The sequence below is a fragment of the Flavobacterium sp. T50_26 genome, from assembly GCF_057652995.1.
Genome location: NZ_JBYFCC010000004.1, coordinates 1 through 181,414 on the forward strand (window position 1 = coordinate 1; position 181,414 = coordinate 181,414).

Consider the following 181,414-nt stretch of genomic DNA (forward strand, 5'->3'; position numbering starts at 1 on the left):
TTGAAAAAAGGGTTCAACTCTAATTAAAAAGTCAAACCCCTTTATTTTTAAACTTACACACTTTTTAGGATAGTGTCGCTAAGTCATCGGGAGTTTATCTCGGTGACTTTTTTTTACATAAAAAATTCCAAATACTAGTTGTTTACTGATAGTATTTGGAATTTTATGTATAAAACAAAACAAATTATTTTTTCTCTTCTTCTGTTTCTTTTTTATCGGTCGGTTGGTCTTCTTTGGCGGCATTTTTAAATTCTTTGATTCCGCTTCCTAAACCTTTCATCAATTCCGGAATTTTTTTCCCACCAAAAAGTAGAAGCAAAACTACCACAATCAAAATAACTTGCGGAACTCCAATCATACCTAAAAATATTGCTAATGCATTCATAATATCTAAATTGAGACTACAAAGGTAAAAATAAATTAGTGTAGTTGTTTAGAATATAAGCAATTCTTAACTAAAAACTACGTTAAAGTGGATTATCTTTATGTAAAACAATAAAATTGTCACTTTTTAAAGAAGCTTTAATTCTTATATTTGTATAATAAATTTAGAATATGTCTGCAAAAAGACTAAAAAGACAACGACTCAAAAAACAATTATTCACCAAAAACCGTTTGGTCATTTTAAATGAAGAATCATTTGAAGAGATTTTTTCATTAAAACTTAATTTGATGAATGTTTTTGTGGTGGTAACCATTTCGGCGATTTTAATCATTTCTATTACAACTTACATCATCGCTTTTACACCCTTACGGGAATTTATTCCGGGTTATGCTTCCAATAAATTGAAAAAAGATGCAACTATCTTAGCCGTAAAATCAGATTCTTTGACTTTGGAAGTAAAGAAAAACGAACTCTATATTCAATCAATAAAAAAGATTCTCACCGGTGATTTAGAATATGCCAAATTTAACAAAGATTCTATTTTAAACCCTGAAAATGTTGATATTTCTAAGGATGAATTAAATCCTTCCGAAGAAGAACTGAAATTGCGTGAGCAAGTAGCTTTAGAAGATAAATACAACCTTTTTGAAAAAGCTCAATCAAAAGTAAATTTAGTTTTATTTCCTCCGGTTAGAGGACATATTACCGAAAAATACAGTGCAAAAAATAAGCATTATGCTGTTGATGTTGCGGTTCCAAAAGACACACCAATTAAATCCGTTGCCAACGGAACTGTTGTTTTTGCCGATTGGACACCTTCAACCGGAAACGTAATTATCATCAAACACCGTGATGCTATTTTATCGGTTTATAAACATGCAGCTACCTTAACCAAAACCCAAGGCGATGTGGTGCGAACCGGCGAAGTAATTGGTTTGGCCGGATCTACCGGAAAAGAATCAACCGGAATTCATTTGCATTTTGAACTTTGGAAAGATGGATTTACCATTGATCCCACACAATTTATTGATTTTGAATAATGATGCGAATTAAAGTTTTAGCCGCTAAACTTTTAGCCAAAAAAGTAAATAAAGAAACCAAAAAATGGTCTTCTAAACCTGTTGAAACACAACAAAAGGTTTTGCAGAACTTAATCAAAGAAGCTTCAAAAACCAAGTTTGGAAAAGACCATCATTTTGAAAAAATAAAAACCTTTGCCGATTTTGCCACACACGTTCCCGTTCGAGATTATGAAGATTTGAGACCGTATGTAGATTTAGTCGTTCAGGGAAAAGAAAATATTTTGTGGAAAGGAAAACCAATTTATTTTGCCAAAACTTCGGGAACAACTTCGGGGGCAAAATACATTCCGCTGACCAAAGAATCTATTCCATTTCACATTCAAGCCGCCAGAAATGCGTTGTTGAGTTATATTTATGAAACCGGAAATGCCGATTTTGTAAAAGGGAAAATGATTTTTTTACAAGGAAGTCCGATTTTAGAAGAAAAAAACGGCATCAAATTAGGACGACTTTCGGGAATTGTGGCTCATTATGTCCCAAAATATTTACTCAAAAATAGAATGCCTTCTTGGGAAACCAATTGCATTGAAGATTGGGAAACAAAAGTAAATGCAATAGCAGAAGAAACCATCAAAGAAGATATGTCTGTTATTTCCGGAATTCCGGCATGGGTGCAAATGTATTTTGAAAAACTTCAGGAAAAGTCAGGGAAAAAAGTGGGCGAGTTGTTTAAAAATTTCAGTTTGTATGTCTATGGCGGAGTAAATTTTGAACCTTACCGAGCCAAATTTGAAAATTTAATTGGAAGAAAAGTTGATTCTGTCGAATTGTTTCCCGCTTCCGAAGGATTTTTTGCCTATCAAGATAAGCAAAACGAAAAAGGAATGTTGCTGTTGTTGAACGCAGGAATGTTTTATGAATTTATCAAGGTAGACGAATTTTTTACTAATCCCGAAGGTTCGGGACCAAAACGATACACTATTGGCGAAGTTGAATTGGGCGTAAATTATGCTTTAATTATTTCCACCAATGCCGGACTTTGGGGTTATAATATTGGTGATACTGTTCAATTTACATCGCTTAAACCGCACCGTGTGATTGTTTCCGGAAGAATCAAACATTTTATTTCCGCTTTTGGTGAACATGTGATTGGAAAAGAAGTAGAACATGCTTTAAAAGAAGCAATGGGAGGTTTGTCAATCCGAGTAAATGAGTTTACAGTTGCTCCGCAAATCACGCCAGAATCAGGATTGCCTTATCATGAATGGTTTATCGAATTTGATTCCGAAGCTTCGGGAGAACCCGATAATCTAGAAGATTTTGCTCTGAAAATTGATGATGCGATGCGAAAACAAAATTCGTATTATGACGATTTGATTGTGGGTAAAGTATTGAGAACATTAATCATTACAAAAGTACCTCAAAACGGTTTTCAAGATTATATGAAATCCATTGGAAAATTGGGCGGTCAAAACAAACTGCCTCGTTTGAGTAATGACCGTGCCATTGCAGATAAGTTGCATAGTAAATAAATTTACCATTTTAATAGTAAACGAGCATTAACTGATTAGAAAAATAAAAACTACTACCTTTGCAGGTTAGAAAATAGAAAGAAATGAAAGAAATGAAAAACATATCCCGTTCAAGAGCACAAGAATCTTCTTCGGCAATTGAACGATTATATATCACAATGCGTCACTTGTTCAACCGAGGTTTCTATAAACCAATGGGTGTTTCTGGTGAAACGTTGCGTGAGGCATTATTGCAATTGCGTCCGGAAATCTATGGAACCATTGCCGAAGAAAAAGTAGAATTAAACGGGTTATTATACGTTATCGAACGACTTCCTATCGGAATTGAAGAATGCCGTTACATCAATTTAACTTCAGACGAAGGTTATTCAAAATCGCATTTTCAAGCAATTGTTCCTCCAAAAAGACGAAGAAATTGCTATCGAATAGACGAAGAACAAATGAACGTGGAAATTACCCGTGGACGTTCAGATATCTATGATATTTTAACACACTTGACGTTTATTTTTATCGAATCACATAAAATAAAAGACCGCGTTTTATTGGATGAAAATCAGTTTGAAGTGACTCGCGATTGGCAAAAAGTAGAATATTATGTTTTACAAGGCAAAAAATTATCTCAAATTGATAAAGAAAAAGCAATTTCGCACGCTTCGAATGTATTAGGAAGAAGTTTTTCTGAAGTTTTAGATATTTATGATTCCTTTGGAACAACCGAAAAACCTGATCGTTTTTTACACATTATTTATTGGTTGGGAAAAATAGCCATCGAAGAAGTGGTAGATAACAACAAACGAACCATCACTTTCAGTCCAATCTTGAGAGAACGTTTAGGACATCATATTCACGGCGAATTTTGGGCAACCCGCATTAAAAATGTGTTGAAAGATAACGATTTGTTAGATCGACCTATTCACATTATTAGTGCCAATATGCACAGTGTGATGAATTCAATTTTTGCTACACACGTTTTAAAAACGAAATTCAAAGACAAACCCGATTTCTTTATTTATGAAGAATTAAGTAAATCAGGAGCCAATGAATTACGCAGTAAAGTAGAAGATATAGCTTTAAAAAGCGGTATGATTTCTTTATTAGACACGTCGGGAACAAATATTGATGTGCAAGTTTTTGATACGGCAAAAATAGATTTTTCTAAAACAGCCTTTCCAAAGGCAAAAATCGGTAAGCAGCAACCGGTTTTAATTGTCATGGATTATGCATTTGGAGAACAAGCCTATGAAACCATCGACGAGTTGTTGAAAGCATTTAAAGAAAATAACAATCAAACTTTTTTAAATGTAGAATCGGTTTCTATCATGGGAAAAGCCGGAATTCTTCAAGGAGGAAAAGGCGATATTATGATTCCATCTGCTCACATTAACGAAGGAACAGGCGATAATTATCCGTTTGAAAATCAATTGTCACCCAATATGTTTTATGGCAATGATATTCCTGTTTTTGCCGGACCAATGGTCACCGTTTTAGGAACATCGCTTCAAAACAAAGATTTATTAAAGTTTTTCCACGAATCTACCTGGGGAGTTATTGGTTTGGAGATGGAAGGAGCTTATTATCAAAAAGCTATTCAATCTGCTTCAAAAATTAGGAAAAGTATACCTGAAAATGTAAAAGTACGTTATGCATATTATGCTTCAGATAATCCATTGGAAACCGGAAGTACATTGGCATCAGGAGGTTTAGGTACAACTGGTGTAAAGCCAACGTATTTAATTACTATCAAAATATTAGAACAAATTTTTAATTCTAAATAAACAAGTATGAGCTCAAACTCACCAATCAATTCTGATAATCAAGAAATAGACTTAGCACAAATAGCTCAAAAAGTAAATGGTATTTATGAAAGTTTACTGAATAAGCTTTTTAGGTTCATTCTATTCGTCAAAAATAATTTTATTCTACTTCTAATTCTCATTATAGTGGGTGTTGGAATTGGATTTTATTTAGATAAAAAAGTAAAGTCGTTTGATCATCAGGTTATTGTTTCGCCCAACTTTGGAAGTACAGATTATTTATATGCAAAAATAGATCTTATTCAATCCAAAATTAACGAAGCAGATACGGTTTATCTCAAGGAAATTGGCATTAAAAACACACAAAAATTTGATAATATAGAGATAAAACCAATAATTGATGTTTATAAATTTATCGAAAATAACAAAGAAAACTTCGAACTTATAAAATTATTGGCAGAAGACGGAAATATTGATAAAGTGGTTGAAAACAAGCTCACTAGTAAAAATTATCCTTTTCATTTAATCTCATTTACAACTTCAAAATTAACAGCAGAAAAAGAAACCGTTGAACCAATTTTAAACTATTTAAATGAAAGTCAGTATTTCAAACAGTTGCAAAAAGAATATTTAAGCAATATTCAAATAAAGATGAAAGCAAATGATTCAACCATATCTCAAATTGATGGTTTAATGAATCAATTTAAAAACAGAACGAATACTAACCACAGTGATAAATTAGTTTATTTTAATGAAAACACGCAATTAAATGATGTTATTCAAACAAAAGAAGCATTAATTAGAGAGCAGGCTAATTTGAGAATTAGCTTAGTAAATCTTGATAAAATAATAAAAGAAAGTAGTGTTATTTTGAATGATAAGAACATGAAAGGAACAAATGGAAAAATGAAATTTGTGATTCCATTTATATTATTGTTCTTGTTTATTTCTTTCAAAGTAGTAGTAAGTTTTTATAGAAAACAAGCATTAAAAAACGCACAAAAAAACAGCTAAAATGAAAGGAATAATTTTAGCCGGAGGCTCAGGAACACGCTTACACCCATTAACATTGGCTGTTAGTAAACAATTAATGCCAATTTATGACAAACCAATGATTTATTACCCTTTGTCAACCTTAATGTGGGCAGGGATTAATGAAATTTTAATTATATCAACACCGCATGATTTGCCTTTGTTTCGTCAGCTTTTGGGGGATGGAAGCAAATTAGGTTGTAGATTTGAATATGCAGTTCAGGAACATCCAAACGGATTGGCCGAAGCATTTATTATTGGAAAAGAATTTGTTGCAAATGACAAAGTGGCTTTAATTTTAGGCGATAATATCTTTTACGGAACCGGTTTGGCCGAATTACTTCAGGCAAACAATAATCCGGATGGAGGAATCATATACGCCTATCATGTGCACGACCCTGAACGATATGGAGTAGTTGATTTTGATGCGAATGGAAAAGTACTTTCAATCGAAGAAAAACCTACACAACCAAAATCAAATTTTGCAGTGCCCGGTATTTATTTTTATGATAATAGTGTCCTGGAAATCGCCGCAAACATAAAACCAAGTCATCGAGGAGAACTGGAAATCACTGACGTGAACAAAGAATACTTAAACCGCGGAAATTTGAAGGTTAGTATTTTAGACAGAGGAACAGCTTGGTTAGATACCGGAACGTTTCAATCGTTAATGCAAGCCGGTCAATTTGTGCAAGTTATTGAAGAACGTCAAGGTTTAAAAATTGGAGCAATCGAAGAAGCCGCATATAAAATGGGATTTATAAATGCAAATCAGCTTAAAAGTTTAGCAGAACCATTACTAAAAAGTGGCTACGGAACTCATTTAATGGGTTTAATTTAAATTGCAAAATTGACTAATTGTCAACTTGACACATTAATTTTATGAAATTTATAGAAACCAAACTCAAAGGTTGTTTTATTATAGAGCCAAAAATAATTCAAGACGAACGCGGTTATTTTATGGAAAGTTTTAACGAACGAACTTTTCAAAACGCCATAGAACAATCCGTACATTTTGTGCAGGACAATCAATCTTTTTCCGCCAGAGGAGTTTTAAGAGGGTTGCATTATCAAACAGGTGAATTTGCACAAGCAAAATTAGTACGTGTAATTCAAGGTGAAGTGTTGGATGTTGCTGTTGATATTAGACCCGGTTCTGCAACTTTCGGACAGTATGAAGCGGTGGTATTGTCTGCCGAAAATCAGAAACAATTTTTTGTGCCAAGAGGTTTTGCACATGGGTTTTTAGTTTTAAGCGAAATGGCTACTTTTTTCTATAAATGTGATAATTTCTATAATAAAGACTCAGAAGGAGGAATTATTTTTAATGATTTAACCATTGGAGTTGATTGGAATTTTGAAGCCGAAAAACTGATTATTTCAGAAAAAGACAAATTTTTACCAACGTTAGAAAACGCAAAAAAAGCATGGTAGTTTTAGTAACAGGTGCTGGTGGACAATTGGGGCAAGCTCTACAATTTATTGCTTCAAGCTATCCAGATGTTCAATTTGTTTTTTGTGATTCTAAAGAGTTAGATATTACAAACCTGAACAATATTAAACTGATTTTTGAACATTTTAAACCTAAATTTTGCATAAATACTGCCGCTTACACCGCTGTTGACAAAGCAGAAAGTGAAACGGAAAAAGCCCATTTAATCAATGTCGTTGGAGCAAAAAATTTGGCTGAGGTTTGTAAAGAGTTTCACACTATTTTGCTTCATATTTCCACTGATTTTGTTTTTGACGGAACAAAAGATTCGCCCTATTCTGAAGAAGATACTCCAAACCCAAACGGCGTTTACGGTCAAACAAAATTAGACGGTGAGAAAGCCATTCAAGAAACGTGGCAAAAGCATTTCATCATCAGAACATCGTGGGTTTATTCACAATTTGGTAACAATTTTATGAAAACCATGCTTCGTTTGGCTTCTGAAAGAGATAAATTATCAGTTGTAAATGATCAAATTGGCACACCAACAAATGCTGTCGATTTAGCAGAAGTTTTGGTAAAGATTTGCACTTCCAACTTCCAACTTCCAACTTCCAACCTTTTCGGCATCTACAATTTTTCCAACGAAGGTCAATGTAGCTGGTATGAATTTGCTAAAAAAATATTTGAATTCAATAACATTAAAATTAATGTAGAACCCATTCCAACCACAAGTTTTCCAACTCCGGCAAAGAGACCAGCATACAGTGTTTTGGATAAAACGAAGATTAAAAATGCTTTTGGAGTTGAGGTTAAACATTGGGAAGTAAGTTTAAAAAACATATAATTTTCTAATTCGAAAAAAACAAAAAAGTCCAATGATTTAGTATTTTCATTGGACTTTTGTTTGCTATTATTCTTATTATTTTTTGACAATCTTTTTAGTTTCTTTCTTCCCATCCACTTCCAGTTGAAGAATATAAAGTCCTTTTTGAAGATTGGATACATTTATTTTTAAACCATTCAAAATACCGTTTTGAACCAATTTTCCATCCACTGAAAATAGTTTATAATCTACTTCGTTGTATCCATGAACAATATACAATTCTTCCGAAACCGGATTCGGATAAATAGTGAATTGAAGAGCAGGTATTGGATCGCCTATAGCAAAAGTTTCTGGAGTACCTTTAACACTAAAGTTATTAAAAGTTACACGATCGCCATTGTCTTGGGTCATATTTTCACCTTCAAAACGAAGTCGAATTTTTAAGTTTGGATTATTATTCACCGCTTCAATCGAAGAAAAATCAACTTCATATAATTGATATTCATCAGACAAATTCAAAGAAGTTGAGGTTAATCCGGTAGTTGTCCAAACAGGAACGTTTTCTGTAATCGAATAATCAATTAAAATAGCATCGGCTGCATTTTCATCTTTGGCAGCAAAACCGAACAAAATTTCTTGATACCCAAAAGTTGAAAATTCAAAAATTAGTTGGTTTTCTAAACCGTTATGTTGAAAAGGTTGTTTGATTTGTAAACCTCTCATATTGGCCGATTCAAAAGGAACATCATCATTGGCTTCAGGAATATAATTTAGAATAGTTGGGCTATTTCTGCGTTCCATCGAAGCTTTTCGCCAATTTGGATGCGAACTGTCAAAAGGATAACCTTCCAAGCAAGATTCAAATCGTAGCAAACCTTCTGCCGGAACTTCAAAAGAAGCATTAATTTGAGTTAAAGCTGTATCATTAGGGACAGAATTATTCATTACCCAGAAATAAATGGGAGCCTCTTCAGCGGTTTCTTCCGAAGGAATAAAATGAGCCGTAAGTTGAATATTGGCGTTTGGAATGACAGTAATTTCTGATTCCGGACTCACTGAAGCTCCCGTCCAATGACTAAAAACATAACCGGGTTTTGCAATGGCTTTTAGTGTAATTGGAATATCTTTAAAATAAATACCCAACCATGGATACGGATTTTCCTGAACGCCAGGTGTGGTTGGCAGAATTTCGATGGTGTTTATTTTGATGTAGCCGTGATCAGGATTACTTACATATAAATAAGTATTTATGTTTTCGGTAATTCCAAATTCTTCTCTGATGTGATTTCTTTGATAAGTAGGTCGTTGAGAGGCGTAATTAATAATTGCAGAAGAATAGTCATGCCATGTTTGAATATTTTCGAATATATTCCATCTTTCATTATGTTTAGGAAATTCTTCGGAAATATTATTTTTCATTTCATAAAATAGTGGCTCAAGCCGAGATGGTAAAAATGTTGTGTTTAATAAATCTGCGAATCGGTTTATAAAATAATTTTTGAAACTTTCATTTTCAAGCATTTTCACAAATAATGTTCTAGACCAAGCAGGGTATGGATTATTGGAGGTAATACTGCCTTTAGCAAAAGCCAATGTGTTGTCTTGATGTGATCCAGCCAAACCAAATCCAACATCTGTATCTTTCAAAATCCATCGCCATCTACCATCATGACCATATGGGGAATCGGGAGTATATTGCAACGTTTTTTTACGAAATAACTCAACGTTATTGTACATCCAATCTAAGTTGTTCACATAAATTTCAGTAATGTGATAATCGGCAAAATTTTCAGGGTCTAGTTGTGTTGTTATGTAGTTGAAATTTTCATCAGTTACTAAAGAATTGGTTTCAACAAAATTTAGCATAGAGAAATAATGATCTAAATCACCTTCTTTAGCTTCATACAAACCTGAGATTTCAACATGGTCAATTTCATCATCATTAATGTCAAAAACTCTTTTAAAATAGTGTTTATCATAGCGTTCCCTCATGTTTAAAATACCCCAAAATTCTCCATTTAAAAAGGTAATAGTAGGCTGGTATGCCTGAGTCTCAAAATTAAGGTGATTAACAGATTTATGAATAAACGCATCAAGGAAATAGGTTGTAGCAAAATCATTACCAGAATTTCTGAGAATTAACCGCTTAAAACTTTCGTCTGCTAAATCTTCAAAAAAAGGATAATCTAAACTTTCTTCACCAAGTTCGGAGCGTGCATAAATACGCAATGATTTACTAGGATATTTACGTGTTTGACCGCCATGAATTCGTATACCAACGCCTTGATTAAGTACTTCTTCTTGGTTTACATAGTAACTAAATTGAGCATTTACTTCCCACTCGTCACCACTACGCTCAAAATTTGCGTTATAAAATGATGTAATTAAATTTGGATTTTGAATACGCCAATCATCATAATCTTTACCGGCAACATTAATCCCTTGCTCATAATCAAACAGTAAATCATCGTTAACATTTAGAGCAACTACAGGCAAAGTAAAAATATTAGCATCTTCAGCAGTATAAAAGTAATTTTTTGTAATTATTTCACTTACAGCATTGTCTTTAATTGCTTTAGCTCTAATTACGTTACTTTTTAAAACCGGAAATTCGGGCAAATAAGTTGGGTTGGATGAATTTGTAGTTGAAATGCTTGAAATTTTATTATCCTCGGGAGTACGATCACTAATGACAAGAGGATTAATATAATTATGAGAAGTATACGATTGATTAAATAATACTCCAAATCCATCTCCCGGATTTTGAGGATATATATTTTTGTATTGATAAGCAGTACCTGTAATGTTTGTTTCATCCGGAACAGATCCATCTGTTGTATAAATTATTGTTACATCAGGATCTGGATGAGTAATGTTTAAGGTAAATTCATTGCTATAAAATCCACTTTCTACAGAAAATAAAGGAGGAGAAAGCGTTGTGGTTCCTTCTTGATAAAAATTGGTTAATCCTGGCGTTGGAATAGGAAAAATTATAAATTCACTATTTCCGTCTGTTGCTCTACCATAACTATAGTTTTGATTAATAACAACCGGAGGAATTTGATCTGCAATTGTTCCGTCAGGAAAAGTAAGCGTAATAGTTTCTCCACCAGCACTAATTGCAAAATTAGTATGTAAAGGAAATTCCGGATTGGTTCTGTTTTTATTTGAACACCAAATGAGTAAATGTTCTCCGGGTTGAATAGAATAGTCTGGAAAAACCCATTTAAAGAGATTGTCATTATCCGATAATCCGTAGCCTAAAAGATTAATATTTTCCGTTCCTGTGTTATAAAGCTCAACCCAATCTTCATAACTCTCGTCATCGTCTGTATTAACCGAAGAATTAGATGTAATTATTTCATTGATAACAATGTTTTGAGCTTTTAAATTTAAAAAAAAGATCAAAAAACTAACGATTAAGATGGCTTTTTGTAATTTCATTAGTAAATATTTAATTGGTAGGAATTTTGCAAAAATAGTTAAATTTTATTTAATGTTTTTTTACTAAAATAATGGCAACAAAATGTATATTTGAAAACTATAATATTTATTCTGATAATTGTAAATTTAGCTTTCAATTCTGCAGTAGAATTTCTAACTATTGATGGATATATTGAATTATAAAAAAAGATTTTGTAAAAGATTTAAAATTATTTCTACTTAATTCACTAAACATGATAAAAACATACCATCATACTAAACTCAAGGTTTTATTCTCAATTTGACAACAATTTTATGAAAACCATCTTTCGTTTAGCCCATAAACGGTATAAATTATCTATTACAAATGTTCCGATTAGCACACCAAGAAACATTCGTAATTTAGCAGAAGTTTTGATTAATATTTTTACTACTAGAATTCATCAAATAAGATATTTATAAATTCTCCAACGAAGTTCAATCAATCTAAAATAATCTCTGAATTTAATAATATTAACTTAGAAATTATTATAACGATGGGTTTTACAAGATTTGCAAAACGGAAGTTTATCGAATTTAGAGTAGAGTAAGATTATTAAAGTATTTATAACAATTTGAAAAAATTAGCAATCATAGGAGCAAGTTATCTTCAACTTCCATTAGTAGAAAAAGCTAAACAAATGGGAATTGAAACGCATTGTTTTGCTTGGCCGGAAGGTGCAATATGTAAAGAAATTGCAGATTATTTTTATCCCATTTCAATTTTAGAAAAAGAAGAAATTTTAAAAAAATGTATAGAAATTAATGTTGACGGAATTACAACAATTGCTACAGACATGGCGGTGCCAACGATTTGTTATGTTGCAGAAAAAATGAATTTAATTTCAAATAGTTTTCATTCATCATTAGTTTCTACAAACAAATGGGAAATGAGAAAGGCTTTTGAAAAAGGAAATTGTTCTATTCCAAAATTTATCGAGGCCACAGACAGCAAAGTTACAATTGAGGGATTTAAATTTCCTCTTATTGTAAAACCATTAGACAGATCGGGAAGCAGAGGCGTAACAAAGGTACTGTTGGAAGATGAATTGCCTAGAGCAATAAATTATGCTATAAACGAATCTTTTTGTAAAAAAGCCATTGTTGAAGAATTTATAGAAGGAGAAGAAGTTAGCGTAGAAACCATTTCAATCAATGGAGAGCACACCGTTTTAGCAATAACAGACAAAATTACAACAGGACCACCACATTTTGTAGAATTAGCACATCATCAACCTTCTAGTTTATCAAAAGAAATACAAGAAAAACTAAAAACAGAAACTATTTTATGTTTAAATGCACTAGACATTAATTTTGGAGCAGGACATTCTGAATTTAAGATTACATCAAAAGGAGAAGTTTACATTATTGAAGTTGGAGCAAGAATGGGTGGTGATTTTATAGGCTCTCATTTAGTTCAATTATCTACAGGATACGATTTTTTAGAAGGTGTAATAACTATTGCTTTAGGAAAATTTGAAAGACCAATTTTAAAAAACAATGCCTTTTCGGGTGTTTATTTTTTATGTAATGAAACAAAGCAAATTTTACCTTATTTTAGTCAACAAAACGAATTTGATATTCAAAAAGAAATTCAGAACACAACCTTGCAAAATATTACAAATAGCAATGAAAGGTCAGGTTATTTAATCTATAAAGCGAACAAAAAAATTGAATTAATATGAAACTATCAGTAGTAACAACACTTTATAAGTCAAAACCTTTTTTAGAAACATTTCTAGAAGAGATGTTGTTCACTATTGAAAAAATTAAAATTCATGATTTTGAACTAGTATTTGTAAACGATGGTTCTCCAGATGATTCTGTCGCGTATTTATTAGAAAGAAAAAAAGAAATTTCACAAATAAAAATTATAGATTTATCCAGAAATTTTGGCCATCATTATGCAATTCAGGCAGGATTGAATTATGCATCAGGAGACTATATTTTTTTGATTGATAATGATTTAGAAACACCTCCAAGTGTTTTAATCGAATATTATGATGAAATTAAAAATAACAGTACTTTAGATGTTGTTTATGGTTATCAAGAAGCAAGAAAAGGAAATTTTATTGAGAAAAAAACAGGAAATCTATTTTGGATTTTAATCAATAAATTATCTGACACAAAAATACCACATAATATCCTTACAGAAAGATTAATGACCAAGCAATATGTAAATGAATTACTGCGTTTGCAAGATGCAAATTTGTTTATGGGCGGAATGTTTTATTGGGTTGGATTTAATCAAAAAGGGATTCCGGTTAAAAAAGGATTTAGAGAAGGAGCAAGCACCTATACATTAAAGAAAAGAGCCGAATTGATGTTACAAGCAATAACTTCATTTTCCGGAAAACCACTAGAATGGCTGTTTTATATTGGTGTATCAATTTCTTTTTTTAGTTTTCTTTTTTTAATGTATTTGGCTTTTCAAAAGATAGTTCATCAAGACGAAGTACAATTAGGTTGGACATCAATTGTTGCAATTAATGTTTTAATTTTAGGAATTATTTCAACTTTTCTAGGCTTAATAGGTATTTATATTTTCAAAATATTTAAACAAGTACAAGGAAGACCAAATGCCATAATTAAGAAAATATATGAATAAAGTTTTAGCAATTTTAGGGGCAGGAGAACTTGGAAAACAGATTGCAAACTTTGCTTTAAAAGACAATCATTACAGTAAAGTCTGTTTTTATGATGATTTTAATGTTGGAGAGGAAATTAATGGAAACACAAGCGATTTAATTTCTGATTTTAATAACAAACTTTTTGACGAAATTATAATTGGCATTGGATATAATCATTTAAAAGCAAGAGAAGAAAAATATTTATCATTAAAAAATAAAGTAAAATTCGGAAAAATAATTCATTCAACATCTTGGGTTGATGAATCAGCTATTATTGAAGAAGGGTGTGTTATTTATCCGAAATGTGTGATTGATAAAAAAGTAATTATCAAACACAACACACTACTCAATTTGAATTGCACTATTGCACATGATACAGTTATAGGATCGAGTTGTTTTCTAGCTCCATCCGTTTCAATAGCAGGTTTTTGCTCAATTGAAAGAGAATGTTTTATAGGTATTAACACGTCTATCAAAGAACGTATCGGCATTGTAAGTCAAACTACAATAGGAGCAGGAACGGTAGTAGTGAAAAACATAATTAAAAAAGGACTATACTTAGGTAATCCGGCAAAATTTATAAAATAAAATGATTCCATTTAATAAACCTTATTTATCAGGAAAAGAAACAGTGTATATTTCAGACGCAGTTGCTTCGGGAAAAATATCTGGAAACGGAAAGTATACTCAAAAATGCCAAGCATTTTTTGAAAATAATTTTGGTTTCAAAAAAGCATTGCTAACAACATCTTGCACAGATGCTTTAGAAATGGCTGCAATCTTGATTAATTTAAAAGAAGGAGATGAGGTAATTATGCCTTCATATACTTTTGTTTCTACCTCTAATGCTTTTGTTTTACGTGGTGCAAAAATAGTATTTGCCGATAGTTTGCCTAATCATCCAAATATGGATTGTAGCTCATTAGAAGCATTAATTACCCCAAAAACCAAAGCAATTGTTCCTGTTCATTATGCCGGTGTTGCATGTGATATGGATGCCATTATGGAATTGGCAAAAAAACACAATTTATTTGTGGTTGAAGACGCCGCTCAAGCAATAGATAGTTACTATACTGGTAAAGACGGAGTGAAAAGAGCACTTGGTTCTATTGGACATTTAGCTGCATTTTCTTTTCACGAAACCAAAAATATCATTTCAGGCGAAGGTGGAATGCTAGCCATTAATGATGAACAATTTATAGAACGTGCCGAAATTATTTGGGAAAAAGGAACCAATCGATCCGCGTTTTTTAGAGGCGAAGTAGATAAATATGGTTGGGTTGATATTGGTAGTTCGTTTTTACCATCAGAAATAATTGCCGCTTTTTTATGGGCACAATTAGAAAACTTAGAAGACATCCAACAAAAAAGAAAATCACATTGGCAAGAATATAAATTGCAATTAGAAAAATGGGCAACAGCCAATGAAATTCAATTACCATTAATTCCAGATTATGCAACAAATAACGGACACATGTTTTACATCCTTTGTAAAAACTTAGAACAGCGTTCGCAGATAATAAATAAATTAAAAGAAAAAAATACGCACCCGGTTTTTCATTACATCAGTTTACATTCAAGTCCTTATTATATAGAAAAGCACGATGGAAGATTACTACCTAACACAGATAATTTTACAGATACTTTATTGAGATTGCCTCTTTTTTATGAGCTAGATACACAAACGGTTATTAATCAAATTTTAGAATGATGAATATTAATATCAATATTAATTTGAACAATAAATTAAAGAATTTTAGGCTTGATGTTATTTTACTCTCTATTTTATTAATTTCTATAGTTTTAAGATTTTACAAACTTGATTTTCAAGGAGCATGGCTAGACGAATTACATACTTTAAAAGAGGGTGATCCTAATTTAACTTTCAAAGAATTACACCATGTAATTATGTGGAGAGAAGGTATCCCACATTTTTATTTCATTTTAATTCAATTTTTTGGAACCATTTTTTCACACTCATTATTTTCAATACGTTTACTTTCAGCTATTAGCGGAGTATTAGCTGTTTTTAGCATTTATCTTTTGGGCAAAGAAATGAAAGGCAAGAATTTTGGATATATTGCAGCAATTTTTCTAGCTCTACAACCATTCCATATAGAATATTCGCAAGAAGGCAGATCTTATTCCTTAATGATTTTATTTATTATTCTGTCTTTTTATAGGCTTGTTTTATTTTTGAAAAATGTAAATTTAAAAAACGCAATACTACTTGGAATATTCTTGGGCTTAATAACAAATGCTCATCCAATAGGAATTGTTAACGTTATTAGTGTTTTTTTGATTATCATTATTGCATTTTTTATTATTTCGGATAAAAAAGAAAAGATTGAATTTGTAAAGTATACATTTATAACCGGAGTAGTTACATTGGCTGTTTTTTCGCCAGTTTATCAAATAGTATCTAAAGTTTCAGACATTCAGTCTTTTTGGGTTCAAAAACCAACTTTTGATTATGTGAACCAAGTTTTAATAACAATATCTGGTGGAATAATTTCACTTTATTATGCCATTATTTTATCTTTAGTTTTTATTTTTGGCTATTGTATTTACTGCATAAAAAACACAAGAAAAGATCCTCAAATAAAACAAGAATTTTTAAATTCATTAATAATATTTACTTGGGTTTGCTTTTTTTTCGTTTTCATTCTTTTAAAATCACAAGGCGAAGCTTCATTAATATTAAATAGATATTTGATCTCTCTTGTTCCTGCTTTTATTTTAACACTAGCATTTGTAATCGATTTGTTTAAAAACAAATATTTAAAAACAATGTTTGTTTTAATCGTTTTACTGCTCTTTTCAAATGAAATATTTCTTCAAAAGAACTATTATACAACAAGAGTTAAGGCACAATTTAATGATTTGTCTCAAGAGGTTCTGGCATTAAATCAAAACAATGAAACTATTGTCTCAAATTGGGGCTGGCTGCTATCATATTATTTAGATAGGGAAAATAAAATTAAAAATGTATATGAAAAAAACTTAGACAATCACATTAATGATATTAAAACAAATTCAATTGAACAAGAAAATTTTTGGTATTTAGATGGAAATTCTAGACCATATGCTGTTGCACCAGAAACAGAACAATTTTTAAACGAAAATTTTATCTTAGAAAGAACAATAGAGTTGCATGATTGCTGGGCTAGATACTATGTTTCAAAAAAGGCCAAAAAAACAGATCAAGTTATTTTTAAACTAAATCAGTTTAGCAATGCACAATTTGATGGAAGTGGAAATCTATGGTTCTTTGAAAATTCAAAATCTATCTCACCAAAAATAAATTTAGAATCAGGAAGTTATGAATTAGAAATCGTAGCAAAGAGTTTTCCAAACCCAAAAATCAATAACGAAAACGCTAAATTCAAAGTGTCAGTAAATTCAAAAATTTTGGCAGAAATTGAGGTGTCAGAACAAAAATTGACCCCTTATAAATTTGAATATGTAAATGTTAATGCAAACAGTTTTCAAATAGAAATTGAATTCATTAACGATTTTGCAAAAGACAATTTGGACCGAAATCTTCAAATTTCAAAAATTCAATTAAAAAAAACAATTAGAAGATAAAAATAATATATTTGCACAATAAAAATAATCTAAAAAAATGAAAAATAAATTTTTAGTGCTTTTAGTAGCAGCAATGACTACTTTGGTTTCTTGTGGTGATAAAAAAGACGAAAAAAAAGAAGAAGTAGTAAAAAATGTTAATGAGTTTTTTAGTGTTGAAGTTGAAGCATTGGCCTCAAAAACAGATGATTTTGCAATGTATTTTTCGGAAGATGGAACATCAAAATTTGAAGATATTAATGCGGTATGGCACGGAATAAAAGGTGGAAAAGAAGAAATGATAGCCTTTAAATTGAGCGAAGAAAAAGTGCCAACTCACATACGTTTAGATTTTGGTTTAAAAAATCAAGATTCAGTTGTGATTAAAAATATTAAAGTTGATTATTTTGGTAATAAAATTGAAATTAAAGGCTCAGATTTCTTTAATTACTTCATTAAAGACGAGCAGTTTGTTACCAAAACAGATGACGCTAAAGGAACAATGACAATCTTATCTAAAGAAGGAGTTTATAAAACACCTTATTATTATCCCACTCAATTAACAATTGATAAGATAAAAGAAATTACAACAAATAAATAATATCAAAAGTGAACGAAAGTTCACTTTTTTTATCTTTAAAATCAATTACATTTACGTAACAAATTTTTTATTATGATTAAAGTGACGTATTTTTTTGTGGTTTTTTTTTTGTTCGTAAGCTGTACTTACACAACGGAACATAAATCGTTAGAATTAGATATGGATGTTGTAATTCAAAAGTCTGATTCTATAAATATATATTACTCAAATTCAAACTCTATTCGCTTTGATGATCTACGTTCTTTTTGGATAAAAGTGAAAGGCAATAAAAAAAACCAAAAAATTCAAATTATTTTTCCCGACACAATCCAACCCAAACAAATACGATTAGATTTCGGTAGAAATATAAAACAACCCGAAATTATTGTTAACGAGATGAAATTCTCATACAAAGGCAAAGATTTTACCGCAAAAGGAGAAGAAATTTATTATTTGTTTAGAGTAGATGATTCTAACACAACTATCAATAAACTTACCGGAAGTTTAAAAAGAAAAGAGAAGAACCAGATCATAGGGCCTTCTTTATATCCTAATGGTGATAAGTTATACAGAAAACTAAATCAGTTGTATACTGATAAATCTGAAAATTAAATGGTTCAATTGCTGAAGAAAATACTATTCCACAAGCAATTCCAAAAACTAGGCATTTACGGTTTTGGTCAGTTGTTTAATTTAGTTACACCATTATTGGTTATTCCTTATATAGTAACCGTTTGTGGCGAAGAAAATTTTGGAAAAACAGCCGTTGGAATGGCAATTGCATTTTTCTTAATCGTTTTTGTAGATTATGGATCAGATATAATTGGCCTCAGAGAAGTTTCGGTTAACAGAGATAATCCTATAGCTTTAAATAAAATTTTTACAACTACATATGTTGTAAAAGCAGTTATTTTAATTGTTGTTTTAATTGTAACCAGTGCCGTTTTTTTATCATTTCCTTATTTTCAATCAGAAAGTAAAATGTTTTTTCTTGGCCTTTTAGTTTTATTAGGACAATTCATCAACCCAACTTGGTTTTTACAAGGAATTGAAAACGTTAAATGGATTACGGTTTTAAATGTAATTTCAAAAACTATTTATGTTATTGGTATCTTTCTAACAATAAAAAACGAGTCAGACTATATATACATCAACATGTGGTGGGGAATTGGTATGATTGTTTCTAATTTCATACTATTTGTTTTGGTTGTAAAAAAACATCAGTTTTCCTTTTTATTTGTTAAAAAAGATGAAGTTGTAAAACACATTAGAAATGACTTTTCAATGTTTTCTTCACAAATTTTTGTTTCATTACAACTCTATGCTCCTGTGGTTTTAGTAAGTTATTTTGGAAACAACTTAATGGCCGGACAATACCGAATTGTTGAACAGGTTATAGTAATCTTTAAAACGTATATCTTTTTATTTTTTAATTATGTCTTTCCTAAAATTTGTTTTTTAGTTGAATTCAATTATAAAAAAGGAATTAAAAACTGGATTATTTATAATGGCACCAATTTAATAGTAATTACAATTGCAATGGTTCTATTCTACATTTTTTCCTATGAAATTGTCTCCTATTTTAATCCAACAAATAGATATGTTTTAAGCAATTTATTGCAAGTAGCTGTTTTTATACCGTTAATCTTAGCCGTTTCTATACCGCTTAAACAATTAATTTTAGCATTAAATTATAACCTTTTTTATGTTAGATTAACTTCAATTATGGTAATAATAAATTTAATTACAATCATCGTTTTATTACCAAAACTTCAAGTATATGGCGTTTTTTATTCTTTAATAGCAACAGATTTAGTGATTATTATTTTTTATCTTTACAAACTAAAGAAATCTAAAAAGCTTTTATGATAAAGAACTTGTTTCAAAAGTTATTAAATAATTCAGGAAAAGACTATGTTGTAGATGCTAGAATTCCTCAAAAGCTTATTATTTCTGTACTTACAAGAAGAATCATAATGCTAATTAGAGGCTTTTTGAAAACAGGAAACAAGGTTTTTATAGGAAGCAACACAAAAATTTTTAATTCTCAAAATATTGATTTTGGAAAAAGCGTTACTATTGATAAACATTGCATTATAGACGGGTTTTCTTCAGAAAAAATCATCTTAGGTGATTGCGTAAAAATTGGTGCTTTTTCAACACTAAGCTCAACCAGCCATATGTCTAAATACGGAAAAGGATTAAAAATGGGCAATCATTCAGCCATCGGACAGTTTACAGAGTTTGGAGCCGCCGGCGGAATAGAGATTGGAAATGATGTTATAATGGGTTCATATATAAGTTTTCATTCTGAGAACCATATTTTTTCTGATAGTTCAAAATTAATTAGAGAACAAGGAGTTACTTCTAAAGGAATAAAAATAGGAAATAATGTGTGGGTTGGTGCAAAAGTTACTTTTCTAGACGGAGCAATAATTGGAAACAATTCAGTGGTAGCAGCAGGAGCAGTTGTTAATGACGTTTTTCCTAACAATGTTGTCATTGGGGGCGTTCCGGCAAAAATTTTAAAAACAATTGATTAATATGGGTTTTAAAATACAAAAAAATCTACTTTATCAATTTCTGTTTATTGCCTGTGTGGCGGTTACCTATTTAAATAATTATGAATTAACTTTTGCTATTTGGTCCTTAACTGCATTAGTGACTGTGAAAACAAAATATTCTCTTTCTATTTTAAAATTAATTAGCTTTTTTTTACTCATTTTTATAATCGCTCTCATTGCAACAGCAGGTCAGGACTTTAAGCTATACAGTTTTTTTAGGGATATTGCCTATCTGTTAAAACCAATTTTAGGCTTGCTAGTGGGTTATCAATTGTGCAAATCACATTTAAAAAAGCCTTTAAACACTGCTATTTATACAGGTGTTATAGTTGCAATTCTACATTTATTAATTGTTGCCTATACGGTCTTGTTCCGATCGGTAAGAACTATTCATGAACTTAGACAGTATTCCGGATATTTTAGTGATTACGAGGTTTATATTCTAATTTTATTAATTTTCCATAGAGAATTTCAAATAGACTTACCATTAAAAAAAATTAAATGGTTTATAGCAATTATAACTGTATCCGGACTTTTCTATTTGGCAAGAACCAACTTTATTCAGTTTGCTATTTTATTTATTGCCATGAAAGGATATTTTGCAATAAACAAGAGATCAATAATCGTATTAACAACGATTACTTTAGTCGCTTTAACAGGATATTCTGCGATTTATATTTATAATCCTAATCGAGGAGCAAAAGGATTAGAAGCTTTTCTTTTTAAAATTAAAAATGCACCAATAGAACCCTTTAAAACAAAAATAGATGTTTCAAACTGGAAAGATTTTAATGATAATTATCGGTCGTATGAAAATATTTTAACAATAAGACAAGTTGGTAATGCCGGAATTAAAGATGTCATGATTGGTCAAGGACTAGGATCCTCAATCGATTTAAAAAAAGAAGTATGGCTTCAGTCTAGCTACATGCGATATATTCCTTTTTTACACAATGGTTTTATGACAATTTTTCTAAAGTCAGGACTGCTGGGTGTTTTTGTGTTGTTACTTTCTATTTTCTACTTTTTTAGAATGAAAAAATCTGATATTGAGGTAATTAAAAACTTAAATTATTTGTTACTTGGTACTGGTATTTTTTTAATTCTCTCTTATTGGGTTTTTATGGGATTTTATTTTACTGTAGACACTAAAACAATTTTTATAGGTTTTCTAATTTGCTATAAAGAATTACATTTAAAGACTAACAAAATAATTGATTAATGAAAAACATTCTTTTTATTCATCAATCCTCAGAACTTTATGGGTCAGACAAAACATTATTATTGTTATTGACACACTTAGACCGATTATTATTCAATCCAATTGTTGTTTTACCTAATGAAGGACCTTTAAAATCTGAACTTGAAAAAATTAATATTAAAGTTGTAATTGCTCCTATTCTAAAACTTTATAGAAATATGTTTTCTTTTAAAAACATGATTCAATTTTATAAAGATTATAAAAAGGCAATCAACATTTTAGACACTATAAACAAAGAATATACTATTGATGTTGTTTACTCAAATACGTTGGCCGTTTTATTGGGAATGATTTACTCTAGAAAACGTCAAATTAAACACATTTGGCATGTTCATGAAATAATTGTTCACCCAAAGAGTATCGCAAACATCTTTCCAAAATTATTACTGCGTTATGCAGATTTAGTGATTTGTAATTCCTACGCAACTCAAAATAATCTAACGCAAAGAGCTCCAAATCTTGTTAACAAAAGCATAGTAATTCACAATGGAATCGAAACAAATGAAACTTCCATATCATATAAAAATAAAGAAGATTTTGGCTTTTCAAGTTCAGATATTGTTATCACGTTAGTTGGAAGAATAAGCAGATTAAAAGGTCATAAGTGGTTTTTAAATACATTTATAGATTATTTAGATAAATTAGAAGACATTAACGTTTTGTTTGTTGGATCCCCGGTTGTTGGACAAGAGTTTTATTTAAAAGAAGTTGAAGAAATAATTATTAGTAATAAATTAGAAAAAAGAATCAAAATCATCCCTTTTACATCCGATTTAAATGCTATTTGGAAAAATACAGACATAGCTGTAATGCCATCAACAGAAGCAGAATCTTTCGGACTTGTTGCTGCTGAAGCAATGCTTGCTCAAAAGCCTGTAATAGCATCTAATCATGGAGGGTTAACAGAAATAATTGTTCACAATAAGTCAGGAATTCTAGTTGAACCAAATAACAAAGCAGAACTATACGAAGCTATTTTAAAACTTAAATCAAATCCAGATTTAAGAGTCAAGTTAGGAGATAACGGAAGAAAAAGAATCCTAGCCGAGTTTTCGCTGGAAAAATATATTCAAAATATAACAGACAGCATTAAACATATTTAATAATATATAGCGAGAACACCAATCCATTTATCATATTTTCCCTATTTTTGCCCGCGAAAAGGAAATAATAAATGAAAATAGCCATACTCGGAACCCGAGGCATACCTAACTATTACGGAGGATTTGAACAATTTGCAGAATTTTTTTCAGTTTATCTAGTTCAAAAAGGACATGACGTATATTGCTATAACTCACACAATCATAAATTTCAGGAAAAAACATTTCATGGTGTAAACATTATTCACCAACACGATCCGGAATACAAATATGGCACTTTTGGTCAGTTTATTTATGATTATAATTGCATTATCGATTCTAGAAAAAGAGATTTTGACATCATCTTGCAATTAGGATATACAAGTAATTCAATATGGTTTTTTCTTCTTCCTCAAAAACCAATTATCATAACCAACATGGATGGCGTAGAGTGGAGACGTTCTAAATACAGCAGACCTGTGCAACAATTTCTTCGGTTTGCAGAACGTTTGGCGGCAATTAGCAGCGATTATTTAGTTTCTGATTCTTTGGGAATTCAAACATTTTTGAAAAAAAGATATAAAAAAGATTCCACTTACATTGCCTACGGAGCACATCCGTTTAACAATCCAAACGAAACTATTTTAGAACAATATCAAGTTCAAAAAGAAAATTTCAACATGATTATGGCTCGGTTTGAACCCGAGAATAATCTTCAGATGGTATTAGATGGTGTGGTAAAAAGCAATGATTCAACCCCAATTTTAGTTGTAGGAAACCACAATACCAAATACGGTGAATATTTAAAAAATAGATACCAAAATCACTCTTCCATAAGATTTATGGGAGCAATTTACAACTTAGAACACCTCAATAATTTACGGTATTTCTCAAAATTATATTTTCACGGTCATTCTGTGGGCGGAACAAACCCTTCTTTGTTAGAAGCAATGGCGTCTAAAGCATTAATTTTAGCTCACAACAACGATTTTAACAAAGGAATAATTAAACAAAACGGTTATTATTTCGCTAATGCCGAAGAGGTAAAAAATTTACTGCTCACTATCAAAAAAAATGATAACTTGCAATTCATTCAAAACAACTTTGAAGCCATTGTAAACGAATTTAATTGGGATAAAATAAATGGAGAATACCTTAGTCTTTTTGAGCAATGTATGGCAAGATCTAAAGCAGGAAAATAAGCAACATTTTTCATTTATTCCTTTTTTGCTTTTACTCTGTACAATTCCAATGTCATACGGAGTTAACAATGTTTTATTAGGCGTTTTTCTAGTCTCGCTATTGCTAAAGAGTAAAGAAATAAAGGTTAATTTTCAATACGCACTTTTACCACTTATTGCACTTTTTCTACTGATGGTAATTTCCTATTTCTGGAGCATAGATGCCAAAGCAACGCTTAAAGCCATTCCTAAAGAAATTGGATTATTACTAATTCCACTATGTTTTATGATTATGAAGCCGTTTTCAAAAGAACAACGGCAAAAAATTATAAAATACTACAGTTACGCCATGGTGCTTTACGTGGTTTTTTATTTAATCAAGGCCATTGTAAGATTTTTGTTATCGGGTGATACAAATGTGTTTTTTTATCATGAATTGGTTACAAAAGAAGTAAACGCCATTCACGTTTCTGTTTATGTTTCCATTGCCTTTTTTTACTTTTTCACAAAAGAAATTAAATCTAAACTAGAAACAAGTATTGCTTTAATACTTTTTGTGTTTGTATTTCTTTTGTCTTCCAAAAACATCATAATTGTTTTTATTATTTTAGTTTTAATTGAGTTTTTCTTCTTTTCAAAAAGCGGTCACAAAATGAGATTGCGAAATTTAATCGTTCTTGGATTAATTATAGGCTCGTTTTTATTTGTAGGAAAAATAAAAAATAGATTTAAAGCAGAATTTCAGTCAAATACAGAAAAAAGCATTAGTCACACCGTAGTAGATCTTGATAAAAGTTTAGATGGAATAAATGTATTAAGCATCAAAGAAGCTTGGACAAATGAAAAATTTTCGCAAAATGACTTTTTCCCCGGAACAGCTTTTCGAGTGTATCAAGCCAGAATGTTTTTTGAACTTTTTCAGGAAGAAAATGTATTTTGGAAAGGATATGGGCTAAACGCATCCTACAAAAAATTGGAAGAAAAAGCCATAAAATACGATGTTTTTAGAGGAAATGAAAGCCAAGAAGGCTATCAAAATAAAAATTTCCACAACCAATATATTCAAAACTTTGCCGAGTTAGGTTTTATTGGATTTTTAATTTTAGTGTTCTTGCTTGCAATAAATTTAAAAAATGCAACAAAAAATAAAGATTTTGTTCAAATTACTTTCGCAATTCTCATGATAAGTTTATTTTTGACAGAATCTTTTTTGTGGAGACAGCGAGGCGTGATGTTTTTTAGTTTGCTTTACTGTCTTTTTAACGCAAAAGAGTATTTGCCCCTAAAAAAAATGTAATATGAAAAGAATACTTATAACTGGAGCAGCCGGATTTTTGGGCTCGCATCTTTGTGACCGATTTATTGCAGATGGATATTATGTTATCGGGATGGATAATCTAATTACCGGAGATTTAAAGAACATTCAACACCTTTTTAAGGAAAAAAACTTTGAATTCTACCATCACGATGTAACCAAATTTGTTTTTGTACCCGGAAAATTAGACTATATTCTTCATTTTGCCTCACCAGCCAGTCCGATAGATTATTTAAAAATCCCTATTCAAACCCTAAAAGTTGGCTCGTTAGGAACACACAACTTGCTTGGTTTAGCAAGAGTAAAAAGAGCAAGAATTTTAATAGCCTCTACTTCAGAGGTTTATGGAGACCCACTGATTCACCCTCAAACAGAAGAATATTACGGAAATGTAAATACCATCGGACCACGTGGAGTTTATGATGAAGCAAAACGTTTTCAAGAATCAATCACCATGGCCTACCACACTTTTCATGGTTTAGAAACTAGAATTGTTCGGATTTTTAATACATATGGTCCAAGAATGAGATTAAATGACGGACGAGTAATTCCTGCATTTATTGGTCAAGCTCTTCGAGGAGAAGACTTAACTATTTTTGGTGATGGAATGCAAACTCGCTCGTTTTGTTATGTAGACGATCAAGTGGAAGGAATTTACAGATTACTTCTATCAGATTATAATTTACCCGTAAACATTGGAAATCCTGACGAAATCACCATCAAAGATTTTGCAGAAGAAATTATAAAATTAACAGGAACAAAGCAAAAAGTAGTTTATCATCCGTTACCAATCAACGATCCATTACAAAGACAACCGGATATAACCAAAGCGAGAGAAATTTTAGGTTGGGAACCAAAAGTTTCCAGAGAACAAGGCATGAAAATTACCTATGATTATTTTAAAACGCTTTCTACAGATGAACTCTTAAAAGAAGAACACAAAGACTTTTCCGGATTTATTCACTAAAAAATGGTAGCAGCTCAAAAAGGAAGATATTCAAAATATATCAGACCAATAAGTGTTTTATTAGACTTGTTGGTTGTGATTTTTTTGGCTTTCCTTTTGTTTCAAGAACACCGTGTACATTTCCTCGTTTTCGAACCTTATTTGGTTATTTCATGGCTCTTAATTAGCTTTTTTGTTGGGTTTTACGAAATATATCGGTTTACAACTCCGGTAGAAATTTTTTCTAAAATACTCAAACAGTTCATCGTTTTTTGTTTGGTTGTAATCGCCTACTTTCCATTTGCAAAAGACTCAATTTTTAGCGGAAAAGCCATCGCTATTTTCATGAGCATTAGCTTTGTTTTGGTAGTTTTAATCAAGTATTTGTTATTTTATTATCTAAAAAAATATAGAATAATAACCGGTAGTAATTACCGAAATGCTATCATTATTGGGTATACTCAAGAAGCTAAAAACCTAAAAGAACTTTTTGAAAAAAGAAACGATTATGGATATCGATTTTTTGGCTATTTCTCCGATAAAAAAGTAAACGAACTTATTAAAGGAAAAGTAGCCGACATCAAAAATTTTGTAATTGAAAACAAAATTGATGAAATTTATTGTTCGCTAAACGAAATAACAAACGAACAGTTAAAAGATCTAGTTGAATTTGCTGATGAAAACAACAAGACAATTAAATTTATTCCGGATACAAAACAGATCTTTTCAAAAAACTTGAAAATTGATTATTACGAAATGTTTCCGGTACTTTCATTGCAACGAACCCTTTTGCATGAACCAACAACCAAAGCATTTAAAAGAATATTCGACTTGGTATTCTCGCTTTTTGTGATTGTTTTTTTATTGTCATGGCTAATGCCAATTTTAGCAATTTTGATTAAACTTGAATCAAAAGGACCGGTTTTCTTTAAACAAGGCAGACCTGGTTTAGATGAAGAGGAATTTTTCTGCTATAAATTTAGGTCTATGCAAATTAACCACACGACAGAAAAAGAAGCCTCTAAAAACGACCCAAGAGTTACCAAAATAGGACGTTTTTTACGGAAAACAAGTCTAGATGAAATGCCACAATTTTTCAATGTTTTGGTAGGAGACATGTCTGTTGTTGGCCCAAGACCACACCTTTGGTCTCAAAACAAAGCCTATGGCAACAAAGTCAAAAAATATATGGTCCGCCATTATGTTAAACCCGGAATCACAGGATTAGCTCAAGTAAAAGGGTTTAGAGGCGAAATTGAAACTGACGAAGACATGATTAATCGCATTAAATTTGATGTTTTTTATATCGAAAATTGGTCCTTTGTTTTAGATATAAAAATAATTATTCAAACTGTGGTTAATATTTTTAAAGGTGAAGAAAAGGCATACTAATGAATGCTTTAGTATCCATAATTACGCCAACATACAACTCTGCAAAATTTATTGCAGAAACTATTCAATCTGTTCAAAATCAAACTTATTCTAATTGGGAAATGATTATTGTTGACGACGGCTCTTCCGATAAAACCGTTGAAATTGTTGAACAACTATCTCAATTTGATAACCGCATAAAATGCTTTAAACAAGAAAAAAATGCCGGAGCCGGAATTGCCAGAAATAAAGCTTTAACAATTGCCGAGGGAAGATATATTGCTTTTTTGGATGCCGATGATGTATGGAAGCCTCAAAAACTCGAGAGACAAATAAATTTTATGCTAGCAAATAAATTGCATTTTACATTTTCATTTTATGAATGTATGAATGAAGAAGGCGTTTTGCTTAATAGATTGATTACCGCTCCTCAAAAACTGAGTTATCGTCAGCTGTTTTTTTGTAATCATGTAGGCAATCTTACCGGAATTTATGATGCAGATTTTTTTGGAAAAATAAGTATTTCTCACATCAGAAAACGACAAGATTGGATTGTTTGGCTAACGATTTTAAAACAAACAAAAATTGCATTTCCAGTACCTGAAAACTTAGCGGTTTATCGAATTCGTGAAAATTCAATTTCTTCCTCAAAAGTTGAATTAATTAAGCATAATTACAAAGTATATCGACTGTATCATCAACAGAATATTGTAACTGCATCAATTTGCACACTACTTTTTTTGTTTACACAATTAATCATTAAACCAACTTATATCAAAGGGCAGAAACCAACGATTTAAATTGCTTTAATTTTCCGCTTTTGCTGCGTTCCAGTTTTTCTTTTCGAATAAAAGTAAAAGTTAAACCTTCTTCAAGATAATCAGTTAATTTTTTTTCAAAATAGACAATTCTTTCACTTGAAAGTGGCTTTTCACTAACATATTCAATATCAAAAGCATTTTTTTCAATTTGAGTAATTACAAATTCCTTTAAATTTCCATCTTCTTCCATAACGGTTTTTGTAATGGAATAAAACGTCATTCCCGGAGCTTTTTTTCCACTAGGCAGAAAAGCAAAATCATTTGTTCGTCCGATTAATTTTTTTAGAATTAATTTTTTAGAAGATTTTTTTTCTAAAATCCCCATGTCGCCAATTTTATAGCGAATAAACGGATGAGCCTTGTTATATAAAGCAGTTACAACGATATTTCCTTCTTCTCCAAACGGCAGCGGATTATTATTATCGTCTAAAATTTCCACAAACAGATTTTCAATGTTCACGATCCATTCATCTTCCTTATTTTGAAAAGCAATAATATCCAGTTCAGAAGCACCATATTCGTTTACCACCGGAACTCCTAATTGCTTTTCTAATAATATTTTATCATCATCAAAAAGCATTTCCGAAGTAACAATACAAACTTTTAAAGTAGGACAAATTGTTTTTAAAATGATATTCTCTTTTTCTAAATATTTTGCCATCATCACAATGGAACTCGTATAACCATTGATATAATGGAATTTTTTTGATTTAAAAGTAGCAACAAATTCTTTTAATGCTTTATCGGATAAATCAAAAATGGGAAGGCGATAGCGATTGCTAAAAAAATCTTTTAGTTTAACTTTATACTTATTCAAAAATTCCAAAGGATAGCCATAAAATCGTGCTTGATACGCTTTGTTCATATCTAAACCATACCAACCAAAACGATAATAAATGGAACTCCAAACCAAAGCATGACAAAATTTATCTTTAGCAAAAATAAACGGATCGCCACTTGAACCGGAAGTGCGATTGATATAAACATTTGTAATATTGAAATCCGATGATAATCTTTCTGAAAGCGGTTGTTGAAAATCAGTTTTAGTCAAAACAGGTAAATCATTCCAATTTTCTATAGAAAAATCAATACTTTTATTTTTTACTAAATTTTGATAAAATAAATTATTAGATAAATGATAGGTTACAATTTCTCTTCTTTTTTGATTGGTAAAATCCTCAAATTTATCTTCTGGAATAGCAATAATGGAGCTAAAATATGCTTTGGCTTTTTCTAAAGGAAAACCATTTAATTTGAGCGATAAATCAAGAATATTAAACACTGTCAACTATTTTGTTCAAAAATAACAAAACCATCAACCGAAAACCAAAAACGAACACTTTTTTTGCCACTTCGTTTTAACTTCTGTTTAAAACGAGTTATTTTTGCACAACTAAAACTGAATTTATTCAGCTAAAACAACAACACAACATGACAATTTTACTTCTTGGTTCAGGCGGTCGCGAACATGCGTTGGCTTGGAAAATGCTTCAAAGTTCAAAATGCTCCAAACTATTTGTGGCTCCCGGAAATGCCGGAACAGCTTCAATTGCAACGAATGTTTCAATGCAACCAACCGATTTTGAATCAATTAAAAAGTTTGTTTTAGATGAAAAAATTGAAATGGTTGTCGTTGGCCCGGAAGATCCTTTAGTAGCAGGTATTTTCGATTTTTTTAAAAATGATGACGAGTTAAAATCAATTCCGGTTATTGGACCATCAACTGAAGGAGCAAAACTGGAAGGAAGTAAAGAATATGCCAAAGAATTTCTAATCAAACACAAAATTCCAACCGCAGCTTATGATAGTTTTACTGCTTCAACAGTTGAAAAAGGATGTGAATTTTTAGAAACGCTATCTCCGCCTTATGTTTTAAAAGCCGATGGTTTAGCAGCCGGAAAAGGCGTGGTGATTTTAAACGACTTAGCCGAAGCGAAAACGGAATTGCGAAATATGCTTGTGCATCAAAAATTTGGAAATGCAAGTTCAAAAGTTGTCATCGAAGAATTTTTAGATGGAATTGAATTGAGTTGTTTCGTTTTAACGGATGGAAAAAACTATAAAATTCTTCCCACAGCCAAAGATTACAAACGAATTGGTGAAGGCGATACAGGATTGAATACAGGCGGAATGGGAGCTGTTTCTCCGGTTCCGTTTGCCGATACTGTTTTGATGGAGAAAATTGAAACACGCATCGTTAAACCAACAATAGAAGGTCTTCAAAAAGACGGAATAGAGTACAAAGGTTTTGTTTTCATTGGTTTAATAAATGTAAAAGGAGAACCGATGGTGATTGAATACAATGTTCGAATGGGTGATCCGGAAACCGAAGTGGTCATGCCGAGAATAAAATCGGATTTAGTTGAATTGTTTTTAGCTGTTGCAAATCAAAACTTAAACGAAGTTTCTTTAGAGATTGATTCCAGAAGTGCTACAACTATTATGGTTGTTTCTGGTGGTTATCCGGAAGATTTTGAAAAAGGTAAAACCATTACCGGAATTGAAAATGTGCAAGATTCTATCGTTTTTCATGCCGGAACAAAACTTGATAATGGGAATATCGTTTCAAACGGAGGTCGTGTTCTTGCGGTAACTTCTTATGGAAATGACTTTAATGAAGCCATAAAAAAATCTTACCAAAGTATAGAAAAACTACATTTTGATAAGATGTATTTTAGAAAAGATATCGGTTTTGATCTCTAAAAGGTGAAGTTAGAAGTTAAAAACTCTAAACTCTACTATCTTACTTAAAAAAAGAATGAGCCGTTGTATCTTGGTTTTCTTCGTTGTTTGCTTTGTGTAATTTTAATTGCTTTATCCAGTAAACAATAGCAACCGAACAAATGATTACAAATAACCAATTCAAGGTATTAGCAGCCCACCAATTTGACAATTCCAATTTTCTGAAAAAGTCCAATGGAAGAAAAAGTAAATCAACAAACAAGGATTGAATTCCTTCAAAAAATGCTTTCATGGTATAAAGTATTATATTTACAGTCACAAAAGTATAAAATATCCTTATGATTGCAAGCGTTTTTAGTAAATCAAGACCATTTAATTATATTTTAGTTACCGTTTTATTGGTTTTGTGTTATTTTATCTATCAATTTCAATCTTCCGGAACTGCATCTGGTGCTTCTTTTTCATGGTTTGAACTTATTCAAAAGGGTGTAATTTTATTACTATTAGTTGCGTCACTTTTTATCACAAATTTTATTACCAAACGAAACGGATTGAGCAAAGACAACAGTTATTCGGCACTTTTCTATGTTTCGTTTCTGTTGTTTATTCCTTCGTCATTTGATAATTTCAAAATTGTGCTCTCCTCTTTTTTTATTTTATTAGCCATGCGAAGGTTAATTTCAATGAAATCACTACTCACACCAAAAGAAAAAATATTTGATGCTTCATTATGGATTTTCATCGCTGCATTGTTTCATTTTTGGAGTATTTTGTTCATTTTTATCGTTTTTGTTTCCATCATTTTTCACGTTTCCGGCGATTATCGAAATTGGGTTTTGCCTTTTATTGCTTTTTTTACCGTGGGAATTATTTTCATATTCTTCTCATTAGTAATAGATAAAGAATGGTTAGATGTGGTGTGGAATCAAACCGGAACAGATTTTGAATTTTATTATTTAGAAAAATCAGCAAGTAATGCTGCCTTGGTTTTGTATGCACTTTTTGCGGTAGTTTTTTTACTTTCAATGATTTTCACAATGTCTAAGCGACCCATAATTATGTTGGCATCTTATAAAAAAGTGATTTTTATATTTTTGATAAGTGTGCTGATTTACATAATTTCTCCTGAAAAGTCTAATTCGTTACTTCTTTTTGGATTAATGCCGATTTCAGTTTTGTCAACAGGTTTTATTGAAATTAACAGAGATTCGGTTTTAAAAGAAATTGTTACCGCAACTGTTTTGGCTTGCGGTGTTTTGCTTTTTATTTTCCAACTATAATTTTACGCCATAAGCCAAATCGCCTGCATCACCCAAACCGGGAACGATGTAGTTTTTTTCATTTAACTTTTCATCCAAAGCAGCAACCCACAAATGACAATTGGCAGGAAGATTTTTTTCTAAATACGCAATGCCTTCAGGAGCAGCAATGACAACTGCAATGTGAATTTCTTTCGGTTTTTGTTCTAAATGAAGTTTATTTAAAACCGCCACAATCGATTGACCGGTAGCTAACATCGGATCAATTAAAATTAATGTCTTATTTTCAAAAGAAGGTGCGGCTTGGTATTCCACTAAAATATCAAAATAATCATCATTATTCGGATGATGACGATAAGCCGATACAAATCCGTTTTCGGCATTATCAAAAATATTCATAAAACCTGTGTGCAATGCCAAACCTGCTCTCAAAATGGAACATAAAACCACGTGATCTTCTAAAGCACTTGTTTTTTTAATGCCAAGTGGCGTTTGCACTTCAATATCAATATAAGGAAGTGTTTTACTCAACTCATACGCCATAATTTCACCAATTCGTTCAATATTTTTTCGGAAACGCATACTGTCGTTTTGCACGGAAACATCACGAATTTGTGCCAAAAAATGATTGAGAATACTGTTTTGTTCCGAAATATAATGAAGATGCATAAACGTTTTAGTTTTGAATTAGTTTGATAAAGGTATAAAAAGTATATTTGTATTTTAAAATTTAATAGTATGTTTTCACAACTTGCCTTTTCTGTTTTTGAACAAAGTATTGCCGATTATCACGTGCATGACAATGTATATCAACCTGTTAACAACCCTTATCCAAAAGATAAAATAGAGCATTTATTATATGCAAAAAATTGGGTTGACACCGTGCAATGGCATTTTGAAGATATTATCCGTGATCCGCAAATTGATCCGGTAGCTGCATTAGATTTAAAACGAAAAATTGACGCGTCCAATCAAGTTCGCACCGATATGGTTGAATATATTGATAGCTATTTTCTTCAAAAATACAGTTCTGTTTCGGTTAAACCGGATGCAAAAATCAACACTGAAAGTCCTGCTTGGGCAATCGATCGTCTTTCTATTTTGGCATTAAAAATTTATCACATGAGCGAAGAAGCTAATAGAATTGAAGCTTCCGCAGAACACAGAGCCAAATGTCAAGAAAAATTAAACATTTTATTAGAACAAAAAAGCGATATGTTTTCGTCCATTGATCAATTGTTGAAAGATATTGAAAGTGGCGATAAATTCATGAAAGTGTACAAACAAATGAAAATGTACAATGATGAGGAATTGAACCCGGTTTTGTATCAGAATAAAAAATAGTCATCAATTGATGTCTAAACCAAAACATATATTGGTAATAAGGCTTTCAGCAATGGGAGATGTCGCTATGACAGTTCCTGTGTTGAGAGCCTTAGTTTTACAAAATACAGAAGTAAAAATCACAGTCGTCTCTCGACCATTTTTTAAACCGTTTTTCGACGGAATTCCAAATGTCAATTTCTTTGCGGCTGATCTTCAAAAACGCCACAAAGGATTTTTCGGATTACTTCGATTATTTTCGGATTTAAAAAAATTGGATATTGATGCTGTCGCCGATTTACATAACGTTTTACGTTCTAAAGTTGTTAGAAGTTTATTCGCTTTAAGCGGAAAAAAAGTAGCGTTCACAGACAAAGGAAGAGTAGAAAAAAAAGCACTAACTAGATTAGAAAATAAAGTTTTTAAACCAGTAAAACCAATGGTGGAGCGACATGTTGAAACTTTTGAAAAACTCGGATTTTCAATTGATTTAACGAATCCTCAATTTCCAACTAAAGCTGTTTTGTCAGATGAAATTCTAAAAATTACCGGAAATAAAACTCAAGATTGGCTCGGAATAGCACCATTTGCTCAATACCAAAGCAAAGTTTATCCTTTGGATTTAATGCAAAAAGTGATTGATGAATTGGCCAAAAAAAATTCAATTAAAATTTTTCTTTTTGGCGGCGGAAGTGAAGAAATTCAGAAATTAAATCAACTTCAAAATAATCATTCAAACGTATTCGTCTTAGCCGGAAAATTGAAGTTTAAAGACGAATTAGAAGTGATTTCAAACTTAGACGTTATGCTTTCCATGGATTCAGGAAATGCTCACATCGCTGCAATGTTTGGTGTAAAAGTCATCACACTTTGGGGAGCCACACATCCGTTTGCCGGATTTTCACCTTTCAATCAACCGTTGGAAAATTGCCTTGTTTCGGATAGAGAGAAATATCCGTTGTTGCCAACATCCATTTATGGAAATAAAAAAGTGGAAGGTTATGACGATGTGATGCGAAGTATAGAACCGGAGAAAATAGTGTTCAGTATTCAGTCGTTGCTGGGAGTTTAGTGTTCAGTGTTCAGTGTTCAGTTTTTAGTAAGCAGTCGCAGTTTCCAGTCGCAGTTTTCTACGCAATTTTGTCATCCTGACGCAGGAAGGATCTCCATTATTTAGTTTTCAGTCGCAGTTTTCAGTGACAAGCTACAAGTAAATTTTATTGTCTTTGCAAATCTCCAAAATATAGGTTTTTAAGTTTGAAATCGCATCGGCATAATTAGGAGCTTCATAACCAAACCGTTCGTTTTCCAATTGTTCTTTTTCCATTGCATTGCAACCCTTGATTACTTCGCGAATCATATCGAGCATAATCAACTCTTTATTGTTGGTTTTTTCAAACTTAAAATCAACTAATTCATCTTCCAAACGGTCACAATACTCCAAAAGCTCTTGCACTTCCGGTTCATCCAAAAGGTCTTGAGCTTTTTTAAATATCTCCAGTTTGTTTTTCATAATCAAATACAAAAATCAATTACAATTGCAAAAGTCAAATTTCAACCCGCAACTCGTAACTTTCCAACCCGTAACCAATTAAACATCATCATAATCCACAAAAATTTCACTCGATGTCGGATGAGCTTGACAAGTTAAAATCAAACCTTCGGCAATTTCACCATCGGTTAAAATAGTGTTCTTTTTCATTTCAGCAGTTCCTTTAGAAATTCGAGCAATACAACTGCTGCAAATTCCACCTTGGCAAGAATACGGAGCATCTAAGCCTTGTTTCAAAGCCGCTTCCAACAACGATTGCTTCTGCGACATTTCAAAAGAAGTTTCATCACCATCAACTAAAACAGTAATTTTTGTGTGACCTTCCAACGATTTTTTAATTTCATTTTCTGAGGATGAAGCAGAGAATAATTCGAATTTTATATCTTTTTCTTTGACGTTGTTTTCTTTCAAAACATCACTCACGCGATTGATCATTTCTTCCGGTCCGCACAAGAAAAATTTGTCAAATTCCTTTTCTTTATGCTTGTTTTTCAAGACAAAATTCACGGTTGATTTTTCAATTCTTCCAAACAATTGATCATCGGCTTTTTGCTGACTAAACACATAATGCACAAAAAAGCGTCCAACATATTTTAACTGCAAATCGTGCAATTGGTTGTAAAAAATCGTTTCATTACTCGATTTGTTTCCATAAACCAACACAAAAGTACTGTTGGGTTCTTTTTCCAAAACAGTCTGTAAAATCGACATTACCGGTGTAATTCCGCTTCCAGCCACAAAAGCAGCATAATTTTTTTGTCGTGCGGCATCGGGTTCAAATGTGAATTTTCCTTCGGGAGTGCCAACTTCTAGTACTTTTCCAACCGTTAATTGCTCATTCGCAAACTTAGAAAAATAACCATTTTTGATTGATTTGATGGCAATTCGCAACTCACCACTTTCCGGTGTAGAACAAATGGAATAGGCACGACGAATTTCGTTTCCGTCTAAAGTGAGTTTTAAGTTAATATATTGTCCGGCCACAAATCGATAGTTGGCTTGAAGTTCAGCAGGAACTTGAAATAGAACAGAAACGGCTTCCGGTGTTTCACGAGTGATTTCTTTGACCGCTAATTTATAGAAAGTTGACATGGATTAATTTTTTACAAAGGTAATAAACCACAGTTTTTGAAAACAGCATATTTTTTAAAAATTTATACATAAGAGTTTTATGTATAAGAAAGTTATGTATATTTGTGTTTCAAATTTGCATTAAATGAAAAACTCATCACTATACAAAGGAAGTCTTAACACAATAATAATGAAGCTTTTGGAAGAAAAGGGCAGAATGTATGGCTATGAAATCACGCAGAAAGTAAAAGCCATTACATTGGGTGAATTAAACATTACTGAAGGTGCTTTGTATCCCGCGTTGCACAAATTGGAAGCCGAAGGTCTGTTGGAAGTGGAAGTAGAAAAGGTAGATAACCGCTTGCGGAAATACTACAAACTTACTGAAAAAGGTAACAAAGAAACCGTAAACCGATTGGCTGAGTTGGAAGAATTTATCAAGAATATGCAAAACATTGTTAATCCGAAATTGAGTTATTAAGATGAAAACATTAACCACACAAAATCTCAAATTCATTGATAATTATCTCAAAAAAAGTGAAATTATTTATGACGATATTCGTATGGAACTCACCGATCATATCGCTTCAGCTGTTGAAGAAAAAATGCAAACTGAAAACATTGATTTTTATGATGCTTTTAAAAGTTTTATGATTTTGAATAAGAAAGAACTTTTAAAAAAATTCTCCGGTAGCGGATTCAAATCTTTTGAACCTATTAAAAGTTTTGGACTGTTTTTATTGAAACCTCATGTGATTTTATTTGCTGCTTTTTTCTTTTTTGGAATTTTCTTTTTTCAGCTTCAAATTGATAAATCTTATTTTGTTAAAGAGTTTCATCATTATTGGCTTTTGTGTTTATTTATGTTTGGAATTTTCCATTTCAGTTATTTTAATTTTATAAAGAAGAAAAGATTTTTTGCTGTTGAACAATCTTTTTTTGTTCTTTCAATTATTTATTATGTTTTTATTCCTTTTTCAAACCCAACTCACGTAGAAGATTATAATCTTATTTTCTGGACTGATATTTCAATACTTTTTTTCTCGATAGCTTTTCTATTATTTTATGTTAATCGTATCAAAAAATACTATAACAATAAGCATATATGGAACTAAAAGTCAACCAAGAACAAATAGATCGTTTATACCGATTCACTCGTGAACATTTTGTAGAACATTACGATCTGCAAACCGAATTGGTCGATCATCTTTCGAATGCAATTGAAGAAGAATGGAAAGAAAATCCAAAATTATCATTTGAAGAAGCCTTGCAAAAAGAGTTCAAAAAGTTTGGTGTTTTTGGGTTTAGTGATGTGGTCGAACAAAGACAATCGGCTTTAACCAAACGCTACCACAAATTTGTTTGGAATAATTTTAAAGCATTTTTTAAACTCCCAAAAATAATTTTAACTGTAGGGTTGATGGGAATATTATTTCAAACACTGCAGGTAGTTTCTTTTAAATTAGCTATTGTGATTGCTTTATTAATTGGATTCGTAATTGTCTATTCCTATTTTGTATACCAAACATCAAAAAAATTCAAAGAAAAAAAGAAAATTGACGAAAGACGATGGATTATGGAAGAAATGATTTTTAATTACGGAACACTCACAGCCTATCCAATTCTTCTAAATTTATTTTTTCAAATAGTTAATTTTAAAAGCATCTCTTTTGAAAATAGTTATGTTCAACTTGTTTTCTCAATCATTTTTGTATCGATAGGAATTCTATTTTATGTGCTAACAAAAATCATCCCTTCCAAAGCAGAAGATTATCTCAAACAAACTTATCCTGAATATGCTTTTTCAAAATAAGATGTAACAAAACGTTAAAAGTGTAGTCAAACATTCAAACCAAAGTAGAAAAATAACCACCAAACCAACCCACTTATGATAAAACGTTTTCTGTCACTCGAATGGAAGTCTTTTGTTAGAGCTGCATCGTTTCAAACGAATTTAGCAATTAAAATTTTAATGGCTTTTGGAGCCTTGTATTTTATCGTAATGTTCTTGGCGTTAGGAGCCGGATCTTATTATATTATCGAAAAAGCTACCGAATCTGAGCCATTTCAATTGATAAACCGGTTTATACTTTATTATTTCGTATGCGATTTGGTTTTTCGATTTTTCTTGCAAAAAACACCGGTGATGAATATCAGACCGCTGTTGTACATCAACATCAAAAAAGATACAATTGTCAATTATACGTTGGGAAAATCTGCCTTGTCATTTTTTAATACGATGCATCTTTTCTTTTTTATTCCGCTTGCCGTTGTTTTATTGATTGAAGGTTTTGATGTTTTAGGTGTAATCACCTGGCTGCTCGGAATGATTGCAATCGTTTTAATCATCAATTTTTTAAACATTTTAATCGATAAAAAAGATGCAGTTTTTTATACTGTAGCAGTCATTTTCATCGCTTTAGGAGCATTGCAGTATTTCGGATTATTTGACGCAACGAACTATACTGTGTTGTTTTTCAAAGGATTGTACGACCATATTTGGATGGTGATTATACCAATTGCGGTTTTAATTTTGGTTTATAAAATCGTACACAATTTCTTCAAAAGTAATTTATACCTTGATGCCGGATTATCAACCACACACGAAATTGCCAAAACACAAAATTTTGAATGGCTAGATCAATTTGGAACGTTAGGAACATTTCTTAAAAATGATATTCGTTTAATCACCCGAAACAAAAGAGCAAAATCGGTGATTATTATGAGTGTTTTGTTTCTTTTCTACGGACTTTTGTTTGGTTCCGGTGCAATTGAAGTGTATGACGGACCGGTTTGGCAAGTATTTGGCGGAATTTTTGTCACCGGCGGATTCATGTTCAGCTTCGGACAATTTGTACCAAGTTGGGATAGTTCCTATTATAATTTGATGATGAGCCAAAACATTCAATACCGCGAATATTTGAGTTCAAAATGGTGGTTGATGGTTATCGTGACTCTAATCGCAGCCGTTTGTGCCAGTTTTTATCTTTATTTTGGATGGCAATCGTACCTGCTGATTTTAGTAACAGCTGTTTACAATATCGGAATTAATGCCTACATCGTTTTGTTGGCTGGAGCTTATACCAAAACACCAATCGATTTAATGAGTAATAAAAATGCATTTGGCGACAAAAAAGCATTCAATTTTAAAACCTTATTGTTAGTTATTCCGCAAATTCTTGTGCCGTTAGGATTATATTATTTAGGAATTTTATTATTTGATGAAGTAATCGGACTTGGATTTATCGCCTTAGCCGGAATTTTAGGATTTGCCTTCAAATCAAAAGTGTTCAATTGGATTGAAAATATCTATAAAACACAGAAATACGAAACCATTGCCGCATACAAACAAAAAAACTAACCAACCTATTACCCTTTACCAATCACCCATAACCATATAATTATGATACAAGTAAAAAATCTTACCAAAACATACAACGGAACAACCGTTTTAAACATAACTAATTTAGACATTCCAAAAGGTCAAAGTTTTGGATTAGTTGGAAATAACGGAGCCGGAAAAACAACTTTTTTCAGTTTGTTGTTAGATTTAATTCAGCCTTCAACCGGAATGATTACAAGTAATTCGATTCAAATTAACAACAGCGAAAAATGGAAACCATTCACTTCTGCTTTTATCGATGAAAGTTTCTTAATCGGTTATTTAACACCCGAAGAATATTTCTATTTTATTGGCGAACTTCGCGGATGGAACAAAGCCGACGTTGATAGTTTTTTAGTGAAATACGAAGATTTTTTTAACGGAGAAATCTTAAAAAACAAAAAATATTTACGCGATTTATCGAAAGGAAATTCTAAAAAAGTGGGTATCGTTGCCGCTTTAATCGGAGAACCGGAAGTGATTATTCTAGACGAACCGTTTGCCAATTTAGATCCAACCACACAAATCCGTTTGAAAAAAATCATCAAAGAATTAGCTGATGATTCGAACGTGACCATCTTAGTTTCCAGTCACGATTTGCAACATACAGTTGAAGTTTCAAACCGAATTGTCGCTTTACAAAAAGGCGAAGTTGTTCTCGATTTAGTTCCATCCTCAGAAACTTTAAAAGAACTAGAAGCGTTTTTTGCTGCCTAAATCAATAAAATAACACATCATTTCACGTTAATTTTTTCGTGAAATGATGTTTCATTGCAAAAAATCCGCAATATTTTTCTCTATTTCAAAAAGAAACGTATTTTTACCCTTGCTATATACTAAAAGCAGTAGTTTTTAGTTATGCCATTAAACGTTTTTATTTTGAAACCCATTACTCTAAAATATTTTATTTTCTTTATTGCCGCTACCGTTCTGATAGCTTGTTCTACAAAAAAGGATAAGTTTATTAACCGTAACTTTCATGCTGTTAACACAGAATATAACGTTTTGTATAACGGCGAAGTAGCATTTCAAGCAGGTTTGAATGAAGTGCGTGACACTTATAAAGATAATTTTTGGGAAATTCTTCCAATCGAACGCATGCAAACGGAAGAAGAAGCAATCTTACCCGGACAAAAAGCCAAAAACGCCAATTTTGAAAAAGCAGAGGATAAAGCAACCAAAGCAATTCAAAAACGTTCGATGCTTATTGGCGGAAGCGAAAAAAATCCGCAAATGGATGAAGCACATTTATTGCTAGGAAAATCAAGGTATTATGACCAACGATTTATTCCGGCTTTAGAAGCTTTTAATTATATTTTGTATAAAAGTCCGGCCAGCGATAAAATTTATGAAGCCAAAATTTGGAGAGAAAAAACCAATGTTCGCCTTGAAAATGATGCGTTGGCAGTAAACAATCTTTCTAAGTTATTGAGCGAAATCAAATTTAAAGATCAAATTTTTGCTGATGCTAATGCTACTCTAGCTCAGGCTTTTTTAAATTTAGAACAAAAAGACAGTGCGATTTCCAGACTGAGATTAGCAACAAAATTTACTAAAAAAAACGAAGAAGAAGCCCGATACAAATTCATTTTAGGACAATTATTTGAATCGATTAAAGAAAAAGACAGTGCTTTTGCCTACTATCAATCGGTGATTGATATGAAAAGAAATTCGCCAAAACGATATACTATTCAGGCTCACGCAAAGCAAATTCAGCAGTATGATGTTACCAAAGGCGATACAATTGTTCTTTTTGAAAAATTCACAAAATTATTAGAAGACAGAGAAAATCGTCCGTATTTGGATGTTTTATATCATGAAAAAGCGTTAGTTTATGAACGTTTGAAACAACCGGACAATGCGGTTAAAAACTATAATAAATCCTTAAAAGCACAGTCATTAGACAATTATTTATTGGCTTCAAATTATCGAAATTTAGGTGAAATCTATTTCTACAAAGCCAAATACCAAACCGCCGGTCATTATTATGACAGTACATTAGCTTTGCTAAAACCAAGAACTCGTGAGTTCAATGCCTTTAAAAAGAAAAGAGATAATTTAGAAGATGTCATCAAATATGAAGGAATTGCTCAACGAAATGATAGCATTCTTAATGTAGCATCACTTTCTAAAGAAGATAAAGTTGCCTTTTTTGAAGACTATATTACAAAACTTAAAAAGAAAGAAGAAGAAGCTGAAAAATTAGCAATACTTCAAGCAGAAAAAGCAGAAATCGCCGAATCAAATCTTCAAAACTCAAAAGAACTTTCAATTACCAATAAAAAAAGCATTGGAAATCCGGCATTAAATTCCGGTGCTTCAGGATTTTCTGGCGATTCTAAATTTTATTTCTATAACCCAACTACACTAGAATTTGGAAAGAAAGAATTTGCCAAAACATGGGGAAAACGAAATCCCGACGGTAATTGGCGATTGTCTTCCAACCGATCAACACAATCAAAAGAAGAAGAAATAGTAGAACAAAAAGAAGAAGATGTTGCTGTTTCAAAGGAAGCAGATCCAAAATATTCCCCCGAGTTTTATATTTCACAACTACCAACTGCCAAAACAGAACTAGACAGTATTGCCAAAGAAAGAAACTTTGCCTATTATCAATTGGGTGTGATTTATAAAGAAAAATTCAAGGAATATCAATTGGCATCAGACCGTTTAGAAATTTTATTACGAAGCAAACCCGAAGAACGTTTGGTTTTACCGGCAATGTATAATTTGTTTAAAATCTATGAAATCACTGATCCGGCCAAAGCCTTAGCAATGAAAGATAAAATTATCACACAGTTTCCCGATTCTAGATATGCTCAAATATTATCAAAATCAGGAACTTCGGCTGAAAGTTTAATCGATGACCCTGAAATCGTTTACAAAAATCTATACAAATCTTATGAAAAAGGAGAGTATAGAGAAGTGATTGCCAACACTGATTTTGCGATAGAAAAATTCACAGGTGATGAAATCATGCCTAAATTAGAATTACTAAAATCGAAAATTGTAGCTAAAATTAAAGGATTGGCAGAATATAAGAAAGCATTAAATTATGTTGCTTTAACCTATCCAAATTCAGACGAAGGAAAAGATGCCGAAGAGTTGTTGTATGATAACATTCCGTATCTGGAAAGTTTATATTTTGATCAAGGAGAACCAACCAGTTTTAAAGTACTTTATCATGCCGATAATTTAGAAGATAAAAAAGTAAAAACACTGATAGAAAAAATTACCAAATTTATAAAAGATAGAAATCAATCACAATTAACCACTTCTATCGATTTATATACGATGGATAAAAATTTCTTTGTGATTCATGGATTACGTGATGAAGAATATGCCAAAGGCGTTGTTTCAATCCTAAAAGAATTTAAAGACTATAAAATTACAGAGCAAGCAATTGTTATTTCTTCTGAAAATTATAAAATTGTTCAGATGAAAAAGAATTTGCCAGAATATCTTGATCCAAGTTTACGGGTTGTTCCTCCGCCTTATTCACCAAAACCAAAAAGAGCGAAACAACAACAAGAGCGAGCACAGGTTGTTATTCCATCTCAAAACCCAAAACTGCCGCCTACGCAAAGTAAAGGAACCATGCAGCCACCAATGGGCAATGATCCACAAACATCACCAAAAAACAGTCCAAAAGACAATAAAAGCAACGTTCAGGAATCTAGATCTGCAATAATGCCTCCTTCTGAAGGTGAACGGCCAAAAAAAGGATAGTTATGTTTAAAAAAGACTCAAAATCATATACCGACTTACTCGGAAAAACCAACAGAATTGTTGAAGGAACGATTATAAAAGGAGATATAACTACATCAGCCGATTTTAGGTTGGACGGACATTTAATTGGAAATTTTCATTCAAAAGGAAAAATTGTGATTGGTCCAAGCGGAATGGTAAAAGGCGATATTGTTTGCAAAAATGCTGATATTGAAGGTAAATTTGAAGGAAAAATTCAAGTTTCAGAAATTTTAAGCCTAAAATCAAAAGCAATAATTCATGGTGAAGTGATTTGCGGAAAGCTAGCCGTGGAACCCGGAGCAGAATTCAGTGCTTCCTGTGTCATGAAACCCAACGTGAAAACTTTACCACCGCAAAATGAATCAGGATCCGAAGAAAAAACCGCTTAATAAATGGTTGGTTCTAATGAACATTCCGTTTCAAATGGGAGTCATTATTTTTGCAGGAGTTTATTTTGGTAGCTGGCTCGACGAAAAACAACAAAACGAAAATTCACTTTATACTATTATTTTTTCATTGTTAGCTGTTTTTATAGCTTTGTACAATGTGATTCAACAAGTGAAAAATCTTAATAAAGAATAATGTATGAAAGAAAAATTACTGCCTTTTATCAAACAATTTATACCTTTTTCTATTCTTTTATTTGTTTCTCAATTACTGATTACTCGTTTTTTGTTTGCCGAAACACCTTTTTATTATTCGGTTTACAGTATTTATGCTTTTCATTTTATACTCACTTTTTTGTTGTATTTATTTCTGGTTTTTGTCAATGTTACTTTTTTTGATAAAACCGGATATACTTTTCTAGCCACCGGAATTTTGAAGATGATGGCATCGGTTGTGTTTCTTCTTCCGTTAATTCAATCTGATTTTGATGATAAAATTCCGGATGTTGGAGCTTTTTTTATTCCCTTTTTTCTTTTTTTATTATTTGAAACCATTCATTCTGTGAGACTATTAAACGCAGAATGATTGAGTAATCCGTAAAAAACGACCTTCTTTTAAACCTTTATTTAAAAATTGTGTTTATATATTTTCGTTTATTAATAAAATATGTACCTTTGCACGAAATTTTAACGACATTAAATTCTGCTAAATTTTAAAAATGAGAATAGCAAAAAGTACCATTCAGTTCATTGCGGTTTTATTAGTAACGCTGTTGCCGATTTACGGTTTTGCCGGAGGATCACATTCCGATGATAAAGAGTTTAATGCCACAGACTTAATCAATTCGCACATTGGTGATTCGCACGAATTTCACATTGCCGATTGGAATGGTCATCCAATCACATTTTATTTACCTGTTATTTTGTGGACAGAAAACGGATTGAAAGTGTTTTCATCCTCAAAATTTCACCATGATAACGAGGGGAAAGAAGTGGTTGAAATTGATGGAGAAAAATTCGTTCGCTATAAAGAAGTTATTTATTACGCCGATAAATTTGCCGAAATAACAGAGGAGTCAGACAAAAGCGGATTAAATTTTGCCGCAAGACCACTTAATTTTTCTATTACGAAATTGGTTTTCTCGATGTTGATGTCGGTTATCGTTTTATTCTTATTGTTCACGGCCGTTGCACGTTCATACAACAAAAATAAAATGGCTCCAAAAGGATTAGCCGGTTTCTTAGAACCATTGGTTTTGTTCGTTAGAGACGATATTGCGATTCCAAACATCGGACACAAAAATTATGCAAAATATATGCCGTACTTGTTAACCATCTTTTTCTTTATTTGGATTAACAATTTAATTGGTTTAATTCCTTTCTTCCCGTTTAGTTCTAACTTAACCGGAAATATTTATTTCACTTTCGTTTTAGCATTCATTACCTTTTTAATCACTACATTTAGTGCTAATAAAAACTATTGGGGACACATTTTTGCTCCACCGGTTCCAAAAGCATTGTACCCGATTATGTGGCCGGTAGAAATTATCGGAATGTTTACTAAACCTTTTGCATTGATGATTCGTCTTTTTGCTAACATTACAGCGGGACACATTATTATATTGAGTTTAATTTCATTAATTTATATTTTCAAAACCGCATGGATTTCTCCTGTATCGGGAGCATTCGTATTGTTTATGAGTGTCTTGGAAATGTTGGTTGCGGCTCTTCAAGCGTATGTATTTACATTGTTGTCTGCCTTGTTTATCGGTCAAGCTGTTGAAGAACACGACCACCACTAAAATTGAGTTTTTTTAATTATTAACTATATAAATTTAACATTATGGTATTAGCTGGAATCGGTGCTGGATTAGCTGTTATTGGAGCAGGAATCGGTATTGGAAAAATTGGTGGATCTGCTATGGACGCTATGGCAAGACAACCAGAAGCTGCTGGAAAAATTCAAACTGCTATGATTATTGCTGCTGCTCTTATTGAGGGTGTTGCACTTTTCGCAGTAGTAGTTGCTTTAATTGCAAAGTAATTTTCAAAAAAAAGAACACGTTTCGCAACGGTTGGTTGCGAAACTGTTTTTAAAAAAGTAAAACAATTTTAATCTATATAAAACATGAACTTAACTTCACCGGAAAGTTTAATTTTTTGGACAACGATCATCTTTGTGGTATTCTTTTTCTTAATGAAAAAGTTTGCTTGGAAGCCTATTTTAGGAGCTGTAAAAAGCAGAGAAGAATCTATCAACAATGCATTAGCTGCTGCTGAAACAGCAAAATTAGAAATGCAAAACTTGACTGCTTCAAATGAGCGTTTATTAGCCGAAGCCAGAGCAGAAAGAGATGCTATGATGAAAGAAGCTCGTGAAATCAAAGAAAAAATGATTAACGATGCAAAATCTGAAGCTCAAGTTCAAGGCGAGAAAATGATTGCTCAAGCAAAATCAGCTATTGAAAGCGAGAAAAATGCAGCGATGGCTGAATTGAAAAATCAGGTTTCAACGTTGTCAATTGAGATTGCAGAAAAAGTATTAAAAAGCGAATTAGCCAACACAGAAGCTCAAACCAAATTGGTAGAGAAAATGTTAGGCGATGCTAAATTAAATTAATCCGTATGTCAAGAGCTGCGATTAGATATGCCAAAGCAATTATAGAAAATGCTGTTTCCAACGGAAGAGCCGATGCAGTAAATCAAGATATGAAATTGATTAACGAAACGGTAAATTCTAATGAAGAATTAAAGCTTTTTTTAGTTAGTCCTGTTGTAAAACCGGAAGCAAAATTTGATGCCTTGTCTGAAATATTTGCATCCGTTCAAAATGATACCAAAGGATTATTTTTATTGCTGAAAGAAAACAAGCGTTTCGAGATTTTAGGAGAAATCGCAGAGCAATATAATGCTCAACACGATGTGTTAAACGGAATTGAAGTAGCAAAAGTAACTACTGCTTTCCCAATAACTCCGGATTTAGAAGCGAAAGTTTTGGCAAAAATAAAAGAATTTTCAAATAAGAAAATTACGTTAATCAATACAGTAGATCCATCTATCATTGGAGGATTTATTTTGAGAATTGGCGATCAACAATACAATGCTTCTGTGGCAAACAGATTGCAACAATTAAAGAGAGAATTTAGTAATTAATATTCCAATAAAGATATAGAACAATGGCGGAAATTAAACCTGCTGAAATTTCAGCAATATTAAAAAAACAATTATCTGGTTTTGAATCAGGTGCATCGTTAGAAGAAGTAGGAACAGTACTTCAAGTGGGTGATGGTATTGCTCGTGTTTACGGGTTATCAAATGCTCAATACGGAGAGTTAGTACAATTCGACAACGGATTGGAAGCAATCGTATTAAACTTGGAAGAAGACAATGTTGGGGTAGTATTGTTAGGTCCTTCAACAGGTATTAAAGAAGGTTCTACCGTAAAAAGAACACAACGTATCGCTTCCCTAAAAGTAGGTGAGCAAATGGTAGGTCGTGTGGTTGATACGTTAGGAAATCCAATCGATGGTAAAGGACCAATCGGTGGAGATCTTTATGAAATGCCATTGGAAAGAAAAGCTCCCGGAGTAATTTTCCGTCAACCGGTAACTGAACCGTTGCAAACAGGAATCAAATCAATTGATGCGATGATTCCGGTTGGAAGAGGTCAACGTGAGTTGGTTATTGGTGACCGTCAAACTGGTAAAACTACCGTTTGTATCGATACCATTTTAAATCAAAAAGAATTTTATGATGCAGGTCAACCTGTGTTTTGTATCTATGTAGCCATTGGACAAAAAGCGTCAACGGTTGCAGGAATCGCTAAAACATTAGAAGACAAAGGAGCAATGGCTTATACGGTTATCGTGGCGGCAAATGCTTCAGATCCTGCACCAATGCAAGTATATGCTCCATTTGCTGGAGCAGCTATCGGAGAATATTTCCGTGATTCAGGTCGTCCGGCTTTAATTATCTATGACGATTTGTCTAAACAAGCTGTTGCTTACCGTGAGGTTTCTCTTTTATTAAGAAGACCACCGGGACGTGAGGCTTATCCTGGAGACGTTTTCTACCTTCACTCAAGATTATTAGAAAGAGCAGCAAAAATTATTGCTGATGATGATATTGCTAAAGATATGAATGACTTACCGGATTCTTTACGTCCAATCGTAAGAGGTGGAGGTTCATTAACAGCTTTACCAATCATTGAAACACAAGCGGGTGACGTTTCTGCGTATATTCCAACCAACGTAATTTCGATTACTGATGGTCAGATTTTCTTAGATGGTGATTTGTTTAACTCAGGGGTTCGTCCGGCAATTAACGTAGGTATTTCGGTATCACGTGTTGGAGGTAACGCTCAGATTAAATCAATGAAAAAAGTATCAGGTACGTTGAAATTGGATCAAGCTCAATTCCGTGAATTAGAAGCGTTCGCAAAATTTGGTTCAGATTTAGATGCGGTTACATTAAACGTAATTGAAAAAGGAAGAAGAAACGTTGAAATCTTGAAACAAGCCGTAAACGATCCGTACACAGTTGAAGATCAAGTTGCAATTATCTATGCAGGATCTAAAAACTTGTTGAGAAATGTTCCTGTAAATAAAGTAAAAGAATTCGAAAGAGATTACATCGAATACTTGAACAACAAACACAGAGATACATTAAACGCTTTAAAAGCGGGTAAATTCTCAGATGAAATTACTGATGTTTTAGACCGTTCAGCGAAAGAGGTTTCAGCAAAATATAACTAAAAAGTATTAAGTATTAAGTATCAAGAATTAAGACGTCTTGATACTTAATACTTAAATCTTAATACTAAAAAAATGGCAAATTTAAAGGAAATCCGTAATAGAATTAGTTCCGTTTCATCTACGATGCAAATCACATCGGCAATGAAAATGGTTTCTGCCGCAAAGCTAAAAAAGGCTCAAGATGCCATTACAGCAATGCGACCTTATGCCGAAAAATTAACCGAAATTCTACAAAGTTTAAGTGCTTCGATGGAAGGCGAAATTGGCGGAGAATACACCACGCAACGTGAGGTAAAAAAGGTTTTAATTGTGGCCATCACTTCCAACAGAGGTTTGTGTGGTGCTTTTAATACCAATGTTATCAAACAAGTGAAAGTGTTAGCCGATTCGTATGTTGGTAAAAAAGTAGATGTTCTTGCCATTGGTAAAAAAGGAAATGATGTTCTTGGTAAAACATGTTCTGTTATTGCCAATAAAAGCGAAGTTTTTGATGCGTTGACTTTTGATAATGTAGCAGCTATTTCTGAATTATTAACAGAAAAATTCATTTCCGGCGATTACGATAAAATCGAAATTGTGTATAACCAATTCAAAAATGCGGCAACACAAATCGTTCAAACAGAACAATTTTTACCGCTTGCTCCGGTTGTGGGTGCTGCAGTAGCAAGTTCCGATTATATTTTTGAACCATCCAAAGAAGAAATTGTGTTAACGTTGATTCCAAAATCATTAAAAACACAATTATACAAAGCCATCCGCGATTCATTTGCATCCGAACACGGAGCTCGTATGACCGCAATGCACAAAGCAACAGATAACGCAACAGAATTGAGAAATCAATTGAAATTAACCTACAACAAAGCCCGTCAAGCAGCGATTACTAATGAAATTTTAGAAATTGTTGGTGGTGCGGAAGCGTTGAACAATTAGGCGGAGCCAAATTTTCAAATAGCGAAGCGTTGAAAGGATAATCAAAATAACATACATTTATGAAAGTCACGTGAATAGCGTGACTTTTTTATTTTAGATGATATAGTAAGAAACTATAGAAGTCGGCCTTTTTTTCAACTCTATCAACGTAATTTGATACTTTTCCGGAATGACCCGCATCTTTTTCAACTTTTAAATAAATTGGATTTTTTTGTGAAGATCTGCTTTGCAATTTTGCAGCAAATTTATAAGAATGGGAAGCAACAACTCTGTCATCATTTTCAGAGGTAATAATCAATGTTGTAGGATAGTTTACTTCATTTTTTATGTTATGATACGGTGAATAAACCATCATATTATCAAAGTCTTCTTTGTTTTCAGGATCTCCATATTCATCAAACCAATATTTTCCGGCAGTATACTTTCCAAACATGGTCATATCATAAATACCAACAATTGGGATGGCTAATTTGAATAAATCGGGGCGTTGTGTCATCGCAACACCTACCAATAAACCTCCTTGTGAACCACCTGTTATCGCTAATTTTGAATTTGAAGTATATTTTTCCTTAATTAAAAATTCGGCAGCATCTATGAAATCATTAAAGGTGTTAATCTTCTTTTGACCTTTGCCATTGTTATGCCAGTTTCGTCCTTTTTCTCCACCACCGCGAATTTCTGCATAAGCAAAAACACCGCCTTTTTCAAGAAAATATAACAATCCGGTATCATAACGAGGAGTGTTTACTACTCTAAAACCACCATAAGCTTTTAATAAGGTAGGATTTGAGCCGTCTAATTTTACACCTTTTTTATGCACAATTGTGATGGGAATATCTTTGTTATCCCGACTTTTAAATGTGGTATAAGTTGTAACAAAATAATCCAATGGAAACAAAGTAACCTTTGGTCTGATGTATTCATTATAATATTCTTGAGACTTTCCTGTTTCAAGGTTTAATTTAAAATTTCTATACGAAATTACATAGGAAGAAAATGTAACAAATAAATCCTTAGTTTCACTGTTATAAAATTCTACTTCTACATTCATGTTATGAGGAGCGTCAAATTTTCGTAGAAATACCCCATCTTCATTATAAATTCTTAAAATATAATCACCTGCCGATTTATATTTACAAATAATATAATCTCCCAAAAAACGAGTTTCTAATAATAAATTATTAAAGAGTTGAGGAATGATAACTTTTTCATCCTCACGGTTTAAAATAGAAAATGATCGTACATCTCCCCATTCATATTTGTCAGAAGAAAAGTAGATTTTCCCTTTTCGATAAGTGATAAAATCAAAATTAGATTCATCATTACTAATGAACTTATTTAAGGTAATTTTTTCATCTGTTATTGGAGAAAAGTAATAGTTTTTAAAGCCATTTTCTCTTATATTCTCAATTATAAAAAGAGTGTCATTTACGTTTAGAAAAGTAAAATTATTATCGCTTTCAGAAGTGTCAAAAATTAATTTATCATCATTTTGCGAGGTGTTTATTTGATGATAGTAAAGTTGATTAGTAGAATCTTTTGCAAATGCTGTTTGATTGCTGTTTTTTTTATAAAACACGCCAAGACTCTTATTCCAAACTACATTAGAAAATTTCACATTAATGAGCACATCTTCTAAATCTTTTGATTTATGAAATTGTTTAAACCTTATTTCTTGTCGATCGCTTCCATCTGGGGTTAATTTATAAGCAAGGTAATTATTATTAGAAGATGGGTAATAACCTGTTATATAGGCATTTTTGTTATTAGTAATTTCATACGGATTTACAATCTCTACAGCATCATCATTTAAGTTTTTTCTATAAAACAAGGCAGCAGGAAGGTTTTTATCCATTCTATATTGCATATAAAAATAGTTCCCTTTTTTGGTTGGTAGGGCATTGGTAGATAAATAATCATAGTCTTTTATTTTAGAAGCTACATTATGTTCTTTGTTTGTTATTTTAAAGATTGAATCTGTAATGTTATTTTGTAAATCAATCCATTTTTGAGTTTCAGAGGACTTCATTTTTTCTAACCTCGCATATTGATCTTCAAATGTTTTACCGTGATATTCAACAGATGTTGTATTTTTATGCGTGATGGGATAGTTCTGAGAATTTACTAAATAAAAACTTAGAAGAATTATTGTTTGAAGTAGGAAATGTTTCAATTTTTGAGTTTTTTACAAATATAATTAGAAGTCTAAACCTGATTTATGAACTAAAAAGTTGTTTTGAAGTGATAGGTAGAGTTGACTTTTTAAAATTCTATTTACCACAAAATTTTTTTTTAAAATAATTTATAAGAAGCTACAACCGAAATTGTACCAGTGTTCACATTTGAAATATTTCTGAATATATAATAATCTAATCCAACACTATATTTTTCATTAAATGAATAGCCTCCTCCGATTTTTGCTAACGAGGAAAATTTTGATTTTGGTTCGTCAATGGTTATGGAGGGTGCTGAACTAGATGTGAATTCAAAACTTACATTTTCAGTTCTATTTAAAGGCAGAATAATACCATATGATGCATTGACGAATATTTTAGAATTATTATTCAAATCAAAATAATATCTTACTCCAACAGGAAGTTCAACAAACGAGTATTTATACTCACTTTTAAATTCTATATCATAACCAAAATAGGTTGTTACAGGTGTTTGAGCTGAAGGTATTTCTGTTGTAACTGTTCGTCCAATAACATTATTGTACCTTTGGGTAGATTGATCTTTGTAGCCTTGATAAGTTAGCGAAAAAATCATTGCCCATTTATTTTTGCGATAAGGTAAAAGGATTTCAAACTCACCTCCAACTAAAAAATTCACAGACAAATCAGAATTGCTGTGTTCTAATGTTCGCTTCCCGGTGGTTGAAGAAAAAGATACATCAGACTTTAGACCGGTATTAATTGAGGTACCAGCTAATGCCCTAAAAACGTATTTAGATTTTGTTTTATTTTCTAAAAAATCAACATATTCTCCATTAATACATTGATTGTAATCTAAAAAATAATCAATAAACATTTTTTGTTTATACTTCATTTTTCGAAGTTTTTCGGCAGAATTATCCCGGCATTTTACGTTATTGTATAATTCTGTACGATAAGAGAAGTCTTCAATAATCTTACCGTCCTTATTTTCATAACGTTTAAAACTCAGTTGTTTTATTTCTTCATTTTCGTTCTTATAAAAGAACAACCCAGTAGAAACATCTTCATATAACGAAGCTTTCCCTTCTACCAATACTTTTAATATAACTGGTTCAAGTTTCGGATTAAAACCCTCACTATTTTTTTCTCGATCAATATTTACAACTTGTTTTTTATAATAATGCGGAGTGTTATAAACTTGAAAAGAATTGATTTGGTTAAAATCAGTTACTTCTGTTTTACCGTCTTCAGAAAGTTTGTATTCAATTTGTTTAGGTTGGTTAATCCAATCTTGATTTTTTATCAAACATTCAATTTTTTCATTTTGATTGTTTACAAAATATCCTTTTTCAAAAACTACTTGACAGTAGCTGTTTGTTAAAAACAAAAGAAGTAGTAAGTGGAATATTTTTTTCAATGGATTAGATTTAAAATTTATTGAAAGAAAAAAGCTTTTTGATTTTTTAATATTTTTTATTACTAAAGAAATCGATATGAAGCTTGCAATGAAAATGCAACAATATTACTTTGTGGTAATTGAACGGTAGAATAGTTTCCGGATAATGAATATTTATTATTGTAAACATAACCAATGCTAATTTGCTTACCTTTTGTTTGTCTGGATGCGTCTAGAATTCTTAAAGGAACTCCATAATTGATTTCAGGATCATAGCTTCTGTTTTCTGTTTTATCAATAATAAAAATAAATTTATAAGCAACCCCTAAAAAGAGTTTGGAGTTTTTATTTATATGAAAATAATGTCTAAGTCCAAGAGGTAAATCTAGATATGAATATGAGTCCTCTAAGCTTAAAGTTCCGTTATATCCTCCGTATAAATCTCTTGGGCTAGTAGAAAATTCTTGATTTTGTTGTGATTGATAATTTGGAGCAATAAATATTGACCATTTGTTTTTGTGAAATGGCAACAACATTTCTGCTTCAAAACCAAGCATAAAATTAAAGTTAGACGACGATTTATATTTCAATGGTCTATTTTCATAAAAACCTGCAGTAACTATCGATTCCATTGTGTAAAAGTTGACTCCACCGGATGCTTTGAGGTTAAATTCAGTTTTCGTTTTACTTTCATTAAATTCACTATAATTTGCATTAGAACATTCATTAAAATCAATAACGTAATTAACTAACGAATTTTGTTTGTAATTAATTTTACGTAGTTTTTCGGCAGAATTATCCCGGCATTTTAGATTGTTATACAATTCTGTTCGGAACGAAAAATCTTCTATAATTTTACCATCATTATCAGCATGTTTCTTATAAACAAGTTGCTTAATGTCTTCATTGTCAATTTTGTAAAAATAGATACTGCGGGAAATGTCTGCAAATAATGTTGCTTTACCCTCTACCAAAACCCGTAAGATTATTGTTTCAATTTTCGGATTAAAACCTTCAATTTTTGTTTCTCGATCAATATTTACAACTTCTTTTTTATAATAATGATGAGTGTTGTAAACTTGAAAAGAATTGATTTGGTTAAAATCTGTTATTTCTGTTTTACCGTCTTCAGAAAGTTTGTATTCAATTTGTTTAGGTTGATTTATCCAATCTTGATTTTTTATCCAACATTCAATTTTTTCATTTTGATTGTTTATAAAATATCCTTTTTCAAAAACAACTTGACTGTAGCTGTTTGTTAAAAATAAAATGACTAATAATTGCAATGTTTTTTTCATTGGATTAGATTTAAAATTTATTGAAAGGAAAAAGCTTTTTGATTTTTTAATATTTTTTATTGCTAAAGAAATCGATAAGAAGCTTGCAACGAAAATCCAACAATATCACTTTGTGATAATTGCAAGTTAGAATAGTTTGCAGATAAAGACATCTTAGAACTAACTACATAACCAACGCCAAATTTGGTAGAAGTTGAAGCTTTTGAGTTAGTGTTTTCAATGCTTAATGGTGGCAAAATTGGATGTGAAGCTAATGTTTCAAAACTAACGTTTTCAGTTGTGCTTAAATTCAAAATAAACCCATAAGAAGCATTGATGAAAAATTTGTTTTTTTCATTTACGTTAAAGTAATATCTAATTCCAATAGGTACTTCAATAAAAGTATATTTGTGTTCTCTTTCAATTTTTACATCATAACTAAAATACGTATTTACAGGTCCTTGAGATGGAACAGTTGTAATCATATAATAGCGACCCATAACATCATTATAAATTGTAGAAGATTCATTTTTATAACTTTGAAATGTTGGAGAAATATATACTCCCCATTTGTTTTTATTAAATGGAAGAAGTATTTCAAATTCGGTTCCTATAATTGCATTGACTGAGATATCCGAATTAGTATGTTTTATTGATGTATTGTGTTCGGAGGAAAAAAAATTGATTTCCGTTTTCATATTTGTGTTAATTGCGGTCCCTGCAATTGCTTTTAAATTATACAAAAGCTTAGTTTGATTTTCTGTATAATTCTTAAAATCATTATTAACACATTGATTATAATCAGTAAAGTATTTAACTAGCGAATTTTGTTTATAATCAATTTTTCGAAGTTTTTCTGCCGAATTATCCCGGCATTTTACGTTGTTGTATAATTCTGTACGGTAAGAGAAATCTTCAATAATCTTACCGTCCTTATTTTCATAACGTTTAAAAATCAGTTGTTTTATTTCTTCATTTTCGTTTTTATAAAAGAACAACCCAGTAGAGACATCTTCATATAACGAAGCTTTTCCTTCTACCAACACTTTTAATACTACTGGTTTAAGTTTCGGATTAAAACCTTCAACTTTTGTTTCTCGATCAATATTTACAGCTTGTTTTTTATAATAATGATGAGTGTTGTAAACTTGGAAAGAATTTATTTCGTTAAAATCTATTACTTCTGTATTTCCATCTTCAGAAAGTTTGTATTCAATTTGTTTTGGTTGGTTTATCCAATCTTGATTTTTTATGAAACATTCAATTTTTTCATTTTTTTTGTTTACAAAATATCCTTTTTCAAAAACAACTTGACTGTAGCTGTTTGTTAAAAATAAAATGACTAATAATTGCAATGTTTTTTTCATTGGATTAGATTTAAAATTTATCAAACATATAAAAAATTTCCGTAATTTTTAGCAATAAAAATAAAATAAAAAGAGGGTTTTTCTTAAGATTCATAAATGTGTTATTTTCAGTTTTCAAAGATTAAAAAGCAATTCAACTTTAAATCTAATTAGTTATAGAAGGCAACTTTTTTTCGCTTTTTTCACTCTACTGCCACTAATTCAATATGTTAATTTTTAATTAATGACAGAAAAAAGTGATTTAAACAACATAATTTTACTATTTTTATGGATTGATTTTATAGCTTTTTGATGATTAATAAACCAAATTCATACTGTTTTAGAAAAAGTTTTTCCTTTTTTCTGTTACTCTTTTCCACTATTGTTTTTTCTCAAAACGAGACAAACCATTGGTATTTTGGAGAAAATGCAGGCATGAACTTTAGTGACGGTTTGTTCCAAGTACTTAGCGATGGAAGCATGGAAACTCCAGCCGGATGTGCCAGCATTTCAGATAAAGACGGAAATCTATTGTTCTATACAAACGGAAGAGTAGTTTGGAATAAAAATCACGAAATTATTGATGATGCATTTTATTTGGCCAATGAAATAGAAGACATTCAAACTACCATTATCATCCCAAAACCAAATGATGAAACTACTTATTATATTTTTTCGGCTAAAGAAAACCAAGTAAATGGATTAATTCGTTCTATAATCCGTTTCACACCAGAGTTTCCTTTGGGTTATTTAGAAGAACAAAACATCTTGATGGAGCGAAATCCAATCAGCAGAATTGCAGCAATTCATCACGCAGAAAGCAATACCATTAGGTTAATTACTTTTGGAAAGGAAGAAAACTTAGCCGATTCACCAAGAAATACCTTTAGAATTTATAACATTACTGAAAATGGAATTTCATCACCACAAACCTTTATTCAAGATAATCACGCTTTAGGTCCAAAAGGAACAATGAAAATTTCTCCAAACGGTCAGCGAATTGCTATTACAGATTTTGATAATAGGGAGATATATTTGTACGACTTTGATAATGATAATGCATCGATTATCCTTAGCAAAAAATTTAGTACAACTCCTCGATTAGGGTTATTAATAAATCCTTATGGTCTTGAATTTTCGCAAAATTCTGACGTGCTCTACTATTCTGGTAACGATAATTTTGTTGTGCAAGTTGAGCTCAATCCAATAGAGGAGCCTTATCTCCTTCCTCTTTTTATCGTGCCGGATGCCAAATCAATGCAATTGGCTCGAAATGGGAAGATTTACATAGCTCAAGGTAGCGAAGATAATCCGTTAGCAAGAATGAGTGTAATAAACAAACCTCACCTTCCTGCAGAAGCTTGTGATTTACAAGCCAATTCAATAAACTTAAATCCTAGCAGATCAACTAGAGGTTTACCAATTTTTGTTGCTTCCTTTTTACGAAACAGAATAATTATTGAAGACGATTGTGTTGATGCAATTTTCAATTTTGAGCTTGATGCATATGCTCCAATACAATCGGTTTTGTGGGATTTTGGCGACGGAACAACATCAACTTTAATGAACCCCACCCACCAATTCTCAACTTCCGGAATGCACTTTATTAAAGCAACAATAGTTATAAACGATTATCCGGTTGTTCTATATAAAGATTTAGAAGTTTATCCTTTGCCTTCACTGGATCCTGATCAAGTTCTAATTCAGTGTGATTCAGATAATGATGGAGTATCATTTTTTAATCTTGAAGAAATTGGAAATAAAATGAATAATCCAAATCCGGATTATGAATATTATTTTTATAAGACTTTGAATGATGCAACTCTCAATACAAATCAAATTGAAGATCACGAAACTTATCAAAACCAAACAAATCCCGAAGAAATTTTTGTAAAAATAATTAGTCCGGAAGGCTGTGAATCAATCAGTAATTTTTTCATTGAAGCATCCTATGTTGTTTTAGACCCAATTAGCAACATGTATACCTGCGAAGATTCAGATCTTATTTTAAATAATGGTGAAGGAACATTTAACATAGGAATTAAAGAAGATCAAATCCGAAGTCAATTCAACATTCCTTCTTCCTCTATAGTTAGTTTTTTTACAAGTGAACAAGATGCTCAAACAAAAGCAAATCAAATTGAAGGAAGATATCATACAACTTCAACGGCTATAATTTGGGTTAGAATAGAAAATGATGATTTTTCGTGTGGAGGAATTGGTCCAATTCAGTTAATTGTTAATGATGAGATAGTTTTAGATATTCAAGAACGTTATACAATCTGCGATCCTTTAATGCAGCCTGCCATAATTTTAGATGGTGGCATTGATAATGAAACTTGGATATGGAAAAAATCACCCGGCGGGGTTGTTTCAACATCTAGATTATTTTCAGTAACAGAAACCGGAAATTTTTCAGTATCAGTTACTAAAACAGAAAATGGAATACAATGTTCTGTAACCAAAAGTTTTATTGTTCGCGACGTAAGCACACCAGAATTTAGAACAGTAACTGTAAATGACAACCAAATTTATGTTGCTGTAACCGGCAATAGTCTTTACGAATTTTCAATAAATGGATTCAACTATTACGGCGAAGGAACTTCCTATACGTTTAACAATGTTCAACCGGGATTACACACCATTTATGTGAGAGATATTAATAAATGCGAAAAACCACTAAGTACCGAGGTTTTTATACTCAGTTTCCCTAAATATTTTACTCCAAACGGAGATGGTGAAAATGATTACTGGAAACTTAGCGATGAAGTAACAAACTTGTATCCGGACTTAAAAATTTACATTTATAATCGTTATGGAATTTTATTATTCTATATGGATTACAATAACTTATTAAAAGGTTGGGATGGCAATTTTAACGGAAAACCATTACCATCTTCAGATTATTGGTATTCAGTTTATTTTGAAGATGGAAGAAATTTAAAAGGACACTTTTCGCTCAAACGATAATTTCACTTTACATTAATTTTCAGTAAAAATCAATATCCTTTTTATATTTGATAATCTAATTTTTTAAAGATGAAATTTTACGCTCCCATTTTTGCTTTTTTACTATTCCAAACCATTTTCTCTCAATCCTTATCGTTACCCGAAATCATGAAAGGTGATGAATTTATCGGATATCAACCCGAAAATCACCGTTGGTCTATTGATGGTTCTGTAGTTTATTTTGATTGGAATCCGAAAAATGAAAAAGGAAATAGTACTTATTTCTGGAAAAAAGGAATGAAATCGCCTGAATTACTTCAAAAAGAAATTTCCTTTACGGAAGAAAATTTCGACAATCAAAAGCAATTTAATGAAGTGTATTATACCCAAAATGGCAATTTGTTTTCGTATGATAAAAAAGCAAAAACCCACAAAAAAGTAATTGTTTCATCGGGCAGAATTTCAAATGTGCAACGAAGCGATAATCCGAAACTAATTTTCTTCCAACAAAACAATAACATTTTTCAATTGAATTTGACTGATTTTTCAATGATTCAACTCACCAATTTCAAACAAGGAAAAGAATCGGAAAAGAAAGAAAAAGACAACTTTTTAATCAATCAACAAAAAGAATTATTTCAATTTGTAAACGATCAGGAAGCTCAAAAAGAATGGAATAAATCCAAATCAGAATCAGACGAAAAAGCTTTTCCAAAAGAATTTTTTTATGATAAAGTTTCGATGGAACAAATTACGCCATCACCAAATGGAAAATTTGTCACATTCAGGCAATCAGATTATCCAACATCCAATCCAACCAATGTAGAACAATTTATTACCGCCGATGGTTATACCAAAAACACTAATGCACGTTCTAAAGTTTCAATAGAAAATTTCTCTAAACACAAATTAGGAATTTATTCTGCCGAAAAAGATTCCGTTTCTTTTGTGTCATTTTCTAATTTAACCGGCATTTCAGAATTTCCGAAATATTACAAAGAATACGATAATTTAAAAGACAAAGAAAAAGCAGAAAAAGCCATTGTCATGCAATCTCCAATTTTTAACGAAGATGGAAGTTTAGCCGTTTTAGAAATCCGAAGTCAAGACAACAAAGACCGTTGGATTGTGCAATTGGATTTGAATTCGGCGACCATTACCGAACTCGATCATCAACACGACGAAGCGTGGATAGATGGTCCGGGGATTCCGGGATATCCTTTCAGTCGAGGAACGTTAGGCTTTTTGAAAGATAATCAAACAATTTATTTTCAATCAGAAGCAAGTGGTTTTTCGCATTTGTATGTGATGAATTTAAAAACCAAACAGAAAACCCAGTTAACCAAAGGCAATTGGGAAGTTCGTCATGTAAAACTTTCCAACGATGGAAAATCATTTTATATCACCACAAACACAACTCATCCGGGCAACCGAGAATTTTATAAAGTAGATATCGCTTCGCAAAAAATGACTCCAATTTTAACCAAAGAAGGAGCTCACGAAGTAGAAATTTCTCCAGACGAAAAAACGTTGTTGGTTCGCTATTCGTCTAAAAATAAACCGTGGGAATTGTATGTTGCTGATAACAAACCGAACACGACTTTACAACAAATTACCTTTTCAACGAACAAAACGTTTGATAATTACCCTTGGAAATCACCCGAAGTTATCACATTCAAAGCCAAAGACGGAACGGATGTGTATGCTCGAATTTATGAACCAAAATCGGAAAATAAAAACAAAGCAGCCATCATTTTTGTGCACGGTGCGGGTTATTTGCAAAATGCTCATAATTTTTGGAGTAGCTATCATCGCGAATATATGTTTCACAATTTGTTGACCGATTTGGGTTATACCGTTTTAGATATCGATTATCGTGGAAGCGATGGTTATGGTCGCGAAGTTCGAACCGGAATTTACCGTCACATGGGCGGATTGGATTTAGAAGATCATTTAGACGGAAAACAATTTTTGGTTTCACAAAAAGGAATTGATGCAAGCCGAGTTGGCATTTATGGTGGTTCCTACGGTGGTTTTATCACATTAATGGCGTTACTCACTCAGCCCGGCGAGTTTAAAGCCGGAGCAGCGTTGCGTTCGGTGACAGATTGGGCTCATTACAACCACGGTTACACCGGAAATATTTTGAATTTTCCTGAAACCGATCCAAAAGCCTATCAAAAAAGTTCACCAATTTATTTTGCCGATAAATTGCAAGATAAATTATTGATGTTGCATGGAATGGTAGACAACAATGTGCAATTTCAAGATGTTGTTCGCTTATCGCAACGATTTATCGAATTAGGAAAAAAAGATTGGGATTTAGCAGTTTATCCGGTGGAATCGCACGGATTTAAAGAAACGTATTCGTGGGTAGATGAATACACTCGAATTTTGAATTTGTTTAATGAAACGTTATTGAAGAACAATTAAATCTTCGCCGCTGATTAACAGATCGTTATTTACGTATAATCTGCGAATCAGCTGAAAATAAAATAAAAAAATTTGTGATAATTCGTGAAATTCGTGGCTAAAAATAAAAATCAAAAGTAAAATGCAACTAAAAGAAATCACAACCAAAGCAGAAATGCTTCAACAATTGCCTTTAATTCAGCAATTGTATCCTGAATTTACCGATCAAATTTATAGTGATTTGTTAGACGAAATGCTACCCAACAACTACAAACAATTAGTTGCTTTTGAAAACGAAATAGCCGTTGGACTTTCCGGTTTTTGGGTAGGAACTAAATTATGGTGCGGAAAATATTTAGAATTGGATAATGTGATTGTTCATCCGAATCATCGTTCCAAAGGTGTTGGCAAGTTACTGACAGAATATTTGAATCAGAAAGCCAGTGATTTAGGTTGTAAAGTCGTTGCTTTAGATGCTTACACTAATAATTTTCCGGCTCATAAATTTTATTTTAATCACGGTTTTGTACCGAAAGGATTTCATTTTGTAAAATTTTTGGAGGAGAAGAGTTAATTCAACCTTTTTCTTTAACAGGATCTTGTCTTGAATCGAAAACATCCGTTACATAAACTCTATTTTCATCGACGCTGTAATAATAGATAATCTTGTAATTACCACAAATCAATCGTTTATGATTTTTATTAAGATAACCTAAAAATTCATCTTCTTGCCATTCAACTTCTTTGTTTTTAAGTGTTTCTATAGAAGTTATTATTTGTAATTTAATCTTTTTTTTGCAATTTTTACCGAAGCGTAAATGCAATAATAATCATAAATAGATTTGATTTGAAATAGAGCAAAATGAGTAATTACAACTTTTCTCATCTATAAATCGTCAACATCTATAAATCGTCCCAATTTTATATCTTGCTCAGACTGTTCCGCCCTTTTTTTATATTCATCAACAGTAAATGGGCTTAAAACAGCCGCCGTTTTTTGCTTTTTAGCAAAAGCCAATAGCGATTTTATTGAGTTAATAAGATTTTCATCTTGAATCAACTCTAACTCTTTTTGAATTTTTTTTATTTCAAGTGATACATTCATAACTTTATTTTTTACAAACTTACAAAAACTTTCAATTGGTTGTTTTTCAAGTTCAAAGAACCACAGATTATGTTGTTTCATTTAAATCTAATTTCGAAGGATAATTAGTATTTTTATAAAATGAAAAAATTGCTTTACATACAATTACTGTTTTTATTAGGATGTGCTTCAAAAGAAATCTTCCAAACCCAATTTCCCATTCCAATTTCTGATTATTTTTATGAAGTTAAAGGCAATCAAACTTATTTTCTGATTGAATTTCAACAATCCATTTCAGAAGAAATTAGACTGGAAAAACTCTATTTCAGAAACCAAACTGCAGTAATTAAACTGATTTCCGATCAAAAAGCAGAAGCTGTTTTCATTAAACCGGATTTAATTCTCGATGCAAATCCTGAAAATGAATACGGAAATCAACCGCCAATTCCTCAAAAACAGCGATTTCAATTAATTTCTGATGAAGCTGTTTTAGAATTCACTCAAAACGGCAAAATAAAACACTACAAATTCATCAACATAACCGAAAAGTCAAATAAATAGTTAATTTTGCTTGATTGCAAAATAAATTCAACAGCCGCTTTGGGACTTTATAAATCACTTTTTAAACAAACTGCCATTTATGGGCTAGCGACCGTGCTTCCCAGAATGTTGAGTTTTTTGTTGGTTCCGCTTTACACAGATATTTTGAACCCCAGCGAATACGGCGAAGTTTCAATTATTTTTTCATGGTTGGTGTTATTTAATGTGATTTTGGCCTACGGAATGGAGACCGCTTTTTTCCGATTTTATAATTCTCATGACGATAAACGTGCCGTCATCGGAACATCAACGATTTCCATTTTTTGGACAACAATTGTGTTCTTAATTGGTTCACTTTTATTCCGAAATACGTTAGCCAATCTTTCCGGAATTGATGTGGAATATATCACGTACACCATTTGGATTTTGGTCTTGGACGCATTGGTTATCATTCCGTTTTCAAAACTGAGAGCCTATCAACGCTCAATTGTTTATGCCATTATTAAAATTGGAAATGTTGCAGTCAATTTGGGATTGAATGTTTTCTTTTTAGTTTATTTACCGAAAATAGCAGCCGCAAACCCAGATAGTTTTCTAGCCAGTTTGTATGTAGAAAACTTTCAAATTGGTTATATTTTTGTTGCTGGTATTATTGCCAGTTTATTGACTTTAATTGTTCTTTCGCCCAATTATTTTCATATTCAATGGCATTTTGATACGCAACTCTGGAAAAAAATGCTTCGTTATGGTTTCCCAATTTTAATTGCCGGATTAGCATTTGCCATAAACGAACATTTTGATAAAATTTTGCTCGAAATCTTTAACATCAGCAAATCTGAAATTGGGGCATATTCCGCTTGTTACAAAATCGGTTTGTTTATGGTGCTTTTCAGAACTGCCTATTCTTTGGGAATTGAACCATTTTTCTTTAGCTATGCTAAAAACGAAAATGCACCGCAAACCTACGCTGATGTCACCAAATATTTTGTGATTTTTGGCTCATTAATTTCATTATCTGTTATTGTATTTGCCGATATTTTAAAATTATTTTTGATTCCGAATGAAACGTATTGGTCAGCTATGAAAGTTGTTCCGTTGATTGTTTTGGCGAATTTCTTTTTAGGAATTTACACGAATCTTTCCGTTTGGTATAAGTTGACTGACCGAACCAAAATGGGTGCTTATATTTCAATTGTTGGAGCAATCATCACCTTAACAATCAACTTTTTATTAATAGAAAAATTCAGTTATATGGGTTCTGCCATTGCAACAATTGCTGCGTATGGCAGTATGATGGCCATTTCGTATTACCTCGGAAATCGTCATTACCCCATTCCGTACGATAAAAACAAAATTGGAGGCTATTTAGGACTTTCCATCCTGTTTTCTTTTGTGTATTTTTACGGATTCAGAGAAAACTACTTTGTTGGAGTCGGATTATTACTTGTTTTTATTTATTTTGTCTATCGAAATGAGAAAAATACACTTTTGCGAATAGTAAAAAAATCATCTTAAAATGAATATCAAAATCATCAATAAATCACAGCATCCCTTACCAAATTACGAAACAATTGCTTCTGCCGGAATGGATTTGAGAGCCAATTTATCCGAACCAATTACCTTAAAACCATTAGAACGAACCATCGTTAAAACCGGTTTGTTTATTGAACTGCCAATTGGTTATGAAGCACAAGTTCGTCCACGTAGCGGATTAGCAGCCAAAAAAGGAATTACCGTTTTAAATTCACCCGGAACAGTTGATGCCGATTATCGTGGTGAAATCGGGGTTATTTTAGTAAATTTATCCCCTGAAGAATTTGTCATCGAAAACGGTGAACGAATCGCTCAATTAATCATCGCCAAACACGAAAGAGCCGAATGGATAGAAGTAAATGAATTATCTGAAACATCCCGCGGAGAAGGCGGTTTCGGCAGCACAGGAGTGAAGTAGTGTTCAGTTTTCAGTATCAGTAAGCAGTTTTAAAAGTAAATAGTAAAAAGTAGTAAGCAAAGTCTTAATACTTAATACTCAAATCTTAATACAATTAGCAGTTTTAAAAATAAATAGTAAAAGTAGTCAGTCAAGTCTTAATACTTGATACTCAAATCTTAATACAAAAAAAATGAAAATAATAGTACCAATGGCCGGACGCGGCTCACGATTAAGACCACATACTTTAACAATTCCAAAACCATTAATTCCCGTTGCCGGAAAACCAATCGTGCATCGACTAGTGGAAGACATTGCAGGCGTTTTAAATCAACCTATTGACGAAGTCGCTTTTATCATTCACGAAAGTTTTGGTAAAAAAGTAGAGGAAGAATTAATCGCAATTGCTCAAAAATTAGGTGCAAAAGGAACAATTTATTATCAAAATGAAGCTCTTGGAACCGGTCATGCCATTATGTGTGCCAAAGATTCATTGAGCGGACCAGCTGTAATTGCGTATGCCGATACATTAATTCGTGCCGATTTTGATTTAGATACCTCTGCCGATAGCGTTATTTGGGTAAAACAAGTGGATCAGCCGGAAGCTTTTGGTGTTGTGAATTTAAACGATAATGGAGAAATTATCGAATTAGTTGAGAAACCAAAAGAATTTGTGTCAGATTTGGCTGTAATTGGAATATACTATTTCAAAGATGTTGCCGTTTTAAAACAAGAATTGCAAGCTGTTCTAGACAATAACATCATTCATGGTGGCGAATACCAAATTAATGATGGAATTAAACAAATGATGGCAAAAGGCATGAAATTTGTACCAGGTAAAGTAGACGAATGGATGGATTGCGGAAACAAAGACGTAACCGTTGATACCAACACAAGAATGCTGGGTTTTTTGCACAATGATGGGGAAAATTTAGTGGCTACCGATGTTAAGTTACAAAACGCAACAATCATTCCTCCTTGTTATATTGGAGAAGATGTAGTTTTGATTAACACAACTGTTGGCCCAAATGTATCATTAGGAAAAGGATGTCATATAATTGATTCAACCATTAAAAACAGTTTGGTTCAAACCCATGCACACATAAAGAATGCCAATTTAGACAATGCAATGATAGGAAATCACGCTTCGTTTGATGGTAAATTTACCAGCATTAGCATTGGAGATTATTCAGTTTTAGAATAAAATTTTAAAAATTACTGCTCTCGGGAGGGATAAGGTAAAAATGATAAAACGTACTTTACATACTTTGATTTTCCTTGGAATTCTCTTCCAAACCATAACCGCATTCTCTCAAGTAGAGCCGGAAGATATTGCATTGGAAACCGATGAATTTCAAATTGCTTTTTACGAATCTTTGCGTGAAAAAGGAATCGAAAATTATGACAAAGCCGTAACCGCTCTGCAAAAATGCTTAGCATTAGAACCAAATAATCCGGTAGTTCATTTTGAATTAGGTAAAAATTATCTTTTTCAAAAGGATTATAAAAATGCGTACGATAGTTTTGAAAAAGCAACTCAACTTGATTCAAAAAATCGTTGGTATTGGGTTGGTTTGTATGATGTCTCACATGCAACTCGCGATTATACAAATGCGATTGTTATCATGAAAAAACTCATCGAGTTTAAAAAAGAATACAAAGAAGATTTGGTTTCGTTGTATATGTTTACGCAACAACACGATGAAGCACTTAAATTAATTGATGAATTGACGGAAACTGTTGGCAAAACGGAGATAAGAGAACAATTCCGTAGTCAAATCATGACAACCACTCGATACCAAGGTCAAGAAACAGAAAAATTAATGCAAGCCATTAAAAACAATCCGAAAGTAGAAGACAATTATGTGGCTTTGATTTATTTGTATTCGGAAAAAGATGAAGAGGAAAAAGCGTTGGAAATTGCTAAAATGTTAGAAAAAGAAATTCCAAATTCCGATTGGGCACAAGTCAGTTTATTCAAATTCAATATTGATAAAAATGATGGGAAAAATGCGGCTTCGGCAATGCATAAAATTCTAAAAAGCCCTAAAATTGATCGAAAAATAAAACATCGGGTTTTTAATGAATTTTTAATTTTTACCAAAAATAATCCTTCGTTTTCATCCGATTTAGAAAGTGCAATTACTTATTTTAAGGAGGACCGAGAAGTAAAAGTTGCCAAAGAAGTCGGTAAATTCTATCAACAAAAAAGCGATTGGGCAAATGCTGTGAAATACTATGAAATGCATGCCAAGTCAAATTCTGATGATATAGAAAATGTACTTTTGCTGTTTAACGCTTATGCACAAAATAATCAATTTGAAATTTTAGCTATACAAGCGGAAGAAAAAGTAGAATTCTATCCACTTCAACCTGACTTTTATTATTATGCCGGTTTAGCCAATAATCAATTGAAAAATTTCAAAAAAGCAAAAGACTTATTAGAATCAGGAGTAGATTATATTGTTGATAATAAAACGTTAGAAGCTAATTTTTATATTCAATTAGGAGAAGCATACAATGGGCTTGGCGATACCAAGAAAAAAGAAAGTTATTTTATCAAAGCCGATAAATTAGTAAAACAAATTAAATAATGAAACAGTTTTTATTCGCCTTGATATTTATTTTCACACTAGTTGGATGCAAAGCCAAAAAAGGACTTGTTGAAGGAAAAGCTTCGGACGATTTAGCGACTCAAAAAATCATCGAAAACCATTATGATGTAAAGAAAAATTTTTCAACGGCATACATTCGAGCAAATGCTAAGTATAAAGACAAAAATCAATCGTTGAGTTTTTCTGCAGAAATTAGAATTCAAAAAGATGAAATGATTTTGGTAAGTATTCGTTTTTTGGGAATAACGATGGCCAAAGGTTTAATCACACCCACTGAGGTAAAATATTATGAAAAAACCGGAAACAAGTTTTTTGAAGGCGATTACACCACTTTAAGCAATTGGCTCGGTACCGACTTAGATTTTTTTAAAGTGCAAAATATGCTGATTGGTCAAGCCATGGATGATTTGAGAAAGGGAAAATATTCAAATACAATTGAAGATAAATTATACAAACTAAAAGATATAAATGACAAACAAAACGTGAAATCATTTTATTTTGAAGCTTCCAATTTTTTGATAAAAAGACAAGAAATTGAACAAGTAGCCAAAAACAGAAAGTTGAACGTTTTTTATCCAAATCATAAAGAATATAACGAAGCTATTTTGCCGTTGAACATTCTTATCGAAGCGATTCAAGAAAACAATAAAAACACGATTTCGTTAGATTATAATTCGGTTACGTTTAATGAAGAACTCTCGTTTCCGTATAGCGTGCCAAGTGGTTACGAACAAATTTTTATAGAAAATTAAAGATCCAAACATGATAAAGTCGGTATTGACATTTTTTCTAATTTTCACCACGTCAATTCTCTTGGCTCAAACTGATGCTCAAAAGAAACTGGAAAAGCGAAAAGAACAGTTGTTGGAAGAAATTAGAGTAAACGAACGAATACTTCAAGAAAATAAGAAAAAAGAAAAGTCGGTTGTTAACGTCATTCAGCAACAAAAAGCAAAAATTGAATTGCGTGAAAAACTTATACAGACAAATGAAAAGCAAGCAAAGCTTTTTAATGATGACATCTATACCAATCAATTAAAAATTAATAAATTAAAACGAGAATTGGAAGTTCTCAAGGAAGATTATTCCAATATGATTGTCAAGTCATATAAAAGCCGTTCAGAACGAAGTAGAGCGATGTTTCTCCTTTCGTCTAAAGATTTTACGCAAGCCTACAAACGGGTGCAATACATGAAGCAGTATGCAGGTTATAGAAAAAGTCAAGGCGATGATATAAAAGTAAAATCTACAGAATTAGAAGCTTATAACGTAAAATTAGCAGCTTTAAAATCCGAAAAAGAAAAGATTATTCAAGAACAGGAAAAAGAGAAATTAGTACTTGTTAAGGAGAAGCAAGAACAAGAAAAACTTGTAAAATCAATCAAAAAAGACCAAAAGAAAATTGTTGCCGACATCAAGAAAAAGCAACAAGAAGCGAGGGAAATAGACAAAAAAATTCAAAAAGCCATTCGTGATGCAATTGCAGCTGAGAATAAAAAAACAGCTAAAAAATCAGGAACTAAAACCACTTCAACAGGTACTTCACCATCAAAAATTGTGTTAACTGCAGAAGGAAAATTAGAGTCAGATAATTTTAAAGCAAACAGAGGTAAACTACCTTGGCCTGTTGAAAAAGGATTCGTATCCTTAAAATTCGGTAATCAACCACATCCGGTTCAGCCCACCCTAACGATTCACAGTAATGGTGTTGAAATTACAACGGAGTCCGGTTCTTCTGCTCGATCTGTTTTTGCCGGAGAAGTGATGTTGATTCAGGTTTTATCACCTATAAACAAAGCGGTTTACATTAAACACGGAGATTTTATAACCGTTTATCAAAACTTAAGCTCAGTGTCTGTAAACAAAGGTGATAAAGTAAGTTTAAAACAAACCATCGGAAGAATTCGAACCAACGAATCAACCGGAAAAACAGCAATTAAGTTTTCGGTTCTGCAAAACGATTCATTCTTAAATCCGCAAAGCTGGTTATATAATATGTAAATAAAATAAGCCTGAAAACTTAAAACTTTCAGGCTTTTTTATTTAAACAAATAACGCTTTTAATTCCGTAGCATCGTGCGGTTTCATTTTTCCGGCTAATACTAAACTTAGTTGTTTTCTTCGTAAGGCGGCATCAAATCGTTGCTTTTCCAATTCTGTTTGTGGTTCAATTTGCGGAACCGGTACTGGGTTCCCCGTTTCGTCAACCGCAACAAAAGTATAAATTGCTTCGTTTGCTTTGGTTTTATTTCCCGATTCACGATCTTCTATCCAAACATCAATATAAATCTCCATCGATGTGTTAAAAGCTCTTGAAACTTTAGATTCAACGGTCACAACGCTTCCTAACGGAATGGCTTTGTTAAAAGCAACGTGATTCACAGAAGCCGTTACACAAATTCGTCTGGAATGACGTCTGGCAGAAATACTGGCCGCTCTGTCCATCCTAGCGAGCAATTCGCCACCAAAAAGATTATTCAACGGATTGGTCTCTCCAGGCAAAACAACGTCGGTTAACGTAGTTAAAGAATCGGAAGGATGTCTTACTTGCATTTTTATTTTTTTTGCAAAGGTAGAAAAACGACAGCGATTCTTTTTGAGTTATGGCAAATAAAAAAAGCCCCATAAGTGAAGCTTTAATCAAGATTGTATGGGCAAAGGGTTTATTTTTCTAATTCTAAAACTAACATCCAAGCATCTTTGTTGTGCGATTGTTTGATCGATTGTAAAGCAGTTTGAGCTTCTTCAATCGATGCATAACTGCCATAAATCACCGGATGCAGACCATGTTTATTTGGAGCTATTTTTTTAGCTTTATAACCCAGATCTTTTAAGGATTGTAAGGCTCTTTCGGCATTTCGTTCTTCTTTAAATGCTCCGGCAACAAGATGATAATTAAAAGAATTATCGTTTTCTTCTTCCACATTCATAGAAACAGAAGGAATCGGGCTTTCGATAAAAAAAGTTGCTTGTTGAATTTTATCTTCTACTTTTTGTTGAACATTTTTCTCTACAAGCAATAGTTCAGCATCCATTTTCTTTTGATACCATTGATTGCCAAAATAACCTGACATTCCAAGACCAATAGCAAAAATAGCAGCATATTTAATCCAAGGATTTGATTTACTTCTTTTTTCAGGTGTAAATTGAATTGGAGCTTTTTCTTCCAATTGTTCCACTTCTTTTTTAAATGCTTCACGTTTAATTTGTGGTGAAACAAAAGAAGTAAGACCAAAAGAATGTGTAGAATAATTCAAACTGTCTGCGGGTTCAAAAACCAAACTGCTTTCGATGTTCAAAGAAAGTTTTCCAATATTTTTAAGAAAAATTGATTCGCTTTTTTGAATGGTATATTTCCACAAAGTAACTTCTTCTTCAATCAAAGCAATCGCTTTTTCATACTCAATTTTCTCAGCAAGAGCGATATGATTAGCCAAAAGACCATCATTATTCTTTAAATGAAAATTAAAAGAAATTACTTTTTTGGGCGGATAAAAGGTGTTCGTATCTTCAGAAAGACTTGCCGAACGGTTTTCGGTTAAAAATGCACCAAAACCCGGAACCGTAACACACTGGTACCGATATAATAATTGGGATATATATTGCTCAATTCTCATAGCAACAAAGAAAAAATATTCAACCGCCGAATCAAAGTTTTATCCACAAATTTTATTAACAATTTCAGTCAAAATGATAACTATTTCGGGCTCATTGAATTAGATTTCTTACATAGTTTCGCAAATGGCAGCAAAAGCATTTTTCATGTAATTTTTTTGAGAAAAATTTTTAAGAAATAGAAAAAAGATGTTTCTTTGAAATTCAATTACACGCCATGACAAAATCTGAATTATTTTATACGCTTGCGTTACTTCAAGTAGAAGGAGTGGGCGACATTGTTGCCAAAAAACTCATCAATCACTGCGGCTCAGCAGAAAAAGTTTTTCAAGCTAAAAAAAGTAAATTAGTTTCCATTGATGGAATTGGAGAAGTTTTGATTAAAAAACTCGCGAATGAAACTATTTTTAAACTCGCCGAAGCCGAAATAAAATTCATCGAAGCTGAAAATATTGATTTTTGTTCTTTTTTGGATGAAGAATATCCGGAACGACTCAAACAATGCATTGATGGCCCAGCCGTTTTATTTTCTTCCGGTGAAATTGATTTGAAATCCAGAAGAACAATCAGCATTGTTGGAACCAGACAAATCACCAGTTACGGAATTGATTTTTGCAAAAAACTAATCGAAGATTTATCGCCCTTAAATCCTGTAATCATTAGTGGTTTTGCCTATGGTGTGGATATTGTAGCTCATCAGGCAGCCATGGAAAACAATTTGCAAACCGTTGGTGTTTTGGCTCATGGTTTAAATCAAATTTATCCAAAAACACATAAAAAGTATATTTCCAAAATGGAGAAAAACGGTGGTTTCTTGACTGAATTTTGGAGTACTTCTAATCCTGATAAAGAAAATTTTGTGAAACGAAACCGCATTGTTGCCGGAATTTCAGAAGCAACCGTTGTCATTGAAAGTGCAGACAGAGGTGGTTCACTCATTACGGCAACGATGGCAAGCGATTATAACCGCGATGTGTTTGCCGTTCCCGGAAGAACAACGGACAAATACAGTTTAGGTTGTAATAATTTGATTAAAACCCAACGGGCTCATTTGCTCACTTCGGCAGCAGATTTGATTTATATTTTGAACTGGGAATTGGATTCAAAACCCACAAAATCTGTTCAAAAACAATTGTTTGTTTCTTTGGATGAAGAAGAGCAAAAAGTCTATGATTACCTCCTGAAAAAAGGAAAGGAATTGATGGATATTATCGCTTTGGAATGTGATTTTCCCATCTATAAAATTTCCGGAATTTTATTAAATATGGAATTAAAAGGAGTCGTTCGTCCGTTGCCGGGAAAATTGTTTGAAGCGATTTAATTATTGAAGTTTCTCCCAAACTACTTCGTATTTGGCATATTGACCATTTTCAATGGCTTCAATAATATAAATTTTTGGAAAAATTTGATTGATGTCTTTTTTAAATTCCGCTTCTTCTTCTTTGGAAATCATTTCGTCTAACGTAATCATTTTATAATTGGCTATAGCCGAACCTTCTACGGTTTCAAAATGATTTTTTTTGAATTCAAACACAAAAATATTTCTGCACAAAATAAACCGAGTGATGTTGATTTTGCGATGCCTTTTTTGCGAATAATCCAGTTTAATTTTTTTAACGGGCTCCACACGCTTCACCGGAAACTGACAGGTTGACGTTTCGTTTTGGTTGAATAAAATATACACCGGTTCTTGCTTCTGACTATATCCGAAAGCGAAAATTAAGAGAACAAAAACCGTTATATACTTCTTCATCTTATAAAAATCCTAATTTGTTGCGTACTCTTTGCAAAACACCATCGGCAATTTTTCCTGCTTTGGCTGCTCCTTCGGCTAAAGCTTTATCTACTTCGGCTAAGTTTGCCATATAATAATGATATTTCTCTCTTTCTGTTTTAAAACGTTCCAAAACCAATTCAAATAACGCTTGTTTGGCATGACCATAGCCATAATTTCCGGCCAAATAATTCGCTGTCATTTGCTGAACTTCTTCTGCGGAAGCAACTAATTTATAAATAGCAAAAACCTTGCAAGTTTTTGGATCTTTAGGTTCTTCAAGCGGTTTGCTGTCAGTTTCAATCGACATAATTTGTTTGCGTAACGCCTTATCATCCAAAAATATATTGATGATATTTCCTCTGGATTTACTCATTTTATTTCCGTCTGTACCGGGAATATACATGGTTTCTTCCTGGATTTTTGCTTCAGGAAGCACAAACGTTTCGCCCATTTGATGATTAAATCGCGAAGCAACATCACGGGTAATTTCAAGATGTTGCAACTGGTCTTTTCCTACCGGAACTACTTCGGCATCATACAATAAAATATCGGCAGCCATCAACATCGGATACGAAAAAAGTCCTGCATTCACATCTTCCAAATGGTCGGCTTTGTCTTTGAATGAATGTGCCAACGTCAATCGTTGAAAAGGGAAAAAACAACTCAAATACCATGACAGTTCTGCTGTTTGAGGCACATCGCTTTGACGATAAAAAATTACTTTATTAATGTCTAATCCGCAAGCCAACCACGTAGCAGCCACGCTGTAGGTGTTTTCACGGAGGGTTTCACCGTCTTTAATTTGTGTGATGGAGTGCAAATCGGCAATAAACAAAAACGATTCATTTTCCGGTTTGTTTGCCATTTCAATCGCAGGCAAAATCGCTCCTAATAAATTTCCTAAATGCGGTGTTCCGGTGGCTTGAATTCCGGTTAATATTTTTGACATAGTATATTTTTTCGAAAGATACAAAGTTCGCAAAGTTGTGAAAGTTTGCAACCTTAATTATTCTTTTTTTTAAATTAGTTTACAAAGTTAACTTTATGATTTTAAAATCCCAATCCTTTCCTTACATTTGACTTCATGAAAATTTTTAAACTACTTTTTTGGATTCTTTGGCGGATATGGTTTTATGTCCTCATGGGTTCAATCATTATTCTACTTTTTCCGTTATTAATTATTTCTATTTTGAAGGAAGAATGGTATCCGTTCTTTTTCAGATTAGCACAACTTTGGTCGCGAGGTATTTTGTTTGGGATGGGTTTTTACACTAAAATTGAACGTGAGCAGAAGTTTAAAAAAGGCGAAAGTTATATGTTGATTGCCAATCACACTTCGATGACGGATATTATGTTGATGCTTGTGATAGCCAAAAATCCTTTTGTTTTTGTTGGTAAAAAAGAGCTTTCTAAAATTCCGTTATTCGGATTTTTCTATAAACGAACTTGCATTTTGGTTGATCGCGACAGTCCAAAAAGCAGATTGGCTGTTTTTGAAAGAGCTCAAAAAAGATTAAATCAAGGATTAAGCATCTGTATTTTTCCCGAAGGAATGGTCCCTGATGATGAATCAGTCGTGTTGGCCGATTTTAAAGATGGTGCATTCCGATTGGCGATTGAACATCAAATACCGATTGTTCCAATGACGTTTTACGATAACAAAAAACGATTTTCCTATACTTTTTTCAGCGGAAGTCCGGGCTTGATGCGAGCCAAAGTTCACGAATTTATTCCCACTGCCGGGTTTACTGTTGATGACAAAAAGGCCATCCGCGATAAAGCTTGGGATGTGATTTATAAAGAATTAACGAAAGAAAATAATTAAATTTTGAACCATATATGTCATATAAGACTAAAGCATTTCAAACTTATATGCCTTACATGGTAAATTAATTAAACATTTTTTGGTATTAAAACTTCTCATCATGTTGCGACAAATCCAAACCAATTAATTCAGATTCTTCCGAAACACGAAGCGGTATAATAAAATTGGTGACTTTATAAAGCAATATAGATCCAAAGAAAGTAAACGCAGCCACTAAAACCAACGCAATCATGTGGTGACTAAAAACACCCCATCCGCCGTGCAGCAAACTGGCATTTTCGCCTTGAGCAAATACAGCGGTCAAAATCATTCCCATAATTCCGCCTACGCCGTGACAAGCAAAAACATCTAAGGTATCATCAATGGATTTTAATTTTTTCCAATACAACATTTTATTGGAAACAATCGCGGCAATAAATCCAAAGAATATACTTTGCGGAATGGTTACAAATCCTGCTGCAGGAGTAATGGCCACCAATCCAACAACAGCACCGATGCACGCTCCCATAGCTGAAACTTTTCTTCCGTTTAATCGATCAAAGAAGATCCAAGTCAGCATTGCCGATGCCGAAGCTACTGTTGTTGTCGCAAAAGCCATCGCCGCCGTTGCATTGGCCGCCAAAGCAGAACCGGCATTAAATCCGAACCAACCAAACCAAAGCATTCCCGTTCCAAGTAACACAAACGGTATGTTGGTTGGAATGTGTTCGCTGTTTTTTCGTTTTCCTAAAACCAAAACACCTGCTAATGCGGCAAAACCTGCACTCATGTGAACCACTGTTCCACCTGCAAAATCTTTGACACCAAAATAACTGCCTAGTAAGCCACTCGGATGCCAAACCATGTGACAAAGTGGAGTATAAATAAACAAAGTGAATAAACAAATAAATAATAGATAGGAGATAAACCGAACTCTCTCAGCAAAAGAACCGGTAATAATGGCCGGAGTGATTACTGCAAATTTCATTTGAAACAAAGCAAAAAGAATAAACGGAATAGTAGAAGCCATTTTTGCATGAGGTAGAACACCCACTTGATCCATAAACGCAAATTGAAATGGATTTCCGATTAAGCCGTAATGTGTTCCGTTAATTGTAAAACCGTATGAATCGCCAAAAGCCAAACTAAATCCCACAATTACCCATAGTAGGGAAACTACACCTAAACAGATAAAACTTTGCAACATGGTAGAAATCACATTCTTTTTGCCCACCATTCCGCCATAAAAAAATGAAAGACCGGGTGTCATCAATAAAACCAAACAAGAGGAAGTAAGTAGCCAAGCCACATCGGCTGTAACAATTGTATCGGCTGAATTAAATATGGCTGATTGAGTGGCAGGAGTGCTTTCCCAAAATAAACCGCTAATGGCAGCAATGCTGATTAAGATAAAAGAAATTATCCAACGTTTTTCTATTTTCATAACTAACCCTATTTTTATATGGGTAAAAATAATAAAAAAGTCAAATAATAAAACTTATACCCATAAAAAATTATAGTATATGTTTAAAAATATAAAAAAATAATAATTTTAGCCTACTTAAACCGACTGCCAGAATTTTCATTATCTATGTCTTGACGATGATCAGGAAATGATTTTCTGCGAAAAGATCGTCTAAAAAAACGTGTAAAAAATGGCGTGCTTTTTTTCTCGGACGGAATGGTATTATCTACCGTGAAAATCCAAAATAAGATGCCAAATATGACCACTAAAATAACGGCTAATACAAACCACCAAGCAGCGGGATAGTCTTCAAAAAATTCAAATGTTTCCATAATAGTATAGTTTTAAGTCTAATTATAAAATTAAGTTGTTTTTAGTAAAAGGGCTTTATACAATTTAACAGAAGAGTTACATTATTCTCATGTTTTGATTTTGAATGATTTTAATCGAGTGATGAAATTAATAGATTTGTTAATTAGATGAGTAACGAATTTTCTATTCATTTTTTAATTAAATTCGCTTATATATTTTCCAATAAAATCATGAATAAACAACTTTTATCGCATGTCTACAAACACCCACTCATCAATCAAGAAGAACTTGACAGAATAATTGAATCACATCATAAAATAGTGTTTAAAAAAGGAGATATTATTCTTAAAAAAGGTGAAATTTCCAAGGGATATCTTTTACTTGAAAGTGGTTTGATGCGTTCATTTGTGTATGATTATAATGGAAATGAGAGTACAACCGACTTTTATTCAAAACATGAAATTGTAATTGAAGTGTTGTCTTTATTTCAACGAATTCCCAGTCAGGAAACCATTCATGCTCTCACAGATTGCGAATGTTGGATGCTTGATTTTGCTATTTTTCAAGAACTCTATCATTCCATTCCCGGTTTTTCCGAATGGGGACGACTTTGGATGACCAACCGTCTTTTTCACTTTAAACAACGTTCTGTGGAAATGGTTACCATATCAGCCAAAGACCGCTACTTGCAATTAATTAAAGAAAAACCGGAAGTAGTCTTGCAATCACCTTTAAAATATATAGCCAGTTATTTGGGAATAACCGATACTTCCTTCAGCAGAATCCGAAAAGAAATTAGCTAGTTTTTTTCTTGTCATAAGGCAAGTTTCTTCTAGAAGATACTTCTTATATTTGTTATTCAACCTTTTAAACAAATAAATAATGAATACAAATGTAATCTGTTGGTTTGAGATTTATGTGGATGATCTTGAACGTGCAAAAAAATTCTATGCATCGGTTTTGGGAACATCTTTTCATGACATGGATTCTCCGGATGGTAGTGAAGATTTTAAAATGTCCTGTTTTTCTTCTTCTGAAAACCAAGGTGTAAGTGGTGCTTTGGTGCAAATGAAAGAAGCCCGAACCAACAATCCGGGAAACACCTCTACCATTGTTTATTTTCCTTGTGAAGATTGTAGTGTGGAAGAAAGTCGCGTTGCAAAAGCGGGCGGAACAGTGCACTGTCCTAAAATGTCAATTGGCGAACACGGTTTTATCAGTTTGTGTATTGATTCTGAAAACAATACGTTCGGATTGTATTCCATGCAATAATCAATTGTTTACCATGAAAATAGTAAAATTAGTTTTATTCACGTTATTCGGATTGATGTTTATCAATGCCGGTTTAGACAAATTTTTACACTACATGCCCGTTCCACCGTTGGAACCCGAAGTAGTGAAAGCTGGCGAAGCCTTCATGACAATCACATGGTTAATGCCACTCGTAGGAGCTGTGGAACTTCTTGCAGGACTATTATTCATTTTCCCAAAAACACGTTTGTTGGGAGCTTTAATGATTTTTCCGGTTATGGTGGGAATCATGTTTCATAATGCTGTTTATATGCCCGAAGGATTAGCAATTGCCGGTATATTTTTCCTAATTAATCTTTGGGTGTTTTACGAAAAAAAACAGAAAATTAAAGAGTTAATTGGTTAATGGTAATAGGTAATGGGCTTAAAACCGACAACCAACAACTGACAACCGATAACCGACAACAAAAAACAAAAACTATGTTACTAAATCCCTATCTAAATTTCGATGGAAATGCCGAAGAAGCTTTCCGATTTTATCAAACCGTTTTTGGCGGTGAATTAACTGTTTCCAAAATGAGCGATGCTCCCGGTACAGAAAATTTACCCGAAAACGAAAAAAACAGAGCCATGCACGTAGCACTTCCCATCGGGAAAGGGCAACATTTGATGGCTTCTGATTGCTTGCCGAGTGCAGGACATGTGCTCAAAGTTGGTAATAACAACTATATTTCCATTACACCAGATAGTCGTGAAGAAGCCGACCGTTTATTCAACGGATTGTCTGCCGGCGGAAAAGTAGAAATGCCAATGGACGATATGTTTTGGGGTGATTATTTTGGTTCTTTTGTAGATAAATATGGTGTGTGCTGGATGATTAATTTCACCACTCAACTAGCATAAAATGACTATAAAAAGTATAGCACAAGCCTTTTCAAATGGAGAATTTCAATCCGTTTTTCCTTATCTTGACCATAACATTGTTTGGCAAGTGGTGGGCGAAAACGAATTTCTCGGAAAAGAAGCCGTGATGCAACAGTGTTTGCAAGTGGAAGCGTATTTCAATTCGGTAACCACCCATTTTGAAACAATTCACTGTCTTGTAGACGGGAATAAAGTTGCCATCAACGGAACAGCGGCGTTTCACATCAATCAAAAACCGAAAGTGTATGTTTGGGCTTGTGACTTATACGAATTTAACGAAGACAATCATTTGCAAAGAATTACGTCATATTGCATTACAAAAAAATAAAAAACATGAAACTCATCATCCAAGCTAAAATTCAAATTCAGAAACCCATTGAAACGGTTTTCGAAAACATCGTTAATCCGGATAAAATGACTAATTATTTTATCGGAAGCAGTTCGGGTAGAATGGAAGAAAACGCAGAACTCATTTGGACATTCCCTGAATTTGAAGAAAAATGCCCATTAACCGTTACCGAAGTTATTCCGAATAGTAAAATAGCATTTGTTTGGGATCCTGAAACGGTTGTAACCATTCAACTGAAAGAGCAAGCCGATAAAAGCACCTTAGTACACGTAACAGAAGACGGAAAAGAAAACACCGAAAAAGGAATCAAATGGTTTGGTGGAAACACCGAAGGCTGGGCAAATTTTTTAGCGTGTTTGAAAGCGTTTTCAGAATATGATATTAATTTGAGAAAAGGAGCTTTCGACTTTCTAAAAATCCAATAATCCAACAATCGAACAATCCAACATGGAATCTATCCAACACTACATCGCAAACCTCTCAGAAACCGACAAAGCCATTGGCCAACAACTCACGGAATTAATTGATGCTCATCTGTTGTTTACCGAAAGTAAAATCTGGCATGCTCATCCTGTGTGGTTTATTGACGGAAATCCGATTGTGGGTTTCAGCAAACAAAAGGCGGGAATGCGTTTGATGTTTTGGAGTGGTGCAGATTTTGAAGAAGAACAATTAGCAGCTCGCGGTCAAAAGTTTAAAGATGCCTCGATTTTCTATAATTCTGTTTCAGAAATTAATTCAGATGATGTAAAAAGGTGGCTTCAAAAGTCAGAAATAATTCAGTGGGATTATAAAAATATTGTAAAACGAAAAGGGGTTTTGGAACGCTTAAAATAAACAGAAACATGAAAGCAATACAAATTACAATTGAAGTTACAGTAGCTCAATCAGCAGAAATTGTTTGGGATCATTATACCAACCCAAAACACATTGTCAATTGGAATTTTGCCAGCGATGATTGGCATTGTCCAAAAGCTGAAAACAATCCAATTGTTGGCGGAACCTATTTTTCCCGAATGGAAGCCAAAGACGGCAGTTTTGGTTTCGATTTTAAAGCGGTTTACGATGAGGTAATTCCAAATGAAAAATTAGTTTATACCTTAGAAGACGGACGAAAAGTAACCACATTATTTGAAAAAGAAGATAACACTACCAAAGTTACCACCGTTTTTGAAGCAGAAAATCAAAATCCGGTTGACATGCAAAAAGCAGGTTGGCAAGTGATTTTGAATAATTTCAAAAGCTATATTGAGGGAAACAATAGTTAACTTAAACTAAGCTCAACATCAAAACTTAAAAAAAGCAAAAGTGTATATCCGTGCCAATCCGTTTAATCCGTAAAATCAGTGGCAAAAAACCAAGGAGTGTAACGACTTAATAAAACTAAAACATTATGAAAAAATTAAATTATTCAATAGAAATTAATGCTCCCATAGCAAAAGTGTATACCACTATGATTGCGAAACCAACCTACAAGGAATGGACCGCTGCTTTTAATCCTACTTCTGATTATGAAGGCGGTTGGAACAAAGGCGATAAAATCTATTTCATCGGATTTGGTGAAGATGGAAAAAAAGGCGGAATGGTTTCCCGAATTGCCGAAAATATTCCAAATGAATTCATCTCTATTCATCATTTAGGCATCCTCGATGGCGACAAAGAAATCCTCGATGGTCCCGAAGTAGAAGGTTGGGGCGATGCATTAGAAAATTATTCTTTTTCGGAAAACAATGGCGTAACGACAGTGTCCGTTGAAATGGATACGAAGGAAGATTATGTGGATTATTTTGATGATACTTGGCCAAAAGCTTTGGGAATTCTGAAGGATTTGTGTGAATAGATTCTACAATTCTGCACTTATCATTTAAACAGTAATACTAATTTTAAACTTATATGACTTATATGTTTTAATTTTACCATATAAGTCATATAAGCTTAAAAATTTTACCTCAGTGCCGTTGAAAGACCATATAGTAATTTAACTAAGCATAGCCAAAAAAGTTGCAGATTTTGAAGGGTTTGTATAAATAGATTCTACAATTCTGCACTTATAATTGCTTTTAAACAGTATAAAACTAACTTAAAACTTATATGACTTATATGTTTAATTTTACCATATAAGTCATATAAGTTTAAAAATGTTTTCAAATCCAAAGCAACCTTTTTATCATTTTTTCATCTTACCTTTATAACCTAACACACTGTGAACCAATGATAAAAAAACTACTTCCGCTATTCCTGCTTTTTGGATTTGTCTGTCATTCGCAGACGTTTGAATGGGTTAAAACACCTACCGCAGAAATCAATGTTAATCCGCAATCGCTTGGTTATTCCACAGTAGTTGATCCTTCCGGAAATGTGTATTTGAGCGGATACAAAGACAATCCAACGATACATACCGAATTGTTTGGCAGTCTGTTTTACATAAAATACAATGCCAATGGTGAAGTTCTTTTTACCAAGGCCATCAACGGAACAGCAGTCCTAAATCAAATGGAAACCGACTCGCAAGGCAATATTCTTTTGGCTATTTCTTATTTGAATTCGTTATCTTTTGATACGCTTTCCCTGGAAAGTATAGACCAATCGCCACAACATGTTTTTATAAAATTGGACAGCAATGGTAATTTACTTTTTCATAAAGAAGTATCTATTCCGGAAAACAATGTGAGTTCTTTTCAAGCCATTTCTGTAGATGCTTCGAATAACATTTACATAGGATATGATAATTACCACTACGGCTATATTCAGAAATTGAGTCCAAATGGCGACGAAGTAAGCATGATTATGCAAGCAAACGTAAGCCGAATCACATCAATTGACGTTGATTCTGAAGGAAACATTTATGCTTCCGGAACGTGTGCCAATCCCAATTCAACCTATGCCGGCGTTGCCCAACCCACCGATTTATCCTATACTGTTTATGTCGTAAAATATACTGCAAACGGTGTTTTTCAATGGCTAAAGTATATCGAAGATATCACTTGCGGTGTAGCGATGATTAAAGTGCAAAACCCTGACGAAATCTATTTTTGTTCGCCAACGTTTATCCCGAATGTGTTAGGAGATTTTACGTTGGAAGGTCCTTTAAACGGCGGACTTGATTTCTACCTGACCAAACTCGATGCCTCCGGAAACTACGTGTGGGTAAGAGAAGTACCAGGAAACGGGTCGGTGGATGTGGGAACCAAAAATTTCCTTAACCTCGATGCCCAAGGCAATATTTATTTCAGCGGAATCATTTCCGGTGGTGTGATTAACTGGGGTAACGGCATTACTTCAAACACCAATACGTTCGGTAATCGTGAAGCGTTGGTATTAAAATACAATCCGCAAGGCGAAATTCTGATGGCTGCCTTAGCCGGAGGAACCTCAAACGATGAAGCCAACAGCATATCCATTGACCCCAACGGCTCGATTTATGTTTCCGGTCTCATTCGCGGAAGTGCCACTTTTGGCACGCTTTCTTTTACCGCTGATGATCCGCTGGATTACACACCTTTCTTAGCCAAAATACAAGATGACAACTTATCGGTTCCGCACAATGCGTTAACTGATTTGCGTGTTTACCCCAATCCCGTAACGAATTTACTCACGGTTCAAACGTCACAAACGATTGTGAATTTAACGGTTTTTTCGTTAAATGGCCAACGTATCCAGCTTCCTCAAAATGGCAACCAACTGGATTTTAGTGGGGTGGCCAATGGGGTTTATGTGGTGGAGGTTGTGATGGAGAATGGGTTGGAGAGGGTGAAGGTGGTGAGGTAATTTGGCAATGTGGCAATTGGACAATGTGTCAATGGGGTAATGTGTCAATTGGTCAATGTGTTGATGGGGTAATTGGTTCTATTTGACATAATGTATTTCATACACTACTCATGCACTATCCCTACTTCGGATAGGGGGATGGTATGGAGGGAATAGCTTTATACTTTGTTTTGAAATAACTTTACTTTTTGTATTATTATTGTAGCACTTTTTTATAGTAGTTGCATCTTCTTTTTTAGTTTTTCCATCTTTTGTTTTGTACTTCTGGTTGTACGAAGGTGTTGTACAACTTGGCAGTTTGGTTGCTGTTTTTTTCTTTTTCTTCTTTTAGTTTTTGATTCACTAGGGTGTAAAACACCACTCATTTACCGAATTAATCGATTGTAATTTTTTCCTGTGCTGTTTTTTCGACGCAAGGCTATAGATTTTTGTTTGTCAGTCAGTTAACACGTTTTTGCAGGTACTAAATTCGGGAATTTTGGGTATTGGATTCTAGAATCCAGCACTACATCAGTTGCGTTGTTGTGGTGGTTGCCCTAGTTTTGCTCTGCATTTGACACAATTTAGCAGTGGTGCACTTCATCACAAAAAAATTGCAAAATGCAGAAGTCGTAGTTGATTTGGAGGAATAGTATTTTGCTATTTTTTATGACTTGATTATTCTACGCCATACAGACATTTGTTAGTTAGAAAAGGCTGCTCTTCGGAGTGGCTTTTTTTTTCGGTCGTCGGTTATCTGTTTTCGGTTGTCGGTTGTCTGTTGTTGGTAAAGCGGAATGGAGAGCACTTTTAGGGGTAAGTAACCACGGATTGAACGGATGAAACAGATTTGGTAAAGCGGAATGGAGAGCACTTTTAGGGGTATTTCACCACGGATTAAACGGATGAAACAGATTTAGGCGGATAACAGACAACGGACAACAGACAACAGACAACGGACAACAGACAACGGACAACAGACAACCGACAACCGTTACCTCTTTTCTGCGGTGGTTTTGCATTGTTCTATAAAGGTCAGGCAACGGGTTTGGAGTGTTTCATAGTCTTGTTGTGCTATTTCGGTGAAGTCATTGGCGTGCCATTGGTCGAGGTGGCTGGAGAGGAGTTTAAGGAGGGTTTTGTCTTTTTCGTTATGGCGAGGGAAAGCGGTGTGGTGGTGTGGTGAACAGAAGTCGCATAATTCAAGTAAGTAAGGCAGTGAAAAGTGATTGGGGCGGTACCCGAGTACCAAACGGATCAAGCCAAGGCAGGTGTGCATGATGCTTTGGTGTAGCGTAAAGAGGTATACTTTGTTGCCTCTTTCGGGGCCGGCAGGAAGGGTTTCCAGCAGTTTGGCTACGGTGGCTTGCCGTTGTTCCCAAAAGCGTTGGGCGGTGGAAAGGTCACGAATGGGTGTATTCGTGCAGGTGAGGTAAGGCGGTGTAGTAGGATGCTGGTACAGCACTTTGCCGTGATGCAGGGCATTGTAAAAGAAATGCTGTTGGTCGCCCGGTTTTTGGTTTAGGGCTGTTTTTTTGTGTAAAAGGATGGTGGCGGTGTGTTGACCGCCAAATTGGTTTTTTATGCGGTTGGCAAGTTGGGCAGCGGTGCCCGCCTCGATGCGGTTGACAATGATTAGGAGGTAATGGTGAGCAGTGGCAATGCGTTGCGTGGAGGTGTTGAGGATTGTTTGGCGAAGCGACTCCCGATGGATGCGTTTACCGAGGCTATAAATGCCTAAGGGCTCTGTGGTTTGCACGATGAAGTGAATCACTTCTTCCAGCCTATGTTGTTGTTCAGGTTCTCCTGTGTTGATGAAGCGTTGGGCGAGTTGTTCTTCGCAACGGGTTTGGGTGGCATAGAAGAGGCGGTGTACTTCTTTGCGGAGGATTTCTTTTTTTTCTTCTACGATTTTTAGTTGTTCTTTGGTGATTTGTGGCGGAGCTGTATGGTGTGCAATGGTTCGGCGGGCTTGGTTTAAGAGGTTTAGCAATTCAACATCGGATGGAGTGGCGGGGTCAAAAATTTTGCCGGCCAGCGGGGTAAAGGCGTTGAGGTAGTTTTGCTGTTCTACTAAGTCGTTGCTATTAAACCACTCGCCGATTAAAAAGCTGGATGCGGTGACGAACAACCATTTAATGTTTTGGTGGGCGTTGTAGGCAGCCATCACCGTGTTGTTCCCAGCCATGTAGTGTTTAAAATCGAGCCCGACTAAAAAGGCCGATTGGTTGTCGACTTCAAAACGTCGTTCGCTGCTTTTTAGGAAGCGTTTGGTTTTTAGTTTGCTGATGTAGTGGAGTTCTTTGGTGTTTCCGCTACTGTAGATGAGGTGTTGTTGTTGGCAGTGCATCACAAAAAATGGGTTGCCATTTTGCAGTTCTTCTTTGATCCATGTGTTGCCAAAAAGGCGAAAGGCAAATTGGGGGAAGCCTGCATACAATTGTTGAAAGTAGGTAGCCAGTTCATCCCAATCGAATGGGCTATCCTCGCTGATGATGGTGAGGAACACACCTGCGGTGGTGGATTCTTCGAGGTGCGGTGAAAAGTAGATGGAATCTACCGGTGTAAAAAGGAGCATCTGTTCGATGGCTTTTTCCAATGCGGCTTGGTGGGGGTGGTTGTGGCAGTGTACATGGGATGGGTTCATAATTTTGCTTTTTAGGGTGAAACAATCGCTAAAATTTGTATTTTTGTGAGAACGCTACCGCAAGTTCGCTACAGTTTTTGCCGTAGCCAACCAGCGGAAGTAGTACTTTACCAGCCACGTGTAGTACTTTACCAAACCCTTTTTGATTTTTATTTTAGTATTTTTGAACCATGAGCACAGCAGAAAAAACAGGACATATCGGCAGAAAAATCAGTAAGATTCGCGAATTACGCGGCATGAAACAAGAAGCACTGGCCCAAGCCTTAGGCATAAGCCAGCAATCAGTCAGTGTGATTGAAAACAGCGAAGAAGTAGAACAAGCCATGTTGGAAAGGATTGCCACTGCGTTGGAAGTGAGTGTGGAAGGGATTAAACATTTTACGGAAGAAGCAGTGTTTAATAACATCAATAATTTCCACGACCAATCAATACAGAATAATTTCAATCCAATCGAGAAAGTAGTTGAACTTTACGAAAGACTACTTGCCTCAGAAAAAGAGAAATTTAGTTACTTAGAAAAACTCTTTAAAGAGAAATAGAATAATAGAAAATAGAAGGATAGTGAGAACTATCCTTTTTTATTGACCTAAATAATAATTTATAAAATCGTCTTCCGTTTCTTGGTCGGGGTCGAATTTCACGATGAATTGAAAGAGCATTATTACAGGCTTAGTTTTAATGAAGCACTTTAATAAATTCCCCAACAACCTTCATTTCTTTACCGTTTTCTTCATTAATTATGATATTTTTATATGAATTGTCAAATGAATTTGGTCTTAAAATAATTGAAGTATGACTCCAACCCTCATCAGTTACGACTTTTTCACTAGAATAAGTTTTAATTGTAAAGGCTGAATTGAAATCTTGATCCTGAATATCAATATTCTCTACCAAAACAATTTTCCCGTTTCTACTACCTCCTATATAAGTTTTAAATAAGCAAATTGAACCATTTGGAATAACCCTATTCATTGATTCGCCAATTATTTTACAAGCAAAATAATCTTCATTATACTTTATATTCTCGGGACATTCAATTAATGTAAATTCTTTTTCCGATTGCATCTTACTAAATGTGCCAGCCGCAGCATAGAAGTCGTATAACGGAATTAAATTTTTGGAAATATTGCTACTAATTGAAGCAACTTTATCTTCAATTATCGGAATATTTATATTTGTTTTTTTATCAGTTGTGATATATTTATAAATACTCTCTATTACTGGTTGTTCAAGATGAAACTTGAAATGCACAACAGGAAGTTTAGAATTGTTCATAAAATTTTGTTCAATCGAATTGGGTATTATAGAAACATCACCCATAAAATAAAAGTCTGTTCCTTCACCATCCTCCTTTTTTACGAATAACAAAATTCGAGTAGAATTAATTAATCCTTTTATTTCATTACTTTCAATTTTTCTATTTGATCTTGATTCCCATGCAAAAGTTGAAGGATCAATAAAATGGTCATTATAATTAATTGTGCTTTCAATTTCATCAGATTTATGATATGTTACAAAACAAGGCGTGACCCCACCATTTGTTCTATAACCATAGATAGTGCTACTTATATCCTTTTCCCAATTTAATAATCTACACACATCTTTTCGACTATATTTATTATATAGAATTAGTCCGTTTTTATAATTCTCTTTTTTATATAAATTATTATATGTTTTAATTGAATAGTTTATTTCATCCAAAAGGAATTCTTTAAATATTTGGTTTTTTAGATTTTCTATAAATTCTGAATGTAAATAAAAAGTGTTATTATTTATGAATATTATTTTCTCGTTTTTTCTAATAAACAAAAAATTGATATTTAATATGCAAGATTCAATTGTAGCGTTACTAGGAGTAAAACTATAAATATTTTGAATAGATTCTTTAAATTTTGAAATGCTTAATTCTCCGTTTAGTATTAGTTGTTTTAAAATATAACTTTCTTCTATTCTTTTGGAGTTATTTATCTCTTTCGAAAACAACTCTAATAATAAAATCTGTTCTTTTGTGATATCATTATTGAATTCTTTTTCTACTTTAACAATGAAATTATAATATGATTTTGCATATTCAACATACAAAAAAGGGTCTCTTGAACCATGTTCTATAAAATCCATCATCATTGGAATTCTACCTAATTTGAACTTCAATAAATTATAATCTTTTTTCAAATCAGAGAGTAACTGCATGTTTGCAGAATCAATTGATTGAAATATTTTTTCTTTAGTAATTTCATCAAAATTAATGGTCGACGCTCCAGGAATCATTCTACTACCTTCGGTAATTAATTTTCGTAAAGTGTCTTTGTTATATGAAGTGTCACCGTATAATGCAATTGGGATTAAATAATTGTTTTCATAATTTCCAATGAAATCAATTACCGTTACATAGCTTTTCCCATCAACTTTTCTTAAGCCTCTACCTAATTGCTGAATAAAAACAATCGCAGATTCTGTAGGGCGAAGCATAATAATCTGATTAATTTTTGGAATATCAATCCCTTCATTGAAAATATCAACTGTAAGAATGTAATCGAGCTTTTCATTCAGATTATCAGATTCTAATTTTTCAATTGATAAGGCTCTTTCTTCTTCAGAGCTGTCCCCTGTCAAGGCAACAGTTCTAAAACCTTTCCCGTTTAATAAAGCAGATAGTTCAATTGCTTCATCCTTTCTTGAACAAAATATCAAACCTCTAGTTATGCCGTTATCGCTACCATAAAAACGTGCTTGTTCAATTATCCTATTAACTCTTTCGCTTGAAACAAGTAAATTAAAATTTGATTTATTATCAATTTCATTGTTGTCTATTAATAAATCTGTTACGCCATAATAATGAAAAGAACAAAGCATATCTTCCTCCATTGCTCTATTTAATCTAATTTCGTAAGCAATATTATGGTCAAATAATTGAAAGATATCATCTCCGTCTGTCCTTTCAGGTGTAGCGGTCATTCCTAATAGGAATTTAGGCTGAAAATAATCTATTAATCTTAAATAAGAATCCGCCCCCGATCGATGAGTTTCATCAATTATTATGTAATCAAAATGATTTTTCGAGAAGTTTTCAAGATGTGAGAATTTTGAAATAGTTTGAATTGTTGAGAATATGAAATCACAATCTAACTCTCTTTTGTCGCCCGAATACAAGCCCATCGTTTTACTCTTTCCAAAAACTTTCTTAAATGTTTTTAATGAATCTTTTGCAATGGTTAATCTATGAACAACAAATAATAATTTTCTTGGTTTAAATTCCTTAGCATCAAAAGCCGACAAGTATGTTTTTCCCGTACCAGTAGCAGAAATAATTAAAGCTTTATTTTTTTTGTCTTCTCGTAATTTTTTTAAATTTCTAAGAGCTTCTATTTGCATTGTATTTGGGGTTATAATAGTTTGTGTTTCTATTATAGCCTCAAAGTTGTTAATTTGATTAAGAAGGGATTGCTTTTGATATATTTCTTGGTAAGATAAAATAAAATTTGATGTTACGATTGTCGCTTTTTCAAAATCAGATTTGAATTCATTTAGCACTTTTTCAACTATTCCACTTTCATCTAATGCGGATACTTTAATATTCCATTCTTTATTAATTGACAAAGCTTGTGCAGTTAAATTACTGCTTCCAACAATTAGGTTATAATGATCTTTGCTTTTAAAGATATATCCTTTTGCATGAGCGTTTCCGGTTGTAGCGATTCTAAGGTCAATATTTTTAAATTGAGATAATCTTTTTAATGCCTCAGGTTGTGTAAAGTTTAAATATTGAGAAACTAAAATTTGACCTTTTATTTTACGCCTTTCTAATTCTTTTAGCTTATTAATAATAGTAGCAACTCCGCTAGTAGTTACAAATGCCACTGATATATAAAACTGACTGCAATTTTCAAGTTCGTGAAGTATTGATGAAAGAACTTTTTTTGGTGGGTTTTTTTGATTGACAAGTAATTCTGGTTGGTACGCTATGTTTGATAAAATATTTTTATCTACATAACCTGTTTGTAAACTTGAGTTAAAAATTTCAGTTAACTTATTCATTCACCATTAATTTATTTACGATTGGAATATCTGCTGCTGCCCAATCTAATTTTTTCAATTCATTTATTGATAACCATACCATGTTAATATGTTCGGTTAATTTAAGTTCTTGACTTTCACATTTACATTTAAAACTATGCATAATTATTCTAAAGTCCGGGTATTCGTGTGTAACCGTTAAGAATTCTTCTTGAATATTTATATTCATATTCAATTCTTCAAGAATTTCTCTTTTTATTGCTTCAGTTTTTGTTTCGCCTATCTCCATTTTTCCTCCAGGAAATTCAAATTTATTCGAAATATATGGATATTTATTTTCACCACGTTGTACACATAGAATTCTATCTTTATAATAAATTATTGCTGCTACAACTTCAATGCTTTTCATTTAAATTCTTAATTTAGGTTTGATTTAAAAAGGATATCTAAATATTTATAATTCCTTCATCTTAGATTCTACAAATCTTTACAATAGTATAATTTTTGTTAAGTAGAAATCTGTTCTTCTACTCAGAAATTTAAAATTCTATTTCATGCAAATTAAGTAATAAATGTTATCTTTTTATTGTCTTCCTTATAAAAATTAATCAATAAACATTTTTAATATTTTACATGATTCAATCCATAACGCAATCTATTTCAAAATACCCATTTTCAAATTCTTCAATCAATTCCTCCAATGTGTACTTATGATTATCATCAAAAATAAAATCTTCATTGATATCAAAAAAGTAAAAGTGATTTTCTCTTTTATGAATGCACCATGAGCTTGTTAGAATTCCTTTTCTTTTAGTTATTTCTAATCCTTGGTTTGGTGATTTTTCTAATTCACTTATTATTTCTTTAATTGTCATGTTTTTAACTTTTAAAATTAATCTAATAAACCAACTCAAAATAATTTTCCAACGCGATTTGAAACAACTCGGTTTCAATTTTAATTAGCTCTTCTTTGTAATTCCAGCCATCAATATAGGCTTCATCTTCTGGTGAAATTGTGTATCCATGAAGTTTTCGACTTAGGATATCGCACATTAAAACATCATCGCAACAGTAATAAAGCGGGTAATATTTCTCGATAAAATCCCAGTATTCAGTTGGAGAATATTTTAGTTTTGAAGTCATATAAATTATGTTTTTTCAAAATTAGACATTCAAAATTTCATTAGCCGCCTACAATTGTAGATTTCTGTTTTAAAATATTCCGAATTAGAATTTGCTTTTCCATTTTGCAGTACTTTACTATGATTTAAGTTTTTTTTCTTAGCGTCATGTGATTTCTCCTATCGTCGAAATGACACAGTGTACGTAACAAATAATCTTTAATAATAGAGCATTTAGCATTAAAGAACCGAATTGATATCGACACAATGATTGACTTATTCCTAGTAGTTATTATCCTTTATATTACATCGCTAGCTGTGTCATTTCGACGATAGGAGAAATCACATAAAGTAGGCACGTGCAGTTGATTCGTATGTGTGTGGTTAGTTTCTACAGTTCGCTCTAGTCTTTGAAATGAAAGCATTGCGAATAATTTTAACTCTTTCGTAGGAGATTGCTTCGCCAGTTCGCTATCGCTCGTGTCCTCTTTCGTCTTCGACATCTTTCGGAATGACAAACCGCTAAGGCCCAAAACAAAAAACCCTCCAGAACAGAGGGTTTTTGCATTCAGAAAGATGAAAAAAGGCGGGTTTATTATTTTACGAGTAGCTTGGTTACGATGCCTTCGGCGGTTTTTACAAAATATAAACCACTGCTTAGGGAGGAAGTATCCAAAGTTTGTGCGTTTTGTGCTTGGTAAATTAATTTTCCGGTGTTGTCGAACAATTGGATGTCGGCCACACGGTTAAAATACACCATTCCGGTAGCGGAAGGATTTGGGAAAACCACAAACGTTTTTGGGTTGTTGTTCACATAATCCGGTGTAGAAAGCGTAGAAGCATCTACTTCAAAAATAGTAAGTGTTCCACTAATTTCATTCGATACTAAAATATATCCGGTATCCGTTGGGCTATCCGCTGGGTCTATGTAAATGATTCCTTCGGCACCGTGGTCACCGGCATATGCTGATGTACTTCTTGTGTTTTTGTAATCCACAAAGGTTGCGTTAGTTGGGTCAGTAACGTTATAAACCATAACACCTCCAACACGTTCTAAACTGATAAAGGCAAAAGTTTGATCAGCAATGGTAGCAACCGTTACACCTTCCGGCTCAGGTCCTTTGGCACGACTTCTTACTTTTGGTGTGTTGCTTTCGTGGTCGGCATTAAAAATGGTTGGAAAATTGGCTGCAGTGTAACGTTCAAAATCATCACCACTGTCAAACACTATTTCTTGCGTAGTGGTGTTAAAAATAGAGAACGAACGGGTTCCTACCGCATTGATTTCTTCAAATTGTGGATCAGCATCCAAGTTTCCGTTTAAGTTAGATACTCTAAAACGACCTAAGTTATACGATTGTTTCAATACCGCTGCATTTGGGAAATTGGTTGCATCCAATTCATACGAAGCGGCACCAACCGTTGTTCTTTCTTCAAAACCACTGTATTCTTTTTCGTCACCTTCATTGGCAGTTACGATATAGGTTGTTCCATTTACCGTGAAATTTGCCATTGCATCCGGAATGAAAAAGGCTTGTACAGGCCAGTTGGCAATCAATACTTCGTTGTTGTTATCCGAAGCATCAAAACCATTACCCGGTAAACTCATATCTTTTGTTCCTAATGCCCAAACAGACGAAATCGTGTTGTTGGTTAAATTGATTTCGGCAATCGCATTGTTTTCTTGTAAGGTTACCCAAGCTTTTTGACTGTCGCTACTGATGGTGATGAATTCCGGTTCAAAATCTTGCGATAACGTACTGGTTAGTTTTAATTTACGAACTCCTGAAGCGATTAAAGCGGCTTCTTGAGCATTGAATTCGGTGAACAATAAAGTAGTGGCATTGGCTTGCGTTAACCCTGCAATGCCACCTGAAATATCGATAACACTCACTGAACCTTCCGGGTCAATCGAATAATCGGGGTTGGGTTGACCCTCATTAGCAGTCATTACTTTTGTTCCATCCGGTGAAAACACAACCATATCAGGCAATGCTCCAACCGTTACTTGATTTAAGAATGTTCCGTTCGTATCAAAAAACACAACCGTTCCGTTTAGAGTTTCGTCTGCATTTGGTGAAGCTACAGCTACGATTCCGTTTTTCACAGCTACACTGGTTACACCTCCATACGGATTCATATCCACAGAAGAAATGGTTGATAAATTCGTTGGATCACTAAAATCCACAATATCTAAAAATCCTGCAATTGCACTTGTAGTGAATAAACGTTGCGTTGCAGGATCGTGAGCTACGATTTCGCACGTACTTGTATTATCTCCGGAAGGGTCGAAACTGCCAATGTAATTTAATTCAATTTGTTGAGAAGGTATAGGAGCTTCCAAATCATTATCAATAATATAAATGGTAGCTAATGTATTTCCTGTAATGGTTAATCCAACCGGATTTTCTAAACTCAATACAAAGTATTCAGCTTGTTGTTCTTCTGTAGAATCATCGATAATCGGAATAACAATCGTTTGGGTTAATGAACTACTTCCGGTGAAGTTTAAGGTTTGAGTGGACAATGTAAAATCATTCGCATCAGCGGTACTAAATGGAGCTGTTTTCACTACTAAATCTACCGAAGAAACCGCAGGGCTATCTAAGTTGATTACGAAATTTAACGTTCCGTCTCCTTCATTTACTTTGATGAAAGTAGAAGCAAAAGCTACACTTGTATTGAAACTAAAGTTGAATGTAAACGGACAAACCATCGGAGCATTGTTTACATTTTGAACGTTGTCAATTACTAAACTGTAATTTGTCGCTGCAGCGAATGGTGTACTGAACGTTAACGTCACCACATTGTTTACAGCTACTGCCGAAGATAAATTGGCAACACCTGTATAATTCGCCAAAGTTTCTGCTGAAGCTACATTAACAGCTTGGTTGAACGTAATTTCGATCGTTGTATTGGTTAACACAACCGCATTCGTTACTTGAAGTGAACTTGGGAAATTAAAAGTCGGCCACGTTTGAGGAGCTGTTCCACCATCGATTGCTAACCAATTGCTTGGATTTAAAATCGCTGTTTTTAATTCAGCCGGTGTTCCTGATTGTGTTCCGTTGTAATACGCATTCACCGCATTTCCGGAAACATTGCCCGGTGCAGTACTTGTATTTAAGGCAGAAACACCATCTACTAATCCGGCTGGAATCATCGAAAGACTTCCACTACACGTTGAATTTGATTCTACCCATCCGTTTGAACTTAACGCAGTGATGTAGTTTGGTGCAGCGGCAGTTCCTGTGTAAACAATTACTTGATCACCACTTGAACTTAATCCGAAACCGGAACCGGTTACTGTTCCAACATTGGCAAGTAATGCTGATGTTTTAATGCTAATGATTGATCCGGCAGGCACACATTCATTCGCACCTAATGTCCAAACAATTCCGTTGGCACATTGTGGTTGAGCATTGTTGGTATATTTTGCATCGGTTAAATTGATGAACGTTCCCGGCTCGATATCAACTAAACTTAATAAAGCTACTTCGTCTTCAGTAGCGGTTGCGTTCATACGATAAGCCACGAAAACTAAATCTCCGGCTTGAAATTGTGTTTGTACTGCAATAGTATTGAAAACGCTGCTTGGGGCTACCGACACAGCGTTATCACTAAAATCTTCTACCGTATTAGGTAAAAGAGCCACATAATAGGTTTGATTATTCGCTAAATCGGATGATGGAATAATGGTGATGGTATTGTTTTCAAACGTAGTTGTAAAAGGGACAAGCGTTCCTGCATCATTGTTCAAACGCAATTCCACTAAAGAAGCTGCATTTTCATTCGTAATCGGATCGTTATTGACTAAACGAACATTTTCATTAAAAGAAACAATAGGATTTACAGTAATTGCTACGTTGGTTGTATTATTCATTGGAGAAAATGTCACTACTGGAGCAATGGCATCGCCACCGCCAATGGCATTTCCATCCACTGTAAAATTATCAAAACGGTTGTTTCCAACCGCTCCACCGTGAGCTTGTTCAAAAGCAACTCTTAATTTAAAGTTTGCATTGTTATTTACGGCAGCAATTGCAGTAAAATCTAACGCTTCTAAAACCGGATTACCATCATTTGGTAAAATGTTTGTGAAAGGAATATAAGTAGTTCCATCAATGGAATAACTCCACAATTGCGTACCTGCTCCTGAACCGGAACGACGAGTCGCAAATTGAATGATGATATTTTCGTATCCTGTAGTTGGTAAATCAAATTGCAATTGACCACCGATTGGATCATTAAAACGTAAGTGCGTTCCGGCTACATCACCATTTCTGGCGTTTAAGTTTTCCACATCAAAATTCTGACCAGTTCCGCCTAAATTGATTTGACTAATTCCACCGGCAATAGCCGTAATAGCTGCTCCTGTTACAAACGTTTGTGACGGAGTGGTCAAAGCAGCTACCGATGAATTATCATTAAAATTCCAATAATGAATTAAAACCGGAACGGGAATTACATCTCCTTCAAGGGTAAAATTATCAAAACGGTTGTTTCCAACTGTTCCGCCTGTTCCTTGTTCGAAAGCAACTCTCAATTTAAAGTTAGCATTGTTATTTGCACCTGCAATCGCTGAAAAATCTAACGTTTCTAAAACAGGATTTCCACTGATGGGGAAGATAGCAGTAAAAGGAAGGTAAGTTGTCCCATCTAAGGTATACGACCAAAGTTGCGAACCAGCACCCGAACCCGAACGTCTTGTTGCAAATTGGATGATAACATTTTCGAAACCTGTAGTTGGTAAATCAAATTGTAACTGACCACCAATTGGGTCGTTAAAACGCAAATGCGTTCCGGCAGGATCTCCGTTTCTGGTATTCAGGTTTTCCACGTCAAAGTTTTGACCGGTTCCACCCGCTGCATCAATCGTGCTGATACCTCCTGCAATAGCAGTGATGGCAGCTCCTGTCACAAATGTTTGCGTGGGAGTAGTAAGCGTTGCCACAGAGGCATTGTCGTTAAAGTTCCAGTAATGCACTAGTGTTTGTCCCTGTACAAAGGAGCAAAACAATAGCATAAAAAGGGACAAAAAACGGTTGGTTGAGTAGTTTTTGAACATTGTTTTTAGTTTAGATTAATGCTCACAAAATTCAAACTAAGTTGTTATTTCAATTTTAAGGCAAGAATAAGGAATGTTTAAATGGTTTTGGTGGTTTGTTTCGGGAAGGTTATGGGGTAATGTTTTGGTGATGTTTTGGTGGTTTTTTGGTAATGGAAGGGTTGGTTTTTTAACCGCAAAGAACACGAAGGAATTCGCAAAGGCCACAAAGACACTTCGCTTTTAATGGCACACGGATGACGCGGATGTAACGGATTTTCACAGATTGATAGCTACGCTATATTTAGATTTTCACAGATTTTATGACAGCAAATTTAGCAGTCATTTCAACGTCTCGTCTCCCCCTCCTTTGGAGGGGGTCGGGGGGAGGAAACCATTTTAGGATTAAGAATTATATTGTATCACTATAATAGGATTTATTTAGTAATCTGTATACTTATTTTAGGACAATTCATATAATAACAAGACCAGAACAGGTTTGGGTAAGTGATATTACTTATATCCGATTAACCAATCAATGGGGCTATCTAAGTTTAATTACTGATGCTTATTCCAGAAAAATAATGGGATATAGTTTTCGTCAGGACTTAGCAGCAGAAGGATGTATTAATGCTTTAAAGATGGCTCTCAATAATAGATTGTATAATGAATCAATCATCCATCATTCTGATAGAGGTTCACAGTATTGTTCTCATAACTATGTTGATTTATTACTAAAAAACAACATCGGTATTAGTATGACCGAAAATGGAGATCCATATGAAAATGCATTAGCAGAAAGAGTAAATGGTATTATTAAAACAGAATTTAATCTTTACTCTAGTTCCTTGGGTTTTGACCAAACAGGATATCAAGTAAGTAAAAGTATTAAGTCTTATAATGAATTAAGACCTCATGCAAGTTGTGATTATTTAACCCCTAACCAAGCTCATTTGAAATCAGAGAAATTAAACAAACGATGGAAGAATTATAATAGAAGTTTTAATTATGAAAAAACAGTTGTATAGTAGTTGCAGGATTAAGAATTATATTTGTATAACTATAATAGGATTTATTTATTAATTTGTATAGTTATTTTAGGACGGGTCAAGACAACCGACAACTGTATAGATAAAGCATAGATAGTGTATGGATAGTGTATAGATAAAGCATCAATGGTGACAGAATCTAATACATCAAAATCACCGCAACTACTACAACAAAAGCACACAAACTAGTGAACTATTGGATTACCGCACCAGAAAGATTACTTTTACATCATGCAGATAAAAACCAAAGCCATAGTCATCTCATCCCTAAAGTACCAGGAAAAATCCCTGATAGTAAAGTGTTTTACGCTGTCTGATGGTTTAAAAAGTTATTTTGTTCCCAATGCTTTTTCGGCCCGAAAGAGTCAACAGAAGATAGGGTATTTCCAACCACTTACCTTGTTGGAAATAGAGGCTATACACAAAAACCAAGGCAAATTGGAGTATTTTAAGGAAATCCGCATCAGTCAGCCTTTCGTGAGTTTGCATAATGATATTGTCAAAAGTTCGATGGCTCTTTTTCTGTCGGAAGTTTTGCATCATTGCATCAAAGAAGAAGAAAAAAATGAAGCCTTTTTTGATTATCTAGAAACGGCTTTGCTTTGGTTGGATGGCCACGACGAAGTGGTGAATTTTCATTTAATTTTATTGTTGGGAATGACTCGCTTTTTAGGTTTTTATCCGGATGTGTCGCAAACAGACGCTACTTTTTTTGAACTAACAGAAGGTGTTTTTACAAACTACCACGGCATCAGTTGCCTTTCGGAACACGAAACGATTTTATTTAAAAAATTGATTGAATTAAAGTTTAACAGCGAAGCCAAGTGTTTTGTGGCTGCTGAACGACAAGTTTTGCTGAAAATTTTGTTGGACTACTATGCGTTTCATTTGGATGGGTTTAAAAGGCCGAAGTCGTTGGAGGTGTTGGGGGAGGTGTTTTCTTGAGGTGCTAAGGTTCTAAGTTACTGAGTTGCTGAGGTTTTTTAACCGCAAAGAGCACAAAGGAGTTCGCAAAGGGCACAAAGACGCTTCGCTTTTTTAATGGAACACGGATTGAAGGGATTAAATTGATTTCCACAGATTTGATAGCTTCGCTATAATAGATTTCCACGGATTTATAACTGCTAAATTAGCGTAATTTTTCAACGTCTCGCTCCCCCTCTCCTTTGGAGAGGGGTTGGGGGTGAGGATAACATCAATATTATTTTCTCAAAGAAACACAGAATTTTCGTTTTTTCTTATTGATACATTCCCAAATTGACACATCGCCACATTATCTCATTGACAAATTGCCACATTTCCCCATTGACACATTAATTCCTACCATATTATCCCAAAAATCATTACTTTCGCAAATTGATTTTTTAGAACGAGAAAACATGAGTACGAAATTCGCTGAATACAAAGGACTTGACTTGCCAACAGTGGCATCGGAAGTACTGAAGTATTGGAAAGAAAACCACATTTTTGAACAGAGCATCACCACCCGTGAAGGGCAACAACCATATGTGTTTTTTGAAGGACCTCCTTCGGCCAACGGTTTACCTGGAATTCACCACGTGATGGCTCGTGCGATTAAAGATATTTTTTGCCGTTATAAAACCCAAAAAGGATTTCAAGTAAAACGAAAAGCAGGTTGGGACACGCACGGTTTGCCTGTAGAATTAGGTACTGAGAAAGAATTAGGCATTACCAAAGAAGACATCGGAAAAACCATTTCGATAGAAGAATACAACGAAGCGTGTAAAAAAACCGTGATGCGTTACACCGACGTGTGGAACGACTTAACCGAAAAAATGGGTTATTGGGTAGATATGGAAGATCCGTATGTGACCTATAAATCCAAATATATGGAGTCGGTTTGGTGGTTGTTGAAACAGATTTATGATAAAGATTTGTTGTACAAAGGTTACACCATTCAACCGTATTCGCCAAAAGCGGGAACAGGTTTATCTTCACACGAAGTGAATCAACCCGGAAGTTACAGAGATGTGACCGATACAACCGTTGTCGCTCAATTCAAAACAAAACCGGAAACGTTACCGAACTTTTTACAAGGGTTTGGTGCTATTCATATTTTAGCTTGGACGACCACTCCTTGGACATTGCCGAGTAATACGGCGTTGACGGTTGGACCAAAAATTGACTATGTTTTAGTAAAGACTTTTAATCAATATACCTATCAACCAATAAACGTTATTTTAGCTAAGAATTTAGTTGGAAAACAATTCGGAAAAGGATTTTTTGTTTCAACAGAAACTTCTGATTTTGAAAATTTCAAAGAAGGTGATAAAACCATTCCTTACCAAATTTTAACCGAATGCAAAGGTTCAGATTTAGTCGGAATTCGCTACGAGCAATTAATGCCATTGGTTTTACCTTATCAAAACCCGGAAAATGCTTTCCGAGTGATTTCAGGTGATTTCGTTACAACCGAAGATGGAACAGGAATCGTACACACCGCTCCGACTTTTGGTGCCGATGATGCGAAAGTAGCCAAAGAAGCTACACCGGAAGTTCCGCCAATGTTGGTTTTGGATGCAAACGGTAATCCAGTTCCTTTAGTTGATTTACAAGGAAAATTCATCCAAGGTTTAGGTCATTTATCCGGTAAATACGTTAAAAATGAATATTATGATGCCGGACAAGCACCGGAACGTTCTGCTGATGTGGAAATTGCTATCCAATTAAAAGAGGAAAATAAAGCATTTAAAGTTGAAAAATACGTTCACAGTTATCCGCACAGTTGGAGAACCGATGAACCATTACTATATTATCCGTTAGATTCTTGGTTCATCAAAGTAACCGAAATCAAAGACCGTATGTTCGATTTGAACGATACCATCAACTGGAAGCCAAAAGCAACCGGAGAAGGTCGTTTCGGGAACTGGTTGAAAAATGCCAACGACTGGAATTTATCCCGTTCAAGATACTGGGGAATTCCGTTACCAATTTGGCGAACAGAAGACAAAACGGAAGAAGTTTTAATTGGATCGGTGGAAGAATTGTATCACGCCATTGAAAAATCGGTTGAAGCTGGTTTTCAAAAAGAAAATCCGTTCAAAGGTTTTGAAATAGGCAATATGAGCGAAGAAAACTATGATTTAGTTGATTTGCATAAAAATGTAGTAGATGCCATCACATTAGTTTCCAAATCAGGAAAACCGATGAAACGGGAAGCCGATTTAATTGACGTTTGGTTTGATTCCGGTGCGATGCCTTATGCTCAATGGCATTACCCGTTTGAAAACAAAGAAAAAATTGATGAAGGAAAAGATTTTCCGGCTGATTTTATTGCCGAAGGAGTCGATCAAACCCGTGGATGGTTTTATACCTTACACGCCATCGGAACCTTAGTTTTTGATAAAGTTGCCTATAAAAATGTGGTTTCCAATGGATTAGTGTTAGACAAAAACGGACAAAAAATGTCCAAACGTCTCGGAAACGCCGTTGATCCGTTTACCACGTTAGCCGAATACGGTCCGGATGCCACACGTTGGTATATGATTGCCAATGCGAATCCTTGGGATAATTTAAAATTTGATATTGAAGGTGTTGCCGAAGTTAGACGAAAGTTTTTCGGCACCTTATATAATACCTATTCATTCTTTTCGTTGTATGCGAATATAGATGGATTCACGTATAAAGAAGAAGAAGTTCCGCTTACTGAAAGACCTGAAATTGACCGTTGGATTTTATCTGAATTGCAAACATTAGTTCAATTAGTGGATGAAAGTTATGCAGATTACGAACCTACGAGAGCTGCGAGAGCAATTTCCGACTTTGTTCAGGAGAATTTAAGTAACTGGTACGTTCGTTTATGCCGAAGAAGATTTTGGAAAGGCGAATACGGTACCGATAAAATTGCGGCGTATCAAACGTTATATACGTGTTTAATCACGGTTGCTAAATTATCAGCTCCAATTGCTCCTTTCTTTATGGATAGGCTTTACAGAGATTTAACACAGGCAACACATTCAGAAAATTTTGACAGCGTACATTTGGCCGATTTTCCGAATTATGTTGAAAAATATGTTGATAAATCGTTGGAGAGTAAAATGATGAAAGCACAAACGGTTTCGTCGCTGGTTTTATCGCTTCGCAAGAAGGAGATGATTAAGGTACGTCAACCGTTGCAAAAGGTAATGATTCCGATACTTGACAAAAATCAGCGTGCAGAAATTGAAGCAGTTTCTGACCTGATAAAAGCCGAAGTAAACGTGAAGGAAGTCGTGTTATTGGATGATGCTTCCGGTGTTTTAGTAAAGCAAATTAAGCCTAATTTTAAAGCTTTAGGCCCTCGTTTCGGAAAAGATATGGGATTGATTGCCAAAGAGATACAAGGATTTTCGCAGGAGCAAATTAATGAATTAGATCGAGAAGGTAGCTGTACGCTTGTTATTTCGGGAAATTCAATAACTTTAACACAAGATGATGTGGAGATTTCTTCACAAGACATCCCGGGATGGTTGGTTGCCAATGCAAACGGAATTACGGTTGCTTTAGACATCACCATAACGGATGAATTGCGAAAAGAAGGTATTGCCAGAGAATTAGTTAATCGCATTCAAAACCTTAGAAAGGACAGTGGTTTTGAAGTTACAGATAAAATAAAAGTTCAATTGATGAGAAATGGTGTTTTAGAGGAAGCCATAACCGCAAATGAAACGTATATAAAGTCCGAAACGTTAACCGAATTGCTCGTTTTTGAAGACCATCTCGAAAATGGTACGGAAATTGAGTTTGATGATATAAAAACACTAATAATAATTTCAAAATAGATTAATATGACAGATGAAGTAGTACGATTCTCAGAAGCCGATTTGGCTGAGTTCAAAGAAATTATCCTAAAAAAAATTGAGAAAGCTCAAAACGATTTGGAACTAATCAAAAGTGCCTATATGAATGATTTGAATAACGGAACCGATGATACATCGCCAACATTCAAAGCATTCGAAGAAGGTAGCGAAACAATGAGTAAAGAAGCCAACTCACAATTAGCTATTCGCCAAGAAAAGTTTATCCGCGATTTGAGAAACGCTCTTTTTAGAGTAGAAAACAAAACGTATGGAGTTTGCAAAGTAACGGGTAAATTAATTTCAAAAGAACGTTTGAAATTGGTTCCACACGCTACAATGAGTATTGAAGCAAAAAATATGCAGCGATAAGAGTTGCTGAGATTCTGAGTAGCCGAGATTTGAAGGTGAAAAGATTACATTAAAAAAGAGATAACTTTTTGGGTTATCTCTTTTTGTATAATAAAGTTAGAATTAAAAATTCACCACACTCATCACTTCCAACGTATGATTTTCTCCATAATTATATTGGATGATTTTATTGATTCCAACTGCAATTAAATGCGTATCTAAAGCAATTACATCTTTCACTTCGTCTTCGTAGGTGTTTTCTAAAGTTAATTCGGTTGAATTTGTAGCATCAAAAACATTCAAATTTCCATTGGCACACACATACAAAACATCATCTTTTATTCCCAATCCGTAAGGTTGATTCAATAAATAAGTTGAAATTAAGGTTGGATTTTGAATATTGGTAATATCAATTATGTTAACTTGGTCTTCAATTGAACCACAGTTTGAGCCACCGCGAACAGTAATATAAGCTGTATTGCCTTGAACCACAACCGGATCACACGCCGTTGCATGAGCAAAACCCGACACAAAATAAGGATTAAATTCGTCAAAAGCATTCACAATATACATTCCGTTTGTAGAGCCCACGAAAAGAAATTCTTTTTGTTTAAAAAGCGTTTCAAAAACACCGCCGCCCATCCATTCGGTCATATAAACCGTTTTGTCATAAAAAGTTTCAGTTGGATTGGTTATGTTAAATACTTTTAAATTATACGATTCAACCGTATACAAAGCATTGTTGTTAATCTGAAATTTAGCATACGAGCCACCGGTTCCAACATTTCCACCATTTGCACTTTCAAAGTTTGCCAACGCATCGAGAGACCAAATAGTATACTCCTCTGATGGTCTTTCTCGGTTTTCAATTCTAAATCCAACCATAATTTCACCTTCAGAAGGGTTAACATCGTACGCATAAAATTCTGCATCATCAGGATAGATAGGGTAGAAGGAAATTACATTTTCGGCCACTCTTACAACTTCAATATTACTTATGTCAGAAATATCAAAAACTACTAAATCTACAAAATTATCAGCATACAAATAGTTGCCTTTTACAGCAATATCATGCACACCTTCTAAATTAATAAAAGCTTTATTTTCGGGATTTGAAGGGTTAGAATTATCAAAAACGTGAATACCGGATTCTTGAGCTACATAAAAAAGCAGGTTTTCTGCAATGTAAATTTTTCCGTCCGCATTGGTTTGTTGAGCAGATGTTACCGAAATGTTACTGCGTAAAGCATTCAATGATTTTATTACCGGAACAGCAAATTTTGCCGTTTCTGTTGAACGGTCATCGTCTTGGTTACAACTCATAAAAAAGGTTATAAACAAGGGCAGACAAATTAATTTTAATGTTTTCATTATCAGTTAGGTTAGGTTGAACAAATGTAATAACAGTTGTGTATAATTGAGATGCAAAAACCAAAAAAGGTTGCGTGAAATGCTAAATATTGTTTAAAGTTTTAGCCGTTATCGGGATATTTCCTTTTTTGTTTGAGAATATTGCTATTTTTGCACCATAAAATCTTAAGAATGTCTTTAAAGAAAGCCTATTTGATCGTCATAATCATCTTATTAGTTGATCAGATATCTAAACTATACATCAAAACCAATTTTGTTTTAGGAGAAGAAATTAAAGTTTTCGATTGGTTCCGAATTCATTTTATCGAAAATGAAGGCATGGCTTGGGGAACCAAAATTCCGGGCGATCACGGAAAGTTATTCTTAACCTTATTCCGAATTGTAGCAGTTTTTGGTATTGGTTATTGGTTGTGGGATAGTGTAAAAAAACACAGTTCAAACTACTTAATTGTTGCCGTTGCATTAATTCTTGCCGGAGCTTTTGGAAATATCATCGACAGTGTTTTCTATGGCGTAATTTTTAATGACAGTCATTATGCAGCTTCAACTTTGTTTTCAGACAATCCGTATGGAACATGGTTTCACGGAAAAGTAGTTGACATGCTTTATTTCCCAATTTGGAAAGGAACGTTACCGGAATGGATTCCGTTTGTTGGCGGAAATTATTTCACTTTTTTCAATGCTATTTTTAACATTGCCGACATGGCGATTTCTACCGGAGTCGGAATTTTAATTGTTTTTAACAAAAGAGCTTTTGGCACAACGGAAAAAGAAGAAGTTGTTTCTAAAAATGAAATTTCAGCTTAATTAAATTGATAAATTTTGGATGGCGTAATGCAATAATTCAGCGGAATATCCGATTCAAAAACACCGTCAATTATATCTTCCGCTTCAAAAAAAGATAACCCAATTTTGATGGTTTCCGGATTGCATTCGGCTAAAAATTGATCATAAAATCCTTTTCCGTACCCAATTCGATGACCTTGTTGATCAAATGCTAATAAAGGCACAAAAACCACGTCAATCATTGAAACAGGAACTTCCAAACCGTTCACAGGTTCAGGAATATTGTATTCGTTTTTTTTAATTTTGGTATTATCAGTCAATAAAAAATGAGTCATTTTTCGGGTTTCAAAATCACTTTTTGCAATTACAATTTCTTTGTCTTTTCCGGCTAGAATTTGCAGAATAAATTCGGTTTCAATTTCTTTTAATTCTTCAATCGTTAAAAACAAATGATAATAGGTTTTATCCCAACAATTCAAACGAAGCAATTGGTTGGCAATAGCCATACTTTTTTCTTCAATTTCTTGTTGAGAAAGTGCAGCTCTTAGTGATTTGTAATAAGTCCGAAGTTCTTTTTTATGCATAAACCGAAGCTTTCAATTCGGCTATAAATGTAATTAAATGTTCGGGTTCCACATGATTCATCACCACAATTTTATACCATTTATTATCATTCAAATGCGATTGCGGCACGAGTTTAAAACGATTGGCAATTTCTTTAGAAATGTATTCGGCATGAATGGTAACAATATTCATAAACGTTTCTCTAAAATAGTTGACATCTATTTTATCTAATTCTCGGCATAAAAAATCGGTTCGTCCTTGCAAGGTACTTACTTTTTCAAACCAACCATGCGGACCATACGTAGAAAGAATCATCCACACAGCAATGGCATTGGCTCCCGAACGGCTTCCGCAAAGCGTTACATCCATTCCTTCCACATATTCGGCCTCACGAGTCAGTACATTTTCAATCAGACCTTTTCGGCAAATAAAAATTCCGGTTCCATACGGAGCTTGAAGCATCTTATGAGCATCAATTGTGATGGAACTAATATCCGGATTGTTAAAATTTATAATCGAATTCGGATTGCTAAACGGATAAACAAAACCGCCATACGCTCCGTCCACATGCAATTTGAACGATAATTTCAACTCGTTCAGAATTTCGATATAATCATTCGGATTATCAACAGAACCAAACATTGTTGTACCCATATTTGATACTACAATAAAGTGTTTTTTGCCATTTAAATGAGCTTTTTCTAGAATATTTTGCAAAGCCTTTTTGTCAATTTGGCGAGTATTAAAATCAACCGGAATTTTTAACCAATCCAATTGCAATAAATTGGCTCCTTTCGGGATAGAATAATGCGTGTCTTCTGAAGCTATGATGGCAATTTCGTTCAAATTTGCATTGAATTCCTGTTGAAAATAATTCCGATACATCCACAAAGCTTGAATATTTGCTTCGGTTCCACCGGGTGAAATATAGCCGTCAAACGCATTTGGTTTTGATTTAAAAACATCAATAGCCAGAGCTTCCAAAACTTCTCGTTCCAATTGTTGTGTGCCGCTGAAAACACTTTCAGAATCACCTAATGTGTGACAGCCAATGTGGTTTGGATTGGCTACAAACGTTTGCAAAGTTGGAGCTTCTTTTAGAAACGGAGCATCATCATAAAACACTTTTCCATCTAATTTTGAAGCCGGAAAGCCCAACGAAATATCTTTAGAAAAGTTCACATTTTCCTCCAATGCCAATTGAATTCGGTTCAACCGTTCCTGATGTGTATATTTTTTCCAATAATTCATAATTACTATTTCGGGCAAAACTAAGTGGTTTCGCAGAAAGGAAATATGATAAATGTTAGTTGGCGAACTATTGCACGCTCCTTTTTTTACTAATATATTTGTACAATGCAGATTAATTCTTTAGAACTCCAACTTCAAACCCTTCCCGATGGTCCTGGGGTTTATCAGTATTATGATAAAGACGGAAAAATTCTGTACGTAGGAAAAGCTAAAAACCTCAAAAAGCGGGTTTCTTCCTATTTTACAAAATCACACGACAATCACAAAACTGCTGTTTTAGTTAGAAAAATTGTCGAAATCAAGCACATTGTCGTTTTATCTGAGCAAGATGCACTTTTGTTGGAAAACAATTTGATTAAAAAATTACAACCACGATACAACATCAACCTCAAGGACGATAAAACCTATCCGTGGATTTGCATTAAAAAAGAACCTTTTTCACGCATTTTTCCCACCCGAAAAATGATTAAAGACGGTTCAGAATATTTTGGCCCTTATACTAATTTCAAAATTGTTAATACACTTCTGGATTTAATCAAAGAATTGTATCCGTTGCGAACGTGTAACTATGATTTAACTGAACAAAACATCCAAAATCACAAATACAAAGTCTGTTTAGAATACCATATCGGCAACTGCAAAGGACCGTGTGAAGGACTGGAAACATTGGAAAATTATCAAAAACACGTTGATGCCATCCGGGAAATTTTAAAAGGAAACTTCAAAGAAAGCCTCAAGGATTTCAAACAAAAAATGAACGCTTTTGCCGCCGACATGCAATTTGAAGAAGCCCAAAAAATCAAAGAAAAAATGGAAGTGCTTGAAAATTACCAAGCCAAATCCACTATTCTCAACCCAAAATTATCCAATATCGATGTGTTTTCAATCGTTTCCGACGAAACTATGGCGTATGTCAATTTCCTTCAAATTGCTCACGGAGCCATCATTCGTTCGCACACGCTTGAACTCAAAAAGAAACTTGATGAGTCTGATGAAGAACTTCTTGAACTCGCAGTTGTAGAACTTCGCGAACGTTTTCATCTCACATCTAAAGAAATAATTTTACCGTTTGAACTTGATTTTGGCGATAAAATTAAAATCACCGTTCCGCAATTGGGCGACAAAAAACAAATACTCGAACTCTCACAACGCAACGCCAAATACCATCGTTTGGAGCAGTTAAAACAAATTCAAATCGTAGATCCGGAACGGCATACCAACCGAATTATGGCTCAAATGCAAAAAGATTTACGTCTTTCGGTCGAACCGCGTCACATTGAATGTTTTGACAACTCCAACATTCAAGGAACCAATCCTGTGGCGGCCTGCGTGGTTTTTAAAGACGGAAAACCAAGCAAAAAAGACTACCGTCATTTTAACATCAAAACCGTCGAAGGTCCCGATGATTTTGCTTCCATGGAAGAAGTAGTTTACCGTCGCTACAAACGCCTGCTTGACGAACAACAACCGCTGCCGCAACTCATCATCATCGATGGTGGAAAAGGACAATTGTCATCGGCTCTCAAAAGTTTAGATGCGTTAAATTTACGCGGAAAAATCGCCATCATCGGCATCGCCAAACGGCTCGAAGAACTTTATTATCCGGGCGATTCCGTGCCATTGTACCTCGATAAAAAATCAGAAACACTTAAAATTATTCAGCAGTTGCGAAATGAAGCTCACCGATTTGGGATCACGCATCATCGCGATAAACGAAGCAAATCGGCTTTGCAAACCTCGCTCGAAACCATTCCCGGCATCGGCGAAAAAACAATGATCACGTTACTAAAACATTTCAAAAGTGTTAAAAGATTAGCATTAGCAACGGAAAATGAAATTTCTGACGTGGTTGGTACATCAAAAGCAAAAAAAATTCACGAATTTTACAAAAATAAAATCTAATTAAATACAATTTGAAGCTAATCGTTCCCGCCTTTTTGGTTTCCATTTTCCCGCTTTCGCCTATATCTCTTCACTTCGTTACGAGGATATCGGCTCTATCGGGGCTAGGAAGGATTTGTCTTTTGTATCTGTTACCCATAACCCTTTACCTTTCACCCATTACCTTTTTCGCACAAGATTCCATCCCAAAACAACCCAAAATCGGTTTGGTTTTAAGTGGCGGAGGAGCAAAAGGATTGGCTCATATTGGTGTTTTAAAAGTTATTGAAGAAGCCGGTGTAAAAATAGACTATATTGGCGGAACCAGTATGGGAGCCATCATCGGCGGATTGTATGCGTCCGGTTACACGGCAACACAGCTCGACAGTATTTTTAACAATACCGATTATGATGCGGTAATTCAGGATTTTATTCCACGATCATCTAAAAATTTCTATGAAAAAGCAAATGACGAACGGTATGCCTTTGCATTGCCGTTTAATAAGTTCAAAATAGGTATACCAACGGCTTTGTCAAAAGGATTGTATAATTATAACATGATTACCCGTTTAACCGCAACGGTGCGACACGAACGAGATTTCAAAAAACTACCTATACCTTTTTTGTGTATTGCCACCGATATTGAAACCGGACAAGAAGTTTTGTTAGATCAAGGTTTTTTAGCTCAATCCATTTTGGCAAGTGGAGCTTTTCCATCACTTTATTCTCCTTTGGTTATTGATGGAAAATACCTCATTGATGGCGGAGTGGTAAACAATTATCCTATTGAGGAAGTAAAAAAAATGGGAGCCGACATTATCATTGGTGTTGATGTTCAAGACGATTTAAAAGACCGCGAATCGCTCAAAGATGCCACGCGAATTTTAGTTCAGATTTCTAACTTGCAGATGATTCAAAAAATGCAAGAAAAAAAGAAACAAACCGATGTTTATATCAGACCAAATGTAGAAGAATACTCTGTGATTTCGTTTGACAAAGGAGCCAAAATTATTGAAAGTGGTGAAGCGGCAGCTATTTCTGTTATAGAACAACTCAACAAACTCAACACATCTTATCAAAAACCAAAAACGATTGTTCCATTAAGCGAAAACGATAGTTTATTTGTTTCTTCCATAACGCACACACAATTAGAAAATTATACTAGAGCTTATATTGTGGGTAAACTTCGGTTTAAAGCTGGCAGAAAAATAAGTTTTGCCGATTTAAAACAAGGTATTGAAAATCTTAATGCAACCCAAAATTTTGGATCAATCAATTATACTCTAGAAAAGGATAATGGCGGTGATCGTATCAATTTAAACTTAACTGAAAATCCATACAAGGCTTTTTTAAAACTGGGTTTGCATTATGACGGATTATTCAAAAGCGGCATTTTAATCAATTTTACACAAAAGAAAATGTTGTTTAAAAACGATATTCTTTCGGCTGATCTAATTTTGGGAGACAATTTCAGATATAATTTTGATTATTATATTGACAATGGATTCTATTGGAGTTTTGGAATCAAATCACGATTTACCGGCTTTAATAGAAATGTTACCACCGATTTTAGTCAAGGGGTTCTATTTACATCAGAAGACATAAACTCCATTAATGTTGATTTCTCAGATTTTACCAACCAAATATACATGCAAACCGTTTTTATTCAAAAGTTTTTGGTTGCCGGAGGTTTGGAGTATAAACACCTTAAATTAAAATCGGAAACGTTAAATACCGGAAGTCCTGTAATTGAAAATAGTGATTATGTTAGTGCTTTTGGATATTTAAAATATGATTCTTTTGACAACAAATATTTTCCAAAAAGTGGTTGGTATTTTAACGGAGATGTACAAGCATTTTTATTTTCATCCAACTACACAAACACCTTCAACAATTTTTCTATTCTTAAAGCCGATGCAGGTATTGCTCAAAAATTATTTAACCGAACAACTTTATTAATCCAAACCGATGGAGGTCTAACCATTGGCGAGCAAACCGTTCCGTTCTTTAATTTTGTATTTGGCGGTTATGGCTTTTATCCCATAAATAACTTTAAACCGTTTTATGGATATGATTTTTTAAGTTTTGCCGGAAACAGTTATGTAAAAGCACTCTTTCAATTGGATTATGAAATTTTCAGAAAAAACCACGTGAATTTCTCTGCCAACTTTGCGAATGCTGGCGATAAAATATTTGAGTCTGATGAATGGCTAACCAAGCCTTCCTACACAGGTTATGGATTTGGCTATGGCTTAGAAACCATTTTTGGCCCCGTAGAAATTAAACACAGTTGGTCGCCGGAAACAAAAGATCACCACACTTGGTTTAGTGTAGGTTTTTGGTTTTAATTGTGTTGTATTCAAATTTTTACGATATTTGTGTTGTATTTTATTAAAACCTTAAAAAATGTTTGTAATTCTTGGTTTTTTAGTAGCCTTTGGACTTGGTATCATCGTGGGCGTAAACATTAAAAAAAATCAAAACTAACCTCAAATAATTTTTAAAATGATTGCTTTTTGGCCAGGATTATTAGATTACCTTCAATTCCTCATTAAACGAAATCCGGAGTGATTTGGGTTAATTAGCCAATGTGGCAATTGGTTAATGTGTCGATTAGCCAATTTATCAATTAGCCAATTTTTAATTAAAACTCAAAAAAATGCCATTTTATCATAAATTAGGAGAAATTCCTCCCAAACGTCATACACAATTCCGAAAACCAAACGGCGAGCTTTATTATGAGCAACTATTTGGTACTGTTGGCTTTGACGGAATGTATTCAAATATGTATCACGTTCACAGACCAACGCAGGTGAAGGAAATTCGCAAGCAATATTCGGTAGCTCCATCCATTGCAAAAGCAAATAATATGCAATCGTATAAATTGCACGGTTTTGATGTTGCTCCCGAAAAAGATTATTTAGAAAGCCGAAAAATTGTGTTGACAAATTCGGATTGTCACATCACTTTAGCTGCTCCACAAAACAAAACTCAGGATTATTTTTATAAGAATACCGATTCGGATGAAATGATTTTTATCCATAAAGGAAGCGGTAAACTTCGCACTCTTTTAGGAAATATCGACTTTAAATACGGTGATTATTTATTGATTCCACGCGGAATTATCTATAAAATCGACTTTGATAACGAAGACAATCGTTTGTTTATTGTAGAATCAAGACGACCAATTTACACCCCAAAACGGTATCGAAATTGGTTCGGACAATTATTGGAACATTCGCCTTATTGCGAACGTGATTTACGTCGTCCAACCGAATTAGAAACGCACGATGAAATGGGAGATTTCATCATCAAAGTAAAGAAAAAAGACGAAATTATCGAAATGGTTTATGCCTCGCATCCGTTTGATGTAGTGGGTTACGACGGGTTTAATTATCCGTATGCATTTTCTATTCACGATTTTGAACCGATTACGGGAAGAATTCATCAACCGCCACCTGTTCATCAAACTTTTGAAACCGATGCTTTTGTGGTTTGTTCGTTCGTTCCGAGATTGTATGATTATCATCCGCTTTCCATTCCGGCCCCATATAATCACAGCAATATCGATAGCGATGAAGTGTTGTATTATGTAGATGGCGATTTTATGAGCAGAAATGATGTAAAACCAGGAAACATATCGTTACACCCAGCCGGAATTCCACACGGACCGCACCCGGGTGCATATGAAAGAAGCATTGGAAAAACAGAAACAAAAGAGTTAGCCGTAATGGTTGACACATTTAAACCTTTGATGGTAACGGATGAAGCAATGAAAGTTGCGGATGAGAAGTACTTTCAATCGTGGCTTTGATAATGTGGCAATTTGTCAATTCGGCAATTTGTCAATGAGGGATAGTAGTAATGAAAATATTAGAATTTATATTTAAAAAAAGATATTACTAATTTAAAAACATTTGTAAACAAATCAGTCAATTGACACATCGACACATTGAAAAATTGACACATTAATTCTATAAGCCATGATAACATTTAAAGAAAAGTACAAGGATAATTTAATTCTTGTAAAATCATTCGAGTTTGCCAAGAAGGTTGTTTTATACACCGAAAAATTAGAGGAAAATAAAAGGTTTGTTGTTGCCAATCAACTGCTCAAGTCCGGCACATCAATTGGAGCAAATATTAAAGAAGCTCAAAATGCTGAAAGCAAAGCCGATTTCATACATAAATTTAAAATTGCAATGAAAGAAGCTGATGAAACCGAATTTTGGTTGTTTTTATGCAATGAACTTGAACGTTATCCTGATACAGAAGAGTTGTTAATAGAATTGTTTGATATTTTAAAAATCACCAATAAAATAATAGCAACTTCAAAAATTAAAAAATAAAGTTTAACCAAATTGGTTTTTGTAATGCAATTTTAGCAGTTTTCTAAATTGACACATCGACAAATTAACCAATTGACAAATTAAAAAATATAGTTTAACCCAATTGGTTCATGAAATGTAGATTTTAATAGTTTTCTAAATTGACACATCGACAAATTAACCAATTGCCAAATTAAAAAATCATGTCACAAGAAATAAAATCAGTAGAATACGGATTAGAAAAAATATTCGAAGGAGCACAAGATTTCCTTCCATTAATGGGCACCGATTATGTAGAGTTTTATGTTGGAAATGCCAAACAAGCCGCTCATTTTTATAAAACGGCGTTTGGTTTTCAGTCATTGGCATACGCCGGTTTGGAAACAGGAGTGAAAGACAGAGCTTCCTATGTGTTGAAACAAGATAAAATCCGATTAGTGTTAACCACTGCCTTAAAAAGTGATTCTCCTATTGGTGAACACGTTAAAAAGCACGGTGATGGCGTAAAAATCGTTGCTCTGTGGGTAGAAGATGCCCGAAGTGCTTTTGAAGAAACAACCAAACGCGGAGCAAAAGTTTTCATGGAACCAACCGTTGAAAAAGATGAGTTTGGCGATGTGGTTCGGGCCGGAATTTATACCTACGGAGAAACCGTTCACATGTTTGTGGAGCGAAAAAATTACACCGGAACTTTTCTTCCGGGTTACAAAGAAATGAAATCGGATTACAATCCAACTTCGGTAGGTTTGAAATATATCGATCACATGGTTGGAAATGTGGGTTGGAATGAAATGAATACGTGGGTAAAATGGTATGAAGATGTCATGGGATTTGTGAATTTTCTTTCGTTTGACGACAAGCAAATTACGACTGAATATTCAGCATTGATGAGTAAAGTAATGAGCAACGGAAACGGAAGAATTAAATTCCCAATCAACGAACCGGCCGAAGGAAAGAAAAAATCGCAAATTGAAGAATATTTAGATTTTTATGAAGGTCCCGGTGTGCAGCACATTGCCGTTGCTACGGATGATATTATTTCAACTGTTGCCCAAATGCGTTCGCGCGGAATTGAATTTTTGAGCACGCCACCGCAAGCCTATTACGATGCAATTCCTGAACGTTTAAAAGACCACATGTCTAAATTTAAGGAAGACATTAACGAACTTCAAAAATTAGGAATTATGATTGATGCGGATGAAGAAGGTTATTTGTTGCAGATTTTCACCAAACCGTTAGAAGATCGACCAACTTTATTTTTTGAAATCATTCAACGCATGGGAGCAAAAGGTTTTGGTGCAGGTAATTTCAAAGCGTTATTTGAAAGTATTGAGCGAGAACAAGCCTTACGAGGAACATTGTAAACGCTATTTATAAATTGAAATCCGCTACGTTTCATAAAATCATTGTGAAACATAGCGGATTTCTATTTTATTACGACAACAAGAAGTTTTTTGTGAATAAAATTTAATAAAACCGTCTTAAAATTATGAATAGTGAAATTTTACACCTTCTTTCAATGCGTTTTTTGTTGAATATGTGTTAAAGTCAAAAAATAACTAACAATTTAATAACCAACTAATTACCTTTGCACTCGCAAAAAAGGAGGAGTGGTTACCTTCTTTTGAGTAATGTAAATTTTCATAATTTATAGTTTTTTTTGGTTAGTTAATAGCATACAACTCAATCGTGATCGGTTGGGTTTTGTGTTTTTATATGGTTTTGGTTAGGTAATTTCCCATGAATAGTGATGAATCAAAAACCACAATTCAATTCTTCAAAAATTCAAAACAAAGACAAAAAACAACTTGTCTTTTTTACTTTTTAAAATCAATAAACTTAACGTTTTTTCAAAAAAATAATGATTAACCTCATTGCTTTCCCAAAAAAATCATAAAAAAACTGTAAAGTCTTCACATATTTTGAGGTCTTTTTTAGATTTAGTACATTTGGAACAGAAATTGCAACTGCTCTAGTAAAAAGATGAAATTTATGAAAAATGTATTGCTTATAGTACTGTTTTTATCGACGGTCAGTTTCGATTCTCAATCTAATTCTCCCCGAAAAGAAGATGCGTTTGATGTGGGCGAATGGTTTCAATTTAAAATTACCTACGGATTAATTAACGCCGGAATGGCCGAATTAAGCGTAAGCGAAGCCACTCGAAACAACAAAAAAGTATTTCACGCTAAAGGTCGCGGTTACACCACCGGAATGACCAAATTTTTCTTTAAAGTAGAAGACGATTACCAAAGTTTTATTGATAAACAAACCGGAATTCCGTATCAATTTATACGAAGAATAGACGAAGGCGGTTATACAAAAAATCAAGAAGGTTTCTTTAATCAAAGTAATAATACAGTTTTGGTTAAAGATTATAAACGAAAGACAGAAAAAACATTTCAAGTGCCGGATAAAACGCAAGATATTTTATCTACGTTCTATTATTTGAGAAACCATCCCAATGTAGATAAACTAAAAGTGGGAGAATCAATTGACATTGATATGTTTTTTGATGAAGAAACTACAAAATTTAAACTAAAATTTATTGGTCGTGAAGATTTAAAAACTAAATTTGGGGTCGTTCCCACAATGATTTTCAGACCTTATGTGCAAGCAGGACGTGTTTTTAAAGAACAAGAAAGCTTAACCGTTTGGATTTCAGACGATGACAATAAATTACCCTTGCGAATTAAAGCCGAATTAGCCGTGGGATCGCTTAAAGCTGATTTGGAAAAATTTAAAGGATTAAAACACACATTTACCGTTAAAGCAAAACCGTGATGAATACAACTGCACACGAAGAAATTCTTGAAAAATTAGAAGAAAAGTTTCAAGCAATTAACCAAAAAACTGAAACTCATTTAGAAGGTCTTCTGTGGGCAAAACCTATTACTTACTGGGATTATATTCAAACCGATGCTTTACTGAATCTGCAAACGCAACGCACTACTTTACCTGATGAAATGGTTTTTATCATGTATCATCAAGTTAATGAGCTTTTGTTTAAAATGATCCTTTGGGAAATCGAACAAGTCTGTCATTCCGAAAAGCCGGAAACTGATTTTTTTACAGAAAAACTAATGCGAATTAGCCGTTATTTCGATATGCTTACCACTTCATTCACCATTATGAAAGATGGTATGGAAGTAGAGCAATACATGAAATTCCGAAATACATTAACACCTGCCAGCGGTTTTCAAAGTGCTCAATATCGTTTGATTGAATTTGCTTCAACCGATTTGATTAATTTGATTGACTACCGATTTAGAAGTTCAATCGACAGAGAAACTCCTTACGAACACGCTCTTGAACATCTGTATTGGCAAGCAGCCGGTAAAGATTATAAAACAGGCGAAAAATCATATTTAATTTTAGAATTCGAAAGAAAATACAAAAAAGAATTTTTGGCCTTCATGGAAGAATACAACACGATTAATCTTTGGCAAAAGTTCAAACAATTGCCCGAAGCAGATCAAAAAAATGAAGCTCTTGTAAAAGCTATGCGTCATTATGATTATACAGTAAACATTACGTGGGTAATGGGTCATTTTAATACAGCCAAAAAATACATCGAAAGTGGTCATGGAAGTGGCGAAGCAACCGGCGGGAGCGATTGGAAGAAATATATGCTTCCAAAATACCAACGAAGAATTTTCTTCCCCGAATTATGGTCTGAGGAAGAGTTGGCAACATGGGGAGAAAAAGAAAGTGTTTAATTAGATTAAAAGCAAAAAATTGAAATTCAACAAAATACTACCTATTCTATTCGCATTGAGTTTGTTTTCGTGCGAAAAAAAGGTTGATAAAGTCATTATAGAAGAAGATACTAAAGTAAAAATTCCAATTGTCGTAGAATTCGGATTCACATTAAACGATTATTTGGTAGTTCAGGATACGATTAAAAGTGGCGATACCTTCGGAAAATTATTAGAAAATCATAACATCGGAAATTTCAAAGTACATGAAGTAACCGAACAAGTGAAAGATAGCTTCAACATGCGTGACATTCGCGTAGGTAGACCTATTACTTTGCTTAAATCAAAAGAAAAACCCAACCAACTTCAGGTTTTCATTTATCAAAAAGACAATATTCATTATAGTGTTGTCGATTTTAGAGATACGATTGTTAAGGCATTCAACAAACAAAAACCCATCACAATCAAGCGAAGAACCATTGCAACCGCCATTCATGGTTCGTTGTCTGAAACATTGAACAAAAATGGTGTGGATGCCGGAGTAGCGAATAATTTGGCCAAGATTTACGAATATTCTATCGATTTTTTTAAGATTCAAAAAGAAGATAAATTTGCCATTACGTTTTATGAAAAATACATCAACGACACAATTTATGCGGGGGTTGACCGATTAGAAAGTTCGTTTTTTGAGCACAAAGGAAAAAAGATTTATGCCTTTCCATATAAATTAGACAGTCTTTCCAAAAAAGTTGATTATTACGATGAAGAAGGTAAAGGATTGAAAACCATGTTTTTAAAAGCACCGTTAGATTTCTTCAGAATCTCTTCTCGCTTTTCGCCCAAACGTTTTCATCCTGTGCAAATGACTTGGAAAGCTCACAAAGGAACTGATTATGCCGCTCCGCATGGAACTCCTATTAAAACAACGGCTTCAGGTGTTGTTGAACGAACTGGCTACACAGCCGGAAACGGAAATTACGTAAAAGTAAAACACAACGGAACCTATTCTACCCAATATCTTCACATGTCGAAAATTTTAGTTAGGCAAGGTCAACGAGTAGAGCAAGGTCAAGTGATTGGAAAAGTGGGAAGTACAGGTTTAGCAACAGGTCCTCACGTGTGTTATCGCTTTTGGAAAAATGGTGTGCAAGTTGATCCGCTTTCGCAAAAGTTGCCGAATACCGAACCAATGAATGAAAAACACAAAGCAAGATATTTAGAATACATTGCTCCTTTAAAGAAAGAATTAGACAGTATAGCTACTCTTAAATTAAAATAAAAATGGCTTTAGAAAATACAAATCCGTCTGGAACAGCAGCTTGGCAAAGCTTAAGAAAACATTTTGAAGACATGCAATATGTCTCTATGCAAGAGCTTTTTGAAAAAGATTCAAAACGGGCAGCAAACTTTCATTTGCAATGGAATGATTTTTTGGTGGATTATTCTAAAAATATCATCACACAAGAAACCATGAACCATCTTTTGGATTTGGCTAAGGAAGTGAATTTGGAAGATGCTATTAAAAAATATTTTGCCGGAGATTTAATCAATCAAACTGAAAACAGAGCGGTTTTACATACGGCTTTGCGAGCTCCCTCCGATTCAAAAATTTTGGTAGATGGTCAAAATGTGATGCCGGAAATTTATTCGGTTAAAAATAAAATTAAAAATTTTACAGACGAAGTTGTCAACGGAAATAGAAAAGGATTTACCGGAAAACAATTCACCGATATTGTAAACATTGGCATTGGTGGTTCTGATTTAGGTCCGGTTATGGTGGTTGAAGCACTTCAATTTTATAAAAACCACTTGAACGTTCATTTTGTTTCTAACGTAGATGGCGATCATGTGAATGAAGTGATTAAGAAATTAAATCCCGAAACCACTTTATTTGTTATCGTTTCAAAAACATTTACCACACAAGAAACTTTATCCAATTCTGAAACAATTCGAAATTGGTTTTTGCAATCAGCCAAGCAAGAAGACGTTGCGAAACATTTTGTGGCAGTTTCCACCAATATTCAAAAAGTAACCGAATTCGGAATTCATCCTGAAAATATTTTCCCAATGTGGGATTGGGTTGGCGGACGATTTTCGTTGTGGAGTGCCGTTGGTTTATCCATTAGTTTAGCTGTTGGTTTTGATAATTTTGATAAATTATTAAAAGGAGCAAACAACATGGATGAGCATTTTAAAACCACGCCATTTGACAAAAATATTCCGGTTGTTTTAGCGTTGCTAAGTGTTTGGTATAACAATTTCTTCGGAGCAGAAAGTGAAGCGTTGATTCCTTACACACAATATTTGCAAAAATTAGCTTCCTACCTTCAACAAGGAATTATGGAAAGCAACGGTAAAAGTATTGACCGTGATGGAAATCCGGTGAACTATCAAACCGGAACAATTATTTGGGGAGAACCTGGGACTAATTCGCAACACGCCTTTTTTCAATTAATTCATCAAGGAACAAAATTAATTCCGACCGATTTTATTGGGTATGTAAAATCGCTTCACGGAAATCAGGATCATCATGATAAATTGATGTCCAACTTTTTTGCTCAAACCGAAGCTTTGTTAAACGGAAAATCAGCTGAGCAAGTTCAAGCAGAATTTCAAAAACAAGGAATAGACGGAGAAAGAGCAGCTTTTTTATCACCTTTTAAAGTTTTCTCCGGAAACAGACCAACAAATACACTTCTAATTAATCAACTAACGCCTGAAAGTTTGGGCGAATTAATTGCTTTGTACGAACACAAAATTTTTGTGCAAGGTGTGATTTGGAATATCTTCAGTTACGATCAATGGGGCGTTGAATTAGGAAAACAATTAGCTAACTCTATTTTGGATGAAATTAATTCCGGAAACATGAAAGAACATGATAGTTCTACGAGCTTTTTATTAAAGTATTTTTTGGATAGAAAGTAACTACTTTTAACTTTTACCAAGCCACATAATGAAAGTTATGTGGTTTTTTTATGAATAAAATTCAAGGTAATTCCGCTATTACAAAAGCATTCGTAATAAGATTAGCATATTTTTTTATTATCTATTTAATTTGATAAAAAAAAGTAAGAAATCTATACTTTTTAACAGGTTTAATTTTGTTAACCTATTCTTAACATTTAAGTTATAAGTATTAAGGTTCTTTGCAAAAATTTAAATCAAAACATGATGAAAAATTGTAAAATTTTAATGCTTTTAGTGGTTCTTATGATGGCTTTTTCGGCCTTTTCACAAGGAACAGTTACGGGAACTTTAATCGATCAGGAATCGAACATGCCAATGCCGGGTGCTAATGTTGTTGTAAAAGGGACTTCAAACGGGGTTGTAACCGATTTTGATGGCAAATTCAGTATTTCTGTTCCAAATACAACCGGACAATTAGTTATTTCTTTTGTGGGTTATCTAAACAAAACAATTTCTTTTAATGTTCCTTCTGGTCAAACGGTAAACGTAGGAACTGTTAATCTTGAAGTAGATTCAGATCAATTAGATGAAGTTATTGTAGTAGGGCGTGGTGTAATCGATTTGGCAAAAGGAAGAAATACGCCAATTGCTGTTTCGTCCATCAAATCAGCAGAAATTCAGCAAAAAATTGGTACGTTCGACATTACACAAACCATGGTTAATACACCTTCTGTTTATGTGGCAGGTCAAGCCGGAGGTTTTGGTGATTCCAGAATTGCCGTTCGTGGTTTTGGACAAGATAACACAGCTTTCCTTTTAAATGGTCAACCAATTAATGGAATGGAAGATGGTTTAATGTATTGGTCAAATTGGTCAGGAATGGCAGATATAGCGAATTTAATTCAAGTTCAACGTGGATTAGGTTCATCTAAATTGGCGATTTCATCTGTAGGAGGAACTGTTAACTTTATTACAAAAGCAACTGATAAAAAAGAAGGTGGATTTGTATCAACGGCAATCGCAAACGACGACTATTTAAAAACAACAGCAGCATACAATACCGGAATGAGTAAAAAAGGTTTTGGTATGAGTGTGATGCTTACTCATTGGCAAGGTGATGGGTATAATGATGGAACCAAAGGTGAAGGCCAAAACTATTTTATCTCTTTTGGTTACAAACCTAGTGAAAAGCATAATTTTAATTTACTTTTAACCGGAGCTCCGCAGTGGCACGATCAAAATTTTACTAAAACTATTGCTAGTTATCTTCAGTACGGGAGAAAATATAATAACAACTGGGGTTATCTTAATGGCCAATATAAATCTGAAAGAACCAATTTTTATCATAAACCAGTGGCTAATCTAAACTGGGATTGGACAATGAGCGAAAAATCATCGTTGTCAACAGTTTTATATGCTTCATGGGGACGAGGCGGTGGGACTGGAAACTATGGTGCTTCAATCCCATCTTCATTTAGAACAAACGGTCAAATTAACTTTGACGCCCTTGTTGATAGAAATCTTGAAAATGGTGGAGTTGGTGTTGCTTTAGACGGAAAATCTTATCTAATCCGTTCTTCTATGAATAACCACAATTGGTATGGATTAGTTACTAACTTTAATCATAAGTTTACAGATAATTTAGAATTTAATGCCGGAGCAGATGTTAGAACTTACTATGGAACACACTACCGTCAAGTTGCTGATTTCTTGGGATTAACTAGTTGGACGGAAAGCAGAACATTAAGAGATAATACACATCAACCGATTGGGAGTCCTGTTTCTAATACAGTTACTGAATCATTGTCTCCAAGACCTTGGGAATCAACTTTCAATAGTTTGTCTGAAAGTCAACATATTGATTACAATAATAGCGAAAGAATTTCATATGGAGGAGTTTTTGGACAATTGGAATATGCAAACGATAATTTTTCTACGTTTTTTCAAGGAGCTGTTTCTTCTCAAACTCATCAACGTTTTGACCGATATGATTATTTAGCAGAATATGAAGATTCTGAAAAAGTAGATAATATTGGTTATAATGTAAAAGCCGGCGGAAGTTATAAAATTAACCAAAATCATGTAGTGTTTATTAATGGTGGTTATTATTCCAGACAGCCTTACCATGACAATATTTATTTAAACTTCACAAATCAAATCAACCCTTTAACCGAAAATGAAAAGATTTTAGGCTTAGAGGCAGGTTATGGATTTAATAGTACTTATTTTTCTGCAAATCTTAATGCTTATCGAACATCTTGGAAAGATCGTGTAAAAACATCTTCAAGAGTTAACAGTGAAGGAAATGAACTTTTCACAACTAACGAAGGGGTTGAACAATTGCATTCCGGTTTAGAGCTTGACTTTGTTGTGAAACCATTTTCAAAATTAGAAATAAGAGGTTTTGCATCTATAGGAAATTGGGAATACCAGGACAAAGTGGTTACCACTGTTAGAGATCAAGACAGAAATGTTGAAAGTGTTACAGAAGTTGATGTTGATGGTGGAAAAGTAGGAGATGCTGCTCAAACAACAGCCGGAGTTGGACTGAAGTACACTATTTTTGAACGTTTCTCAGTAGATTCAGATTTACGTTTTTATGATGAGATTTATTCTAATGTAGGTGCCGTGAAAGAAAACCTTCAACTTCCTTCTTATGAAGTAGTCGATTTTGGGGCATCTTATAAATGGTTGGTAGGAAAAGACAAAGCCAATTCAATAGATTTTAGATTAAACATCAATAATTTACTTCACAAAATTTACTTATCTGAACTAAGAACAAATATTAAAACAACAGATTTAATAAATTCACAAGCTCCAGAACAAGGAACATATCTTTCAAACAACAGAGTTTATAACGGAATTGCAGATGGTAACCAAGGGTTTTTTGGTTTAGGAAGAACATGGAGTTTTACAATTCGATATAATTTTTAATTCGATTTATTTGTTTTGATGAAAAGCCTTCGGTTAATTTAACCGAAGGTTTTTCTTTTTTTGATTATATTTGTTACTCAAAAAAATTAAAGCTATGTACGAATTATTACAAAAACTTCATTCTTGGTGGGCTTATTTGGCTCTTATTGTGCTTTTAATTGCTGTTGTTAATGCCTTGATCGGCTATACTTCCAAAAAATCATTTGAGTCTAAAGATTTACGAATTTCGCTTTTTGCATTGATTTTTACGCATGTTCAACTGTTATTGGGATTAGCCGTTTTTTTTGTTTCACAAAAGGGAATAAAAGCATTCGGAATTGAAGGAGCAATGAAGAACGCAGAATTGCGACTCACCATGTTAGAACATCCGCTCATCAATATTATTGCAATTATTTTGATTACGATTGGATGGTCTAAACATAAAAAAGTGGCTTCTGAAGCAAAATTCAAAAAGATTTTATTTTTCTACGGAATAGGATTATTACTTATTTTAAGCCGACTTCCATGGAGTTCATGGTTAGCCTAAATTAATATAAACCACGTTTTTCGTGGTTTTTTCATTTTTGGAACATTATTTGTTAAATGAAACAAACACTCAAAAGTTGGATTATGAAACATAAAACCGAACTCATCGTGTTTGGCATATTTGCCTTACTCTTTTTTAGTAGTTTTTCATTTAAAACAAAACGGTTTGAAAAACCTACCATACAAAGATTGATTCTAAATGATACCATCAAAAAAGATAGCATCTTAATCGATAGTATTAAAATTGAAGCAAATTATAGCTTTAAATTATTTAAAAAAGGAGCACACGCATCTTACTATGCTGATAAATTTACTGGAAGAAAAACGGCAAGCGGTCAAATTTTTGACAACCAAAAATATACTGCAGCTCACAAAAAATTGCCTTTCGGAACCAAAGTTCGCATTACCAATGAAGCAAATGGAGAATCTACAATTGTTACAATTAATGACAGAGGACCTTTTACAAAAGGAAGAGAAATCGATTTAAGCAAAAGAGCTTTTCGAGATATTGCTAGGCATCACGGCTACGGCTCAATGAAAGTAACCATAGAAATTGTTGAAGAAATCCCCGAGACAATAAATGAAATCCCAGAAAATACAAAAGAAGATTAATTTATTTTTTTCTTCTCTGTATAATAGTAGGTAACAGTTTAATGATTTTATTCTTTAAATCATCTAATGCGTAAGGTTTGATTAGTACATCATCAATTTTTGCATTAACTATTTCAAAGTCGTTTTTGGTAATTTCTCCTCCTTCAGTATGAGCAATAATAGGAATTTTAAATTTTGATTTTATCATTTTTTGACATTTCATATCCGTTTATTGTTGGCATATTAATGTCTATCAAGGCTAATTCTATATTTTCTTGTTCAATAATTGAAAGAAAATCGTCTTTATCTGTACAAATAAAGCATTTTAAACCTAAATTTTCCAACATTTTCTTAGAAACTAGAAGATTCATTCTATTGTCATCAACAGATAAAACACTGATAGGAAAATTAATTGTTTTAATAGTAGTCTCATTTGTTGAATTTCTTTCAAGTACATCAGCTAAAATATCAAACGAAAAAGTACTTCCCTTTTCTTTTTCAGAATCAATTTTCAACTCAGAATGGAATAAATGTAATAACTTTTGAGAAGCAAACAGACCCACGCCAATTCCTTGCATTCTGTTCGTGTTAATTTCTTCTCCAAAATCCATCTTTTTTAAACCTTTGAGTATGTTTTCTTTTGTTTCGTTACTTATTCCCGGCCCATTATCTGAAATAGAGAAAGTTGCTTTAATTTGGTTGGAATTTTTGTTTTCACATTTTAAGTTCATTGTAATAACATCGCCTTCGGGAGAAAATTTTATTGCGTTTAGTAATAGATTAACAATAATTTGTTCCAATTTTACCCAATCAGTTTTTATCCATAGTTTCGATTTGGAACTTGTATTTATATTTATAACAATTCCCTTTTGAGCCGCTAATGAATTAAATTTTTCAACAATTTTTTCTAAAAAGTTAAAAAGGTCAATATGTGTTTCTATACTATTAATATGTGTTTTTTCTCCGTCATTATTTACAACCAAGATGTTATTTATAAGATGTGTTAAATAGTAATTAGAAAGCTGCAAAGAGTTTATTAGTTCATCTTGTTTCGTAGAATTTTTTTCTTGTTTTAGTAAATCAATAATTCCGGTAGTAGTATAAACCGGTGTTCTAAGTTCATGAGAAATAATGGAGAAATACATTGTTTTTTCTTTATCCATTGTTTCTAAAACTTCTTTTTCTTGAACTAGTTTGCGGTTGTAGTCCTTTTGAACTTTATATAGTTTATTTAAAATCTTCATTAATATTAATGAGATAATTAATAAAGCAATAAACAAAACAATGATAATGTTTCGATGAAGTTTTAACTTTTTATTCTCTTCTTTTTCTTTTTTTAAGTCAACCCTATATTCATATATTTCTGCAGCATCTTCAATTATTTTAAAAACATTGGTTTTGTATTTTCTTATATATTCTGTAACTGAATTATCATACTTGTTCAAGTGTTTTTCTATAGAATCAGCCGGTTGATTTGTTTTTACCGCCAAATGAAATAAATGTTTGTATATCCTTGAAAGCTTTTCTTCATCATTTGTTGGTAGAAAAAACGCATGTGACTTAGAAAGATATTTTTCAGCTTTTTCATATTCATTCAAAACAAGATAGCTATGACCCATTTCCAAATCAACAATTGCAGCATCAATAGTTTTACTGTATTCAAATTCAGGATCTGCTATGTTTTTTTTCGAAAAATAGTCTAATTCAGCATAAAATTTATTTCCGTAATAAATTGCTTTAGATGGGTTTTTGCCATAAAAGGAGTAAAATACCGCCAACTCTTGAAGCGGTTTAAGGATGTAAAATCCAATATCTTTATTTTGAATAAGTTGCATTGTGTTTAACAATACTTTTTCCGACTCTTCATGTTTGTTTAAAATAGAAAAGAGCGTTGCCAACTGTTTGGAAACATTTACATACGATTTCCAGTTTTTTAAATTCTGATAGTCTTCTAAAGCCTTTTGGTAGTAAGAAATTGAAGTTTCAAATTTAAAAATATGATAATAGTATAGTCCTAAATTAAAATCTGCTTTTGCCTTTAATTCCGGATTTTTTATATTGTCATATTCCGATAAAAGTTTAAATAATGCATTAAAATCGCTATCTCGTTTACCGTCTTTAAACTTAAAATCAATTACTTTATTGATGATGCTATCTAATTCTTCGTCATCAAATCGATTCTGACTCCATATAGATGTAGAAATAATAAAAACGAGTAATGATGCGATTATTCGGCTCATAATCAGTCTGTTTTGCTTGTATATTCATATCAAAATTAAACTAAAAAAACTAAAAAAAAAAGTTTTAAGCGGAAAATAGTTACATAAACGGTATATTATTTAACAAAATTTTAAGTTCGTTTGGTTCGGTTGTAGGCGAACTAATATTTATCTTTGTCCCGAATTTAATTTGAAATGACATGGATATTATTGAAAAAGAAAAGCAAGAACTCATCGAAATGTTCGGGATTCACTTTGAAACCCATCACAATCTTCCTCCTTTGTCTTCAAGAATTTTAGGAACTTTAATCTTAAACTGTAGAATAAAAGGACTCACTTTTGAAGAATTGGTTGAAGTAACCGGTGCCAGCAAAAGCTCTGTTTCTACCAATATAAATCTTTTACTAAAACTGGAAAAAATCAATTATTACACTTTACCAGGAGATAGAAGAAAGCATTTCCGTCCTTCCAATTTGGCTGATCGAATTCAAAATCACTTAAAAATTCTTCATTCAGAAATTGAAATAGTTCATAAAGTGAAGGCATTCGATGAAAAGTATCGAATTTCTGCCGACTACGAAAAAGGAAGAAGCGTCTTAAATGTTTACCTAGAATATGTTCAAAATTTTGAAAAACTCCTTCTCGATTCAATTAAAAAAATTAATGAATTAGAACAACAATAATCAGAACCTCTTAATCAATTAAATAAATGAAAAACAAGTCAATTTTCACGGTAGCAATAGCCGCGTTTCTAATCATATCCTGCGGAAAAGAAGCTCCACAGCAACAAGCAATGGGGCCAATGCCATTTACTGTTCAAAAAATAAAGAAAGAAAACACAACTGTATATCAAGAGTTTTCTGCCAATATCGAAGGGCAACAAAATGTAGAAATCCGACCAAAAGTAAACGGATTTATTCAAAAAATCTATGTTGATGAAGGTCAGCCTGTCAAAAAAGGACAATTATTGTTCAAATTAGAAACACAAACCTTAAATCAAGATGCATCGGCTGCCAGAGCGAGAGTAAGAGCAGCTCAAGTTGAGGTTGATCGAATGATTCCGTTGGTAGAACGCAACATAATCAGTAATGTGCAGTTAGAAACGGCTAAAGCAAATTTAGCTCAAGCTCAAAGCAATTACAGTAGCATTGCAGCCAATATTAATTTCGGAACGATAACAAGTCCGGTTGATGGAGTTGTTGGAAGTTTGCCCTATAAAGAAGGAAGTTTAGTCAGTTCAACCAATCCGGAACCGCTTACAACCATTTCCGATGCCAGAAACGTGCGAGCTTATTTTTCGATGAATGAAAAACAATTGTTGCAGTTCAATCGTACTTTCAGCGGACAAACGATGGCGGATAAAATCAAATCTTTACCGGAAGTAAATTTAATTTTAGCCGATAATTCTCCGTATGAAATTAAAGGAAAAATTGAAACAATCAATGGATTAGTAAACGGAAGAACCGGAAGCATTCAGTTGCGTGCTGAATTTAAAAATCCAAACGGAATTTTACGTAGTGGAAGCAGCGGAACCATTCAATTACCAACCGAACAAAAAGACATCGTCTTAATTCCGCAAATTGCCGTTTCGGAAATGCAAGGAAAACAATTGGTTTTTGTGGTTGATAAATCAAATAAAGTATCTACCAAAGTAATTCAAACCAAAGGAACTTCAGAACTCAATTATATTGTGTCCGAAGGTTTAAATGAAGGAGATTTGGTTGTTATTGAAGGTGTTTCAAAACTACGTGACGGAATGGAAATCATACCCAACGACGGATCCAAAAAAACAGCTCAAACCGCTACTTCACAAAAATAATAACGCTCAAACTTAATTAATATGTTAAAAGTATTTATTGAAAGACCGGTTCTTTCAACAGTAATCTCTATTCTCATAACCATCCTGGGAATATTGGGTTTGATGTCGTTGCCCATCGAACAATATCCTGAAATTGCTCCGCCAACTGTGCAGGTAAATGCCACTTATACCGGAGCAAATGCAGAAACCGTTTTAAATAGTGTGGTCATTCCACTTGAAGAAGAAATCAATGGTGTTGAAGGAATGACGTACATCACTTCGTCTGCCAGTAACGATGGTGCTGCCAAAATCAATGTGTTTTTTGAATTAGGTGTCAATGCCGATATTGCCGCCGTAAACGTGCAAAACCGTGTAGCGAGAGCAACCAGTAAATTGCCGGAAGCTGTAATTCAAACGGGTGTTACTACGTTAAAAAGTCAAACGAGTGCCTTGATGTTTCTTTCCATGTTTTCGGATAATCCGGAATATGATGAGGTTTTTGTACAGAATTATGCTAAAATTAATTTAGTACCAAAACTTCAACGTGTAAAAGGAGTTGGACAAGTAAACGTTTTTGGAGCAAAAGATTATTCAATGCGAATTTGGATTGATCCGGCAAAAATGGCGGCTTTCAAAGTAGTTCCGTCTGACATTCAAGCAGCATTGAGAGAACAAAATTTAGAAGCTGCTCCCGGAAAATTTGGAGAAAATGCCAACGGAGTTTATGAGTATGTCATCAAATACAAAGGTCGTTTAGCCGAAATTTCAGAATATGAAAACATCATCATCAAATCCATCGGAAACGGAAATTTCCTTCGATTAAAAGATGTAGCAACCGTTGAATTAGGCGGATTTAATTACGGAACCAATAATATGGGAATGGGAAAACCGGGCGTTGCTGTTGGTATTTTCCAAACATCAGGTTCTAATGCTCAAGAAATTATTGAAGAAGTAATGACCATTTTGGAAGATGCCAAAGCTGATTTTCCAAAAGGTGTTGATTATGTTGTGCCTTACAACACTAAAAAATTCCTTGACGCCTCTATTTCAAAAGTAATTACAACATTAATCGAAGCTTTTATTTTGGTATTTATTGTGGTATTCTTGTTTTTGCAGGATTTCCGTTCCACGTTAATTCCGGCGATAGCTGTTCCGGTTGCGATCGTGGGAACATTTTTCTTTCTGCAATTATTTGGTTATTCCATCAATATGTTGACACTTTTTGCGATGATTCTCGCCATCGGAATTGTCGTCGATGATGCCATTGTCGTCGTCGAGGCCGTTCACGCCAAGTTGGATGAAGGAGTCAAATCTGCCAAAGAAGCTACCGTTTCTGCGATGAGCGAAATTACCGGAGCGATTATTTCCATCACGTTAGTAATGTCGGCTGTATTCGTGCCGGTGTCTTTCATCAAAGGATCTTCGGGCGTTTTCTATCAACAATTTGCGATTACGTTAGCGATTGCGATTTTAATTTCTGCCGTAAATGCATTAACATTAAGTCCTGCTCTTTGTGCTTTATTATTAAAACCGCACGAAGGTTCAGAACATCATAAGAAAGGATTTAAAGATCGATTTTTCACCGCTTTTAATACTGGTTTTGATTCGATTACGAACAAATATGTCAATTCAATCGGTTTTTTATTAAAAAGAAAATGGATTGCAGTAGTAGGATTAATTGTGGCTTCCGGAATTGCATTATTACTTTTTAAATCTACGCCTTCCGGATTTATTCCAACCGAAGACCGTGGTTTAATTATGGCAGATATCACTCTACCACCCGGAGCAACATTAGAACAAACGCAAAAAATTGTCAATGAATATGATTCAATCCTTGCTTCAATGGATATTGTTGAAGCTAGAATGAATGTTGTTGGTTTCAGTTTGCTTAATAGTGTTAACGGAGGTTCGTATGCTTTCTCGGTTATTCAATTGAAAGATTGGAGTGAGCGAAAAGAAGACAATCAATCGGTAGATGCAGTTGTAGGCGAACTTTTCGGACGAACAGCCGGAATCAAAGATGCTCGATTATTATTCTTCACACCGCCAAGTGTGCAAGGTTTTGGAATGGCCGATGGTTTTGAATTAAAACTTCAAGACAAAGGCGATGATGATTGGTTAAAAGTGAGTCAAGTTTCAGGCGAATTTTTACAAGCGTTGAATGCTCGTCCGGAAATTCAATATGCAATGACGAGTTTCAATCCGTCTTTCCCACAATATCAAATGGATGTAAATGTTGAAAAAACAAAAGAAGCCGGAATATCAATCAACCAAATATTCAACACATTGCAAGGTTATTATGGTGGATTATATACAACAGATTTTAATCGTTTTGGAAAGCAATACCGTGTGATGATTCAGGCAAAACCTGAAGACCGAGCAACTCCTGAATCATTAGATAATATTTTTATCCGAAATGCTCAAGACGAAACGGTTTCCATCAGCGAATTTGTGAATTTAAAACGAGTTTACGGACCGGAATCGGTTGCCAGATATAATTTATTAAAATCCATCAGCGTAACCGGAAAAGCAAATCCGGGATATAGTTCAGGAGATGCCATTAAAGCGGTTGAAGAAGTTGCCGCTCAACATTTACCGAAAACCTACGAATATGAATTTTCAGGAATGACTCGTGAAGAAATCATCGCTGGAGGACAAGCAGCAGGTGTATTTTTATTGAGTTTGATATTCGTCTATTTCCTTTTGGCAGGTCAATATGAAAGTTATGTGCTACCACTTTCAGTCATTTTATCATTGCCTGTCGGAATTGCCGGAGCGATTGGTTTTGTGAATTTATTTGGATTAGAAAACAACATTTATTTCCAAGTAGCTTTAATTATGTTGATTGGATTATTAGCCAAAAATGCCATTTTGATAGTCGAATTTGCCATCCAGCGACGACGACACGGTATGGGATTATTTGAGTCAGCGATTGATGGAGCAAAAGCTCGTTTACGTCCGATTTTGATGACTTCATTTGCCTTTATACTCGGTTTACTTCCGTTAGCATTTGCTTCGGGTGTTGGTGCTGTTGGAAACCGTTCGATTGGAATGGGAGCCGTTGGCGGAATGTTAGTAGGAACACTTTTGGGTGTATTTGTTATCCCCGTATTGTTCGTTATTTTCCAAGGATTACAAGAACGTATTAGTGGAAAGGCAAAAGAAACTGATCCAGAAATTTTATAATAAAAAAGTAAGATGAACTATCTAAAAATATCAAAAATAACGGTTGTCATTGCAGGAAGTTTAGTGATGCAGTCTTGTTTTGTGGCAAAAGAATATCAAAGTCCGAACATAGAAACCGAAAAATTATTCCGAACAGAGCAAATCAAAGACAGCGTTTCGTTGGCAACTGTTTCATGGGAACAATTATTTACCGATCCTATTCTGCAAAAACACATTAGAACCGGATTGCAAAACAATTATGATTTGAAAATCGGTTTGCAAAATTTAGCCGCCGCAGAAGCCAATATGAAACAAGGAAAAGCAGGTTATCTACCCACTTTTTCTGCCAATGCAAGTTGGACACATCAAGAATTGGCTAAAAACAGTCAGTTTGGTAGTTTCTTCAACGGAGCTTTAGATCAATATGAATTGTCAGGAAGATTATCGTGGGAAGCGGACATTTGGGGAAAAATCAGAAGTAACAAAAGAGCTTCTGCAGCCAGTTATTTGCAAACTGTAGCAGCTCAACACGCAATTCAAACGCAGTTGATCTCCAGTATTTCTGCCACTTATTTTCAATTATTGGCGTTGGATGCTCAAATAAAAGTAGCCGAAAAAACTTTGGAAAACAGAAACCAAAGTGTAGAAACTATTCAAGCATTAAAAGATGCCGGAAGCGTAAATGCCGTTGCCGTTAAACAAACAGAAGCTCAATTATACGGAACACAAGTTATTTTGGAAGATTTAAAATACAACGTAAAAGTTTTGGAGAACACGTTAAGTATTTTACTCGGACAAGCTCCAGGAACCATCGAAAGAGGTTTATTTGAAAACCAAACGATGACCACTGATGTTAAAGTGGGAATTCCTGCTTTATTATTAAGCAAAAGACCCGATGTAATTTCGGCTGAAATGAATTTTAGAAATGCATTTGAAATGACCAATGTTGCCCGAAGCAATTTCTATCCATCCTTAACCGTAACTGCCAACGGAGGTTTTCAAAGTTTAGAATTAAAGGATTGGTTTAGTGCCAACTCGCTTTTTGCATCGGTAATTACCGGATTAGCTCAACCGATTTTTAATCAACGGCAAATAAAAACCCGTCACGAAGTGGCCAAAGCCAATCAGGAAAGAGCCTATCTTCAATTTGAGCAAACGCTTTTAACTGCCGGAAAAGAAGTTTCAGATGCGTTGGCTTCCTATGAAAATGAAACCGAAAAATTAGCCATTCGAACCAAACAATTGGAATCGCTTCAAAATGCGGCGGATTATTCGGATGAATTATTACGCTACGGAATGGTCAATTATTTGGAAGTGTTAACGGCCAAAGACAACGCCTTGAACACAGAATTAAGCACAATTGACAATCGCTTTCAACAACTGAATGCCGTTATTTCATTGTATCGTGCATTGGGCGGAGGTTATTAATTCACATCAACTGCCTTGATCCATTTCAAGGCAGTTTTTTTAATTTTATTTTTATGGAATTGAAATCGGAAACCAAAGAAGATTTATTGCTTCAAAGTTTAACATACTTTAAAAAATATGGAAGTAAAAATGTGACGATGGATGATTTAGCATCAGAATTAGCTATTTCAAAGAAAACGATTTACAAATATTTTAGTAGCAAGGAAGAATTGATTAACGAATGTGTTGACTATTTGTGGATTCATTTTGAGCATCAAACCGAAGAAATTAGTAAGTTGAAAATTGATCCATTAGCCAAAATTATTTTGTTGTATGAACTTGGTTTACAAGAATTAAGAAAAACCGATTCGCAATTTTTATATAGTTTGAAACGCTATTATCATCAATCGATGAAAAAGTATGAAGGGTTTCGTAAAAAACTAATTTTTGAAACGTTGTTAGGTTTTTTAACAGAAGCTAAAGCAAAAGGATTCATTCGTTCAGAAGTAAATCTGACCTTGTTTTGCGAATTAAATTTGCTTGATTTTGACGAAAAACTATATAAATTTAAACTTTTTGAACGATTTGAAAATGATGAAATTTTAGATCAATTAATCAAAAATCGCCTTCGCGGAATTGTAAAGGCGGAACATCAGCATTTGATTGATGAAATTTAAACTACTTTAGCTTACTACCTTTTGCAGCCCACCAAGGAAGTGTTTCAACTTCTAAACGTCCAGCTTTTACAGCAGGATCGAGGTTGGCTAAACTATCGGCTTCTTTCATCGTTTCGGTATTAAAAAGTAAAAAACCTGCCACCGTTTCGTGATTTTCAGATGGTCCGGCTAAACTGATTTTCCCGGTTTTATCTAACCAAGAAATGTGAGCCATGTGCTGTTTTTGAATTTCCGCCGCTTCTTCTTTTGAATGGGTTCTGTTTTTTCCTTTTTTCAACAAAACCAAAAAATATTTTTGCATAACATATGTCGAATCGCCTTCTTTGTAAGAGAATGTTTCGTGATTTGTTTTGACAATTTCTTTTTTTGTTGGATTATCCATTTTGGTATTTTGTTCTTTTACTGAATGACAAGAAACTAATAAAATGGACGAAAGCAGAAGTATAAATTTATTCATTTTTCCAGTTTTTATAAGGGTTTTTGCTCAAATAAGCATTATAATATTTTTCATTATTCGTCACTTCTTCTCCCAACCAATCGGGTTTTTCAAAGGTTTCTGATTCTGAAATTAATTCAATTTCCGCGATGATTAAACCATCATTTTCACCCGAAAAAACATCTATTTCAAACACGTGATTGCCTTTTTTTACCTCGTAACGAATTTTATCAATTACACCTTTTTCACAAATTGATAAAAGTAGTTCAGCTTCGTTGAGCGGAATTTCATTTTCCCATTCCAAACGACTCATCCCTGATTCGTTTCCTTTTCCTTTAACTGTCAAAAAACCCTTTTCTCCTTTAATTCGAACACGAACCGTACGTTCAGGAACAGAGCTTAAATAGCCTTGCACAATTCTGTTTTGACCAAAGGCTTCAGTCATAAAAGCATCAGAAACCACCAAAAATTTTCGTTCAATTTCTATCATAAGATATTTTTCACTATATTGTTGAGTAAAGATAATTCAATACATTCGTATTGTAAAAACAAATTGAAAAAATGGCTTTATTGTTGGCAAAAAAGAAGAAAAAATCGCTGATTGAAATGGTCATCTTCTATTTTGATGAAAATGAACGATGGAAAGAAGCAATCGACTCTTATGAAGTGTTGGTTGACATCGTTGCAACTATTAGACCAAAGAAATTAAAGAATCTTCAACCGGTTGATATTGTGGATTTGATAAGTTTGTTGCATGAAAATCATGTAATTAGAAAATCATTTTCTGTTTATATAAAAGGTTTGTTTTTTGGAAAAAGAATCAATAAAATAATATCAGATGCTGCGATTTTGCAAGATGCCGATTTTTTATTTGAAGTTAAAAAACGAGCATTCGCTAAAATTTTGCCTTATCAACACCAATCCGATTCACTGGAATATGTATTGAACCAAGTTTTTTACAGCGATACAGATCCACTTTGGTTACAAAAAATTCCGCAAGGGCAAATTGAAACACTTTATGATTTGTTAGAATTGTCCTCTATTTATGAAACGGTTGAAGAAAATTCTGTTTTGTCTGAACTTTTAATGTCAATGACATTGATTTCACAACGAATGAGCGGTCGTGCATTAGAGTCAGATGTACTTAAAATGGTACCCGAATATTTTCATCATGAAAGTCCGTTTGCTGCCTTTGAAAAAGAACTTCAATCCATTCAAGAAGAACTCAAAGAAAACGTGAATCACACTGTTACAGCCGAAAATTTATCATATAAACAATTGATGGTTTTGCATAAACAATGCGAAGAATATGTAGAAAAAGCTTTCGACAATTCTTCTAAATATGGCATAACGATTCATGTAAACCAGAGCTTACTCCGAATTCGTCAGCAATTATCGCGATTAAAAGTTTTACTTCCATTGCTTACCGTAAATCATGAAATTGATAAAAAGCGAAATACTATTCGATTAGCCTACAAACTCATTAAATACAATTGTACGAGAAATAATCTTCGCACATTTATCAAAGAAAGTACGCAATTATTATCGTATGAAGTAACGCAACATACTGCTAAAACAGGTGAAAAATATATCACTCAATCCAAAGGTGAATATTTCAAAATGTTTAAAACAGCTTTGGGAGGAGGATTGATAGTTGGAATTTTGTGTATAATCAAAGTGCTGCTTTCTAAACTGGATGCTAGCGATTTTGGTCATGCTTTTTTGTATAGTATGAACTACTCCATTGGATTTATTGCTATTTATGTTTTAGGATTTACATTAGCAACAAAACAACCCGCGATGACTGCCGCAGCTTTGATTAGAGCTTTAGAAGATGGCATGAAAAAAGACGATTCCGAAGAAAAACACCAAGGATTTGCTGTGTTTTTTGCACGTGTTTTTCGGTCACAGTTTATAGCTTTTGTGGGGAATGTAATCATGGCTTTCCCGGTTTCTTTATTGGGAATTTGGCTAATTGAGTTAGCATTTGATCATAATATTGCTGAAACCAAATGGAAAACGTTAGTTACTGATTTAAGTCCGATTCATTCCTTAGCAATATTTCACGCAGCCATTGCAGGATGTTTTCTGTTTTTGTCCGGAATTATTTCAGGAAGTGTTGCGAATCGTGATAAACATTACGAAATTTATCAACGTATCAAAGAACATCCGTTTTTAAAACGCAGTTTTGGAAAAGAAAAAGCCGAAAAATTTGCAAGTTGGTATGAAAAGAAATGGGCAGGTATTATATCCAATTTTTGGTTTGGGGTTTTTATGGGATCTACGGCTTCTGTCGGAATTTTTTTCGGATTAAATTTAGATATTAGACACATTACTTTTGCCAGCGGAAACCTTGCTTTGGGACTTTATGGTTCCGATTATTCCTTGGATTATTGGATGCTTTTTTGGGGAATTTTAGGCATAGGAATCATCGGATTGGTTAACTTTATTGTCAGTTTCAGCTTGTCTTTAGGATTGGCCTTTCGATCAAGAGATATTCCTTTTACAGAGTTGAGAAGCATCACTGTTTCCATTTGGCAACATTTTAAACGCAGACCATTTTCTTTCTTTTTCCCAACCGGAACAAACGTTAAACCCAATGAAGGAGGAGATAAAATCCCGTAAAATCATTCATATAGACATGGATGCGTTTTATGCTTCTGTGGAGCAAAAGGATTTTCCTGAATTAATAGGAAAGCCTTTGGCTGTGGGCGGAAGCGAAATTCGCGGTGTGATTTCTGCCGCTAGTTACGAAGCTAGAAAATTTGGTGTTCGCAGTGCGATGAGTGGCGTGCAAGCCAAAAAATTGTGTCCGGAATTGGTTTTTGTGCGACCTCGATTTGAACGTTACAGCGAAATTTCAAAAATAATCCGAAAGATATTTTATGAATACACCGATTTGGTCGAACCACTTTCATTGGACGAAGCCTATTTGGATGTAACCCAAAACAAAAAAGGAAATCCGAGTGCATCGTTACTTGCACAGGAAATCAGAAAACGTATTTTTGAAGAAACGGGTTTAACAGCTTCGGCAGGAATTTCCATTAATAAATTTGTGGCAAAAGTGGCTTCGGATTATAATAAACCGAATGGACAAAAAACGGTCAATCCCGATGAAGTGGAACCTTTTCTGGAAGCGTTAGATATCAGAAAATTTTATGGCATTGGAAAAGTCACCGCCGAACGTATGTATCAATTTGGCATTTACACCGGAAAAGATTTAAAAAGTCGAAGTTTAGAATTTTTAGAACAACATTTTGGCAAAAGCGGAATACATTATTATTACATCGTTCGAGGCATTCACAACAGTCCGGTTAAACCCAATCGCATTTCAAAATCGGTGGGAGCCGAACGAACATTTAATGAAAATTTATCGTCAGAAGTATTCATGGAAGAACGTTTGGAAAGCATCGCCAAAGAACTCGAAAAACGATTACAAAAACACAAAATCGCCGGAAAAACAATAACCTTAAAAATAAAATATTCCGATTTTTCACAACAAACCAGAAGTAAAACGTTGCCTTATTTTATTTCGGATAAAGCATTATTATTAGAAACAGCAAAAGAATTATTATACCAAGAAAAACTAAAAGAATCCGTTCGTTTGTTGGGAATTTCTTTAAATAATTTGAATACGGAAGTGAAGAAAACGGTTGTGGTGCAGTTGCGGTTTGAGTTTTAGGGTTTAAGTATCCTTATTCAAAGCAAAATGTGTAATTTGATTTAGTATATTTACGTACTGCGAGGTCGGGAAACCATCGCAGAGCTCAGTGCTAGCAAAGAAGACTTTGCTGAGCGGATTAAATTAAAATTTCTTCATTATGAAAAATAGATTTATTGTTTGTTTTATGTTGATTATTTCATTTTATCAGATATCATATTCCCAGAACCATGAAGACATAAAAAAATATGAATTATTAGCGATGTTATCTCTTTTTTCGGAAGGTTTAAACAATTCAGAAGTAGAAGTAAATGAAGAAACCTTAAACAAGTTCCTTTCTGAAAATTTAGAAATATCAATAATTGAACAAAATAGTTTTAAGGATTTTGCTTTCATATCTATTAACCCAGAAAAGAATCGTAGAAATTCAGGAGACGTAAAAATGCCAATTATATGGAGTAGTAATGATTGTGAAGAATATATTTTAGCAATTAATAAAGGGAGTCTGTATACTTTTAAATTAAAAGGATACCAACTAAATGATTTTAATTCCTTTTTAAATTTTCTTGTAAAAAACGGTTACAAAAAAATAAATGGAAGTAAATCATTTTCTAAAAACTATGAGGTTTCGGGTTTAGATTTTGATTGTTTATACAGTTCACTTAATGTAAAAAACAAAAATGATTTTGAAAAATTTCCCTGTTTAAGAGATACTTGTTTGAAAATATATAAAACTCATAATTAGAATTTTCTCCTACTCGGCAAAGAGTTCTTATGAAACGCTAAAATATCTTGACTTTGCGGAATTTTATTTTAAAACGAATGAAAAATTAATATAATTATTCAAAGCTAAAATCATATTTAGAAATATGTGTTGATGTCGCAAAGTCGGAGATTTGAGGTGCTGAGTTTATTATCTTACTACTAAATTACTCGCAAATTCCCCTCACAAGCCAAAATTCCCCTATTTTTGTAAAAAAAACATTTTGCTTTAGTAAGTTTAGACCATTACAATGAAAGATAAGTTTTATCAATACATTCAAAATCTTCAAAATCAAATTACTTCTAAATTAGAAGAAGTAGATGGCGAAGCCAAATTTAGAGAAGACATTTGGGAACGTCCGGAAGGAGGCGGTGGCAGAACCCGTGTAATTGAAAACGGGAAAGTTTTTGAAAAAGGCGGTGTAAACATATCAGCTGTTCACGGAAAGTTACCCGATTCCATGCAAAAATTATTCAACGTTGGAGAAGCCGATTTTTTTGCCTGCGGATTGAGTTTAGTTCTTCATCCGAAAAATCCAATGGTGCCAACCGTTCATGCAAACTGGCGGTATTTTGAAATGTATGATGAACAAGGATTTGTTATTAAAAGTTGGTTTGGCGGCGGACAAGATTTAACGCCTTATTATCTTTTTGAAGAAGATGCCATTCATTTTCATCAAACCTGCAAAGCCGCTTGTGATAAACATAATCCGGATTTTTATCACAAATATAAAAAGCAATGCGATACTTATTTTTGGAATGCTCACAGAAACGAAGCCAGAGGAATTGGCGGATTATTCTTTGATTATTGCAGAGAATCTCTAGAATTTTCAATGGAAAAATGGTATGATTTTGTAACCGAAGTAGGTAATAGTTTTCTTGAATCATACGTTCCAATTGTTGAAAAAAGAGTAAATTTACCTTATTCAGCCGAACAACGAAAATGGCAAGAAATCCGCCGTGGTCGTTATGTAGAATTTAATTTGGTTCATGATAAAGGAACGCTTTTCGGACTAAAAACCAACGGCAGAATCGAAAGTATTTTGATGAGTTTGCCTCCGCATGTGCAATGGGTGTATGATCATCATCCGGAAGAAGGAAGCGAAGAAGAAAAATTAATTTTGGTGCTGCAAAAGCCAAAAGAATGGGTGTAAAAATTGTAATAGGACTTTTTTTGGGAGGAATCGGCAGCTTATTTGCCCAGCAAGATTCTGAAGAAAGCAGTCATTTTACAAATTATGACGAAAAAGTAATAACCAGTTTATACTATTTTGACACTTCCAATAGTTTCGAATTCAACTTCAATTTAGACGGCACAGCCAATTATTTAGAATTTGAACCTAATCGTCGAGAACAAATTGGGGTGAATTTAAGTTATAAATTTATCGATGTTTCCTACGGATTTTCTCCTTCTTTTTTTGCGAAGAATAAAGATAACAGTGATTCAAAATTATTTACATTAAGCACACGATTGTATCATAAAAAATGGATGCAGTCGCTCACTTTTATCAATCAAAAAGGATTTTATGTGAGCAATGATGAGGGTCAAGCTCTTTTTCCGCGAATGCGAACCACAAAGATTGGTGGAACTACATCATATATTTTTAATGATAAATTTTCATTCAAAACCATTGCTAATCAAAAAGAATGGCAATCAAAAAGTGCAGGAAGTTTTATTCCAAATCTTTCGATGTATTATACTAATTTCGATTTGAATGATGGTGGAGAAAACACCAGGAGCAATATTTTTTTAGCTTCATTAGCTCCATCTTATTTTTATAACTTTGTTGTCAATAATCATTTCTTGCTTTCCGGCGGAATGTCAACCGGGGCAGGACTTACGAGTGTGGATGGAGATGTATCGGCAATTTATGAATGGAGTGCGAGCTTAAAAATTGGCTATAATTCCGATTCGTTTTTTACCTTTGTAAACCTGAATTATATCGATTTTATTCAGGACACAACCGCTCAAATTCGATTGAACGATGAAATTTCGACTGTAAAAATAACAGCAGGCTATCGTTTTGATCCGCCCAAAAAAGTAAAAGAATTTTACGATAAAACAACAGAAAAAATCGGATTGTAAATCAATCAAAATATACCAAAATTATGTTTCCACTCAGAAGAAATAGACGACTCAGAACTAACGAAACCATTCGCTCACTAGTACGCGAAACCATACTTTCTCCAAGCGATTTTATTGTTCCGCTTTTTGTTGTGGAAGGGAAAAATGTGAAAGAAGAAATTCCATCCATGCCAAATTATTTCCGTTTGAGTCTTGATTTATTGGAAAAAGAAGTAAAAGAATTAGCCAAACTAAATTTGAAAACGGTTTTGGTTTTTGTAAAAGTTCCGGACAATTTAAAAGATAATAAAGGAACAGAAGCGTTAAATCCAAATGGTTTAATGCAAAGAGCCGTGAAAGTAATTAAAAATGCTGTTCCGGATATGATTGTGATGACCGATGTGGCTTTAGATCCCTATTCTTCTTTTGGCCACGATGGTGTAATTGAAAACGGAATCATTGCCAACGATTTAACTTCTGCCATTTTAGCCGAAATGAGTTGTTCGCATGCCGAAGCCGGAGCCGATTTTGTAGCTCCAAGCGACATGATGGATGGCAGAATTCTTGAAATTCGTGAAGCATTGGAAGACGAAGGATACGTTAATACCGGAATTATGGCTTATAGTGCCAAATATGCATCAGCTCATTACGGCCCTTTTCGTGACGCATTAGATAGTGCTCCTGTGGATGCTCAAGACATTCCGAAAGACAAAAAAACCTATCAAATGGATTACCACAATCGCATTGAAGCCATTCGTGAAACCAGAATGGATATTGATGAAGGAGCAGATATTGTGATGGTAAAACCGGGCATTGCTTATTTGGATATTGTTCGCGAAATTAAAAATGCATTTGATGTTCCGGTGGCGGTTTATCAAGTTTCCGGTGAATATGCCATGATTAAAGCGGCCTCGGAAAAAGGTTGGCTAGACCACGATGCTGTGATGATGGAACAAGTAACTGCCATCAAAAGAGCCGGTGCCGATATGATTGCAAGTTATTTTGCGAAAGATGTGGTAAAAATTATTTCATAACTGATAAATATCAGATTTATGCACAGATTATCGATTTAAATTTGTGTAAATCAAATTCCTAGCACATGAAAAAAATAGTTTTTTTAGTTGTTCTTATGGTGTTACTCTCATGCCAAAATAAGAAACAAGAATCTTTCGGAGTAGAAAAAACAGCTGTTCCCGAAGTAGCTGAAAATTCAGTAGAAGCAAAAATAAAACTTGGCGAAAGTATTTTTAATGGCGTTGGTTTATGTCACACGTGTCACAAACCGGATCAAAAAGTAATTGGGCCAAGCATCAAAGAAATTGCTACTATTTATAAAGAACAAAATGCGGATATGGTCGATTTTCTTCGTGAAAACGCAAAACCAATTGTAGATCCAACTCAATATGAAGTGATGAAAACTAATTTTGCGGTTACCAAAAGCATGTCTGATGAAGAATTACAAGCAATCGAACTTTATATGCATAGTTTAATTAAATAAACAGAACCTAATCAATAAGTAATTTGAACCCAACTCTTGGAATATTTTCAATCCGAATGTTGGGTTCTTCTTTGAAAATTTTTCGTAGACGGGAAATAAAAACATCCAGACTTCTTCCCATAAAATAATCATCGGTTCCCCAGAGTTCCATCAGGATTTTTTCGCGTTTCAAGACAGTGTTTTTATTGTCTAAAAATAATTTCAACAAAGCCGCTTCTCTTTCTGTCAAATTGGTGATTTCTTTTCCTTTGGAAACACAGTAATTGTCTGGATCAAATTCAAATGAACCAATTAAATAAGTGGAATTATTTTTAGAAGACGTTTTTTGACTTCGATTCAAGAAAACTTCAATTTTCAACGTCAATTCTTCCATGCTGTAGGGTTTCACTAAATAATCATCGGCACCCAATTTCAACCCTTTAATTCGGTCTTCTTTCATCGTTTTTGCAGAAAGAAAAATAATCGGAATTTCCTGATTTCGTTTTCTAATTTGCGTGGCAATTTCAAAACCATCCATATCCGGAAGCATTACATCCAACACACATAAATCAAATTCATCGTTACAAAAGGCATCAAAACCTGCTTGTCCGTTGGTAAAATGAGCTACATCATATTGGCTTTCCAAACTGTCTGCAGTTAAAAAACCTAGTGTTTCGTCATCTTCTACATAAAGAATTTTCTTTTTACTCATAAAATGTCTTTTTTGGGAATGAATATAGAAACCGTAATTCCTTTGGTTGAATTATTTTTGATTGAAATTTTCCAATGATGCAAATCGATGATTTTTTTTACGTAAAATAAACCAATGCCAAAACCTTCAATGTCTTTTTTATTTTCTCTGGGAACGCGATAAAATTTATCAAAAACATAATCAATATGTTGAGGTGAAATTCCGCTTCCGTTATCGGAAAAACTGAGTGTCATTCCTTTTTCTGTTTCGGATGATTTGATGGTTATTTCGGGATTTTCGGGGCAATATTTCACCGCATTATCCACCAAATTAAACAGAATATTGTTGAAATGAAATTCATCTGCCAAAATTTTTACTTTATCCGAAACATCTATGTCAATCGTAGTATTTTTAGTTGATTTAAGTAGTGTATTTTCCTTTACCAACTCCAGAATTTCTTTCAGATTGATGGTGTTTTTTTCTAATTCAATCCATTTAGCATCTCCTTTGGCAACATTTAGAATCCGTTCGATATGATGATTCAATTTATGACTTTGGTTGGTGATAATTTGAATGTATTTTGCCAATTTCGGATTGTTTTTAATTTCTTCTTGCGAAGTGGCATATTGCGAAGCAATCAAAATTGATGAAAGTGGCGTTTTGAATTCGTGCGTCATATTATTGATAAAATCCGTTTGCAATTCCGTATATTTTTTTTGTTTCAACAATAAAATAACCGAGTAAACATAGATAATCAAAACCAACAATAAAATGCCTGTATAAATCCAATATTGACCTAATGAAGTGATAAATTTATGTTGTAAATCGGGAAAACGAATCCCGAAATAGTATATTAAACCATCATTTTTTTTGAAACAATTTTCACATTTTTCCGGTTTTCCGGTATCGCTTGAAATATAGCTGCCGTAGATCATTTCATCGGTGGCACAATCATAAATGGCATATTCATAATCCAGTTCAAGTTTTACTTTTTCAAATTCTGTTTTGAGATAATATTCTAATACTTCGTGCTCAAAAACATCATCAAGATTCACAATGTAATAGTCATCGGTAATTTTTTTTACCTGATTCGTTATGGTTAACGGTGTTTTGTTATCTCGATAAATCCGTTTCACTACATCTTGCAGTGCAAAATGAATTTTTTCTTCAAAATCTTTTTTCTCAAATGTATAGGCTTGATTAAGCATAAGTAACTGCATGACTAAAACGCCAACAATGCAGAGAAATCCAGCTAAGATGATACTATTTAAACGGTTAAATTTCAAAGGTTTGCTTTAATTATGTTTTGACAAATCTACTCACAGAAATGTTTAAATTTTGGTTAAATAATGTCGATTAACATCTCATTAACAAAACTTATAATGTGCTTAACAAATATCTGCTTTCTTGTGAATATATTTGCTATGTTCAAAATGAATAATTTAACTAATTAAAATAATAACGTATGAAATCATTAAAAGTATCTTTATTTGCAATTGCTGCAACATTATTATTCTCTGTTGGTGCAACAGCTCAAGAAAAAAAACCAGTTGCTGCTAAACCAGCTATTACCACATCTCCAGCTGCTCAAAAACCTACTTCTCCGGTAACTTGGAAAGAAGTGGTATATGATTTTGGAGATATTAAAAAAGGAACTCCTGTATCTCACGATTTCTCTTTTACTAATACAACTAAGCAAACAGTTATTATTACTAACGTAAAAGCTTCATGTGGTTGTACAGCTACAAATTACACAAAAACGCCTGTAAAACCTGGTGATACAGCAACAGTAACAGCTACTTATAATGCCGCTTCAGCTGGAGCATTCTCTAAAACAGTTACTGTTTCTTTAAATGAAAACGAAGTGCCAAAAGTACTTACAATTAAAGGAAAAGTAATTGATTCAGCTCCGGTTAGTCAATAATCTATATTCCTAAATTATAATTCAATTGAACCATCTTGTTTTTTCAAGATGGTTTTTTTGTTAAAAAATTTCTGCAATTTTTCTTACTGTTAATGCTTTTTTATATATTTATGAATAAATTACAAAGCCATGATAGATAAAATCAAACTCGACAACATTTTATTTTTAGATATTGAAACCGTTCCTGAAGAAGAAAATTTCAAATTGTTGGATGAAGAAAAACAATATCTGTTTGAATCTAAAACACACTACCAACGCAAAGACGAATTTACTCCAGAAGAATTTTATGATCGTGCCGGAATTTGGGCAGAGTTTGGAAAAATTATCTGTATTTCTGTGGGTTATTTTACAACCAAAGGCGACATCCGAAACTTTAGGGTAACCACTTTTTTTGGTGAAGAAAAGAAAATTCTAAAAGACTTCAGCAATTTATTAAATAATCATTTTAATCAACCACAACACATTTTGTGCGGTCATAATGCGAAAGAATTTGACTTTCCGTTTATTGCCAGACGGATGATTATCAATCAAGTTGAGATTCCTCCCAAACTAAATTTATTCGGAAAAAAACCATGGGAAGTTCCGCATTTAGACACAATGGAACTTTGGAAATTTGGTGATTATAAACATTTTTCTTCGATGAGATTGTTAACAAAAGTACTCCAAATTCCTTCTCCAAAAGATGATATTGATGGGAGCGAAGTGGCTTATGTTTATTATGTTGAAAAAGACATTGACCGAATAATCACTTATTGCGAAAAAGATGTAATTGCTGTTGCTCAAATTTTCTTGCGATTTAGAAGAGAAGATTTATTAATTGAAGACGAAATTATTCACGTATAAAAAAGGCTCCAAATCAGGAGCCTTTTTTTATTTCTTCAACACAATTTTCTTCGTTGTTTTTACCTTTTCATTCCGAACAGAAATCAAATAAATTCCATCTGAAAATTCATTTATATCTAATTCCGTATTTGATGTATTAATTTGTTTTGATAAAATGCTTCGCCCTTGTAAATCGAATAAATCAATAGTAGTTTCTAAATTTTCAGACCACGAAACTGTTACTTTTCCGTTGGATGGATTTGGATAAATGAGTGCCTGAACACCACTATTTTCAATTAAACTAAGATTATCTTGAATCGTAATCGGAATCACAACATTGGGTAACCAGCCTGATGACGCATTTTCAATATTCACCTTAAAACTATCGGTTGCTTCATCTGTTAATGAATTTGTGTAGCTAATTTTATTCGAATTTATATCTTCTTGAGTAAAAGTATTACCAATTGATAAATTGACAGTTTCTTTTTTCAAAACACCAAGTGATGGCAATTCAATTAAAGTATAAATTTGATTTGATGCTGTTTGTAAAGGAGTTAAAGCAATAATTTCTGTGGCCAAAATTGTTTTAGTACTATTTACTTCTGTAACAATTCCGTTGTTGCTAAAACTTAAATTATTTTCAATTGGAATTGAATTACAAAACGATAAACTAACGGCATTGATCGTTCCGCCATCATTATTATATTTATCAATTACAAACAATGTCCAAATCCCATTTGCCAACAAACCATTCAAATTATTTAAAGGTTGATTGGGTTTGATGATTCCCGAAATTGCCGGATCAGAACCGCAACTCAATAGTGAACCGGAGTCGTCAAGGGTAGCAATAATGTCATCGTTTCCTCCGCAAGGCTCTTCAAACAAAGTAATAGACGGACTTCCTATTTCCGGAGGACCAATTAGATAAATCGACATATCTTGCACCCAAGAGTGCGAAATATATAAACTTACATTAATATCAGCAATTGTAATTCCGCCAGAAACATTAATCGGAATTGTGGCAACTGAATTGGCAATATTATCAATAAAAGCATTAGAAAAATCGGTTGCCGAAAATTCAATTCCACATGCTAAAATTCCGGTTTGGAAACTAGCCACTGAAAAATCAGTAGAATTCCCACAACGATTACTAGGTTTTACTCGCCAATAGTAGACGGTTTGACTAATTAAATCGGTTACATTTACAGTTGTGTTTACTGTAGTTTCTGTCCACAAAATTGTGTTGAAAGCAACATCTGTAGCAACTTCAACGGCGTAGTTTTCGGCATTTGCATCTTCTTCCCAGGATAAATTTATTGAAGCAGCAACATCTGTTTGTCCATTTGATGGTGAAGTAGTTTCAATCAATTCAAATTCAGAACTTAAAATTTTTAAATTCACATACCTTGTTTCAGATTCATTTGCGTTTGAAGCTACAATTCCAATTGAATAATTCCCAGGTTCAACGGAAGTTAAATTAGATATAATTAGTTCGAAATTTCCACTGCTGCTCAACGTTGTCTCGCTTAAATTTGTAACTGCACCTTCCGGAACATCTATCACAGAAAAAGAAACATTTCCACTTTCATTACTAGTAAATGTGAATGAAAAAGCGGCATTTTCATTTGAACAAACGGTCTGGTCATAGCCAAGTGGAACAAAACCGAAATCAGAATCAATTCCTGAAATAATAAGCGAATAATCTTGTTTGTTGGTTTCCAAAGTTCCTTTATACGAAATAGTTATCGTATAATCGCCACCGTTTGCGTTATCAATTGCAACTGTTTCAACAGTATCTACAAAATTATCATCATTTCTTAGTGCAAATTGAGTGGCATCTGCTTGCAATCGCCAAGGATAAAAAGTGGTTGAACCTTGGGAGATTCTTATGTCTAAATCGTGCACGATTACAGGTGTTGGGTCGTTTAAATCTCCAGTGTTAGCATTACCCGGAATATCTGTCCAACAAATTGTAGCAACCAAAGGTTGACCGGCAATTGATTTTACAGTTTTAGTATATACTTGGTTTTTTGTCAAACTTTCTTCTGAAATCCAAGTGTTCAATCCGTTGTTTGAAATGGCATTTGCAGCGGTTTTTGCATTCAAAAGTCCCCAACCAAAAATTGCATCGGGACCGGGATTTCCTGCATCATCTGCCGTATGACAAGCCAATCCTTTCAGGGTAGCCGATTTCATAAATTTTTGATATAAATTGTTGTGATGTTGTTGAAGCAACAACAACGTTCCCATTACATTCGGACTCGCCATTGAAGTTCCGGAAAGGGTAGTATAATCACCATCACCGGTGCTATGGGTAGAATAAAGTCCGGTTCCGTTACCTGTAACATCTGGTTTTATTCGTAAATCATCTGTTGGGCCTTCGCTGCTAGCAGAATTTATATTCACAGAAATCAAGTTGCCGTTACTGTCAATTTCGGCATCCTGACCATTGGCTACCACTAAATTGTTTTTGCCGTTTTTATTTCCTGTAAGTTTGTCAAAGTCTACAGTTGTTGGGTCTCCGTTAGTAATATTTCCATCATTTCCAGCAGCAACAACCATTAAATAATATGGCGAAACATAGTGAATCATATCCCATTGAAGAGCATCTTGCGTGTAAGCTCCGGCATACCAATTGGGCACATTAAATAAGCGTGTTCCATAGGAATGATTAGAAAGCAAAAGTCCGTTTTGAATTTCCCCCAACACTTCTGCTTCATCTTGTGTCCAATCAAATGTTTTAATGGTTGCTTGAAACGCCATTCCTTTCGCATCAGAATCCACTCCACCGGCTCCAACTGTTCCGGTTACGTGCGTTGCGTGAAAACTGTTTCCGTTTAGTTCGGTTGCACCGTCTCCCACAGACATTCTTCCGCCAAATTCTTGGTGTGTTGTTCTAACAGGACCTCCATCCCAAACACCGCCAATCATTCCTTGTCCGTTTAAGTTTAATCCTAATCCGCCACCGGAATGTAATTGATTTGCTCGTGTGGAAATTGCGGCATTGATGTTGTTGATCGAAAAATATTTTGGTTTTCCATCAGGAAATAAACCCATTAATTCGTCTATACTTCCGTCTGCATTTTTTTTGAAAACTTCCCACTGATTTGCTTTTGCAGAAAATAGAGCTTTTTCTTTATCTATTTTTGCTTTTTCAGAAAGTTCAGTTTGCAATTGTTTTATTTTTGATAGATCATATTGTTCTAACAATGCCTTTTTCTCTTCTTCCGTCTGACCAATTACAGAGATGGAAAAAAGTAGTATAAAAAAACTTATATAGAAGTTTATTTTTGATAAGTAGAGGTTTTTCATTAGTTGATTGGGAAATTTAATGATTCAAAGATATAAATTTAATTTTTTCTACTGATTTACTTAAAAAAATATACATTATTTAACAATGGTTGAATGTTGAGATTACCAATTCTAATGAACTGTTTCTTTAAGTTACGAAAAAAAGCAATTTACAGATGTAAATAAAAAAAATGGATTAATTTTAAACAATGGAAAACAGCATTCTTTTATCGGTAAAAAAACTAACTATTTCTTTTAAAAAAGAGAAAGAATATGTGCCGGTTGTTCACGGTTTAACCTATGATTTATATGAAAATGAGATCGTGGGAATCGTTGGAGAATCCGGTTCAGGAAAATCGGTTTCGTCACTGGCAATCATGGGTTTGCTACCTCTAAAGATTTCAAAAATTACAAACGGAACAATTGTTTTTAATGGAAAAGAAATCACGAATTTATCCGATAAGGAATTCCAAAAAATAAGAGGAAATGACATTGCGATGATTTTTCAGGAACCAATGAGTTCGTTAAATCCATCCTTAAAATGCGGTTTTCAAGTAGCAGAAATTTTAGAAAGACATACATCTCTATCCAAAAAGGAAATTAGAACAGAAGTGATTTTGTTGTTTGAAAAAGTCAAATTACCTAATCCGGAAGAACTCTTCAACAAATATCCGCATCAAATTTCTGGTGGTCAAAAACAACGTGTCATGATTGCGATGGCGATTGCTTGTAAGCCAAAAATTTTAATTGCTGATGAACCCACAACCGCTTTAGACGTAACTGTTCAAAAGGAAATCATTCAATTATTGAAAGATTTGCAACAAGAAACCAAAATGAGCATTTTGTTTATTTCCCATGATTTGTCTTTGGTTTCAGAAATTGCCAATCGGGTTTTAGTGATGTATAAAGGTGAAATTGTGGAACAAGGCAATGCCAAAGCCATTTTTGAAAATCCGCAACACAATTACACTAAAGCCTTAATTGCTTCCCGACCGTCGTTGGAATTTCGGTTGAAAAGACTTCCAACAATTCAGGATTTTTTAAACGAAACAAGTAAAAGCGAAATTATTTCTGCCGAAGAACGAAAAGAAAATCAAAAAAAAATTTATGCAAAAGCTCCTCTTTTGGAAGTAAAAAATGTAGAAAAAGAATACTTGTCAACGGTTGGTTTATTAGGAAAAAAACTGTCTTTTAAAGCTGTTAATGATGTAAGTTTTAAAATTTATGAAGGTGAAACAGTTGGTTTAGTTGGCGAATCCGGCTGTGGAAAATCAACGTTAGGAAATGCTATTTTACAATTAGACAAAGCAACTGCCGGACAAATTTTTTACAAAGGAAATGATATTACAAAACTGAATAAAGACGAAATCCGAAAACTCAGAAAAGAAATTCAAATTATTTTTCAGGATCCGTATTCCTCGTTAAACCCTAGAATTCCAATTGGGAAAGCAATTATGGAACCGATGAAAGTCCACGGGTTATATAAAAATGACACAGAACGAAAAGCAAAAGCAATTGAAATTTTAGAGCGAGTGGGGTTGGGTGAAGATTTTTATAACCGTTATCCGCACGAATTTTCCGGCGGTCAACGGCAACGAATTGGAATTGCCAGAACGATTGCTTTGCAACCCAAGTTGATTGTGTGTGATGAATCGGTTTCTGCGTTAGATATTTCTGTTCAAGCTCAGGTTTTAAATTTATTGAATGAATTAAAAGAAAATTTCGGATTCACCTATATCTTTATTTCCCATGATTTGGCTGTGGTGAAATACATGAGCGATCAAGTTTTGGTAATGAATAAAGGAAAAATTGAAGAAATGGCTGATGCCGATGAATTGTATGCCAATCCAAAAAGTTCTTACACTAAAAAATTAATTGAAGCGATTCCGAAAGGATAAAAAATAAAAATTTATGTTATTTACAGCAACGTTTTCTGAGTTTTATGAACAATTTAAAACCAGTCTTTCTGACGGAACTTTTGCCAAACTTACTTTTGCAAAAACCATCGGCAACACCGAAATAAAAAATATTTTTATACGACCCGTTTTAGAAGAAAACGAATTAAAGTTAGAACTTAAATTCCGCTTTCAAAGAGAAGAATTGTTTGAAATTCATACTATTGATAGTTCTTTTGATCGCTTACTTCCTTTTATCAATAATCCGTTTTTATCGGTTATTTTGTTTACGACAGAATTTGATTTGACATATAAATTAAACAAAAAAAGAGTGGTGAGTGTAACCGATCAGCCTCCTACTTTTGGCAATGCAAATGAGGTTTTATTGGCATTTTTGAATAAATGAAATTATCTAAATAATAAAGGTGCAAATTCTGAAAGATAATCTCGCCAGTTTGACCAAGTATGCCCACCTTCCGATTCTTTGTAGGTATAGTTGAAATTCATCGAATTAAGTAGATTTCTAAAATCGGTGGCTTCTTTAAATAAGAAATCCGTTTTGCCAATCGCTTTCCAATATAATTTATAATTATTCTCTTTTTGAGCTTTTAGCTTTTTTTCGATGTTTAAATACATTTCACTCTCAGCTTCTTTCGGTTGAAAAAGAGCCGCCGAAAACACGCCCATGTAATCAAATGTTTTTGGATAATTAGCGGAAATAATGATGGTATGAAATCCTCCCATCGATAACCCTGCAATGGCTCTTGATGATTTTTCTTTTTTTACACGGTATTCCGATTCAATAAATTGAATTACATCGCCGAATGCTTTTTCGGTGTTTCCCGAAAACATATCCGGTTGAATAAAGTCCGGGGTATAAAAACCTTCTTTAGATTCTCCGGGAGCTGCTGATTGACTAGCATTTCCGTTTGGCATGACAACTATCATTGGTTTTGCTTTTCCTTGAGCAATTAGGTTGTCTAAAATTTGAGCAGTTCTTCCCAGGGTTAACCAAGCCTCTTCATCGCCACCTGCTCCGTGCAATAGATAAAGAACAGGAAAATTTTCCTTACTTTTTTCATATCCGGGTGGAGTATAAACCGTTAATCTACGGTTCATTTTTAAAGTAGGCGATTCATACCATCGTTTTGAAACTGTTCCGTGTGGCACATGATTCACTTTATATAATTCGGCTTTTCCGCTTGGAACAATAAAAATATTGACAACAGTTGCCACATCTCTACTAAAATGAACGTTGTTTGGGTCGTTAACAGCCAAACCATCTGCTATAAATTTATAACTGTATAATTCGGGCTGAAGAGTAGAAGTCGTAAAAGTCCAAATTCCTTTTTCATTTTTTTTCATTTCAGTTTTTCCTTCAATCAATCCTTGTTGACTAAGAAAATCTCCTTCTAAAAATACTTTTTTTGCGTTGGGAGCTTCAAAACGAAATGTAACGGTATTATCGCCATGAATTTCGGGCGAAATAACTTTTTTCTCACCCGAAAAATCTACATTTTCCTGAGCATAAATGATTGAAAAGCAAAGTGAAATAAGAAGTGTGTAGGTGGATTTTTTCATTTTATTATTTTGTAAATTTTAGTCCAAAACCATCTCCGGAATTTCTCCCTCCACAATTAACGTTCCTTCGGTAGCTTTGATGATTTCTTCCACTGAAACACCAGGAGCTCGTTCAAGAAGTTTGAAACCTTTTGAAGTAACATCCATTACGGCTAATTCGGTGACAATTTTTTTAACGCAACCAACGCCCGTAAGCGGAAGGGTACAATTTTTTAATACTTTTGATTCACCTGCTTTGTTCACGTGCATCATAGCAACGATGATATTTTCGGCTGAAGCAACTAAATCCATTGCTCCGCCCATTCCTTTCACCATTTTTCCGGGGATTTTCCAATTGGCAATATCACCGTTTTCAGAAACTTCCATCGCACCTAAAATGGTTAAATCTACTTTTTTGCTTCGAATCATTCCAAAACTAAAAGCCGAGTCAAAAAAGGAAGCTCCGGGCAAAGTAGTGATAGTTTGTTTTCCTGCGTTGATGATATCGGCATCTTCTTCGCCTTCAAACGGAAATGGTCCCATACCAAGCACGCCGTTTTCACTTTGAAATTCAACAGAAATATCGGTTCGAACAAAATTGGCAACCAATGTCGGGATTCCGATTCCTAAGTTTACGTAGTAACCGTCTTTTACTTCTTTTGCAATGCGTTTTGCTATATCTTCTTTTGTTAACATACTTTTATTGGTTTATGCAGTTTTTTAACTGAACACTAAAATCTGACCACTGTTTACTTCTTTCTAACTGTTCTTTGTTCGATTCTTTTTTCAAACTTTTCGCCTTGAAAAATTCGGTTCACCATAATTCCGGGAATGTGAATTTGATTGGGGTCTAGTGTTCCGGCGGGCACTAGTTCTTCTACTTCAGCAATTGTGATTTTGGCAGCTCCTGCCATGCACGAATTAAAGTTTCGGGCTGTTCCTTTAAAAATTAAGTTTCCGGCTTCGTCGCCTTTCCATGCTTTAATAATAGCGAAATCGGCTTTATAGGCTTCTTCCATCACATACATTTTTCCGTCAAATTTTCGTATTTCTTTATTGATGGCTACTTCAGTTCCAAAGCCGGCAGGCGTGAAAAAAGCCGGAATTCCGTGTTGAGCAGCTCTGCATTTTTCGGCTAATGTTCCTTGTGGCGTGAGTTCAACATCTAATTCTCCTGAAAGCATTTGACGTTCGAATTCAGCATTTTCACCAACATAAGAAGAAATCATTTTTTTGATTTGTTTCTTTTGGAGCAATAATCCTAATCCAAAATCATCCACACCGGCATTATTTGAAATGCAAGTAAGATTAGAAACGCCCATTTTTACTAATGCAGCGATGCTGTTTTCCGGAATGCCGCAAAGGCCAAAACCTCCGAGCATAATGGTCATATTATCGGTAATTCCAACAAGAGCTTCTTGAACAGAATTTACTTTTCGTGTAATCATATCGTTTGTTTGTTTTCGAATTTTAAAGGTATAAAAAAATGGGCTTTTTGCAAAGTCCATTCTTTTATAATTGTTTTTATGTGAATTTTCTAAAAATTAAACTCGTCTAAATCCTGATCAAAGTCTAACGTATCTTTCGCTGCTTTCCAACAATCTACTTTTACGGTTATATTTTCCGGTCTTTCAAAAGGATCTTTTGAAACATTGAGTTTTTTGTCTTTATAGCATTTATCCATATATATTCCCCAAATAGGTAAAGCCATTGTGGCACCTTGACCCATTGCAGTACTGTTAAATCGTGCAGATCTGTCTTCACAGCCTACCCAAACCCCGGTGCATAAATTTGGTACAAATCCCATAAACCAACCATCAGAATTATTTTGAGTAGTTCCTGTTTTTCCGGCAATTGGATTGTCTAATTTGTAGTCGTAATGTCTGAAACCCGCTCTTCCGCTTCTTAATCTTGTTCCTGTTCCGTCTTCGGTAACGCCTTCCATCAATTTTACAACCGCATAAGCAATATCTTGACTCAGCACATCATGACTTTCGGGAATATTTTCATAAATAACATTTCCGTTTTTGTCTTCAATACGAGTGATAAGTTGTGGTTTTATATAAATTCCTTTGTTGGCAAATGTACTAAAAGCAGCTACCATGTCTTGAACGGTAATTTCTACCGCCCCTAAACAAATGGAAACTTGTTCGGGAATATCAGCTGTGACACCTAATTTATGTGTTAAATCGATAACAGCTTTTGGTCCGGTTCTGTCGATTAATTTAGCAGAAATGGTATTGATAGAATTAGCCAAAGCTTTCTTTAAAGTTATCATTCCACGGTATTTTCCATCCGAATTTCTAGGCGTCCAATTATCACTAACATTATGCCTTCCTCTCGGAATGGTGAATGGAGAATCAATAATTGAATCGCAAGGAGACATTCTTAATTCTTCAATTGCAGTGGCATAAACAAATGGTTTGAATGTTGAGCCAACTTGTCTTGCTCCTTGTCCGGCATGGTCATATTGAAAGTGTTTATAGTTGATTCCGCCCACCCAAGCTTTAACATGTCCGGTTTGAGGTTCCATTGAAATCATTCCGCTTCTTAGGAAATGTTTATAATAACGGATAGAATCCATTGGAGTCATAATGGTGTCTCGTTCGCCTTTCCAGGTGAAAACTCTCATTTCTGTTTTAATGTCAAACGATTTTATGATGTCTGCTTCGCTTTTATCTTGTGCTTTCATCAATCGCCAACGTTCAGAATTTTTCATTGCTCTTTTTAGCAATTTCTCCGTTTCATCGTCAGTGATTCTGTAAAATGGAGCATTTTTATTTCTTTTCTGACTTTTAAAAAATTCAACTTGAAGGTTTTTTAAATGTTCGTGCACTGCTTCTTCGGCATGTTTTTGCATACGCGAATCGATAGTAGTGTAGATTTTTAAACCATCATTGTAAATATTGTATTCTGAACCGTCTGGTTTTTTGTTTTCTTTGACCCATGTTTTCATGTAATCGCGAAGATATTCTCTGAAGTAAGTGGCAATTCCTTCTAGATGACCCTCTGGACTAAAATCTAAAACAATAGGTTTTTTTTCTAATTGTGCTTTTGCTTCCGGTTCTAAAAAGTTGTTTCGAACCATTTGAGCTAAAACAGTATTTCTTCTATTGAAAACCAGTTCTTTTCTTTTTTCTTTTGTTGGGTTGTATAGCGATGGGTTTTTTAGCATTCCAACCAACAATGCACTTTCTTCAATAGATAAATCACGAGGTTCTTTTCCAAAATAAACTTTTGCAGCAGATCGTATTCCCACAGCTGTGTTAACAAAATCGGCTCTGTTTAAATAGAGTGCGATGATTTCGTTTTTGGTATATTGACGTTCTAATTTGGTGGCAATAATCCACTCTTTAATTTTTTGTGTAACTGCCACAAAGATATTTCTAGAACGTTCGCCATGAAATAAAAGTTTAGCTAATTGTTGTGTGATGGTACTTGCTCCACCATCTGATCCTAACTTAACTGCAGCACCAAATGTTCTTCTTGCATCAATTCCTGAGTGTTCATAAAATCGCTCATCTTCTGTTGCAACCAATGCATCTACAAGGTGTTTTGGTAAATCTTCATATTTTACCGGAGAACGGTTTTCGCGGTAGAATTTTCCTAAAACCTCACCATCTGAAGAAATTATTTCGGTAGCTAAATTTGAATCAGGATTTTCCAATTCATCAAAACTAGGCATGGAGCCAAACAATCCAAAATTTGCAAAAGCAAAAAATAAAAGCATTGCACCTAATCCGATGAAAAATACTTTCCAGAATTTTTTTTGATAGTAACTTATGTCTTTAACTGTAGAATTATTTTTCTTAGCCATATTATTCTGCTTTTTCTATTCGTAATCCAACATCTGTAACACCGTCCAGTGCTGTGATGCCTTCAATTTTTCCTGATTTTCGTAAGGCTTGTTGAATATAAATTTGATATTTTCCTGATTTTGGGAACACAAAATTTTCTTTGTAAAACAATTTATTTTCTTTCGTATCGGTTAAACCTTCACCCATTAACGTTCCGTCTGGTTCGGCCATTTGATACTCCAACGTGTCTACAATTGTTTTTTTGTTGGGTTGTTCCATTTCAACAATTAGAAACAAATTATTAAATTCATAATTTTTGTTGTTTCGTATGTTGATGTAAAGATTATGTTTGGCAACTGTATCTTTTTGTTCCACAGAAAAAGTTACAATACTGTCTTTGTGCCACACTTTTCCAACTTTTTTATATTCGTCAAAAAGTCTTTTTTTGTCACAAGATGTCACAAAAATCAATAAAAAAACTAAAAACAGACTATTTCTTAGGGTCATTTTTAACAATTTTATTTGGTCTTCTTTTTTTGTTATTATTGTTGTTATTTTTCTTTCTTTTTGGTTGATCAAATCGGGTTAAACTCTCTTGACCCATTGCATTGTTGAAGTCTTGTTTAGGTTCTGCCACAATTTCTAACGCAAAATCTTCCAATGAAGAAATTCTTTTACGTTGTTTGTTTTCGGCTACAATTTCTTTTACCTGATCAATGTGAATCACATGCCAATTGGCAATGTTATCTGCATAAGCAAACCACATTAATCCTTTAAAAATATCTTGTTTTTGACAATAGGCAACCCCTCTTTCGGTTTCGATTTTAGTGTCAAAATCCGGAAAATCTTTTAATGCGTCCATATACGTGTCTAACTCATAGTTTAAGCAGCATTTGAGTTTACCGCATTGTCCTGCCAATTTTTGAGGATTTAAAGAAAGCTGTTGATATCTTGCTGCTGAGGTGTTCACGCTTCTAAAATCGGTTAACCAAGTGGAGCAGCACAATTCTCTTCCGCAAGACCCTATTCCGCCTAAGCGAGCTGCTTCCTGACGAAAACCAACTTGTTTCATTTCGATTCTGGTTTTGAAAGTCTGAGCATATTCTTTAATTAATTGACGAAAATCAACGCGATCTTCTGCAGTGTAATAAAAAGTAGCTTTGGAACCATCACCTTGAAATTCGATGTCTGAAATTTTCATTTGTAATTGAAGCTGAATAGCAATTTCACGAGCTCTCACTTTCATCGGCTCTTCTTTTTTCTGCACATCGGCCCAAATATCAATATCTTTTTGAGAAGCTTTTCGATACACTTTTGCAACATCTGGACTTGTATGATTCACTCCTTTTTTCTTCATTTGAACTTTTACCAATTCACCAACAAGAGTTACAATTCCCACATCGTGACCAGGAGAAGCTTCAGTAGCAACAATGTCGCCAATGATTAATGAAAGTTTTTCGGTGTTGCGGTAAAATTCTTTTCGTCCGTTTTTAAAACGTACTTCCACACAATCAAATTGTTCTTGACCACTTGGCAAACTCATATTTGCTAACCAGTCAAAAACCGTTAATTTATTGCAGCTATCGGTGCCGCAAGTGCCTTTATTTTGACATCCTTGAGGAGCACCACCGGTTTTGCTCCCTGTCGAACAGTTTGTACAAGCCATAATTTATATATATTTGGTCATCTCGTTATTTATAACGAGACTACTGACATTAAACGTTAAGTTTGTAAAGATAGTATTTTTTTGATAGAAGTTGTAGTGGTAAGATTTTACAAATTTTTACCTTTCCACGGTTGAAACCGTGGGTTAAGTTTTGTTTGCGTTAACCTTGTTTGTCTGAACATCCGTCATCTACTTCAAACTTCGCCCACGGTTTCAACCGTGGGAATATAAAAAATAAATTCATTCACTAACATTATGCAACTTCAAAAGTACTTTTTGCTCTTCATCAAAGTTCATCTTTGAGTGATGATTTTTTTGATTTTTAATATAATCATGCACTTTTTGTAACTGTGATTCACTAACAGAGAATGCGGCATAACCAGTTTGCCATGCAAATTTTCCGGGTAGTAAATCACTACCGTTTAAAGCATGTGAAACACTTCCTTTGACTTGTTTCAAAACATCAGCTAAAGATTTTTGAGGGTTTAATAAAAATAAGATATGAATATGATCTGGCATTCCATTGATTATTCTTGTGGGGCAATTGAGTTCTTTTAATTCATCAAAAATTAAATCATAAACTTGCTTTTCGATAGAATAATCAATTAGTTCAATTCTGCTCTTTGTTGTCCAAATGGCGTGTATCCAAATTTTTGTGAATGAGTGAGGCATATATAGTTATTTACTAGCTTTTAACTTATAATCTTAAACAATTTATCCGATAATCGAATTCTAAACGGAACTGCAAAAGTCAATTTATCTCCTACATTTGCTACAGAATTTTCTTTGCCATTGACAAAGATTTTCTCTAAAACCAATTCCTGATTTCCTGTGGTTGGACCTGATATTAAGATTTTGTCTCCTGATTTTATTTCTTGGTTTTCAATTAAAAATAAGCCAACTTGTGCTTTGGTGTAATAATGTTCTGCTTTGCCAACCAATATTTTTTTCTGTTTGATGCGTTCGCGAATGGGTTTTGGTTTTTCGGCTGTAGCTAATGATTTATCGCTCAATTCACCGGAATGTTTAAATTTTAGTGCATCCGATTTTCCTTTTTTGAAAATCATATTTCCTTTTTGAATTCCGCGACGTAATTTCACTTGTTCTGCTAATGGTAAATGAATGATTTCCTGACATTCCGATGAGCAGCAGTTGTCCATTTTTTCTTTACATTCATCACATTGAATAAACAATAAATGGCAACCATCGTTTACACAATTAGTATGATTATCACACGGTTTTCCACATTGATGACATTGCGAAACAATATCGTTTGTGATTCTTTCGCCTAAGCGATGATCAAAAACAAAATTTTTACCAATGAATTTACTTTGTAAACCTTCTTGTTCAATTTGACGAGCATATTCAATAATTCCACCTTCTAATTGATATACGTTTTTAAAACCTTTGTGTTTAAAAAACGCACTGGCTTTTTCACATCGAATTCCGCCCGTGCAATACATCAAAAGATTTTTATCTTCTTTAAAATCTTTCAATTGCTCTTCAATAATAGGTAACGATTCTCTAAACGTATCCACATCCGGAGTGATTGCTCCTTTAAAATGACCAATTTCACTTTCATAATGATTTCTAAAATCAACCACAATGGTGTTTGGGTCTTCTAAAAGTTGGTTGAATTCCTTCGCTTTTAAATGAATTCCTTTATTGGTTACGTCAAAAGTGGAATCATCAAGCCCATCAGCTACAATTTTATGACGCACTTTTATGGTCAATTTTAAAAAGGAATGATCGTCTTGTTCTCGAGCCACATTGAGTCGGATTCCTTTCATAAAATCATAAACTTCCAGCGTGTCTTTGAATTGATAAAAATAATCAGCCGGCAACGAAAGTTGGGCGTTAATTCCTTCGTGAGCCACATAAATTCTTCCCAAGACATCCAACGGATTCCAGGCTAAGAATAAATCATCTCTAAATTTTTTAGGGTCTTCAATTTTGGCGTAGGCATAAAAAGACAACGTAAGTCGTTGCTTGCCGGCTTGATCAATAAGCTCGGCTCTTTCTTCTGCCCTCATCGTGTTATACAGTTGCATGCTATAAACGTTTTAGGGTTAATACAATAAGATAAATTCTAAATGGAAGAATTCGCTACAAAAATAAACATTTTAGATTAAATATAAATAGTAGGGTTTTTATTTAATCGCTTGTTATTTAAAATAAAAACTATATATATTTGTTTAACCTAACTAATTGATTTTATGAACAGACGTAATTTTTTAAAGAATTCAGGAAAGGTGATACTAGTCAGTTCGGCTTTAGTAATCACAGGGAATTTAGTTGCTTCCTGTTCGTCAGACAGTGATGATTCTTATGATGACGGTTATTATGATGATGGATACTATGATGATGGATACTATGATGATGGATACTATGATGACGGTTATTACGATGATGGCTATTATGACGATGGTTATTACGACGACGGTTACTACGATGATGGCTATTATGATGATTAATCACCTATAATTATTCATTGAAGAAAATTCTTTTTTTACATGACACCGACATCTCGCTAAAACGTGGTGCTGAGTTAACTATAACCCAATTGATCGCTCTTGGCAATCAATTGGGTTACTTTGTTGAAGTTGATTTGTTGACTAATTTTGAAGTAGCTGAGAGTAAAATTCATCAATCAGATTTAATTGTATTGAATAGTACGTCTCGATGCCGATTTGAAAAAAAATTGTTACATTATTTAGTTGATGAAAAAGTAAACTACATCAAAATTGAATTTGATTACAATTTTTGTATTCGAAGAAATATTTTATGCACGGTTGACAGAGGGGTTCGAAATTGTTGCGACAACGAAAAATATCATTTATATCATGAAGTTTTTGGAAATGCAAAGTTGAATGCGTTTCAATCTCCCAAACATTTTGAAGACCATTATGCTTTTTATGGCGAATCGGTTGCCAATAAAATTATTATGCCTCCCACAGTTGAGGTCGATAAATTGCAGATTTCTGAACTAAAAAATGAAACTGTAATTCCTTTTTTTGGTGATATTAGCTATTTAAAAGGTGGTGAAGCATTGCTTGATTATGCTCTTGAAAATCCACAATTTATGTTTCAAGTGTATGGGAAAAATGAAGTGAGAAGAGAATTACCATCCAATGTTTTTTTGAATGATTACATTCCAAATGAAGAAGTTCTAAAAATTCTTGGTCAATCAAAGTATTTTTTTTGTAAGCCCCTTGCTAAGGAAGCATCCGGAAGATTGGCTGCAGAAGCTTTTTTGTCAGGTTGTGAAATGATTACCAATGACAGAGTGGGAACGTGGTCGTTTGATTTTTATCCCAACGATAAAGAAAGAGCCAAACAGGAAATGAAAGAAACGCCACAGATTTTTTGGGATAACGTAAGTCGTATTTTAAATCAAAATGAAGCTGAAAATGTCCCTGATTTGGGTAATGTTTTGGTTTATAAAAGTTATGGCGGTTTGGGCGATATTTTCTTTTGTTTGCCTAGTTTAATCAATTTAAAAGAGGTTTCTAAATCGGTGAGTTTTGCAGTTCATCCAAGATTAGTTTCTTTCTTTACGAAGTATTTTAAAGAAATTACGATTGTTGATGAAGAAAAAATTAAAGAAAAAGAAGCCGATTTTGATAAAATCATCGAATTAGGAAATTATCCTGCTTTTCGTGGTTATGATTTGCCACATGCCATACGCTATTCAACACATAAAAAAGTAAAACAACATTCCATCCAACATCACATCGATGGATTAGCAAAGTTTCATAAAAATTATTCCAATCAAAGTAAAGGTTATCCTTATTTTGAAAGAGATACTGATTACGAAAATCCTTATTACACCGTTCATCCCGGTGCCGGTTTTTTACTAAAAATTTGGCCAACGGAAAACTTTGCGAAATTAATTGAGGAGTTACATCATTTATTTCCAAAACTAAAATGTAAAATTATTTTAGGGAAAGAAGATCCAAATCCTGCTGAATTTTTTACCAAAGAAATGACTCATATCGACTATGTTACCGGAGGTTTAGATGATATTGGAAAAGCCATGGAATCCGCATTTTTCCATATCGGAAATGATGCCGGAATTACCCACGTCGCAGGAGCATTCAACGTCCCGACCGTTGGAATTTACGGTCCAACCGGTCCCGGTTCTTGGGGAAGTTTTGCTGAGTTTAACGAAATTATCTGGGGCAAAAAAGGCAATTGCGATTTGCGATGCAATTATGATGTCATTATCAATTGTCCTGATCGGGTTTGTTTATCTTCCACAACCGTTTCAAAAGTGTTGAGTGCGTTGTATTCGCTTTTACAAAAAGCCTACGAAGAAATTGCTTTCGATTTAAAGGTGAATCCACTTTTAGAAGTTGATTTTTCTGAAAAAGATTGCTTACTCAAAATCAATGAAAACGAATTGTTGATTGAGTACCGCGACTTATCTATGAAAAATTCCGTAGAAGATATTTTAAAAGGGAATTTTAAAGACGATTTTTCGGAAGAAGAAGAATCACTTATTCATGTTTTTATTGAACAACAAGTTATTTTTTGCATTCCTGAATTCAAATAAAAAATCCTTTCAAATTTACATCTGAAAGGATTTAATTTTTATAAAACAGAGCTTAACAAAACTCGTTATACGCATCTTTTAAATTCTCTGCAATCATTTCCGCAGGACGACCTTCAATGTGATGACGTTCTAACATATGAACTAATTCACCATCTTTAAACAAAGCCATACTTGGTGACGATGGTGGAAAAGGAAACATATGTTGTCTTGCTGCATCAACCGCATCTTTGTCAACACCGGCAAAAACAGTAACCAATTGGTCCGGTTTTTTAGACCCGTCTAAACTCATTTTTGCTCCCGGTCTTGCATTTCTGGCGGCACATCCGCAAACAGAATTCACAACTACCAACGTTGTTCCTTTTTGTGAAATTGCATTTTCTACTGCTTCTGCACTATATAATTCTTGAAAACCTACTTCCGATAATTCGGCTCTCATTGGTTTTACCATTTCTTCTGGATACATATTTTTTTTATTAGATTGTTAGATTTTTGGATTGTTCGATTCTTAGATTCTAAGACTTTGCAAAGTTACTAAGTTTTCATTTTTATTTGATGATTTGCATCATAAAGATTTGTTATGATTAAATAAGTTTTTACAACAAATCCGTTCCAATTTTTAATCCAACAAAAATGGTTCTTGGTCGAGATGGACCGTAAATATAAGTAGCATCTCTATTCACACCTAAATCAAAATCTTTTTGGTATTGATTGAATACATTCTGAATTCCACCACTTAATTGAAGATGTAATTTTTCTTTTACCACAAACGTATAAGATGATTTTAAATTGACTTCATAAAAATCACCGGTAGTTTCTAAACGGTCTTCTGCGATAAATCCGGCATAATGCTGAGCATACATTTTTCCGGTGTAAACGACAGAAATATTGTTATGAAATGCTTTTTTTGGCGAAAATGTTGCCATTAAATTCCCATACACATTTGGCGAACGAAAGAAATTTCGATTTGTATTCGTCAAGTTTTCACTCCATTGAACCGCTTCGTCATACAACGCTTTTTGAATCGTTGCTCCTGCTTGAAACTGCCATTTTTGGCCCGGAGCATATTTTGCTTCCAAATTCACCCCATACACATCAGCTCCTTTTCCATTGCGTTTTTCCCAAATGGTTTCCGTAAGTTGTTCTAACACAAATGGGTCGTTTAATCGGGTGTAGAAAGCTTCAAAGGTTAATCCGGCTTCAGAATTTGGAGTAACTTTATTCCAATCTAACGACGTTAAAAACGAATGTGATGTTTCCGATTCTAATCCATCCGCTAATTCAACCAAAGCCACTTCTCCGGCTGCAATTCGGGCGTGAATGTCTTCCGAAAAAACTTGTGGAGCTCTAAATCCTTTGGCATAACTGTTTCGCCATTGCAAATTTTCTTTGAAATTATAGAGAATATTTAGTCGTGGATTAAAAATCACGTCCTCATCAGCAGCATTGTGAAAATCGGCTCGTAATCCGCCTAAGACTTTCAACTTTTCATTGACTTTCCATTCTTGTTGAGCATAAATTCCCAAAATATCTAATGTTTGATTTACAAATGCATTATAACCTGGTTTTTCATCAACCATCATTTCTTTTTTGTATTCGGCTCCGGTTGTTAAAGTGGCCGATCCACCTAAAAACGATTCTTGTTTTCTATTGTATTGTGCTCCACCGATCCAAGTTACAACTTCAGTATTTCCGTAGCCGCGAATACTTTCTTCGTAATCAATATTTCCAAATTCATCATCGGCTCGACCACCATAAAAGTTGTCATTTTTAGATTGTTGGGTGTTGAAATAAACAGCATATTTGTTCTTTTCATCTTCCGAATAATTCTCAAATGTGAGTCCGCCACCAACCATTTTAGATGTAATTTGTTCTGTCGTAAGAGCTTCGAACGGTTGCAAATCAAAACGATTTTCGCCACCTCTTCTGAATTCGTTTACCGTATGAAATTCGGCTGTAATTTTACTTCGTTCAAACGGACGATAAAACGATTTGAATCCGAAAGTTCGATTTTGCATTGCCGTAATTTCTGTAAAATTATCATCATTTGCATCAAAAGGTTCACGGTCACGGAGCATCGCAAAAATTTGAAGACCTAAATTTAAATCTTCTGATAAAACTGTTCCGTTTAACGTTAAGGCTTTGTCGGGCACATTTCCGTCAATTAAACCTAAATGCGAATTAATTTCAAACGAATTTTCAATTGGATCTTTTGTAATAATGTTGATGGTGCCAGCAATCGCATTCGACCCATACAAAGAGGAACCGCCACCACGAACAACTTCAATTCGTTCAATCATATTGGTTGGAATTTGATCCAAACCATACACGCCATTTAAAGCAGAAAAAATCGGTCGGCTATCCATTAAAATTTGAGAATAGGCTCCGTCTAAACCATTCATCCGAACTTGAGAAAATCCGCAGTTCTGACAATTCGTTTCCATTCGCAATCCGGGTTGAAAACTCAATCCTTCGGATAAACTGATGGCTTGGGCTTTTTGTAAAACTTCCGAATTGGTAACGGTTACAATCACCGGAGCTTCTGTTCTTTTCTGCAATCCGCGAGTAGCTGAAACAACGACTTGATTGAGTCCGAAAACACTTTCTTCTAAATTAAAATCCAAATGAATTTTTCCACCGGAGGGTACATTAATATTTTTTTCTTGATTTTTAAAACCGATTGCTTGCACAATGATGGTTTGCTTTCCCGACGGAACTTCAATGGAAAAATTTCCGTTTTCATCAGAAGATGTTCCTGTTGTTGCATTTTTCAAAAGAACGCTTGCAAATGGAACCGCTTGACCTTCAGATAAAATATGACCCACAACCGTTCCTTTTTCTTGAGCTTGTGAAGTTAATGTAAAAGATAAAACAACTAAAAGCAGAATTTTTTTCATACCAAAAAATAAATTTAGACAAAACTAAAAATTATTTTACTCATATCAAATTATCTTAGTATATTTGTTTTCAATTAATTGAATTTATGACCTATTCGGAAGAAAATTATATCAAAGTAATTTATCATTTATCGTTGGTATCGCCCAAAGGAATTAATACCAATGCGATTGCGGGTATGATTGAGAGTAAGGCTTCTTCGGTAACCGATATGGTGAAGAAATTAGCCGAAAAAGAGTTGGTTGATTATCAGAAATACCAAGGCGTGACACTCACTCAAAAAGGACTGCACGCTGCGAAAATGATTGTTCGAAAACATCGTTTGTGGGAAGTTTTTTTGGTAGAAAAATTAGATTTTACGTGGGATGAAGTACACGATTTGGCGGAAGAATTGGAGCACATTAAATCGGAGAAATTAATTAATCGGTTGGACGAATTTTTAGGCTTCCCTAAAGAAGATCCGCACGGTGACCCGATTCCTGATCGATATGGACAGATGATAAAAGTGGAAAAACAATTACTTTCTGAAGTGGGTTTGAACAAAAAAGTGATGTGTTTGGGCGTAAAAGATAGTTCGCCGAGTTTTTTGCAGTACTTGGACAAGCATCAAATTTCATTAGGTTCGGAAATTGAAATTATCAATAAAGAAGCCTTTGATATGTCGCTGACTATTTTAATGAATGGAAAAGAGATTTTAATTTCGAATAAAATTGCCGGTAATTTATTTGTAAAAGTGATATAATATGTTTGATAGTATTGTTGATTATTTATCGAGTATTGACCCTATTTTAGCAGCCTTATATGCCACGTTATTTACTTGGTTTTTAACGGCTTTAGGAGCATCTGTCGTTTTCTTTTTTAAGACGATGAATCGTGCCGCTTTAGACGGAATGCTTGGTTTTACGGGCGGAGTTATGGTTGCTGCCAGTTATTGGAGTTTGCTTGCACCTGCCATCGAAATGTCGGAAGGAGAAGGTTTTGTAAAAGTAATGCCGGCAGCAGTTGGTTTTCTTTTAGGTGCCTTTTTCTTGTTTGGTCTAGATAAAGTTTTACCACATTTACATATCAATTTTAAAGAAACGGAAGGCGTAAAATCACCGTGGCAAAAAACGACACTTTTGGTTTTGGCCATAACATTGCACAACATTCCCGAAGGTTTGGCGGTTGGCGTTTTATTTGGTGGAGTGGCCGCCGGAATTCCCGAAGCTTCTATTGCCGGAGCAACGATTCTAGCGATTGGAATTGGGATTCAAAATTTTCCGGAAGGAATTGCGGTTTCGATGCCGTTGCGACGAATGGGAATGAGTAGAAAAAAGAGTTTTTTATACGGACAATCGTCTGCTTTAGTTGAACCCATTGCCGGAGTTTTGGGAGCAGTTGCGGTTACGTTTTTTACCCCAATTTTACCTTATGCTTTAGCATTTGCTGCCGGAGCAATGATTTTTGTGGTGGTGGAAGAAGTAATTCCGGAAACGCAACAAGACAAACATACGGATATTGCAACCCTCGGATTTATTGGTGGATTTGTTGTGATGATGAGTTTGGATGTGGCTTTGGGAAGCTAGTGACAACCACAATCATCGCTACTGCAATTCTTCTTCGATTTCTTTTTACCAAAAAAATGAAAATAGAGAACAACAATTGCAATTCCTAAAATGATAAACGCGATTATTTCCTGAAAATCAATCATACTACAAAGATAAAAGGTTCTCTATCAAAAACAGAGAACCTTTAACAAACAAATAAAACACTTTTAAAATTGTGCTGAAATTCCGAAATGGATTCCAAAAGGCATTCCCGGACGCAATCCTGCCGGTACTCTTGAAACAGCGTATTCTTTATCTAATAAATTCACGATATTACTCATCAAACTTACTTTTTCGGTTAAATGATATTTGGCTGAAGCATCAATAATAAAGTTGCTTTTCACCAATTCGTTAGACGGAATTGAACCTTGTCCAGCAACCGTTCTAAATTGGTCATTGTATTTTCCACTGATGGAAACATTGAATTTTTTGTGGTCTAATCCTGCAATAATCGAAAATTGATTTTTTGCGATGTAGGGTATTTCATCACCAACTTCAATTTCTCCCCACGCTTCTGTATCGCTTTCAAAATTGTTTTTTAATTCAGTATCAGTAAAAGTGTAGCTGAAAGTAATCGGCAATTTAAACGCTGCATTATCATTATTCAAAAGATCATACGAAACCAAAACTTCTAAACCTTGCACTTGAGCTGCTCCGGCATTAAATAAATCTCCTGTTCCTGTTCCACCTGCTGCATTGGTATCGGCACCTTGCAAACGATTAAAATCATTGTAAAAAGCGATGATTTCTCCGTTTAATGCTTTTTTGGTAAAACGGAATCCGGCTTCATAATTCATACTGCTTTCACCTTTATCTTCGTCATTCACACCTGGAGGCGAAAAACCTTTGTGTAAACTGGTGAATGCGGTGTAACTATCATTAAATTTATACAAAACACCTAAACCTGGAATGTATTCTTCTGTTCTGTTTTGTCTGTGATTTAAGTTTACACCGGTTCTGTCTAAATCTGCTGTACCGTAATTTAAACTACGACGAATGATGTTTTCATAACGAATTCCGGGAGAAAACGTAAACTTTTTATACGTCAAATTATATAAAATATGAGCGGAAACTGCTTCTGCACTTTCTACACGATTTTCTTGCGTTCCAGGAGTTCCGGTAGCTGTTCTGAATAATGCATTATTTTGAATTTTATAACGATCATCCCATTGAAAACGGTCTTCGCTGTCTAAATGATAACGAACTCCAAAATCAATATCGTGCGTTACAACATCACTGTTTAGTTTGAAATTTAAGACAGTTTGAATTCCTTCTGCCAAATAACCACGGTTATTATTTCGTAATCTTAAAGCGTTATCGGCTGTATTGACTGCTCCTGTAATAATGTCGTAACCCGCTTGATTTTCCTCAGGATTATCTAATATTGATGCTAAAGAAACATTTGAACCACCTACATTTACATCGTGTAATTTATACCAATTTCTTTTAAAATTATTGCGGTATGCTTTTGTTGTAACAGTTAAATAATCAACCGGAATAAACAAGTGCGTTAACATTAATTGGTCGTGTTTTGTGTCGATTTTATCAGCTTCAGAAGATAAATAACGACGGTATGGATTGTTGTCAAAATCGGTTTGCGTTAAACCTAAATACGTTTCATCTGAATATTCATTTGATAACTGAGCTTTCAACGTTAACGATTGAAACATTTTTGCTTCCGGACTAGTGTTTACTCTAAATTTTGCCACATAATCATTTCCATTGTAACCGGTTGTTCTATTGCTAAAATCGATGGTTTTAAAACCTTCAGAATTACGATTATTGTATTCTACTAAATAACCGAAGTTTTTGAAATTATCACCAACATTCACATACGTGTTTTTAGTGTCAAAACTTCCCATCGATGCCACCACTTTTCCTGAAAATTGAGACGGAATTTGGTTTGAAACCATATTAATTGCTCCTCCGGTTGTGTAAGGCCCATATTGAATTTGGCTACCACCTTTTAAAATTTCAAAACTTTGAATTCTATTTACCGTAGGAAAATAATAGGCAGCCGGAGCAGAATAGGGTGCCGGTGCAATCAAAATCCCGTCTTCCATTACGGTGATTTTTGATGCTCTTGACGGACTCGTTCCTCTTAATCCGATGCTTGGTCGAAGACCGAAACCTTCCTCTTCTACCACATTTACACCAGGAACTGTTCTTAAAACTCTATTAATATCAGAATAATTGAAGGTTTTTAACTCTTCTGCTGAAATAAAATACGTTGAACCCGCTTTATTTTTTGCTTTGAATTTACTTCCCACTAAAACATCGGCATTAACTGTAACTCCGTCTAATCTTCTAACGGTATCATTTAAAGCTAAATCGTCCTGTGATTCTGAATTTTGAGCAAAAGTAAAACTTGTCAAAGCAAGCAAGCAAAGTGTAAATGTGGTTTTCATTATTGTTATTTAGATTTAATCTACGTTGCAAAAGTAATTATAGATTTTATTTAGACAAAATATAAATAAGAAATAATTTTAAAATTTTTTAATGCATTGAAAATGAATAAATAGGCTTTTTCGGCTTTTTATCAGAAACTTAATAATCAATTGGTTATAGAAATTAAACTTTAACAAAATAGGCACAAAATGTGCAAAGAACCAGGTGTTTTAAGCTATACTTTTGACAAATAATAAGGAAAACAATCTTTATTGTCCAAAAACACTAAATAACTTAAAAACGTAATACCATGAAAAAAGCACTATTTATTTTAGGAATGATTTTAATGACTTCAACTATCACAGTTTCTTGCACTACAGATGATATGGAAACAGAAACTCAAGCGAATACTACCATTACGGAGAATAATGACCAAACAAATATTGACCCAAAGAAGGGAGGAAATTAATTCTTCCAAATTGCATTACATCGAAAAGTAGCTGAAAAGGCTACTTTTTTTTGTTTAAAAAAGTACCTTTGTTACAATTCAACTAAAAATTATGACAAAGTATCTCACGATAAGTGTAATGCTACTTTTTTTATATGCCTGTAACAAAAAAGAAAACTATTCACACAGTTATGGTCGGATAGACAGTTTAATCACTTCTGCAGAAAGTAAAAGCAATTATTCTGATGAGGTAAATAGTTCATTAGATCAGACTTTTAGGCTACTGGCGGACAAACCCAATGATTCGCTCAAGCGACGTTATTTACTTAAATTATCTGATCAATATTATAATTTTGGTCTTCAGGAAGATTATATCAAAGTATGTAGATTAAATTTAGAATTATCACTACAAGCAAAAGACAGTTCCCGTTTAGGAATCATCTATAATGACATTGCCGATTATTACAGAGGTAAATCTTACAACGATACAGCCTATGTTTTTTACAATAAATCACTACATTTTCTCAAAAAAAATAATTTTGAAAAAAGAGGGCGAACCATTCTAAACAAAGCCTATTTATTGCGTTTTGAAAACAGTTTAGTAGAAAGTGAAATTCAAACTATCAAAGCACTTGAGCTAGCAAAACAATCAGGCAACGAAAGATTAATTTACGATTGTTTAAATAATTTAGGGATAGTTAATAACGACATAAAAAACTTTGATTTAGCGTTAGATTATCATAAGCAAGCTCATGATCAATTGGATAATTTAAAAAATGATGCTCAATATTCTATTTTAATTGCCCAAACCAAAAATAATATGGCGGTTTGCTACCATCGGTTAGAAAACAATTCAAAAGCAATTTCACTTTTAGAAGAAGCCACAAATTCCACAAATTTAAAAAATGAAAGTATCCTTTTGTATGCGGTTTTAATGGATAATCTTACCTATTACAAATTCAAATCCAATCAAAATGTTAGAGAAGATGAGTTTGATATTCCGTTAAAAATTAGAGATAGTTTAGATAATAAATTAGGTGTAATTGTTAGTAATACCCGAAAAGGAGAGTATTTTTTAAGTCAAAAAGATACAGCTAAGAGCGTTTCTTATTTTTTGAAAGCAAAAGAAATAGCTCAAGACATCAAAAGTCATCGTGACGAGTTATTACTTTTAAATTTTTTAGCAGAAGCAGAACCAAAAAATAAATTGTTTTATAAAGAAAACTACATTAAACTAAGTGATAGTTTGATGGAATCTGAACGGGCAATTAGGAATAAATTTACACGAATTGAATATGAAACAGACGAAATAATTCATGAAAAAGAAGTGTTGGCAAAACAGCAACAGTTTATTGTACTAACTTCAATTTCAATAATTTTGCTTCTCATTTTGACCTATATTATTTTCCGTCAGAAGGCTAAGCAAAAAGAATTATTATTGATTCAAGAACAGCAAAAAAGCAATGAAGAAGTATATCAATTGATGATCGATCAGCATCATAAAGTGGAAGAAGGAAGAGCTTTAGAAAAAAACAGAATTTCACTCGAACTTCACGATGGAACTTTGAGTATGTTAGCGGGAATTCGATTTAATTTATATGGTTATCAAACAGAGGAAGATTCTGAAAAAAACGAAAAATTCCTTGACCAAGTTGATCAAATTAAAACCGTGGAAAAAGAAATTAGAAACATTGCACACGATCTTAAAAACAATGTATTTATAAAAAGAGAAAGTTTCTTGATGTTATTAAATGATTTTATTGAGGATCAAAAAATCATTTCAAAAATCAACTATAAATTAGAGATTGATTCAGAAATTGAATGGGAAAGTCTGCCTCAATCCTTAAAAATTAATTTTTTCAGAATCATTCAAGAGTCGGTTTACAACAGTCAGAAATATGCTCAAGCAAAAAACATTTCGATTTCTATCCAACTTAATAAAAAGATTATTGAACTTTGTATTCAAGACGATGGAATTGGCTTTAATTCGGAAGCCAAAACAAAAGGCATCGGTTTAGAAAACATCAAACAAAGAGTTTCTGCTATGGATGGCTTTGTTAAAATAAAATCAATCAATCAAAAAGGGACACAAATTTTTTGTAAAATACCATTTCACTATGAATATCAAAATATTGATGATAGATGATCATCCGCTTATTTTAGAAGGTTATAAAACAACTTTAGCCCAAAATAAGTTAGGAATTACTTTGTCTGCCAGAACGATAATATCACTGGAAGAAGGGTATAATTTATCTCAAAACAAAGCAGAATTAGCCGAATATTCCATTTGTTTCATCGACAGAAATATGCCTCCATTTCTTCAAAAAGATGTTGAAAATGGTGAAGATTTGGCCGTTTTACTTAAAGCTACTAATCCTGATTTAAAAATAGTTATTCTAACTTCACACGATGAACCGATTTTATTGTATGAATTAAAAAACAGACTTCAACCGGAAGGAATTTTGGTCAAAAGTGATTTGGATTACAGAAGTATGCAAGATGCTTTTCAAAAAATTGTAGAAGGACATCATTATTATAGTCAAGTTGCAAATCAAGGTTTTGAAACCATTAAAAAGTATTTGAATGATTTTGATCAAACCGATCGCAAAATAATATTATTGCTTTCGCAAGGCTTGAGAACCAAAACATTGCCTGAATCATTAGATCTTAGCTTAAGTACAATTAACACAAGAAAAAAAATAATAAAAGATAAATTAAGAGTGCCACACGGTGACGATGAAGCTATTGTGAAAGCAGCTAGAAGAATCGGTTTATTATAATGAGTGAAAAGATAGTGGAAATTATTTAAAAAAAGCTTCCAAAAAAAATTCGAAAGCTTTACTAAAACTAAGGGCAAAAAATATATTTTATGAAATCAATTATGATTCATCTTTTGTAGTTTTAATCAGTCCTATTCCTGAAACGAAGAAAACTAATCCTAAAACACCATACACAATCAGTGTTTTAATGGTTTGATTGCTTTCGCCAAGCGAAACTGTTAAATAGGCGGTATAAATTAGTCCCGCTATCCCTAATACTGAGAGTATTGCACCAAAAATTCTTTTTAAGTTCATCTTTTTATGATTTATTTTTAAACAGTAACACTACTCAACGAATCAAACAATCCAAATACTTTGAGTAACCAAATAATTACAGCAATCACTACAACTAAATTAAAAATACTCTTAATTTTCTTATCCATTGGAACATAGGTGTTTACAACCCATAATAAAAATCCAACGATAATTAACACGATTAAAAAGTTTAGAATTGGCATGTTTGATAATTTTAAAGTTAGAAACAAAGGTATTGCCAAGACTGGCTAGAGCTATTATAGAACTATGTTTAATCGTTGTATAATTCCCATGTTCAGAACTAAAAACTAAAAAAGATAAAAGAAAAATAAAATAGATATTACGCTAATAACTGAAAGGCAATAAAGGCCACTAAATAAGCAAATCCGCTCATTACAAAAAGTTGAATCATGGGCCATTTCCAAGAATTAGTCTCTTTTTTAACAATAGCCAACGTACTCATGCACTGCATGGCAAATGCGTAGAAAAGCAAGAGTGAAATTCCAGAAGCAAATGTATAAATTGGTTTACCGGTTTGAGGATGAACTTCTGCTCTCATTCGTTGTTTGATTGTATTTTCTTCATCATCGTGACTGCCAACGCTGTAAATAGTGGCTAAAGTTCCCACAAAAACTTCTCTGGCCGCAAAGGATGCTACGATTCCAATTCCAATTTTCCAATCATAACCCAAAGGTTCAATTGCCGGTTCAATTGATTTTCCGATGATTCCGATATACGAGTTTTCTAATTTATATGATGCAATTTTATCTTGCATTTCATCTTCCGCTAACGACTGATTTTGTTTTTCGGAAGCAATAATTTTATCAGCATTTGCAAAATTATCCGTTGGTCCATACGATGCCATAAACCATAAAATTATTGACAATGAAATGATGATTTTTCCGGCACCAAACACAAACGCTTTTGTTTTTTCAATCACATTCAACCCCACGTTTTTATAGTATGGTATTTTGTAATTGGGCATTTCTACCACAAAGAAACTTTTTGATTTAAATTTTAATATTTTATTCAGAATCATGGCAGAAACAACAGCCATTAAGAAACCAAGTGCATATAAAAGCATTAATGTTAAACCCTGCAAGTTCAAAAAACCGAAAATTCTTTTGTCGGGTATGATCAAAGCAATCAAAATTGTGTAAACCGGAATTCTAGCCGCACAAGTGGTAAATGGTGTGACTAAAATAGTAATCAATCGCTCTTTCCAATTTTCAATATTTCGCGTTGCCATGATAGCAGGAATGGCACATGCTGTTCCAGAAATCAAAGGCACAACACTCTTTCCGCTAAGGCCAAAACGACGCATGGATTTATCCATCAAAAAAACCACTCGACTCATATAACCACTTTCTTCCAACAACGATATAAAAAGAAATAAAAAGGCAATTTGCGGAATAAAGATGACCACGCCACCAATACCAGGAATAATTCCTTGAGCTACTAGATCATTTAGTTTTCCTGCTGGCAAATGTTCGCTAATCCATGTGCTGAGAGAGGCAAACGATTCATCAATAAAATCCATTGGAACACTAGACCATTCAAATACCGACTGAAAAATCAAAAATAAAATCCCCAAAAAAATTACATAACCTCCAATTTTATGAGTCAAAATTTTATCTAATTTGCTACGTAAATCTTTGGCTTTAGAAATATCAACTTTTTTAGCTTCCCTCAATAGGTTATTTATAAATTGATATCGTTTTACGGTTTCTTTATGTTGAAGTTTTTTTAATTCTTCATCCGATTTTGAGAAAGAATTGTTTTGAATTACATTTTTGGAAAGTTCGCCAAAATTTACATCTTGTGAAATAACCAGCCAAAGCTTATACAGTTGTTGGTTAGGATAAATTCTTCGCAAGTTGTTAAAGTATTCTGAATCAATTTCTGAAGCATTCAAGCATGGTTCGGTTGATAATTGACTGTAATTAACAATTAATTCTTTTAACTCAGTAATTCCTGTTGCTTTTCTGGAACTAATTAATGCAATTTTTGTTTTAAGAACAGTTTCTAGTTTTGGAATATCCAACGAAATTCCTTTCAATTCCATCTGATCAGCCATGTTGATCACCAAGATTGTTGGGATTTCTAAGTCTTTTATTTGTGTAAAAAGGAGTAGATTTCGTTTTAAATTTTCAACTTCTGTAACCACAATGGCAACATCCGGATAATCGTTATCATTTTTATTTAAAAGCAATTCGATAACTAAATTTTCATCGAGTGAATTGGCGTTCAAACTATATGTTCCGGGCAAATCAAGAACGGTTGCTTTTAGATTTTTTGGCAAAACGCAAGAACCAACTTTACGTTCAACCGTAATGCCGGGATAATTTCCAACTTGTTGATTTAAACCGGTTAATTGATTAAATAAGGAGGTTTTTCCGGTATTCGGATTTCCAATTAAAGCAACTTTTAACGTAGAGTTTTTCATTCAATAAATTAATTTTGAATGATTTCTACAATAATTTCTTTTGCCATTTCTTTTCGAATAGCCAAGTGAGTTCCGTTCATGTCAAGGTATAAAGGGTCTCCAAAAGGTGCTGCTTGTACTAACTCAACCAAATGACCTTCCATGCAGCCCATTTCGATTAATTTCAAGGGAATGGTGTCTAAATTAAAGGCTATAATAATAGCTTTTTCTCCTTTTTTTAGTCTGTCAACGGTTGTTTGCAAAACTTATTTAGAATTAATATAAATACAAAAGTAGGGTTTTTTAATCAATTTTGATAGACAAAAAAGCGGAAAAGTTTTAATTTTTTTCTTTCAATAAAAAGCGAATGTCTTCAGTCAGCCGCTTAATTTCTTCTTTGTTTGTGCCGTCATAAAAACCGCGAACCCTCCGTTCTTTATCAACCAAAATAAAATTTTCGGTATGAACCATGTCATACAATTCGCCTTCAGTCTCTGTTTTCACAGCCAAATACGATTTTCTAGCAAGATAGAAAATGTCTTTTTTATCGCCGGTGACCAAATTCCATTTCGAATCAATCACTCCTTTTTCAATTGCATATTTTTTTAGAACCGGAACGCTGTCAATATGTGGCATAACGGTGTGAGATAACAACATCACATCCGGAACATCTTTAAATGCATTTTGAATTTCCACCATATTGTCTTGCATAATCGGACAAATTGTTGGACATGTTGTAAAGAAAAAATCGGCTACATAAATTTTTCCTTCGTAATTTTTTTGGGATATTATTTCTCCGTTTTGATTGGTAAATGAAAAATCTGCAATTGTGTGGTATTTGCTCACATGTTGAACAGTACTGTCAACTAACTCAGGATTCACATCAGAAGGGTTGAAAACGGGAAGTTTTTTATTGGGAGTTAACAAATAAATAGAAATTGAAAGAAAAATGGCTGAAAAAAGAATAAAACCTAAAATTCTGTATTTATATTGTTTGATGTAGGATAGCATTGCATTTATTTTTGCAAAGGTAAAAAAGATATTGTCAAAACTTCTGCTTATACAACTGTTAATTAATAGTTATCAATTGAAAACGTTTTTCTATTTTTGATTAAAATTCAACATAAATGAAAAAAATTCTACTCGTATTGTTTATAATTCAATCTTCATTTGTTTTTGCTCAATTTAATTCAACCGCTCCTTGGATGGAAAATGTGCAAAAAGATGAGAAAAAGGATGCAACTATTGATGAAATCAAAATAGCTTTTGATAATTATTGGAAAGATAAAGACCACAAGACAAAAGGAAGTGGCTACAAACCATTTATGCGATGGGAAACTCATTGGCGAAACAAAGTAGACCAAAACGGAAACTTAATAACACCCGCTCAAATGTGGGAAGCCTGGAATCAAAAACGCAATAGAGTTTTAAGTCGTGACGAAACGCTAAATGATGTTAGCAATTGGGAACCTTTAGGGCCTTTTAATCATATCAATACTGGTTCATGGTCTTCCGGACAAGGAAGAGTTAATGTGGTTATGGTTGATCCAAATAATGCCAACACAATTTATATTGGTGCACCGGCAGGTGGAATATGGAAATCAACAGATGCAGGTCAAAATTGGATTCCGTTATCAGATTATTTGCCACAAATTGGGGTTTCGGGAATTGCCATTGACCATACAAATTCTGACATAATTTATATTGCAACAGGAGATAAAGATGCCAGTGATACCTATTCAATTGGAGTTTTAAAATCAACAGACGGTGGCCAAACGTGGAATACAACCGGTTTGACTTTCAACAACACATCAACTGTTGCAGCAGATATTTTTATGCACCCTAATGATCCATTAACCTTATGGGTTGCAACAAGTGCCGGACTTTATAAAACATCAAATGGAGGTACAACTTGGTCAAACAACCTTAGCGGAAATGTAAAAGATTTGAAACTTAAACCCGGTAATCCTAACATTGTGTATGCTGTTACGAACAACCGATTTTATCGTTCAACCAATGGCGGAAATAATTTTACGCTAATATCTTCTGGTATGCCGGCCAATTCAGGACGTTTAATTATTGATGTTACACCAGCTAATCCTGAATATGTTTATGTATTGAGTGCCAGAACAAATTGGAGTCACCAAGGATTATATAAATCAACAGATTCCGGACTAAATTTTACCATTACACAAAATACAGTTGATATTTTTGAAGCAAATCAAGCTTGGTTTGATTTAGCGTTAGCCGTTTCAGACACTAATCCGGAAGAAGTTTACACGGGTGTCTTAAATGTTTGGAAATCATCAGATGGAGGAAATAATTTTTCTAAAATAAGCAATTGGTCAAATCCATTCGAGGCTACATACACGCATGCTGATATTCATTTTTTGCGTTTTTATGATGGTGTTTTGTATTGCGGAAGCGATGGTGGAATTTATGTTTCAACTGATAATGCTGCTTCGTTTACCGATTTAACCGCAACCGCTCAAATTGGTCAGTTTTATCGAATTTCTGTTTCCAAACAATCCAGTTCAAAAATAGCCGGAGGATTGCAGGATAACGGCGGATATGCTTTTAGCAACAACCAATGGAAAAACTTTTACGGAGCAGATGGTATGGAAACAGCCATCGACCCAAACAATAGCAATAAATATTATGGCTTTATTCAAAATGGAGGTGGTTTGTATTACACCAACAATGCCGGAGCTTCACTTTCAGGAGCAATTGGCTCTCCTGATGGTGAAAATGGTAACTGGATTACACCGCTAGTTTTTAATTCTGTAGGAGAATTGTTTGCAGGCTATTCAAGTTTATATAAGTTGGTAAATAATTCATGGCAAAATGTTTCCCCAAGTTCTTTCTTTAATGGAAATATTGAAATAGTAATGGTTGATCCTTCCAACGATGATATAATGTATATTGTTGATGGTCAAGATTTGTATAAAAGCACAGATAGAGGTGTTTCATTTGGTTATGTTACTTCTTTTCCTTCAGATATTACCTCAATTGATGTGAATGTTCATAACAATAGTATAATTTACATTTCCACTGCCGGAACAAGCGGAATCGTTCTCAAGTCGATTAATGGCGGAATTTCATTTGAAAGTATTACAGAAGGATTGCCGGAAATAGGAAAAAATGTTATTAAACATCAATCCAATCATCCATTAAATCCGATTTATTTGGGAACTAGCTTAGGCGTTTATTACCGAGATGATTCTTTGAGTGCATGGATTCCATATGACACCAATTTACCAAATGTTACTGTAACCGATTTAGAAATTAATATTTTGGATGCAAAAATTGTGGCTTCAACCTACGGAAGAGGTGTTTGGCAATCTCCAATTCCATTACAACCGGCAGATAATGAAATTGCTCTTGTAAGTATAGAAAATCCATCTTCTTTAATTATTAACTGCAATGCGGATAGTTTATCATTTTTAGTAAAAAATACCGGTTCATCAACTATTTCAGATTTTGCCATAAATTATTCTATAAATGGCACTGAAGCTATTTACAATTGGAATGGAAATTTACCTTCACAAACCAGCACAATTGTAGAAATTCCAAATGTCACAATCATAAAAGGAAATTCAACAATTCAAGCTAATGTTGTTTTGGCAAATGATGCCTTTTCAAACAATAATTCAGTAAACATCCAAGTTTTAAATAACGACAACGGTCAAGTTGGTGTTGTAAACAATTTTGAAACAATTGAATCTGCTTTATTAACTAGTCAGGAAGGACCTATAAGCAGCTGGCAACGTGGAACTCCATCAGGATTATTGTTAAATCAAACGGCATCAGGTTCAAAAGCTTACGGAACAAATCTAAATGGAAATTATCGCGACAACACGAAAGCATTTTTGTATTCACAATGTTATGATTTAACCCAAATTACAAACCCAATCATGCGTTTTAAAATGGCGTTTGATATTGAAGAAAATTGGGATGTGCTCTATGTTGAATATTCAACTGATTTTGGCGAAAATTGGACTGTTTTAGGAACTGCAAATGATGCAAACTGGTACAACAGTGATAGAAATCCGGAAACTGCCGGAGATTGTGATATTTGTCCCGGAGCTCAATGGACAGGAACTAACACAAATTTATTGGAATACAGTTATATGCTGAATTCATTTAGTAATGAAAACAATATAATGTTCAGATTTGTATTTCATTCTGATTATACCGTAACACAAGAAGGAGCCGTAATTGATGATTTTGTGATAGACGGAACCTTATCAAATCAAGATTTTGAAACTAATTCTATCGCAGTTTTCCCTAATCCAACGAAAGGTTTGTTTACATTATCGTATGGAAATTTTAAACCGCAACAAATTGAAATATATGATGTTACCGGAAAAAAAATAGTTTCAGTTGATAATGCTAAAATAACAGAAAATCAAACAGAATTAAATTTAGCCCATGTTTCAAGTGGAATTTACTTTATAAAAATTTCAAACGAAAATGGTCAAACAGTTAAACGAATAATTAAAAATTAATAAATGAATACTATTAAAAAAAATCTTTTATGTGTTTTGACAATTTCTGCTTTTACAGCCGTATTTGCTCAGGAAACTAAAAAAGAAACAATTGGAATTAATTTGGAACACATGGATAAATCCGTGAAACCAAGTGATGATTTTTTCAGATTTGTAAACGGAAATTGGTTAGATAAAAATGAAATTCCAGCCGATAGAACCCGCTGGGGAAGCTTTGATGAACTTCGTCAAAAAACTGACGAAGACATGAAAGTAATTCTTAATGAAGCCTTACAAAATCCAGCTTATACTGCCAACACCGACCAAGGAAAAGCATTAAATCTTTACCGTTCAATTATGGATACGATTTCCAGAAATAAACTTGGAATCAAACCTTTAGAACCTTATTTGAAAAAGATAAATGCCGTTAAAAATGTTTCCGATTTAAAGAAACTTTTAATCGAAATGGAAACCCAAGGCGGAATCGGATTTTTTGGCGTAAATGTGGGAACAGATTCAAAAAACAGTAACCGCAATGTAGTAAATGTTGGCTTAGGTAGTTTAGGCCTACCAGATCGTGATTATTATGTTTCCAATGATACCGATAGCAAAGAAAAAAGAGAAAAATACAATGCTCACATCATTAAAATGATGAGCTATTTAGGTGAAAAGCCTACTCAGGCAAAAAATAGTGCCGACAAAATTTTAGCTCTCGAAATCGCAATGGCAACACCCCGTTTAGATCGTGTTGAAAGAAGAGACAGAAGAAAAACCTATAATCCAATGACGGTGGCAGAACTTCAAAAATTAACGCCAACAGTTAATTGGACAGAATATTTGCAAGGAATTGGCTTGCCGGTGGTGGACACATTGATTGTTTCGCAACCAAAATACATGACCGCTTTAGAATCAATTTTCAAAGAAAATAAAGTGGAAGATTGGAAAGCTTATATGCGTTGGACACTATTAAATCGTTCTGCCGGAATGCTTTCTACCGAAATTGGAAATGCCAACTGGGAGTTTTTCGGAAAAACATTAACAGGAGCAGTAAAACAAAGACCTTTTGATGAAAGAGCTTTACAAACTATTAATGGATCTTTTGGCGAAGCATTAGGGAAAATTTATGTAGAAAAAAAGTTCCCTGCAGAAGCGAAAGAAAAGGCAAAAAAAATGATTGATAATTTGTTTTTAGCTTACGAAAACAGAATCAACAATTTGCCATGGATGGCTCAATCTACAAAGGATAATGCCAAAGCAAAATTGAGAAAGTTCAATGTAAAAATTGGTTATCCTGATAAGTGGAAAGATTATTCTAAAGTCACAATTGTTAGTCCAAAAGACGGAGGAACCTATTTTGAAAATTCAAAAAGAATAACCAAATGGCGTAACGATGAGAATTTTGCCAAATTAGGAAAACCGGTCGATAAAACAGAATGGGGAATGTCGCCACAAACGGTCAATGCTTATTATAATGCTTCGTTTAATGAAATTGTTTTTCCTGCAGCAATCCTTCAACCGCCTTTCTACGATTATAGAGCAGATGAAGCAGTGAATTATGGTGGAATTGGAGCCGTAATTGGTCACGAAATTTCACACGGCTTTGACGATAGTGGTTCACGTTACAACGCCGATGGAAATTTAGTAAACTGGTGGAGTGATGAAGATTTAAAACAATTTACAGAATTGGGTGGTGCTTTAGCAGACCAATATTCGCAATTAGAACCGTTACCGGGAATTTTTGTAGATGGAAAATTTACCTTAGGAGAAAATATTGGTGATTTGGGAGGAGTAAGTGCCGCTTTAGATGGACTGAAAATTCATTTAAAAGAAAGTGGAAATCCTGGTTTAATTGATGGTTTTACGCCAGAACAACGTTTCTTTATTTCGTGGGCAACCATTTGGAGAAGCAAAGCTAGAGACGAAGCCATTAAAAATCTAGTAAAAACCGATACACATTCTCCGGGACAATACCGTGCCTATGTTCCGCTTCAAAATGTAGATGCTTTTTATGAAGCATTCAACATCAAACCAGGCGATGGAATGTACATTGCCGAAGACAAAAGAGTACGAATTTGGTAAAAAAGTTAAAATATTAATAATCAATACAATAAAAGCAAAACTCTAACGTTGTAACTCAACAATCATTTGCCTTTAGGCAAGTTAGAGTTAGTTAAATTTTGTTTTGGTGTTTTGAAAAAGGCGTTCCGGAAATTACTTCTGGAACGCCTTTTGAATTTTTTTCTGAGTATCTGAGTTTTTCTAGTATTCTGAAATTTGTATTGATTTTTCTCAGTTACTCAGCAACTCAGCATCTCAGCATCTCAGCCACTTCTTAATAACTCATCTCAACAATTTGTCTCACTTTCTCCAACGTAATATTCTGTTTTTCACCCATTGCTTTCCAGCCTCTTTCTTCAAAACGATTTACGATAAAATCGGATGCTTTTTCATAATCAGAAGTGTAGTTAGAAAGTTTGGTTTCCATTCCCATTTTATGAAGGAATTCAACCGTTTTTTCAATCGCTTGCGTTGCTTTTTCTTCAATTGAGTTTCCTTCTACATTCCAAACACGTTCTCCATATTGAGCTAATTTTTCTTTTTTTGTCTCAAACATCGTGCGGTATAAATTTGGTCCAATGATTGCCAACGTTCTGGCGTGATCAATTTCGTATAAAGCGGTTAACTCGTGACCAATCATATGTGTTGCCCAATCACTCGGAACACCTTTTTGAATTAATCCGTTCAAAGCCATTGTTGCACACCACATAAAGTTGGAAGCCAATTTATAATCGGATGGATTTTTTACAACATCGGGACCAATTTCAATTAATGTTTGCAAAATACTTTCGGCAAAACGGTCTTGTAAAAGAGCATCGTGTGGATAAGTGAGGTATTGTTCCATTACGTGCGTAAAAGCATCTACCACACCATTTTCCAATTGTCTTTTTGGTAAAGAAGCCACTACAGTTGGATCACAAATCGAAAATTTAGGAAATAATGCACTTCCGCCCAAGGTTAATTTTTCCTGAGTTGTTTCGATAGTTACTACCGCACCGGAATTCATTTCGCTTCCTGTTGCAGGTAAGGTTAAAACAGTTCCAAACGGAATGACTTTTGAAACATCTTTAAACAAAACGCGTTTTTTCAAAATTTCAACTGCATCGCCTTCAAAATTCACCGCTCCCGAAATGAATTTCACACCATCAATCACACTTCCGCCACCAACGGCCAAAATAAAAGTGATTTTTTCGTTGCGAATGATTTCTACCGCTTTCATCAACGTTTCAAAACGAGGATTAGGTTCGATACCACCAAATTCAACAATTTCAAATCCGGAAAGTGCTGATTTTACTTGATTGTAGATTCCGTTTTTAAATATACTTCCGCCTCCGTAAGCCAATAAAATTTTACTGTTTGCCGGAATTAATTCAGATAGTTTTGCTATTTGACCCTTTCCAAAAATGTAATTGGTTGGGTTGTATAAATCGAAATTTGTCATTTTTTTTGTTTTTAACGTGAGTTCGATATAAAATTACTGAAAAAGGATCAATTGTTTAGTGTCCACGAAGTTGTTTTTTAGAGATGGT

Annotated in this window: 159 protein-coding genes; 108 read left to right on the forward strand and 51 right to left on the reverse strand. The window is 33.7% G+C overall.

What is annotated here, in order from left to right:
• Positions 1 to 184: 184 nt before the first annotated feature.
• Complete coding sequence (gene tatA, locus AC23MC_RS03210; protein ID WP_487567129.1) at positions 185 to 385, reverse strand: twin-arginine translocase TatA/TatE family subunit; 201 nt, start codon at positions 383 to 385, stop codon at positions 185 to 187.
• Between the two features lie 170 nt (positions 386 to 555).
• Between tatA and AC23MC_RS03215 the strand changes: the two genes are divergently transcribed.
• The 7 genes from AC23MC_RS03215 (at position 556) to rfbD (ending at position 8,004) form a co-directional block, all read left to right on the forward strand.
• Positions 556 to 1,425 (forward strand): M23 family metallopeptidase, encoded by an 870-nt coding sequence (locus tag AC23MC_RS03215; RefSeq protein WP_487567128.1) that lies wholly within the window; start codon positions 556 to 558, stop codon positions 1,423 to 1,425.
• A 2-nt stretch (positions 1,426 to 1,427) separates the two neighbouring features.
• A complete protein-coding gene (locus AC23MC_RS03220; RefSeq protein WP_487567134.1) occupies positions 1,428 to 2,939 on the forward strand; it encodes a GH3 auxin-responsive promoter family protein in 1,512 nt (503 codons plus the stop codon).
• Positions 2,940 to 3,022: 83 nt separating this feature from the next.
• Positions 3,023 to 4,714, forward strand: a complete 1,692-nt coding sequence (locus AC23MC_RS03225) for a DUF6909 family protein (protein WP_487567127.1) — start codon at positions 3,023 to 3,025, stop codon at positions 4,712 to 4,714.
• A 6-nt stretch (positions 4,715 to 4,720) separates the two neighbouring features.
• Complete coding sequence (locus tag AC23MC_RS03230; protein WP_487567126.1) at positions 4,721 to 5,707, forward strand: hypothetical protein; 987 nt, start codon at positions 4,721 to 4,723, stop codon at positions 5,705 to 5,707.
• A 1-nt stretch (position 5,708) separates the two neighbouring features.
• Complete coding sequence (gene rfbA / locus AC23MC_RS03235; protein ID WP_487567125.1) at positions 5,709 to 6,566, forward strand: glucose-1-phosphate thymidylyltransferase RfbA; 858 nt, start codon at positions 5,709 to 5,711, stop codon at positions 6,564 to 6,566.
• Positions 6,567 to 6,607: 41 nt separating this feature from the next.
• A complete protein-coding gene (rfbC, locus tag AC23MC_RS03240; RefSeq protein ID WP_487567124.1) occupies positions 6,608 to 7,159 on the forward strand; it encodes a dTDP-4-dehydrorhamnose 3,5-epimerase in 552 nt (183 codons plus the stop codon).
• Positions 7,153 to 8,004, forward strand: a complete 852-nt coding sequence (gene rfbD / locus AC23MC_RS03245; RefSeq protein ID WP_487567123.1) for a dTDP-4-dehydrorhamnose reductase — start codon at positions 7,153 to 7,155, stop codon at positions 8,002 to 8,004. Before rfbC ends, rfbD begins: the two co-directional genes overlap by 7 nt.
• Positions 8,005 to 8,079: 75 nt before the next feature.
• Here rfbD and AC23MC_RS03250 read toward each other — a convergent pair whose 3' ends face one another.
• Positions 8,080 to 11,427: a CotH kinase family protein gene (locus AC23MC_RS03250; RefSeq protein WP_487567122.1), complete on the reverse strand. Its 3,348-nt coding sequence runs from the start codon at positions 11,425 to 11,427 to the stop codon at positions 8,080 to 8,082.
• A gap of 252 nt (positions 11,428 to 11,679) precedes the next feature.
• Between AC23MC_RS03250 and AC23MC_RS03255 the strand changes: the two genes are divergently transcribed.
• The 17 genes from AC23MC_RS03255 (at position 11,680) to AC23MC_RS03335 (ending at position 28,739) form a co-directional block, all read left to right on the forward strand.
• Positions 11,680 to 11,868, forward strand: coding sequence for a hypothetical protein (locus tag AC23MC_RS03255; protein ID WP_487570626.1), 189 nt, complete (start codon positions 11,680 to 11,682; stop codon positions 11,866 to 11,868).
• A gap of 152 nt (positions 11,869 to 12,020) precedes the next feature.
• Positions 12,021 to 13,130, forward strand: a complete 1,110-nt coding sequence (locus AC23MC_RS03260; RefSeq protein WP_487567121.1) for an ATP-grasp domain-containing protein — start codon at positions 12,021 to 12,023, stop codon at positions 13,128 to 13,130.
• A complete protein-coding gene (locus AC23MC_RS03265; protein WP_487567120.1) occupies positions 13,127 to 14,053 on the forward strand; it encodes a glycosyltransferase family 2 protein in 927 nt (308 codons plus the stop codon). The genes AC23MC_RS03260 and AC23MC_RS03265 overlap by 4 nt, the downstream gene beginning before the upstream one ends.
• Entirely contained in the window at positions 14,046 to 14,663 is a 618-nt protein-coding gene (locus AC23MC_RS03270) for an acetyltransferase (RefSeq protein WP_396149412.1), read from the forward strand. Before AC23MC_RS03265 ends, AC23MC_RS03270 begins: the two co-directional genes overlap by 8 nt.
• 1 nt (position 14,664) lies before the next feature.
• Positions 14,665 to 15,786, forward strand: coding sequence for a dTDP-4-amino-4,6-dideoxygalactose transaminase (rffA, locus tag AC23MC_RS03275; protein WP_487567119.1), 1,122 nt, complete (start codon positions 14,665 to 14,667; stop codon positions 15,784 to 15,786).
• Positions 15,786 to 17,663: a glycosyltransferase family 39 protein gene (locus AC23MC_RS03280; RefSeq protein WP_487567118.1), complete on the forward strand. Its 1,878-nt coding sequence runs from the start codon at positions 15,786 to 15,788 to the stop codon at positions 17,661 to 17,663. The genes rffA and AC23MC_RS03280 overlap by 1 nt, the downstream gene beginning before the upstream one ends.
• Positions 17,664 to 17,700: 37 nt before the next feature.
• Positions 17,701 to 18,243 carry a hypothetical protein gene (locus AC23MC_RS03285; RefSeq protein WP_487567117.1) on the forward strand — a complete coding sequence of 181 codons (543 nt, stop codon included), beginning with the start codon at positions 17,701 to 17,703 and terminating at the stop codon, positions 18,241 to 18,243.
• 72 nt (positions 18,244 to 18,315) lie between these two features.
• On the forward strand, positions 18,316 to 18,834 hold the full coding sequence (locus tag AC23MC_RS03290) for a hypothetical protein (RefSeq protein WP_487567116.1): 519 nt from the start codon (positions 18,316 to 18,318) through the stop codon (positions 18,832 to 18,834).
• Positions 18,835 to 20,091 (forward strand): oligosaccharide flippase family protein, encoded by a 1,257-nt coding sequence (locus AC23MC_RS03295; protein ID WP_487567115.1) that lies wholly within the window; start codon positions 18,835 to 18,837, stop codon positions 20,089 to 20,091.
• Positions 20,088 to 20,765: an acyltransferase gene (locus tag AC23MC_RS03300; RefSeq protein WP_487567114.1), complete on the forward strand. Its 678-nt coding sequence runs from the start codon at positions 20,088 to 20,090 to the stop codon at positions 20,763 to 20,765. Before AC23MC_RS03295 ends, AC23MC_RS03300 begins: the two co-directional genes overlap by 4 nt.
• Before the next feature lies 1 nt (position 20,766).
• Positions 20,767 to 22,008: a hypothetical protein gene (locus AC23MC_RS03305; protein WP_487567113.1), complete on the forward strand. Its 1,242-nt coding sequence runs from the start codon at positions 20,767 to 20,769 to the stop codon at positions 22,006 to 22,008.
• Positions 22,008 to 23,150 (forward strand): glycosyltransferase family 4 protein, encoded by a 1,143-nt coding sequence (locus tag AC23MC_RS03310; protein ID WP_487567112.1) that lies wholly within the window; start codon positions 22,008 to 22,010, stop codon positions 23,148 to 23,150. Before AC23MC_RS03305 ends, AC23MC_RS03310 begins: the two co-directional genes overlap by 1 nt.
• A 71-nt stretch (positions 23,151 to 23,221) precedes the next feature.
• Positions 23,222 to 24,328 (forward strand): DUF1972 domain-containing protein, encoded by a 1,107-nt coding sequence (locus AC23MC_RS03315; protein ID WP_487567111.1) that lies wholly within the window; start codon positions 23,222 to 23,224, stop codon positions 24,326 to 24,328.
• Positions 24,270 to 25,604: an O-antigen ligase family protein gene (locus tag AC23MC_RS03320; RefSeq protein WP_487567110.1), complete on the forward strand. Its 1,335-nt coding sequence runs from the start codon at positions 24,270 to 24,272 to the stop codon at positions 25,602 to 25,604. The genes AC23MC_RS03315 and AC23MC_RS03320 overlap by 59 nt, the downstream gene beginning before the upstream one ends.
• A gap of 1 nt (position 25,605) precedes the next feature.
• Positions 25,606 to 26,589, forward strand: coding sequence for a UDP-glucuronic acid decarboxylase family protein (locus AC23MC_RS03325; RefSeq protein ID WP_487567109.1), 984 nt, complete (start codon positions 25,606 to 25,608; stop codon positions 26,587 to 26,589).
• Between the two features lie 3 nt (positions 26,590 to 26,592).
• Positions 26,593 to 27,960: an undecaprenyl-phosphate glucose phosphotransferase gene (locus AC23MC_RS03330; RefSeq protein WP_487567108.1), complete on the forward strand. Its 1,368-nt coding sequence runs from the start codon at positions 26,593 to 26,595 to the stop codon at positions 27,958 to 27,960.
• Entirely contained in the window at positions 27,960 to 28,739 is a 780-nt protein-coding gene (locus tag AC23MC_RS03335; protein ID WP_487567107.1) for a glycosyltransferase family 2 protein, read from the forward strand. The genes AC23MC_RS03330 and AC23MC_RS03335 overlap by 1 nt, the downstream gene beginning before the upstream one ends.
• On the opposite strand, the gene AC23MC_RS03340 is transcribed toward AC23MC_RS03335, so the two are convergent.
• Positions 28,714 to 30,042 carry a phenylacetate--CoA ligase family protein gene (locus AC23MC_RS03340; protein WP_487567106.1) on the reverse strand — a complete coding sequence of 443 codons (1,329 nt, stop codon included), beginning with the start codon at positions 30,040 to 30,042 and terminating at the stop codon, positions 28,714 to 28,716. The two genes, AC23MC_RS03335 and AC23MC_RS03340, sit on opposite strands and share 26 nt — an antisense overlap.
• Positions 30,043 to 30,191: 149 nt before the next feature.
• Between AC23MC_RS03340 and purD the strand changes: the two genes are divergently transcribed.
• Positions 30,192 to 31,463: a phosphoribosylamine--glycine ligase gene (purD, locus tag AC23MC_RS03345; RefSeq protein ID WP_487567105.1), complete on the forward strand. Its 1,272-nt coding sequence runs from the start codon at positions 30,192 to 30,194 to the stop codon at positions 31,461 to 31,463.
• Positions 31,464 to 31,503: 40 nt separating this feature from the next.
• On the opposite strand, the gene AC23MC_RS03350 is transcribed toward purD, so the two are convergent.
• Entirely contained in the window at positions 31,504 to 31,734 is a 231-nt protein-coding gene (locus AC23MC_RS03350) for a DUF6341 family protein (protein WP_487567104.1), read from the reverse strand.
• A gap of 46 nt (positions 31,735 to 31,780) precedes the next feature.
• Here AC23MC_RS03350 and AC23MC_RS03355 point away from each other — a divergent pair, with 46 nt between their 5' ends.
• Entirely contained in the window at positions 31,781 to 32,722 is a 942-nt protein-coding gene (locus AC23MC_RS03355; protein WP_487567103.1) for a DUF6427 family protein, read from the forward strand.
• Here the strand turns inward: AC23MC_RS03355 and upp are convergent.
• Positions 32,717 to 33,370 (reverse strand): uracil phosphoribosyltransferase, encoded by a 654-nt coding sequence (upp, locus tag AC23MC_RS03360; protein WP_487567102.1) that lies wholly within the window; start codon positions 33,368 to 33,370, stop codon positions 32,717 to 32,719. The two genes, AC23MC_RS03355 and upp, sit on opposite strands and share 6 nt — an antisense overlap.
• A gap of 69 nt (positions 33,371 to 33,439) precedes the next feature.
• On the opposite strand from upp, the gene AC23MC_RS03365 reads away from it, so the two are divergent.
• Together AC23MC_RS03365 and AC23MC_RS03370 are read left to right on the forward strand one after the other, a co-directional pair.
• Positions 33,440 to 34,045: a DUF4254 domain-containing protein gene (locus tag AC23MC_RS03365; RefSeq protein WP_487567101.1), complete on the forward strand. Its 606-nt coding sequence runs from the start codon at positions 33,440 to 33,442 to the stop codon at positions 34,043 to 34,045.
• A gap of 10 nt (positions 34,046 to 34,055) precedes the next feature.
• The gene (locus AC23MC_RS03370; RefSeq protein WP_487567100.1) at positions 34,056 to 35,096 is read left to right on the forward strand and encodes a glycosyltransferase family 9 protein; all 1,041 of its coding nucleotides are present in this window, start codon (positions 34,056 to 34,058) and stop codon (positions 35,094 to 35,096) included.
• A 132-nt stretch (positions 35,097 to 35,228) separates the two neighbouring features.
• Here the strand turns inward: AC23MC_RS03370 and AC23MC_RS03375 are convergent, their stop codons facing one another.
• Both AC23MC_RS03375 and AC23MC_RS03380 read right to left on the reverse strand, forming a co-directional pair.
• Complete coding sequence (locus tag AC23MC_RS03375) at positions 35,229 to 35,537, reverse strand: hypothetical protein (RefSeq protein WP_487567099.1); 309 nt, start codon at positions 35,535 to 35,537, stop codon at positions 35,229 to 35,231.
• Between the two features lie 78 nt (positions 35,538 to 35,615).
• Positions 35,616 to 36,668 carry a 2Fe-2S iron-sulfur cluster-binding protein gene (locus AC23MC_RS03380; protein WP_487567098.1) on the reverse strand — a complete coding sequence of 351 codons (1,053 nt, stop codon included), beginning with the start codon at positions 36,666 to 36,668 and terminating at the stop codon, positions 35,616 to 35,618.
• 124 nt (positions 36,669 to 36,792) lie between these two features.
• Here AC23MC_RS03380 and AC23MC_RS03385 point away from each other — a divergent pair, with 124 nt between their 5' ends.
• From AC23MC_RS03385 to atpG, 15 genes are all read left to right on the forward strand, one after another.
• Entirely contained in the window at positions 36,793 to 37,128 is a 336-nt protein-coding gene (locus tag AC23MC_RS03385; protein ID WP_112085181.1) for a PadR family transcriptional regulator, read from the forward strand.
• 1 nt (position 37,129) lies between these two features.
• Positions 37,130 to 37,762, forward strand: coding sequence for a hypothetical protein (locus AC23MC_RS03390; RefSeq protein WP_291092691.1), 633 nt, complete (start codon positions 37,130 to 37,132; stop codon positions 37,760 to 37,762).
• Positions 37,753 to 38,460: a hypothetical protein gene (locus tag AC23MC_RS03395; protein ID WP_487567097.1), complete on the forward strand. Its 708-nt coding sequence runs from the start codon at positions 37,753 to 37,755 to the stop codon at positions 38,458 to 38,460. Before AC23MC_RS03390 ends, AC23MC_RS03395 begins: the two co-directional genes overlap by 10 nt.
• Positions 38,461 to 38,535: 75 nt before the next feature.
• The gene (locus tag AC23MC_RS03400) at positions 38,536 to 40,008 is read left to right on the forward strand and encodes a DUF5687 family protein (RefSeq protein ID WP_487567096.1); all 1,473 of its coding nucleotides are present in this window, start codon (positions 38,536 to 38,538) and stop codon (positions 40,006 to 40,008) included.
• A gap of 42 nt (positions 40,009 to 40,050) precedes the next feature.
• Positions 40,051 to 40,746 (forward strand): ABC transporter ATP-binding protein, encoded by a 696-nt coding sequence (locus AC23MC_RS03405; RefSeq protein ID WP_487567095.1) that lies wholly within the window; start codon positions 40,051 to 40,053, stop codon positions 40,744 to 40,746.
• Positions 40,747 to 40,908: 162 nt separating this feature from the next.
• Positions 40,909 to 43,758 (forward strand): type IX secretion system periplasmic lipoprotein PorW/SprE, encoded by a 2,850-nt coding sequence (gene porW / locus AC23MC_RS03410; protein ID WP_487567094.1) that lies wholly within the window; start codon positions 40,909 to 40,911, stop codon positions 43,756 to 43,758.
• 2 nt (positions 43,759 to 43,760) lie between these two features.
• The gene (locus tag AC23MC_RS03415; protein ID WP_487567093.1) at positions 43,761 to 44,168 is read left to right on the forward strand and encodes a bactofilin family protein; all 408 of its coding nucleotides are present in this window, start codon (positions 43,761 to 43,763) and stop codon (positions 44,166 to 44,168) included.
• A 16-nt stretch (positions 44,169 to 44,184) separates the two neighbouring features.
• Positions 44,185 to 44,361, forward strand: coding sequence for an AtpZ/AtpI family protein (locus AC23MC_RS03420; RefSeq protein WP_487567092.1), 177 nt, complete (start codon positions 44,185 to 44,187; stop codon positions 44,359 to 44,361).
• Positions 44,362 to 44,364: 3 nt separating this feature from the next.
• The gene (locus AC23MC_RS03425; RefSeq protein ID WP_487567091.1) at positions 44,365 to 44,751 is read left to right on the forward strand and encodes a hypothetical protein; all 387 of its coding nucleotides are present in this window, start codon (positions 44,365 to 44,367) and stop codon (positions 44,749 to 44,751) included.
• Between the two features lie 133 nt (positions 44,752 to 44,884).
• Complete coding sequence (gene atpB, locus AC23MC_RS03430; RefSeq protein ID WP_487567090.1) at positions 44,885 to 45,967, forward strand: F0F1 ATP synthase subunit A; 1,083 nt, start codon at positions 44,885 to 44,887, stop codon at positions 45,965 to 45,967.
• A gap of 41 nt (positions 45,968 to 46,008) precedes the next feature.
• Positions 46,009 to 46,209: an ATP synthase F0 subunit C gene (gene atpE, locus AC23MC_RS03435; RefSeq protein ID WP_023578147.1), complete on the forward strand. Its 201-nt coding sequence runs from the start codon at positions 46,009 to 46,011 to the stop codon at positions 46,207 to 46,209.
• Positions 46,210 to 46,293: 84 nt separating this feature from the next.
• A complete protein-coding gene (locus tag AC23MC_RS03440) occupies positions 46,294 to 46,785 on the forward strand; it encodes a F0F1 ATP synthase subunit B (protein ID WP_487567089.1) in 492 nt (163 codons plus the stop codon).
• Positions 46,785 to 47,318 carry an ATP synthase F1 subunit delta gene (atpH, locus tag AC23MC_RS03445; RefSeq protein WP_487567132.1) on the forward strand — a complete coding sequence of 178 codons (534 nt, stop codon included), beginning with the start codon at positions 46,785 to 46,787 and terminating at the stop codon, positions 47,316 to 47,318. The genes AC23MC_RS03440 and atpH overlap by 1 nt, the downstream gene beginning before the upstream one ends.
• 23 nt (positions 47,319 to 47,341) lie before the next feature.
• Complete coding sequence (gene atpA, locus AC23MC_RS03450) at positions 47,342 to 48,919, forward strand: F0F1 ATP synthase subunit alpha (protein ID WP_248436453.1); 1,578 nt, start codon at positions 47,342 to 47,344, stop codon at positions 48,917 to 48,919.
• Between the two features lie 72 nt (positions 48,920 to 48,991).
• Positions 48,992 to 49,849 (forward strand): ATP synthase F1 subunit gamma, encoded by an 858-nt coding sequence (atpG, locus tag AC23MC_RS03455; protein ID WP_487567088.1) that lies wholly within the window; start codon positions 48,992 to 48,994, stop codon positions 49,847 to 49,849.
• Between the two features lie 88 nt (positions 49,850 to 49,937).
• On the opposite strand, the gene AC23MC_RS03460 is transcribed toward atpG, so the two are convergent.
• From AC23MC_RS03460 to AC23MC_RS03475, 4 genes are all read right to left on the reverse strand, one after another.
• A complete protein-coding gene (locus AC23MC_RS03460) occupies positions 49,938 to 52,022 on the reverse strand; it encodes a prolyl oligopeptidase family serine peptidase (RefSeq protein ID WP_487567087.1) in 2,085 nt (694 codons plus the stop codon).
• A 119-nt stretch (positions 52,023 to 52,141) separates the two neighbouring features.
• On the reverse strand, positions 52,142 to 53,422 hold the full coding sequence (locus AC23MC_RS03465) for an outer membrane beta-barrel protein (RefSeq protein WP_487567086.1): 1,281 nt from the start codon (positions 53,420 to 53,422) through the stop codon (positions 52,142 to 52,144).
• Between the two features lie 62 nt (positions 53,423 to 53,484).
• Positions 53,485 to 54,699: a hypothetical protein gene (locus AC23MC_RS03470; protein ID WP_487567085.1), complete on the reverse strand. Its 1,215-nt coding sequence runs from the start codon at positions 54,697 to 54,699 to the stop codon at positions 53,485 to 53,487.
• Positions 54,700 to 54,761: 62 nt separating this feature from the next.
• On the reverse strand, positions 54,762 to 56,045 hold the full coding sequence (locus AC23MC_RS03475; RefSeq protein ID WP_487567084.1) for a hypothetical protein: 1,284 nt from the start codon (positions 56,043 to 56,045) through the stop codon (positions 54,762 to 54,764).
• Between the two features lie 414 nt (positions 56,046 to 56,459).
• Between AC23MC_RS03475 and AC23MC_RS03480 the strand changes: the two genes are divergently transcribed.
• The 3 genes from AC23MC_RS03480 (at position 56,460) to AC23MC_RS03490 (ending at position 61,959) form a co-directional block, all read left to right on the forward strand.
• Complete coding sequence (locus AC23MC_RS03480; protein WP_487567083.1) at positions 56,460 to 58,994, forward strand: T9SS type B sorting domain-containing protein; 2,535 nt, start codon at positions 56,460 to 56,462, stop codon at positions 58,992 to 58,994.
• A 69-nt stretch (positions 58,995 to 59,063) separates the two neighbouring features.
• Positions 59,064 to 61,406 carry a S9 family peptidase gene (locus tag AC23MC_RS03485; protein WP_487567082.1) on the forward strand — a complete coding sequence of 781 codons (2,343 nt, stop codon included), beginning with the start codon at positions 59,064 to 59,066 and terminating at the stop codon, positions 61,404 to 61,406.
• Positions 61,407 to 61,527: 121 nt separating this feature from the next.
• The gene (locus tag AC23MC_RS03490) at positions 61,528 to 61,959 is read left to right on the forward strand and encodes a GNAT family N-acetyltransferase (protein ID WP_487567081.1); all 432 of its coding nucleotides are present in this window, start codon (positions 61,528 to 61,530) and stop codon (positions 61,957 to 61,959) included.
• Positions 61,960 to 62,271: 312 nt separating this feature from the next.
• Here AC23MC_RS03490 and AC23MC_RS03495 read toward each other — a convergent pair whose 3' ends face one another.
• Positions 62,272 to 62,571, reverse strand: coding sequence for a hypothetical protein (locus AC23MC_RS03495; RefSeq protein WP_487567080.1), 300 nt, complete (start codon positions 62,569 to 62,571; stop codon positions 62,272 to 62,274).
• 39 nt (positions 62,572 to 62,610) lie between these two features.
• Between AC23MC_RS03495 and AC23MC_RS03500 the strand changes: the two genes are divergently transcribed.
• The 7 genes from AC23MC_RS03500 to AC23MC_RS03530 all read left to right on the forward strand — a co-directional run bounded on the left by AC23MC_RS03500 (position 62,611) and on the right by AC23MC_RS03530 (position 69,555).
• Positions 62,611 to 63,030 carry a hypothetical protein gene (locus AC23MC_RS03500; RefSeq protein ID WP_487567079.1) on the forward strand — a complete coding sequence of 140 codons (420 nt, stop codon included), beginning with the start codon at positions 62,611 to 62,613 and terminating at the stop codon, positions 63,028 to 63,030.
• 39 nt (positions 63,031 to 63,069) lie between these two features.
• The gene (locus AC23MC_RS03505; RefSeq protein ID WP_487567131.1) at positions 63,070 to 64,524 is read left to right on the forward strand and encodes a lipopolysaccharide biosynthesis protein; all 1,455 of its coding nucleotides are present in this window, start codon (positions 63,070 to 63,072) and stop codon (positions 64,522 to 64,524) included.
• A gap of 1 nt (position 64,525) precedes the next feature.
• Positions 64,526 to 64,960 carry a dUTP diphosphatase gene (gene dut, locus AC23MC_RS03510; RefSeq protein ID WP_487567078.1) on the forward strand — a complete coding sequence of 145 codons (435 nt, stop codon included), beginning with the start codon at positions 64,526 to 64,528 and terminating at the stop codon, positions 64,958 to 64,960.
• Between the two features lie 172 nt (positions 64,961 to 65,132).
• Positions 65,133 to 66,143, forward strand: coding sequence for a sugar nucleotidyltransferase (locus tag AC23MC_RS03515; protein ID WP_487567077.1), 1,011 nt, complete (start codon positions 65,133 to 65,135; stop codon positions 66,141 to 66,143).
• Positions 66,144 to 66,183: 40 nt separating this feature from the next.
• A complete protein-coding gene (locus AC23MC_RS03520) occupies positions 66,184 to 67,533 on the forward strand; it encodes a tetratricopeptide repeat protein (RefSeq protein ID WP_487567076.1) in 1,350 nt (449 codons plus the stop codon).
• Entirely contained in the window at positions 67,533 to 68,306 is a 774-nt protein-coding gene (gene lolB1, locus AC23MC_RS03525) for a lipoprotein insertase outer membrane protein LolB1 (RefSeq protein ID WP_487567075.1), read from the forward strand. Before AC23MC_RS03520 ends, lolB1 begins: the two co-directional genes overlap by 1 nt.
• Before the next feature lie 10 nt (positions 68,307 to 68,316).
• Positions 68,317 to 69,555: a murein hydrolase activator EnvC family protein gene (locus tag AC23MC_RS03530; RefSeq protein WP_487567074.1), complete on the forward strand. Its 1,239-nt coding sequence runs from the start codon at positions 68,317 to 68,319 to the stop codon at positions 69,553 to 69,555.
• 42 nt (positions 69,556 to 69,597) lie between these two features.
• Here the strand turns inward: AC23MC_RS03530 and AC23MC_RS03535 are convergent, their stop codons facing one another.
• Together AC23MC_RS03535 and AC23MC_RS03540 are read right to left on the reverse strand one after the other, a co-directional pair.
• The gene (locus tag AC23MC_RS03535; protein WP_487567073.1) at positions 69,598 to 70,107 is read right to left on the reverse strand and encodes an acyl-CoA thioesterase; all 510 of its coding nucleotides are present in this window, start codon (positions 70,105 to 70,107) and stop codon (positions 69,598 to 69,600) included.
• Between the two features lie 110 nt (positions 70,108 to 70,217).
• A complete protein-coding gene (locus AC23MC_RS03540; protein ID WP_487567072.1) occupies positions 70,218 to 71,171 on the reverse strand; it encodes an HU domain-containing protein in 954 nt (317 codons plus the stop codon).
• A 215-nt stretch (positions 71,172 to 71,386) separates the two neighbouring features.
• On the opposite strand from AC23MC_RS03540, the gene dprA reads away from it, so the two are divergent.
• Positions 71,387 to 72,490 (forward strand): DNA-processing protein DprA, encoded by a 1,104-nt coding sequence (dprA, locus tag AC23MC_RS03545; protein WP_487567071.1) that lies wholly within the window; start codon positions 71,387 to 71,389, stop codon positions 72,488 to 72,490.
• Here dprA and AC23MC_RS03550 read toward each other — a convergent pair whose 3' ends face one another.
• Both AC23MC_RS03550 and trpS read right to left on the reverse strand, forming a co-directional pair.
• Positions 72,491 to 72,922 (reverse strand): hypothetical protein, encoded by a 432-nt coding sequence (locus AC23MC_RS03550; RefSeq protein ID WP_487567070.1) that lies wholly within the window; start codon positions 72,920 to 72,922, stop codon positions 72,491 to 72,493. It lies immediately after the preceding gene.
• 1 nt (position 72,923) lies between these two features.
• Complete coding sequence (gene trpS / locus AC23MC_RS03555) at positions 72,924 to 73,895, reverse strand: tryptophan--tRNA ligase (protein WP_487567069.1); 972 nt, start codon at positions 73,893 to 73,895, stop codon at positions 72,924 to 72,926.
• 135 nt (positions 73,896 to 74,030) lie between these two features.
• Between trpS and AC23MC_RS03560 the strand changes: the two genes are divergently transcribed.
• Positions 74,031 to 74,771 carry a lysophospholipid acyltransferase family protein gene (locus AC23MC_RS03560; protein WP_487567068.1) on the forward strand — a complete coding sequence of 247 codons (741 nt, stop codon included), beginning with the start codon at positions 74,031 to 74,033 and terminating at the stop codon, positions 74,769 to 74,771.
• 85 nt (positions 74,772 to 74,856) lie between these two features.
• Here the strand turns inward: AC23MC_RS03560 and AC23MC_RS03565 are convergent, their stop codons facing one another.
• Entirely contained in the window at positions 74,857 to 76,194 is a 1,338-nt protein-coding gene (locus tag AC23MC_RS03565) for an ammonium transporter (protein ID WP_487567067.1), read from the reverse strand.
• Between the two features lie 113 nt (positions 76,195 to 76,307).
• Positions 76,308 to 76,547, reverse strand: a complete 240-nt coding sequence (locus tag AC23MC_RS03570; RefSeq protein ID WP_487567066.1) for a hypothetical protein — start codon at positions 76,545 to 76,547, stop codon at positions 76,308 to 76,310.
• A 210-nt stretch (positions 76,548 to 76,757) separates the two neighbouring features.
• On the opposite strand from AC23MC_RS03570, the gene AC23MC_RS03575 reads away from it, so the two are divergent.
• The 10 genes from AC23MC_RS03575 (at position 76,758) to AC23MC_RS03620 (ending at position 82,819) form a co-directional block, all read left to right on the forward strand.
• Positions 76,758 to 77,330, forward strand: coding sequence for a Crp/Fnr family transcriptional regulator (locus tag AC23MC_RS03575; RefSeq protein ID WP_487567065.1), 573 nt, complete (start codon positions 76,758 to 76,760; stop codon positions 77,328 to 77,330).
• Between the two features lie 79 nt (positions 77,331 to 77,409).
• Positions 77,410 to 77,799, forward strand: a complete 390-nt coding sequence (locus AC23MC_RS03580; protein WP_487567064.1) for a VOC family protein — start codon at positions 77,410 to 77,412, stop codon at positions 77,797 to 77,799.
• A 13-nt stretch (positions 77,800 to 77,812) separates the two neighbouring features.
• On the forward strand, positions 77,813 to 78,184 hold the full coding sequence (locus AC23MC_RS03585; RefSeq protein WP_487567063.1) for a DoxX family protein: 372 nt from the start codon (positions 77,813 to 77,815) through the stop codon (positions 78,182 to 78,184).
• A gap of 74 nt (positions 78,185 to 78,258) precedes the next feature.
• Positions 78,259 to 78,681 (forward strand): VOC family protein, encoded by a 423-nt coding sequence (locus AC23MC_RS03590; RefSeq protein ID WP_487567062.1) that lies wholly within the window; start codon positions 78,259 to 78,261, stop codon positions 78,679 to 78,681.
• A gap of 1 nt (position 78,682) precedes the next feature.
• Entirely contained in the window at positions 78,683 to 79,030 is a 348-nt protein-coding gene (locus AC23MC_RS03595; RefSeq protein ID WP_487567061.1) for a nuclear transport factor 2 family protein, read from the forward strand.
• 5 nt (positions 79,031 to 79,035) lie between these two features.
• A complete protein-coding gene (locus tag AC23MC_RS03600; protein WP_487567060.1) occupies positions 79,036 to 79,476 on the forward strand; it encodes an SRPBCC domain-containing protein in 441 nt (146 codons plus the stop codon).
• 22 nt (positions 79,477 to 79,498) lie between these two features.
• A complete protein-coding gene (locus AC23MC_RS03605) occupies positions 79,499 to 79,888 on the forward strand; it encodes a DUF1801 domain-containing protein (RefSeq protein ID WP_487567059.1) in 390 nt (129 codons plus the stop codon).
• An 8-nt stretch (positions 79,889 to 79,896) separates the two neighbouring features.
• On the forward strand, positions 79,897 to 80,319 hold the full coding sequence (locus tag AC23MC_RS03610; protein WP_487567058.1) for an SRPBCC family protein: 423 nt from the start codon (positions 79,897 to 79,899) through the stop codon (positions 80,317 to 80,319).
• A 125-nt stretch (positions 80,320 to 80,444) separates the two neighbouring features.
• Complete coding sequence (locus AC23MC_RS03615; protein ID WP_487567057.1) at positions 80,445 to 80,891, forward strand: SRPBCC family protein; 447 nt, start codon at positions 80,445 to 80,447, stop codon at positions 80,889 to 80,891.
• 371 nt (positions 80,892 to 81,262) lie between these two features.
• Positions 81,263 to 82,819, forward strand: coding sequence for a T9SS type A sorting domain-containing protein (locus AC23MC_RS03620; protein ID WP_487567056.1), 1,557 nt, complete (start codon positions 81,263 to 81,265; stop codon positions 82,817 to 82,819).
• Between the two features lie 973 nt (positions 82,820 to 83,792).
• Here the strand turns inward: AC23MC_RS03620 and AC23MC_RS03625 are convergent.
• Complete coding sequence (locus AC23MC_RS03625; protein ID WP_487567055.1) at positions 83,793 to 85,445, reverse strand: hypothetical protein; 1,653 nt, start codon at positions 85,443 to 85,445, stop codon at positions 83,793 to 83,795.
• Between the two features lie 170 nt (positions 85,446 to 85,615).
• On the opposite strand from AC23MC_RS03625, the gene AC23MC_RS03630 reads away from it, so the two are divergent.
• Positions 85,616 to 85,984 carry a helix-turn-helix domain-containing protein gene (locus AC23MC_RS03630; RefSeq protein WP_487567054.1) on the forward strand — a complete coding sequence of 123 codons (369 nt, stop codon included), beginning with the start codon at positions 85,616 to 85,618 and terminating at the stop codon, positions 85,982 to 85,984.
• Between the two features lie 136 nt (positions 85,985 to 86,120).
• Here AC23MC_RS03630 and AC23MC_RS03635 read toward each other — a convergent pair whose 3' ends face one another.
• The 5 genes from AC23MC_RS03635 to AC23MC_RS03655 all read right to left on the reverse strand — a co-directional run bounded on the left by AC23MC_RS03635 (position 86,121) and on the right by AC23MC_RS03655 (position 95,648).
• Positions 86,121 to 89,480 carry a DUF3427 domain-containing protein gene (locus AC23MC_RS03635; RefSeq protein ID WP_487567053.1) on the reverse strand — a complete coding sequence of 1,120 codons (3,360 nt, stop codon included), beginning with the start codon at positions 89,478 to 89,480 and terminating at the stop codon, positions 86,121 to 86,123.
• The gene (locus AC23MC_RS03640) at positions 89,473 to 89,868 is read right to left on the reverse strand and encodes a (deoxy)nucleoside triphosphate pyrophosphohydrolase (RefSeq protein ID WP_487567052.1); all 396 of its coding nucleotides are present in this window, start codon (positions 89,866 to 89,868) and stop codon (positions 89,473 to 89,475) included. The genes AC23MC_RS03635 and AC23MC_RS03640 overlap by 8 nt, the downstream gene beginning before the upstream one ends.
• 229 nt (positions 89,869 to 90,097) lie before the next feature.
• Positions 90,098 to 90,334, reverse strand: a complete 237-nt coding sequence (locus tag AC23MC_RS03645; protein WP_487567051.1) for a hypothetical protein — start codon at positions 90,332 to 90,334, stop codon at positions 90,098 to 90,100.
• A 22-nt stretch (positions 90,335 to 90,356) separates the two neighbouring features.
• Positions 90,357 to 90,602 (reverse strand): hypothetical protein, encoded by a 246-nt coding sequence (locus AC23MC_RS03650; protein WP_487567050.1) that lies wholly within the window; start codon positions 90,600 to 90,602, stop codon positions 90,357 to 90,359.
• A 573-nt stretch (positions 90,603 to 91,175) separates the two neighbouring features.
• The gene (locus tag AC23MC_RS03655; protein WP_487570624.1) at positions 91,176 to 95,648 is read right to left on the reverse strand and encodes a choice-of-anchor I family protein; all 4,473 of its coding nucleotides are present in this window, start codon (positions 95,646 to 95,648) and stop codon (positions 91,176 to 91,178) included.
• Positions 95,649 to 96,106: 458 nt separating this feature from the next.
• Here AC23MC_RS03655 and AC23MC_RS03660 point away from each other — a divergent pair, with 458 nt between their 5' ends.
• The 4 genes from AC23MC_RS03660 to AC23MC_RS03675 all read left to right on the forward strand — a co-directional run bounded on the left by AC23MC_RS03660 (position 96,107) and on the right by AC23MC_RS03675 (position 101,844).
• Positions 96,107 to 96,655: an IS3 family transposase gene (locus tag AC23MC_RS03660; RefSeq protein ID WP_487570627.1), complete on the forward strand. Its 549-nt coding sequence runs from the start codon at positions 96,107 to 96,109 to the stop codon at positions 96,653 to 96,655.
• A 252-nt stretch (positions 96,656 to 96,907) separates the two neighbouring features.
• Complete coding sequence (gene recO / locus AC23MC_RS03665; RefSeq protein WP_487567048.1) at positions 96,908 to 97,621, forward strand: DNA repair protein RecO; 714 nt, start codon at positions 96,908 to 96,910, stop codon at positions 97,619 to 97,621.
• A 434-nt stretch (positions 97,622 to 98,055) separates the two neighbouring features.
• Positions 98,056 to 101,457 (forward strand): isoleucine--tRNA ligase, encoded by a 3,402-nt coding sequence (gene ileS / locus AC23MC_RS03670; RefSeq protein ID WP_487567047.1) that lies wholly within the window; start codon positions 98,056 to 98,058, stop codon positions 101,455 to 101,457.
• Positions 101,458 to 101,463: 6 nt separating this feature from the next.
• Positions 101,464 to 101,844 carry a TraR/DksA family transcriptional regulator gene (locus AC23MC_RS03675; protein WP_396149545.1) on the forward strand — a complete coding sequence of 127 codons (381 nt, stop codon included), beginning with the start codon at positions 101,464 to 101,466 and terminating at the stop codon, positions 101,842 to 101,844.
• Between the two features lie 102 nt (positions 101,845 to 101,946).
• Here AC23MC_RS03675 and AC23MC_RS03680 read toward each other — a convergent pair whose 3' ends face one another.
• The gene (locus AC23MC_RS03680) at positions 101,947 to 103,146 is read right to left on the reverse strand and encodes an LVIVD repeat-containing protein (protein ID WP_487570625.1); all 1,200 of its coding nucleotides are present in this window, start codon (positions 103,144 to 103,146) and stop codon (positions 101,947 to 101,949) included.
• Positions 103,147 to 103,365: 219 nt separating this feature from the next.
• Here AC23MC_RS03680 and AC23MC_RS03685 point away from each other — a divergent pair, with 219 nt between their 5' ends.
• Positions 103,366 to 104,001: a lipoprotein signal peptidase gene (locus tag AC23MC_RS03685; protein ID WP_487567045.1), complete on the forward strand. Its 636-nt coding sequence runs from the start codon at positions 103,366 to 103,368 to the stop codon at positions 103,999 to 104,001.
• On the opposite strand, the gene AC23MC_RS03690 is transcribed toward AC23MC_RS03685, so the two are convergent.
• Positions 103,998 to 104,564: a 5-formyltetrahydrofolate cyclo-ligase gene (locus AC23MC_RS03690; protein ID WP_487567044.1), complete on the reverse strand. Its 567-nt coding sequence runs from the start codon at positions 104,562 to 104,564 to the stop codon at positions 103,998 to 104,000. The genes AC23MC_RS03685 and AC23MC_RS03690 overlap by 4 nt on opposite strands.
• A complete protein-coding gene (locus AC23MC_RS03695) occupies positions 104,557 to 105,795 on the reverse strand; it encodes a pyridoxal phosphate-dependent decarboxylase family protein (RefSeq protein WP_487567043.1) in 1,239 nt (412 codons plus the stop codon). Before AC23MC_RS03695 ends, AC23MC_RS03690 begins: the two co-directional genes overlap by 8 nt.
• Before the next feature lie 105 nt (positions 105,796 to 105,900).
• Between AC23MC_RS03695 and uvrC the strand changes: the two genes are divergently transcribed.
• From uvrC to AC23MC_RS03755, 12 genes are all read left to right on the forward strand, one after another.
• Positions 105,901 to 107,697 (forward strand): excinuclease ABC subunit UvrC, encoded by a 1,797-nt coding sequence (gene uvrC, locus AC23MC_RS03700; RefSeq protein ID WP_487567042.1) that lies wholly within the window; start codon positions 105,901 to 105,903, stop codon positions 107,695 to 107,697.
• Positions 107,698 to 107,825: 128 nt separating this feature from the next.
• Positions 107,826 to 110,024 (forward strand): patatin-like phospholipase family protein, encoded by a 2,199-nt coding sequence (locus tag AC23MC_RS03705; protein WP_487570628.1) that lies wholly within the window; start codon positions 107,826 to 107,828, stop codon positions 110,022 to 110,024.
• Between the two features lie 311 nt (positions 110,025 to 110,335).
• On the forward strand, positions 110,336 to 111,490 hold the full coding sequence (locus AC23MC_RS03710; protein ID WP_487567040.1) for a homogentisate 1,2-dioxygenase: 1,155 nt from the start codon (positions 110,336 to 110,338) through the stop codon (positions 111,488 to 111,490).
• Between the two features lie 169 nt (positions 111,491 to 111,659).
• On the forward strand, positions 111,660 to 112,025 hold the full coding sequence (locus AC23MC_RS03715; RefSeq protein WP_487567039.1) for a four helix bundle protein: 366 nt from the start codon (positions 111,660 to 111,662) through the stop codon (positions 112,023 to 112,025).
• 182 nt (positions 112,026 to 112,207) lie between these two features.
• Positions 112,208 to 113,368 (forward strand): 4-hydroxyphenylpyruvate dioxygenase, encoded by a 1,161-nt coding sequence (gene hppD / locus AC23MC_RS03720; RefSeq protein WP_487567038.1) that lies wholly within the window; start codon positions 112,208 to 112,210, stop codon positions 113,366 to 113,368.
• 628 nt (positions 113,369 to 113,996) lie between these two features.
• Positions 113,997 to 114,788, forward strand: coding sequence for a DUF3108 domain-containing protein (locus AC23MC_RS03725; RefSeq protein WP_487567037.1), 792 nt, complete (start codon positions 113,997 to 113,999; stop codon positions 114,786 to 114,788).
• Positions 114,788 to 115,723 (forward strand): tryptophan 2,3-dioxygenase family protein, encoded by a 936-nt coding sequence (locus AC23MC_RS03730; RefSeq protein ID WP_487567036.1) that lies wholly within the window; start codon positions 114,788 to 114,790, stop codon positions 115,721 to 115,723. Before AC23MC_RS03725 ends, AC23MC_RS03730 begins: the two co-directional genes overlap by 1 nt.
• Before the next feature lie 19 nt (positions 115,724 to 115,742).
• Positions 115,743 to 116,981 carry a peptidoglycan DD-metalloendopeptidase family protein gene (locus AC23MC_RS03735; protein ID WP_487567035.1) on the forward strand — a complete coding sequence of 413 codons (1,239 nt, stop codon included), beginning with the start codon at positions 115,743 to 115,745 and terminating at the stop codon, positions 116,979 to 116,981.
• Positions 116,982 to 116,983: 2 nt separating this feature from the next.
• The gene (gene pgi, locus AC23MC_RS03740) at positions 116,984 to 118,627 is read left to right on the forward strand and encodes a glucose-6-phosphate isomerase (RefSeq protein ID WP_487567034.1); all 1,644 of its coding nucleotides are present in this window, start codon (positions 116,984 to 116,986) and stop codon (positions 118,625 to 118,627) included.
• Between the two features lie 246 nt (positions 118,628 to 118,873).
• The gene (locus AC23MC_RS03745; protein WP_487567033.1) at positions 118,874 to 121,543 is read left to right on the forward strand and encodes a TonB-dependent receptor; all 2,670 of its coding nucleotides are present in this window, start codon (positions 118,874 to 118,876) and stop codon (positions 121,541 to 121,543) included.
• 94 nt (positions 121,544 to 121,637) lie between these two features.
• On the forward strand, positions 121,638 to 122,069 hold the full coding sequence (locus tag AC23MC_RS03750; protein WP_487567032.1) for a hypothetical protein: 432 nt from the start codon (positions 121,638 to 121,640) through the stop codon (positions 122,067 to 122,069).
• Between the two features lie 83 nt (positions 122,070 to 122,152).
• The gene (locus AC23MC_RS03755; RefSeq protein ID WP_487567031.1) at positions 122,153 to 122,680 is read left to right on the forward strand and encodes a septal ring lytic transglycosylase RlpA family protein; all 528 of its coding nucleotides are present in this window, start codon (positions 122,153 to 122,155) and stop codon (positions 122,678 to 122,680) included.
• A 1-nt stretch (position 122,681) separates the two neighbouring features.
• Here AC23MC_RS03755 and AC23MC_RS03760 read toward each other — a convergent pair whose 3' ends face one another.
• Both AC23MC_RS03760 and AC23MC_RS03765 read right to left on the reverse strand, forming a co-directional pair.
• The gene (locus AC23MC_RS03760; RefSeq protein WP_487567030.1) at positions 122,682 to 122,867 is read right to left on the reverse strand and encodes a hypothetical protein; all 186 of its coding nucleotides are present in this window, start codon (positions 122,865 to 122,867) and stop codon (positions 122,682 to 122,684) included.
• Entirely contained in the window at positions 122,848 to 124,899 is a 2,052-nt protein-coding gene (locus AC23MC_RS03765; protein WP_487567029.1) for an ATP-binding protein, read from the reverse strand. Before AC23MC_RS03765 ends, AC23MC_RS03760 begins: the two co-directional genes overlap by 20 nt.
• Positions 124,900 to 125,078: 179 nt before the next feature.
• On the opposite strand from AC23MC_RS03765, the gene AC23MC_RS03770 reads away from it, so the two are divergent.
• Genes AC23MC_RS03770 through AC23MC_RS03790 form a run of 5 tightly spaced genes read left to right on the forward strand, consistent with a single transcriptional unit; the run spans position 125,079 to position 131,925 of the window.
• Entirely contained in the window at positions 125,079 to 125,561 is a 483-nt protein-coding gene (locus tag AC23MC_RS03770) for a GbsR/MarR family transcriptional regulator (protein WP_291093291.1), read from the forward strand.
• A 26-nt stretch (positions 125,562 to 125,587) separates the two neighbouring features.
• Positions 125,588 to 126,697 (forward strand): efflux RND transporter periplasmic adaptor subunit, encoded by a 1,110-nt coding sequence (locus AC23MC_RS03775; RefSeq protein WP_487567028.1) that lies wholly within the window; start codon positions 125,588 to 125,590, stop codon positions 126,695 to 126,697.
• A gap of 21 nt (positions 126,698 to 126,718) precedes the next feature.
• Positions 126,719 to 129,862: an efflux RND transporter permease subunit gene (locus AC23MC_RS03780; protein WP_487567027.1), complete on the forward strand. Its 3,144-nt coding sequence runs from the start codon at positions 126,719 to 126,721 to the stop codon at positions 129,860 to 129,862.
• Positions 129,863 to 129,874: 12 nt separating this feature from the next.
• A complete protein-coding gene (locus AC23MC_RS03785) occupies positions 129,875 to 131,269 on the forward strand; it encodes an efflux transporter outer membrane subunit (protein ID WP_487567026.1) in 1,395 nt (464 codons plus the stop codon).
• A gap of 53 nt (positions 131,270 to 131,322) precedes the next feature.
• Positions 131,323 to 131,925, forward strand: a complete 603-nt coding sequence (locus AC23MC_RS03790; RefSeq protein ID WP_487567025.1) for a TetR/AcrR family transcriptional regulator — start codon at positions 131,323 to 131,325, stop codon at positions 131,923 to 131,925.
• A gap of 1 nt (position 131,926) precedes the next feature.
• Here AC23MC_RS03790 and AC23MC_RS03795 read toward each other — a convergent pair whose 3' ends face one another.
• Together AC23MC_RS03795 and AC23MC_RS03800 are read right to left on the reverse strand one after the other, a co-directional pair.
• Positions 131,927 to 132,382, reverse strand: a complete 456-nt coding sequence (locus tag AC23MC_RS03795; protein WP_487567024.1) for a YciI family protein — start codon at positions 132,380 to 132,382, stop codon at positions 131,927 to 131,929.
• Positions 132,375 to 132,851 carry a CYTH domain-containing protein gene (locus tag AC23MC_RS03800; protein WP_487567023.1) on the reverse strand — a complete coding sequence of 159 codons (477 nt, stop codon included), beginning with the start codon at positions 132,849 to 132,851 and terminating at the stop codon, positions 132,375 to 132,377. Before AC23MC_RS03800 ends, AC23MC_RS03795 begins: the two co-directional genes overlap by 8 nt.
• 71 nt (positions 132,852 to 132,922) lie before the next feature.
• Here AC23MC_RS03800 and AC23MC_RS03805 point away from each other — a divergent pair, with 71 nt between their 5' ends.
• From AC23MC_RS03805 to AC23MC_RS03835, 7 genes are all read left to right on the forward strand, one after another.
• A complete protein-coding gene (locus AC23MC_RS03805; RefSeq protein WP_487567022.1) occupies positions 132,923 to 134,986 on the forward strand; it encodes a recombinase in 2,064 nt (687 codons plus the stop codon).
• A complete protein-coding gene (dinB, locus tag AC23MC_RS03810; RefSeq protein WP_487567021.1) occupies positions 134,961 to 136,043 on the forward strand; it encodes a DNA polymerase IV in 1,083 nt (360 codons plus the stop codon). The genes AC23MC_RS03805 and dinB overlap by 26 nt, the downstream gene beginning before the upstream one ends.
• Positions 136,044 to 136,182: 139 nt before the next feature.
• Entirely contained in the window at positions 136,183 to 136,767 is a 585-nt protein-coding gene (locus tag AC23MC_RS03815) for a hypothetical protein (protein ID WP_487567020.1), read from the forward strand.
• A 268-nt stretch (positions 136,768 to 137,035) separates the two neighbouring features.
• A complete protein-coding gene (gene hemF, locus AC23MC_RS03820) occupies positions 137,036 to 137,938 on the forward strand; it encodes an oxygen-dependent coproporphyrinogen oxidase (protein WP_487567019.1) in 903 nt (300 codons plus the stop codon).
• Entirely contained in the window at positions 137,929 to 138,870 is a 942-nt protein-coding gene (locus AC23MC_RS03825) for a DUF4421 family protein (RefSeq protein WP_487567018.1), read from the forward strand. The genes hemF and AC23MC_RS03825 overlap by 10 nt, the downstream gene beginning before the upstream one ends.
• A gap of 23 nt (positions 138,871 to 138,893) precedes the next feature.
• Positions 138,894 to 139,883, forward strand: a complete 990-nt coding sequence (hemB, locus tag AC23MC_RS03830) for a porphobilinogen synthase (RefSeq protein WP_487567017.1) — start codon at positions 138,894 to 138,896, stop codon at positions 139,881 to 139,883.
• 65 nt (positions 139,884 to 139,948) lie between these two features.
• The gene (locus tag AC23MC_RS03835; RefSeq protein ID WP_487567016.1) at positions 139,949 to 140,347 is read left to right on the forward strand and encodes a c-type cytochrome; all 399 of its coding nucleotides are present in this window, start codon (positions 139,949 to 139,951) and stop codon (positions 140,345 to 140,347) included.
• Between the two features lie 7 nt (positions 140,348 to 140,354).
• Here AC23MC_RS03835 and AC23MC_RS03840 read toward each other — a convergent pair whose 3' ends face one another.
• Both AC23MC_RS03840 and AC23MC_RS03845 read right to left on the reverse strand, forming a co-directional pair.
• Positions 140,355 to 141,038 carry a response regulator transcription factor gene (locus AC23MC_RS03840; RefSeq protein WP_487567015.1) on the reverse strand — a complete coding sequence of 228 codons (684 nt, stop codon included), beginning with the start codon at positions 141,036 to 141,038 and terminating at the stop codon, positions 140,355 to 140,357.
• Positions 141,035 to 142,303 carry a sensor histidine kinase gene (locus AC23MC_RS03845; protein ID WP_487567014.1) on the reverse strand — a complete coding sequence of 423 codons (1,269 nt, stop codon included), beginning with the start codon at positions 142,301 to 142,303 and terminating at the stop codon, positions 141,035 to 141,037. The genes AC23MC_RS03840 and AC23MC_RS03845 overlap by 4 nt, the downstream gene beginning before the upstream one ends.
• A gap of 179 nt (positions 142,304 to 142,482) precedes the next feature.
• Here AC23MC_RS03845 and AC23MC_RS03850 point away from each other — a divergent pair, with 179 nt between their 5' ends.
• Complete coding sequence (locus AC23MC_RS03850) at positions 142,483 to 142,941, forward strand: DUF1573 domain-containing protein (protein ID WP_487567013.1); 459 nt, start codon at positions 142,483 to 142,485, stop codon at positions 142,939 to 142,941.
• 129 nt (positions 142,942 to 143,070) lie between these two features.
• Complete coding sequence (locus tag AC23MC_RS03855) at positions 143,071 to 143,784, forward strand: 3'-5' exonuclease (protein WP_487567012.1); 714 nt, start codon at positions 143,071 to 143,073, stop codon at positions 143,782 to 143,784.
• A gap of 27 nt (positions 143,785 to 143,811) precedes the next feature.
• Here the strand turns inward: AC23MC_RS03855 and AC23MC_RS03860 are convergent, their stop codons facing one another.
• Complete coding sequence (locus AC23MC_RS03860; RefSeq protein ID WP_487567011.1) at positions 143,812 to 147,075, reverse strand: S8 family serine peptidase; 3,264 nt, start codon at positions 147,073 to 147,075, stop codon at positions 143,812 to 143,814.
• A gap of 188 nt (positions 147,076 to 147,263) precedes the next feature.
• On the opposite strand from AC23MC_RS03860, the gene AC23MC_RS03865 reads away from it, so the two are divergent.
• Positions 147,264 to 148,952, forward strand: a complete 1,689-nt coding sequence (locus AC23MC_RS03865) for an ABC transporter ATP-binding protein (RefSeq protein WP_487567010.1) — start codon at positions 147,264 to 147,266, stop codon at positions 148,950 to 148,952.
• A gap of 13 nt (positions 148,953 to 148,965) precedes the next feature.
• A complete protein-coding gene (locus tag AC23MC_RS03870) occupies positions 148,966 to 149,355 on the forward strand; it encodes a hypothetical protein (RefSeq protein WP_487567009.1) in 390 nt (129 codons plus the stop codon).
• A 2-nt stretch (positions 149,356 to 149,357) separates the two neighbouring features.
• Here AC23MC_RS03870 and AC23MC_RS03875 read toward each other — a convergent pair whose 3' ends face one another.
• The 8 genes from AC23MC_RS03875 to trhO all read right to left on the reverse strand — a co-directional run bounded on the left by AC23MC_RS03875 (position 149,358) and on the right by trhO (position 158,023).
• A complete protein-coding gene (locus AC23MC_RS03875; protein ID WP_487567008.1) occupies positions 149,358 to 150,530 on the reverse strand; it encodes an esterase in 1,173 nt (390 codons plus the stop codon).
• An 18-nt stretch (positions 150,531 to 150,548) separates the two neighbouring features.
• The gene (locus AC23MC_RS03880; RefSeq protein ID WP_487567007.1) at positions 150,549 to 151,205 is read right to left on the reverse strand and encodes a 3-oxoacid CoA-transferase subunit B; all 657 of its coding nucleotides are present in this window, start codon (positions 151,203 to 151,205) and stop codon (positions 150,549 to 150,551) included.
• A gap of 53 nt (positions 151,206 to 151,258) precedes the next feature.
• Positions 151,259 to 151,957: a CoA transferase subunit A gene (locus tag AC23MC_RS03885; RefSeq protein ID WP_487567006.1), complete on the reverse strand. Its 699-nt coding sequence runs from the start codon at positions 151,955 to 151,957 to the stop codon at positions 151,259 to 151,261.
• An 89-nt stretch (positions 151,958 to 152,046) separates the two neighbouring features.
• Entirely contained in the window at positions 152,047 to 154,326 is a 2,280-nt protein-coding gene (locus AC23MC_RS03890) for a penicillin-binding protein 1A (RefSeq protein ID WP_487567005.1), read from the reverse strand.
• 1 nt (position 154,327) lies between these two features.
• Complete coding sequence (locus AC23MC_RS03895; RefSeq protein WP_487567004.1) at positions 154,328 to 154,813, reverse strand: gliding motility lipoprotein GldH; 486 nt, start codon at positions 154,811 to 154,813, stop codon at positions 154,328 to 154,330.
• Complete coding sequence (locus AC23MC_RS03900) at positions 154,797 to 155,972, reverse strand: PSP1 domain-containing protein (protein ID WP_487567003.1); 1,176 nt, start codon at positions 155,970 to 155,972, stop codon at positions 154,797 to 154,799. The genes AC23MC_RS03895 and AC23MC_RS03900 overlap by 17 nt, the downstream gene beginning before the upstream one ends.
• Positions 155,973 to 156,212: 240 nt before the next feature.
• The gene (gene tnpA, locus AC23MC_RS03905; RefSeq protein WP_487567002.1) at positions 156,213 to 156,644 is read right to left on the reverse strand and encodes an IS200/IS605 family transposase; all 432 of its coding nucleotides are present in this window, start codon (positions 156,642 to 156,644) and stop codon (positions 156,213 to 156,215) included.
• 20 nt (positions 156,645 to 156,664) lie between these two features.
• Positions 156,665 to 158,023, reverse strand: a complete 1,359-nt coding sequence (trhO, locus tag AC23MC_RS03910) for an oxygen-dependent tRNA uridine(34) hydroxylase TrhO (RefSeq protein ID WP_487567001.1) — start codon at positions 158,021 to 158,023, stop codon at positions 156,665 to 156,667.
• Between the two features lie 165 nt (positions 158,024 to 158,188).
• On the opposite strand from trhO, the gene AC23MC_RS03915 reads away from it, so the two are divergent.
• Both AC23MC_RS03915 and AC23MC_RS03920 read left to right on the forward strand, forming a co-directional pair.
• Positions 158,189 to 158,446 carry a hypothetical protein gene (locus AC23MC_RS03915; RefSeq protein ID WP_487567000.1) on the forward strand — a complete coding sequence of 86 codons (258 nt, stop codon included), beginning with the start codon at positions 158,189 to 158,191 and terminating at the stop codon, positions 158,444 to 158,446.
• A gap of 17 nt (positions 158,447 to 158,463) precedes the next feature.
• The gene (locus AC23MC_RS03920; RefSeq protein ID WP_487566999.1) at positions 158,464 to 160,527 is read left to right on the forward strand and encodes a glycosyltransferase family 9 protein; all 2,064 of its coding nucleotides are present in this window, start codon (positions 158,464 to 158,466) and stop codon (positions 160,525 to 160,527) included.
• 52 nt (positions 160,528 to 160,579) lie between these two features.
• On the opposite strand, the gene AC23MC_RS03925 is transcribed toward AC23MC_RS03920, so the two are convergent.
• Entirely contained in the window at positions 160,580 to 160,990 is a 411-nt protein-coding gene (locus AC23MC_RS03925; protein WP_248436549.1) for a BrxA/BrxB family bacilliredoxin, read from the reverse strand.
• Between the two features lie 130 nt (positions 160,991 to 161,120).
• Positions 161,121 to 163,421, reverse strand: coding sequence for a TonB-dependent receptor (locus AC23MC_RS03930; protein ID WP_487566998.1), 2,301 nt, complete (start codon positions 163,419 to 163,421; stop codon positions 161,121 to 161,123).
• A gap of 86 nt (positions 163,422 to 163,507) precedes the next feature.
• Between AC23MC_RS03930 and AC23MC_RS03935 the strand changes: the two genes are divergently transcribed.
• Complete coding sequence (locus AC23MC_RS03935; RefSeq protein ID WP_188361460.1) at positions 163,508 to 164,161, forward strand: metal-dependent transcriptional regulator; 654 nt, start codon at positions 163,508 to 163,510, stop codon at positions 164,159 to 164,161.
• Position 164,162: 1 nt separating this feature from the next.
• Positions 164,163 to 164,984, forward strand: a complete 822-nt coding sequence (locus AC23MC_RS03940; protein WP_188361459.1) for a ZIP family metal transporter — start codon at positions 164,163 to 164,165, stop codon at positions 164,982 to 164,984.
• Between the two features lie 188 nt (positions 164,985 to 165,172).
• Here the strand turns inward: AC23MC_RS03940 and AC23MC_RS03945 are convergent, their stop codons facing one another.
• The gene (locus tag AC23MC_RS03945; RefSeq protein WP_487566997.1) at positions 165,173 to 167,413 is read right to left on the reverse strand and encodes a TonB-dependent receptor family protein; all 2,241 of its coding nucleotides are present in this window, start codon (positions 167,411 to 167,413) and stop codon (positions 165,173 to 165,175) included.
• A 290-nt stretch (positions 167,414 to 167,703) separates the two neighbouring features.
• Between AC23MC_RS03945 and AC23MC_RS03950 the strand changes: the two genes are divergently transcribed.
• The 3 genes from AC23MC_RS03950 (at position 167,704) to AC23MC_RS03960 (ending at position 170,621) form a co-directional block, all read left to right on the forward strand.
• The gene (locus AC23MC_RS03950) at positions 167,704 to 167,862 is read left to right on the forward strand and encodes a hypothetical protein (protein ID WP_487566996.1); all 159 of its coding nucleotides are present in this window, start codon (positions 167,704 to 167,706) and stop codon (positions 167,860 to 167,862) included.
• A gap of 91 nt (positions 167,863 to 167,953) precedes the next feature.
• On the forward strand, positions 167,954 to 169,987 hold the full coding sequence (locus AC23MC_RS03955; protein WP_487566995.1) for an ATP-binding protein: 2,034 nt from the start codon (positions 167,954 to 167,956) through the stop codon (positions 169,985 to 169,987).
• Complete coding sequence (locus AC23MC_RS03960; protein WP_487566994.1) at positions 169,959 to 170,621, forward strand: response regulator; 663 nt, start codon at positions 169,959 to 169,961, stop codon at positions 170,619 to 170,621. Before AC23MC_RS03955 ends, AC23MC_RS03960 begins: the two co-directional genes overlap by 29 nt.
• Before the next feature lie 99 nt (positions 170,622 to 170,720).
• On the opposite strand, the gene AC23MC_RS03965 is transcribed toward AC23MC_RS03960, so the two are convergent.
• The 5 genes from AC23MC_RS03965 to AC23MC_RS03985 form a co-directional block, all read right to left on the reverse strand.
• Positions 170,721 to 170,915, reverse strand: a complete 195-nt coding sequence (locus AC23MC_RS03965) for a hypothetical protein (RefSeq protein ID WP_487566993.1) — start codon at positions 170,913 to 170,915, stop codon at positions 170,721 to 170,723.
• A gap of 17 nt (positions 170,916 to 170,932) precedes the next feature.
• Positions 170,933 to 171,118 carry a Thivi_2564 family membrane protein gene (locus AC23MC_RS03970; protein ID WP_487566992.1) on the reverse strand — a complete coding sequence of 62 codons (186 nt, stop codon included), beginning with the start codon at positions 171,116 to 171,118 and terminating at the stop codon, positions 170,933 to 170,935.
• A 137-nt stretch (positions 171,119 to 171,255) separates the two neighbouring features.
• Positions 171,256 to 173,361, reverse strand: coding sequence for a ferrous iron transport protein B (feoB, locus tag AC23MC_RS03975; protein ID WP_487566991.1), 2,106 nt, complete (start codon positions 173,359 to 173,361; stop codon positions 171,256 to 171,258).
• A gap of 8 nt (positions 173,362 to 173,369) precedes the next feature.
• The gene (locus AC23MC_RS03980; protein ID WP_487566990.1) at positions 173,370 to 173,603 is read right to left on the reverse strand and encodes a FeoA family protein; all 234 of its coding nucleotides are present in this window, start codon (positions 173,601 to 173,603) and stop codon (positions 173,370 to 173,372) included.
• Between the two features lie 76 nt (positions 173,604 to 173,679).
• The gene (locus AC23MC_RS03985; RefSeq protein WP_487566989.1) at positions 173,680 to 174,351 is read right to left on the reverse strand and encodes an SCO family protein; all 672 of its coding nucleotides are present in this window, start codon (positions 174,349 to 174,351) and stop codon (positions 173,680 to 173,682) included.
• Positions 174,352 to 174,467: 116 nt separating this feature from the next.
• Between AC23MC_RS03985 and AC23MC_RS03990 the strand changes: the two genes are divergently transcribed.
• Positions 174,468 to 177,848: a T9SS type A sorting domain-containing protein gene (locus AC23MC_RS03990; RefSeq protein ID WP_487566988.1), complete on the forward strand. Its 3,381-nt coding sequence runs from the start codon at positions 174,468 to 174,470 to the stop codon at positions 177,846 to 177,848.
• Between the two features lie 3 nt (positions 177,849 to 177,851).
• A complete protein-coding gene (locus AC23MC_RS03995) occupies positions 177,852 to 179,906 on the forward strand; it encodes a M13 family metallopeptidase (protein WP_487566987.1) in 2,055 nt (684 codons plus the stop codon).
• A gap of 253 nt (positions 179,907 to 180,159) precedes the next feature.
• Here the strand turns inward: AC23MC_RS03995 and AC23MC_RS04000 are convergent, their stop codons facing one another.
• Positions 180,160 to 181,326, reverse strand: coding sequence for an iron-containing alcohol dehydrogenase (locus AC23MC_RS04000; protein WP_487566986.1), 1,167 nt, complete (start codon positions 181,324 to 181,326; stop codon positions 180,160 to 180,162).
• Between the last annotated feature and the right edge of the window lie 88 nt (positions 181,327 to 181,414).

Coding starts and splice junctions, on each gene's coding strand:
- AC23MC_RS03350 (WP_487567104.1), bottom strand. CDS start 31,734: ATGAAAGCATTTTTTGAAGGAATTCAATCCTTGTTTGTTGATTTACTT.
- AC23MC_RS03915 (WP_487567000.1), top strand. CDS start 158,189: ATGAACAGACGTAATTTTTTAAAGAATTCAGGAAAGGTGATACTAGTC.
- AC23MC_RS03390 (WP_291092691.1), top strand. CDS start 37,130: ATGAAAACATTAACCACACAAAATCTCAAATTCATTGATAATTATCTC.
- AC23MC_RS04000 (WP_487566986.1), bottom strand. CDS start 181,326: ATGACAAATTTCGATTTATACAACCCAACCAATTACATTTTTGGAAAG.
- AC23MC_RS03960 (WP_487566994.1), top strand. CDS start 169,959: ATGAATATCAAAATATTGATGATAGATGATCATCCGCTTATTTTAGAA.
- AC23MC_RS03540 (WP_487567072.1), bottom strand. CDS start 71,171: ATGAGAATTGAGCAATATATATCCCAATTATTATATCGGTACCAGTGT.
- AC23MC_RS03565 (WP_487567067.1), bottom strand. CDS start 76,194: ATGAAAATAGAAAAACGTTGGATAATTTCTTTTATCTTAATCAGCATT.
- AC23MC_RS03655 (WP_487570624.1), bottom strand. CDS start 95,648: ATGTTCAAAAACTACTCAACCAACCGTTTTTTGTCCCTTTTTATGCTA.
- dinB (WP_487567021.1), top strand. CDS start 134,961: ATGAAGGAGGAGATAAAATCCCGTAAAATCATTCATATAGACATGGAT.
- AC23MC_RS03610 (WP_487567058.1), top strand. CDS start 79,897: ATGAAAGCAATACAAATTACAATTGAAGTTACAGTAGCTCAATCAGCA.
- dut (WP_487567078.1), top strand. CDS start 64,526: ATGAATATCAAAATCATCAATAAATCACAGCATCCCTTACCAAATTAC.
- AC23MC_RS03330 (WP_487567108.1), top strand. CDS start 26,593: ATGGTAGCAGCTCAAAAAGGAAGATATTCAAAATATATCAGACCAATA.
- AC23MC_RS03710 (WP_487567040.1), top strand. CDS start 110,336: ATGCCATTTTATCATAAATTAGGAGAAATTCCTCCCAAACGTCATACA.
- AC23MC_RS03825 (WP_487567018.1), top strand. CDS start 137,929: ATGGGTGTAAAAATTGTAATAGGACTTTTTTTGGGAGGAATCGGCAGC.
- atpA (WP_248436453.1), top strand. CDS start 47,342: ATGGCGGAAATTAAACCTGCTGAAATTTCAGCAATATTAAAAAAACAA.
- AC23MC_RS03900 (WP_487567003.1), bottom strand. CDS start 155,972: ATGGCTTGTACAAACTGTTCGACAGGGAGCAAAACCGGTGGTGCTCCT.
- AC23MC_RS03895 (WP_487567004.1), bottom strand. CDS start 154,813: ATGACCCTAAGAAATAGTCTGTTTTTAGTTTTTTTATTGATTTTTGTG.
- AC23MC_RS03690 (WP_487567044.1), bottom strand. CDS start 104,564: ATGCATAAAAAAGAACTTCGGACTTATTACAAATCACTAAGAGCTGCA.
- AC23MC_RS03325 (WP_487567109.1), top strand. CDS start 25,606: ATGAAAAGAATACTTATAACTGGAGCAGCCGGATTTTTGGGCTCGCAT.
- AC23MC_RS03580 (WP_487567064.1), top strand. CDS start 77,410: ATGAATACAAATGTAATCTGTTGGTTTGAGATTTATGTGGATGATCTT.
- AC23MC_RS03800 (WP_487567023.1), bottom strand. CDS start 132,851: ATGATAGAAATTGAACGAAAATTTTTGGTGGTTTCTGATGCTTTTATG.
- AC23MC_RS03315 (WP_487567111.1), top strand. CDS start 23,222: ATGAAAATAGCCATACTCGGAACCCGAGGCATACCTAACTATTACGGA.
- AC23MC_RS03280 (WP_487567118.1), top strand. CDS start 15,786: ATGAATATTAATATCAATATTAATTTGAACAATAAATTAAAGAATTTT.
- trhO (WP_487567001.1), bottom strand. CDS start 158,023: ATGCAACTGTATAACACGATGAGGGCAGAAGAAAGAGCCGAGCTTATT.
- AC23MC_RS03930 (WP_487566998.1), bottom strand. CDS start 163,421: ATGAAAAAAATTCTGCTTTTAGTTGTTTTATCTTTTACATTAACTTCA.
- AC23MC_RS03790 (WP_487567025.1), top strand. CDS start 131,323: ATGGAATTGAAATCGGAAACCAAAGAAGATTTATTGCTTCAAAGTTTA.
- rfbC (WP_487567124.1), top strand. CDS start 6,608: ATGAAATTTATAGAAACCAAACTCAAAGGTTGTTTTATTATAGAGCCA.
- AC23MC_RS03745 (WP_487567033.1), top strand. CDS start 118,874: ATGAAAAATTGTAAAATTTTAATGCTTTTAGTGGTTCTTATGATGGCT.
- AC23MC_RS03675 (WP_396149545.1), top strand. CDS start 101,464: ATGACAGATGAAGTAGTACGATTCTCAGAAGCCGATTTGGCTGAGTTC.
- AC23MC_RS03765 (WP_487567029.1), bottom strand. CDS start 124,899: ATGAGCCGAATAATCGCATCATTACTCGTTTTTATTATTTCTACATCT.
- AC23MC_RS03300 (WP_487567114.1), top strand. CDS start 20,088: ATGATAAAGAACTTGTTTCAAAAGTTATTAAATAATTCAGGAAAAGAC.
- AC23MC_RS03870 (WP_487567009.1), top strand. CDS start 148,966: ATGTTATTTACAGCAACGTTTTCTGAGTTTTATGAACAATTTAAAACC.
- AC23MC_RS03940 (WP_188361459.1), top strand. CDS start 164,163: ATGTTTGATAGTATTGTTGATTATTTATCGAGTATTGACCCTATTTTA.
- trpS (WP_487567069.1), bottom strand. CDS start 73,895: ATGTCAAAAATATTAACCGGAATTCAAGCCACCGGAACACCGCATTTA.
- AC23MC_RS03685 (WP_487567045.1), top strand. CDS start 103,366: ATGTCTTTAAAGAAAGCCTATTTGATCGTCATAATCATCTTATTAGTT.
- AC23MC_RS03860 (WP_487567011.1), bottom strand. CDS start 147,075: ATGAAAAACCTCTACTTATCAAAAATAAACTTCTATATAAGTTTTTTT.
- AC23MC_RS03850 (WP_487567013.1), top strand. CDS start 142,483: ATGAAATCATTAAAAGTATCTTTATTTGCAATTGCTGCAACATTATTA.
- AC23MC_RS03620 (WP_487567056.1), top strand. CDS start 81,263: ATGATAAAAAAACTACTTCCGCTATTCCTGCTTTTTGGATTTGTCTGT.
- purD (WP_487567105.1), top strand. CDS start 30,192: ATGACAATTTTACTTCTTGGTTCAGGCGGTCGCGAACATGCGTTGGCT.
- AC23MC_RS03425 (WP_487567091.1), top strand. CDS start 44,365: ATGAAAGAAAAATTACTGCCTTTTATCAAACAATTTATACCTTTTTCT.
- AC23MC_RS03520 (WP_487567076.1), top strand. CDS start 66,184: ATGATAAAACGTACTTTACATACTTTGATTTTCCTTGGAATTCTCTTC.
- AC23MC_RS03760 (WP_487567030.1), bottom strand. CDS start 122,867: ATGATAAAATCAAAATTTAAAATTCCTATTATTGCTCATACTGAAGGA.
- AC23MC_RS03755 (WP_487567031.1), top strand. CDS start 122,153: ATGAAACATAAAACCGAACTCATCGTGTTTGGCATATTTGCCTTACTC.
- AC23MC_RS03335 (WP_487567107.1), top strand. CDS start 27,960: ATGAATGCTTTAGTATCCATAATTACGCCAACATACAACTCTGCAAAA.
- hemB (WP_487567017.1), top strand. CDS start 138,894: ATGTTTCCACTCAGAAGAAATAGACGACTCAGAACTAACGAAACCATT.
- AC23MC_RS03855 (WP_487567012.1), top strand. CDS start 143,071: ATGATAGATAAAATCAAACTCGACAACATTTTATTTTTAGATATTGAA.
- atpE (WP_023578147.1), top strand. CDS start 46,009: ATGGTATTAGCTGGAATCGGTGCTGGATTAGCTGTTATTGGAGCAGGA.
- AC23MC_RS03535 (WP_487567073.1), bottom strand. CDS start 70,107: ATGCAAGTAAGACATCCTTCCGATTCTTTAACTACGTTAACCGACGTT.
- AC23MC_RS03485 (WP_487567082.1), top strand. CDS start 59,064: ATGAAATTTTACGCTCCCATTTTTGCTTTTTTACTATTCCAAACCATT.
- ileS (WP_487567047.1), top strand. CDS start 98,056: ATGAGTACGAAATTCGCTGAATACAAAGGACTTGACTTGCCAACAGTG.
- AC23MC_RS03885 (WP_487567006.1), bottom strand. CDS start 151,957: ATGATTACACGAAAAGTAAATTCTGTTCAAGAAGCTCTTGTTGGAATT.
- AC23MC_RS03890 (WP_487567005.1), bottom strand. CDS start 154,326: ATGGCTAAGAAAAATAATTCTACAGTTAAAGACATAAGTTACTATCAA.
- AC23MC_RS03405 (WP_487567095.1), top strand. CDS start 40,051: ATGATACAAGTAAAAAATCTTACCAAAACATACAACGGAACAACCGTT.
- rfbD (WP_487567123.1), top strand. CDS start 7,153: ATGGTAGTTTTAGTAACAGGTGCTGGTGGACAATTGGGGCAAGCTCTA.
- AC23MC_RS03585 (WP_487567063.1), top strand. CDS start 77,813: ATGAAAATAGTAAAATTAGTTTTATTCACGTTATTCGGATTGATGTTT.
- AC23MC_RS03370 (WP_487567100.1), top strand. CDS start 34,056: ATGTCTAAACCAAAACATATATTGGTAATAAGGCTTTCAGCAATGGGA.
- AC23MC_RS03320 (WP_487567110.1), top strand. CDS start 24,270: ATGGAGAATACCTTAGTCTTTTTGAGCAATGTATGGCAAGATCTAAAG.
- AC23MC_RS03295 (WP_487567115.1), top strand. CDS start 18,835: ATGGTTCAATTGCTGAAGAAAATACTATTCCACAAGCAATTCCAAAAA.
- AC23MC_RS03995 (WP_487566987.1), top strand. CDS start 177,852: ATGAATACTATTAAAAAAAATCTTTTATGTGTTTTGACAATTTCTGCT.
- AC23MC_RS03880 (WP_487567007.1), bottom strand. CDS start 151,205: ATGTTAACAAAAGAAGATATAGCAAAACGCATTGCAAAAGAAGTAAAA.
- AC23MC_RS03780 (WP_487567027.1), top strand. CDS start 126,719: ATGTTAAAAGTATTTATTGAAAGACCGGTTCTTTCAACAGTAATCTCT.
- AC23MC_RS03680 (WP_487570625.1), bottom strand. CDS start 103,146: ATGAGTTGTAACCAAGACGATGACCGTTCAACAGAAACGGCAAAATTT.
- AC23MC_RS03630 (WP_487567054.1), top strand. CDS start 85,616: ATGAGCACAGCAGAAAAAACAGGACATATCGGCAGAAAAATCAGTAAG.
- AC23MC_RS03530 (WP_487567074.1), top strand. CDS start 68,317: ATGATAAAGTCGGTATTGACATTTTTTCTAATTTTCACCACGTCAATT.
- AC23MC_RS03950 (WP_487566996.1), top strand. CDS start 167,704: ATGAAAAAAGCACTATTTATTTTAGGAATGATTTTAATGACTTCAACT.
- AC23MC_RS03440 (WP_487567089.1), top strand. CDS start 46,294: ATGAACTTAACTTCACCGGAAAGTTTAATTTTTTGGACAACGATCATC.
- AC23MC_RS03725 (WP_487567037.1), top strand. CDS start 113,997: ATGAAAAATGTATTGCTTATAGTACTGTTTTTATCGACGGTCAGTTTC.
- AC23MC_RS03875 (WP_487567008.1), bottom strand. CDS start 150,530: ATGAAAAAATCCACCTACACACTTCTTATTTCACTTTGCTTTTCAATC.
- AC23MC_RS03865 (WP_487567010.1), top strand. CDS start 147,264: ATGGAAAACAGCATTCTTTTATCGGTAAAAAAACTAACTATTTCTTTT.
- AC23MC_RS03480 (WP_487567083.1), top strand. CDS start 56,460: ATGAACTTTAGTGACGGTTTGTTCCAAGTACTTAGCGATGGAAGCATG.
- AC23MC_RS03400 (WP_487567096.1), top strand. CDS start 38,536: ATGATAAAACGTTTTCTGTCACTCGAATGGAAGTCTTTTGTTAGAGCT.
- AC23MC_RS03990 (WP_487566988.1), top strand. CDS start 174,468: ATGAAAAAAATTCTACTCGTATTGTTTATAATTCAATCTTCATTTGTT.
- AC23MC_RS03925 (WP_248436549.1), bottom strand. CDS start 160,990: ATGTATCCAGAAGAAATGGTAAAACCAATGAGAGCCGAATTATCGGAA.
- AC23MC_RS03575 (WP_487567065.1), top strand. CDS start 76,758: ATGAATAAACAACTTTTATCGCATGTCTACAAACACCCACTCATCAAT.
- AC23MC_RS03595 (WP_487567061.1), top strand. CDS start 78,683: ATGACTATAAAAAGTATAGCACAAGCCTTTTCAAATGGAGAATTTCAA.
- AC23MC_RS03395 (WP_487567097.1), top strand. CDS start 37,753: ATGGAACTAAAAGTCAACCAAGAACAAATAGATCGTTTATACCGATTC.
- AC23MC_RS03225 (WP_487567127.1), top strand. CDS start 3,023: ATGAAAGAAATGAAAAACATATCCCGTTCAAGAGCACAAGAATCTTCT.
- AC23MC_RS03285 (WP_487567117.1), top strand. CDS start 17,701: ATGAAAAATAAATTTTTAGTGCTTTTAGTAGCAGCAATGACTACTTTG.
- rfbA (WP_487567125.1), top strand. CDS start 5,709: ATGAAAGGAATAATTTTAGCCGGAGGCTCAGGAACACGCTTACACCCA.
- AC23MC_RS03590 (WP_487567062.1), top strand. CDS start 78,259: ATGTTACTAAATCCCTATCTAAATTTCGATGGAAATGCCGAAGAAGCT.
- hppD (WP_487567038.1), top strand. CDS start 112,208: ATGTCACAAGAAATAAAATCAGTAGAATACGGATTAGAAAAAATATTC.
- tatA (WP_487567129.1), bottom strand. CDS start 385: ATGAATGCATTAGCAATATTTTTAGGTATGATTGGAGTTCCGCAAGTT.
- upp (WP_487567102.1), bottom strand. CDS start 33,370: ATGCATCTTCATTATATTTCGGAACAAAACAGTATTCTCAATCATTTT.
- AC23MC_RS03375 (WP_487567099.1), bottom strand. CDS start 35,537: ATGAAAAACAAACTGGAGATATTTAAAAAAGCTCAAGACCTTTTGGAT.
- AC23MC_RS03650 (WP_487567050.1), bottom strand. CDS start 90,602: ATGACTTCAAAACTAAAATATTCTCCAACTGAATACTGGGATTTTATC.
- AC23MC_RS03965 (WP_487566993.1), bottom strand. CDS start 170,915: ATGAACTTAAAAAGAATTTTTGGTGCAATACTCTCAGTATTAGGGATA.
- atpB (WP_487567090.1), top strand. CDS start 44,885: ATGAGAATAGCAAAAAGTACCATTCAGTTCATTGCGGTTTTATTAGTA.
- AC23MC_RS03985 (WP_487566989.1), bottom strand. CDS start 174,351: ATGCTATCCTACATCAAACAATATAAATACAGAATTTTAGGTTTTATT.
- dprA (WP_487567071.1), top strand. CDS start 71,387: ATGACAAAATCTGAATTATTTTATACGCTTGCGTTACTTCAAGTAGAA.
- AC23MC_RS03515 (WP_487567077.1), top strand. CDS start 65,133: ATGAAAATAATAGTACCAATGGCCGGACGCGGCTCACGATTAAGACCA.
- AC23MC_RS03815 (WP_487567020.1), top strand. CDS start 136,183: ATGAAAAATAGATTTATTGTTTGTTTTATGTTGATTATTTCATTTTAT.
- atpG (WP_487567088.1), top strand. CDS start 48,992: ATGGCAAATTTAAAGGAAATCCGTAATAGAATTAGTTCCGTTTCATCT.
- AC23MC_RS03935 (WP_188361460.1), top strand. CDS start 163,508: ATGACCTATTCGGAAGAAAATTATATCAAAGTAATTTATCATTTATCG.
- AC23MC_RS03615 (WP_487567057.1), top strand. CDS start 80,445: ATGAAAAAATTAAATTATTCAATAGAAATTAATGCTCCCATAGCAAAA.
- AC23MC_RS03605 (WP_487567059.1), top strand. CDS start 79,499: ATGGAATCTATCCAACACTACATCGCAAACCTCTCAGAAACCGACAAA.
- AC23MC_RS03945 (WP_487566997.1), bottom strand. CDS start 167,413: ATGAAAACCACATTTACACTTTGCTTGCTTGCTTTGACAAGTTTTACT.
- AC23MC_RS03750 (WP_487567032.1), top strand. CDS start 121,638: ATGTACGAATTATTACAAAAACTTCATTCTTGGTGGGCTTATTTGGCT.
- AC23MC_RS03500 (WP_487567079.1), top strand. CDS start 62,611: ATGAAAAAATTGCTTTACATACAATTACTGTTTTTATTAGGATGTGCT.
- AC23MC_RS03570 (WP_487567066.1), bottom strand. CDS start 76,547: ATGGAAACATTTGAATTTTTTGAAGACTATCCCGCTGCTTGGTGGTTT.
- AC23MC_RS03365 (WP_487567101.1), top strand. CDS start 33,440: ATGTTTTCACAACTTGCCTTTTCTGTTTTTGAACAAAGTATTGCCGAT.
- AC23MC_RS03290 (WP_487567116.1), top strand. CDS start 18,316: ATGATTAAAGTGACGTATTTTTTTGTGGTTTTTTTTTTGTTCGTAAGC.
- AC23MC_RS03775 (WP_487567028.1), top strand. CDS start 125,588: ATGAAAAACAAGTCAATTTTCACGGTAGCAATAGCCGCGTTTCTAATC.
- AC23MC_RS03415 (WP_487567093.1), top strand. CDS start 43,761: ATGTTTAAAAAAGACTCAAAATCATATACCGACTTACTCGGAAAAACC.
- AC23MC_RS03495 (WP_487567080.1), bottom strand. CDS start 62,571: ATGAAACAACATAATCTGTGGTTCTTTGAACTTGAAAAACAACCAATT.
- rffA (WP_487567119.1), top strand. CDS start 14,665: ATGATTCCATTTAATAAACCTTATTTATCAGGAAAAGAAACAGTGTAT.
- AC23MC_RS03220 (WP_487567134.1), top strand. CDS start 1,428: ATGCGAATTAAAGTTTTAGCCGCTAAACTTTTAGCCAAAAAAGTAAAT.
- pgi (WP_487567034.1), top strand. CDS start 116,984: ATGGCTTTAGAAAATACAAATCCGTCTGGAACAGCAGCTTGGCAAAGC.
- AC23MC_RS03730 (WP_487567036.1), top strand. CDS start 114,788: ATGAATACAACTGCACACGAAGAAATTCTTGAAAAATTAGAAGAAAAG.
- AC23MC_RS03640 (WP_487567052.1), bottom strand. CDS start 89,868: ATGAAAAGCATTGAAGTTGTAGCAGCAATAATTTATTATAAAGATAGA.
- AC23MC_RS03955 (WP_487566995.1), top strand. CDS start 167,954: ATGACAAAGTATCTCACGATAAGTGTAATGCTACTTTTTTTATATGCC.
- AC23MC_RS03380 (WP_487567098.1), bottom strand. CDS start 36,668: ATGTCAACTTTCTATAAATTAGCGGTCAAAGAAATCACTCGTGAAACA.
- AC23MC_RS03550 (WP_487567070.1), bottom strand. CDS start 72,922: ATGAAGAAGTATATAACGGTTTTTGTTCTCTTAATTTTCGCTTTCGGA.
- AC23MC_RS03635 (WP_487567053.1), bottom strand. CDS start 89,480: ATGAATAAGTTAACTGAAATTTTTAACTCAAGTTTACAAACAGGTTAT.
- AC23MC_RS03840 (WP_487567015.1), bottom strand. CDS start 141,038: ATGAGTAAAAAGAAAATTCTTTATGTAGAAGATGACGAAACACTAGGT.
- tnpA (WP_487567002.1), bottom strand. CDS start 156,644: ATGCCTCACTCATTCACAAAAATTTGGATACACGCCATTTGGACAACA.
- AC23MC_RS03305 (WP_487567113.1), top strand. CDS start 20,767: ATGGGTTTTAAAATACAAAAAAATCTACTTTATCAATTTCTGTTTATT.
- AC23MC_RS03265 (WP_487567120.1), top strand. CDS start 13,127: ATGAAACTATCAGTAGTAACAACACTTTATAAGTCAAAACCTTTTTTA.
- AC23MC_RS03785 (WP_487567026.1), top strand. CDS start 129,875: ATGAACTATCTAAAAATATCAAAAATAACGGTTGTCATTGCAGGAAGT.
- AC23MC_RS03420 (WP_487567092.1), top strand. CDS start 44,185: ATGAACATTCCGTTTCAAATGGGAGTCATTATTTTTGCAGGAGTTTAT.
- AC23MC_RS03835 (WP_487567016.1), top strand. CDS start 139,949: ATGAAAAAAATAGTTTTTTTAGTTGTTCTTATGGTGTTACTCTCATGC.
- AC23MC_RS03715 (WP_487567039.1), top strand. CDS start 111,660: ATGATAACATTTAAAGAAAAGTACAAGGATAATTTAATTCTTGTAAAA.
- AC23MC_RS03310 (WP_487567112.1), top strand. CDS start 22,008: ATGAAAAACATTCTTTTTATTCATCAATCCTCAGAACTTTATGGGTCA.
- AC23MC_RS03560 (WP_487567068.1), top strand. CDS start 74,031: ATGAAAATTTTTAAACTACTTTTTTGGATTCTTTGGCGGATATGGTTT.
- AC23MC_RS03695 (WP_487567043.1), bottom strand. CDS start 105,795: ATGAATTATTGGAAAAAATATACACATCAGGAACGGTTGAACCGAATT.
- hemF (WP_487567019.1), top strand. CDS start 137,036: ATGAAAGATAAGTTTTATCAATACATTCAAAATCTTCAAAATCAAATT.
- AC23MC_RS03475 (WP_487567084.1), bottom strand. CDS start 56,045: ATGAAAAAAACATTGCAATTATTAGTCATTTTATTTTTAACAAACAGC.
- recO (WP_487567048.1), top strand. CDS start 96,908: ATGCAGATAAAAACCAAAGCCATAGTCATCTCATCCCTAAAGTACCAG.
- uvrC (WP_487567042.1), top strand. CDS start 105,901: ATGCAGATTAATTCTTTAGAACTCCAACTTCAAACCCTTCCCGATGGT.
- AC23MC_RS03770 (WP_291093291.1), top strand. CDS start 125,079: ATGGATATTATTGAAAAAGAAAAGCAAGAACTCATCGAAATGTTCGGG.
- AC23MC_RS03795 (WP_487567024.1), bottom strand. CDS start 132,382: ATGAATAAATTTATACTTCTGCTTTCGTCCATTTTATTAGTTTCTTGT.
- AC23MC_RS03250 (WP_487567122.1), bottom strand. CDS start 11,427: ATGAAATTACAAAAAGCCATCTTAATCGTTAGTTTTTTGATCTTTTTT.
- AC23MC_RS03385 (WP_112085181.1), top strand. CDS start 36,793: ATGAAAAACTCATCACTATACAAAGGAAGTCTTAACACAATAATAATG.
- AC23MC_RS03215 (WP_487567128.1), top strand. CDS start 556: ATGTCTGCAAAAAGACTAAAAAGACAACGACTCAAAAAACAATTATTC.
- AC23MC_RS03600 (WP_487567060.1), top strand. CDS start 79,036: ATGAAACTCATCATCCAAGCTAAAATTCAAATTCAGAAACCCATTGAA.
- AC23MC_RS03625 (WP_487567055.1), bottom strand. CDS start 85,445: ATGAACCCATCCCATGTACACTGCCACAACCACCCCCACCAAGCCGCA.
- lolB1 (WP_487567075.1), top strand. CDS start 67,533: ATGAAACAGTTTTTATTCGCCTTGATATTTATTTTCACACTAGTTGGA.
- AC23MC_RS03805 (WP_487567022.1), top strand. CDS start 132,923: ATGGCTTTATTGTTGGCAAAAAAGAAGAAAAAATCGCTGATTGAAATG.
- AC23MC_RS03270 (WP_396149412.1), top strand. CDS start 14,046: ATGAATAAAGTTTTAGCAATTTTAGGGGCAGGAGAACTTGGAAAACAG.
- AC23MC_RS03230 (WP_487567126.1), top strand. CDS start 4,721: ATGAGCTCAAACTCACCAATCAATTCTGATAATCAAGAAATAGACTTA.
- AC23MC_RS03355 (WP_487567103.1), top strand. CDS start 31,781: ATGATTGCAAGCGTTTTTAGTAAATCAAGACCATTTAATTATATTTTA.
- AC23MC_RS03970 (WP_487566992.1), bottom strand. CDS start 171,118: ATGCCAATTCTAAACTTTTTAATCGTGTTAATTATCGTTGGATTTTTA.
- AC23MC_RS03470 (WP_487567085.1), bottom strand. CDS start 54,699: ATGAAAAAAACATTGCAATTATTAGTCATTTTATTTTTAACAAACAGC.
- AC23MC_RS03645 (WP_487567051.1), bottom strand. CDS start 90,334: ATGACAATTAAAGAAATAATAAGTGAATTAGAAAAATCACCAAACCAA.
- AC23MC_RS03490 (WP_487567081.1), top strand. CDS start 61,528: ATGCAACTAAAAGAAATCACAACCAAAGCAGAAATGCTTCAACAATTG.
- feoB (WP_487566991.1), bottom strand. CDS start 173,361: ATGAAAAACTCTACGTTAAAAGTTGCTTTAATTGGAAATCCGAATACC.